Source organism: Prauserella alba, from assembly GCF_024171735.1.
Classification (GTDB): domain Bacteria; phylum Actinomycetota; class Actinomycetes; order Mycobacteriales; family Pseudonocardiaceae; genus Prauserella; species Prauserella alba.
Genome location: NZ_JAMTCH010000006.1, coordinates 57,672 through 285,271, shown reverse-complemented (window position 1 = coordinate 285,271; position 227,600 = coordinate 57,672). Strand labels below are relative to the sequence as shown.

General features: G+C 69.7%; 202 protein-coding genes, 1 tRNA gene, 2 pseudogenes and 2 riboswitches (1 of these 207 only partly in view). Of the genes and pseudogenes, 101 read left to right on the top strand and 104 right to left on the bottom strand.

Annotated features, from left to right (window positions below):
- Positions 1–1,231, top strand: the 3' portion of a protein-coding gene (locus LY12_RS21280; RefSeq protein WP_253859173.1) for a sodium:solute symporter family protein. Its footprint begins 269 nt before the window's first position; only the last 1,231 of its 1,500 coding nucleotides appear in the window; its start codon lies beyond the left edge, outside the window; its stop codon occupies positions 1,229–1,231.
- Between the two features lie 151 nt (positions 1,232–1,382).
- Positions 1,383–2,348: a DUF389 domain-containing protein gene (locus LY12_RS21275; protein ID WP_253859172.1), complete on the top strand. Its 966-nt coding sequence runs from the start codon at positions 1,383–1,385 to the stop codon at positions 2,346–2,348.
- 42 nt (positions 2,349–2,390) lie between these two features.
- Here LY12_RS21275 and LY12_RS21270 read toward each other — a convergent pair whose 3' ends face one another.
- On the bottom strand, positions 2,391–4,712 hold the full coding sequence (locus tag LY12_RS21270; RefSeq protein WP_301303047.1) for a heavy metal translocating P-type ATPase: 2,322 nt from the start codon (positions 4,710–4,712) through the stop codon (positions 2,391–2,393).
- A 180-nt stretch (positions 4,713–4,892) separates the two neighbouring features.
- Complete coding sequence (locus LY12_RS21265) at positions 4,893–5,465, bottom strand: sigma-70 family RNA polymerase sigma factor (RefSeq protein ID WP_253859171.1); 573 nt, start codon at positions 5,463–5,465, stop codon at positions 4,893–4,895.
- Positions 5,466–5,528: 63 nt separating this feature from the next.
- Between LY12_RS21265 and LY12_RS21260 the strand changes: the two genes are divergently transcribed.
- Positions 5,529–6,254, top strand: coding sequence for a zf-HC2 domain-containing protein (locus LY12_RS21260; RefSeq protein WP_253859170.1), 726 nt, complete (start codon positions 5,529–5,531; stop codon positions 6,252–6,254).
- A gap of 41 nt (positions 6,255–6,295) precedes the next feature.
- Here the strand turns inward: LY12_RS21260 and LY12_RS21255 are convergent, their stop codons facing one another.
- Positions 6,296–8,260 carry a bifunctional copper resistance protein CopD/cytochrome c oxidase assembly protein gene (locus LY12_RS21255; protein WP_253859169.1) on the bottom strand — a complete coding sequence of 655 codons (1,965 nt, stop codon included), beginning with the start codon at positions 8,258–8,260 and terminating at the stop codon, positions 6,296–6,298.
- A gap of 176 nt (positions 8,261–8,436) precedes the next feature.
- Between LY12_RS21255 and LY12_RS21250 the strand changes: the two genes are divergently transcribed.
- From LY12_RS21250 to LY12_RS21235, 4 genes are all read left to right on the top strand, one after another.
- Entirely contained in the window at positions 8,437–9,816 is a 1,380-nt protein-coding gene (locus tag LY12_RS21250) for a PepSY-associated TM helix domain-containing protein (RefSeq protein ID WP_253859168.1), read from the top strand.
- Positions 9,813–10,484: a DUF5134 domain-containing protein gene (locus tag LY12_RS21245; protein WP_253859167.1), complete on the top strand. Its 672-nt coding sequence runs from the start codon at positions 9,813–9,815 to the stop codon at positions 10,482–10,484. Before LY12_RS21250 ends, LY12_RS21245 begins: the two co-directional genes overlap by 4 nt.
- A 185-nt stretch (positions 10,485–10,669) precedes the next feature.
- Entirely contained in the window at positions 10,670–10,876 is a 207-nt protein-coding gene (locus LY12_RS21240; protein WP_253859166.1) for a heavy-metal-associated domain-containing protein, read from the top strand.
- A 44-nt stretch (positions 10,877–10,920) separates the two neighbouring features.
- Positions 10,921–11,157: a hypothetical protein gene (locus LY12_RS21235; RefSeq protein WP_253859165.1), complete on the top strand. Its 237-nt coding sequence runs from the start codon at positions 10,921–10,923 to the stop codon at positions 11,155–11,157.
- A gap of 139 nt (positions 11,158–11,296) precedes the next feature.
- On the opposite strand, the gene metE is transcribed toward LY12_RS21235, so the two are convergent.
- The 3 genes from metE to LY12_RS21220 form a co-directional block, all read right to left on the bottom strand.
- Positions 11,297–13,582: a 5-methyltetrahydropteroyltriglutamate--homocysteine S-methyltransferase gene (gene metE, locus LY12_RS21230; protein WP_253859164.1), complete on the bottom strand. Its 2,286-nt coding sequence runs from the start codon at positions 13,580–13,582 to the stop codon at positions 11,297–11,299.
- Positions 13,583–13,718: 136 nt separating this feature from the next.
- A riboswitch (cobalamin riboswitch) is annotated at positions 13,719–13,925 on the bottom strand.
- Between the two features lie 237 nt (positions 13,926–14,162).
- Complete coding sequence (locus LY12_RS21225; RefSeq protein ID WP_253859163.1) at positions 14,163–15,242, bottom strand: ribonucleotide-diphosphate reductase subunit beta; 1,080 nt, start codon at positions 15,240–15,242, stop codon at positions 14,163–14,165.
- A gap of 50 nt (positions 15,243–15,292) precedes the next feature.
- A complete protein-coding gene (locus LY12_RS21220; protein ID WP_253859162.1) occupies positions 15,293–17,893 on the bottom strand; it encodes a ribonucleoside-diphosphate reductase subunit alpha in 2,601 nt (866 codons plus the stop codon).
- Between the two features lie 130 nt (positions 17,894–18,023).
- Positions 18,024–18,241: riboswitch (cobalamin riboswitch) on the bottom strand.
- 339 nt (positions 18,242–18,580) lie between these two features.
- On the opposite strand from LY12_RS21220, the gene LY12_RS21215 reads away from it, so the two are divergent.
- Complete coding sequence (locus LY12_RS21215; protein ID WP_253859161.1) at positions 18,581–19,603, top strand: zinc-dependent alcohol dehydrogenase family protein; 1,023 nt, start codon at positions 18,581–18,583, stop codon at positions 19,601–19,603.
- Positions 19,604–19,649: 46 nt separating this feature from the next.
- Positions 19,650–20,213, top strand: coding sequence for a TrmH family RNA methyltransferase (locus LY12_RS21210; RefSeq protein ID WP_253859160.1), 564 nt, complete (start codon positions 19,650–19,652; stop codon positions 20,211–20,213).
- 70 nt (positions 20,214–20,283) lie between these two features.
- On the opposite strand, the gene LY12_RS21205 is transcribed toward LY12_RS21210, so the two are convergent.
- From LY12_RS21205 to LY12_RS21175, 7 genes are all read right to left on the bottom strand, one after another.
- Positions 20,284–20,889, bottom strand: coding sequence for a response regulator (locus LY12_RS21205; RefSeq protein ID WP_253859159.1), 606 nt, complete (start codon positions 20,887–20,889; stop codon positions 20,284–20,286).
- Positions 20,886–21,956: a sensor histidine kinase gene (locus LY12_RS21200; protein ID WP_253859158.1), complete on the bottom strand. Its 1,071-nt coding sequence runs from the start codon at positions 21,954–21,956 to the stop codon at positions 20,886–20,888. The genes LY12_RS21205 and LY12_RS21200 overlap by 4 nt, the downstream gene beginning before the upstream one ends.
- Before the next feature lie 120 nt (positions 21,957–22,076).
- A complete protein-coding gene (locus LY12_RS21195) occupies positions 22,077–22,880 on the bottom strand; it encodes an ABC transporter permease (protein ID WP_253859157.1) in 804 nt (267 codons plus the stop codon).
- Positions 22,877–23,833, bottom strand: coding sequence for an ABC transporter ATP-binding protein (locus tag LY12_RS21190; RefSeq protein WP_253859156.1), 957 nt, complete (start codon positions 23,831–23,833; stop codon positions 22,877–22,879). The genes LY12_RS21195 and LY12_RS21190 overlap by 4 nt, the downstream gene beginning before the upstream one ends.
- Before the next feature lie 77 nt (positions 23,834–23,910).
- Positions 23,911–24,789: a slipin family protein gene (locus tag LY12_RS21185; protein ID WP_253859155.1), complete on the bottom strand. Its 879-nt coding sequence runs from the start codon at positions 24,787–24,789 to the stop codon at positions 23,911–23,913.
- Between the two features lie 123 nt (positions 24,790–24,912).
- Entirely contained in the window at positions 24,913–25,686 is a 774-nt protein-coding gene (locus LY12_RS21180; protein ID WP_253859154.1) for a LamB/YcsF family protein, read from the bottom strand.
- Between the two features lie 119 nt (positions 25,687–25,805).
- Positions 25,806–27,248: a PucR family transcriptional regulator gene (locus LY12_RS21175; RefSeq protein WP_253859153.1), complete on the bottom strand. Its 1,443-nt coding sequence runs from the start codon at positions 27,246–27,248 to the stop codon at positions 25,806–25,808.
- Between the two features lie 121 nt (positions 27,249–27,369).
- Between LY12_RS21175 and LY12_RS21170 the strand changes: the two genes are divergently transcribed.
- From LY12_RS21170 to LY12_RS21150, 5 genes are all read left to right on the top strand, one after another.
- Positions 27,370–28,269, top strand: a complete 900-nt coding sequence (locus tag LY12_RS21170; RefSeq protein ID WP_253859152.1) for a 5-oxoprolinase subunit B family protein — start codon at positions 27,370–27,372, stop codon at positions 28,267–28,269.
- On the top strand, positions 28,266–29,243 hold the full coding sequence (locus LY12_RS21165; protein WP_253859151.1) for a 5-oxoprolinase subunit C family protein: 978 nt from the start codon (positions 28,266–28,268) through the stop codon (positions 29,241–29,243). The genes LY12_RS21170 and LY12_RS21165 overlap by 4 nt, the downstream gene beginning before the upstream one ends.
- A 14-nt stretch (positions 29,244–29,257) precedes the next feature.
- Positions 29,258–29,497, top strand: coding sequence for an acetyl-CoA carboxylase (locus LY12_RS21160; protein WP_253859150.1), 240 nt, complete (start codon positions 29,258–29,260; stop codon positions 29,495–29,497).
- Positions 29,494–30,837, top strand: a complete 1,344-nt coding sequence (locus LY12_RS21155; protein ID WP_253859149.1) for an acetyl-CoA carboxylase biotin carboxylase subunit — start codon at positions 29,494–29,496, stop codon at positions 30,835–30,837. The genes LY12_RS21160 and LY12_RS21155 overlap by 4 nt, the downstream gene beginning before the upstream one ends.
- A gap of 99 nt (positions 30,838–30,936) precedes the next feature.
- Positions 30,937–33,288, top strand: a complete 2,352-nt coding sequence (locus tag LY12_RS21150) for a xanthine dehydrogenase family protein molybdopterin-binding subunit (protein WP_253859148.1) — start codon at positions 30,937–30,939, stop codon at positions 33,286–33,288.
- Between the two features lie 122 nt (positions 33,289–33,410).
- Here the strand turns inward: LY12_RS21150 and LY12_RS21145 are convergent, their stop codons facing one another.
- Together LY12_RS21145 and LY12_RS21140 are read right to left on the bottom strand one after the other, a co-directional pair.
- A complete protein-coding gene (locus tag LY12_RS21145; protein ID WP_253859344.1) occupies positions 33,411–34,889 on the bottom strand; it encodes a 4-hydroxyphenylacetate 3-hydroxylase family protein in 1,479 nt (492 codons plus the stop codon).
- A gap of 139 nt (positions 34,890–35,028) precedes the next feature.
- Positions 35,029–35,622 carry a flavin reductase family protein gene (locus LY12_RS21140; protein WP_253859147.1) on the bottom strand — a complete coding sequence of 198 codons (594 nt, stop codon included), beginning with the start codon at positions 35,620–35,622 and terminating at the stop codon, positions 35,029–35,031.
- 164 nt (positions 35,623–35,786) lie between these two features.
- On the opposite strand from LY12_RS21140, the gene LY12_RS21135 reads away from it, so the two are divergent.
- The gene (locus LY12_RS21135) at positions 35,787–36,716 is read left to right on the top strand and encodes an AraC family transcriptional regulator (RefSeq protein ID WP_253859146.1); all 930 of its coding nucleotides are present in this window, start codon (positions 35,787–35,789) and stop codon (positions 36,714–36,716) included.
- Between the two features lie 126 nt (positions 36,717–36,842).
- Here the strand turns inward: LY12_RS21135 and LY12_RS21130 are convergent, their stop codons facing one another.
- A complete protein-coding gene (locus LY12_RS21130; protein WP_253859145.1) occupies positions 36,843–37,835 on the bottom strand; it encodes an asparaginase in 993 nt (330 codons plus the stop codon).
- Positions 37,835–38,614 (bottom strand): IclR family transcriptional regulator, encoded by a 780-nt coding sequence (locus tag LY12_RS21125; protein WP_253859144.1) that lies wholly within the window; start codon positions 38,612–38,614, stop codon positions 37,835–37,837. Before LY12_RS21125 ends, LY12_RS21130 begins: the two co-directional genes overlap by 1 nt.
- A 216-nt stretch (positions 38,615–38,830) precedes the next feature.
- On the opposite strand from LY12_RS21125, the gene LY12_RS21120 reads away from it, so the two are divergent.
- The 9 genes from LY12_RS21120 to LY12_RS21080 all read left to right on the top strand — a co-directional run bounded on the left by LY12_RS21120 (position 38,831) and on the right by LY12_RS21080 (position 48,339).
- Entirely contained in the window at positions 38,831–39,865 is a 1,035-nt protein-coding gene (locus LY12_RS21120) for an ornithine cyclodeaminase family protein (protein ID WP_253859143.1), read from the top strand.
- A complete protein-coding gene (locus LY12_RS21115; protein ID WP_253859142.1) occupies positions 39,862–41,280 on the top strand; it encodes a dihydroorotase in 1,419 nt (472 codons plus the stop codon). The genes LY12_RS21120 and LY12_RS21115 overlap by 4 nt, the downstream gene beginning before the upstream one ends.
- On the top strand, positions 41,277–42,614 hold the full coding sequence (locus LY12_RS21110) for an MmgE/PrpD family protein (protein ID WP_253859141.1): 1,338 nt from the start codon (positions 41,277–41,279) through the stop codon (positions 42,612–42,614). The genes LY12_RS21115 and LY12_RS21110 overlap by 4 nt, the downstream gene beginning before the upstream one ends.
- 98 nt (positions 42,615–42,712) lie before the next feature.
- Complete coding sequence (locus LY12_RS21105) at positions 42,713–43,699, top strand: dihydroorotate dehydrogenase (protein WP_253859140.1); 987 nt, start codon at positions 42,713–42,715, stop codon at positions 43,697–43,699.
- On the top strand, positions 43,686–44,981 hold the full coding sequence (locus LY12_RS21100) for an MFS transporter (protein WP_253859139.1): 1,296 nt from the start codon (positions 43,686–43,688) through the stop codon (positions 44,979–44,981). The genes LY12_RS21105 and LY12_RS21100 overlap by 14 nt, the downstream gene beginning before the upstream one ends.
- A gap of 49 nt (positions 44,982–45,030) precedes the next feature.
- Entirely contained in the window at positions 45,031–45,507 is a 477-nt protein-coding gene (locus tag LY12_RS21095) for a hypothetical protein (RefSeq protein ID WP_253859138.1), read from the top strand.
- Positions 45,504–46,760 (top strand): Zn-dependent hydrolase, encoded by a 1,257-nt coding sequence (locus LY12_RS21090; protein ID WP_253859137.1) that lies wholly within the window; start codon positions 45,504–45,506, stop codon positions 46,758–46,760. The genes LY12_RS21095 and LY12_RS21090 overlap by 4 nt, the downstream gene beginning before the upstream one ends.
- Before the next feature lie 68 nt (positions 46,761–46,828).
- Positions 46,829–47,575, top strand: coding sequence for an iron-sulfur cluster-binding protein (locus LY12_RS21085; RefSeq protein WP_253859136.1), 747 nt, complete (start codon positions 46,829–46,831; stop codon positions 47,573–47,575).
- Between the two features lie 125 nt (positions 47,576–47,700).
- Positions 47,701–48,339 carry a trimeric intracellular cation channel family protein gene (locus LY12_RS21080; protein WP_253859135.1) on the top strand — a complete coding sequence of 213 codons (639 nt, stop codon included), beginning with the start codon at positions 47,701–47,703 and terminating at the stop codon, positions 48,337–48,339.
- A gap of 232 nt (positions 48,340–48,571) precedes the next feature.
- Here LY12_RS21080 and LY12_RS21075 read toward each other — a convergent pair whose 3' ends face one another.
- Genes LY12_RS21075 through LY12_RS21045 form a run of 7 tightly spaced genes read right to left on the bottom strand, consistent with a single transcriptional unit; the run spans position 48,572 to position 55,489 of the window.
- On the bottom strand, positions 48,572–49,270 hold the full coding sequence (locus LY12_RS21075) for an HAD-IA family hydrolase (protein ID WP_253859134.1): 699 nt from the start codon (positions 49,268–49,270) through the stop codon (positions 48,572–48,574).
- 50 nt (positions 49,271–49,320) lie between these two features.
- Entirely contained in the window at positions 49,321–50,532 is a 1,212-nt protein-coding gene (locus tag LY12_RS21070) for an FAD-dependent oxidoreductase (RefSeq protein WP_253859133.1), read from the bottom strand.
- Positions 50,533–50,537: 5 nt separating this feature from the next.
- The gene (locus tag LY12_RS21065; RefSeq protein ID WP_253859132.1) at positions 50,538–52,577 is read right to left on the bottom strand and encodes an oxidoreductase; all 2,040 of its coding nucleotides are present in this window, start codon (positions 52,575–52,577) and stop codon (positions 50,538–50,540) included.
- Positions 52,578–52,626: 49 nt separating this feature from the next.
- Positions 52,627–53,274, bottom strand: a complete 648-nt coding sequence (locus LY12_RS21060) for an amino acid ABC transporter permease (protein WP_253859131.1) — start codon at positions 53,272–53,274, stop codon at positions 52,627–52,629.
- Positions 53,271–53,930 carry an amino acid ABC transporter permease gene (locus tag LY12_RS21055; protein WP_253859130.1) on the bottom strand — a complete coding sequence of 220 codons (660 nt, stop codon included), beginning with the start codon at positions 53,928–53,930 and terminating at the stop codon, positions 53,271–53,273. The genes LY12_RS21060 and LY12_RS21055 overlap by 4 nt, the downstream gene beginning before the upstream one ends.
- Positions 53,927–54,694: an amino acid ABC transporter ATP-binding protein gene (locus LY12_RS21050; RefSeq protein ID WP_301302995.1), complete on the bottom strand. Its 768-nt coding sequence runs from the start codon at positions 54,692–54,694 to the stop codon at positions 53,927–53,929. Before LY12_RS21050 ends, LY12_RS21055 begins: the two co-directional genes overlap by 4 nt.
- A 39-nt stretch (positions 54,695–54,733) precedes the next feature.
- Positions 54,734–55,489 (bottom strand): substrate-binding periplasmic protein, encoded by a 756-nt coding sequence (locus LY12_RS21045; protein ID WP_253859129.1) that lies wholly within the window; start codon positions 55,487–55,489, stop codon positions 54,734–54,736.
- Between the two features lie 263 nt (positions 55,490–55,752).
- Here LY12_RS21045 and LY12_RS21040 point away from each other — a divergent pair, with 263 nt between their 5' ends.
- Complete coding sequence (locus tag LY12_RS21040; RefSeq protein ID WP_253859128.1) at positions 55,753–56,757, top strand: Lrp/AsnC family transcriptional regulator; 1,005 nt, start codon at positions 55,753–55,755, stop codon at positions 56,755–56,757.
- A gap of 83 nt (positions 56,758–56,840) precedes the next feature.
- Here the strand turns inward: LY12_RS21040 and LY12_RS21035 are convergent, their stop codons facing one another.
- On the bottom strand, positions 56,841–57,857 hold the full coding sequence (locus tag LY12_RS21035; protein WP_253859127.1) for a LacI family DNA-binding transcriptional regulator: 1,017 nt from the start codon (positions 57,855–57,857) through the stop codon (positions 56,841–56,843).
- A gap of 213 nt (positions 57,858–58,070) precedes the next feature.
- Here LY12_RS21035 and LY12_RS21030 point away from each other — a divergent pair, with 213 nt between their 5' ends.
- The 4 genes from LY12_RS21030 (at position 58,071) to LY12_RS21015 (ending at position 63,878) form a co-directional block, all read left to right on the top strand.
- Entirely contained in the window at positions 58,071–59,429 is a 1,359-nt protein-coding gene (locus tag LY12_RS21030; protein WP_253859126.1) for an MFS transporter, read from the top strand.
- Positions 59,430–59,489: 60 nt separating this feature from the next.
- A complete protein-coding gene (locus tag LY12_RS21025) occupies positions 59,490–61,544 on the top strand; it encodes a hydantoinase/oxoprolinase family protein (RefSeq protein ID WP_253859125.1) in 2,055 nt (684 codons plus the stop codon).
- A gap of 11 nt (positions 61,545–61,555) precedes the next feature.
- The gene (locus LY12_RS21020; RefSeq protein ID WP_253859124.1) at positions 61,556–63,124 is read left to right on the top strand and encodes a hydantoinase B/oxoprolinase family protein; all 1,569 of its coding nucleotides are present in this window, start codon (positions 61,556–61,558) and stop codon (positions 63,122–63,124) included.
- Between the two features lie 133 nt (positions 63,125–63,257).
- A complete protein-coding gene (locus LY12_RS21015; protein ID WP_253859123.1) occupies positions 63,258–63,878 on the top strand; it encodes an IMPACT family protein in 621 nt (206 codons plus the stop codon).
- 76 nt (positions 63,879–63,954) lie between these two features.
- Here LY12_RS21015 and LY12_RS21010 read toward each other — a convergent pair whose 3' ends face one another.
- From LY12_RS21010 to LY12_RS20985, 6 genes are all read right to left on the bottom strand, one after another.
- The gene (locus LY12_RS21010; protein ID WP_253859122.1) at positions 63,955–64,662 is read right to left on the bottom strand and encodes an ABC transporter ATP-binding protein; all 708 of its coding nucleotides are present in this window, start codon (positions 64,660–64,662) and stop codon (positions 63,955–63,957) included.
- A complete protein-coding gene (locus LY12_RS21005) occupies positions 64,662–65,444 on the bottom strand; it encodes an ABC transporter ATP-binding protein (protein WP_253859121.1) in 783 nt (260 codons plus the stop codon). Before LY12_RS21005 ends, LY12_RS21010 begins: the two co-directional genes overlap by 1 nt.
- Positions 65,441–66,481, bottom strand: coding sequence for a branched-chain amino acid ABC transporter permease (locus LY12_RS21000; protein ID WP_253859120.1), 1,041 nt, complete (start codon positions 66,479–66,481; stop codon positions 65,441–65,443). The genes LY12_RS21005 and LY12_RS21000 overlap by 4 nt, the downstream gene beginning before the upstream one ends.
- Positions 66,478–67,344: a branched-chain amino acid ABC transporter permease gene (locus LY12_RS20995; protein ID WP_253859119.1), complete on the bottom strand. Its 867-nt coding sequence runs from the start codon at positions 67,342–67,344 to the stop codon at positions 66,478–66,480. The genes LY12_RS21000 and LY12_RS20995 overlap by 4 nt, the downstream gene beginning before the upstream one ends.
- A gap of 49 nt (positions 67,345–67,393) precedes the next feature.
- On the bottom strand, positions 67,394–68,596 hold the full coding sequence (locus LY12_RS20990) for an ABC transporter substrate-binding protein (protein ID WP_253859118.1): 1,203 nt from the start codon (positions 68,594–68,596) through the stop codon (positions 67,394–67,396).
- A 142-nt stretch (positions 68,597–68,738) separates the two neighbouring features.
- Positions 68,739–70,223 (bottom strand): long-chain-fatty-acid--CoA ligase, encoded by a 1,485-nt coding sequence (locus tag LY12_RS20985; RefSeq protein WP_253859117.1) that lies wholly within the window; start codon positions 70,221–70,223, stop codon positions 68,739–68,741.
- Positions 70,224–70,350: 127 nt separating this feature from the next.
- On the opposite strand from LY12_RS20985, the gene LY12_RS20980 reads away from it, so the two are divergent.
- Positions 70,351–71,553 (top strand): PucR family transcriptional regulator, encoded by a 1,203-nt coding sequence (locus tag LY12_RS20980; protein WP_253859116.1) that lies wholly within the window; start codon positions 70,351–70,353, stop codon positions 71,551–71,553.
- A gap of 25 nt (positions 71,554–71,578) precedes the next feature.
- On the opposite strand, the gene LY12_RS20975 is transcribed toward LY12_RS20980, so the two are convergent.
- The gene (locus tag LY12_RS20975) at positions 71,579–72,433 is read right to left on the bottom strand and encodes a tryptophan 2,3-dioxygenase (RefSeq protein WP_253859115.1); all 855 of its coding nucleotides are present in this window, start codon (positions 72,431–72,433) and stop codon (positions 71,579–71,581) included.
- 132 nt (positions 72,434–72,565) lie between these two features.
- Here LY12_RS20975 and LY12_RS20970 point away from each other — a divergent pair, with 132 nt between their 5' ends.
- Entirely contained in the window at positions 72,566–73,000 is a 435-nt protein-coding gene (locus LY12_RS20970; protein WP_253859114.1) for an Lrp/AsnC family transcriptional regulator, read from the top strand.
- 83 nt (positions 73,001–73,083) lie between these two features.
- Here LY12_RS20970 and kynU read toward each other — a convergent pair whose 3' ends face one another.
- Positions 73,084–74,343, bottom strand: a complete 1,260-nt coding sequence (gene kynU / locus LY12_RS20965) for a kynureninase (protein ID WP_253859113.1) — start codon at positions 74,341–74,343, stop codon at positions 73,084–73,086.
- A 155-nt stretch (positions 74,344–74,498) separates the two neighbouring features.
- Here kynU and LY12_RS20960 point away from each other — a divergent pair, with 155 nt between their 5' ends.
- Entirely contained in the window at positions 74,499–75,218 is a 720-nt protein-coding gene (locus tag LY12_RS20960) for an alpha/beta hydrolase (protein ID WP_253859112.1), read from the top strand.
- Positions 75,219–75,289: 71 nt separating this feature from the next.
- Here LY12_RS20960 and LY12_RS20955 read toward each other — a convergent pair whose 3' ends face one another.
- Positions 75,290–76,168, bottom strand: a complete 879-nt coding sequence (locus LY12_RS20955) for an alpha/beta fold hydrolase (RefSeq protein WP_253859111.1) — start codon at positions 76,166–76,168, stop codon at positions 75,290–75,292.
- A gap of 180 nt (positions 76,169–76,348) precedes the next feature.
- Here LY12_RS20955 and LY12_RS20950 point away from each other — a divergent pair, with 180 nt between their 5' ends.
- Positions 76,349–77,257 carry a crotonase/enoyl-CoA hydratase family protein gene (locus tag LY12_RS20950; protein ID WP_253859109.1) on the top strand — a complete coding sequence of 303 codons (909 nt, stop codon included), beginning with the start codon at positions 76,349–76,351 and terminating at the stop codon, positions 77,255–77,257.
- Positions 77,258–77,336: 79 nt separating this feature from the next.
- On the opposite strand, the gene LY12_RS20945 is transcribed toward LY12_RS20950, so the two are convergent.
- From LY12_RS20945 to pcaH, 6 genes are all read right to left on the bottom strand, one after another.
- Positions 77,337–78,215, bottom strand: coding sequence for an SCO6745 family protein (locus LY12_RS20945; RefSeq protein ID WP_253859108.1), 879 nt, complete (start codon positions 78,213–78,215; stop codon positions 77,337–77,339).
- Between the two features lie 113 nt (positions 78,216–78,328).
- On the bottom strand, positions 78,329–79,519 hold the full coding sequence (locus LY12_RS20940; RefSeq protein WP_253859107.1) for a 4-hydroxybenzoate 3-monooxygenase: 1,191 nt from the start codon (positions 79,517–79,519) through the stop codon (positions 78,329–78,331).
- The gene (gene pcaC / locus LY12_RS20935; protein ID WP_253859106.1) at positions 79,516–79,947 is read right to left on the bottom strand and encodes a 4-carboxymuconolactone decarboxylase; all 432 of its coding nucleotides are present in this window, start codon (positions 79,945–79,947) and stop codon (positions 79,516–79,518) included. The genes LY12_RS20940 and pcaC overlap by 4 nt, the downstream gene beginning before the upstream one ends.
- Positions 79,948–79,977: 30 nt before the next feature.
- The gene (locus LY12_RS20930; protein ID WP_253859105.1) at positions 79,978–81,153 is read right to left on the bottom strand and encodes a lyase family protein; all 1,176 of its coding nucleotides are present in this window, start codon (positions 81,151–81,153) and stop codon (positions 79,978–79,980) included.
- Between the two features lie 8 nt (positions 81,154–81,161).
- Entirely contained in the window at positions 81,162–81,725 is a 564-nt protein-coding gene (pcaG, locus tag LY12_RS20925) for a protocatechuate 3,4-dioxygenase subunit alpha (protein WP_253859104.1), read from the bottom strand.
- A complete protein-coding gene (gene pcaH, locus LY12_RS20920; RefSeq protein WP_253859103.1) occupies positions 81,718–82,467 on the bottom strand; it encodes a protocatechuate 3,4-dioxygenase subunit beta in 750 nt (249 codons plus the stop codon). The genes pcaG and pcaH overlap by 8 nt, the downstream gene beginning before the upstream one ends.
- A 68-nt stretch (positions 82,468–82,535) precedes the next feature.
- Here pcaH and LY12_RS20915 point away from each other — a divergent pair, with 68 nt between their 5' ends.
- From LY12_RS20915 to LY12_RS20895, 5 genes are all read left to right on the top strand, one after another.
- Positions 82,536–83,300: an IclR family transcriptional regulator gene (locus LY12_RS20915; RefSeq protein WP_253859102.1), complete on the top strand. Its 765-nt coding sequence runs from the start codon at positions 82,536–82,538 to the stop codon at positions 83,298–83,300.
- 338 nt (positions 83,301–83,638) lie between these two features.
- Positions 83,639–83,953 (top strand): DUF485 domain-containing protein, encoded by a 315-nt coding sequence (locus LY12_RS20910; RefSeq protein WP_301302991.1) that lies wholly within the window; start codon positions 83,639–83,641, stop codon positions 83,951–83,953.
- Positions 83,950–85,497: a solute symporter family protein gene (locus LY12_RS20905; protein WP_253859100.1), complete on the top strand. Its 1,548-nt coding sequence runs from the start codon at positions 83,950–83,952 to the stop codon at positions 85,495–85,497. Before LY12_RS20910 ends, LY12_RS20905 begins: the two co-directional genes overlap by 4 nt.
- 44 nt (positions 85,498–85,541) lie before the next feature.
- Complete coding sequence (locus tag LY12_RS20900) at positions 85,542–86,099, top strand: nuclear transport factor 2 family protein (protein ID WP_253859099.1); 558 nt, start codon at positions 85,542–85,544, stop codon at positions 86,097–86,099.
- Between the two features lie 45 nt (positions 86,100–86,144).
- Positions 86,145–86,774, top strand: a complete 630-nt coding sequence (locus tag LY12_RS20895; RefSeq protein ID WP_253859098.1) for a response regulator transcription factor — start codon at positions 86,145–86,147, stop codon at positions 86,772–86,774.
- A gap of 258 nt (positions 86,775–87,032) precedes the next feature.
- On the opposite strand, the gene LY12_RS20890 is transcribed toward LY12_RS20895, so the two are convergent.
- The 4 genes from LY12_RS20890 to LY12_RS20875 all read right to left on the bottom strand — a co-directional run bounded on the left by LY12_RS20890 (position 87,033) and on the right by LY12_RS20875 (position 90,754).
- On the bottom strand, positions 87,033–88,301 hold the full coding sequence (locus LY12_RS20890; protein WP_253859097.1) for an amidase: 1,269 nt from the start codon (positions 88,299–88,301) through the stop codon (positions 87,033–87,035).
- The gene (locus tag LY12_RS20885; RefSeq protein WP_253859096.1) at positions 88,298–88,576 is read right to left on the bottom strand and encodes a hypothetical protein; all 279 of its coding nucleotides are present in this window, start codon (positions 88,574–88,576) and stop codon (positions 88,298–88,300) included. Before LY12_RS20885 ends, LY12_RS20890 begins: the two co-directional genes overlap by 4 nt.
- Before the next feature lie 23 nt (positions 88,577–88,599).
- Complete coding sequence (locus LY12_RS20880) at positions 88,600–89,127, bottom strand: flavin reductase (protein ID WP_253859095.1); 528 nt, start codon at positions 89,125–89,127, stop codon at positions 88,600–88,602.
- A gap of 118 nt (positions 89,128–89,245) precedes the next feature.
- Positions 89,246–90,754: a PAS domain-containing sensor histidine kinase gene (locus tag LY12_RS20875; protein WP_253859094.1), complete on the bottom strand. Its 1,509-nt coding sequence runs from the start codon at positions 90,752–90,754 to the stop codon at positions 89,246–89,248.
- 128 nt (positions 90,755–90,882) lie between these two features.
- On the opposite strand from LY12_RS20875, the gene LY12_RS20870 reads away from it, so the two are divergent.
- From LY12_RS20870 to LY12_RS20845, 6 genes are all read left to right on the top strand, one after another.
- The gene (locus LY12_RS20870; protein ID WP_253859093.1) at positions 90,883–92,052 is read left to right on the top strand and encodes an acyl-CoA dehydrogenase family protein; all 1,170 of its coding nucleotides are present in this window, start codon (positions 90,883–90,885) and stop codon (positions 92,050–92,052) included.
- A gap of 109 nt (positions 92,053–92,161) precedes the next feature.
- Positions 92,162–92,542, top strand: a complete 381-nt coding sequence (locus LY12_RS20865; protein ID WP_253859092.1) for a hypothetical protein — start codon at positions 92,162–92,164, stop codon at positions 92,540–92,542.
- 18 nt (positions 92,543–92,560) lie between these two features.
- A complete protein-coding gene (locus LY12_RS20860) occupies positions 92,561–93,838 on the top strand; it encodes an aromatic ring-hydroxylating oxygenase subunit alpha (protein ID WP_253859091.1) in 1,278 nt (425 codons plus the stop codon).
- On the top strand, positions 93,831–94,361 hold the full coding sequence (locus LY12_RS20855; RefSeq protein WP_253859090.1) for an aromatic-ring-hydroxylating dioxygenase subunit beta: 531 nt from the start codon (positions 93,831–93,833) through the stop codon (positions 94,359–94,361). The genes LY12_RS20860 and LY12_RS20855 overlap by 8 nt, the downstream gene beginning before the upstream one ends.
- On the top strand, positions 94,358–95,104 hold the full coding sequence (locus LY12_RS20850; RefSeq protein ID WP_253859089.1) for an SDR family NAD(P)-dependent oxidoreductase: 747 nt from the start codon (positions 94,358–94,360) through the stop codon (positions 95,102–95,104). Before LY12_RS20855 ends, LY12_RS20850 begins: the two co-directional genes overlap by 4 nt.
- 28 nt (positions 95,105–95,132) lie before the next feature.
- Positions 95,133–96,095, top strand: a complete 963-nt coding sequence (locus tag LY12_RS20845) for a PDR/VanB family oxidoreductase (protein WP_308292154.1) — start codon at positions 95,133–95,135, stop codon at positions 96,093–96,095.
- Positions 96,096–96,137: 42 nt separating this feature from the next.
- Here the strand turns inward: LY12_RS20845 and LY12_RS20840 are convergent, their stop codons facing one another.
- Positions 96,138–97,103, bottom strand: a complete 966-nt coding sequence (locus LY12_RS20840; protein WP_253859088.1) for an Lrp/AsnC family transcriptional regulator — start codon at positions 97,101–97,103, stop codon at positions 96,138–96,140.
- A 125-nt stretch (positions 97,104–97,228) separates the two neighbouring features.
- Here LY12_RS20840 and LY12_RS20835 point away from each other — a divergent pair, with 125 nt between their 5' ends.
- Both LY12_RS20835 and LY12_RS20830 read left to right on the top strand, forming a co-directional pair.
- Positions 97,229–98,452: a metal-dependent hydrolase family protein gene (locus tag LY12_RS20835; protein ID WP_253859087.1), complete on the top strand. Its 1,224-nt coding sequence runs from the start codon at positions 97,229–97,231 to the stop codon at positions 98,450–98,452.
- Positions 98,449–99,855, top strand: a complete 1,407-nt coding sequence (locus tag LY12_RS20830) for a sodium:solute symporter family protein (protein ID WP_253859086.1) — start codon at positions 98,449–98,451, stop codon at positions 99,853–99,855. Before LY12_RS20835 ends, LY12_RS20830 begins: the two co-directional genes overlap by 4 nt.
- An 8-nt stretch (positions 99,856–99,863) precedes the next feature.
- Here LY12_RS20830 and LY12_RS20825 read toward each other — a convergent pair whose 3' ends face one another.
- From LY12_RS20825 to LY12_RS20770, 12 genes are all read right to left on the bottom strand, one after another.
- Positions 99,864–101,270 (bottom strand): rhamnulokinase, encoded by a 1,407-nt coding sequence (locus tag LY12_RS20825; RefSeq protein WP_253859085.1) that lies wholly within the window; start codon positions 101,268–101,270, stop codon positions 99,864–99,866.
- A 25-nt stretch (positions 101,271–101,295) separates the two neighbouring features.
- The gene (locus LY12_RS20820; protein WP_253859084.1) at positions 101,296–103,371 is read right to left on the bottom strand and encodes a bifunctional aldolase/short-chain dehydrogenase; all 2,076 of its coding nucleotides are present in this window, start codon (positions 103,369–103,371) and stop codon (positions 101,296–101,298) included.
- Positions 103,368–104,534 carry an L-rhamnose isomerase gene (gene rhaI / locus LY12_RS20815; protein ID WP_253859083.1) on the bottom strand — a complete coding sequence of 389 codons (1,167 nt, stop codon included), beginning with the start codon at positions 104,532–104,534 and terminating at the stop codon, positions 103,368–103,370. The genes LY12_RS20820 and rhaI overlap by 4 nt, the downstream gene beginning before the upstream one ends.
- Positions 104,534–104,893 carry an L-rhamnose mutarotase gene (locus LY12_RS20810; RefSeq protein WP_253859082.1) on the bottom strand — a complete coding sequence of 120 codons (360 nt, stop codon included), beginning with the start codon at positions 104,891–104,893 and terminating at the stop codon, positions 104,534–104,536. The genes rhaI and LY12_RS20810 overlap by 1 nt, the downstream gene beginning before the upstream one ends.
- Positions 104,890–106,194 carry an MFS transporter gene (locus LY12_RS20805; protein WP_253859081.1) on the bottom strand — a complete coding sequence of 435 codons (1,305 nt, stop codon included), beginning with the start codon at positions 106,192–106,194 and terminating at the stop codon, positions 104,890–104,892. Before LY12_RS20805 ends, LY12_RS20810 begins: the two co-directional genes overlap by 4 nt.
- A gap of 208 nt (positions 106,195–106,402) precedes the next feature.
- On the bottom strand, positions 106,403–107,440 hold the full coding sequence (locus tag LY12_RS20800; protein ID WP_253859080.1) for a LacI family DNA-binding transcriptional regulator: 1,038 nt from the start codon (positions 107,438–107,440) through the stop codon (positions 106,403–106,405).
- Between the two features lie 344 nt (positions 107,441–107,784).
- On the bottom strand, positions 107,785–108,879 hold the full coding sequence (locus tag LY12_RS20795) for an ABC transporter ATP-binding protein (RefSeq protein WP_253859079.1): 1,095 nt from the start codon (positions 108,877–108,879) through the stop codon (positions 107,785–107,787).
- Positions 108,880–108,985: 106 nt separating this feature from the next.
- Complete coding sequence (locus tag LY12_RS20790; RefSeq protein ID WP_253859078.1) at positions 108,986–109,732, bottom strand: HpcH/HpaI aldolase family protein; 747 nt, start codon at positions 109,730–109,732, stop codon at positions 108,986–108,988.
- A complete protein-coding gene (locus tag LY12_RS20785; protein WP_253859077.1) occupies positions 109,729–110,493 on the bottom strand; it encodes an SDR family NAD(P)-dependent oxidoreductase in 765 nt (254 codons plus the stop codon). Before LY12_RS20785 ends, LY12_RS20790 begins: the two co-directional genes overlap by 4 nt.
- On the bottom strand, positions 110,490–111,806 hold the full coding sequence (gene hisD, locus LY12_RS20780) for a histidinol dehydrogenase (RefSeq protein ID WP_253859076.1): 1,317 nt from the start codon (positions 111,804–111,806) through the stop codon (positions 110,490–110,492). Before hisD (LY12_RS20780) ends, LY12_RS20785 begins: the two co-directional genes overlap by 4 nt.
- Positions 111,791–112,519: an alpha/beta fold hydrolase gene (locus LY12_RS20775; RefSeq protein WP_486352048.1), complete on the bottom strand. Its 729-nt coding sequence runs from the start codon at positions 112,517–112,519 to the stop codon at positions 111,791–111,793. Before LY12_RS20775 ends, hisD (LY12_RS20780) begins: the two co-directional genes overlap by 16 nt.
- Positions 112,516–113,679, bottom strand: coding sequence for a cupin domain-containing protein (locus tag LY12_RS20770; protein WP_253859074.1), 1,164 nt, complete (start codon positions 113,677–113,679; stop codon positions 112,516–112,518). Before LY12_RS20770 ends, LY12_RS20775 begins: the two co-directional genes overlap by 4 nt.
- A 114-nt stretch (positions 113,680–113,793) precedes the next feature.
- Here LY12_RS20770 and LY12_RS20765 point away from each other — a divergent pair, with 114 nt between their 5' ends.
- The 5 genes from LY12_RS20765 to LY12_RS20745 all read left to right on the top strand — a co-directional run bounded on the left by LY12_RS20765 (position 113,794) and on the right by LY12_RS20745 (position 119,295).
- Positions 113,794–114,831, top strand: coding sequence for a LacI family DNA-binding transcriptional regulator (locus tag LY12_RS20765; RefSeq protein ID WP_253859073.1), 1,038 nt, complete (start codon positions 113,794–113,796; stop codon positions 114,829–114,831).
- Positions 114,832–115,086: 255 nt separating this feature from the next.
- Positions 115,087–116,004, top strand: coding sequence for a carbohydrate ABC transporter permease (locus LY12_RS20760; protein WP_253859072.1), 918 nt, complete (start codon positions 115,087–115,089; stop codon positions 116,002–116,004).
- A 119-nt stretch (positions 116,005–116,123) separates the two neighbouring features.
- Positions 116,124–116,897, top strand: a complete 774-nt coding sequence (locus LY12_RS20755) for a carbohydrate ABC transporter permease (RefSeq protein WP_253859071.1) — start codon at positions 116,124–116,126, stop codon at positions 116,895–116,897.
- Between the two features lie 5 nt (positions 116,898–116,902).
- A complete protein-coding gene (locus LY12_RS20750) occupies positions 116,903–118,288 on the top strand; it encodes an ABC transporter substrate-binding protein (protein WP_253859070.1) in 1,386 nt (461 codons plus the stop codon).
- On the top strand, positions 118,285–119,295 hold the full coding sequence (locus tag LY12_RS20745) for a nuclear transport factor 2 family protein (protein ID WP_253859069.1): 1,011 nt from the start codon (positions 118,285–118,287) through the stop codon (positions 119,293–119,295). Before LY12_RS20750 ends, LY12_RS20745 begins: the two co-directional genes overlap by 4 nt.
- Here the strand turns inward: LY12_RS20745 and LY12_RS20740 are convergent.
- Positions 119,290–120,186 (bottom strand): LysR family transcriptional regulator, encoded by an 897-nt coding sequence (locus tag LY12_RS20740; protein WP_253859068.1) that lies wholly within the window; start codon positions 120,184–120,186, stop codon positions 119,290–119,292. The two genes, LY12_RS20745 and LY12_RS20740, sit on opposite strands and share 6 nt — an antisense overlap.
- A gap of 72 nt (positions 120,187–120,258) precedes the next feature.
- On the opposite strand from LY12_RS20740, the gene hisD (LY12_RS20735) reads away from it, so the two are divergent.
- The 3 genes from hisD (LY12_RS20735) to LY12_RS20725 are packed head-to-tail and all read left to right on the top strand — an operon-like array spanning position 120,259 to position 123,688.
- Positions 120,259–121,590, top strand: coding sequence for a histidinol dehydrogenase (gene hisD / locus LY12_RS20735; RefSeq protein WP_253859067.1), 1,332 nt, complete (start codon positions 120,259–120,261; stop codon positions 121,588–121,590).
- The gene (locus tag LY12_RS20730) at positions 121,587–122,852 is read left to right on the top strand and encodes an ester cyclase (protein WP_253859066.1); all 1,266 of its coding nucleotides are present in this window, start codon (positions 121,587–121,589) and stop codon (positions 122,850–122,852) included. Before hisD (LY12_RS20735) ends, LY12_RS20730 begins: the two co-directional genes overlap by 4 nt.
- On the top strand, positions 122,849–123,688 hold the full coding sequence (locus tag LY12_RS20725; protein ID WP_253859065.1) for a nitrilase-related carbon-nitrogen hydrolase: 840 nt from the start codon (positions 122,849–122,851) through the stop codon (positions 123,686–123,688). The genes LY12_RS20730 and LY12_RS20725 overlap by 4 nt, the downstream gene beginning before the upstream one ends.
- A 114-nt stretch (positions 123,689–123,802) precedes the next feature.
- Here LY12_RS20725 and LY12_RS20720 read toward each other — a convergent pair whose 3' ends face one another.
- From LY12_RS20720 to LY12_RS20710, 3 genes are read right to left on the bottom strand one after another with little or no spacing between them, the layout of a single operon-like run.
- Entirely contained in the window at positions 123,803–125,482 is a 1,680-nt protein-coding gene (locus tag LY12_RS20720) for a WXG100 family type VII secretion target (RefSeq protein WP_253859064.1), read from the bottom strand.
- A complete protein-coding gene (locus tag LY12_RS20715) occupies positions 125,479–125,790 on the bottom strand; it encodes a hypothetical protein (protein ID WP_253859063.1) in 312 nt (103 codons plus the stop codon). The genes LY12_RS20720 and LY12_RS20715 overlap by 4 nt, the downstream gene beginning before the upstream one ends.
- Positions 125,787–126,314, bottom strand: a complete 528-nt coding sequence (locus tag LY12_RS20710) for a YbaB/EbfC family nucleoid-associated protein (RefSeq protein ID WP_308292153.1) — start codon at positions 126,312–126,314, stop codon at positions 125,787–125,789. Before LY12_RS20710 ends, LY12_RS20715 begins: the two co-directional genes overlap by 4 nt.
- Positions 126,315–126,748: 434 nt before the next feature.
- On the opposite strand from LY12_RS20710, the gene LY12_RS20705 reads away from it, so the two are divergent.
- From LY12_RS20705 to LY12_RS20695, 3 genes are read left to right on the top strand one after another with little or no spacing between them, the layout of a single operon-like run.
- Positions 126,749–127,582: an ESX secretion-associated protein EspG gene (locus LY12_RS20705; protein WP_253859062.1), complete on the top strand. Its 834-nt coding sequence runs from the start codon at positions 126,749–126,751 to the stop codon at positions 127,580–127,582.
- A gap of 13 nt (positions 127,583–127,595) precedes the next feature.
- The gene (locus tag LY12_RS20700; protein WP_253859061.1) at positions 127,596–128,036 is read left to right on the top strand and encodes a hypothetical protein; all 441 of its coding nucleotides are present in this window, start codon (positions 127,596–127,598) and stop codon (positions 128,034–128,036) included.
- A 35-nt stretch (positions 128,037–128,071) separates the two neighbouring features.
- Positions 128,072–129,979 carry a hypothetical protein gene (locus tag LY12_RS20695; protein WP_253859060.1) on the top strand — a complete coding sequence of 636 codons (1,908 nt, stop codon included), beginning with the start codon at positions 128,072–128,074 and terminating at the stop codon, positions 129,977–129,979.
- Between the two features lie 112 nt (positions 129,980–130,091).
- On the opposite strand, the gene LY12_RS20690 is transcribed toward LY12_RS20695, so the two are convergent.
- Positions 130,092–131,111, bottom strand: a complete 1,020-nt coding sequence (locus LY12_RS20690; RefSeq protein ID WP_253859059.1) for a LacI family DNA-binding transcriptional regulator — start codon at positions 131,109–131,111, stop codon at positions 130,092–130,094.
- A 238-nt stretch (positions 131,112–131,349) separates the two neighbouring features.
- On the opposite strand from LY12_RS20690, the gene LY12_RS20685 reads away from it, so the two are divergent.
- Positions 131,350–132,591 carry an MFS transporter gene (locus tag LY12_RS20685; RefSeq protein WP_253859058.1) on the top strand — a complete coding sequence of 414 codons (1,242 nt, stop codon included), beginning with the start codon at positions 131,350–131,352 and terminating at the stop codon, positions 132,589–132,591.
- A gap of 90 nt (positions 132,592–132,681) precedes the next feature.
- On the opposite strand, the gene LY12_RS20680 is transcribed toward LY12_RS20685, so the two are convergent.
- On the bottom strand, positions 132,682–133,737 hold the full coding sequence (locus tag LY12_RS20680) for a PQQ-dependent sugar dehydrogenase (protein ID WP_253859057.1): 1,056 nt from the start codon (positions 133,735–133,737) through the stop codon (positions 132,682–132,684).
- Positions 133,738–133,796: 59 nt separating this feature from the next.
- Here LY12_RS20680 and LY12_RS20675 point away from each other — a divergent pair, with 59 nt between their 5' ends.
- The 3 genes from LY12_RS20675 to LY12_RS20665 all read left to right on the top strand — a co-directional run bounded on the left by LY12_RS20675 (position 133,797) and on the right by LY12_RS20665 (position 136,159).
- Positions 133,797–134,432, top strand: coding sequence for a GyrI-like domain-containing protein (locus LY12_RS20675; RefSeq protein ID WP_253859056.1), 636 nt, complete (start codon positions 133,797–133,799; stop codon positions 134,430–134,432).
- 141 nt (positions 134,433–134,573) lie between these two features.
- A complete protein-coding gene (locus LY12_RS20670; protein ID WP_253859055.1) occupies positions 134,574–135,419 on the top strand; it encodes an SDR family oxidoreductase in 846 nt (281 codons plus the stop codon).
- Positions 135,420–135,610: 191 nt separating this feature from the next.
- A complete protein-coding gene (locus LY12_RS20665) occupies positions 135,611–136,159 on the top strand; it encodes a TetR/AcrR family transcriptional regulator (RefSeq protein ID WP_253859054.1) in 549 nt (182 codons plus the stop codon).
- A 57-nt stretch (positions 136,160–136,216) separates the two neighbouring features.
- Here LY12_RS20665 and LY12_RS20660 read toward each other — a convergent pair whose 3' ends face one another.
- Entirely contained in the window at positions 136,217–137,230 is a 1,014-nt protein-coding gene (locus tag LY12_RS20660) for an SDR family NAD(P)-dependent oxidoreductase (protein ID WP_253859053.1), read from the bottom strand.
- A gap of 140 nt (positions 137,231–137,370) precedes the next feature.
- Positions 137,371–138,654, bottom strand: a complete 1,284-nt coding sequence (locus LY12_RS20655) for an aspartate aminotransferase family protein (protein ID WP_253859052.1) — start codon at positions 138,652–138,654, stop codon at positions 137,371–137,373.
- Between the two features lie 95 nt (positions 138,655–138,749).
- On the opposite strand from LY12_RS20655, the gene LY12_RS20650 reads away from it, so the two are divergent.
- Positions 138,750–139,673 (top strand): LysR family transcriptional regulator, encoded by a 924-nt coding sequence (locus LY12_RS20650; RefSeq protein ID WP_253859051.1) that lies wholly within the window; start codon positions 138,750–138,752, stop codon positions 139,671–139,673.
- 174 nt (positions 139,674–139,847) lie between these two features.
- On the opposite strand, the gene LY12_RS20645 is transcribed toward LY12_RS20650, so the two are convergent.
- The 4 genes from LY12_RS20645 to LY12_RS20630 are packed head-to-tail and all read right to left on the bottom strand — an operon-like array spanning position 139,848 to position 144,089.
- A complete protein-coding gene (locus tag LY12_RS20645; RefSeq protein ID WP_253859050.1) occupies positions 139,848–141,251 on the bottom strand; it encodes an MmgE/PrpD family protein in 1,404 nt (467 codons plus the stop codon).
- On the bottom strand, positions 141,248–142,069 hold the full coding sequence (locus LY12_RS20640) for a cyclase family protein (protein ID WP_253859049.1): 822 nt from the start codon (positions 142,067–142,069) through the stop codon (positions 141,248–141,250). The genes LY12_RS20645 and LY12_RS20640 overlap by 4 nt, the downstream gene beginning before the upstream one ends.
- Positions 142,066–142,905, bottom strand: a complete 840-nt coding sequence (locus tag LY12_RS20635; protein WP_253859048.1) for an HpcH/HpaI aldolase/citrate lyase family protein — start codon at positions 142,903–142,905, stop codon at positions 142,066–142,068. The genes LY12_RS20640 and LY12_RS20635 overlap by 4 nt, the downstream gene beginning before the upstream one ends.
- A complete protein-coding gene (locus tag LY12_RS20630) occupies positions 142,902–144,089 on the bottom strand; it encodes a CaiB/BaiF CoA transferase family protein (protein WP_253859047.1) in 1,188 nt (395 codons plus the stop codon). Before LY12_RS20630 ends, LY12_RS20635 begins: the two co-directional genes overlap by 4 nt.
- Positions 144,090–144,328: 239 nt before the next feature.
- Here LY12_RS20630 and LY12_RS20625 point away from each other — a divergent pair, with 239 nt between their 5' ends.
- From LY12_RS20625 to LY12_RS20585, 9 genes are read left to right on the top strand one after another with little or no spacing between them, the layout of a single operon-like run.
- On the top strand, positions 144,329–145,570 hold the full coding sequence (locus tag LY12_RS20625) for an ABC transporter substrate-binding protein (RefSeq protein ID WP_253859046.1): 1,242 nt from the start codon (positions 144,329–144,331) through the stop codon (positions 145,568–145,570).
- A 2-nt stretch (positions 145,571–145,572) separates the two neighbouring features.
- Entirely contained in the window at positions 145,573–146,568 is a 996-nt protein-coding gene (locus LY12_RS20620; RefSeq protein ID WP_253859045.1) for a branched-chain amino acid ABC transporter permease, read from the top strand.
- Complete coding sequence (locus LY12_RS20615; RefSeq protein ID WP_253859044.1) at positions 146,565–147,629, top strand: branched-chain amino acid ABC transporter permease; 1,065 nt, start codon at positions 146,565–146,567, stop codon at positions 147,627–147,629. Before LY12_RS20620 ends, LY12_RS20615 begins: the two co-directional genes overlap by 4 nt.
- Positions 147,626–148,363, top strand: coding sequence for an ABC transporter ATP-binding protein (locus tag LY12_RS20610; RefSeq protein WP_253859043.1), 738 nt, complete (start codon positions 147,626–147,628; stop codon positions 148,361–148,363). Before LY12_RS20615 ends, LY12_RS20610 begins: the two co-directional genes overlap by 4 nt.
- The gene (locus LY12_RS20605; protein WP_253859042.1) at positions 148,350–149,051 is read left to right on the top strand and encodes an ABC transporter ATP-binding protein; all 702 of its coding nucleotides are present in this window, start codon (positions 148,350–148,352) and stop codon (positions 149,049–149,051) included. The genes LY12_RS20610 and LY12_RS20605 overlap by 14 nt, the downstream gene beginning before the upstream one ends.
- Positions 149,051–150,490, top strand: coding sequence for an MmgE/PrpD family protein (locus LY12_RS20600; RefSeq protein ID WP_253859041.1), 1,440 nt, complete (start codon positions 149,051–149,053; stop codon positions 150,488–150,490). The genes LY12_RS20605 and LY12_RS20600 overlap by 1 nt, the downstream gene beginning before the upstream one ends.
- On the top strand, positions 150,487–151,164 hold the full coding sequence (locus LY12_RS20595) for a hydantoin racemase (protein ID WP_253859040.1): 678 nt from the start codon (positions 150,487–150,489) through the stop codon (positions 151,162–151,164). The genes LY12_RS20600 and LY12_RS20595 overlap by 4 nt, the downstream gene beginning before the upstream one ends.
- The gene (locus LY12_RS20590) at positions 151,161–152,558 is read left to right on the top strand and encodes an FAD-dependent oxidoreductase (RefSeq protein WP_253859039.1); all 1,398 of its coding nucleotides are present in this window, start codon (positions 151,161–151,163) and stop codon (positions 152,556–152,558) included. The genes LY12_RS20595 and LY12_RS20590 overlap by 4 nt, the downstream gene beginning before the upstream one ends.
- Positions 152,559–152,570: 12 nt before the next feature.
- A complete protein-coding gene (locus LY12_RS20585) occupies positions 152,571–154,040 on the top strand; it encodes a dihydroorotase (RefSeq protein ID WP_253859038.1) in 1,470 nt (489 codons plus the stop codon).
- A 28-nt stretch (positions 154,041–154,068) separates the two neighbouring features.
- Here the strand turns inward: LY12_RS20585 and LY12_RS20580 are convergent, their stop codons facing one another.
- The 5 genes from LY12_RS20580 to LY12_RS20560 all read right to left on the bottom strand — a co-directional run bounded on the left by LY12_RS20580 (position 154,069) and on the right by LY12_RS20560 (position 159,404).
- Positions 154,069–154,860 (bottom strand): IclR family transcriptional regulator, encoded by a 792-nt coding sequence (locus LY12_RS20580; protein WP_253859037.1) that lies wholly within the window; start codon positions 154,858–154,860, stop codon positions 154,069–154,071.
- A gap of 252 nt (positions 154,861–155,112) precedes the next feature.
- Complete coding sequence (locus tag LY12_RS20575; protein WP_253859036.1) at positions 155,113–156,009, bottom strand: GntR family transcriptional regulator; 897 nt, start codon at positions 156,007–156,009, stop codon at positions 155,113–155,115.
- Positions 156,010–156,067: 58 nt separating this feature from the next.
- Positions 156,068–157,123 carry a 4-hydroxythreonine-4-phosphate dehydrogenase PdxA gene (pdxA, locus tag LY12_RS20570; RefSeq protein WP_253859035.1) on the bottom strand — a complete coding sequence of 352 codons (1,056 nt, stop codon included), beginning with the start codon at positions 157,121–157,123 and terminating at the stop codon, positions 156,068–156,070.
- The gene (locus tag LY12_RS20565) at positions 157,120–158,394 is read right to left on the bottom strand and encodes a four-carbon acid sugar kinase family protein (RefSeq protein ID WP_253859034.1); all 1,275 of its coding nucleotides are present in this window, start codon (positions 158,392–158,394) and stop codon (positions 157,120–157,122) included. Before LY12_RS20565 ends, pdxA begins: the two co-directional genes overlap by 4 nt.
- Positions 158,391–159,404, bottom strand: a complete 1,014-nt coding sequence (locus tag LY12_RS20560; protein ID WP_253859033.1) for a 2-keto-3-deoxygluconate permease — start codon at positions 159,402–159,404, stop codon at positions 158,391–158,393. Before LY12_RS20560 ends, LY12_RS20565 begins: the two co-directional genes overlap by 4 nt.
- Before the next feature lie 157 nt (positions 159,405–159,561).
- Here LY12_RS20560 and LY12_RS20555 point away from each other — a divergent pair, with 157 nt between their 5' ends.
- Entirely contained in the window at positions 159,562–159,816 is a 255-nt protein-coding gene (locus LY12_RS20555) for a hypothetical protein (RefSeq protein WP_253859032.1), read from the top strand.
- A 12-nt stretch (positions 159,817–159,828) separates the two neighbouring features.
- Here the strand turns inward: LY12_RS20555 and LY12_RS20550 are convergent, their stop codons facing one another.
- Entirely contained in the window at positions 159,829–161,016 is a 1,188-nt protein-coding gene (locus LY12_RS20550) for an AraC family transcriptional regulator (RefSeq protein WP_253859031.1), read from the bottom strand.
- A 221-nt stretch (positions 161,017–161,237) separates the two neighbouring features.
- Here LY12_RS20550 and LY12_RS20545 point away from each other — a divergent pair, with 221 nt between their 5' ends.
- The 3 genes from LY12_RS20545 to LY12_RS20535 all read left to right on the top strand — a co-directional run bounded on the left by LY12_RS20545 (position 161,238) and on the right by LY12_RS20535 (position 164,990).
- Positions 161,238–162,365 (top strand): NDMA-dependent alcohol dehydrogenase, encoded by a 1,128-nt coding sequence (locus LY12_RS20545; protein WP_253859030.1) that lies wholly within the window; start codon positions 161,238–161,240, stop codon positions 162,363–162,365.
- 61 nt (positions 162,366–162,426) lie between these two features.
- Positions 162,427–163,395 (top strand): alpha/beta hydrolase, encoded by a 969-nt coding sequence (locus LY12_RS20540; protein WP_253859029.1) that lies wholly within the window; start codon positions 162,427–162,429, stop codon positions 163,393–163,395.
- Positions 163,392–164,990: a flavin-containing monooxygenase gene (locus LY12_RS20535; protein WP_253859028.1), complete on the top strand. Its 1,599-nt coding sequence runs from the start codon at positions 163,392–163,394 to the stop codon at positions 164,988–164,990. Before LY12_RS20540 ends, LY12_RS20535 begins: the two co-directional genes overlap by 4 nt.
- 68 nt (positions 164,991–165,058) lie before the next feature.
- Here the strand turns inward: LY12_RS20535 and LY12_RS20530 are convergent, their stop codons facing one another.
- Positions 165,059–166,522: an MDR family MFS transporter gene (locus LY12_RS20530; protein ID WP_253859027.1), complete on the bottom strand. Its 1,464-nt coding sequence runs from the start codon at positions 166,520–166,522 to the stop codon at positions 165,059–165,061.
- Between the two features lie 452 nt (positions 166,523–166,974).
- Between LY12_RS20530 and LY12_RS20525 the strand changes: the two genes are divergently transcribed.
- Positions 166,975–167,826 carry a M15 family metallopeptidase gene (locus LY12_RS20525; protein WP_308292152.1) on the top strand — a complete coding sequence of 284 codons (852 nt, stop codon included), beginning with the start codon at positions 166,975–166,977 and terminating at the stop codon, positions 167,824–167,826.
- A gap of 159 nt (positions 167,827–167,985) precedes the next feature.
- Here LY12_RS20525 and LY12_RS20520 read toward each other — a convergent pair whose 3' ends face one another.
- Positions 167,986–168,960 (bottom strand): TetR family transcriptional regulator, encoded by a 975-nt coding sequence (locus tag LY12_RS20520; protein WP_301302989.1) that lies wholly within the window; start codon positions 168,958–168,960, stop codon positions 167,986–167,988.
- A 95-nt stretch (positions 168,961–169,055) separates the two neighbouring features.
- Between LY12_RS20520 and LY12_RS20515 the strand changes: the two genes are divergently transcribed.
- Complete coding sequence (locus LY12_RS20515; protein WP_253859026.1) at positions 169,056–169,538, top strand: hypothetical protein; 483 nt, start codon at positions 169,056–169,058, stop codon at positions 169,536–169,538.
- A gap of 141 nt (positions 169,539–169,679) precedes the next feature.
- Here LY12_RS20515 and LY12_RS20510 read toward each other — a convergent pair whose 3' ends face one another.
- On the bottom strand, positions 169,680–170,708 hold the full coding sequence (locus tag LY12_RS20510; protein ID WP_253859025.1) for a M23 family metallopeptidase: 1,029 nt from the start codon (positions 170,706–170,708) through the stop codon (positions 169,680–169,682).
- A gap of 212 nt (positions 170,709–170,920) precedes the next feature.
- On the bottom strand, positions 170,921–171,988 hold the full coding sequence (locus LY12_RS20505; protein ID WP_253859024.1) for a cation diffusion facilitator family transporter: 1,068 nt from the start codon (positions 171,986–171,988) through the stop codon (positions 170,921–170,923).
- Positions 171,989–172,058: 70 nt separating this feature from the next.
- Here LY12_RS20505 and LY12_RS20500 point away from each other — a divergent pair, with 70 nt between their 5' ends.
- Together LY12_RS20500 and LY12_RS20495 are read left to right on the top strand one after the other, a co-directional pair.
- Complete coding sequence (locus LY12_RS20500; RefSeq protein WP_253859023.1) at positions 172,059–172,433, top strand: ArsR/SmtB family transcription factor; 375 nt, start codon at positions 172,059–172,061, stop codon at positions 172,431–172,433.
- Between the two features lie 70 nt (positions 172,434–172,503).
- The gene (locus LY12_RS20495) at positions 172,504–173,007 is read left to right on the top strand and encodes a YceI family protein (RefSeq protein WP_253859022.1); all 504 of its coding nucleotides are present in this window, start codon (positions 172,504–172,506) and stop codon (positions 173,005–173,007) included.
- Between the two features lie 2 nt (positions 173,008–173,009).
- Here LY12_RS20495 and LY12_RS20490 read toward each other — a convergent pair whose 3' ends face one another.
- Genes LY12_RS20490 through LY12_RS20480 form a run of 3 tightly spaced genes read right to left on the bottom strand, consistent with a single transcriptional unit; the run spans position 173,010 to position 176,007 of the window.
- Positions 173,010–173,777, bottom strand: a complete 768-nt coding sequence (locus LY12_RS20490) for an SDR family NAD(P)-dependent oxidoreductase (protein ID WP_253859021.1) — start codon at positions 173,775–173,777, stop codon at positions 173,010–173,012.
- Complete coding sequence (locus LY12_RS20485; protein ID WP_253859020.1) at positions 173,774–174,817, bottom strand: phosphotransferase family protein; 1,044 nt, start codon at positions 174,815–174,817, stop codon at positions 173,774–173,776. The genes LY12_RS20490 and LY12_RS20485 overlap by 4 nt, the downstream gene beginning before the upstream one ends.
- The gene (locus tag LY12_RS20480; RefSeq protein WP_253859019.1) at positions 174,814–176,007 is read right to left on the bottom strand and encodes an acyl-CoA dehydrogenase family protein; all 1,194 of its coding nucleotides are present in this window, start codon (positions 176,005–176,007) and stop codon (positions 174,814–174,816) included. Before LY12_RS20480 ends, LY12_RS20485 begins: the two co-directional genes overlap by 4 nt.
- Before the next feature lie 149 nt (positions 176,008–176,156).
- On the opposite strand from LY12_RS20480, the gene LY12_RS20475 reads away from it, so the two are divergent.
- Positions 176,157–176,726: a TetR/AcrR family transcriptional regulator gene (locus tag LY12_RS20475; RefSeq protein ID WP_253859018.1), complete on the top strand. Its 570-nt coding sequence runs from the start codon at positions 176,157–176,159 to the stop codon at positions 176,724–176,726.
- 87 nt (positions 176,727–176,813) lie between these two features.
- Here LY12_RS20475 and LY12_RS20470 read toward each other — a convergent pair whose 3' ends face one another.
- Complete coding sequence (locus tag LY12_RS20470) at positions 176,814–177,137, bottom strand: ribonuclease domain-containing protein (RefSeq protein WP_425563770.1); 324 nt, start codon at positions 177,135–177,137, stop codon at positions 176,814–176,816.
- Positions 177,129–177,905: pseudogene (locus LY12_RS20465) on the bottom strand (endonuclease I family protein); the annotation flags it as partial. The gene LY12_RS20470 and the pseudogene LY12_RS20465, both read right to left, overlap by 9 nt.
- A 1,154-nt stretch (positions 177,906–179,059) precedes the next feature.
- Between LY12_RS20465 and LY12_RS20460 the strand changes: the two are divergent.
- From LY12_RS20460 to LY12_RS20450, 3 genes are read left to right on the top strand one after another with little or no spacing between them, the layout of a single operon-like run.
- Positions 179,060–180,268 carry a quaternary amine ABC transporter ATP-binding protein gene (locus tag LY12_RS20460; protein WP_253859017.1) on the top strand — a complete coding sequence of 403 codons (1,209 nt, stop codon included), beginning with the start codon at positions 179,060–179,062 and terminating at the stop codon, positions 180,266–180,268.
- Positions 180,268–181,158, top strand: a complete 891-nt coding sequence (locus tag LY12_RS20455; RefSeq protein ID WP_253859016.1) for an ABC transporter permease — start codon at positions 180,268–180,270, stop codon at positions 181,156–181,158. Before LY12_RS20460 ends, LY12_RS20455 begins: the two co-directional genes overlap by 1 nt.
- Positions 181,159–181,202: 44 nt before the next feature.
- On the top strand, positions 181,203–182,120 hold the full coding sequence (locus LY12_RS20450; protein WP_253859015.1) for a glycine betaine ABC transporter substrate-binding protein: 918 nt from the start codon (positions 181,203–181,205) through the stop codon (positions 182,118–182,120).
- Between the two features lie 151 nt (positions 182,121–182,271).
- Here LY12_RS20450 and LY12_RS20445 read toward each other — a convergent pair whose 3' ends face one another.
- Positions 182,272–182,703 carry a VOC family protein gene (locus tag LY12_RS20445; RefSeq protein WP_253859014.1) on the bottom strand — a complete coding sequence of 144 codons (432 nt, stop codon included), beginning with the start codon at positions 182,701–182,703 and terminating at the stop codon, positions 182,272–182,274.
- A 168-nt stretch (positions 182,704–182,871) separates the two neighbouring features.
- Between LY12_RS20445 and LY12_RS20440 the strand changes: the two genes are divergently transcribed.
- Entirely contained in the window at positions 182,872–183,561 is a 690-nt protein-coding gene (locus tag LY12_RS20440) for a GntR family transcriptional regulator (RefSeq protein WP_253859013.1), read from the top strand.
- A 30-nt stretch (positions 183,562–183,591) separates the two neighbouring features.
- Here the strand turns inward: LY12_RS20440 and LY12_RS20435 are convergent, their stop codons facing one another.
- Together LY12_RS20435 and LY12_RS20430 are read right to left on the bottom strand one after the other, a co-directional pair.
- The gene (locus LY12_RS20435; RefSeq protein WP_253859012.1) at positions 183,592–185,022 is read right to left on the bottom strand and encodes a glycoside hydrolase family 28 protein; all 1,431 of its coding nucleotides are present in this window, start codon (positions 185,020–185,022) and stop codon (positions 183,592–183,594) included.
- 36 nt (positions 185,023–185,058) lie between these two features.
- The gene (locus LY12_RS20430; protein ID WP_253859011.1) at positions 185,059–186,510 is read right to left on the bottom strand and encodes a glycoside hydrolase family 28 protein; all 1,452 of its coding nucleotides are present in this window, start codon (positions 186,508–186,510) and stop codon (positions 185,059–185,061) included.
- Between the two features lie 436 nt (positions 186,511–186,946).
- Between LY12_RS20430 and LY12_RS20425 the strand changes: the two genes are divergently transcribed.
- The 6 genes from LY12_RS20425 (at position 186,947) to LY12_RS20400 (ending at position 193,088) form a co-directional block, all read left to right on the top strand.
- Positions 186,947–187,951: a LacI family DNA-binding transcriptional regulator gene (locus LY12_RS20425; RefSeq protein WP_253859010.1), complete on the top strand. Its 1,005-nt coding sequence runs from the start codon at positions 186,947–186,949 to the stop codon at positions 187,949–187,951.
- 209 nt (positions 187,952–188,160) lie between these two features.
- Complete coding sequence (locus tag LY12_RS20420) at positions 188,161–188,706, top strand: TRAP transporter small permease (RefSeq protein WP_253859009.1); 546 nt, start codon at positions 188,161–188,163, stop codon at positions 188,704–188,706.
- Positions 188,703–189,998, top strand: a complete 1,296-nt coding sequence (locus LY12_RS20415) for a TRAP transporter large permease (protein WP_253859008.1) — start codon at positions 188,703–188,705, stop codon at positions 189,996–189,998. The genes LY12_RS20420 and LY12_RS20415 overlap by 4 nt, the downstream gene beginning before the upstream one ends.
- 57 nt (positions 189,999–190,055) lie before the next feature.
- Positions 190,056–191,042 (top strand): TRAP transporter substrate-binding protein, encoded by a 987-nt coding sequence (locus LY12_RS20410; protein WP_253859007.1) that lies wholly within the window; start codon positions 190,056–190,058, stop codon positions 191,040–191,042.
- Between the two features lie 94 nt (positions 191,043–191,136).
- Positions 191,137–192,015 carry an NAD-dependent epimerase/dehydratase family protein gene (locus tag LY12_RS20405; protein WP_253859006.1) on the top strand — a complete coding sequence of 293 codons (879 nt, stop codon included), beginning with the start codon at positions 191,137–191,139 and terminating at the stop codon, positions 192,013–192,015.
- Positions 192,012–193,088: a mandelate racemase/muconate lactonizing enzyme family protein gene (locus tag LY12_RS20400; RefSeq protein WP_253859005.1), complete on the top strand. Its 1,077-nt coding sequence runs from the start codon at positions 192,012–192,014 to the stop codon at positions 193,086–193,088. The genes LY12_RS20405 and LY12_RS20400 overlap by 4 nt, the downstream gene beginning before the upstream one ends.
- Before the next feature lie 76 nt (positions 193,089–193,164).
- Here LY12_RS20400 and LY12_RS20395 read toward each other — a convergent pair whose 3' ends face one another.
- The 6 genes from LY12_RS20395 to LY12_RS20370 all read right to left on the bottom strand — a co-directional run bounded on the left by LY12_RS20395 (position 193,165) and on the right by LY12_RS20370 (position 201,734).
- Positions 193,165–194,628: a GntP family permease gene (locus LY12_RS20395; protein WP_253859004.1), complete on the bottom strand. Its 1,464-nt coding sequence runs from the start codon at positions 194,626–194,628 to the stop codon at positions 193,165–193,167.
- 84 nt (positions 194,629–194,712) lie between these two features.
- Positions 194,713–196,059, bottom strand: coding sequence for an enolase C-terminal domain-like protein (locus LY12_RS20390; RefSeq protein WP_253859003.1), 1,347 nt, complete (start codon positions 196,057–196,059; stop codon positions 194,713–194,715).
- An 82-nt stretch (positions 196,060–196,141) separates the two neighbouring features.
- A complete protein-coding gene (locus LY12_RS20385) occupies positions 196,142–197,722 on the bottom strand; it encodes an aldehyde dehydrogenase (NADP(+)) (protein WP_253859002.1) in 1,581 nt (526 codons plus the stop codon).
- Positions 197,719–198,645, bottom strand: coding sequence for a 5-dehydro-4-deoxyglucarate dehydratase (gene kdgD, locus LY12_RS20380; RefSeq protein WP_253859001.1), 927 nt, complete (start codon positions 198,643–198,645; stop codon positions 197,719–197,721). Before kdgD ends, LY12_RS20385 begins: the two co-directional genes overlap by 4 nt.
- A gap of 384 nt (positions 198,646–199,029) precedes the next feature.
- The gene (locus tag LY12_RS20375; RefSeq protein WP_253859000.1) at positions 199,030–200,322 is read right to left on the bottom strand and encodes an MFS transporter; all 1,293 of its coding nucleotides are present in this window, start codon (positions 200,320–200,322) and stop codon (positions 199,030–199,032) included.
- Complete coding sequence (locus LY12_RS20370; RefSeq protein ID WP_253858999.1) at positions 200,319–201,734, bottom strand: M20 family metallopeptidase; 1,416 nt, start codon at positions 201,732–201,734, stop codon at positions 200,319–200,321. The genes LY12_RS20375 and LY12_RS20370 overlap by 4 nt, the downstream gene beginning before the upstream one ends.
- Before the next feature lie 125 nt (positions 201,735–201,859).
- Here LY12_RS20370 and LY12_RS20365 point away from each other — a divergent pair, with 125 nt between their 5' ends.
- The 6 genes from LY12_RS20365 to LY12_RS20340 all read left to right on the top strand — a co-directional run bounded on the left by LY12_RS20365 (position 201,860) and on the right by LY12_RS20340 (position 209,826).
- Entirely contained in the window at positions 201,860–202,792 is a 933-nt protein-coding gene (locus tag LY12_RS20365) for a LysR family transcriptional regulator (RefSeq protein ID WP_253858998.1), read from the top strand.
- Between the two features lie 314 nt (positions 202,793–203,106).
- Positions 203,107–204,234: a DUF1611 domain-containing protein gene (locus LY12_RS20360; RefSeq protein ID WP_253858997.1), complete on the top strand. Its 1,128-nt coding sequence runs from the start codon at positions 203,107–203,109 to the stop codon at positions 204,232–204,234.
- Complete coding sequence (locus tag LY12_RS20355) at positions 204,231–205,922, top strand: ABC transporter transmembrane domain-containing protein (protein ID WP_253858996.1); 1,692 nt, start codon at positions 204,231–204,233, stop codon at positions 205,920–205,922. The genes LY12_RS20360 and LY12_RS20355 overlap by 4 nt, the downstream gene beginning before the upstream one ends.
- A gap of 106 nt (positions 205,923–206,028) precedes the next feature.
- The gene (pip, locus tag LY12_RS20350; RefSeq protein ID WP_253858995.1) at positions 206,029–207,000 is read left to right on the top strand and encodes a prolyl aminopeptidase; all 972 of its coding nucleotides are present in this window, start codon (positions 206,029–206,031) and stop codon (positions 206,998–207,000) included.
- Positions 207,001–207,030: 30 nt separating this feature from the next.
- Positions 207,031–207,783 (top strand): IclR family transcriptional regulator, encoded by a 753-nt coding sequence (locus tag LY12_RS20345; RefSeq protein ID WP_253858994.1) that lies wholly within the window; start codon positions 207,031–207,033, stop codon positions 207,781–207,783.
- 135 nt (positions 207,784–207,918) lie between these two features.
- Complete coding sequence (locus LY12_RS20340; protein ID WP_253858993.1) at positions 207,919–209,826, top strand: FAD-dependent monooxygenase; 1,908 nt, start codon at positions 207,919–207,921, stop codon at positions 209,824–209,826.
- A gap of 46 nt (positions 209,827–209,872) precedes the next feature.
- Here the strand turns inward: LY12_RS20340 and LY12_RS20335 are convergent, their stop codons facing one another.
- Together LY12_RS20335 and LY12_RS20330 are read right to left on the bottom strand one after the other, a co-directional pair.
- The gene (locus LY12_RS20335) at positions 209,873–210,463 is read right to left on the bottom strand and encodes a DUF1349 domain-containing protein (protein WP_253858992.1); all 591 of its coding nucleotides are present in this window, start codon (positions 210,461–210,463) and stop codon (positions 209,873–209,875) included.
- 375 nt (positions 210,464–210,838) lie between these two features.
- Positions 210,839–210,915, bottom strand: a tRNA-Leu gene (locus LY12_RS20330).
- A 197-nt stretch (positions 210,916–211,112) separates the two neighbouring features.
- Between LY12_RS20330 and LY12_RS20325 the strand changes: the two genes are divergently transcribed.
- A complete protein-coding gene (locus tag LY12_RS20325; protein WP_253858991.1) occupies positions 211,113–211,724 on the top strand; it encodes an ANTAR domain-containing response regulator in 612 nt (203 codons plus the stop codon).
- Between the two features lie 153 nt (positions 211,725–211,877).
- On the opposite strand, the gene LY12_RS20320 is transcribed toward LY12_RS20325, so the two are convergent.
- Together LY12_RS20320 and LY12_RS20315 are read right to left on the bottom strand one after the other, a co-directional pair.
- Positions 211,878–213,572 (bottom strand): hypothetical protein, encoded by a 1,695-nt coding sequence (locus LY12_RS20320; RefSeq protein ID WP_253858990.1) that lies wholly within the window; start codon positions 213,570–213,572, stop codon positions 211,878–211,880.
- A 76-nt stretch (positions 213,573–213,648) separates the two neighbouring features.
- Complete coding sequence (locus tag LY12_RS20315) at positions 213,649–214,092, bottom strand: hotdog fold thioesterase (protein WP_253858989.1); 444 nt, start codon at positions 214,090–214,092, stop codon at positions 213,649–213,651.
- A 221-nt stretch (positions 214,093–214,313) separates the two neighbouring features.
- Here LY12_RS20315 and polA point away from each other — a divergent pair, with 221 nt between their 5' ends.
- Positions 214,314–216,995: a DNA polymerase I gene (gene polA / locus LY12_RS20310; protein ID WP_253859331.1), complete on the top strand. Its 2,682-nt coding sequence runs from the start codon at positions 214,314–214,316 to the stop codon at positions 216,993–216,995.
- Positions 216,996–217,104: 109 nt separating this feature from the next.
- A complete protein-coding gene (locus LY12_RS20305; RefSeq protein ID WP_253858988.1) occupies positions 217,105–217,695 on the top strand; it encodes a Rossmann-fold NAD(P)-binding domain-containing protein in 591 nt (196 codons plus the stop codon).
- Between the two features lie 57 nt (positions 217,696–217,752).
- Here LY12_RS20305 and LY12_RS20300 read toward each other — a convergent pair whose 3' ends face one another.
- The 4 genes and pseudogenes from LY12_RS20300 to LY12_RS20280 form a co-directional block, all read right to left on the bottom strand.
- Complete coding sequence (locus tag LY12_RS20300) at positions 217,753–218,343, bottom strand: TetR/AcrR family transcriptional regulator (protein ID WP_253858987.1); 591 nt, start codon at positions 218,341–218,343, stop codon at positions 217,753–217,755.
- Positions 218,340–220,232: a YhgE/Pip family protein gene (locus LY12_RS20295; protein ID WP_253858986.1), complete on the bottom strand. Its 1,893-nt coding sequence runs from the start codon at positions 220,230–220,232 to the stop codon at positions 218,340–218,342. The genes LY12_RS20300 and LY12_RS20295 overlap by 4 nt, the downstream gene beginning before the upstream one ends.
- A gap of 740 nt (positions 220,233–220,972) precedes the next feature.
- Positions 220,973–221,155: pseudogene (locus tag LY12_RS20285) on the bottom strand (ABC transporter ATP-binding protein); the annotation flags it as partial.
- A 104-nt stretch (positions 221,156–221,259) separates the two neighbouring features.
- Positions 221,260–222,138, bottom strand: a complete 879-nt coding sequence (locus LY12_RS20280) for a class I SAM-dependent methyltransferase (RefSeq protein ID WP_253858985.1) — start codon at positions 222,136–222,138, stop codon at positions 221,260–221,262.
- Positions 222,139–222,505: 367 nt separating this feature from the next.
- On the opposite strand from LY12_RS20280, the gene rpsA reads away from it, so the two are divergent.
- Positions 222,506–224,059 carry a 30S ribosomal protein S1 gene (gene rpsA, locus LY12_RS20275; RefSeq protein ID WP_253858984.1) on the top strand — a complete coding sequence of 518 codons (1,554 nt, stop codon included), beginning with the start codon at positions 222,506–222,508 and terminating at the stop codon, positions 224,057–224,059.
- A gap of 259 nt (positions 224,060–224,318) precedes the next feature.
- Here the strand turns inward: rpsA and LY12_RS20270 are convergent, their stop codons facing one another.
- Positions 224,319–224,543, bottom strand: coding sequence for a hypothetical protein (locus LY12_RS20270; protein ID WP_253858983.1), 225 nt, complete (start codon positions 224,541–224,543; stop codon positions 224,319–224,321).
- Positions 224,544–224,698: 155 nt separating this feature from the next.
- Here LY12_RS20270 and coaE point away from each other — a divergent pair, with 155 nt between their 5' ends.
- Positions 224,699–225,901, top strand: a complete 1,203-nt coding sequence (gene coaE, locus LY12_RS20265) for a dephospho-CoA kinase (RefSeq protein ID WP_253858982.1) — start codon at positions 224,699–224,701, stop codon at positions 225,899–225,901.
- On the opposite strand, the gene LY12_RS20260 is transcribed toward coaE, so the two are convergent.
- Together LY12_RS20260 and LY12_RS20255 are read right to left on the bottom strand one after the other, a co-directional pair.
- Entirely contained in the window at positions 225,898–226,962 is a 1,065-nt protein-coding gene (locus LY12_RS20260; protein WP_253858981.1) for a beta family protein, read from the bottom strand. The two genes, coaE and LY12_RS20260, sit on opposite strands and share 4 nt — an antisense overlap.
- A 103-nt stretch (positions 226,963–227,065) precedes the next feature.
- Positions 227,066–227,587 (bottom strand): ribonuclease FAU-1 family protein, encoded by a 522-nt coding sequence (locus LY12_RS20255; RefSeq protein WP_253858980.1) that lies wholly within the window; start codon positions 227,585–227,587, stop codon positions 227,066–227,068.
- Positions 227,588–227,600: the final 13 nt, after the last annotated feature.

Sequence of the window (227,600 nt, the reverse complement as noted above, 5' to 3'; positions counted from 1 at the left end):
CACCGTGGTGATGGCCGGCTACATGCTGTTCGCGCCGCGCCTGTACGCGGTGGCGAAAAAGCATTCCTTCATCACGCCGACCGACTGGGTGCGACATCGTTTCTCGTCCCCTGCGGTCGCGCTGCTCGCCACCGTCCTCATGCTGTGGGGGCTGGCCAGTTACCTGCTCGAACAGCTCATCGCGATGGGGCAGGCCATCGCGGGACTGACCGGCGACACCGTGCCCTATCAGATCGGCGTGCTGGTGTTCGTCTGTGTGATGCTGATCTACTCGTGGATGGGCGGAATGCGGGCGGTGGCGCTGACCGACGTGATGCAGGGAATCGCACTGCTCGTCGGTATCGTCGCGCTGCTGGTCGGCGGTTTCGTGCTCGCGGGCGGATCCTGGTCCGAGACCACGCAGTATCTGGTCGAGGAACGTCCGGACGCGGTGGCCGTTCCGCCGCTCGAGGACTCCGTGAACTGGTTCTCGATGATTCTGCTCGTGGCCATCGGTATCGCGATGTACCCGCACGCGATTCAGCGGATCTATTCGGCCCGCAGTGAACGGACTCTCAAACGCTCGTTGAAGCGGATGGTGTGGATGCCGCTGATCACCGCGGGTGCGGTGTTCTGCGTGGGAATGCTGTCCACGCAGATCTTTCCCGGGTTGTCGGACGGCGAGTCGGAACAGCTCGTCGGCAGGCTCACCAACGCGGTGGCCGGTATCAACCCCGTCTTCTACGTCGTGATGTTGCTGTTCGTCGGTGGCATCGTCGCCGCGATCGTGTCGACATCGGACTCGGCGCTGCTGAGCTTCTCGTCGCTCGTGTCCAAGGACCTCTACGCTCGCTACGCGCGGCGAGAGGTCGGTGAGCACCGGCAGGTGATCATCGGCAAGGGAGTGGGCGCCGCGGTGGTGTTCGCCCTCCTCCTGCTGGCGTGGAACCCGCCTGCCACTCTCGTCGAGATCTTCGTGCTCAAGATCGAGCTGCTCGTCCAGCTGGCCCCCGCGTTCATCCTCGGCCTGTACTGGCGGCGGCTCGCCTCCGGGCCGGTGTTCTGGGGAATGGCGGCCGGTGCCGCCCTCGCGAGCATGATGACGCTCACCGGCATGGAGACCGTTTACGGCGTGCACGGCGGGTTGATCGGACTGGCGCTCAACCTGGTGATCTGCGTGGTCGGCAGTCTGCTCGTCCGCCAGTCGCCCAGTGAGGCGAAAGCCGGCGAGTCCGTGGCCGAAGTGGTGTAGTCACCGGTCCCCGCCAGCGGCGGCCTGCCGTGGACCTGATCCCCGGGCAGGCCACGCGGCGGTCGGGACCGCTCGTCGACGCGGGCGACGGTCCGTACCGGTGCGCGGCCGGAGTGGCGCCGGGACCTCACGGTCGCCGACACTGGCCGGCATGATGCAGCTCCGGGTGCTGTGCCCGTCGGAGGACAGCGCAGCGGTGATCGACCTGCTGGGCGCCGAGCCGGGGGTCACCCACCTCGCGGTCGCCGTGGGCGCGGGCAGGCAGCCCGCCGGCGACGTGATGGAGGCGGTGATCGCGCGGGAGGTCGCGGAGGACGTCCTGCAGCGGCTGGTCGAACTCGGCGTCGACCGGCGCGGCGAGGTCAGCCTGCACTCGGTCGACACCATGTTGTCCGACACCGCGGATGCCGCGGAACGCTCGTTGCCGGGTCACGACGCGGACGCGGTCGTCTGGGACGAACTGGTCGCGACCACGGGTGAGGAGAGCCAGCTCAACCGCGTGTTCCTCGGCTTTCTGACCATCGCGTGTCTGCTGGCGGCAGTCGGGGTGCTGACCGATTCACCGATCACCATCGTGGGCGCGATGGTGGTGAGTCCCGATTTCGGGCCCGTCGCCGCGCTCGCGGTGGCCACGGTGGGACGGCGGCGGGATCTCGCGGCCCGCGCCGGTATCGCCCTCGGCGTCGGTTTCCCGGCCGTCATCCTCGCGACCATCGGATGTGCCCTGCTGGCGACGGCCGTCGGCCTCTACGACCCGAGCAGGCTCGACGACCTTCGGCAAGCGGCCTTCATCTATCAGATCGGTCCTTACTCGGTGATCGTCGCGTTGCTCGCGGGCGCCGCGGGCATGCTCGCGCTGACCTCCGAGAAATCCGGCGTCCTGATCGGGGTGTTCATCTCGGTGGTCACGGTGCCTGCCGCCGGGTACGCCGCGCTCGCCGCCGTCGCCGGTGACTGGATGCGCTGCGGCGAGGCGATCGGCCAGCTGGTGATCAACCTTGCCGGCCTCACCGTCGCCGGGGTCGTCGTGCTCGCGCTACGGCGACGGCACATCGTGCCGGGTTCCGGGGCGGTGACCCACCCGTTGCGGCGTGGCAGGCAACGGCGACCGCGGTGACAACCGGGCATTCGGTACCGGCGATCACCGCGGCACCCGCGTTCACGTGCTCGTGGCGTGATCCGTCCGGCCTGGGCCCTGTCCGTTGTCCAACGGGGTGTACGAGCGGAGGCGGAGACTGTTCGAGACCACCAGGACCGAGGACAGTGACATGGCGGCACCGGCGATGAGCGGGTTGAGCACGCCGAGGGCGGCGAGCGGCAGGGCGGCGATGTTGTAGCCGAACGCCCACGCGATGTTGCCCCGGATGGTGGTGAGGGTTCGGTTCGCGAGGCGGATGGCGTCGGGGATGACGCGGAGGTCGTCTCGAACGAGAACCATGTCGGCCGAGCGCAGCGCGATGTCGCTGCCTTTCGCCATGGCCATCCCGAGGTCCGCGCTCGCCAGCGCGGGGCCGTCGTTGATGCCGTCACCCGCCATGGCGACGCGTGCACCGCCGTCCCGGAGCCGTTCCACGGTGTGAGCCTTCTCGGCGGGCAGCACCCCGGCGCGTACCTCGTCGATGCCGATCTCGTCGGCGACCGTGCGCGCCGCGGCGTCGTTGTCGCCGGTGAGGAGGATGGTTCGCAGTCCCATCGTTCGCAGCGCCCGCACCGTGGCTGCGGCCGAGGGTTTGATCTCGTCCCGCAGCACGAGCGCTCCCGCGACCGCGTCGCCCGACGTCACCAGCACGGCTGTCGCCCCGCGGCTCCGCGCGTGCGCGAGGGTTTCGGCGATCTCGGGCGGGAGGTCGAAACCGCGTTCGGCGAGCAGCAGTTCGTTGCCGACCAGTACGCGGGATCCGGCGATCGTGGCTTCGGCCCCACGGCCCGGAAGGGCGGTGAAGTCGCGGGCCGCCGGAAGTTCGGACAGCGCGGACCGGGCGTGGTCGACGACGGCGGCGGCGATGGGGTGTTCCGAATGGGATTCGACGGCTCCGGCGAGTCCGAGCAGTTCGTCGGCCGAGAATCCCCCGGCAGGACACCGCTCCGCGAGCGTCATGGTCCCGGCGGTCAGCGTGCCCGTCTTGTCGAGTACGACCGTGTCCACGGCCCGGCTGGCCTCAAGCGTTTCCGGCCCCCTGATGAGGATGCCGAGCTGGGCGCTGCGGCCCACCCCGACCATCAGCGCGGTGGGCGTTGCGAGCCCGAGTGCGCAGGGGCAGGCGATGATCAGCACCGCGACCGCGGCTTGGAACGCCGTGCGGGTGTCCTGCCCTGCCAGCAGCCATCCGGCGAGGGTCGCGAGTGCCAGCGCGATGACGGCCGGTACGAACACCGCGCAGATGCGGTCGACGAGCCGTTGCACCGCGGCCTTGCGCAGCTGGGCGCGTTCGGCGAGCGCGGTCATCTGTGCGAGCTGGGTGTGCGGGCCGACGTGCGTGGCGCGTACGCGCAAGCTGCCTGCCTGGTTGACGCTGGCGCCGACGACCCGGTGGCCTGGCTCGACGTCGACGGGGATCGGTTCACCCGTCACGGCGCTGACGTCGACGCTGGACCTGCCGTCCTCGACGACGCCGTCGGCGGGGATCGCTTCCCCGGGCCTGACGACCAGGAGGTCGCCCGCCACGAGCGTGCCGACGGGAACCGGCCGCTCCTGCCCGTCGCGCAGCACGGTCGCGTGCTTGGCGGCCAGTTCGTCCAGCGCGGTCAACAGTGCACCCGCGCTGCGCCGCGACCGGGTCTCGAAGTAGCGCCCTGCGAGCAGGAACGTCGTCACCCCGGCGGCGACGTCCAGATAGATCGCGTCCGCCCCGGCAGGTGTCGCCCCGAAGCCGAGCCAGTAGCCGGGTTCCTGGTCCGCGACGAGCATCGCGACAACCGACCAGCAGAAGGATGCGAGCACGCCGAGTGAGACGAGTGTGTCCATGCTCGCCGAGCCGTGGCGCAGACCCCGCCACGCGGCGCGGTGGAACGGGAGCGCCGACCAGCACACCACCGGTACGGCGAGCAGCACGCACAGCGCCTGCCAGCCGGGGAATCGCAGCGAGGGGACCAGCGCCAGGCTGATCGACAGGTTCCCCAACGGGATCGCGAGCAGTGCTGCGACCATGAGGCGCCGCCGGAGATCCCGCACCCGATCCTCACCGGTGTCCGACGCCGTGCCGCCGGACACCGACGCGGAGTAGCCGAGCCGGGAGACCCGGTCGAGCAACTCGTCGACACCGGTGTCGGTGTCGTCGCCGAGCTCGACCACGGCGCGTTCGGTCGCGTAGTTGACCGAGGCCTGCACGCCGTCGAGTTTGTTGAGCCCGCGCTGCACTCGCGTGGAGCACGCGGCGCAGGTCATGCCCGTCACCGTCAGCTCGACCACGCGTGCGGTCGAGCCGGATCGATCTGCTGGCTGTTCGCTTCGACGTTCGGCCTGTGCCGCTGTTGCCGTCATCATCACGTCCTCGTCCACCGTTACCGACAGTGGTGGCCGTCCGGTACGCGGCGGAAGCGTGACTGCCAGGAAGCGTACTCGGGGCGTGGTGAAGGAACCGGAAGGGTTCGGGAACTCGGCCCCGGTCCCGTCCGACCACTTCACCGGTGGCGTCCGGTACGTGGCGGTCCACTGCGCCGGTCAGCTGGCGTGGTGCTGCTGACGGAGTGCGACGAGGAGGTCCTCGCGGGCACGGGCTATCCGGGAGCGAAGTGTCCCGACAGGACAGTCGCAGACCTCGGCCGCCTCGGCGTAGCTGTAGCCGAGTATCTGGGTCAGGACCAGTGCTTCCCTGCGTTCGGGCTCGAGCTGGTCGAGCAGGAGCTGCGTGTCGACGGCGGCCTCGAAGCCGGTGGAACCGTCGTCGCCGGTGGTCGGGAGCTGCTCGGCGACGTCCTCCCACTCCTGGTGGGACGAGCGGGGACGGACCGTCTCCCGGCGGACGCTGTCGACGTACACCCGCCGGGCGATGGACAGCAGCCACGTTCGTGACGAGGAGCGTCCCGCGAAGCGCGGCAGAGCGGTCACGGCGCGCAGATAGGTTTCCTGGGTGAGGTCGTCGGCCGTCTGCGATCCGTTCAAGTGGACGAGGAAGCGCCACACGTCGGCCTGGGTTCGTCTGACCCAGGCCTCGAAGGCGGCCCGGTCGCCCCGGGCCGCGGCGAGTGCCAGCTCGGTGGTTCGCTCGTCGTCGCGCTGTCCACTGGCGTTCACGCGCGGCGACTCTAGTCGAGGGGCGCCGGGAACTCCGCGGCCCGGTTGGCCGACCATTGAGTCGTGGACTGTACGAGCTATCGGGAAGCGTTGTCCGCGCGACTGGACGGCGAGGACGAGCAGCTGGATCCCGCGAGCGTCGATCGGCACGTCGCCTCCTGCGGATCCTGCGGTGTCTGGTGGGAGCACAGCAGCCGCTTGCGCCGGTCGATGCGACTGGCCGAGGCGCCGGATATGCCCGATCTGACCGAACGCATCGTCGCCGTCGCCGCGCCCCCACCGCGCGAACACTGGGGTCTGCGGGTGCCGCTGATCGTCGTGGCACTGCTCCAATGCGGACTGGGGATCGCGCAGTTGCTGGGCGTGCACGTCGGTCACGCCGTCACGGCCGGTGCGGGGGCGGGACATCTCGGCAACGAGAGCGCGGCCTGGAATCTCGCGGTGGGGGTCGGCCTGCTGTGGGCGGCGTTGCGTCCGCACGCGGCGGCAGGCCTGCTGCCCGCGTTGACCGCGTTCGCGGGCGTGCTGGCGGTCGTGTCGGTCGCCGACCTCGCGACCGGTGCCGTCACGGCGACACGGGTCCTGTCGCACGGCATCCTGGTGGCCGGGATCTGCCTGCTGCTTCTGGTGCGGCACCGGTATCGCACGACGGGACCGGCGTCGTCGGCGGCACCGGCGGCCGAGGACGAGCCCGTCGAAGGGCCGCCGCAACAGGGCACTCTCGCGTTGGCCGCGGGGGCGGAGTGGCGGAAGCGCCGCGGGCCGTCCGCCCGGCACGACGCGGCCTGAACGCCCGGCACGACGTGGCCTGAACGGCCGGCGCAGCCGGTTCACCGGCGCTGCTTCGCGAGCTCGTCGAGCATCGCGTTGTAGGCAGCCAGTTCGTCGTCGCCGTGGCGATCCCTGCGGCGAGCCTCCCGTTGGTCGGCGCGCCACCACTGCGTGAGCAGAGCCGTCACCACGATCAGCATGGGGATCTCGCCCGTCGCCCACGCGATCGCGCCGCCGAGGCGCTGGTCGGCGAGCAGATCCTCGACCCACGGCAGCGACAGGTAACGGTAGAACGTCTCGGCGATGACCGTCTGGTCGTTCATCACGATGACGGCGAAGAAGGCGTGGAACGGCATCACCGCGAACAACATGCCCAGTCGCACGAGCGGCGGCAACGGCCGGGGCGAGCGGTCCACTCCGATGGCCGCCCAGTAGAACAGGTAGCCGGAGATCAGGAAGTGGATGTTCATCAGCTGGTGTCCCCAGTGTTCGAGCATCGCCTGCCCGAACAGGTCGGAGAAGTACAGCACGTAGAACGATCCGACGAATCCGGCACCGGCGAGTACCGGGTGCGACAACAGCCGGGTGGCGCGGGAGTGGACGAGAGCCGCCAACCATTCGCGCGGTCCGGTCGCGCGAGTCCTGCCCGAGGTGGGCAGCGCCCGAAGTGCGAGCGTGATCGGTCCGCCGAGGACCAACAACACCGGCGCGAGCATGTTCAGGGTCATGTGCGTGACCATGTGCAGGCTGAAGCTGCCCGGTGAATAGCGTCCCAGCGCCGAGGACGTCGCCAGCAGCACCGCGAACCAGCCGAGGCACCACGCCACGGTCCGGCCCGCCGGCCAGTGGTCCCCGCGGCGGCGGAGCCGGACGGCACCGGCGAGGTAACCGGCGACCGCGAGCACGGAGAACGTGCCGAGGACGAGGTCGAATCGCCATTCGGTCAGCCACGTCACCAGGGTCGGGGCGAGGTTCAGGTCGTAACCGAGGATCGTTTCGTGCACCGAGGGGACGTCGCTCAGGAACGACGGCAGCACGAGATGCGTCAGGCCCACCGAGGCGCCCAGGGAGATCCCGAGCACGCAACCCTCGGCCGTGAGTATCCGGCGCCGGGAGATCCCGGTGCTCCCTCGTCGTCGCCGCACGACGACGAGCGCGCCCACCCACGCAGTGAGCACGACGGCCTGGCCGACGAGTAGCAGTCCGTAGGGACTGTTGGTCAGATTGTCCGGACGGGCACCGGTGAGACCGGCGATCACGCCGGACACGCCGACGACCGTGACGCAGATCGAGACGAGCCGGTCGTAGCGGGTGAGCACGACATCGGAGACGCCCCCGCGCCGGTGACCGTGGGCCAGCAGGGCCACGAACGCCCCGAGCCAGGCGCTCGCCGCGGGGACATGCCAGACGAGTGCGTTGGTCATGACGTCGTGCCAGGCGCCGACAGCGGCGTGACCGACCACCATCGGCGGCAGCAGGCCGACCATGGCGATCGCACAGGCAGCCACGACGGTCCGCCAGTGCAGCGCGAACCGGCACAGTGCCGTCACGATCGTCGCCGTGGTCGCCGTGACCAGCCACGCCGTGGGTTCGTCCGCCGCGCCGACGGTAGCGGCCAGCGCCGACGGCGACAGCATGTTCCGCACCGGCTGTCCGGACGAGTCGGCGGCCGACAGCGGCACCGCCAGCAACGCGCCGACGGTCCACACGAGACCGGCGACACCCGCCGTGCGGACGGCACCGTAGGCGTCGGCGACGATCCGCCCGGTGCCGCGCGCGGGGACGACGAAGGCGGCGAACGCCAGTGCGCCGCCGCACACCATGGCTGCTCCTTCCGCGAGGTAACGCACGATCACGAAGCCGTAGGAGGTCGGTGCGCCCGGGTCGTTGTCACCGACCGGGCCGTACACGTCTCCGCCGAACGCGGCCGCCGCGACGACGGCCGCAAGCCCACAAATACCGGCGAGCATCAGCCGGCCGCGCGGCACCGGACGGCGCCGCACGGCCGTATCCGAGAGATCCATGTCAACAGGTGTCGAACAGTGGTGGGGCGGAGTTCCCCGCGCCGCGCGACACATCCGGCCCCGCAGGTCAAGCGAGTTGTGATCTGCGTCAAAACACATCGGCGAGATGAACTCGGGGACCCGTCGCGGCGACAACTCCGACGGATCGCAGAGCCGGACGACGGAAGCGGGTGCCCATGACGGTCGACGAGGATGCCGGACCGGACCGAGCCGCGGCGCCGCCGCCGGTGTGGTCGGGAGTCCGGTCGCTGTTGCTGCGACTGCACTTCTACGCCGGGGTCCTCATTGCTCCGTTCCTCGTCGTCGCCGCACTCAGCGGTCTGCTGTACGTGTTCACACCACAGCTGGACGACCTGGTCTACGACGACATCGTCCATGTGGCGGACCGCGCCGAATCGGTGCCGCTGGCCCGGCAGGTGAGCGCAGGCCTGGCGGCCCGGCCGGACGACCCGCTCATGGCGGTCCGTCCCGCGACCACGGGAACGGACGCGACCCAGGTCATCTTCGAGGCGCCCGACCTGCCCGCCAGCTACCGCAGGACGGTGTTCGTCGATCCGCACTCGGCCGAGGTCACGGGCGTACTGGAGACCTACGGGAGCGGCCAGGCGCTGCCGATCCGGGCATGGGTGGACAACCTTCACCGCGGACTCCATCTCGGTGACGCCGGCCGGATCTACAGCGAACTCGCCGCGAGCTGGCTGTGGGTGGTCGCTGCGGGCGGGGTCGTGCTGTGGTTCAGCCGGCGTCGGGCACGAACGCTGCTGCGTCCGGAGCCGGGAGCGACGGGGCGGCGCAGAGTACTGTCCTGGCACGGCGCGACGGGAGTCTGGATCGCCGCAGGGTTGGTGTTCCTGTCCGCGACCGGTCTGACGTGGTCGCAGTACGCGGGCGGGAACATCGGTGACCTGCGCTCGGCCCTGTCCTGGGAGACCCCGGAGGTCTCCGCCACCGTTCCGCCCGGCACGGAGCCGGATGTGGAGTCCGGTGTGGACGTGGGCGTGGACCGGGTCGTCAGTACGGCACGCGAGCACGGTCTGTCCGGTGACATCGAACTGACGCCACCGGGCGGTTCCGGCGAGGCCTACGTGGTCCAACAGGTCGGCAGGCAATGGCCCAGCCAACAGGACTCCGTGGCGATCGATCCCGTCGACGGCAGGGTGATCGACACCCTCCGATTCGAGGACTATCCGTTGGTCGCCAAGCTCGCACGCTGGGGCATCGACGCGCACATGGGGCTGTTGTTCGGCTGGGTCAACCAGGTCGTGCTCGTGCTGCTCGGCGGCGGATTGCTCGGCGTCGTCGGCTGGGGTTACCGCATGTGGTGGCTGCGGCGGCCCACTCGTGGTGAGCGCCGCGGGTTCGGCCGCCCGCCGGTGCGCGGGACGTGGCGGCGGGTTCCCGGCGCGGTGCTGGCCCCGGCCGTGGTGCTGTCGGTGTTCGTCGCCTATGTCGTCCCGTTGCTCGGTATCTCCCTGGCGGCGTTCCTGCTGTGGGACTGCCTGCTCGGTTTCCGCGCCCGGCGTGCCGAGCGCGGCCGGAAGGAGGTCGCGTCGTGATCGACGCCCCGGTGCTGCGCTGGCTGTTGACTTCGGTGTTCGCCGCCACCGCGTTGTGGTACGGGACGGTCATGGTCCTGCCCCGTGTCCGGGCCGCCGTCCGTGTCGACTCGGCCTGGCACATGCTGATGGGCGCCGCCATGGTGGTGATGGCATGGCCGTGGGGGATGGGCGTGGCGACGACACCCCAGACCGTCCTTTTCGCAGTCGCCGGTGTCTGGTTCGTGGGCCGGATCGCCTTCGGTCCCGTTCATCACCACGGCGACACGCTCGTGGCATCCCGTGCCGCGGGCGTACACCACGCCGTGATGATGGGTGCCATGGCGTGGATGGTGGCCAGCATGCCCAGTCTGATGGGCGGGCACGGATCCCAGCAGGGCGGCGGTCATCACCATCACGCATTGGGCGGGGGCGGCGCAGCACCCATGGCGGCCGTCGACGGGGCGGATCTCGCGGCCGCGCCGACGGCGCTGGTCGTCACCAACATCGTCCTCGGCGTCGGCTTCGTCATCGCCTGCCTGCCGTGGCTCGCGCAAGCCTTCGACCTCGGCCGCCGGTGGCCCGATCCACGTTCGCCCCGGCTGGGCCGGGTGGTCGCCGACCGGAGCTGTCACGCGGCCATGACGTTCGGCATGGGTGTCATGTTCCTCGCCGGCGGTGCCGGCTGACCCGGAGCAGCCTCGCACTGGGTGGGCGTCACCCGTGTCGGCGCCGCCGGCGCACCGTTGACGGTGACGCGGCGACTCATCCGATCGTGGTCGATCCGGGACCGGGCGCCGGCATCCGGGAACTCGCGGTGTCACTGGCCCGACATGTCGCGTGTGGACCCACGACGACGAGGACGGAAGAACCGGTGAATCAGACGACATACACGGTGGCAGGAATGACGTGTAACCACTGCGCGGCATCGGTGACCGAGGAACTGATCGCGGTGAGCGGGATCGAGCAGGTCGATGTCGACCTGGCGACCGCGCAGGTTCGGGTGACGAGCGAGCGGCCGCTGCCGTTCGAGGCCATCGGCCGGGCGGTCACCGAGGCCGGCTACGAGCTGGTCGACTGACGGCGCTCGGCGGGCGAAGGAGTGAAGGAGTGAAGGAGCAAGCCATGGACAACGAAGCCCCGTCGCGACGAGGCCTCCGGCACATCGCGACGTTCTGCGGGAACTGCAGCTGCGGGTGCCCGGAGCTGTACGTGGATCCGGACGCCGACGAGGAACGGCGGATCGTGATCACCGACGACTTCGGGCAACGGATCGAGATGAGCCGGGAGCAGCTCGCCGTGCTCGTGTCCGACGTGAAGTCCGGCGCGGTCGACGCCGCGGTCGAACCGGCCGCGCCGTAGCCGTTTCCACACCGCCCGGCCCGGCCGGGCGGTGTGGGGCCGCCGATCGGCAGGGCGGCCCCACACCGGTGTTCCCGCGCACCGCGCCGGTCAGCACAGTGCCGATCAGCTCAGCACGCGCCGATCAGCACCGCGCCGATCAGCTCAGTGCCGCGCGTGCTCGGGTGGTCGCGCCGAGCATGTTCCGCAGCGCGTGTTCGACCTCGGTGTAACCGCGGGTCTTGAGTCCGCAGTCCGGATTGACCCACAGCCGCTCGGCGGGCACGGCCTGCAACGCGGCCCGCAGCAGGTCGGTGATCTCGGCCGATTCGGGCACGCGCGGGGAGTGGATGTCGTAGACGCCCGGTCCGACGCCCTTGGCGTAGCCGACGTCGCTCAGGTCACCGAGGACCTCCATGCGCGAGCGAGCGGCCTCGATGCTGGTCACGTCGGCGTCGAGTGCCACGATCGCGTCGATGACGTCGCCGAACTCCGAGTAGCACAGGTGAGTGTGGATCTGGGTGGCGTCGGCCACGCCCGCGGTCGCGAGCCGGAACGATTCGACGGCCCAGTCCAGGTACTGCTGCTGCTGTGCCGCCCGCAGCGGCAGCAGCTCCCGCAGCGCGGGTTCGTCGACCTGCACCACACCGATGCCGGTCGCTTCGAGGTCGCACACCTCGTCTCGGATCGCGAGCGCCACCTGTCTGGCCGTGTCCCCGAGCGGCTGGTCGTCGCGGACGAACGACCACGCCAGGATCGTGACCGGGCCGGTGAGCATGCCCTTGACGGGTTTCGACGTCAGTCCCTGGGCGTAGGTCGTCCAGTCGACGGTCATCGCCGCAGGCCGTGAGACGTCGCCGAACAGGATCGGCGGGCGCACGCACCGGGAGCCGTAGGACTGCACCCAGCCGTGACGGGTGGAGACGAAGCCCTCCAGATACTCGGAGAAGTACTGCACCATGTCGCCGCGCTCGGGTTCACCGTGGACGAGCACGTCCAGGCCGAGATCCTCCTGCAGCCGGATCACCCGCTCGATCTCCTCGCGCATCCGCAGGCGGTAGGCGGCCTCGTCGATGCTGCCGCGGCGCAGTTCCGCGCGAGCCCTGCGGACGTCGGTGGTCTGCGGGAACGAGCCGATCGTGGTGGTGGGCAGTGGTGGCAGCGCCAGCGCCGCGGCCTGTGCGTCGCGGCGCACCGGATAGTCGGCGCGCCGGGAGTCCTCGGGGCGCAGCGCCGCCACCCGTGATCGCACCTCGGAGTCCCGTACCCGGTCCGCGGTGGCTCGGTCGGCGATCGCGGCACGCGCGGCGCCGAGGTCGGTGGCCACCACGTCCCGGCCTTCGCGCAAGGCCCTGCCCAGGGTGACCACCTCGCGCACCTTCTGGATCGCGAACGCCAGCCAGGATTTGACCTGGGGATCGATGTCCTCGGGCTCGACGTCGTAGGGCACGTGCAGCAGCGAGCACGATGTGCCGACGGCCAGCTCTCCGGCACTGCCCAGCAGTTTCGCCGCCGTGGCGAGCGCCTTGTCGAGGTCGGTGCGCCAGATGTTGCGGCCGTCGACCAGTCCTGCGACCAGGGTCTTGTCCTGCAGGCCGGTCAGTGTCGGCAGCGCGCCGACGGTGGCGGGGCCGGTGACGAGGTCGACCGCGACGCCGTCGACAGGGGAGGAGGCCAGCACCTCCAGGCCGTCGCCGAGGTCGCCGAAGTAGCCCGCGACGAGGAGCTTCGGCCGTTCGGACAGGCCACCGAGCCGGCGGTAGGTTTCCCGCAGCGCGTCCAGTTCGGCCTGCGTGCGGTCGGCCGCGAATGCGGGTTCGTCGAGCTGGACCCACTCCGCCCCGGCACGCCGGAGCTCGGCGAGCAGTGCGGCGTAGACGTCGACGAGGTCGTCGAGCCGGTCCAGCGGTCGGAACCCGTTCGGTGCGTCGTCGTCCGGTTTGGACAGCAACAGAAACGTCAGCGGTCCCACGAGCACCGGGCGGGTCGTGATGCCGAGTTCCGCGGCCTCGCGGAACTGTTCGACCGGTGTCCGGTCCGCCAGCGAGAACGCAGTGTCCGGTCCGATCTCCGGAACGAGGTAGTGGTAGTTGGTGTCGAACCACTTCGTCATTTCCAACGGCGGCGTCGATTCCACGCCGCGTGCCATGGCGAAATACGTGTCCAGCGGGTTCAGGCCCAGCTTGCGGTAACGGTGCGGAACGGCGTCGACCGTGACGGCGGTGTCCAGGACCTGGTCGTAGTAGGAGAACGTGTTGCCGGGAACCGAGTCGAGCCCGGCGTCGTGCAGTGCGTGCCAGGAGTCGACTCGGAGCGTCCGCGCGACGTCACGCAGGTCGGCTTCGCCGGTCTCGGCCGACCAGTATTTCTCCAGGGCACGTTTGAGTTCCCGGTCGGGGCCGATACGGGGATATCCCAGGACGGTGGATCCGATGGTGCCGGTCAAGGCTCTCTCCTCGCGAGCTCGACGATACGGACGCCGAGGCCTTCGAGGAGGACACGCCGACCGGAGAGCGGCACACCTCGCCACCCGAGCCGGTCGTCCGTCAGGTCCTCCCGCGAGACCTCGGACCACGCGCGCCGTGGCGCACGTACCGGTGGCAGGTCTTCGGACTCACGGGCGTTTCCGGCGCTGTACGCCGGGATTCCTACCGGCCGTCGCTTCCCGGATCGAGGTCCAGTGCTTCTGACGGCTGTCGTTCCCGCTCACCGCTGCGGGGCAGTCCCGGATTCGCACCGGGTTCCCTCTTGCCTCGTCCGCACCCGACGCGACCGGGTCGTGATCGGGAACGGGCGAACCACCAGCACCGCCAGCCTAGTCGCGGTCGGCCCCATGACAAGCCCGCACGGGCCACCGCACGGAGCGCGCGGTGGCCACCGTCCGGTCCGGCACGGCCCGCGACGTCGGCATTCCCGATCATCGGGAGGTGGCGGAGATGTCGATCACAACGAACCGTGGATCCGATGTGCACCGAGGGACCCGGACCGGACGGCGGGGCGGGCCGGCCCGGGTCCCGACGCGGGTCTCAGTCCCAGTCGAGGCTCGAGCCCGATTGGTACTCGATCACCCTGGTCTCGAAGAAATTCTTCTCCTTCTGCAGATCCATCGCCTCCGACAGCCACGGGAACGGGTTGTCGACCTCGGCGAACACCGGTCGCAGTCCCAGTTGGTCACACCGGCGGTTGGTGATGAAGTGCATGTACTGCGCGCACAGCTCGGCGTTGAGCCCGAGGATGCCGCGGGGCATGGTGTCGCGGCCGTAGGCGATCTCCAGCTCGCACGCCTCGGTCAGCATCCGCCGCACTTCCTCCTGGAACTCCGGGCTCCACAGGTGCGGATTCTCGAGCTTGATCTGGTTGATGCAGTCGATGCCGAAGTTCAGGTGGATCGACTCGTCGCGCAGGATGTACTGGTACTGCTCGGCGATGCCGACCATCTTGTTGCGCCTGCCCAGCGACAGGATCTGCGCGAAACCGGTGTAGAACCACATGCCTTCGAAGATCACGTAGAAGGCGACGAGGTCACGCAGGAACGCCTGGTCGGCCTCGGGGGTGCCGGTCGTGAAGTCGGGATTCTCGAGGTTCTGGGTGTAGCGCAGTGCCCACGAGTCCTTGTCGGCAATCGACGGGATCTCGCGGTAGGCGTTGAACAGCTCGCCCTCGTCGAGCCCGAGGCTCTCGCAGATGTACTGGAACGTGTGCGTGTGCACGGCCTCCTCGAAGGCCTGCCGCAGCAGGTACTGCCGGCACTCGGGGTTGGTGATGTGGCGGTACACCGCGAGCACGATGTTGTTGGCCACGAGCGATTCCGCGGTGGCGAAGAATCCCAGGTTGCGCGTGAGCATCAGGCGTTCGTCGTCGGTCAGTCCGTCGCGGGACTTCCACAGTGCGATGTCGGCCTGCATCGACACCTCGGTCGGCATCCAGTGATTGGCACAGCCGGCGAGGTACTTCTGCCACGCCCAGCCGTACTTCATCGGCAACAGCTGGTTGACGTCGGCACGCGCGTTGATCATCGACTTCTCGCCGACGTCGACGCGACCCGCGCCCCGGTCGATCGCGCCGAGCCCGGTCGTCGCCGTGGCGGAGGTGGGTTGGACGGTCATGGCACTCGCTTCCGTGGTCACCTGCGGTGTCTTGTGGTCTCGCGTGCTCGTCACTGGCAGGCTTCGCATTCGGGGTCCTCGACCGAGCAGGCGCTGTCCGGAGTCGGAAACGCGCCGGGTGGGTCCACGGCCGACGGTGTCGGCTGCCCCGTCGGCGCCGCCGACGGCTCGGCCGGAACCGCGTTGAGCCTGCCGTCGGTGCCGCGCAGCGTGCTCTTCTCGACGTGGGTGGCCCCGGTGGATCGCAGGTAGTACGTGGTCTTGAGGCCGTGGCGCCACGCGAGGCGGTACAGCTCGTCGAGCTTGCGACCGCTGGCGCCCGCGACGTAGAGATTCAGCGACTGTGCCTGATCGATCCACTTCTGCCGGCGCGCGGCGGCGGCGACGAGCCACGACGAGTCGATCTCGAATGCGGTCGCGTAGAGCTCTTTGAGCTCGGCGGGGACACGGTCGATCTCACCGAGGCTGCCGTCGAAGTACTTCAGCTCGGCCACCATCGTCTCGTCCCACAGACCGCGTTGCCGAAGGTCGTCGACCAGCGACGGGTTGATCGAGGTGAAGTCGCCGGACATGTTCGCCTTCACGTAGAGGTTCCGGTAGAGCGGTTCGATCGACTGGGCGACGCCGCAGATGTTGGAGATCGTCGCCGTCGGCGCGACGGCCATGACGTTCGAGTTGCGCATTCCCCGTTCGCGCACCCGGGTCCGCAGCGCATCCCAGTCCAGAGTGGATGAGTGGTCGAGCTGGACGTCACCGCCGCGGGCGTCCTCCAGCAGCCGCAGTGAGTCGAGTGGCAGGATCCCGCGGCTCCACAACGATCCGTCGAAGGACTCGTAACGCCCACGCTCCACCGCCAGGTCGGCCGAGGCCGCGATCGCGTGATACGAGATCAGCTCCGTACTGCGGTCGGCGAAGGTCACCGCCTCCGGCGAGGACATCGGGATCCGCTGCCGGAACAGCGCATCGGCGTATCCCATGAGCCCGAGCCCGATCGGCCGGTGTGTCAGATTCGACCGACTGGCCTCGGGAATCGTGTAGAAGTTGATGTCGATGACGTTGTCGAGCATGCGCACCGCCGTGCGGGTCGTGCGCTCCAGCCGGGGTCGGTCGAGGCCGTCGGCCGTGACGTGCGCGGCGAGGTTGATCGAGCCGAGGTTGCAGACGGCGACCTCGTCGGCGGCCGTGTTGAGGGTGATCTCGGTGCACAGGTTCGACGAGTGCACGACGCCGGCGTGCTGCTGCGGGGAGCGCAGGTTGCACGGATCCTTGAACGTGATCCACGGATGCCCGGTCTCGAAGAGCATCGTCAGCATCCGCCGCCACAGTTCCACGGCACGCACGCGGCGGAACACCGCCACTTCGCCGCGGTCGGCCGCGGCCTCGTAGGCACGGTAGCGTTCGTCGAACTCGGTGCCGTAGACCTCGTGCAGGTCGGGCGTTTCGTCCGGGGAGAACAGCGTCCACTCGGCGTCGGCCTCGACACGGCGCAGGAACTCGTCCGGCACCCAGTTCGCGGTGTTCATGTCGTGCGTGCGCCGCCGGTCGTCGCCGGTGTTCTTGCGCAGCTCCAGGAACTCGTCGATGTCGATGTGCCAGGTCTCGAGGTACGCACACGCCGCACCCTTGCGTTTGCCGCCCTGGTTGACCGCAACCGCGGTGTCACCCGCGATCTTCAGGAACGGAATCAGGCCCTGCGAGGTCCCGTTGGTGCCGTTGATGTGGGCGCCCATGCCGCGCACCGGGGTCCAGTCGTTGCCGAGCCCGCCCGAGTACTTCGCGAGCAGTGCGTTGTTGCGGTACGCCTGGAAGATCGAGTCCAGATCGTCGCTGACGGTGGTCAGGAAGCACGACGAGAGCTGGGGACGGGTGGTTCCCGCGTTGAACAGCGTCGGTGTCGAGCACATGAAGTCGAACGACGACAGCAGCAGGTAGAACTCGACCGCCCGCTCCTCCCGGTCGTCCTCGCGCAGCGCGAGGCCCATGGCCACGCGCATGAAGAACGCCTGCGGCAGCTCGAATCGGGTGCCGTCGTGGTGCAGGAGGTAGCGGTCGTAGAGCGTCTGGAGCCCGAGGAAGTCGAAACGGAGATCCCGGTCCGCGTCGAGCGCGTCGCCGAGGCGCTCCAGGTCGAAGGTCGCCAGCTCGGGGTCGAGCGCCCCCAGTTCGACGCCGCGCCGCACGTAATCCGCGAAGTAGGTGGGGTAGCGGCCACGGATCTGTTCCTGGTCCGCCTCCTCCGGTGCGCCCGCGATGAACGACAGCGCTTCGCGCCGCAGCGTGTCCAGCAGCAGGCGCGCGCTGACCCGCGAGTACTCAGGGGCACGCTCGACGAATGTGCGTGCGGCCATGACGAGGGCTTGGTCGAGCTCGGCCGTGGTCATTCCGTCGTAGAGGCCGCGTCGTAGTTCCCGCAGTACGGCGGGAACATCCACATCGGACAGGTCGGAGCTCGCCTGTTCGACCAGCGCGCACACCCGCGTCCAGTCGAGGGAGCGGGTGTGTCCGGCCGCATCGGTGATCGTCAGGCGGGGAGTGTGCGCCGCGTCCGATCCGGTGGCGCCGTCGGACGGCGGGTCGTGGTGTTGCCGGCGTCGAACGGCGGGCGGTGATTCCGGTGCGGTGGGGGACACGGCGGTGGCACGTTGAGTCACGTCACTCTCTCCTCGCGAGGTCGTGGAGGGCGCTCGCGAGCAGCTGGACGTGCGACGAATCGGAGCACGGACCCTGCCGTCGTTCGTCGTCCGCGTCAGCCCTCCCGCGAGGCCCGGGACAGCGCGCACGGGTGTGCGCGCACCGATGGCAGGTCTTCGGACTCGCGGGCACCGGCACCGTGTGCCGACCTACCGGCCGTCGCTTCCCGGACCGTGTGGTGTCCAGTGCCTGTGACGGCTGTCGTTCCCGCTCACCGCTGCGGGGCAGTCCCGGATTTCCACCGGGTTCCCTCTTGCCCCACGAAGCCGTTGCAGACTCCGTGGACCACCAGCAGTGGCAATACTACATCTTGTGATCAACACTTCTGCATTGCCCAAGATGGGCGTGTCGTAGCGGTACTCACGGCCGGATCGGGCCGACAGCGCACAGCGGCGGCCACTGTTCGAGGTGCACGGCGGGGCCTGCATCACCGGCGCCGGGCCGTGTTCCGATGCGGGCACTCGGTTCCGGTGACGCTTCCACCGTGCCGCGGTAATGAGGGGGACCGGCGGTCCCCGGATCGGCGATACCTCGCACGACCCGTGCGGCGGTGGTCCACTGGGGAGGTCACCGCTTCCGGCGATCGCGGTGACGCCGCCGATAGTACGACCGCGGCGGCCCCTCACGGCAGAGCGAGGAGTTGCACCATGCGTGGCGCTGTCATGTACGCACCGGGTGACGTGCGGGTCGAGGAGCGGGAGGATGCCCGGCTGGTCGAGCCGACGGACGCCGTCCTCCGGTTGTCGGCGGCGTGTGTGTGCGGCTCGGACCTGTGGCCCTACCGCGGTATCGAGCCCGTGGGTGGCGCCACGCCGATGGGCCACGAGTACGTCGGTGTCGTCGAGCAGGTGGGCGGTGCGGTGAAGGGCATTTCCCCGGGTCAGTTCGTGGTCGGGTCGTTCTTCGCCTCCGACAACACGTGTGAGATCTGCCGGTCCGGTTATCAGCCGTCCTGTCCGTACAGCGTGATCATGGGTTCGATCGGCACGCAGGCCGAATTGGTCCGCGTTCCGCACGCCGACGGCACGCTCGTGCCGACGCCCGCCATGCCGCCCGCCGACATGATTCCCGGTCTGCTGGCAGCCTCGGACGTTCTCGGCACGGGCTGGTTCGGCGCCGTGGCCGCGGAGGTCGGGCCGGGCAAGGCCGTCGCGGTGGTCGGTGACGGCGCGGTCGGGCTGCTCGCGGTGCTGGCGGCCAAGCAGCTCGGTGCCGAGCGCATCATCGCGATGAGCCGCCACGAACCCCGGCAGCGACTGGCCAGGGAATTCGGGGCGAGCGACATCGTGACCGAACGCGGCAACGAGGGCGTGACGCGGGTGCACGAGCTGACCGGTGGGTTCGGTGCGCACAGCGTCGTCGAGGCCGTGGGTACGCAGGAGTCGATGATGCAGGCCATCCGCTCGGCCCGGCCGGGCGGGCACGTCGGCTACGTCGGTGTCGCGCACGACGTCTCACTGCCCGGGGTGGAGCTGTTCTTCTCCCACGTGCATCTGCACGGCGGTCCGGCACCGGTGCGCCGGTTCCTGCCCGAGCTGATCGACCGCATCTGGAAGCGGGAGATCGACCCGGGGAAGGTGTTCGACCTCGAACTGCCCCTGGACCAGGCAGCCGAAGCCTACCGTGCCATGGACGAACGGCGCGCCATCAAAGCACTGCTGACGCCGTGAGTGCCGCCCCGGCGGGTCTGCCGCGGCCTGCTAGTGTTCCTGCGCCGTGAGCACTTCCGGTCAGACCGACACCTCCGGACAGCAGGGCACGTTCGGGCAGCAGGGCACGTTCGAACAGCGCGGCATCGTGGTGGTCGCGCACAACTTGCGTTCGGCGCACAACGTCGGTTCGCTGCTGCGCACCGGTGAGGTCTTCGCCGTGGACACCGTTCATGTCACCGGGTTCACGCCGTACCCGCAGCACCCGGACGACGAGCGGGACCCCGTGCTGGCGGCCCGGCAGACCCGGCGGCTCGCCAAGGCCGCCGCGGGCGCCGAACGCACCATGCCGCTGCGGCGGCACGACGACGTCCACGCCCTGCTCGATTCGCTGCACGAGGACGGCTACACGGTCGCCGGCCTGGAGATCGACCCGGACGCGGTGACGCTGGGCGACTACTCGCCGGGGCCCAAGGTTGCACTGGTGCTGGGCGACGAGGTGCGCGGCATCGACCCGGACCTCCGCTCCCGGTGCGACCTGCTGCTGGAGATCCCCATGTTCGGCAGGAAGAGTTCGCTGAACGTGAGCGTCGCGGCCGGGATCGCGCTGTACGCGCTACGGGCGATGTGACGCCCCTCGTCGTCGGCCGCGTGTCGCAGGCACACGCGGCCCGCTCACGCCGGTCGACCGCGACGCACCGTCAGATCCACCCGCGATCGCGGGCCAGCCGCGCCGCGGCGTAACGGTTTTCCGCCTCGGTCTTCCCGATGGCCGACGAGAGGTGGTTGCGCACCGTGCCGGGGGAGAGGTGCAGCTGGGTGGCGACGGTGCGGACCGACGCGCCGTCGGCGGCGGCGCGCAGCACCTCCCGCTCCCGGTCGGTCAGCGGGTCGATACCGCCGGCCAGCGAATCCGCCGCCAGGGTCGGGTCGACGACGCGTTCCCCGCCTGCCACCCGGCGCACCACCTCGGCGAGCCGTTCGGCGGGCGTGTCCTTGACGACGAATCCGGCCGCGCCGGCCTCCATGGCCCGCCGCAGGTATCCGGGCCTGCCGAAGGTGGTCACGATCAGGCACCGGCAGCGTGCCCCGGACGCGGTCACCGCCGCCGTCGCCTCGATGCCGTCACCACCCGCCATCTCGATGTCGATCAGCGCGACGTCGGGCCGGTGCTCGGTGACCGCGGGCAGCACCTCGTCGCCGCGCCCGACCTCGGCGACGACGTCGAGGTCACGCTCCAGCGACAGCAGCGCGGCCAGTCCGCCGCGGACCAGATCCTGGTCGTCGGCAAGAAGCAATCGGATCACGCGCGCCCCACCTCCAGGACAGTTCCGGGATGCTCGTGGTCGTCACTGCGCGCCGACACGGTCAGTCGCGCACCGGCCGTGGCCGCCCGTTCGCGCAGTCCGCGCAGCCCCGACCCGGCGCCGAACGCGGTCCCGTCGCCCGTGCCCACGCCGTCGTCCTCGACCCGGAGCATGCCCGGCCGGACGCTGACCCGGCAGGTCGACGCGCCGGAATGACGCACCACATTGGTCACCGCCTCCCGCAGCGCCCAGGCGAACAGTTCCGCCTCGCCGTCCTCGACGGTATGCACCTCGACGTCGGCCGTGATGCCGGCGGCCGCCAGCGACTCCCGCGCCGTCTCCACCTCCGAGGCGAGTAGCGGCGTGCGCAACCGTGCCACCGTGGAGCGCACCTGGCCGAGCGATTCGCGTGCCAGCGTGTCGATGCGGTCGAGCTCCTCCCGTGCCCGCTCCGGGTCCAGGTCGATCATCCTCCGCGCCAGCTGCGCCCGGATGGACAGCACCGTCAACGAATGTCCCAGCACGTCGTGCACGTCGCGGGCGATGGTGTCGCGCTGGGAGGCATGGCGCAGTTCCTCCTGGGCGTCGAGCTGCCGGTGTTCGAGATGATCCGCCAGCCGGATCACGACGATGAACAGCACTCCGAGTCCCGTGCCGAACAGTGGCCACGGCGTCTCCGCGAACGGCAACGCGACCAGGCACGCGGCCACCCACGTCGTGACACCGGCGACCAGGCCCGTTCGCAGTGGCAGGGTGAACACCAACGCCGCGGTGAGGAAGCACGCGTAGGTGACGGCCGTGTAGCCGGCGGCGGGCACGGCGAGGCCGGCCAGCACCACCAGGAGGGCGATGCGGCCCGCGAACCGGCGCAGACGCTGCGCGGCCTCGTCGCCCTCGACGTCGTGCCAGAACAGCTCCAGGTAGACCACCGCGAAACACGCCGTGGCGGCGACGGCGAGCACCTGCAGGGCGGCTGACACCTCGGCGGTGACGGCGGCCGTCACGGGGATGGCGAGGAACACCAGCCACACCCCTGCGTACAGCAGCCGATAGATGCGTATCGCCATGACCTGATCCTGCCCGATGTCCGCCGTGCCGGATAACCACCGTCCCCGATGGCCGTACGTGCCCCGTCCGCCCGAGCGCGGCGAGTGCCGCGTGTCGCCGATGTTCGCGGATGTTCGCGGTCACCGCCGGGTCGTTCGACTGCGCTGCAGCAGCAGGCAGGCGACGGCGAACACGACCGTCCACGCGGCGACGTTCGCCAGAACCATCCACAGTGGATCGCTACCGGCGGCCCCTCCCATGGCGACGAGGTCGCCGCCGGTGAGCGGATACCGGGCCAGCGCCACGATGCCGTACATCGGGGTGAATCGGCCGATGTCGAGTAGCACGCCGTCCAGTGGCATGAACGCGTTGCCGAGGAAGCTGAGGATCACCAGCAATCCGGTCGCCGCACCCACCGCGGCGTCGGAGCGGAAGCTCAACCCGATCGCGAGCCCGTAGAAGGCGAACGGCAGCGATCCGCCGATCGTCAGCGCCACGGTCGCCAGCCAGACACCCGGCGGCATGTCGGCGACCGTGAACACGCCGGCGAGGTTGAGCACCAGCACCGGCAGCGCCGCCATCGCGACGGCGACCACGGCCTTGGCGACGATGAACGCCCCGTGTGGCATGGCCGTCAACGCCAGCTGCCTGCCCCAGCCCTGCTGGATCTCCAGCGCGGCCGAACCCGCCATCGACGTGGTGGCCATGGCCGCGCCGTACGAGGCGATCGCGATCATCGTCCAGGCGCTGACGTTGCCCACACCCACCGGTTCGCCCGACCAGTCCATCGAGGCGCCGAAGAACAGGAACAGCGCGGTGGGCAGCACGATCACGAAGAAGCTGTTGCCGACGTTGCGCAGGTTCCGCCGGAAGTCCATGGCGATGTACCGGCCGAGGCTGTAGCCGCCCCGGACGTGGCGGTGCGGAGTCGTCGCGGTCGTCATGCCGTGACCTCCTCGGAGTCGGCGGTCACCGGGTGTTCGGTGTCGCCCGGGGTGGGGGAGTCCTCGGTCAGCAGGCGGAACGCCTCCTCGAGGCTGGCGGGACGCACGGTGAGTCCCCGTGCGCCCGTGGCGGTGAGCAGATACCGCGCGAGCCCGTCGGAGTCCTCGGTACGGAACGTGGTCCGGGCGCCCTCCCGGTCCGCCCGGAGCACGTGCGGTACCTGCGCCAGCTCGGCGGCCGTCGGAGTCCAGCTGACCGTCACGTACGCGGCCCCGGCTCGGGCGCGCACCTCGTCGGTGGGGCCGTCGGCGAGCACACGGCCGCGGTCCATCAGCACGGTCCGGCGTGCGAACTGCTCGGCCTCCTCCAGGTAGTGAGTGGCGAACACGACGGTGACGCCTTCGTCCGCCTGGGCGCGCATGCGGCCCCAGAACTCGTGCCGGGCCGCGACGTCCATGCCGGCGGTGGGTTCGTCGAGGACGACGATCTCCGGACGCGGTAGCAGCGCCAGCGCGAAGCGCAGCCGTTGCTGCTGGCCACCCGAGCACTTGCCCACCGGACGCGACGCGAACGGCCGCACGCCCGCGGTGTCGATGACCTCGTCGACGCCGGCCGGGTCGGCGTGCAGCGTGGCGATCATCCGCACGGTCTCGGCGGCGGTCAGGTCGGGAAGCAACCCGCCCGTCTGGAGCAACGCCGAGAGCATGCCCGACTGCACCGCGGCCCGCGGACTCAGCCCGCCGACGCTCACGTCGCCCGAGCGCGGTGTGGTCAGCCCCAGCAGGATGTCCAGCAGGGTGGTCTTGCCCGCCCCGTTCGGGCCCAGCAGGGCGAGAACCTCGCCTCGGGCGACCTCGAGGTCGACCCCGGCGACGGCGTGGACGTGGCCGCCCGCGCCGTCGGGGAACGACATCCGCACGTCGCGGGCGGAGATGACGGATTCGGAAACCATGTTCTGCAGTCTTGCGGGTGCCGCGGCGCCGATCCCAGTGCAGGCGTCATCGATACCCCGTGACAGATGTCAGGGGATCACGTCGTGCGCTCGGGCGAACGGTTGCCCGTCCTGTCGAGCTCCCCGTCGGCGCCGCCGGTCCTGCCGCCGGCATCGTGTTCGGTGCGCGCCTGTTGCGGGACGTTCGCGTCGTTCGACCGGTCACCCGTGGTCTTACGGTCGAGGAACTGGAGGAGTTCGACCGGGAAGGGCAACACGAGGGTGGAGTTCTTCTCCGCGGCGACCTCCACCACGGTTTCCAGCAGGCGCAGTTGCAGGGCCGCGGGAGTGTCGGCCATGCGCTCGGCCGCTTCGGCCAGCTTCTCGGACGCCTGCAGCTCGCCCTCGGCCGCGATCACCCTGCCACGGCGTTCGCGTTCCGCCTCCGCCTGCCGTGACATCGCGCGTTTCATCGTCTCGGGCAGCGCGACGTCCTTGATCTCCACGCGATCGATGTGGATGCCCCAGCCCAGAGCCGGACTGTCGATCATCAGCTCGAGGCCCTCGTTGAGCCGTTGCCGGTTGGACAACAGGTCGTCGAGGCTGCTCTCGCCGATGATCCTGCGCAGGCTCGCCTGCGCGACCTGCAGCATCGCGAACCGGTAGTTCTCGACCCCGACGATCGCCTGCACCGGATCGATGACCTTGAAGTAGACGACGGCGTCGACGCGCACGGTCACGTTGTCGCGGGTGATGCCGTCCTGGCCGGGCACGGGCAGCGTCACGATCTGCATGTTGACCTTCACCATGCGATCGACGGCCGGTACGAGCAGCATGATCCCGGGCTCACTGGGCGCGCGGCGCACCCTGCCGAAGCGGAAGATGAGCCCACGCTCGTACTGCCGCACGATCCGGACGCTCGCCGCGAGTCCGACGGCGCCGACGACTCCTATCGCGCTCAGGATCTCGATCAACATGGCGGCTCCCCGGTCGGTGAACCCCTGTCGGTCGATGATACGCCCGCCGCGCAAGGTGACGCCGTCCTCGCCCGCGCGCCGGGGCCGCCCACCGCCGGGGTGCGACCGGCCGTGGACTCGGCGTCACCGGTTCCGGGAGGCGACGACGTCGTGCATCGTCGCCGTGCGCACCCCGTGCTGTTCGAACCTCGCGCGGATCGCCCTGGCGATGTCGGGGGAGTTGGGACGATCGCCGTGCAGGCAGATCGTGTCGGCGTCGACGTCGATCGCCTTGCCGTTGACGGACGTGACCCCGCCGTTCAGGACGTCGACGGCCTGCTGGGCGCAGACGTCGGGGTCCTTCGCCTCGGGAACCGGCTCGATGATGATGTGCCCGTTGTCGTCGTAGTCGAGGTCGGCGAACGCCTCGCGGGCGACGGGGTGGCCGTCGGCGAGTACCCGTTCCGCGGTGGGCCCGGCCAGCAGGACGAGCAGGACGTTCGGATCGGCCTTCGTGACCGACTCGGCGACCGCGGAGGCCACGTCCGGGTCGCGGAGCGTCAGCCCGTAGAGCGCACCGTGTGGTTTGACGTGGGCGATGCGGGCGCCTGCTTCCTCGGCGAACGCGCGCAGCGCGCCGTACTGGTACAGGCAGGCGTCGGCGGCTTCGGCGGGGCTCAGTGCCATGGCGCGGCGGCCGAACCCGGCGAGGTCGGGGAACCCGGGGTGCGCACCGAGCGCGACACCGTTGGACACGGCCAGCTGCACCGACCGGCGCATGGTCCCCGGATCGCCCGCGTGCCAGCCGCAGGCGACGTTGACCGAACTGACCTGGGGAAGCAGCGCGGCGTCGTCCCCGAGTTTCCATCGGCCGAAGCTCTCACCTGCGTCGGCGTTGAGGTCGATGACTGTCTTCATGGCCTGTCCTTTCACGTCGGGAACGGGGCAACGGTAGGCCGCCGGAGGCCGGTGTGGGAATGGACGTTCTGGCCAATTGTCGCTGTCCTGACGCGACAATGCGCGGCGTCGACGTGCCGCTAGGCCACGAGCCGGATGGCGAGCCAGAGTTGTGCGCGGACGTCGGGCGAGTCCACATTGCAGTCCAGCAGTGCGGCCACCTTGCTCATCCGATGCCGAAGCGTGTGGCGGTGCACGCCGAGTTCCGCCGCGGCGGGGTCCCAGTGCCCGTGGTGGGCGAGCCAACTGCGCAGCGACCGCACCAGCTCGCCCCGCTGCCCGGCGTCGTGTTCGTACAACGGCCGCAGCATCGCTTCGGCGCGCGTGACGACGCCGTGGTCCGCGACGTCGCGCAGCAGGCCGACGCCCAGGTCGTCGAACCGCACCACCGCCGTGCCGCGTCGCGTGGCCTCGGCCAGGGCCTGCCTGGCCTGCCGGTGGGCGGCAGGCAGGCCGTCCAGCCCGGTCGAAGGGGAGACGCCCAGGTGGCGGGCCGACGGCAACTGTTGCGACGCGGACGCCACCGCGATCAGCTCCCCGTCGAGGTCCCCGGCAAGCAGGTCCGATGAGGCGCCGCCGTCCACCAGGGTCGGGGAATGACCGGATCCGGCGAGGACCACGACGGGTTCGTCGGGCAGCCTCATGCCGAGCGGGTCGGCGAGTTCGTCGAAGGCCGTGCGGTGTCCCGTGAGCAGCAGTTTCAACGCCGTGGTGCGCAGGCGCGTATCCGCAGCGGACCGGGTCCGCGTCAAGGCGATGGACAGCAGTGACGCTGCCGCGTGCGTGATGTGGTGGTCGGTCGGGCAGAAGGCGTGCTCCCTGCCGACGACGAGGAACCCCGCCAGCTTGTGCCCACCGCCCAGGGAATGTGCGGCGACGAACCCGTCGTCGGCGGACACCCCGACGCTGGAGGGCAGGCGGGCGGCGCGGAGCCGGTCGAGGTCCGGGCCCAGCGCCGGCATGTGCTCGGCCGCGGCGACCGGTGCGGAGTGGGCCACGGTGCCGTCGGGCCCCAGGAGTATCGCCCAGCAGGCGAGTTCGGTCGCGAGTCTGGCGACCAGCCCGCCGAGGTCCTCGCCGTGCACGGCGGCGGTCGTGAGCGCGTTGCGGGCCGTCTCGAACCGCCGTGCCTCGGCGCTGCGGGTGTCAGCCAGCGCTTGGGAGACGGCTTTGCTGATCTCGATGAACGGCGTGCGGTGCGGAACCTCGAGAACCGGCAGATGGGCCGCTTCGGCCGCAGCCAACAGCGGTTCCGGGATCGTCTCGTGGCCGAGTTGGATCCCGAAACCGAGCCCGGACAGCCCGGCGGCGGCGAGGCTGCCGACGTAGGCGGCCTGTCCACCGGGCGTCTCCGGCAGCGCGATGCCGGTGGTCAGCAGCAGTTCACTGCCGGAAAGGAACTGCGTGGGATCGGTGAGCTCGCTGGCGTGCACCCACGAGATCGGGCGGTCCGCGCCGGCGCTGCCCGCGCGGAGCGTCAACCCGAGCTGGGGGAGTGCGGTCAGGTCATTCGCCGTCGGCATGACCAGCAGTTTTACACATTCTGTCCAGTGTCGCTCGGCCGTTTTGTACAGAGTTTCACTGGCGAAGGGTGGCCACACCGGGCACAGTGTTGTGATCGCCGACACATTGGGAGTCGTGGTGATGACCGAGAAGATCCAACTGCCACCCGCTCGTTACGAGTACGGCGGGGACGAGTTCGTGTTCGTCGAACTGGACCAGGCGATGAGCCTGGAGGCGAACTTCGCGGGAATGGCCGTGACCAACGCGCTCCGCGAGGAGGCCATCGACGGGGTCGTCGACATCTGCCCGTCCAACGCCTCCTACATGGTCCAGGTCGACCCCGACCGCCTCGACCCGCGGGAGCTGGTCGAGGAGCTGCGCCGGCTCGAATCCACGGTCGGCACGCTGCCCGACGACTACGTGCTCAAGACGAGGGTGGTGGACGTTCCCGTCCTGTTCAACGATCCGTGGACCCACGAGACGCTCATGCGGTTCCGCGACCGGCACCAGGACCCGGACGCCACCGATCTGGAGTACGCGGCGCGTATCAACGGGTTCGACAGCGTGCAGGGCGTGATCGACGCGATGACCAGCGCGCCGTGGATCGTCACGATGCTGGGCTTCGTGCCGGGACTGCCGTTCTGCTATCAACTGGTGCCCCGGGACCGGCAGATCCAGGTGCCCAAGTACGTGCGGCCGCGCACCGACACCCCGGAACGCACCTTCGGGTTCGGCGGCGCCTTCGCGGTGGTCTACCCGGTGCGCGGCGCGGGTGGGTACCAGATGTTCGGCATGGCGCCGGCCCCCGTGTTCGACCTCTCGCAGAGCCTTCCCGACTTCGCCGACGACATCAGCTTCCCCAACGCCAACGACGTGCTGCGTTACCGGGCGATCGACATGGCCGAGTTCGAGGCGACCCGCGCCGAGGTCGAGAACGGCACGTTCCGCTACCGCATCCGCGAGGTGGAGTTCGAGCCGGCGGGGCTGCTGGCCGACCCCGATGCGGTCAACCGCGAGCTGCTGGAGGTGCTGTACCGATGAGTGAACTGCTGGTGCGAGCCGGTGGTCTGTACACGACGGTGCAGGACACGGGCCGGTTCGGCTATTACCACATGGGCATGCCGCCCTCCGGTGCGATGGACGTCTACTCGGCGGTCGTGGCGAACATGCTGGTGGGCAACCCGGACGGCGCCGGCGTGCTGGAGGGCACCTACGTGGGCCCCACACTGGAATTCACCGACGACCGGGTGGTGGCCGTGACCGGTGCCGATGTGCCCGTGACGGTCAACGACGAGCCCGTTGAGCCGTGGACGGCGATCCGCGTCGGATCCGGTGACGTACTGAGCTTCGCCATGATCCGCGCGGGCTGCCGGGCTTACGTCGCCGTGAGTGGCGGCATCGATGTGCCGGTGTACCTGGGCTCGCGGTCGACGTACACGCTGACCGGGATCGGCGGACACCAGGGCCGCAAGCTCGTCGACGACGAGACGCTGCCGCTGGGATCCGGCGACGGTTCGGCCCGTCCCGGCGCCGTCGTTCCCGAGGAGCTCCGACCCGAGCTGGCCGGTCCGGCGGAACTGCGCACCGTCATCGGGCTGTGTTCCTACCGGCTGACCGAGGACGCGCTGGCCTCGTTCCTCGGCACCGACTGGAAGGTCACCAAGGACGCCGACCGGGTCGGCTACCGGTTGCGGGGCGGCAAGCTCGACTTCACCGACCGCGAGCAGCCGTTCGGAGCCGGCAGCGACCCGGCCAACGTCGTCGATCTGGGCTACCCGGTCGGTTCGATCCAGGTGCCGGGCGGGGACGAGCCGATCGTCCTGCTCAACGACGCGGTGACCGGCGGCGGCTACGCGACCATCGGCACCGTGATCTCGGTCGACCGCGACCGCATCGCGCAGACGAAGACCGGCGACGCGGTGCGGTTCACCTCGGTGGACCTGGACACGGCGCTGGCGGCGAGGCGGGACCGCCGCGAGCGCATCGAACGGGTACGCCGCGAGATCACACGGTAGGGAGGCAGTAAGCGATGACGACGATCAAAGCGCAGATGCCGGGCGTGTTCTACCGGCGGCCTGCGCCGGAGAAGCCGGCCTACGTCGACGACGGTGACAAGATCAGCGAGGGCCAGACCATCGCCCTGATCGAGGTGATGAAGACGTTCAACGAGGTCAAGGCCGGCGAATCGGGAACGGTGGCCGAGTTCCTCGTGGAGGACGGCGACGAGGTCGACGTCGGTCAGGACATCGTGCGGCTGGGTGAGGTATGAGACGCATCCTGGTGGCCAACCGGGGTGAGATCGCGGTGCGCATCATCCGGGCCGCGCACGCCGCGGGGCTGGAGACCGTCGCCGTCTACTCCGACGCGGACGCACAGGGACGATGGGTGCAGTTGGCCGACACCGCCGTGCACATCGGCAAATCGGCCGCGGCGAAGTCCTATCTGAACTCGGCGGCCCTCGTCGAGGCGGCCGTGTCGACCGGTGCGGACGCGGTGCACCCCGGGTACGGGTTCCTCTCCGAACGTCCCGGCGCAGCCAAGGAGTTCGCCGACGCGGGCCTGACGTTCATCGGTCCCGCGGTGTCGACGATCGAGATGATGGGCGACAAGGCGGCGGCGCGGGACGCGGCCAAACGGGCGGGCGTGCCGGTCGTGCCCGGCAGCGGCCCGGTCGGCGATGTCGACGAGGCTCTCGCGGCGGCCGAGGACGTCGGCTACCCGGTGCTCGTCAAGGCTGCGGCCGGAGGTGGGGGCCGGGGCATCCGGCCCGTGGCGTCGCGTGAAGAACTGACCGAGGTGCTGCCCGCGGCACAGGCCGAGGCCCGTTCGGCGTTCAGCGACGACACGGTCTACCTGGAACGGGCGATCGACGGAGCCCGCCACATCGAGGTCCAGGTTCTCGCCGACCATGCGGGCAACGTGGTGCACACGTTCGAACGCGACTGTTCGGTTCAACGGCGCCGGCAGAAGCTCATCGAGGAAGCCCCGGCTCCCGGCCTGGCGGCCGGAACACGCGCCAGCATCAACGAGGCGGCGGTCCGCCTGGCACGTCAGGTCGGCTATGTGGGTGCGGGGACGGTCGAGTTCCTGCTGACGCCGTCGGGTGAGTTCTTCTTCATCGAGATGAACACCCGAATCCAGGTGGAACATCCCATCAGCGAGGCCATCACCGGTGTGGACCTGGTGAGTGAGCAGCTGCGCATCGCGGCGGGCGAACCGGTGTCCTTCTCCCAGGACGAGGTGCAGATCCGCGGCGCGGCCGTGGAACTGCGTATCAACGCCGAGGACCCGGACAACCGGTTCCAGCCCAGTCCCGGCGATCTGTCCAGACTGGACCTGCCGGGAGGGCCGGGAGTGCGGGTCGACACCGGCTTCGTCGCAGGCGACCGGATCAGCCCGTTCTACGACTCGATGATCGCCAAGCTGATCTGTTCGGGACCCGACCGGGACACGGCCCTCGCGCGCGGTCGGCAGGCACTCAGCGAGCTGCGGGTGGACGGTGTCCCCACGACGGTGTCGATGCACCGGCGGCTCCTCGACGAGCCCGACTTCCGCGCGGGGGCCGTGCACACGAAGTGGCTGGAGGAACTGTTGCCGGACTCGACGTAGCACCACCGGCGCCTGCGTGTCCCCTGTGGACCGCCGCCGTGGTGTCGGATGCCCGGTCCCCGTCCGAACCGCCGATCGTTCGTAGCAGGAGGGTGAACCATGACCGAGACGCTCCGCCCCACCATGGGGACGGCTGTCCCCCGCAAGGAGGACCCGCAGCTGTTGGCGGGCAAGGGAAAATGGACCGGCAACATCGCTCCGCCCGGCACGGTGCACATCGCGGTGCTGCGCAGCCCGTTCGCCCGCGCCCGCATCGAGTCGATCGACGTCTCCGAGGCCACGGAGCTCCCCGGCGTCGTCGGCGTGTTCACCGGTGCCGACCTCGCGAATGAGTGGTCCGGCATCCCCTGCGCCTGGCCCGTGACCGAGGACATCCGGATTCCCGACCACCTGCCCGTCGCCGTGGACCAGGTGCGGTTCGCGGGGGAGGCGGTCGCGGTTGTGGCCGCGGCCGACGCCGCCTCGGCGCAGGACGCCCTGCAGTACATCGACGTCGACTACGAGCCGGCCGACCCTGCCCTCGACGTGGAGGAGAGCCTCGCGAGCGGGCCGCGGGTGCACGACCGGTTCGACAGCAACGAGAGCTACACTTGGTCGCTGGCGACCGGAGACGTGGACCAGGCGTTCGCCGCGGCCGACATCACCGTGTCGGAACGCTACGTGCAGCAACGGCTGCAGCCCACGCCGATGGAGGAGCGCGCCGTGGTGGTGACCCCGGAACCCACGGGGACGGGCTTCACCCTGTACTCCTCGACGCAGATCCCGCACATCCTGCGCAGCGTGCTGGCGGGCGTGTGTTCGGTGCCCGAGCAGAACCTGCGCGTGGTCGCGCCCGACGTCGGGGGAGGGTTCGGCGGCAAGCTGAACGTCTACCCCGAGGAGTGCATCGGCATCGTGCTGGCCCGGAGGCTGGCCGTCCCGGTGAAGTGGGTCGCGACACGCTCCGAGGACAGTCAGACCATGACCCACGGACGGGGACAGGTGCAGTACGTCGACCTCGCCGCGCGTGAGGACGGCACGCTGCTGGGCATGCGCGTGCGCATCCTCGCCGACATGGGCGCCTATCTGCAGCTCCTCACGCCGGGAATCCCGCTGTTGAGCGCGTTCATCTTCCCCGGTGTGTATTCGTTCGGTTCGTTCTCGATCGAGTGCAAAGGCGTGTTCACGAACAAGACCCCGACCGATTCCTACCGTGGTGCCGGCAGGACCGAAGGTATCTACGGCGTGGAGCGTGCGATGGACGCACTGGCACGCAGGATCGGCATGGATCCGGCCGAGGTGCGGAGGCGGAACTACCACCCGGCCTTCACCGACGGAGCCACCACGCCCGCCGGACTGGAGATGGACTCCGGAAACTACGAACTCGCGCTCGACAAGGCGCTCGAGCTGGCCGGATACGACCGGTTGCGCGCCGAACAGCGGCGTAGGCGGGAGGCCGGTGCGACGGTGCAGCTCGGGATCGGATTGTGCAGCTACACCGAGAACGGCGGCCTGTCCCCGTCGAAGATGACCGCTGCCCTGCGGCTCGGCGCTCCGGGATGGGAAATGGCCAGCGTGCGCATGCTCTCCAGCGGAGCGGTGCAGGTCGTGACGGGCACGTCGCCGCACGGCCAGGGGCACGAGACGACGTGGGCGCAGATCGTGGCCGACCGTCTCGGCGTGCCCATGGACAGTGTCGAGGTCGTGCACGGCGACACGCAGTCGGCGCCGTACGGTCTGGACACCTACGGTTCGCGCAGCGCCGCCGTCGGCGGCACCGCGGTGCACCTGGCCTGCGAGAAGGTGCTGGTCAAGGCACGCACACTCGCCGCACACATGCTCGAGGCCGCCGAACAGGATCTCGAGTTCTCCGACGGTGCGTTCTCGGTCGCGGGCGTCTCCGGGAGCAGTGTGACGATCCAGGAGGTGGCCGGCGCCGCCTACCTGGCGGCGGACCTGCCGGAGGGAATGGAGCCGGGCCTGTCGGAGGAGCAGTTCTTCGATCCGCCGAACTTCACCTACCCGTTCGGCACGCACGTGTGTGTGGTCGAGGTCGACACCGAGACCGGCAAGGTCACCATTCCCGAGTACTTCGGCGTCGACGACTGCGGCAACGTCATCAATCCGGCCATTGTGGACGGGCAGATGCACGGCGGTATCGCGCAGGGTATCGGCCAGGCCCTGTACGAGGACGCGGTCTACGACGACGACGGGAATCTCATGAGCGCCTCGCTCGCCGACTATCTCGTCGCAGGTGCCCCGGACCTGCCGGATCTCACGCTCGATCACACGGTGACGCCGTCGCCGACCAACGCGCTCGGTGCCAAGGGTGCGGGGGAGTCGGGCTCGATCGCCGCGACGCCCGCGGTCGTCAACGCCGTCATCGACGCGCTGCAACCGTTCGGTGTGGACCACATCGACATGCCCACGACGCCGCTGCGCGTGTGGGAGGCGATCAACCGGGCCGGGTGATCCGCGTCGTGTTCTCGGCGCAGGCTCCGGGTACGGGGTGGTGGCGCGGGGCGGTGCGGGCACCGGCTCGGTACCCGCACCACCCCGCGCCCACCGACCCCCGGGGGTGCGTGACCGGGCGGTCAGAACAGGTCCGGCACCGTCCAGCCGTCGAGGTCGTACTCGTCGAGGAACTCCTCGGCGAGCCCTCGCATCTGGGCGACGCCGCCGCGGTTCTGAGCGGCGAACAGCAGCTCGGCCTTCACGTTCTCGTGGTTACCGGAGTAGTTGCGCTCGTACAGTTCGTGCCTGCCGCCGAACTCGCTGCCGATGGAATCCCAGAGCGCCTTCATCACCTTGACCCGGTCGACGGCGGTGATGCCGTTGGAGCCGCGTACGTACTTGTCCAGGTAGGGCCGCACCGCGTCGCTCTTGAAGTCCGCCGCGCCCGAGGGCAGGTAGATCAGTCCGGAGGCGACGTCCTGTTCGATGATCTCCTTGACCCGCGGATAGCCCTGCATCATGAACATCCGGTAGGTGAGGCCGTATTCGAGTTTCGGGATCACCGCGTCCCCGATCCACGGCTCGGGGTCGCGGGCCATCGATTCGCTCAGTGACCAGAAGAGGTTGCGCCAGCCGATCACCTCACCGACCCGGGTCTGCACGCCGCGGAACCCGCCGGATCCGGTCGCGTCGAGGGCCTTGAGCAGGAGGCCGGCGATGAAGTCCAGCTTGACGGCCAGCCGTGTGGCGCCCTGGAAGGTGAAGCGTGGCAGGAAGCCGGACTGAGGGAAGAACGCGTTGATGCGGTCGACGTCGCCGTACATGAACACGTTCTCCCACGGCACGAGCACCCGGTCGAAGACGAAGATGGTGTCGTTCTCGTCCATCCGGCTCGACAGCGGGTAGTCGAACGGGGTGCCGTTCCTCGCGGCCTGTTCCGTGTACGACGGGCGGCAAATCAGCTTGATGCCGGGTGCATCCATCGGCACGGTGCAGATCAGGGCGAACTGTTTCTTCTTGATCGGCAGGCCGTAGTGGGCGATGAAGTTGTAGTTGGTGATGGCCGAGCCGGTGGCGACGACCTTGGCGCCGGAGACGACGAGGCCGGCGTCGGTCTCCTGCTCGACCTTCATGTACACGTCGCCGACCTCGTCGGGTGGCAGGTCGCGGTCGACCGGCGGATTGATGATCGCGTGGTTCCAGTACAGGACCTTCTCCTGTGACTCGCGGTACCACCGTTCGGCGTTGGCCTGGAAGGGTGCGTAGAGCTCCTGGTTGGCGTGCAGCGTGCCGAGGAAGCTGGCCTTGTAGTCGGGCGACCGGCCCATCCACCCGTAGCTCAGCCGGGCCCAGCGCGCGATCGCGTCACGCTCCTTGAGCAGGTCCGCCGAGGACGTCGGGGTTTTGAAGAACGGCATGGTCACGCCGCCGTTGCCGGTGTCGGTCGGTGCGGTCAGTTCGTCGACGTGCGGGCCGGTGTGGAGTGCGTCGTACAGGCGCGCCGTCATCCGTACGGGGTTGCGGAAGGCGGGGTGCGTGGTGACGTCGTCGACGCGTTCGCCGTGGAGGTAGATTTCCCGGCCGTCGCGGAGGCTGTCGATGTACTCGTCGCCGGTCATGGGCGCTGCGGCGAAGTTGGCGCGGTTGTTGGCCTCCGAATGCGCGGCCGGGTTGACCGTGGGCGGATCGGCGTCGAGGGATTGCTGCGGGATCGCGGTGTCGGTCATGGTTCTCTCCTTTGAGAAGGGACGGGGCCGACTACGGGCGCCCGTGCGGGACGGTTCCGGCGACGGTCGACGCCGGACGGGCGGAAATCGGGGTGAAGTCGCAGGCCGCGTCGAACCAGCCGGAGTGCGGGTCGTCGAACGAACCCGCCCAGACGGACTCGGATGCGGGAGCCCCCACCTCGGCGAACGTGCTGTCCGAGAACAGCAGGGGCGGACGTGCGGTGGTGTCCACGGCGGCGACCTCGCCCAGGAACAGGAGGTGGTCGCCGCCGTCGTCGGTGCGGTGTGGCCTGCAGGAGAGGGTCGCCGCGGTGCCGGCCAGCACCGGTGCCGTGGGGCCGGGCGCCCACCGGATCGGGTCCGCCGAGGGTCTGCCCGCGAAGTTCATCGCCACGTCGACCTGGTCGGCGGCGAGCACGTTGACGGCGAACGGGGCTCTGTCGAGGTAGGTGCAGGCACGGGAGGTGCGGGTCAGGGCGACGGTGATGAGCGGCGGGTCGAGCGAGACCGGCATGAACGCCGTCACCGTCGCCCCGTGTGGCTCGCCGTCGCTCGATCGGCAGGTGATCACGGTGACGCCGGTGGTGAACCGGCCGAACGCCGTGCGCAACGTCTTCGGGTCCATGGCGCCTCCAGCGGTGAGTGCGGACGTGTCGCGCCCGTGCGGAACGGATGCCGGTGACCGTAGGGCGGCCCCGTGCGCTGCGGCGATCCGCTCAGCGCAGCCGGTGTCCGCTTACCGAAGTGCGATGTATCGTGGCGTGGATCACGTGCATTTCGGAGGTGTCCATGCCCAACGGTCGCGTCGCGACGTCCGTGGAGGAGCTGCCGGACTTCTCCGCGGCCGTGGCCGATGCCTACTTCCCCCACGAACTCACCGTGCTCCGGGACGGCGTCGGCTCCGCGGAACTGCGCATGGTCGACCTGGGGCCGGTGCGGCTGACCCGCATCGGCTGGGGCGCCGAGGTGCGGGTGCGTTCGGAGCATCCCGGCGGCTGGGCCGTGAACGTGCCGCGCAGCGGGCTGCTCGACGCTCAGGTCCGCGGCCGTTCCGTGTTGTCGCTCGAGGGGCAGGCGACCGTGTGCCCGCCCGACACGCAGACCGTGATGAGCCGCTGGTCGGCCGACTGTTCCATCCTCGGCATGCGGATCGACGCCGACTACCTCGCCGACGAGGTCACCGCGCTCGTCGGGCTCACCGCCCAGGCGATGCCCGCCCAGCTGAACCTGCGCACCGAGGCCGCGCAGGCGTGGTTGGCGCTGCTCACCTCGATCGGAGCGCAGGGTCTGCGCTCGCCGGAGCTGCTGGCGCGTCGCGCGGTGCGGGAGCGGTTGGGTGCCACGCTCACGGCGGCGTTCGTCACCGCCTGCTTCCCGGACGAGCCGGAGACCGGTGACGTCTGCCCGCGGGTCGTCGCGCGGGTGGTCGAGGCGATGGAGGCGGATCCGGCGCGGGCCTGGGGGTCGGCCGACATCGCGCGTTGCGCCGGGGTCGGCATCCGGCGGGTACAGCAGAGCTTCCAGCGCTACCGGGGCGAGACTCCGACGGAAGCGCTCCGCCGGATCCGGCTTCGGCGGGTGCACGACGACCTGCTGCACAGCCGGGTCGACACCGTCGCGGACGGGGCCACCCGGTGGGGATTCATGCATCTGGGCCGGTTCGCGGCGGCCTATCGCCGGGAGTTCGGCGTCAGCCCGTCGGCGACATTGCGTCGCTGAGCGCCTGCTGCTGGGACGTACCGGGTGGCACACGCGGTGAAGAAGGAGTTGCCGCCCCGGCGGCGATGGCCTCGGTGCGGGCAGCGGACGTGGTGCTCTCCTTCGCTCGGGGACTCTCCCCGCGTGTCAGTGCGCCGGTGCCGGGCGCCGGGTGGGGAACAGTTCGCCGACGGGAACACCTGCCGACAATCCGAACAGCAGTCGTAGCCGTGCCTTAGGAGCCGAGAGCGTGCCGGCGAAGTGCAAGCCCGCCCGGCGCAGCTCCTGTTCGGAACCGGCGCCGCCGTAGGTGTTCGTGAGCAGTGCCCCGTCCGGGCATCGACTGGTGATCACGACGGGTTTGCCCGCCTCGGCACATTCGACGAGTGCCGCACCTAGCGACGGCGACACGTGACCCGCGCCGAGGGCCCCGACGACCACGGCGTCCGAATCGGAGGAGAGTGTTTCCACGGCCGAGCCGTCGATTCCCGTGGCGGCGTACACGAGGCCGACCTGCACCGACGGCGCAGCGCGGCGGGGAAGGAGAGCGGTCACGGGAGGCGGACCGAGAAGCAACTCGAGCCGGTCCTCGGCGACGAACCCGACAGGTCCCGCGGCGGGGGAGCCGAATGCCGCGACTCTTGCGCTGTGCGTCTTGGTCACGAGTCCGGCCACGTGGACCTCGTCCTGGAATACGACCACCGGGCCGTACGGCGCAAGTGCCGGGTCGGCCGCCGCGGCGAGGGCTGCCCGGATGTTCGCCGGCCCGTCGGGGCCGGAATGATGGGGAGACCGCATGGCTCCGGTGATCGCCACCGGAACCGTCGTGTCGACGAGCAGACTGAGCGTGTAGGCCGTTTCCTCGAGCGTGTCGGTGCCGTGGGTGACCACGACCCCGTCACGACCTGCGGCGATCTCGTCGTCGACTGCGCTCGCGAGGGTCCACAGGTCGTCTGCCGTCATACGCCGGGAGGACAGCCCCAGGGCGTCCCGCGGCACGACCTCCACACCGGCGGGTCGATCACCGGGCGGCGGTGTGAGGTCGGCGACGCCGCGATGCTCCTGGACATCGCCCGACGGCGGGGTGACAGCGATCGTGCCGCCCGCGGCGATCAGGGCGACGGAACGTCCTGCTGCCATCAGGCCTCCGGCCCCGGGTTTCCGAGTTCGGCAGACAGTCGCTCGGCCGCGCGTTGAGCGGCGCCGGTCAGTCGAGCACGCGTGGCGGTGTCGGCCACACGCGATCCCGGCGCGGTGATGGTGACGCTGGAGAGTACCCGGTCGTCACCGTCGCGGATCGGAACCGACACGGCCCAGGCGTCCGGGTCGAGTTCGTTGTGGCAGACGGCGTACCCGTTGTCGCGAACCTCTTTGAGAACGTGCATGACGTCGTCGACGCTGTGCGGCGTACCGGACGTGTACTCGGTCAGCGGTGTTCCTTCGAGCAGAGTCCGCACGACGTCCTCGTCCTGGTAGGCCAGGATGGCGCGGCTCGAAGCGGCCGCGTGCAGCGGCATCTGTTGTCCTATTCGGACGAAAAGGCGCAGTGCGTGGTCCGCCTCCACGATGGACACGCATACCGGAGCATCGCCGATGAACTCGGTCAGGAAGACCGTCTCGCCGGTTTCGCTCGCGGCGTCGAGGAGCGCTGCCGGCGGTTTCACGAGGCGAGCGCTGTGCGAACCGGAGTCGCCGGACAGTGCTCTGGCGGCCCGGCCGATGAAGTAGCGCTTGGTGACAGGGGAACGGCGCAGGTAGTCGGCCTGGCTGAGCGTGGTGAGGATGCGGTGCAGGCTTCCGAGTGGAATGTCGAGATCGTCGTGGAGTTCCTGCAGGGTCAGGCCGGATCGTGCGGCGCCGACCGCATTGAGCACTTCCACGCTGCGAACGATGACCTCGAGGGGTCGTGCGGCGCTCATTCGGCTGGCTCTCCTCCCGTGGTGATCGTTGTCGGTGCGCGGTCTTTCCGCTGTCGCCGCCGGTCGTCGGCGCCTGAGGTGATCCTAGGTGACCTTCCGGACAAGGGTTGACAACGCCGTGAACGATCGTCCAATCTCAGCCTACCCGAAGTGGAAATAGCTTTCCACTGTTGCGCTACTGCTGGTCGGCGACTCAACGCCGTCGGAAAGGGATCTATGCCGCGGATTCTGGACGATGGCGACGTCGACCGGTTGCTGCCGCCGTCCGCTGCGCTGGCGGGCGTGCGCACGGCCTTCACGTTGCTGGCTGCGGGACAGGTGCAGGACGAACCACGGCGGCGCACTCATGCGGGCACGGCGACTCTCAACGTGATGTCCGCGATCGCGCCGACGCTCGACGCGATCGCGGTGAAGTCCTATCCGGTGATCCGTTCGGAAACCAACCGGGGAAGTGTCATCACCCTGCTGCTCTACTCCGTGGAAACGGGCCTCCTGCGCGGGGTGCTCAAAGCCGATCTGCTCGGTCGCCGCCGGACGTCGGCGGCCTCGGCGCTCGCGACCGAGGTCATGGCCCGACCCGACAGTTCCACGGTGTGCCTGCTCGGTACGGGTTTCCAGGCGCCGGCGCAGATCGACGCGCTCGTGGAGGTCCTGCCGCGGTTGCACACGGTGCTCGTCGTCGGACGCAGCGCGGATCGAGCGGCGGCCACGGCCTCCGTGCTCCGCCAGGCGCACCCTCGGCTGCACGTCGAATCCGGCGAGAGCCCCACGGAGGCCGTGCCCCGCGCCGACGTCGTGGTCACCGCGACGGGTGCGGCCGAGCCCCTCTTCGACGGCGGGTTGTTGCGACCCGGAACGCATGTCAACGCCGTCGGCAGTAACCACGCCGAGCGCAGGGAGCTGGATCGTACGACGTTCCGGAGGACTGCGCAGGTGGCCGTGGACTCGGCCGCGGTCGCGCGACTGGAGTGCGGTGACCTGCTGGCGAACGGTCTGGATCCGGACATCGCCGTGGAGTTCGCCGACGTGATGGCCGGTGATGTGACGGGCCGGACCAGCGAGGACGACATCACCGTGTTCGAGTCGCACGGCCTGGCCCTCCAGGACTTGGTGTGCGCAGTGCGGGTGCTCGAAGCGGCAGACGAGGCGGGTCTCGGTTCGGTGGCCGATCTGGGAGCGGCAGCAGACGTGGGGGAGTGGACGACCGTGCCGCGGCACGATCCCGAACGAAGTCAGAGGAGAGACGCATGAGGTTGCACATCGCCAACGGCCGGTTGGTCACGCCGGCGGGCATTCTGGACAGTGATCTGCTGTGCACGGACGGGATCATCTCGGCGATCCTCGACCGCGGTGCGGAGGTCGAGGCCGACGAGCGGTACGACGCCGCGGGCAAGTTGGTGTTCCCCGGATTCATCGACCCGCACGTCCACTCGCGTGACCCCGGGATGAGCCACAAGGAGGACTTCGACCACTCCACACATGGCGCACTCGTCGGCGGTGTGACGACGGTCCTGGAAATGCCCAACGCAATTCCGCCGGTCGATTCGGTGGAGGTGTTCGAGGAGCGCCGTCGCCAACACGAACAGTCGGCCTGGACCGACTTCGGCCTGTGGGGCCTGGCCCTCGGCGACGCCAACATCGACCAGATCGGTCCCATGTTCGACGCGGGCGCCGTCGCCGTGAAGCTGTTCTGGGGCTACGCACTGCACCGTGAAACCCGTTCCCTGGTGTACAACATCGGCGACGAGAAGCCCGAGAACCTGTTGATGCCGCCGCCGAACGGCCAGGTGCTGCAGCTGTTCGCGGAGGTCGCCGCGCGTGGCGGAGTGCTCGCGGCACATTGTGAGGACAAGGATGTGCTGGCCTCGAGCCAGGAGGCGCTCGGCCATCCGATCGAGACCTACGCGGATTTGCTCGCGGCCCGTCCCGCGGTGGCCGAGGCGACGACGATCTCGATCGCCGCCCAGTTCGCGAAGGAGACCGGCTGCCGCTTCCACGTCGTGCACCTGGCGTCGGAGCAGGGCCTCGACGCCGTGCGTTCGGCCAAGCGCAACGGCATCTCCGTCAGTGCCGAAACCTGTCCGCAGTACCTCACCCTGACCGATGCCGAGTACCCACGCGTCGGTCCGGTGATGAAGGTGTATCCGCCGGTGCGTGAGCAGAAAGACCAGGACGCGTTGTGGGAGGGCGTGAACGAAGGCCTGATCTCGTCGCTCGGCTCCGACCACGCACCGCACACCGTGGAGGAGAAGGCACGCGGGTTCGAGACCCAGCCTGCGGGCGCCGTCGGCTGCGAGACGTTCGGTCCGGTCCTGCTGGATGCGATGTTCCGTGGCAGGACGACGCCGGAACGACTCGCCGAAGTGGTCGCGACGGACACCGCCAAATTCTACGGGCTGTACCCGCGGAAGGGTGTCATCCGGCCGGGCAGTGACGCCGATCTGGTCGTCGTAGATCCCGAGCTGCGCCGGACCGTCCGCAACGAGGAGTTGGTGGCCAAACAGCCGGTCAGCCCGTGGAACGGCTTCGCGCTCCACGGTGGTCCTGTCGCCACGGTACTGCGCGGGGAGATCGTCGTCCGCGACGGTGAGATCGTCGGCGAGCGCCGTGGACGGTTCGTGCGCGCCGACCATACCGCTGCCGCCGGCGACCGGGTGAGTGCGTGAGCTCCCCGCAGGAGCTGGCGTCGGGAGTGTGCGAGGCGGTCCGCCGGTCGTGCACCCTCGCGGCCGAACCGCTGACGGACGCGGTGCGGCGCCACGCCGCGCACGTCATTGCCGACACGATCGGTGTCGGTATCGCGGGTGGGCGTACCGCCGAGATGGTGCGGCTGCGCGACGTAGGGCGGGAGTTCGCGGCGCCGGCGCCCACGGGCGGGGCGACGGTCCTCGCCGCGGGGGCCGGATACGCGCCGGCCGAGCAGGCAGCTTTCCTGAACGCGACCGCGGGAAGCTTTCTCGAACTGGACGAGGGAACACGGCCGACCGGTCATCCCGGGATGCACATCGTGCCTGTGGCCCTCGCCGTGGCCGAGACCGCGCATCGCTCCGGTGCCGAGTTGGTGGCTGCGGTCGTCGCCGGGTACGAGGTCGGCGCACGCCTGCTCACCGCGTTCCGCCTACGGCCGCCGACACATCCGCACGGCCACCTCGCCGGTGTCGGCGCGGCGGTCAGCGCGGCACTGTTGCTCGACGAGGATCCGATGGGAGCCGCCGCGATCGCGGCGGCGACGCCGGTGGTTCCGGTGTGGAACGCCTGCTACGTCGGAGCGACGGCGCGCAACACGGCGATGGGGGCGGCCGCCCAGGCCGCGGTGCGGTCGGTCAGTCTCCTCCGGGCGGGATTCCGCGGAACCGCCGAATCGGTACCTGCACTCTTCGGTGAACTGACCGGTGAAGCGGTGGACGTCGATGCGCTGACGGCGCCGCCCGATCATGCGCGGCCGCGGATCATGCGCAATTACTTCAAGCGCCACAGCGCCTGCGCACTGACACACGGTGCGGTGGATGCGGTGCTGTCGTTGCCGTCGGTGCGGACCGACGACATTACGGCGATCGAGGTGCGCACCGTGGCGAACAACCTGAAGCTCGATCGCCTGCCCTTGGCGAACGACCTGTCGGCGCGGTTCTCCCTGCCGTACGCGGTGGCGGCTGCGTTGACGCATCGCGTCTCGACGGTCGAGACCTTCGACTACGACCCGGAGGTCGCGCGGCTCGCCGAGAAGGTCGACGTCGGTATCGGCCCGGAGTTCGAACGGAGCTGGCCCGATCACGCGCCGACCGAGGTCGTCGTGCGCACGCGAGACATGGCCTTGTCCGCCACGGTCGACGATCCGCGCGGCCACCACCACGACCCGTTGTCGGGCGACGAGCTGCGACAGAAGTTCGAGGGTCTCGTCGGGCCGAGCGGCGAGGTGCTGTGGCAGCGGCTGATGGCCGTTTCCGAGGTGACCGACTGCGCCGACGTTCTCGGTCCATTGCGGACGGAGTCGCCCGCGTAGCCGCCGTGTTACGGCCTTGTAGCGGGTATTGACACCGCCGACGACGCGGGAGAAGCTCTCCTTCTTCGGAGTGAAAAGAGGTTTCCACTTTGCTGTCGATGCAGATCACCGAGGCGGGAAGTGGCCGTGCGCCGACGAAGCCGGCTTCCCGCCGGGGCGTGCTCGCGGTGGAACTGGGCGACCTCGAACTGGCGAATCCGGTGATGCCAGCATCCGGATGTTTCGGTCCGGATCTCGCCGCACTGACACCGGTCGACACGCTGGGCGCCGTGGTCACCAAGACCGTGTTCGCCGAGACTCGACCCGGTAACCGGACCCACCGACTCACCGAGGTTCCCGGCGGCATGCTCAACAGTGTCGGCATTCCCAGCGGTGGAATCGCCGAGTTCCGACGTACCGGATTGGGCGGCTATGCCGGTCTCGGCACGCCCGTCGTGGTCAGCATCGGCGGTCTGTCCGCGCGGGAGTACTGGCGTGTCGCCGACGAACTCGGCGAGTGCGGGCATTCGGCCATCGAGGTGAACGTGTCCTGCCCGAATCTCGAACACGGTGGAGCCACGCTCGACACGGACCTGCGTGCGATGTGCGAGGTGGTTTCGGGTGTGGTGGTGCGCAGCGCGGCGCCGGTGCTGGTCAAACTGAGCCCGCAGCTCCACTCGATCGCCGCGGCGGCGCGTGCCGCGGAGGATGCCGGAGCCGCCGCCGTGACCGTCTGCAACAGCTTTCCCGGCATGGCTGTGAATGTGGAGCGGCGCGAGTCCGCGTTGGGCAACGATACCGGTGGGCTGTCGGGTCCTGCCGTCAAGCCACTGGCGTTGCGGCTCGTCCGGTCCGCCGCACAGGCTGTCGACATTCCCGTCGTCGGCTGCGGCGGTATCGGATCGGCCACCGACGTCGCGGAGTTTCTCGTCGCCGGTGCGTCGGCCGTACAGGTCGGAACCGCCACTTTCGCTCAGCCGGGGGTCATGGCCCGGATCGTCGAAGAACTGCCCGCGCTCACGGAACGGCTCGGTGTGGACCGGATCGCGGACCTAGTCGGCACACTCACACCATCCGATCGGAGGATTGGAAATGAGCAACGATGACTCCGGAACTCCAGGTGGTCCTGCAGTGGGGGAGACCCCAGCTGTGACCGCCGACGGTGAACCGACCGAGGTCACTCCCTACGGCCGAAAAGCGGTACTCGGGGCCACCATCGGGTATGCAATGGACGGCTACGACCTTCAGATTCTCGGGTTCGCGCTGCCTGCGATCACCATGAGTCTCGGCTTGTCCGACACCGAGGGCGGGCTCCTGGCGACCATCACCTTGATCGGCACGGTCACCGGTGCGATGTTCTTCGGCGCACTGGCCGACCGATTCGGGCGTGTCCGGATCCTGACCTACTCGATCCTCCTGTTCGCGATCTTCACCGGGCTGACTGCTCTTTCGCAGGGATTCACCGAGATGGCGATCTTCCGCTTCGTCGCCGGTATGGGCATCGGTGGTGAATTCGGCATCGGGATGGCGCTGGCCGCGGAGGCGTTCCCCGCGATCAAGCGGGCGCGTGCCACATCCTTGGTGGGCGTCGGATTCCAGCTCGGTGTGCTGTTGGCCGCGTTCCTCTCGGCCCCGGTGATCTCCTGGTGGGGCTGGCAAGGGTTGTTCGTCATCGGAATCCTCCCCGCGGTCATCGCCATCGTGCTGCGGATGCGGTTGGCCGAGCCGGACGCCTTCGTCAAACATCGAGCCAAGATTGCGGCCGGTGAGAAGCAGAAGAACCCGTATCATCTCCTGGTCGCGGACGCGAAAACTATTCGCACCAGTATCGGTATCGTGATCATCTGCTCGGTGCAGAACTTCGGTTACTACGGCATCCTGACGTGGCTACCGACGTACCTGTCGGGTCAATTGGGCCTGAGCATGACCAATTCCGGGATCTGGACCGCGGTGACGGTGATCGGCATGATCGCGGGCATCATGGTCTTCGGCCACTTGGCCGACCGTATCGGCAGGCGGTACGCGTTCTGGATCTTCCAGGCGGGCGCGTTCGTCTCGCTCTTCGTCTACAGCCAACTCACCTCGCCTGCGGCCGTTCTCATCGGCGGTGCCGTCATGGGGGTGTTCGCGAACGGCATGCTCGGCGGATACGGAGCGATCATCGCCGAGAACTACCCGACAGCGGCCCGTGCCACGGCGCAGAACGTGCTCTTCGGTATCGGACGCGGTGTCGGCGGGTTCGCGCCGCTCGTCGTCGCGCTCGTCGCGGGCTGGCAGGGGTTCGCGGCAGCACTGGGCTTCCTTGCGCTCATCTACATCGTCGACATGGTCGCCATGCTGCTCATTCCCGACCGGCGTGGTGAGAAGCTCGACGAAGCCGTGGCGTGAAGGCCGGCCAGGACAAGCCTGTCCAACTGGGAAAGCGAGAGCGAGGATCATGGCGAACACGATCAGCCCGGTGTCGGCACTGCGTGCGCTCGGAGTCGCACCGGACACCTACGGCCCGACGATCAACGCCGCTCGGTCGCCACGAGACGTGGAGGCGCTTGGCCGCGCGCTCGCGGAGTCGTTGCGTCCGTCGAGACCGCAGAATCTGGTGATGTGGAGTACGTGCGACGACGCCGTGCTCGCGCATGTCACGGCCCTAAACCTCGACATTCCCGTGACGCGGGCGTCCGAAGTGGAGGGCATCCTCAGTTTCGACGAACCGTTCGCACCGGGCACCCGGGTGGCGCTGGTGGCCACCCACTGGTCCGGCCGACGGCTGTCGACACTGCGCAGGTTCGTGCACGGCCGGGGCGGGGAAGTCGTCGCACTCGGTGCGGTGATGGCATCGGAAGCACTGCGGGATGCGGCAGACGTGCCGAGGACGGCGTTGGTCGCGGAGCAGACGGCCGGGGAGGTCGTGCAGTGACTTATCTGGCTGCGGACCGTGCCCGGCTGGTCGAGTCGATCGACACCTTCGGTGCCATGTCCGAACAGGACGCCGGTCCGGGTATCACACGGCTCGCGTACACGCCGCTGGAACGTGCGGCCCACGACGTTTTCGCCGAGTCGATGGCAGCTCTCGGGCTGGCGGTGTGGGTCGACGCTGCCGGAAACACGCTCGCCGAGCGGTTCGGCGCTGGTGGGGCGAAGCCGGCCATCGGCACTGGTTCGCATCTGGACAGCGTGCCGAACGGTGGCGCCTTCGACGGCATCGTCGGGGTGTGTGCCGCGATGGAGGTGGCGCGTCTGTTCGTGGAGCACGACGTGTCGCACCGACACCCGATGCGATTCGTGGTCTTCGCGGGGGAGGAGGGCGCGCGTTTCGGACAGGCGTGCACCGGTAGCCGGATCGCCGCAGGCCTGACCGGTCCCGCGGATCTTCCGGTCAAACAGGATGCCGACGGGGTGAGCCTCGCGGACGCCATGGCCGAGGTGGGAATCGACCCCACGGCCGTCGGCGATGCGCGGTGGGCCCCGGAGGAGTGGGCGGCGTTCGTCGAACTGCACATCGAGCAGGGGAGCGTGCTCGAGACCGAGGGGGTGAAGCTCGGTGTCGTGGATTCGATCTCTGGCAGCACGCGATTGCTGATCCGGATCACCGGCCGGGCCACGCACAGCGGTGGGACACCGATGCACCTCCGGGCGGACGCGATGGCCGCGGCGGCCGAAGTCGTCTCGCTCGTCGAATCGCTGGCGGGCGGGGACGACAACGAGGGCACACGCACCACGGTCGGCAAGATCGATGTCGGGCCGGGCTCCATCACGACGATCGCTGGTCGCGCTTCATTATGGGTTGACGTGCGCGGTACCGATGTCGACCGGCAGCGCAACACGGCGCGGGAGATCATCAGGCAGGGGGCGGCCACCTGCGCTCGTCGGGGAGTCGGGTTCGAGTACGAACAGCTCGCGGACACGCCTCCGGTGAGACTGCGGGACACCCTTCGCGAGCAGCTTGCGGCATCGTGCCGGGACATCGGGGTCGAGCCGCGGGTGTTGACCAGCGGCGCGAGCCACGACGCGCAACAGGTCAACACCGTCACTCCGAGCGGCATGATGTTCGTCCCGAGCAAGGCCGGGATCAGTCACGACGCGGCGGAGTGGACCGACATGGACGACATCACGCTCGGGACGACCGCGTTGGCGGGAGGCCTCCTCCGGCTGGATGCGAGCCTGCCATGAGCTCCGCGGCAGCGTTGCGGGTCCTTACCGGCGATCGGGGCCGGCCGATGTGTGAGCGCGCTCCGGTAGTGGTGAACGCCCCGCTGTCTGATCGCTACCGGTTGCTGCGCTTCCGCTCGGCGGCGATCGCCGTGCGAGCGAGGGCGGGCCAGTTCGTGATGGTCGCACCGGTCACGGCATCGGCGCCCGTGCTGCCGCGGCCGATGGCGATCTACACCAGGAATGCGGAGGCCGGGCTGGTCGACATCGTGTACGGCGTGGTCGGCGACGGGACGAAGGCGTTGGCGGAGGTCGCCGCCGGGGAGGAGCTGCAGGTCACCGGCCCGTTGGGCCGTGGGTTCGTGATCCGGGACAGGGTGGAGCGGATCCTGCTCGTCGGACGCGGGGTGGGCATCTGCGCGATGACGACGGTGGCGCAGGACCTGGCCGAGACTCCGGCGCAGGTCACCGCGGTGCTCAGTGGCCGGAACCGGGACGCGGTGCTCGGCGGGGAGGTGCTCGGCGCCTGTGGGGCCGATGTGCTCACGGTGACCGACGCGGACGGCAGCAGCGCCGTCGACGCGCTACGTGGGCGGCTGCTGCGGGCGTTCGACGAGGATCCCCCGCAGCAGATCCTGACGAGCGGGTCCGAACGGCTGACGCGGCTGGTGGCCGAACTCGGCGTGCGGTGGGCGGCTGACACGCAGGTCTCGGTCGAAGCGCACATGGCGTGCGGACTCGGGTACTGCCATGGGTGTGCCGTGGGAGACGGCGACGGGACGTCCGAATCACCGCTGGTATGCCGCGACGGGCCAGTGTTCGGGCTGCGAGGCTGACGCACTCGTCGAGTGACGGCAGGGACACGGGGCGGCGCGGCTGTCGGGCGCCGGCGCATGGCCTACGGTCGTCGGGAGCCGGCCGTCATCGCTGGTCGGTGATCGCTCGGACGAAGGACCCGCGCATGGCGACCGCACCACCGTTGTTGTTGGCACTGGACTACACGGGAACGTTCGCGTTCGCGCTGAACGGGGCGTTGACCGCGGTGCGTGCGGCGCGACTCGACATCGTCGGCGTGGTCACGCTGGGTATCATCACCGCACTGGGTGGCGGAATCGTACGGGACGTGCTCATCGGCTCGGTGCCGCCCACGGCGTTCCAGCAGTGGCCGTATCTCGCGCTGGCGGGTGGCGGCGGCCTGTTGGCGTTCGCGCTGAGCCAGTGGCTCGACCGGCTGGAAACCCCGATCAACGTGCTCGACGCCGTCGGGCTGAGCACGTTCGCGGTGATCGGTGCGAGCACGGCCCTCGAGGCCGGTCTCGACGTCGCGCCGGCGATCCTGCTGGGTGCAGTCACGGCGGTGGGTGGCGGAACCATCCGTGACACGCTGGTCAGGAGGGTGCCGTCGGTGCTGCAGAGTGATCTGTACGCCATCCCGGCGTTGGTCGGGGCCGCCGTCACGGTCGCGACGATCCGTGCGGACATCTACGGGGTGTGGGCGGCGGCTGCGGCGGTCGGTGTCTGCTTCGTCATCCGGATGCTGGGTGTCCACTTCGGACTACAAGCGCCGGTTCCGCCGGGCAGCAGGGACGGGAGCAACTGATGTCGGGTCGCCGCGGCCACGGCCACCGGTTCCGCCGCAGCACTCGAGCACGGCGCGCGTTCGCCGGTGTATCGGCGTCGCGTTCCAGCCTGTCGGGACGTGAAGTCCGGAACGGCAGCGGGACGTCGGCGACGCGTGGCCGGATCACGCCAACGGGTGGCAGGACGTGTCGTCTGCTGGCCACCCGCCGGCGTGGCACACGCACCGGCCGGTGGGTGTGCAGCATTGCGACCTAGGCTGCGCGGTCGAGGACGTGCCGATTGAACAGGTCAGGGAGGGTGAGCAGATCCGGGATCTCGAAGTACGGCTGATAGTAGGAACTTCCGGGAAAGCCGTAGCGGTTGACCCAGACTCTGCGGACGCCGTACTGCTTGGTCGGCATGATGTCGTAGTCCCATCCCTGCGCGACATGGGTGACGAGAGACGGGTCCCGGTCGATCACCGAGAACAGGTACTCGAAGGCCCCACGTCTGGGCTTGTACCAGCCGGCGTCCTCGGCGGTCACGACGTAGTCGAAGTCGACGCCGATGGTGCGGACATGGTGGCGGATGAAGTCGTTGTCGGAGTTGCTGATGATCGCCAACTGAACCCCGGACGCCTTCAGCGTCTCGAGCGCCTCCGGAACCTCGGGGAAAACCGGGAAGCGTCGAGCTTCGTCGAGTAGTTGCTCGGCGAACTCCGGCCGATACTCGGCTCCGTGCATCACCATGCAACATTCGAGTGTGTCGGCGACGAGATCCTGATACCGCGAGTAGGGTCCCTGTGCGACTGCGTGAAATCGCATGACACGAAGGTTGTCGAGGAAGATGGCGTGATCGATCCCGACGTCGTCCAATTGATCACGGACGATGGGCAGGGTCGCGCGATTGAGGTCGAAATCGATCAGCGTGCGATAGCAGTCGAATGTGGCGATGGGGCTGTTGTTCGACATCGGCGTGGCTCCTTACTGATGCCCAGGAAGGGCGAGGGACGTCGTCGGAGTTACGTTTCGGGTGGTCTGCTGGACACGATGTGGTTATGCGTCGTCCGCCCCGTCTCGGGGTCGACGATGTCGAACACCGGCGGCGCATCACGCAGAAAGCCGACGTCGATATCGCTCTCTCCCTGAGTGGCGAGCTGGGCGCCGATCTCACCGATTGCGGGACTCACTTTGAATCCGTGCCCGGAAAAACCGGTGAGCAGGACGACGCCGGGCAGCTGTCGGTCGAATCCGATGTAGTCGTGCATCGACGTGGTGTAGCTCTCGAGGTACGTGCTCATCCTGACCGGCCGCCGCTGAAGTCCCGGCAGTACGTCATCGACGATCCAGGAGAACCGTTCCGCTTCCTCCGGTGCAGGCGTGCGTGCGACCGCGTCCGGGTCGGGGACGGGGTGGTGGTCGTTGAATCCCAGACCCAGCTTGATGGTGCTACCGCCGCCGGCGGGAATCCCGTAGCAGTAGCTGGGAGCGGTCCGCATGAACGGCACCATTCCCCGCAGGTAGTCGTCGTCCTCGCCGTGGAACCACGCGGACGTCAGGCGGCGCACGACAACCGTGTCGCGCAGGTCCGGCCGCAGCGTCGTGGTCCACCCTCCACACGCGATGACGACGCGATCGAAGGTCCGGGCGCCGTCGGAGGTCCTGACCCGGACGCCGTCGCCGGCCCCGTCGACCGACGTGACCCTGGTGAAGTCATGCACTACCGCGCCGTTGCCGGTGGCGAGGCCGACCGTCGCCGACACGGTGAGTTCCGGGCGGATGACCCCGCCCTGGGGGTCCCATAGTCCGATGTCGGTGTCGGAGACCGCGAGCTGTGGATGGTTCACCCGCAGTTCATCGGGTGCCAAGGTGCGAGACGGCTTGCCCGAGCGGTCGGCGGACTCCAGCGCGCGCTGCAGCTGCGGACTCGCATGATCACCGGTGAGCAGGACCCCGGTGGGACATCGCAGTCGTCGCGCCGTGGCGACCTCGAGTTCGCGCCATAACGCGTCCGCGCGGTGGATAACCGGTTCGTAGGCGGGATCGTCGGTCTCGAAGTTGCGGTACAGCCGGGATTCGCCGCCCGCTCCGGCCTCGGGATGGCCCGGATACGAGGATTCGAAACCATGTACATCCACGTCCGGCCGGCGGCTGAGCTGCCACAGCACCTGCGAGCCGATCGCGCCGAGCCCGACGACGGCGATGCGAAGGAGACCGGTACCGAGGAGGTGCACGCGGTTCACACCCCCAGTGCCAGCCGGTGTGCGTCGAGGATCGCGGCGTGCATGTTGCGGCTCGTGACCGCGTCTCCGATCCGATAGAGCTCGAAGGTGCCCGGGTGTTCGCCCGCCGACGGCTGCGCCTCCGCACGGACGAACGCCTCGTAGTCGACGCGCCCCTGGTTCGTCGACCGCTCCCGCAACGCCAGGTACAGATCGTCGTTCGGGTTGGTGCCGCCTGCGTAGAACACTTTGTCGCACGTGACGCGGTCGGCCGCCGAGCCGGCCTCGGTCCCGAGGGTGACCGTGAGCCGGCCGCCGGGCCCGGGATCGACCGCGTGGACACCGCGCGTCGGGACGAAGGTGACGTCGTGCCGGTCGAAGGTGGCTTGATAGTCCGAGAAATTGAGTGCCCCGACCTCAACGGCCACGGAGCGTTCCGGCGTGACATAGGTGACGGTGTTGCCCGCCCTTGCCAACACTTCGACGGCGTCGAGCGAAGGATAGCGACCGTCGTCGTCGAAAACGAGGACCGCTCCGTAGTGCTTGCGAGGTTGCTCGAACACGGCCCAGATGTCGTCCATCCCGTCCGCGAAGGGGATGCCGGCGTCGGAGGCGCTTCTTGCGAGGCCGCCCGTGGCCACCACGACCACATCGGGCGCCAGATCCAGGACGGCTTCGGTTCCGGCGAACACGCCGAATCGGAAGTCGACTCCGTGGCTTCGGGCCTGCTCCATTCGCCAGTCGACGGCACCGACGAGGTCGCGCCGCCTGTCATTGGCTGTCAGGAGATTCACCTGGCCACCGGGATCCGCAGCAGCCTCCAGCACGACGACGTGATGGCCCCGCTTCGCGGCGACGTGCGCGGTTTCGAGTCCGGCAGGACCCGCGCCGACGACCACCACCTTCCGGGCCCGGTCGGCTGTGGCCTCGATCTCGTGCTCGAGATGGTTCTCCCTGCCCACTGCGGGGTTGTGCACGCACACGACACCGCCGGTCGCACCGCCCTCCAAGCAGTACCGGGCACCGATGCACGGCCGGATGTCCCGCTCTCTGCCTGTGGCGATCTTCCTGACCAAGTAGGGGTCGGCGATGTTCGCGCGGGTCATCCCGACCAGGTCGACGAGTCCGTTCTCGATCGCGTGACGTGCGGTGGCGACGTCGTCGATCTTGGCCGCGTGTAGCACTGTGACGTCCGGATGTGCGCGTTTGACCTCGGCCGCGGTGTCGAGGAAGGGGGCCGACTTGCGCCCGGCGCCCGGTATGACCTCGGACAGGCGCGTGGCCGATTCGATCGTGCCCACGATGACGTTGACGAACTGGACACCCAGCTGGACGTACCTGTGCAGCAACGAGTGAGCGGCATCGAGGTCCAGACCGTCGGGCCGGCGCTCGTCGACGGCCATCCGCACTCCCAACACCATGTCGTCGCCCACGACGTGCTTGACGGCGCGGATCACACGCTCGGGTAGCTGGGCTGCGAGAGCACGTTCCTCCGGCGGAAGTTTCGAGAGATGCCAAGGCGAGGCGAACGCGTCCAACAGGTGCCCGTAGTGTTCGAGTTCGATGCCGTCGACACCGGCGGCTTTGGCGCGTTCCGCGGCCGAGGCGAAATCCGCCACGATGCGGTCTTGGTCCCAGGGTTCTGCCGCTTTCGGGTACACGCGGTGTGCGGGTTCGCGCATCGGCGCCGATGACACCGTCGGCAGCCAGTCGGCGGTGTGGTCGTCTGTCCGTCTACCCATGTGCGTCAACTGGAGGAACACCCCGCTGCCGTGGGCGCGGCACGAATCGACGACCCGCGACAGTGGTGGGACGACGTCGTCCTTGTACATCGTGATGTTGCCGAAGGCCGGTGGGGAGTCCCGCGCGACGACGGCGGAGCCACCGAGTGTTACGAGTCCGACGCCGCCACGGGCCTTGTGCTCCTGGTAGAGCCGGTAGCGCTCGGTGGGTAGCCCTTCGGTGGTGTAACGGGAGGAATGGGCGGTGCTGACGATGCGATTCTTCAGGTTCAGGCGCGCGAGTCGGTAAGGCGTGAGTAACGGATCATTGTTCATGAATCTGCCTTCGTGCGAGTGGGCGGCGGATCGTATTCAGGGGAGCGGGTCAGGTCCGCATCTTCGCCTCGAACCGCGCGACGATGCGGGCGGAAACGACGCAGATGATGGCGTAGATGATTCCGGCCAGGACGAGTACCGACAGGTAGTCGAAGGTCATTGATCCGATGGAGAACGCTTGACTGGTCATTTCTCCGACCCCGATGGCGAACGCCAACGAGGTGGACTGGAATACCATGATAAGAAAGGACATCAGCGGTCCGGGTACCGCCCGCAATGCCTGCGGAAGGACCACTCGGGAGAACGCGTGCCACGGCGTCAGCCCGAGGCTTCTGGCGGCTTCGCGCTGCCCGGGGCCCACGTGCAGGATTCCGGCGCGGAAGACCTCGCTCGAGTATGCCCCGAGATTGAGCGAGTGCGCGACCACGATGGTCGCGAACGCACTGATGACTAGTTCGATGTCCGGAAAGCCGAAGTACGCGAAGAATATCACGACCAACAGTGGGATACCGCGGAATATTTCGATGAAGGCGATCGAGAGAATCCGAACGATTCGGGCGGGAGCGATGCTGAGCAGTGCGAGCCCGAGGCCGAGGGGGAACCCTATCCCGGCCACGCACAGCGTGAGCAGCAGCGACGTTCCGAGGCCCTGGAGCAGGCTCGGCAGCCATTCGGCCCAATCGGCGAGAAAGGTCATACTACCACCACCTTCTGCCGGATCTTGTGGTCGACGAACCGGGAGAAGTACGAGAGTGGAACGCTCACGATCAGGTAGAACGCGCCGGCGACGAGGAACGCGGTGACCGCCGGTGCACCGCGTGCGACCTCCTGCTGGGCGAAGAAGATGATGTCGGTGACGCCGATGATGGCGGCGATTGCGGTGTCCTTGAGCAGGGCGACGGCATACGATGCGGACGGCGGCATGGCGATGTTCACGGCCTGCGGCGCGACCACGCGCCAGAACTGGTGTGCGGTGCTCAGGCCGAGTGCGGCAGCGGCCTCTTTCTGGCCCACGTGGACGTTCTCGATGCCGGCGCGGAAGTTCTCGGCGAGATAGGCGCTCGAGATGAGCGTCAGGCCGATGAGTGCCGCCGGCAACGGATCCAGCGACACCACGCTGCCGAGTCCGTAGAAGATGATGAGCAGCCAGACCAGGGTGGGGATGCCGCGAACGATGTCGATGAACGCCGTCGCGGGTGCGCGCACCAGCCAGACCCGCGAGGTGCGCATGAGTGCGACCGGCACGGCGAGGACCGACCCGGCGCAGAACGACACGACGGTCATCAGGATGGTCACGACCAGGCCCGTTCCGATGACCTGGAACAGGGCGCCGGTGTCGGCTTCGACGTTCATCGGTCGAGCACCGCGTGGAGGAAGCGACTGGTCCGTGCGTGTTCGGGGTGTCGGAACACTCGTTCCGGCGGCCCCTCCTCGAGAATCCTTCCCTCGTCGAGCAGCAGTACGCGATCGGCGACCCGCTCGGCGAACCGCATCTCGTGGGTCACCACGATCATCGTCGTGCCGGCATCGGCGAGATCGCGCATGACCCGGAGGACGTCGTTGCCGACCTCGGGGTCCAGCGCCGACGTGGGTTCGTCGAAGAGCATGAGTTCGGGGTCCTGGGACAGTGCGCGTGCGATGGCGATGCGCTGCTGCTGGCCGCCCGAGCATTCGGAGGGCCGTGCTTCGGCTTTCTCCTCCACGCCGACCTGGGCCAGCAGCTTCAGTGCGTATTCCTCGGCTTCGCTCGTGGATCTGAGCCCGTTGAGTCGCTGCGCCATGGTGACGTTCTCGACGACCGACAGGTGCGGGAAGAGGTTGAACGTCTGGAACACCATGCCCACGCGCCTGCGCAGGCTCAGCAGTTCGGACTTCGCCGGCTTCAACGGGTCGGCGAACACCGGTTCGCCGTCTAGGTGAAGACTGCCGCCGGTCGGTTGTTCGAGGTAGTTGAGACAGCGGAGGAAGGTGCTCTTTCCCGCACCGCTCGGTCCGATCAGTGCGATGACCTCACCGGCGTGGACGTCCATGGAGATGCCGTCGAGGACCCGGTTTCCCCGGAACGTCTTCTCGATCGCGTCCGCTTTGAGCAGGATCCGTGCATTGTCGAAAGTCATGGCTGCCAATCGCGTGGGCGGAAGTACTGGCCGTCCGGATCAGTCCTCGTCGGGGTAGGCGGTGTCCGGGTCGAGGCCTGCCTTCTTGAGGGCCTTACCGAGTTCGCCGGACTCGTAGTAGTCCTTGATCGAGGCGTTGGTGGCCTTCTCGAGTGCGGTGTTGCCCTTGGCGATGAGCGCCACCGACGTCGGCGGCTCCTGTGTGTAGGGGATCTGCTCGGTGGGTTTCATTTCCGCCATCGTCAGTGCCGAGTACTGGTCCTGCTGCAGGCGCCAGGTGTTGGCCGCCAGGCTGACGATGCCCGCTTCGATCCGGCCCGCGTTGACGTCGTCCAGCACGGCGGTGTCCGTCTGATACTGGCGGACGTTGTCCGCTCCGTAGACGTCGTTGAGTTGTTCGACCCAGAGATATCCCTGGGGAGTGCCGAGGGGTTTTCCTTCGAGCTGTTCGACGCTGGACCAATTCTTGTCGCGGGTCACGATGCCCATGCCGCTGGTGTAGATACCGTGGCTGACCTCGAAGAGCTTGCGGCGTTCGTCGTTGACCGTCCAGTTGCCGGCCGACAGGTCGGCGCGTCCTGACTGGAGGCCTTCGATCACGGCGGAGAACGATGTCGAGGTCGCATTGAGCTCGAGGCACAGGTCGGCGGCGATGTCCTTGATCAGTTCGCCTTCGATGCCGGTCAACTCGTTGCCGCTCATGGAAACGAAGGGTGGATGCTCGGCCACGAGCACGGTGAGTTCACCGTCGGTGAGGGTCTGGACGTTCTCGGTCGGCCGGCAGTCCTCGGGCACCGTCGAACTCGAGCCCGGCAGTCCGCAGGCGCTCGATGCGAGGAGGGAACCTATGCCGACGAGGACGGCGGGCGCGGAACGGAGTGTGTTGGTGGTCTTCGTGCCGTGGAGACGACGGAACATCTCGACCTCGCTTGTGTCGATCGGTGCAACGGCGGGGGAGTGTGGCGTGGCTGACAGTTTGGAGGATCGGGGCACAGGAAGGCAATAGATCGGGTGATTCAATCGTGCAAGTTGATGTTAACGGAGGTTACGATCACGAAATGGGAAGTGCGGAACGGCAGTCGGGACCGCTGATCGATGAGACGGACGCGGCGCTGATCCGTGTCCTGCACTCCGACGGACGTGCTCCGTGGCCGAAGGTCGCCAGTGAGCTCGGCTGTTCGCCGAGTACCGCGCGCAGGCGATTCGAGGCCATGCACAGCGCGGGCATGCTGCGGCTGATCGGCCGTACCGACGTGGCTCGACTCGGGCTCGGGGTGCCGGCGATGGTGCAGTTCACCGGAGCGCGCGCCGGTGAACCGGAGTTCCTCGAGGCGATGCGCACCCGCGCCGACGTGCGCTTCCTGGCGGCGGTCGTCGGCTCCGTGGGCAGTGTCGCGGAGTTCGTCGTGCCGGATGCGGCCGCGCTGCAGGAGCGTATCGGGCGGCTGTCGGCCGAGTTCGACGTCGCAGCCGAGGTGTTCGTCGTCATGCACACTTACACGTCGGGTCAGGATTGGCTGCCCGAAGCGGTGGAGCGGAGGGTCGACGCACGGTCCCGTGAGTTGCCGCTCGCGCATCCGACACCGGCGGAACGGGTCGTTCTCGAAATGCTCATCCGCAACGGGCGGACGTCCCTGCCGGAGCTGGCCGCGGCGATCGGCAAGTCGGAGAACACGGCGCGGCGCACGATGGATTCCCTCCGCGAACGCGAGTTGCTTGACTTCCGGGTGCTCATCGAGCCCGCGGTGCTGGGATTCAACGCCGAGTTCTGGGTGTGGCTCGAGGTCGAGCCGTCTCAGCTTGCCGAGGTCGGCGAGGAACTCGCGCGGAACCGGGGAACGAAGTACCTAGCGGCGACGGCAGGAAGGAACAACCTCGTAGGGCAGATCGTCCTACCCGAACATCCGGATATGTACGGCTATGTGACCGGCGTTCTGGGGCAGATCGAGGGTGTTCGGCGAGTCGAGATCATGATCCAGACTCGGACCTACAAACGGGTGTGGAACATGGTCGTCGACGGCCGGTACTCGGCGCAGGCGAGCCGGATGGAATTCCTGGAGTGAGTCCGGCCGGTGCCGGGCGTCGGCCGTGGTGACCACCGTTCACGACGTCGACGGTGCAGGCGGTTCACCGCCCGCACCGTGCGTCAGTGTCGTGGGCGCTGTGTGGATGCACGGAGATGTAGTACCGGTGAGATCACCACCGGTTGCTCGGGCTCCGCCGCGTCGTCGATCCGGGCCAGCATCAATTCGACGGCCTCCTTGGCGAGGCTCTCATGGTTGAGGTCCATCGCCGTGATCGCGGGCTCGGCCGTGCGGGAGTGCTCGCTGTCGGTCAATGACGCAATCATCAGCTCCTCGGGAACCCGGACGCCTTGTGTCGCCGCGAGCTTTGCGATGAGCGCGGCGAAATCGCTCGTCGCCACGACGATCGCATCGGGGCGATCGGGCGCCGCGAGCAGTGGCCCGATCAGCTGCGCGGCTTCCCCGTGGGTCAGCCCTTCGCTGAGCTCGTCGATCCGAACCGGAACGCCGTTGTGCTCGCACCACGCCCGGTAGCTTTCCCTGGTACGGACATTCCACGCGTTGCTCTCCGTACCGGTGAGGAGCATGACGTCCGATGCGTGTTGCTCTCGCAGATGGTCGAGAAGTCGGGTCACGACGGGTGGGTAGTCGAGCCGTACGGCCCAGGGCAGTTCCGGTCGCTGCGGGTCCTCCTCCACGGTCACGACCGGGATGCGGCGGTGCAGCACCTCGGTGAGGACACGGTCGCCGGAGTAGGGGTGCGCCACGATGCAGCCGTCCATCGGCACCTTGGCGGCTCGCGGGTCGTCGATGTCGGGCACATGGATGAGACCCGTCTTGCGGCGCAGTGCCTCGGTGGCGACGGACCCGACCAGTCGGTTGAACGTCTCCGCCCGGTCGGACGTTCCGGCCAGTGCGAACCGTGGCCGCAGGATCAGCCCGACGATGCCGGAACGTCCGGTGCGCAGGGAACGGGCACTGGGGTTCGGCTCGTAGCCGAGCTCGGCGGCTGCGCGGGTGATGCGATCCTTGGTCGCCGAGGAGATCGGCCTACCCCCGGAGAATGCATGGGAGACGGTGCTGATCGACACGTCGGCGCGCTCGGCCACGTCGCGGATGGTGATCCGTCGCCTTGACATCCCGACCTCCTCGCCGCCGGCCTGCGATGTTCCGCCGGAAGTATCCCGCACCGGCCCGGCGGAGGCCGCGCAGGGAGGTCCATGGCGCGTTGCCGGATTTGGGAGTCGCGGCGGCCGCTCGACGATGAGTGTGGTCTTGACAACGACAGGACCAGGGGCGTTCGATACGGCAGTCAAAACGTTTTGACTCACTGTTGTGTCTGGAGCGTGACGATGAACCCTCAGGACAGCCCGGCCGCATCGGGGGACGGTTCCCGTACCGCGAGCAGCCCTCCTGGCGGCCAGTCCGTCGGTGAGTTCTGCGACACGATGACCGTGAGCCGCAGACACGTCGTCGCAGCAGCGGTCCTGTTCATCACGTTCGTCATCGAAGCGTGGGAACAGGTCGGACTGGTCTATGTCTCCGGCGGCATCGCCGCCGATTTCGGGATCAACAACACCGAGCTCGGATGGGCGTTGTCCGCGGTCGCCTTCGGCATGGTGCCGGGAGCGCTGCTGTGGGGCGTGTTCATCGACAAGCTCGGCAGACGTCGAGTCACCGTCTACAGCTTGCTGCTGTACGCGGCATTGGCTCTGTTGGCCGGTGTTTCCCCGGAGTTCTGGATGTTCCTGATCCTGCGGCTGCTCTCCGGCGTCGCCTTCGGTGGTGTGTACGCGACCACGTTCCCGTACTTCATGGAACTGCTGCCGACGGCTTGGCGTGGCCGCGGTGCGGTGGCGCTGTCCATCGGGTTCCCGGTCGGCACCCTGCTGTGCATCCTCGTCAGCCAGGCGCTCGGACCGATCAGCTGGCGTGTTGTCGCGATCGTGGCCGCGCTGGCCGGGCTGTGGGCCTTCGCGGTGATCCGCTGGGTACCGGAGTCGCCGTACTGGCTGGCCAAGCAGAACCGGCACGACGAGGCCGCTCGGGTGCTACGCCGGTTCGGCGCCACCGTTCCGGAGCGGACGGTCTTCCGCGTGGACGACCAGAGCGACCGCGGTGTGATCCGTGGGTTGTTCGCTCCGGCGATCCGCCGGCGATTCGCGCTGCTGGTGCTCGTGGCGTTCACGTTCAGCTGGGGCTACTGGGGACTGCAGACGTGGCTTCCGGTGTTGCTCGAAGAGCGTGGCATGAGCGTTTCGGGTGCGCTGTGGTTCGTGGCGGTGAGCCAGCTCGTCTCCGTTCCCGGGTACCTGCTCGCGGCGTGGCTGACCGGAAGGTACGGCCGGAAGAAGGTATTCGTCGGGTTCGTGTGCGGCGCCGTCCTAGGCGGCGTCCTGTTCGGCCTGGCGACCGACGCGGGGCAGATGTACACCGGAAACCTGATCCTGGCGTTCTTCTCGTTGGGTGCGTGGGGAATCTGGAACACCTGGTCCGGCGAGATCCTCCCGACAAGCCTGCGAGGTCGCGGTTACTCGTTCACCACCTCGGCCATCCTGCTCGCGCATTCCGTCTCGGTCCCGGTCATCGGCGCGATGATGGACAACGGTGTCACCGCCACGGTGACGATCGGCTCGATCATGGCTTTCCTGGTCGTCGCGCTGCTGGCCGTGTTCCCGCTCCCGGAAACCGAGGGACGAGCGCTCGACTAACGCATGGTGGCCACGCCCCACACCGAGCGAACGCTGCCGAGCCATTCCAAGGAGATAGCAATGACATACCGGGTAGCCATGGATATCGGTGGCACCTTCACCGACGTGGTCAGCTGCGACGAGACGTCCGGGCGGATGAGCGCGGGCAAAGTCCTGACCACACCGGACGATCTGGCACGAGGGGTGTTCGACGCGCTCGCAGGGGTCCGGCTGCCGCTCAGCGACGTCGGATTCTTCGTGCACGGTACGACCCAGGGGCTGAACGCTCTGCTGGAACGTCGTGGCGCCAACGTGCTGATCATGACCAGCGAAGGCATCGGCGACGTGTACCGGATTGCCCGCGGGAACCGCAGCCGACTGTTCGATCTGCATTATCGAAAGCAGGCTCCGCTGGTGCCGCGTGACGACATCGTCGAGGTCGGCGGTCGGTTCGACGCGAGCGGCGCCGAGCTGGAACCGCTGGACGAGGACGCTGTCCGGCTGGTCGCGAAACGAGTCAGGGAGGAGGGCTTCGACGCGGTCGCGGTGTGCTTGCTGTTCGCGTACCTGGACGGTTCCCACGAGCAGCGCGCAGGACGGATCCTCCGGGAGGAACTCGGTGACGAGGCCCTCGTGGTGCTCTCGCACGAGGTAGCCCCGGAATGGCGGGAGTACGAGCGCACATCGACCACCGTGCTGGAGGCGTACACGGGGCCGTCCGTGCATCGCTATCTTGACAAGATCGAGGACCGCTTCTCGGGCAAGGGCCTCGATGTGCCGGTGCACGTGATGCAGTCCTCCGGTGGTCTGGTGAACGCAGACTTCGCACGGCGGCATCCGCTGCAGACACTGTTGTCGGGACCGGTCGGCGGCACGATGGGCGGCGTCGCGGTGAGCAGGCTTCTTGACCGGCCCAACGTCATCTGCATCGACATGGGCGGAACGTCGTTCGACGTATCGCTGGTACTCGACCACCGCCCTGACGTATCCCCGGATGGCGAGGTGGAGGGCTTTCCGCTACTCATGCCGCTGGTCAACCTGCATACGGTCGGTGCGGGAGGAGGGTCGCTCGCCTATGCCGAAGGTGGCGCGCTGCGGGTCGGCCCGGAATCCGCCGGCGCGGCGCCTGGCCCTGCGTGTTACGGACGCGGTGGCACGCGGCCGACCGTGACGGATGCGAACTGCGTGCTCGGCAGGGTGGATCCGGAATCGTTCGCCGGTGGCATGAACCTGGATGTGACGGCAGCGCGAGCGGCCGTCGCGGGCCTCGCGGGAGACCTCGGCATGGACACCGTCGAACTGGCATCAGGGATTTGCGACGTGGGCAACGCGAAGATGGCCCAGGCGATCCGCACTCTGACCGTCGAACACGGCCGTGAGCCCGGGCAGTTCGCGCTCCTCGCCTTCGGCGGGGCCGGACCGATGCATGCCGCGTTCATCGCACAGGAGATCGGCGTGACCGAAGTGGTCGTGCCACGGTTTCCGGGAGCTTTCTCGGCATGGGGGATGCTCGAGGCCGACGTGCGGCGTGACTTTTCGATGCAGTTCTTCGCTACGAACGCCGATCTGGACACGACTGCGCTGGCCACGGCGTTTCGTACGCTGCATGGCCAGGCCACCGAAGCGCTCGCCGAGCAGGGCATCGCCGTGGACCGCCGACGCATCGGTCACGGCATCGACATGCGCTACGAGAGTCAGGACTACACCCTCACCGTGCCGCTCACCGACGCCGACGACGTGACCGCGCCTGGTTTTCTGGCCGACATCCAGCAGCGGTTCGCCGAGGAGCACGAGAAGCGCTACGGGCATGCCACGCCCGGTGCGCCCGTCCAGTTCGTCGCTCTGCGCACCACCGGCCACGGTCTCGTCGAACGGGTCGATGCGCAGTACGGCGCAGCGGCGGCCGAGGAATCCGAATCCGTCGTCCGCGACGTCGTCTTCGACGGAGCCCCGTGGCCGACGACGATCGTGCCCCGCACCGCACTTCCGGCCGGCAGCGAGCTGGCCGGTCCGGCGATCGTGCACGAGGAGACCTCGACGACGGTCGTGCCCCCGGGAGCACGGTTGCGGGTCGACGACAACGAGTTTCTGATCATGACGCTGGCCGCCCGGCCGGAACTGGAGGCGCACGCATGACGCTCAGCCCGGTGACTACCGAGATCATCCGTTCGGCCCTCATCCAGGCTGCCGAGGACATGAACATGACGCTGATCCGGTCGGCTTACACCCCGACGATCTACGAGGGCAAAGACTGCGCCGTCGCACTGCTCGACCGGCACCATCGCGTTCTCGGCCAGTCCTCGGGCCTGCCGATCTTTCTGGGCAACCTGGAGGAATGCACGCGCCACACCGAGGAGCGGTTCGGGTCGGACGTCTGGGAGCCGGGGGACGTGTGGGTCCTCAACGACTCGTACGTCGGCGGCACCCACCTCAACGACTGCACCGTGTACGCGCCGATCTTCGTGTCGGGCGAGCTCGTCGGATTCGCGGCATCCCGCGCGCACTGGATCGACATGGGATCGAAGGATCCCGGTGGATCGATGGATTCGACCACGATCTACCAGGAGGGCCTGCGCATGGGTCCCACGAGGATCGTCGTCGCGGGCGAGGAGAACTCGGACGTACTTCGGATGATCGAGACGAATGTGCGCTTCCCTTACGTGACCCTCGGTGACATGCGCGCGCAGGTCGCCTGTGCCCGCATGGGGGTTCGCCGGCTCGGGGAGCTGTTCGCCCGATACGGAGCGGTGATCGTTGACGCGGCACGCGCGAAGATCTTCGCCCAGACCGAGCGGCTCGAGCGGGAACGTATCGCCGCGATCCCGGACGGTGAGTACGAGGCCACGGGCTGGCTGGACAACGACGGCATCGATCTCGACACTCCGTTGCACGTCACGGTGCGGGTCACCGTCGCCGGCGAGCACATGACCGTCGACCTGACCGACTGTGCAGACCAGGCAACCGGGCCGGTGAACTGCGGCCGTTCGCAGGCGATCTCCGCGGCGCGTGTCGGCTACAAGCTGCTGATCTCGCCGGCCGTCAGCCTCAACGGCGGGTCATTCCTTCCGCTGGACGTGCAGGTGCGGGACGGCTCGATGCTCGGCGCCCGTGAGCCCGCATCCTGCCAGTACTACTATTCCAGTCTCGGCATGCTGATCGACCTCGTCATCAAGGCGCTCGCACCCGCAATGCCGGAACAGGTCGCCGCGGCCAGCTACGGGGACTCGATGATCGTACAGTTCGCCGGGGAGCTGAACCCGCGCACCGGCCAGCCGTTCGTGACGTTGGAGGCCACGGTCGGCGGCTGGGGTGCCTGGCACGGTAGCGACGGGGAGACCGCCTTGATCAACAACGTGAACGGCTCGCTGCGTGATTTGCCCATCGAGGTCGTCGAGACGCTGTACCCGGTGCGCGTGACGCACTACGGCATCCGGCATGGCTCCGGTGGCGCCGGCCGCTGGCGGGGTGGCGACGGGGTGGTGCGCGAGTACGTGATGGAGGCCGATCAGGACCTGTCACTGTGGTGGGAACGTTCCGTGACGCCGGCGTGGGGCGCGTTCGGTGGCGAAGCGGGAGCGCCGCCGCGGGTCGTGCTGAACCCCGGTGGTCCTGGTGAACGGCAGCTGCTCAAGGCGAACAGTCTGCGGGTGCGGCGGGGTGACACCCTGCGCTGCGAATCCGGTGGCGGCGGTGGATACGGAGTGTCGCCGAACTGATCAACGGCTGGCACTCCGCAGCCAGCCCGGCCACAGTGGACACACGAGCGACGGCCGCCGTGCGATCGGGGCTCCGGCGGCCGTCGCCCTCGTCGCCGGTCCGGCGCGCCGTGGGTCACCTAGACTCGCCGGGGTGGGTGTGATTGCGCGGGACGGTGAGCACGAGGTCGAGATCCAGCGGTCCCGGTTCCGGTGTGTCGTGGCGCGGATCGACGACGTCGACGCCGCGGCGGCACTGATCGGCCGCATCCGCAAGGAGGGGCCCGACGCGAACCACCACTGCACGGCGGTGCGGATCGGCGACCCGGAATCCGGCGCGCTGGTCGCACGCAGCAACGACGACGGTGAGCCCGGCGGCACGGCCGGTGCGCCCATGCTGGAGGTGCTGACGCGCCGCGAACTGACCGACGTCGTGGCCGTCGTGTCCCGTTGGTTCGGTGGCACGAAACTCGGTGCAGGCGGGTTGATCCGCGCGTACTCGGGCGTGCTCGCCGAAACGCTGGACCTGGTGGGCAGGCTGCGGCGGGTGCGGCATCGCGAGCTGCTGCTGTCGGTGCCCCACGACCGAGCCGGTCGTGTCGAGAACGACCTGCGCCACTCGCAGTACCTGTTGCGCGGCATCGACTACGGTGCCGACGTCACGTTCACGGTCGCCGTCACCGACGTGGCGACGTTCGAGGACTGGCTCGCACAGCACTCCGCCGGCGCCATCGAAGCCGTCGATGCGGGACCGTGCGACCTCTACCTTCCCTGAGCGGCTCCGGGACCGGGACCGAGGACGAGACCGGGGCCGACTCACCGACGCCCTCGGCCCCGGAGCTCACCGCTGCTCACACCCCGAGATACGCCTCGCGCACCTCGGGATCGTCGAGCAGGTCGGTGGCCGTGCCCGACAGCACCACGCGCCCCTCGGCCAGGACGTACCCGTGGTGAGCGATCCGCAGTGCGGCCTGGGCGTTCTGCTCGGCGAGCAGCACGCCGATGCCGTCACGGTTGATCTGCGCGACCGCGTCCAGCACCTGTGCAGTGACCAGGGGTGCCAGCCCCATCGACGGCTCGTCGAGGATCAACAGGCTCGGATCCGACATCAGTGCCCTGGCGATGGCGACCATCTGCTGCTGGCCGCCGGACAGCGTGCCCGCCGGGTGGTGGCGCTTGTCGTGCAGGACGGGGAACAGCTCGTAGACGTGCGCGAGCAGTTCGTGCACCCGACGGCGGTTACGCCTGCGGACGTAACCGCCGAGCAAGAGGTTCTTCTCCACCGGCATCTTGGCGAACAGGTGCCGCCCTTCGGGGCAGTGCGCCAGTCCCGCCTTCACGATGCCGTCGGCGGGCAGTCCGGAAAGCCGGGTGCCGTCGAACTCGACACTTCCGGCACTGGGCCGCAGGATCCCGCTGATGGTGCGGAACATCGTCGTCTTGCCCGACCCGTTGGCGCCGAGCACGACGGTGAGCTCGCCCGCCCGCGCCGTGACGTCGACCGCGTGCAGCACGTCTACGGCGTCGTACCCTGCGGACAATCCGCGCACGGTCAACATCAGCCAGCACCTTCCTGTTCCTGATGGTCGGCGCCCAGATAGGCCTCGATCACCTGCGGATCGGTCCGGACCGTCTCCGGCGTGCCGGCGGCGATCTCCTTGCCGTGGTCGAGCACCAGGATGTGGTCGGCCAGGCTCATCACCATCGACATCCGGTGCTCGACCAGGCCCACGGTGACCCCGTCGGCGACGATGTCGCGGATGAGCTGGGCGAACCCGCCGGTCTCCTCCTCGGTGAGGCCGGCCGCCGGTTCGTCCAGCAACAGCAGCTCCGGTTCCGTCGCCAACGCCAGCGCGATGGACACCCGTTTCTGTACCTCCTGAGGCACGCTCGAGGCGATCTCGCCGCGGTACTCGGAAATCCCGGTGAACTCGAGCGCCGCCATTGCCTTGTCGAGATTCAGCCGCTCTTCCCTCCGGTGCCGCGGAGTGCGCAGTACGGCGTCGAACACCGTGGAGTGCGACCGCACGACCCGGCCCGACAGCACGTTGTCCAGCACCGTCGCATCCTCGAAGAGGTTCGTGGTCTGGAAAGTGCGGGCGATGCCGTGTGCCACCGTGCGGTGAGGACTCATCCCGGTGATGTCGCGATCCTTGAAGCGCACCGTGCCCGACGTCGGCCGGTAGAACCCGGCGAGCAGGTTGAACAATGTGGACTTGCCGGCACCGTTCGGCCCGATGATGGCCGTGATCCGGCCGGCGGAGATGTCGAGATCGACGTCGTCGACCGCGTGCAGCCCGGAGAAATGCTTGCCGAGGCCACGCACTTCGAGCAGCGTCACAGCGTCTCCTTCACGTCGGTGGCGGTATCGGACGACCGGTGCTCCGGCGGGCCGCCGGAACCGGTTCCGGCGCCTGTGCCGCGGGATCGGAGCTTGCCGACGAACGCGTTCAGATAGCCCACGATGCCGCGTGGGGCGAAGATCACCAGCGCCACGATGATCGGTCCGAGCACCAGGAATCGGTAGGCCTCGAAATCCTGGAAGAACTCGAACAGGAACAGCACGATGAAGGTGCCGACCACCGGCCCCAGCACCGTGCCCAGCCCACCGACGAGGATGAACATGAGCATCTCGAAAGTGAGATCGATGCTGGCGGCGCTCGGCCCGACGAAACCCTGGACCGCGGCGAACAGGCCACCTGCCAGGCCGGCGAACGTCGTCGACGCCGCGAAGGCGAGCTGCTTGTTCAAACCGACGTTGATGCCGATCGAGCGCGCCAGATCCTCCGACGTGCGGATCGCCACGAGCGTGCGGCCGATGCCCGAACGGCGGACCGCATGGGTGACGTAAGCCGCGCCGAGGAGGAACAGCAGCACCAGGTAGTACATGACGATCGGTTCGGAGAAGTCGAGCAGTCCGAAACCCTCGGGGAACTTCACACCGCTGACACCGGAATGCGCGTGCGTGACCGACTCCCAGCGGCTGATCACGAGAAAGATGATGAAGCCCATCGCCATGGTGAAGATGGCGAAGTACTCCTCGCGGGTACGGAGCGCCACCACGCCCGACACGAAACCGCCGAGGGCGGTGACGACGACCGCCACCAGCAACGACGGCCAGAACGCCCAGTCGTAGTCGGTGGTCAGCAGGCCGACGATGTACACGCCGATGCCGAAGAAACCGCCGTGTGCCAGGGACAACTGCCCGGTCAGGCCGAGAATCAGATTCATGCCGTAGACGGCGATCGCGTAGGTCGCACCGACGGTCAGCACGCGCAGCACGTACTCCTGGCCGCCGAGGGTCAGCGGCGCCAGCAACAGCGCCAGCGCCACGAGCAGAGTGCCGAGTCGTTGGGGTGAGAATGTGGAGGTCGTCATCGCTGCACCGCCCTTGCGAACAGCCCGGTGGGCCGGATGGCCAGCACGAGCACGATGACCGCGAACGCGATGCCCTCACCGGCGGCGGCCGAGACGTAGGTCGAGGTCATCACCTCGGCGAGCGCCAGGGTGAAGCCGCCCACGATGGCCCCCGGCAGCGAACCGAGGCCACCGAGGATGATGATCGCGAACACCTTGAGGCTGAGCGCGTCGCCCATCGTGGGTGCCAGCAGATTGATCGGGGCCACGAGCCCGGCGGCGACGGTGGCGAGCGCCGCCGCGAGCCCGAACGTGAGCATCGAGACCCGGCTGGGGCTGATCCCGACGAGCGAGGAACCGGTGCGGTCCTGCTCGATGGCCTCGATGGTCTGGCCGTGGATCGACCGTTTGATGAACCAGGTCAACAGTCCCAGCACGATCACCGCCGTGACGACGATGACGATCCGCTGCCAGGAGATCTGGGCGCCCAGGATCGTCACACTCCCGCTGATGGGCGAGTCCATGCGCCGGAAGTCGGCGCCCCAGATGGCCTGCGCGACCGCCTGGAAGAAGAACATCGCGCCGACCGCAGCGATCATGTGGTGGGTGTGCGGGGCGTTACGGAGTGGATGGAACACGACGCGTTCCAGCAGGACTCCGATCACGGCCAGGACGACGGCGGCGAGGCCGATCGCGGCGACGTAGGGGACTCCGACCGTCACGAGGAAGAAGTACGTGACGTAGGCGCCCAGCATGTACAGGGTGCCATGGGCCAGGTTCGGAATCCGCAGCACACCGAAGATGAGGGTCAGCCCGATCGCGGCCAGACAGTACACGCCACCGAGCGCCAGACCGTCGAACAGCTGTTGGATGAACAGGGTCATGGGCCGTCCTTGGAGAGTCGTCGGCTATCCGTGGGCACGGTCGGGCCGATCACTCGTCGGGCTGTTCGATGGGCAGGTACTCGTACTCGCCGTCCGGCGTGCGGTATGCGGCTTCCAGGTCCTGGTTACGCAGGTGCCCGGCGTCGGTGATCTCGGTGGGGAAGCCCGAGACGTGGAACTGCTCGCCGACCTCGCCGATCGCGTCCGGGATGGCCTCGCGAATCGCCGTCGGGTCGTCGATGCTGCCCGCCTGCTCCATGGCGGCGACGACGATGGCGGCGCTCTGGTAGTTGAGCGCGACCTCGCTCGTCACCGGCCGCTTCTTGGTGACCTTCTCGGCATAGGCGTCGAGCAGGTCCTCGGTCCCCGGGTCGTCGTAGTTCCGCACGGGCTTGACGCCGATGGCGTCGTTGAGGTTCTTCGGATCGGTGAACTCCTCCATCTCCTCGAACTTCGCCTGGTCCATGAGGAGGAACGAACCTTCGTAACCCTGTCGGCGCGCCTCCTCGATGATCACCGCGGTCGGCTGGGACGGCCCGCCGAGGAAGATCACGTCGGGGTTCTCGGCAAGGGTTCGCGACACGGGGCCGGCGAAGTCGGACACAGTGCCGTAGTCGATGCTGTTGTCGCTGAGCACCTGCCCGCCGCGGCTCTTCCATTCCTGGGTCACGAGTTTGGTCCACTCCTGGCCGTACTCGCTGGCCGTGCCCAGCAGGCCGAGTCGGCTCTCGCCGTTGCGCGTGAGTTTGTCGACGAACGGTTCCGCGTAACTCTCGAAGCTCGGCGGGATCATCATCGTCAGTTCGTTGCCCTGCTCGACGATCTTCGGGTCGGAACTGTAGGCACCGAGCAGGAACTCGGTGCGGCTGGAGTTGAGCTCCTGTGCGGCCTGGATGCCACCGGCGTGCGGGATGAACACGACCGCGGCGTCGTCCTGCTCGGCGAGGCGCTGAGCGTTGGTCGCTGCCGCGTCGGGGGCGTACTGGTCGTCCAGCGATCGCAGCTCCACCCGGTACTGCTCGCCGTCGACGGTGACGCCCTGGTTGTTCAGCTCGTCGATCGCGAGCTGCAGGCCGTCCTGGATGTTCTTGCCGTAGGCGGCCGCCCCTCCGCTCAGCGGCCCCGAATAGCCGATGACGATCGTGTCGGAGCCGGATCCGCCGCCACCGCCGCAGGCGCTGGTGGCCAGCAGGACACCCGCACACACCGCTGCGGTGACGGTTGCGCCGGGTCGAATTCGCATCGGTGCCATGGCATTTCTCCTTTGAAATGAGGCGGGCTCGATCTTGTGGGGTTGTGGGGATCGGTGTGGCCGGCCGTCACGGTGCCGGGGGACCGGTCGCTGGCACGGGGGACGGACGCGCAGCCGGCGACAGCACCCGAGCGGAGCGGAGTCAGGTCGCGCGGGCGAACCTGATTTCGCGTTTGAGGATCTTTCCGGTCGACGTCTTGGGCAGTTCGGGCACGATCTCGACGTGCCGCGGGTGGTTGCCGGCCGTGAGCTTTCCCTTGACGTACGTGCGGAGCTCGTCACTGCCGACGGACTCGCCGGGACGCAGCGTCACGAGCGCGACGATTTCCTCTCCCATCTTCGTGTCCGGGGTACCGATGACGGCCGCCTCGAGAACGGCCGGGTGTTCGTACAGCGCTTCTTCGATGTCGCGCGGATACACGGTGCGGCCACCGCGCGTGATCAACTCGTTCTTGCGGTCGACGACGTAGAAGAACCCGTCCTCGTCCCGTCGTCCGAGGTCGCCGGTGCGCAGCCACCCGTCCGGCACGGCCGCCACCGTCGCCTCCGGTTGCCGCCAGTAGCCCTTCATGACGTTGTGACCGCGGACGGCGATCTCGCCGATCTCGCCGTCGACGACGGGGTTGCCGTCGTCGTCGACGATGCGCAGTTCGACGTCCCGCACCGGGAACCCGATGGAGCCGACGCGCCTGCGTTCGGGGCTGTTGCACGCGGCCACCGGCGACGTCTCTGACAGGCCGTATCCCTCGAGGACCACGCAGTCGAAAACCCGCTCGAACGCGAGCAGGACCTCGACCGGGAGGGCCGAACCGCCCGAGGTGCACAGCCGGAGCCTGCTCGGGTCGAAGTCGGCGCGTGCCGGATGGTTGAGCAGGCCCACATACATGGTCGGGAACGCGGGCATGACCGTGACTCCGCTCCGTTGCAGGGTCGCGAACGCGTCCGCGACGTCGAAGCGGGGCAACAGTGCCAGGCATGCGCCCGCGCGGACCGCCGCGTTCAGCACTGCGGTCTGGCCGAACGAATGGAACAGCGGCAGCGCACCGAAGACGACGTCGGTGGGAGCCAGCTCCGCCAGTTCCTGGGCGACGATCTCGACGTTCTGCACGAGATTGCCATGGGTGAGCTCGGCACCCTTGGGGCTGCCCGTCGTTCCGGCCGTGTAGAGAATCGCGGCCGTGTCGCCCGGATCGCGCGGTGCGACCCGGCCGACCGTGGACGGGTCGCCGGGCAGTGACGCGAGCCCACCCGGAGTCATGACGACGAGGTCGACGTCGCCGGCGATCGGCCGGCACACCGCGGCGACCGACTCCCAGGCGAAGAGCAACCGCGCACCGGAGTCACGGAGCCGCGAGGCCACCTCACGGTCGGTGAGGTGGATGCTCAGCGGCACCACGATCGCGCCGACCCGCAGGATCCCGTAGTACAGCGGCGCGAACTCCAGGACGTTGGGAAGCATGAGCGCCACGCGCTCCCCGGACCGCAGCCCCTTCGTCGCGAGGAAACCGGCCACCCGCCTGCTCTGGTGTTCGAGTTCCCGGTAGCTGACCACCTGGTCGCCGAGGGACAGGGCCGCGGCGCGCGCATGGAATCTGGAGGATCGCTCCAGGTTCTCGGCCAGGTTCATGCCAACTCCGGTCCTCGCCGTCGGGGATGTCGCGGGCACCAAGGTTTGTCCAGCTCGCCCGGTTCAGCCATAGTGACCGGACTCACGTACGGCCCCGATGTTTGTGTTCGGCGACAACGGAGGTTCCATGACCGGCACGGCCACCACGGCGGACGCGCGTGTCGTGACCGCCAGCGAACGGCTGCTCGACGACCTGGATGCGGTGACGCTGGAGATCGCGAGGCTGATCCGCGAGGACGAGCCCTACTACGTCGACTACATGAGCCAGCAGCAACTGGCCGACGCCGTCCGCCCCAACATCATCTCGGCGTTGGAGAACGTGATCCGCAACGAGGCCAACAGGCCGACCGTCGCGCGCCGTACCGGCAGGGAACGGGCCGAGGACGGGGTCCCGCTCGACACGGTTCTGCACGCCTACCGGATCGGTACCCGGCATCTGTGGCACGAGCTCGTCCGGCAGTGCCGGGCCGACCCCGAGGCGAGTCAGGCGCTGCTCGGGTCGGCCTCGATCCTCTGGAACTCGCTCGACCTGTCGTCCCAGGCGCTCACCACCGCATACCGCGACGTGGAGACCGAACAGCTGTTCCGCGACTCCCGGTTCCGCGAGGCGGCCCTCGCCGCGCTGTTCAGCGGCATCACGACCACGGGGCGGGGGCTCGCGGACGTCGCGGCCGCACTGCGGTTGCCCAAGGTCGGCCGGTTCGTCGTCGTGGCCTCCGATCCCCAGTCGATGGAGCGCAGCCGGCCACCGGTGTCGGCCGAACGGGCGCTGAGCTCACTCGGCGTCCGGTCCGTGTGGCGGTCCGAGGCCGACAGCGAACTCGGGCTGGTCGCCCTGACCAAGACCTACCGCACCGATCGTCTCAACAAGTACCTGGCCTCCATCACGACCGGACGAGTGGGCGTCAGCGACGTGTTCGAGTCGATCGTCGCGACGCCTCAGGCGGTGCCCCAGGCACTGATGGCCCGCGACGCCGCGACTCCCGGGAGTAACGTCGTGACCCGGTTCGACGAGGCCCGCGTGGCCGCGCTCGTCACGGCCGCACCCGAACTGAGCGTGGGTCTCGCCCGGCGCACGTTCGAGAAGGTGTTCGACCTGCCAGCCGAGGAGCGGGACGTCCTGTTCGACACCTTGGAGGCGTGGTTCGGAGCCCAGGGCTCGGCGGCCGACGCGGGCAACGTGATCCACTGCCACCAGAACACCGTCCGCTACCGGCTCAACAAGCTCGCCCAGCTCACCGGCCGCGATCCGCGCAGCCCGGTCGACGTGACACGGCTGTATCTCGCGTTGCAGGCGGTCAGGCTACTGCCCGAGCAGGTGAGCGGCTGACCCGCGTCGATCACGGCATCGCTGCTCACACGTGGGTGCGGGCGGACCAGAGCTCGGGGAACACCACCCGGTTCATGCTCCGCTCCAACCAGCCGACACCGTTGGTCCCACCGGTGCCGGATTTGGCGCCCATCGCGCGGCGGACAGCACTGAGATGGCGGTACCGCCACTCGGCGAACTGCTCGGCGACCTCCGTCAGAGCATCGGCGAGCAGCCGCAGGTGGTTGCCGGGACCGTCGTCGGCGAGCACGTCCGCCCAGGCCGTCTCCACGGCGGTGTCCGGTTCGTGCTCGACCGCATGGTCGCGTTCGAGTAGCGCGGCCGGGATGTCGTAGCCGCGGCGGGCGAGTACGGCGATCGCGTCGTCCCACACGCTCGGCTCGGCCAGGGTCCGCCGGAGTGCCTGGTGCTGTTCAGGGTCGACGCGGTGTGGACGGATCAACGAAGCCGTCTTGAGCCCCAGGCGGAACTCCAGCTGGCGGTACATCGCCGACTGCATGCCGGAGGCATCGCCGAGGTCGGCGCGGAAGCGGTTGAAATCCGCGGGTGACATCCAGCGCAGCCCCTGCCAGCTCGCGTTGAGCCCCTCCAGGTGGAGTGCCGCCCTGCGGAGTGGGGCCAACGAGGTCCAGACCTCGTCGTCCCGCAGCGCACGTTGTGCCGTACGGAGCTCGAAGTCGACGAGCTTGAAGTAGAGCTCCATGATCTGGGAGATCACCAGGAACGACATCTCGCCCGGATCGCCCGTGTTCGTCTGTTGTAGACGGTGCAGCGTTCCGGCGTGGACGTACCGGTCGTAGGGCACTCGGTCGTCGGGTGCCCTGTCGTCGGCTCCGTCATCGGGCGCCCTGTTGCCGGCCACTCGGGTCGTGGACTCCATGGGGACCGATCCTGGCTGGTGACCGGCGCCGGGTGGAATGCCGGCTCGACGGTCTTCCGGGCTTCCTGCCGAGGATCTCCCGGCATATCCTCGCCGGCACTTAACGAACGAAAGGGTTGCCAGGTGGACAGCATGGACTGGGAGATCCTGCGGGAGCTGCAGGACAATGCACGGCTGTCGTTCAGCGAGCTGTCGCGGCGAGTGCACCTGTCGCCGCCCGCCGTCACCGAACGCGTGCGCAGACTCGAGGAGGCCGGGGTCATCACCGGCTATCACGCCCATGTCGATCTCGGCAGCGTCGGCTGGACGGTGGCCGCCTTCATACACATGAGTTGTCACGGACCACGTTGTGTGCTCCGTGACCCGGAGGTCGCCGAGTGGCCGGAGATTCGGGAGATCCACCGTGTCACCGGCGACATGTGCAGCGTCCTGAAAGTGGCCGCCGAATCGATGGCCGCCTTCGAGGATCTGATCGACCGGCTGGCCCGCTACGGACGCCCTTCGAGCACGATGGTGCTCTCGACACCCGTCAACCACACCCGTGTCGTGGGCCCCGAGCCGGGATAGCCCCGTCCGAGGACGTCTCACCGCGGGTCGGACTCCCGCAACCGGAGCCGGGTGATCACGGCCCCGGCCTGCCGACCGTGTGGTCAGGTGACGGAGCCGCGCACCTGGTGACGGGGAAGGTCCCAGCGGCGGTTGTCGAGGATGTCGCGCAGGGCCTCGACCGTGTCCCAGACATCGGTGAAACCGACGTAGAGCGGCGTGAGGCCGAACCGCAGCACCGACGGTTCGCGGTAGTCGCCGATGATTCCGCGCTCGATCAGGGCGCTCATGACGGCGAAGCCCTCCGGGTGTGTGATCGAGACCTGGGAACCCCGGTGTTCGCGCTCGCGTGGGGTCACGATCTCGATCGGATGGTGCGGTAGTTGCTGCTCGACCAGCGTCATGAACAGGTCGGACAGCTCGAGCGATTTGGACCGCACCGCAGCCATGTCCGCCCTGGCGAAGATGTCGAGACCGACCTCGGCGACGGACATGGACAGGATGGCCTGCGTGCCGGTGAGGAAGCGGCGAATGCCGTCGGCGGGAGCGTAGTCGGCCACCATGTCGAACGGGTTCGCGTGGCCCCACCAGCCCGACAGGGGCTGGGCGAACCGGTTCTGCAGTGCCCCGGACACCCAGATGAAGGCCGGCGACCCGGGACCGCCGTTGAGGAACTTGTACGTGCACCCGATCGCCATGTCCGCACCGGATCCGGCGAGGTCGACCTCCAGTGCGCCTGCCGAATGGCACAGGTCCCAGATCACGGTGGCGCCGCGGGCGTGGATCGCCTCGGTCGTCGACGCCATGTCGAACAGCCGTCCGGTGCGGTAGTTCACGTGGCTCAGCACGACCAGTGCCACGTCGTCGGTCAGGGCCGTGGGCAAGCCTGCTGCCACCTCGGCGTCGTCGACGAGACGCACTTCGTAGTCGCCGCCGAGCTGCCGCGCCAACCCCTGGAGTATGTAGATGTCCGTGGGGAAGTTCTCGCGCTGGGTGAGGATGACCGTGCGGCCCGGGGCGTCCTCGGCCTGGATGTCCAGTGCCGCGGAGGCCGCCTTGAACAGATTGATCGACGTGGAGTCCGTCACGACCGTGGCTCCTGCACCACCGCCGACGAGGCCGGAGATCTTCTCGCCCAGCTCGACCGGAAGTTCGAACCATCCGGCCGTGTTCCAGGAGCGGATGAGCCCGGTTCCCCACTCGTTCGTGACAACCTCGTGTGCGCGAGCCGCGGCAGCGGCGGGTTGCGCGCCGAGTGAGTTGCCGTCCAGATAGATGGTGCCGGGAGGGAGGACGAAGTCCTCGCGGAAAGCGCGCAGCGGGTCGTTCTGGTCGCGGATCTCACAGGCGGCGCGGTCGATCATGGTGGGTCGGCTCCCTTGCTGTGTCCCCGGTTTCGTCACCTAGACGGTAATGTCTCACGCTGTGCGAACGCGGGGGCGTCGTGCGCTGCCGCTGTGCATCCGGACGAGCTCGCCGTCGATACCGTCGACGGGACCGTACTCAGGAGGAGGCCGTGATGGACCGTGCGGTGTTGACGCGGCCGGCGCCCGAGCCCGATCGGACGCTGCGCTACGGCGACGATCCCGACCACGTCGCAGACGCCTGGTTCTCCGCTACGGCGAGGTACCCGTTGCTGGTGTTCGTCCACGGTGGATACTGGAGGCCCGCCTACGACCGGATCCACACACGCCCGCTCGCGGTGGCACTGCGGGACGAGGGCTGGCCGGTGGTGTCCGTCGAGTACCGCAGGGTTCCGGGCGAGCCGGACGAGCCGGCCGGCGACGTCGGCGCCGCGCTGGCCGAGTTGCCGGCGCAGGTCGGTGCCCGCGAGGTGGTACTGGCAGGCCATTCGGCGGGCGGGCATCTCGCGTTGTGGGCGGCGTCTTCGTGTCCGCCCGCGGGCCTGCTCGGCACCGTGCCGCTCGCGCCGGTGGCGGACCTGCGGCTCGCCCACCGGCTCGACCTCGGTGACGGTGCGGTCGAGGCATTCCTCGGCGGCCCTCCGGACGAACGTCCCGACCTCGACCCGGTGTGGATGCCGGCGCCGGAGGGCCCGGTCACGATCGTGCACGGGGCCGAGGACCGGCTCCCCGTCTCGGTCAGCGAGTCGTATGTGGACAGTCATCCGGCGGCGAAACTGGTCGTGGTTCCCGGTGCCGCGCATTTCGAGGTGATCGACCCGCTGAGCGCTGCCTGGCCGGCAGTGACGACGGCGCTCACCGACGTGGCCGGGTAGGGACGTCGCCGGTTCGGCGCGAGCAGTCGGTGTTCCGCGGGTCGCCGTGCCGGTGAACGCGGCCGAAGCCGTCAGGGCCGCCCGGTCGTCGCGAGGATCGTGCGCAGCGCGGTGACGAGGGTCAGCGGCCGGTCCAGCATCGGGTGATGCCCGGCGTCGGGCAGGTCGACCAGCATGCTGTGCGGCCGCAGGAGGGAGCGGATCTCGTCAGCCATGGTCGGCGGGACGAGGCCGTGCTCGGCGCGCAGGAACGATGTCGGCCGGTCGATCCGGGGGAGGATGCCGCGCAGCGGCGTGTGCGGCACCGTGATCGTCGGGTCGAACTTCCAGGTCCAGCCACCGTCGACCGCCCGTACCGATTCCTCGGCGACGTGCCTGCGCACGTAGGGCAGCAGGACGTCCTGCGGCGGCAGCGTGCGGAACCTGCCGAGAATCGTCTCCCGGTCCGGGTGCACGCGGACGGGCCGTGCCTTGCGCTCCTCGGGCGGATGGTCGTTCAACGGTGAATCGATGATGGTGAGGCCGGTGAGCCGGTCTCCGAACTCGGCCCCGGTCTGCGCGGTGACCCAGCCGCCCATGCTGTGCCCGGCGACGTGGAACGGACGGCCGATTCCACCCGCTTCCGCAGCGGCGACGACCTCGCGCGCCCAGAGCGTGATGTCATAGGCATCCCTGGCGGCGCTGTCACCGTGACCGGACAGATCGACGGCCACGACCCGGCGATGCTGAGCGAGCAGCGGCGCGATGTGATCCCACCATCCGGAATGGGCCGACCCGCCGTGCACGAGCACCAGCCCCGGCTGGTGCGTCTCACCCCAGCAGCGCAGGTGGACGTTGGCGCCGTTGACCATCGTGTCCCGGTGCTCGGGCCGGTCGGCCAGCGCGGCGTGGAACCAGGGCGGCGCGGCGTGAAACGAGGGCGGCGCGTCGGGAGTGCGGTCGACATCCATCGCATCGAATCTACCCGGCGGCGGCCGCAACCGGGTTCGTCGGGCGGTGCAGACCGGTGACGTGACCCGCGGTCCGGACCCGGCGGTGGCCGCGCGAGGGTTGGGCCTGCCGCGCCGCGCTGCTAGCTTGGCGGACGATCAACGATCGCTGCGGCCTGTCGAAGGGGACGGTGGCACGGAATGGGCGAGTACGCCGAGATCCGCTACGAGGTGTCCGGACCGATCGCCACGGTGACCCTGCACCGTCCGGAGCGGTTGAACGCCTTCACCACCACGATGGCCCGCGAGCTCGTCGACGTGTTCGACAGGGTCGACGCCGACGACGACGTGCGCGTGGTGATCGTGACCGGCGAGGGACGCGGCTTCTGCGCCGGCGCCGATCTCGGCGGCGGCGCCGACACCTTCGACGCCGGCGACGGCGGGGAGCGGCGCTCCGCCCACGGCGAGATCGACGGGGTACCGCGCGACGGCGGCGGCACGGTCTCGTTGCGCATCGCCGCCTGCCGCAAACCCGTGATCGGCGCCGTCAACGGGCCCGCGGTCGGCGTCGGCGTGACGATGACGCTGCCGATGGACGTCCGCATCGCCTCGGAGGATGCGCGGTTCGGGTTCGTGTTCGCGCGCCGCGGCATCGTCCCGGAGGCGGCCTCCACCTGGTTCCTGCCCCGCATCGTCGGCATCTCGCAGGCCATGGAGTGGGTCGCCACCGGGCGCGTGTTCGACGCGGAAGAAGCCCGTGACGGCGGACTCGTGTCCCGAGTCGTTCCCGGCGAGCGGCTGCTCGACACCGCGACCGAACTCGCGTCGGAGATCGCCGACAACACGTCGGCCGTCTCCGTGGCGGTCGCCCGTCAGCTGCTGTGGGGCATGCTCGGTTCGGCCACGCCGTGGGACGCGCACCGGGCCGACTCCCGTGCGATGTACGCCCTCGGCGCCGGTGCGGACGCTGCCGAGGGCGTCGCGGCGTTCCTCGAGAAGCGGCCCGCGCAGTTCCCGGGGCGGCCCAGCACGGACGTTCCCGACGGCCTGCCCCGGTGGCCGCTCCCGCCCGACGACGCGACGGGATCCGGTACCCGATCCCCGGAGTAGTCGGACTAGCCGGAGTGGCCGCCCTGGCGCCTCGACGTGACGGCACCGTGCGGGCACGCCGGCGCCGTCACGACCTGTACTAGCGACCGTCGGTGCGTGCCATGGGGCCGGAGGACGGGTAACCGCCCGCTTCGCACACCTGTCGGCTCCAGGGGCGCAGAATCTCGACGAGCGTCTCGAGGGCGTCGCCGAGGGCGTCGACGATCGGCCTGCACTGGCGGTCGGTGGCGGTCTCCACGGCCTCTCGTTCGGCCCTGCCCTGTTCGGTGAGCGCACCGTCGGTGACGAGGCCGCGGCTGACGAGCCGCTGCTCGGCGGCGTCGAGCTGTTCGGGCGACCATGCGCGCGAGCGGATGTAGGTGCGCATGGGCAGACCCCAGTACAGCTCGGTGAGCAGGCCGATCTCGACGGCGTCGAACCCGGCACCGGTCCAGGCGGCGATGTGCACGTCGCCGCGGTACTCGCGGAGCATGTCGGCGAGCCGCCACACGTCGCCGACGGGATCGCCGGGCAGGCCGAGTGAACGAAGCCCGGCGAACAACGGCTTGCCTTCCGGGCGGAGCGGCTCGACGGCCCGCTGCAGCAGTGGCCGTGCCTCGTCGATCCGATCGGGGTGCTCGCCGAGGACGCGCACGAGTTGCCGGGTCGCACCTTCGGTCCGGGCCCGGCAGATCGTCCCTGCGTCGGTGAGCGACCAGCCGTAGGCCACGGCCGGGACGACGACCTCGGGGTTGAACACGGCGAACGTCGCCGCGATGACGTCACCGGAGACCTGGCCCAGCACGGAACCGCGGCTCGTGAAGTACGCCGGGCCGTCCGGATTGGGCACGCCGTCCCTGGAGCCGGGACTGCCGTTGAAACCGAGCTTCTCGTAGGCGTCGTGGCACTCCTGAGCGAAGTAGGTCTGGCCGACGAGGGGTTCGAGTGCTCCGGCGAGCACACGAGCCGGGTTCGCCACGGGTACCTCCTGCATCGACGAGAACACCCGCCGCGGGCGGGTGCCATGATGACGGAAGCCTGTCAGCACGGGGCGCCGAGCTCAAGTCCGAATGCGCGAACCGGGCGGCGGGGTCATCCGGAGGGCCAGCCCGTGTAGGCCTCCGCGAGGTAGGTCTTCCCTGCCGTGGACCGCACCACGGAGTGCAGCTCCGCGACCTGGCGGCGGAGATCGAACTCGTCGGCCGCGAGTGGCCGGTGCAGCATCGAGGTCATCCAGTACGAGAAGTGCTGCGAGCGCCAGACCCTGTCCAGTGCGCGCCGAGAATACTCGTCCAGCGCGTCGTCGTCGCGGTCGGTCAGTGCCCGTTCGAGGGTCTCGGCGAGGACTCGGACATCGGCGAGTGCCAGGTTGAGACCCTTCGCACCCGTCGGCGGAACGGTGTGCGCGGCATCGCCCGCCAGTACCATGTTCCCGTAGCGCATGGGCTCCACGACGTTGCTCCGGAACCGCAGCACCGATTTTCCGGTGATCGGGCCCTCCGTGAGTTCGTGCCCGTTGGCTCCCACGCGGGCCTGCAGCTCGGACCAGATCCGATCGTCCGACCAGGCGTCGACGTCCTCGTCGGGATCGCACTGGAAGTACATCCGCTGCGTGGTCTCGGTCCGTTGGCTGATCAGCGCGAACCCGCGGTCGGAGTGGTTGTAGATCAGTTCCGGCGCGCTCTTCGGCGCCTCGCACAGGATGCCGAACCACGCGAAGGGGTACTCCTTGCGGTACTGCCGGATCTCGGAGGGCGGAATCGCGTGGCGGCACAGGCTGTGTGAGCCGTCCGCGCCGACCAGGTACCGGCACCGGATCTCGTGAGCGCTGCCGTCGGCGTCGGTGAATCGGATCGACGGCCGTTCGCCGGTGACGTCGTGCACCGACGTGTCGCCGACGCCGAATCGCACGTCCGCACCGGCGGCCGCGCGGGCATCGGCGAGGTCGACGAACACCTCGGTCTGCGGATACAGCCACACCGACGCGCCGGCTAGTTCCTGGAAGTCGATGTGGTGCAATTCCCCGCCGAAGGCGAGATACGTGCCCCCGTGCCGATCGCCCTCCGACAGGACCCGTTCGGACACCCCGGTCTCGCTGAGCAGCCGTACACTGTCGGCCTCCAGAATCCCCGCGCGCACGGTCTGTTCGATCTCGTCGCGGCTGCGGTGGTCCACGACGACCGAGTCGATCCCGCGTCGTGCGAGGAGGTGGGAGAGCATCAGCCCCGCCGGACCGCCGCCGACGATCCCCACGCTCGTCGTGGTGACCTCGCGCGCGCTCATGCGCCGCCGGTCCGTTCGTCGTCGCCGTCCTCGCCGGGAACCGGTCCTTCCTCGGGAACGTGCTGGTCCTCCAGAACCCGCTGTGCCACGGCGAATCCGTGGTTGGCGACCGGAACTCCACAGTAGACGGCGCTCTGCAGGATCACCTCGCGGATCTCGTCGACGGTCAGGCCGTTCGTGAGGGCAGCGCGCACGTGCATGGCGAACTCGTCCCAGTGGCCGTGGGCCAGCGTCGCGGTGAGCACCGCGACGCTGCGCATGCGCCGGTCGAGGCCGGGCCGGGTCCACACGCTGCCCCACGCGTAGCGGGTGATGAACTCCTGGAAGTCCTCGGTGAAGGTGGTCTTGCGTGCCTCGGCACGGTCGACGTGCGCCTCGCCGAGCACTTCGCGGCGCACGCGCATGCCGTCGTCGTACGGGTCGGGCATCGATCTCTCCCGTCGTGGGTCGGTGGGGCGTCAGCTGTGATGGCGGTCGAGGACGGTGTCGACGAACCGTCCCGCCGCGCCGAGATAATCGGCCGGGTCACCGGTGGTGCCCCGCTCGGCGAGCAGCCCGTCGGCGGCGTGGTCGGCGCGGGCGCGCATCGCGGTGGTGTCGACCTCGAGTCCCGCGGTCAGCTCGGCCGCCTGCGACGCGGCGGTGATCGTGAGTTCGAGGAGGCGGCGGAGCGCGGGCCACTCGGCGTGCCAGGCCCCGTCGGGACGTTGGTCGACGGCCTGGGCGGCGGCGAGGTGCAGCTGCGCGCCGAGCTGCGGCGCCTGCAGTGCCGCACCGCGGACCAGGACCGACAGCACCGGATTCCGCTTGTGCGGCATTGTCGACGAGCCGCCTCGTCCGCCGGCAGGGCCTTCGCGGACCTCGGCGATCTCGGGCCTGCCGAGCACGGTGACGTCGGTGGCGAGAACGCCGAGCGCGTCGCACACGCCGACGAGCGCGTCGCCGGCATCGGTCACCGGGCGGCGGCGGGTGTGCCACGGCAGTCCCGGCCAGCGGAGCGTGAGTTCGGCAGCGAAGGCACGTGCCGTCGCCACGGGGTCGGGTGCGAGATCGGCCACGAGGGAGAGCGTGCCCGCGGCGCCGCCGCACTGCACCGGGAGGCGGTCTCTGCGGTCGAGGACGGCATCCCTGGCGTCGAGGACGCCGGCGAGCCACTGGGCCGCCGTCAGCCCGAAGGTCACCGGGACGGCGTGCTGCGTGAGCGTGCGGCCCGCCATGACGGCGTCCCGGTGCCGTTCGGCGAGCGCCGCGAGGTGGTCCGCGGTGGTGCCGAGATCCGCACCGACCCGGTCGAAGACGTCCCTGGTCAGCAGCACGAGCGCGGTGTCCAGCGTGTCCTGGCTGGTCAGCCCGCGGTGCACGCGTACCGCGAGGCGCTCGTCGGCAACGGCTTCCCGCAACGCGGCGACGAGCGGGACCACCGGATTGCCCGCGTCCTCGGCCTGCCGCCCGAGATCGCCGACGTCGAGGCGTGCCCGTGAGAGTGCCTCGGCCGCGCGGCCGGCATCGGCGGCCGGCATCGCGCCCGTCGCGGCGAGCGCGCGCAGCCAGGCGATCTCGACCGTGCGCAGGGCTTCGGCCACCGCGGTGTCGTCGATCAGGTCGACGGCCCGGTGCGCGCCGGGTTCGAGCATGCCACTCATCATTCGTGGCCGGGGAACGCCAGGAACACCGTCTCGCCCTCGCCCTGGAGACGGATGTCATGGTGCAGAGCGCCGTCGGAATCACGCATGGCGATCAGTGTGCCGCGCCGATCGGCGGGCAGCGCGCCGAGCAGCGGATCGTCCTCGAGACCCCGGCCGGGCACGTAGATGCGGGTGAACACTCGATCCAGCAGGCCGCGTGCGAACACGGTCACCGCGAAGTACGCGGCCGCGCCGTCACGGACCGGTGCCGGTTCCACGGTGGTGAAGGCGTACCGGCCCGCCCGGTCGGTGGCGGCCCGGCCCCACCCGGTGAACCGGCCGTCGCGGCGCAGCGACCCCTCGGTGGCGGGCACCCGGCCGGACGTGTCGGCCTGCCGGACCTCCAGGAGGGCGTCGGGCACCGGGGCGCCCGCGCCGTCGTAGACGGTGCCGTGCAGCCGGATCGTGTCCGGCGCACCCGCGGGTGCGAGCCGAGGGCCGTCGTCGTAGGGCAGGGCGTAGTGGAAGAACGGGCCGACGGTCTGGCCGGGGGTCGGAGCGCTCCGTCCGTGCTCACGCATCGGTGTCCTCCTCCATCGGGGTGGCGTGCGAGCCGGTCAGCACGATGTCCCAGCTGTACCCGGTGGCCCACTCGTGGGTGGTGACGTCGTGGTCGTAGGTCGCGATCAGGCGTTGCCGTGCCTGTTCGTCGGTGATCGACTGGAAGATCGGGTCGAGCGGGAACAACGGGTCGCCGGGGAAGTACATCTGCGTGACGAGGCGTTGCGTGAACTCGTGGCCGAACAGCGAGAAATGGATGTGGGCGGGGCGCCAGGCGTTGTCGTGGTTGCGCCACGGGTAGGGGCCCGGCTTGATCGTCGTGAACCGGTAGCGGCCCTCGCCGTCGGTCAGGCACCGGCCCGCGCCGTGGAAGTGCGGGTCGAGGGGAGCGGGGTGCTGGTCGCCCTTGTGCACGTAGCGGCCGGCGGCGTTGGCCTGCCAGATCTCGACCAGCTGGCCCCGCACGGGGCGGCCGTCGGCGTCGAGTACTCGCCCGGTCACGACCATCCGTTCCCCGATCGGTTCGCCCTGCGGGTGCAGGGTCAGATCCGCCTCGGTCGGGTCCACATCGGACTGCCCGAAGACGGGTGCCGCCAGTTCGACCTCTTCGGGGTCGACGGTCAGGGGCGCTTTCGTGGGGTGGCGCAGCACGGAGCTGCGGTACGGGGCGAAGTCGAGGCGGGTGCGGGTCTCACCGGGCTGTGCCGCGGCGTGGAGCTGTGCGATCTCGTCGGAGATGGACCGCTGCGTTGCGGGCGTCATGGGCCACATCGTGCGCCGTGAGGACGACCGGGGCTAGAGTGGGCTTTCACTCAGTGAAAGGCGGCGACATGTCCGGCAATGTCTCGTCCCCGGGGGCGACCGTCGTGTCCCGGGTGCTGGCCGTGCTGTACGCGTTCGACAACGGGCATCGCCGACTCGGCGTCACCGACCTGGCGCGGCGCGCGGACCTGCCCGTGCCGACCGTGCACCGGCTGCTGCGCGAACTCGTCGCCGGGGAGGCCCTCACGAGGGACGCGGAGGGCCGCTACGCGATCGGGCGGCGACTGTGGGACGTGGGGATGCTCGCCCCCGAGCAGACCGAACTCCAACAGGTCGCCTCGCCGTTCCTCAGTGACATTCACGCGGCGACCCGCGCGACCGTCCACCTCGCCGTCCGCGACGGGACCGAGGTGCTCTACCTCGACCGGCTGTCGGGACGGGCCTCGGTCCCGGTCGTCAGCCGTGCGGGCTCCCGGCTTCCGCTGCACGCCACCGGAGTCGGGAAGGTGCTGCTCGCGCACGCACCCGCGCAGCTGCGCGAGGACTACCTGGCCGCGGTGCTGCGCCGCCCGACCGTGCACACGATCACGCATCCGGAACGGCTGGGCAGGCAGCTGGCCGCGGTCCGGCGCGAGGGCTACGCGACGACCGAGGACGAGATGACCCTCGGTGCCTGCTCCATCGCCGTGCCGATCACGCGGGCCACGTCGGGAGGCGAGCAGGAGGTCGTCGCCGCGCTGGGCATCGTCGTGCCCACCCTCAAACGAGAACGCACCCGGCTGCTGGCCGCGCTGCAGGTCGCGGCCCGCGGCATCGGCCGTAGCCTGCCGTGAGCGGTTCGGCAGCGCTCCGGAGCCGCACGGCCCTCACCGAACCACGCAGCCTCACGGAATCGCGAACGGCCGCTTGAGCCTGACGGCATAGGACCCCGGCCAGCACACGATTCCGTGCGGCGGTATCGGGGATTTCTTTAGCGGTGGGCGGGATTTCTCCGATCCCGAAGGGGAGAAACGCTCATTGTCGAGGTGGAAAGCGGGTTCGTAGCCTCTGCGAGTACCCGAACCGGCTGCGTCCGTGAGGGCTCAATGACGAGCTGGTGGTTCATGTTGCCAGGCTTCGCAGTACCGGTCGACGGCGGTGGCCCTCGACCGCTTACAGAAGGGGCGCGGATATGCCGCACGACGATCCCGGCGTGCCAGGAGCCGAGCCGGCCGAAACGGAACGAAACGTTTTCGACGACCTGGTTCGGAAACGGACCCGGCTCGTGGGAAAGCTTTCCGCACTGACGTGTTTGTTCTTCTTCCCGCTGCCCATTCTCGGGCAGTTCACGGATGTGCTGGACGGCGTGGTCGGTAGTGGCCTCACGTGGGCGTGGATCTACGCGTTCGTCCAGTTCCCCGTCGCACTCTTCGCCGCGGCCCGGTACTCCGTGCGTGCCCGTGAGCTCGACCGGGCGTCGGAGCAGGCCTGGAAGGAGCGGTCATGAACATCTACTCCGCGATCATCTTCAGCGTCCTGGTGGGGCTCACGCTGGTCATCACCTACGTCGCGGCGCGGCGGGGCACGTCGGCCGCGGACCACTTCGTCGCCGACGGTCAGCTCACCGGCAAACAGAACGGCCTGGCCATCGCCGGTGACTACGTGTCCGCTGCGTCGTTCCTCGGCGTGACCGGTGCGATCGCCCTGTCCGGCTTCAGCGGCTTCTATCTCGCGGTGTTCGTGCCCGTCGCGTACGTGCTCGCGCTGCTGCTGGTGGCCGAACCACTGCGCAACCTCGGCCGGTTCACCCTCGCGGACGTGCTGGCCACCCGGTTCGACGGGCGCAGCGTGCGGGCCGTCATGGCGGGCAGCACGCTGATCATCAGCACTCTCTACCTCGTGGCGCAGTTCGTCGGCGCGGCGCTGCTCGTACGGCTCCTGTTCGGGATCGACTACACCGTGGCCGTACTGGTGATCGGCGGCCTGACGACCGTTTACACCATGCTCGGCGGCATGCTGGCCACGAGCTGGATCCAGATCGTGAAGACCACGCTGATGCTGGCCTGCGCGGTCACCCTGTTCGTGCTGGTGCTCGTCCGCTACGGCGGCAACCCGTTGGGCGTTTTCCAGGCCGCGTTCGAGACGTTCGGCGAGGAGGCCGTCGCACCCGGCAGGGAGTCGGGGCTGGCCGGATTCGACCAGCTGTCCCAGGTGTTCGGTCTGGTGCTCGGCGTGCTGGGCCTGCCGCACGTCATGATCCGCTTCTTCACCGTCCCCGACGCTCGTGCAGCACGCTCGTCGGCCATCACCGCGATCTGGGTGTTCACCGCGTTCTATCTGATGATCCCGGTGATCGGCTACGGCGCGTCGCTGATCGTGGGGCGGGACGCGATCACGGCCCAGAACCCCGCGGGCAACCTCGCGGTCGCGCAGCTGGCCGAGACCGTCGGGGGAGGGGCGCTGCTCGCGCTCGTGTCCGCGGTCGCGTTCGTGACGATCCTCGCGGTGCTGTCCGGACTCGTCATCGCCGCATCCGGTGCCATCGCCCACGACCTGTACGCCCAGGTCATCAAACGCGGCTCGGTCGGGCCGCGGGCGCAACTGGTGTCCGCACGGATCGCCACACTGGCGACCTGCACGGTCGGTGTGCTGCTGGCACTGGCCGCCGTGGACCAGAACGTCGCCTTCCTCGCCTCGCTCGCGTTCGCCGTCGCCGCCAGCGCCAACCTGCCCGCCCTGCTGCTGACGATCTACTGGCGGCGGATGACCGCGCGGGCCGTGCTGTGGGGCATGGCAGTGGGACTCGTGAGCTCGATGGGAATCATCCTGCTGAGCCCTGCCGTACTCGGCTCGTCCGCGGTCGTGGGCTTCAGCAACCCCGCACTCGTGACGGTGCCGCTGAGCCTGCTCGTGTCGATCGCCGTGGCGTTGGCGGCCCCGGCCCGCGGCGCTGCCGCGGAACGTGACCGGGCCGTGTTCCGCATGCTCCGGACGAAAGCGGTCACCGGGCGCGGCGTCGAGGACGAGGGACAGGCCGTGGGCACGCGATGACCGGACCGACCGTACCGCCCAGCGATGAAGGAGAGACACGACCGATGAGCGATGACACGACGATCGACGCGCTCGTCTCACGGATCGAGGCGCTGGAGGCGGAAGGCGAGATCCGCCGACTGCAGGCGCGCTACATGTTCCTCTGCGACACCCCCAATCCCGAGTTCGGGGTCCGCGGCGATCAGCACCGCATCGACCTCGTCATGGAGCTCTACACGGACGACGCGGTGTGGGAAGGTGTGGGCGAGTACTACGACAACCAGTTCGGCAGGGCCGAAGGCGCCGCCGCGATCCGCGCACACTTCGAACGGTTCTGGGCCGCCGACCGCACTCCGGCGCTCGTGCTGAACGCCCACTACCTGACGTCCGAACAGATCCGGGTCGACGGTGACACCGCGACCGGCCAGTGGATCCACATGCAGCCGTGGCTCTTCTCCGACGGAACGGGCTTGCTGCGCTCGAGCCGCCTGAACAACTCCTTCCGGAAAGAAGGTGGATCGTGGAGGATCAGCAGGACCCGCACCGAGAACGTGTTCGTCGCTCCACTGGGCGAGAACTGGGCGAGTGACTACCCTGCGGCCTCGGTGCTCATGAAACCGTAGGAGACTCCGGAGCCGGCCCGCCACGACCCCTGGAAGGACAACCCGATGACGTCGACCGAACCGTCCCCGGATCCGGTCGTGCACATCGTGGACGACGACGAGGACCTGCGCCAGTCGCTGGTCTTCCTGTTCGAGAGCGTGGGGATCCAGGCGCTGAGCTACCCGGACGCGACCTCGTTCCTCGACGAGTTCGACGCCGACGAGCCCGCGGTCGTCATCGTCGACATCCGCATGCCGGAGATCAGCGGGTTCCAACTGCAGGAGCGGCTGCTCGACGCCGACTACCCGGCACCGGTGATCTTCTGTTCGGCGCACGGCGACATCCCCATGTCGGTGCGGGCGCTGAAACAGGGAGCGGTCGACTTCCTCGAGAAGCCCTACCAGACGCAGCGGATGCTCGAGGTCGTCCAGAAACATCTGATCGAGGCCAGGGAACGGTTCGCCGAGCAGGTGGGCCGCCGGGACATCACCCGGCGGATCGACACGCTCACCCACCGCGAACGCGAGGTGCTCCGGCTGGTCATCGAGGGCCTGTCCAGTCAGCTCATCGCCAAGCAGCTGGGCATGAGCGTGAAGACGGTCGACGTCCACCGGGCCCGCATCAAGTCCAAGACCGAGTGCGAGACGCTCGGCACGCTGGTGCGGGACATCCTGCTGCACCGCGTCTCGGTCTGAACCTCGTCCGGTCCGGCAGCGACGGTCCCAAAGCGGCACTCCAGCGATCCGACGCAGGCGGCGGTCTTCGGGCTGTGTCTCCCCGGCGGAGCTGTGTTTCCTGCGGGGAGCTGTGTTTCCTGCGGGGGAGCGGTGTTTCCCAGCGGCGGAGCGGCCGTGACCGAGGTGACCACGGCGATGCGGCGGTGACGTCACCGCCGCATCGCCGTGTCTCCCTCATACGCGCGGGCGGCTCCTGCGGAACCGCCGCAACCGTTGTCACACGCCGTTGCGGAGGGCGCGTTCGACCCAGCAGCCCGCGGCGAGCAGCGCGTGCTCGTCCCGTTCCCGTCCGACGAGCTGAACGCCGAGCGGCAGGCCGGCGGCGTCGGCGACCCCCGGCACGGTGACCACGGGCAAGCCGAGCGCCTGCCACGGCCTGCTGAGGACGGGATCGCCCGTGGCGGACAGGCCCATCGGCGCCGGGCCGGGCGCGGCGGGACCCACGACGGCGTCGTAGGACGCCGACAGGCGGGCCAGCGCGGCGCCGATCTCTGCGAGTCGTTCGCGTGCGGCGTCGTACTCGGTGCGTGAGGTCGCCTCCCCGGACCGCAGCAGCGTTGCGAGCTGCTCGCTGATGCGGGAAACCACCGCCAGTTCCGCGGCGCGTTCACGGGCGGCCTCGTACGCCATCACGACCTTGTGGGCCGCGACCGCATCGGCGACGAGCTCCTCCTCCGGGAACTCGTCGACCACGGCACCCTCGTCCGCGAGCCGCCGCGCCGCATCGTCGATCGCCTCGCGCATCCCGTCCTCGACGACGCCGAGGGGCTTCGCCGTCCACAACAGCAGCCGTGGCGGACGCGGCGCCGTCTCGCAGGGGTCGGCGTCGCCGGTGAACGCGGACCAGGCCAGCGCGAGATCGGTGACACCCGCGGCGTACACACCGTGGCTGTCGAGGCTCGGGCTCAACCCGGCGGTGCCGTCCATGGGAACGCGGCCGTGCGTCATGACCAGCGAAGCCACGCCGCAGAACGACGCGGGCCGGGTCACCGACCCCGCGGTCTGGGTGCCCAGCGCCAGGGGGACGTGACCCGAGGCGACGGCTGCGGCGGATCCGCTCGACGAGCCGCCCGGGGTGCGGCCAGGCGCCCGCGGGTTGCGGGTGGGACCGGGCGAGAAGTAGGCGAACTCCGTCGTGACGGTCTTGCCGGCCGGAATCGCACCCGCTCGTCGCCATGCCGTGACGACCGCGGCGTCGGTGTCGGCGGGTGCGGCGTCCTGACGGAGCGACGTGCCGCATTTCGTCGGGAAGCCCGCCACGTCGATGATGTCCTTCACCCCGAGCGGAACACCGCCCAACGGGCCGGTGGTGTGCGGCTCGGGTTCCGGTTCGCGCGTCACCCAGGCCTGCACCTCGGACTCGGTGCCGGAGACGGCCGCGCGCGAGCGGGCGAGTGCGTCGGCAGGGCTCGTCCGCCCGTCGCGGAGCTCGCGGTGCAGCTCGCGCAGCGACCACGGACCGCGGGGTGCCGCCGGGCCGGTCACTGCCGGTCCCATGCCGCGTCGGCGACCCAGAAGTCCATGCCGCTGGCGCTCACCCCGTGCCGCCAATCAGAGGTCCGCCGCAGCAGCGGCTCGACCGCGGCCGTCACGGCGTCGGCCGCCTCGGGCCCGTCCTCGGGAACCTGCCAGTGAACCCAGCTCCGTTCCCGGCCGGCACGGTCGTGCTCGAAAAGATCGACATGCCGCCAGCCGTATCCGTGCGTGTCGTTGTAACAGGTCAACGTCATCCGGATGTCCTCGTCGTCCCGCTCGGTCACGAGACCCTCCTTCGCATGAGTGCTCACACGCCAGTGCCTACGCGCTCGGGCGACGGTGTGGCAAGACTGTGGAACCGGCGTTGGAAGTAGACCAGTGCTCCGGTGTCTTCCTTCGTGTGGACGGCGTCGATCTCGACGAACAGCACCGAATGGGACCCGAGCGTGCGGTCGGCCACGATCCGGCCGACGACCGCGACCAGTGCGTCCTGCAGCACGGGGACGCCGTGCGTGCCGAAGTCCCAGGCCCCTTCGGCGAACCGTTCGGCGGTCGGAACCTTCGTCGCGCCGGCGAAGTGGAGCGCGAGTTCGTCCTGATCCGCGCCGAGCACGTTCACGGCGACCCGGCCGTTGGCCGTGAAGATGTCGTGCGAGCGGCTCGACCGGTTCACGCACACCAGCATCGTGGGAGGCGCATCGGTCACCGAGCAGGTCGCGCTGACCGTCATCCCGGCGGGGCCGAGCGCGCCGTCCGTGGTGATCACGTTGACGGCCGCGGGCAGCTTGGCCATCGCGGAGCGGAACTCACGCTGGGCATTGGACAGCTCTGACACGATTCCTCCTGCGACGAGCGCGTGGTCCGGGCGTCGTTGTCTGGTTCCTGCTGCGACGTTACGACGACGGCCGGGGCGCCGATATCGAGACTTCCACCGGCCCCGTTGAGGGTTTCCCCTACGCCGCGTCGTCGGTCGCGAGCGGCAGCGCGAAACCGAACCGCGACCCACCCTCGTCCCGCGGCTCGGCCCAGATCCGGCCGTGCTGCCGGGTGATGACGCGGTAGCTGAGCGCCAGGCCGATGCCGCTGCCGTGTGCCTTCGACGTGAAGGACTCCTCGAACGGATCGTGTGCCAGCCCGCGGCCCCTGTCGTCCACCGTGAGAACACCGAACCCGTCGTCGAGGCGGGTGGTGATCGTGAGCTGTCGCCGCTGCTGCTCGCACGAGGCCATCTCGTCGATCGCGTTGACACAGAAGTTGAGCAGCACCTGCCCCGTCAGGACCCGTTCGCAGCGCACCATCACCGGTTCGGGATGGCGGTGCACCGTGACTGTCACCCCGGCGGGCACCGCGCGGAGCCGAACGAAGTGGAGGCACTGGTCGAGCACATCGCCCAGGTCCACGACCTGGTCCACCTGTTCCAGGTGGCCGACGAACTCGCGCACGGCGTCGACGATCGTGCTGGCACGTTCGATCTGCCCTGCCGCACGCTCGACACCGAACGATAGCTGCGAGGCGGCCGCGGCCGGGATCTCGCCCTTCTCGGCCAGCGACTGGCCACGGGCACGGACACCCGCGAGAAAGTTCCCTGCGGCCGCCAGCGGCTGCCCCAGTTCGTGCGCGATCGCCATCGCCATGTCGCCCATCGCGTTGTACCGCGCCAGATAGTTCTCCCTGTGGAGCTCGCGTTCGCGGCGCACCTCGCCCTGGATCCGGTCGGAGACGTCGTGCAGGATCATCAACAGCGCGTGGTCCCCGGCGTCCTGTACGGATTCGAGGCTGCCCTCCAGCCATACCGATGTCCCGTCGTCCTGTGGGATCTCCAGCTGGATCGCGGTGGAGGGGTTCGCCCGCGCGAGGGCACCGTCCCACGTGACCGGGCTGCCCTCCAGCCACAGCCTGCCGTACTCCGCCAGCGGGCCCAACGGCTCGTTCGGTGCCGCCCCGATGCGCGCCACCGCGGTGTCCGTCGCGAATCGCAGCGTGCCGGCCGAGTCGAGCATCAGCGCGATCGTCGACGTGTGCCGGGCCAGCGCATCGATGTAGGACGTCGTCAGCCGCAGTTCCCGCTCGATCTGCTGTTCCCGCTCGATGTCGCGGAACTGCACCATGACGGCGGTGCCCCGTTCCAGTTCCACCCGGACCGCGACCGCGTCCGTCGGGATCACACGGCCGTTCCTGGAGCGGTAGTGCCATTCGATCCTGCTGGCGCCCTTGTCGACCGCCTCCTGCAGCCACGCCCTGCCGATCACCCGGTCGTACTGCTGGGCCGAGCTGCTCATGTGGTTGGCCTTGAGCGGGCGCAACTCGGTGACGCTCCAGCCGAGCATCTCGCACGCGGCCGGATTCGCCCACAGGATGTTCTTGGTGTCCGCATCGTGGATCAGGACGCACAACTTCGTGGCTCGCATCATCGCGACGAAGTCGCCGGCGGCGATCTCGGGTGCCTGGGGATCGACGTGCATTCCGTCAGGGTAGAACGCCGGCCGCCGGGGGCGGGCTGAAGAAATCCCCTAGTCCGGCATCGGCAATACCCAATACCGCGTCCTGTCGCCGCTTCGTAGCGTCGAAGTCGGTCGAACGAGGAGGAGCAATGGTGCAGACGCGGGTACGCGAATCCGTGGAAACGCGGAAGCGCGGCGACGACGCCGTCACCTTCGACGACGTGCTGGCGGAGCTCGAGGACCGGAGAACCGAGTTCGACGAGCAACGATACGTGCCGAAGGATTTCGTCGAGCGCCTGAAACGGATCGGAATCTATCGCGCGTCCACACCCGCGAAGTTCGGCGGAGAGCCGTTGCCGCCCGCCGAGTTTCTTGACCGGATCGAGCGGATCTCCGTCGTGGACGGATCCACCGGATGGGTCGCCAGCTTCGGTTCCGCCCTGATCTATCTCGCCGCACTGCCGCTCGAAACGCAGGCCGAGCTCTACCGCGGCGGCCCCGACGTCACGTTCGCCGGCGGTCTGTTCCCGGTGCAGCCCGCCGAGGTCACCGACCGCGGATTCCGCGTCGACGGCCGGTGGAAGTTCGCCAGCGGCTGCATGGGCGCCGACATCCTCGGGGTGGGTATCCCCGGCGACGCCTCGACCGGGGGCAAGCCGCGCACGGCACTGCTCAGCCCCGATCAGGTCGAGATCGTGCAGGAATGGGACGTCGTCGGGATGCGGGGCACCGGCTCGTTCGATCTGGTCGTCCGCGACACCGAGGTCCCGCGCGAGTGGACCTTCATCCGCGGCGGCGAGGCCACTGTGGACGAACCGTTGTACCGTTATCCGGTCATCGCGTACGCGGCGCAGGTGCTCGCGGTCGTGGGCTCCGGGGTCGCACGTGCCGCGCTCGATCACGCCGAACAGGTCGGCGGCGGCTACGCCGGCGTGACCGGCGCCCCGAAACTCGCCGACCGGCCACACTACCGGACCCGGGTCGCCTCGGCCGAGGCGGCGCTGCGCTCGGCCAGGGCGTGGTTCTACGACCTCAGTCACGAGGTGTGGGAAACGGTCGTGGCGGGCGATCCCGCCACCGACGAGCAGAACGCGCACCTGCGGCTGGCCTCGGCGCACCTGGCGAAGACCGCCTCCGACGTCGTCGGCGATCTCGTGGAGATCTCCGGAACGGCACCGATCAACCGGGGCCACCCGTTGCAGCGACTGCTCGGGGACGCGCTCGTCCCCAAGCAGCACGCCTTCCTCGGGCCCGCCATGTACGACTCCGCCGGGGCGGTCCTGATGGGGCTGGACCCCACGACACCCGGATTTCAGTGACGGGTGCCGCCGATACCCGTCGGTGACACCGAGAACCCCGCGACACCGAGAACCCTGCGACACCGAGAACCCCGCGACACCGTGACCCGCGACCACAAGGAGGCCCGGCGTGACCGCGCAACCACTTCGCGTGCTCTTCTGCATCGGAATCAACCAGAACTTCTTCGACCTTCCCGCAGACGGGCTCACGCCCGGCGACGTCTGGAAGGCCTTCGTGTCCATGATGGACGGCATCAAGGAGCTGCCGGGCGTCGACTTCATCGGCGACATGGACGACGACTCGCACCTCGTCGGTCCGTCGGACGGCTGGCCGTGGACCTGTTACATCCTGGCCGACGTCGACTCCCAGGACACCGTCAAGGCCGCCTGCAACCTGTTCCGCACGACTCCCGTCGGCGACGGCGACGCGAAACTATGGCGGTTCGCCAAGGTCGAGGCGCGGATGGGCCGCGGGCTCACGGTCCGTGACGACGTCACGCTCCCCGAATGACACCCACGGAGAAGCCGGATGAACCAGTACAGCGATGACACCGCACCCGCGGACCTGGTCGCGGGGGACCACGTGGCCGGTCGGCTCTACACCGATCCCGACATCTTCGAACGCGAGATGACGGCCATCTTCGAAAGCACGTGGGTCTGGGTCGCCCACGAGAGCGAGCTGGCGACGCCGGGGAGCTTCAAGTCGACGCATGTCGGCAGGCAGCCGGTGATCGTGACCCGAGATCGCAAGAACAATCTGCACACGATGCTCAACCGGTGCCGCCACCGCGGGGCGAGCGTCTGCGAGAAACCACAGGGCCGCGCGAACGGGTTCACCTGCCCGTACCACGCGTGGTCGTACGGCCTCGACGGCACGCTGCGCGGGATTCCGTACCCCGACGGTTACGAAGGCGTCGTCGAGAAACGTGAGCTGTCCCTGCGGAAGCTGCGCACCGAGAGCTACGGCGGCATGGTCTTCGCGACCCTCGACGAGGACGTCGAGCCCCTCGCCGACTTCCTCGGTGACGCGAAGCTCTGGATCGACCGGTTCATGAAGCAGGGCGGCGGATATCCGATCAAGGTGCTCGGCAAGCACCAGTTCCGGTTCAAGGGGAACTGGAAGATCCAGCTCGAGAACACGACCGACGGTTACCACTTTCCGATCGTGCACCGGTCGTGGATGGCGTCGGTGGACGCCGAGACCGCGGACATGATGTCGTTCATGACCGACCCCGAGGCGATCACGCACGATCTGGGACACGGCCACAGCGTCATGCAGATGGTGCCCGGACACGCCGATCTCGACGTCGACGACGGCAGTGAGCCGTTGCAGGGCAGGTTCGACGAGCTGGCCGCGGAGCTGGCGAAGTCCTTCTCCGATGCGGAAGTGCGCCGGTTGCTGCGGGCGATGCACGGCACCGGTTTCAACCTCAACCTGTTCCCGAACGTGGCGATGTCGTCGGCGTTCTTCCGGGTGCTGCGGCCGGTCGCGGTCGACGAGACGGTGATCGAGCACATCGCCATCGGGCCCGACGGTCCGTCCGAACTGGACCCGTTGAACCGGGAGCGGCTGCGGATCCACGAGCACTTCCAGGGGCCGTTCGGGTTCGGCACGCCGGACGACGCCGAGGGCTGGGACCGCGTGCAGCGTGGTGCGCGGGCCGAGCCCGCGATGCCGATCCTGGTCAACCGCGGCAGTGCGCGGGAGAAGACGAGTGCAGAGGGATGGCCGACGTCGCACGTGACCGATGAGACCGGCATGCGCGCGGCGTACAACCAGTGGAAGCGGATGATGCGCGATGACTGAAGCCACCGCGGCGGCGGCCGTGGCCGAACCCGTGAGCACGACCGACCCGATGGTCGCCAGGGCGATCGACCTCGTGTGGCGGGAGGCGGAGCTGCTCGACCGTGCCGACTACGTCCGGTGGAACGAGCTGTTCACCGGTGACGGGCTCTACGTGGTGCCGATCGATCCGGACACCGACGATTTCGAGAACACGCTCAACATGGTCTACGACGACGCCCGCATGCGGGAGTTGCGCGTGGGAAGGATGACCGAGGGATACGCCATCGCCGCCGTCGATGCGGCCCGCACGGTGCGTACGGTGTCGCGATTCGTGCCGGATTCGGTCTCCGGCACCGAGGTGGTGCTGCGCTCGGCGCAGGTGCTGATCGCCTACAAGCGCAGGCGGCACGACATCTGGGCCGCGGACCTGACGCACCGGGTTCGGCTGTCCGCCGACGGGCCCGCAGGTGACCGGATCGCACGGAAGGTCGTCCGGTTGGTCGACAGCGAGGACGCCGTGCCGGCGGCGGGATTCCTGCTGTGAGCGCGGCACGGACCGCGGTGGTGACCGGCGGAGGGAGCGGACTCGGCGAGGCGATCGCGCGCCGGCTGCACGAGCACGGCTACGGCGTGGCGATCGCCGACCTCGACGGCTACGCAGCCGACGCCGTGGCGGGACAGCTCGACGGTGCGGGGAACACGGCGAGGGGCTACGGCGTGGACGTCCGGGACCGGGCAGCGCTGGAAGACCTGCTGTCGCGGGTGCTCGCGGACTTCGGCGGCGCGCACGTGCTCGTCAACAACGCGGCGCGCACGCGGGCGACACCGCTGCTGGAGATCACCACGGAGGAACTCGACGACGTCCTGGCGGTCAACCTCTCGGGAACGTTCCAGGCGTGCCAGATCTTCGGGGCGCACTTCGCCGAACAGGGATACGGCCGCATCGTCAACATGGCGTCGCTGGCCGGGCAGAACGGCGGAACGGCCACCGGCGGCCACTACGCGTCCTCCAAGGGCGCCGTCCTGTCGGCGACGAAGGTCTTCGCCCGCGAGCTCGCCCCTCGCGGCGTGACCGTCAACGCGGTGTCACCCGGCCCGCAGGACAGCCCGATGGTGCGGCAGATCGTCGGTGAGGAGAACCTCGAATCGTTCGCATCGACGATCCCGGTGGGTCGGCTCGGGGATCCGGCGTTCGTCGGCGACACGGTGGCTCTGCTCGCGTCGCCGGGTGCGGCCTCGGTCACCGGGGCGTGCTGGGACGTCAACGGTGGCCTGTACCTGCGCTGATGCCCGGCGGGTGGGAACGGAAGTGAGGATGGCGATGCACAGGATCCCCGTACGTGTGGCCGAGGTGGTCGACGAAACGGCCGACATCCGCAGCCTGCGGTTGACCAGGACCGACGGTGCGCAGTTCCCGCCGTACGAGGCGGGTGCGCACGTCGACGTCGTCGGCCCGACGGGACTGACCCGGCAGTACTCGCTGTGTGGCAGCCCGAGCGACCGGTCGTCGCTGCACATCGCCGTCAAACGGGAGCCGGACTCGCGCGGTGGCTCGCAGGCGCTGCACACCGTGTCGGCAGGCGATGCGCTGGAGGTCGGGCAGCCGCGGAACCTGTTGACGCTCGCCCCTGACGCCGACCGGCACCTGCTCGTCGCGGGCGGCATCGGCGTGACGCCGCTGCTCGGCATGGCGCACGAACTCGCCGAGCGGGAGGCGGAGTTCGAACTCCACTACTTCGCCCGGTCCCGCGAGGAGGCCGCGTTCGCCGGCCAGCTGGAGAGCCGCGCCGAGTTCCGGGACAGGGTCCACCTGCGATTCGGCACGCCCCGCGACAAGTTTCCCGCGGTGCTGGCGGACCTGGCGCCGGAACTGACCCCGGACAGTCACGTCTACACCTGCGGGCCGGAGGGATTCATGGCCGAGGTGGTCACGGCCTTCGCTCCGGTCGTGGGCGACCAGCGGGTCCACATCGAACACTTCGTCGCCGCGGAGGCCGGATCCGGCGAGGGGAACGCCTTCACGGTGGAACTGGACACGGGGGAGACGTTCGAGATCCCGGAGGGACGATCGATCCTCGGCGTGCTCGGCGAGAACGGCATCGAGGTGTTCAAGTCCTGCGAGGAAGGGATCTGCGGGTCGTGCGTGTCCGGCGTGCTCGAGGGCACACCGGATCACCGGGACCGGTGCCTGTCGGCGGCCGACAGATCGGCGGGCGACCAGATGGCGCTGTGTGTCTCCCGCGCGCTCACCGACAAGCTCGTCATCGAGCTCTACTGACCGGCGCCGCGCTCACGGTCGAGGGGAGCCTCGTGCCCTGCGTTACTGCCGCGGGGACCAGTAGCGGGTCAGCACCGACAGGACGGTCGACACCTCGAACGCGGTGATGCCGGGGTGCCTGCCGAGGTCGTCGGACAGGAACGTCGCGAGATCGTCCTCGTGGTGGAACAACCCGTGGTGGATGACCGACGAGGTGCCCGCCACGGTGGTCACGTAGCGCGCCGACTCGTGGTCGGCCAGGGCCGTGGCGATGCCGCGCATCGACGCCGGTGACGTGGCCAGGGAGACGACGGCTTCGAGCGGATAGCCCAGGAGTGCCGGTTCGATCTCGACGCGTGGTTGCACGAGGCCGCGGTCGAGCACCGATTGGGTCGTGCGGTACGCGGTGGAGGCGCTCTTGCCTGCCTCGCGGGCGATCTCGGCGGCGCTGGCTCTGCCGTTGCGGTGCAGTACCGCGGCGACGGCGCGTTCGTCGTCGTCCATCGGCACGGGACTCTCCGGCGGTGCGCCGTGGCGGTGCGCGGTGAGGGTCCGTTCCTGTTCCGGCGTCAGCCGGTGCAGGCGCCAGGTCGATCCCGAGACGTATCGGTGCAGGCCGAGTTCCGAGTGCGTCGTGACGATCCCGGCTATCGACGGCAGCGTCGTGGCCAGCAGTTCCGCCGCGTCCTCACGCCGGCGCGGGTGCAGGATGCAGTAGACGTCGGCGCGGCCGGTGGTCGATGCGACGAACTGCGCCTCGGGCAGGTCCGCGACCGCCGTGGCGACGTCGCGTGCGCGGCCGGGTGCCGTGGAGATCCACACGTGATGCGGGGTGGCTCCGTCGACCCACCAGGGGATCTGGCCGACGACGCGGAGTGCGTGCCGCTCCCGGAGTCTCGTCAACCGCCTGCTGACGGTGCCCGTCGAGATCCCGAGCGTCGTCGCGAGCACCTGCAGGCTCACCCGCGGCGCCAGCTGCAGCGCCGCGACGAGGTCGAGATCGTCGGGCTCGAGCGTCTCCGTCAACATGCCCTGTTTCTAGCACGAGTGCCTGATGTGAACGATCAGAGTCATGCAAATGTTCGTATTGACAGATTCACTCCACCGGTTGAAGGTATGCGGTCATATTGTTCTGTTGATCGGAGGTTCGTCCGATGACCGCAACACTCCTCGTCCGCGATGCCCAGGTCCTCGACCCCGAGCAGGGCGAGTACCGGCGAGCCGACCTACGGTGCGAGAACGGCCGGGTGGTCGAGGTCGACGACCGCATTCGGCCCGCGTCCGACATCCCGGTGCTCGACGTCCACGGCCGGTACGTGCTGCCGGGGCTGATCGACTGTCACGTGCACGTCCTCGCGTTCAGCGCCGATCTCACCGTGGTCGCCGACGCGCCGCCGACCTACGTCGCGGCCGGGGCCGTGCGCAACATGGGTGCGATGCTCGACCGCGGCTTCACGAGCGTCCGCGACACCGGCGGCGCGGACTTCGGCCTGGCACGGGCGCGGGAACAGGGACTCGTGCGCGGGCCACGGCTGTTCTACGGTGGCAAGGCCCTGAGCCAGACGGGCGGGCACGGTGACAAGCGGACCATCGAACAGAACCATGTCGACGGGCACCCGTGCTGTTCGGGAACCGGCCGGGTCGTCGACGGTGCGGACGAGGTGCGCAAGGCCGTCCGGGAGGAGCTGCGGCGTGGTGCGCACCATCTGAAGCTGCACGCCTCGGGTGGGGTGTCGTCGCTGGGCGACCGGATCGGTTCGACGCAGTACTCGATGGACGAACTGCGCGCCGCCGTCGAGGAGACCGAGGCCGCCGGTCGCTACGTCACGGTGCACGCCTACCCGCCGCAGGCGATCAACCGCGCGCTCGAAGCCGGTGTCCACTGCGTCGAACACGGCAACCTCCTCGACGACCGCACGGTGGAACTGTTGCTCGAACGCGACGCGTTCCTCGTTCCCACGCTCGTCACCTACTTCGCGCTGCGCGAGGAGGGCCGGGACCACGGGCTGCCGCAGGCGAGTTGGGAGAAGGTCGGCGAGGTGCTCGACAACGGCGTCGGCGCACTGGAGACGGCCTCGCGCGCGGGTGTGCGACTGGCCTACGGCTCGGACCTGCTCGGCGGGATGCAGCGGAGGCAGAACGAGGAGTTCCGCATCAGGTCGCAGGTGCAGCGCCCGATCGACGTCGTCCGGGCGGCGACGACGAACGCGGCGGCACTCGTCGGCATGCGTGGTGAGCTGGGAACACTCGCACCGGGTGCGTACGCCGACCTGATCGTGCTCGACGACGACCCGCTCGCCGACGTGACGGTGCTCGCCGAGCCCGCGAACATCCGCACCGTCGTGCAGGGTGCACACCTGGTCAGGAGCGAATCATGAGGGACGCGGTGATCCTCGGTTCGATCTGCGCCTACGTCGCCGCGATGGTGGGCATCGGCGTCTGGGCGGCGAGGAAGGTCAGGAACAACCACGACTTCATGCTGGCCGGACAGCGGCTCGGCAGGCTCGTGCTGATGGGCACGCTGCTGGCCACGTGGACCGGCGCGGGCACGATCATGGGCCGGGCGTCGTTCTCCTACACCTACGGGCCGCTCGCGAGCATCTTCTACAGCATCGGTGCGCCGCTCGGCATTCTGATCATGTACCTGTTCCTCGCCAAGCGCGTCCGCGAGCACGGCAAGTACACGGTCCCCGAGTTGATGCAGCAACGCTACGGACCGTCCGTCCGCATCGTGACCGCCGTGGCGATCGTGATCGCCTACAGCGCGATCGTGTCCGAACAGGTGCGCGGCCTCGGCTACATCCTGCACCTCACGACGGGCTTTCCCGAGGGCGTCGCGAAGATCGTGGGACTCGCCGTGGTCGTGTTCCTCGCGTTCAGCGGTGGCTTGATATCCGTGGCCTACACCGACGCGCTGAGCGCGCTGCTCATCACCATCGGGCTGATCGGTGCGTTCGTCTTCGTGCTCGTGACGCTCGGCGGCTTCGGCGGACTGGCCGAGCGGCTCCCCGAGGACCACATGACCTGGAGCGGCGGACTGACCCCCATCCAGATGCTGGGGTACGTACTGCCGACGTTGTTGCTGATCCTGGGCGACCAGAACATGTACCAGCGGTTCAGTGCCGCGCAGAGCCCGGAGGTGGCGAAACGCTCGACCGTCGGGTTCCTGGCGGGGGACCTGCTGTTCTACGGAGCGGTCATCATCATCTCCTCGGGTGCCGCGGTGCTGCTTCCCGCGATCCAGCCGGACACGGCGGTGCTGCGGCTGTCGACCGATTCGTTGCCGGTGGCGCTCGGGGCGATCATGCTCATGGCCGCGACGGCGTTCATCATCACGACCGCCAACTCGTACCTGCTCTCGTCCGCGGGCAATCTGGTGCGGGACATCTACGGATCGTTGTCGCGGAAGGAACGGGGTTCCCGCAGGGAGCTGCTGCTGACCAGGATGACGATCGTCGCGCTCGGCGTGGCCGCGTTCGTGATCGGTGAGTTCTTCCCCGGCGTGCTGGAGATCCAGGTGTTCGCGTACACGATGTACGGCGCCGTGGTGACGCCGTCCCTGCTCGCGACGTTCCTGTGGCGGCGGGCGACTGCGGCCGGCTGCATCGCGTCGATGGTCACGGGAATCGTGGCGACCGTCGGGTGGGAGTTCGGCCTGGACAAGCCGTTCGACTGGAACAGCGTGCTCGTCGCGCTGCCACTGGCCGTGCTGGCCCTCGTCGCAGGAAGCCTGCTGACCACACCCCGCACGCCGGCCCCGCAGCAGTCGGTCCCCACGTGACCGGCCGCTCACGACGGCAGGTGGGTCTTTAGGTTCTGGGTGCGGCGGACGAGTGAGCGGAGTTCGTCGAGGCCTCCGTGGATCAGGCCCGCGGCGCGCGCCTGCACGAGGACGTTGCCCGTCGCCGTCGCCTCGACCGGGCCCGCGATGACGGGCCGTCCCGTGCGCTCGGCGGTGAGCCGGCACAGCAGGGTGTTGCGGCTCCCTCCGCCGACCACGTGCACGACCGGTACGGAACGGCCCGTCAGCTTCTCCGCCGTGGTGATCGTCCGGGCGTAGGCATCGGCAAGGCTTTCCAGGATGCACCGCACGAACTCGGCTCGGGTTCCGGGGACGGGCAGGTCGCGTTCGGACAGCCACGCCGCGATCCTCGTGGGCATGTCCCCGGGCGGCAGGAAGCGCTCGTCGTCGGTGTCGAACACCGGAACGCGCCCCGGCGGCACGTCGGCCGCTTGTGCGAGCAGCGTGGACAGTTCGACGGTCGGGTCGCTGCGGCGCCAGTGCGCCACGGACTCGCTCAGCAACCACAGGCCCGTGACGTTGTGCAGGTACCGGATCCGGCCGTCGACACCGAGCTCGTTGGTGAACCCTGCCGCGCGCGACTCCTCCGAGAGCACCGGTTCGTCCAGCTCGACACCCACCAGCGACCACGTGCCGCACGAGATGTAGGCGAACGACTCCTCGGCTGCGGGCACGGCCGCGACCGCCGACGCCGTGTCGTGCGAACCCGCCGCCGTGACGCGGATCCGGTGCTCGTCGTGTGCGTCGGTCTCGCCGATCGTGTCGCCTGGCGAGACCAGGGTCGGAAACAGTGAACGGTCGAGGTCGAGCTGCTCCATCAGGGCCTGGTTCCACGCCCCGCCGGGGTCGAGCAGCCCGGTCGTCGACGCGTTCGTCCGTTCGGCGACCTGCACACCCGTCAGCCAGTACGCCAGCAGATCCGGGAGCAGCAGCACCCGGTCCGCGACGTCGAGCAGCCCCGTACGCCGGTCCGCGGCCAGCTGGAACAGCGTGTTGAACGGCAGGTGCTGCAGCCCGTTGTGCCGGTACAGCTCCTCGGGCCCGGCGACCGCGTGGACGTCCCGGACCCCGTCGGCGGTCCGGGAATCGCGGTAGTGGTACGGAACGCCGAGCAGCGTGCCCGCGCGCAGGAGTCCGTAGTCGACGGCCCACGAGTCGATGCCGACGCTCAGTAGACCGGGCGCGCGGATCGCGGCCTCGGCCACGCCCTCCCGTAACCGCCGGTACAGCTCGAGGATGTTCCAGTGCAGGCCGTCGGGCGTGCGCACCGGCTCGTTCTCGAACCGGGCGACGGTCTCCAGCCGGAGCTCGTGTTCGCCGACGTGGCCGAGCATGACGCGGCCGCCCGACGCGCCCAGGTCGACCGCGGCGACGCTCCCGTGGGCAGTGCTCACCGGTCCCTCGTTCACCGGCCCCTCCTCACCGCAGGAACGCCGCGGCGACGCCGGCGTCCACCGGCACGTGCAACCCCGTCGTGTGGCTGAGGTCCCCGCCGGTCAGCGCGAACACGGCGCCTGCGACGTGTTCGGGCAGCACCTCGCGGTTGAGCAGCGTGCGCTGGGCGTAGAACGCGCCGAGCTCGGACTCCGGCACGCCGTAGACCTTCGCGCGCTCGGCACCCCACCCGCCCGCGAAGATGCCGGAGCCGCGCACCACCCCGTCGGGGTTGACGCCGTTGACCCGGATGCCGTGCTGGCCCAGTTCGGCGGCGAGGAGCCGGACCTGATGGGCCTGGTCGGCCTTCGTCGCCGAGTAGGCGATGTTGTTCGGCCCCGCGAACACGCTGTTCTTCGACACGACGTAGACGAGGTCGCCGCCCAGATCCTGTGCGACGAACACCTCCGCGGCCGCGCGGCTGACCAGGAACGAGCCCTTCGCCATCACGTCGTGCTGCCGGTCCCAGTCCTCCGCCGTGGTCTCCAGCAGCGGTTTCGACAGCGACATACCGGCGTTGTTGACCACCAGGTCCAGCCCGCCGAAGGCCAGCACGGCCTCCCGCACGGCCCCGGCGACACCGGCCTCGTCGCTGACGTCGGCCCGCACGCCGATCGCGACGTCGGACGACCCGAGTTCGGCGGCGGCCGCAGCGGCCTTGTCGGCGTCGACGTCGGCGATCACCACCGCGGCGCCCTCCGCGGCGAGCCGCTGGGCCGTGGCCTTGCCGATGCCCGACGCCGCGCCGGTGACGAGCGCGATGCGGGTGGCCAGCGGTTTCGGCGCGGGACGCCTGCGCAGCTTGGCCTCTTCGAGTTCCCAGTACTCGATGCGGAACTTCTCGGACTCGTCGATGGGCCGATAGCTCGAGATCGCCTCGGCACCGCGCATCACGTTGATCGCGTTGACGTAGAACTCGCCCGCCACCCGCGCGGTCTGCTTGTCGCCGCCGTAGCTGAACATGCCGACGCCGGGCACGAGCACGATCGCAGGGTCGGCCCCGCGCATCGACGGTGAGTCCGCGGTGGCGTGGCGGTGGTAGTAGCCGGCGTAGTCCTCGCGGTAGTGGGCGTGCAGTTCGCGCAGTCGGCGCGCCGAATCCTCGACCGTCGCGGTCGCCGGCAGGTCGAGCACGAGCGGCTTGACCTTGGTGCGCAGGAAGTGGTCCGGACAGCTGGTGCCGAGTTCGGCGAGGCGCGGGTGCTCGGCACGTGACAGGAACTCCAGCACCTCGGGGCTGTCGGTGAAATGGCCGACCTGCCGCCGGTCCGTGCTCGCCAGGCCACGAATGATCGGTGCGAGCGCGGCGGCCTTCGCGCGGCGCTGCTCCTCCGGGAGCGGCTCACATCCGTCGAGCACGGCCCCGAACGGCTCCGGCCTGCCGTGCTCGGCGATGTAGGCCGCGGCCCTGTCGATCATCCACAGCGAGTTCCGCTCGCACTCGTCGCTCGTGTCGCCCCACGCCGTGATGCCGTGACCGCCGAGAACCACCCCGACCGCGTCCGGATGGTCCCGCTTGATGTCGGCGATGTCCTGACCGAGCTGCCAACCGGGACGGCGCCACGGCACCCACACCACCGCGCCGCCGAAGATCTTCTCCGTCAGCGCGGGCCCGTCGACGGCGGTGGCGATCGCGATGCCGCTGTCGGGGTGGAGGTGGTCGACGTGACAGGCATCGACGAGACCGTGCATCGCCGTGTCGATCGACGGGGCCGCGCCGCCCTTGCCGTGCAGCGTGTAGTCGAACGCCGTGACCATCTCGTCCTCGCGGTCGAGTCCGGGGTAGACGGCGCGCAGTGCCTGCAGCCGGTCCAGCCGCAGCACCGCGAGACCCCGTTCGGTGAGCGTGCCGAGGTCCCCGCCGGATCCCTTGACCCACAACAGGTCCACGGGCTCGCCGGTGACCGGGTCGACGTCGGTGCCTTTCGCGGAGGCGTTACCGCCCGCGAAGTTGGTGTTCTTCGGATCGGACCCGAGGCGGTTGCTGCGCGCCAGCAGGTCGGCGACGACGGAATCGGCTGTGGTCACGGTGTTCTCCTTCGCTGTGCGACCGTCGCTCATGCGCCCCAGCCCGCCTGCGTGCCACCGATCCGCTCCTCGGCGATCCTGCGCTGGTGTCCCGATTCGGCGTACGCGCGCATCGGGTCGGCTGGCAGCCCCCGGGAGTCACGCCATGCGGCCAGGTCCCCGCGCACGTCGGTCTGGAACGCGTCCATCAGCACCTCGTTGGCGGCCAGCACGTCGTGGGAGGCCTGCGCCTTCGCCAGCGCGGCGTGGTCGACGAGCAGCGCCCGCGCGGTCATCTCCTGCACGTTGAGGACCGAACGGATCTGGCCGGGAATCTTGTCCTCGACGTTGTGGCACTGGTCGAGCATGAACCGCACCGGCGAGGCCTCGGCCAACCCGCCGCCCGCGACGACCTCGTGCAGGATGCGGAACAACTGGAACGGGTCGGCCGCACCGACGATGAGGTCGTCGTCGGCGTAGAACCGGGAGTTGAAGTCGAACGAACCCAGCCTGCCGAGACGGAGCAGCTGCATGACGATGAACTCGACGTTCGTCCCGGGTGCGTGATGACCGGTGTCCAAACACACCAGTGCGCGGTCGCCGAGTGCGCTGACCTGGGCGAGCGAGGTGCCCCAGTCCGGGACGTCGGTGTGGTAGAAGGCCGGCTCGAAGAACTTGTACTCGAGTACGAGCCGTTGGTGGTCGGCAAGCCGTTCGTAGATGGTCGCCAGCGATTCGGCGAGGCGGTCCTGCCTGGCACGCAACGAATCCTGGCCCGGATAGTTGGTGCCGTCGGCCAGCCAGATCTTCAGGTCCGTCGACCCGGTTGCGTGCATGATGTCGAGACACCGGAAGTGCGCGTCGATCGCCTTCCGCCGGATCCTCGCGTCGGAGTGGGTCAGGCTGCCGAACTTGTAGTCCTCGTCCTGGAACGTGTTCGAGTTGACGGTGCCGAGCTCGACCCCGAGTTCCCGGGCGCGGCGGCCCAATGCGGCGTAGTCGTCGACGGTGTCCCACGGGATGTGCAGCGCGACGGTCGGCGCGAGGCCGGTCAGCTCGTGCACCTTGGCGGCGTCGGCGATCTTCTCCTCGGGGGTGCGAGGGGTTCCCGGAGTGGAGAAGACCTTGAACCGGGTACCGGAGTTGCCGAACGCCCAGCTGGGCAGTTCGATGGCCTGCCGGGCGAGCGTGTCGGTGATGTCGGCGAAGCGGGGCATTACGCGCCATTCCCTTCGTGCGGGGGAGCGGTCTCGGACAGCTGGTCCTCGAGGTGGAAGACCTCGTCGAGCGGCACCGCCGTCCGGTCGGGGCGGCCGTCGCCGACGAAGAACTCGCTCATCTCCGCCTCCCACCGGGCGGCGATCTCCGAGCGCGCGAGGTAGGCGTCCGAGCGTTCCACCGATGCGGTCTCGTAGTAGCCGATGAGCAGGCCGTCGTCACGGAGGAAGAGCGAGTAGTTGCGCCTTCCGGACGCCTCGATCTCCCTGAGCATCTCGGGCCACACGGCGGCGTGCCTGCGGCGGTACTCGTCGATCCGGTCCGGTGCGACCCGCAGCTGGAAACAAACCCTGATCACGAGCGCACCGCCAGGTCGTCCTCGTCATCGGAGGACGGGCCGTACCGTTCCCGCTCGATGTCCTGCAGGCTCCTGCCCTGCGTGTTCGGTGCGCCGACCGTGCCCACGACCAGTGCGACGGCCAGCAGTCCGAGGATGATCACGCCGACGCCCTCGAGGCCGATCCCGGTGAGCATCATCGGGAACCACATGCTCAGCAGGCCGACCACGATCCGCGCGGACAGGAACAGCACTCCCTGGGCGCTCGCGCGGTACTGCGTGGCGAACAGTTCGCTGGTCCACAGTCCGTAGAACGCCTGCGCACCGATACCGGACGAGACGCCCCAGCCGATCGCGAAGAACAGCAGCGTGGCCGTGCCCGGAGGGGCGTAGATGAGCGCGGCCCACGCGACGATGCCGAGCGCTGCGCCGGAGAAGTACAGCCACCGCCTGCTCACGCGGTCGGCGAGGAGCATGAACCCGAGGTAGGTCGTCAGGCTCGTACAGCCCCAGACCACCACCTGCAGCAGGTACTGCTGGGTGACCTCGGTGAAGCCCGCGGCGTCGTACACCCGGGGCTGGAAGATGCCCGCCTGGCCCGCGACCGCGTTCCACAGCGCGTAGACACCGAACAGGAACAGCAGCGCGGTGAGGTTGACGCGTCTGGTCAGCAGTCCGCGCAGGCTGGACAGGAACGTGACCTGGCTGCCGGAGGTGGTGCGGTTCGTCCAGATCGTGGATTCGGCAAGGCCCCGGCGCACCCACCAGGTGATCGCGGCGACCACGAACAGGTGCGCGAAGATCAGCCTGCTGCCGAGCAGTCCGAGCGGAACGAGTGCCGCTGCCAGCAGGTAGCCGACCATGGGGCCGAGCGACCACGCCAGCTGCGCGGTGCCGACGTGCGCGGCTCTGCGATCGGCGGGTGCCTCCTCGGCGATGTAGGTCCACGAGGCCGTGACACCCGCGCCGACCGCGATGCCGGTCAGGACGAACGCGGTGAGCAGCATCGCGAACGATACGGCGAAGACGGCCAGCAGCGAGCCGAGCATGAACAGCAGCAGGTCGTAGGTGTAGATGAACTTCCTGCCGTAGCGGTCGCACAGCGGCCCGCCGATGGCGGCGCCCGCCGCTGCGCCGAAGGCGTTGGCGCTGAGCGAGGCGAGCAGGCCGACGGCGAGGTCGTCGAGTCCGAACTGCTCCTGCCACAGGCTCAGGCTCGTCGCGATCGCGATGATCGAGCCGGCCTCGATGTAGTTGGACATGGCCACGGCGATCGTGGCCCGCCAGCCTGTCGTGCGTCGTGCTCCCACGCGGACCGTCATTGGTCCTCCCGTTTCAGCCGCCGTTGGTTGAATCGTTTCAAGGCACTGTAGGGGACCACGACCGTGTGAACAAGGGATCCGAAGGAGGGGCGTGGCCGGCGGTGGCGGGTGAGGCTGTGGCCGGTGGTGGGTGAGCTGTGGCCGGTGGGGGTGAGCCGTGGCGTCGGCGGGTGCGGGTGCGGGTCAGGCTCCGCCGGTGGGAGCTCCGTCAGTGGCGGGTGATGCTGGAGCGCCGCACGACCAGTTCGGGCGCGAACTCCACGTTCTCGTGGACGTGCCGTTCGGCGCCCGCGATCTCACGGACCAGCAGTTCTGTCGCGGTGGCGCCCATCTGGGCGGCGGGCTGGCGGACGGATGTGAGCGGCACGGCGGCGGCCGCGGCGAAGTCGATGTCGTCGTAGCCGACGAGCGCGATGTCGTCGGGTACGGCGACGCCCGCCGCGACGAGGGTCTGGAGCACGCCGAGGGCGATGAGGTCGTTGGCGCAGAACACGCCCGTGGGGCGGGGGCTCAGTCCGAGCAGGCGGGAACCGGCGTCCCGGCCCGCATCGACGTCGAGGCGTTCGGTCTCGACGACCGTGACGGCGTCGTGGTCGACGCCCGCCTCGTCACAGGCCTGGAGGGCGCCGGTGCGCCGGTCGCGGCACTGGGGAAGGGACATCGGCCCGCTCAGGTAGGCGATGTCCCGATGGCCCTGTTCGAGCAGGTGGCCGACCGCGAGCCTGCCGCCGGTGACGTCGTCGACCGACACCGAGCACGCTTCGTCGCCGGAGGCGACGCGGTCGAGGAAGACGTACGGGATCCCGTGCCTGCGCAGCACGGAGAGCGACGTCGTGGAGCTGTCGGTGGGTGTCACGAGTGCGCCGCGGACCCGTTGTTCGGCGAACAGGCCCAGGTAGAACTCCTCCGCGGCGAGCTCCTGGGAGCTGTCGCACAGCATGACGCCGAGTCCGTCGGCACGGGCGGCCTGCTCGGCGCCGTGTGCCATGCCGACGAAGAACGGGTTGCGCATGTCCAGCACGAGCAGGCCGAGCATGCGACTCTGGCCCGCGCGCAGCTGACGGGCCGATTCGCTGCGTACGTAGCCGAGCTTCTCGACGGCCCGCATCACCCGCGTGTGCGTGTCGGCGGAGAGCAGTTCCGGATGGTTCAGGGCGTTGGACACCGTCGCGACCGACACGTCGGCGGCCCGGGCGACGTCCTTGATACTGACGCCACGGGAGCGGCTATCGGGTCGGTCCGCCACCCCGACTCCCGCCTGCAGTGCCGCGTTCGCGGCGGTGCGTGCCGGTGGATCCGTTCATGATCGGACGATAACTCATTTGAATCGTTTTCATCGCGATGCCGCGCCGGGCACATTCCGTGAGGCGGGCAACGTGCACACGACGAGGGTGACGCGGGCGCCCGTCGCCGCTCATCCCGTACCTCGATGAGCGGCCACGGGCGCCGCCCGCGCCATCCGCTGCCGTGCGGCCGACGCGCCCGGCGGTCGCGGGCTCGACGCGGCCGGCGAATGCCGCGCCGACGCGCCCGGCGGATGCCGCCGACCGGTGCTGCGGCGCTCGGGCCAGGGTGGTCGTGGGCGCCGCGTCACCCGCCGGCGGGTAGCCGCAGGCCCGTCTCCGCGTGGAAGGCGTGCACCTCGTCGGGGCTGGTGATGGCGACCGTGACGGTCTCGCCGAGCTTCGGTGGTGTGCGCCCGTCGGTACGGACGACGAACCGTTCCGGGTGCTCGCCGACCCGGACGGTGCCGTGGACGTAGGCGTCCGCGCCGAGCTCCTCGACGAGCTCCACCGTCATGGCCGCGCCGACCTCACCGGAACCGGCCAGCCGCAACGACTCCGGTCGTACACCCAGCGTCAGCGTGTCACCGGCCGCGGCGAGGGTGTCCCGGGGCAGCGGAACGCTGAGGCCGTCGAAGCGGGCGCCGTCGTCGACCACGGTCACGGTCTTGAGGTTCATCGCGGGCGATCCGATGAACCCGGCGACGAACGCGTTGGTCGGGCGTTCGTACAGGTTGCGCGGGGTGTCGCACTGCTGGAGGGTGCCGTCCTTGAGTACCGCCACGCGGTGTCCCATCGTCATCGCCTCGATCTGATCGTGGGTGACGTAGATCGTGGTGGTGCTGAGCCGGTCCTGGAGGGAGGCGATGTTGGCGCGGGTCTCGACCCGCAGTTTCGCGTCCAGATTGGACAGCGGTTCGTCCATGAGGAACACCGACGGCTCGCGGACGATCGCCCTGCCCATCGCGACCCGCTGGCGTTGCCCGCCCGAGAGGGCCTTCGGCTTGCGGTCCAGGTACGCGGTGAGGTCGAGCAGCTCGGCCGCCTGCCGCACCCGCTCTGCGATGGTCGCCTTCGATTCGCCTGCGAGTTTCAGCGCGAAGCTCATGTTCTCCGCGACCGTCATGTGCGGGTAGAGCGCATAGGACTGGAACACCATGGCGATGTCGCGGTCCTTCGCGGGAGTGTCGGTGACGTCCCTGTCGTCGATGTGGATGGCACCCTCGTCGATGTCCTCGAGACCGGCCAGCATGCGTAACGCCGTGGACTTTCCGGAACCCGACGGGCCGACCAGGACCAGGAACTCGCCGTCGGCGACGGTCAGGTCGAGCCGGTCGACCGCGCGCACCGGGGGCGAACCGGGGTACAGCCGGGATGCGTTCCGGTAGCTGACCTCTGCCATGGAAACCACCTTTCACCGTGGGCGCCGGGCACCTTCGGCCGGTCGCCGCGGAGATTGCCGTCCGGCCGCCGGTCGGCCGGACGTCGAAGGGCACCGCGCGGGCGGGTCATGCCGAGGCCAGACCCCGGACGGTGCCGAGCAGGATATGCGCGAGGTTGAACACGACCGCCCCCGCAGGCGCCGCGGTTGCCGCGTCCGTGGTCGACACGATCGTGACCAATGGTGTTCCGGCGTCGGTGGCCGCGGCGACGGCACCGTCCGCGACGGCCCGCACCGCGGGGTCGGCGGTGCCGCCGGGCCTGCCCATCGACACCGCGAGATCCGCGGGGCCGATCATCAGCGCGTCGACACCGTCGACGGCCGCGATGTCACCGGCCGCGGCGCACGCTGCCTCCGTTTCGAGCATCGGTACGACGAGCGTGGTCTCCGCCGCGTTCGCCAGATGCTCCTCGGCGCCCGCGGCGCCGAACGAACCGGCTCGCGAGTACGTCGCGAACCCCCGATCGCCGAGCGGGGGATACCGGGCCGCGGACACCGCACGCCGGGCCTGCTCCGGTGTGTCGACGTGCGGCACGACCACGCCGTCCGCGCCGAGATCGAGTACGCGCAACGTGAACGCGGGCTCGTCGTGGCCGACCCGGACGAGCACGCCGATGCCCCGTGCCTGGGCCGCTTGGATGTGCTGCTGCAGCGGAACCAGGTCGGCGGGGCCGTGCTCGCAGTCGACGAGCACGAAGTCGAGGCCGCCGATGCCACACAGCTCGACGAGATAGTCCGAGGGCATGCGCACCAGGCCGCCGCGCAGCCGGTCACCGGCCGACAGCCGCCGCTTGAGCTCCGATGTCGCGGTCATCGCGCCACCATCCCCGCCGACAGGTCGATGTCGGCGGCGCACAGCCCGGGCATCGCGAGCATCGACACGAGCGCCGTGGCGACCTCCTGCTCGGTCACCATGCGGCCGAGCGCTGCCCGTGAGACGAACGCGGCCTCCGCCTCCTCGTAGCTCGTGCCGGTCCGGTCGGCCTCCAGGCGGAAGTTGCGTTCCATCCGTGGCCCGGCGACGGGACCGGGGGAGAGCGAGTTGACGTTCACCCCCAGCGGGCCGACCTCCGCGGCGAGCGTGGTCGTGAGTCCCAGCACGGCCATTTTCGACGCACAGTACGGAGTCCGCCGGGCGAGGGGGCGTTTCCCGCTGACCGAGGCGATGTTCACGATGTCGCCGGATCGCCTCGCGAGCATGCCCGGCAGCATCGCCCGGCACATCAGGTACGTGCCGTGCACGTTGCCGGCGAACACCTCCGACCACTCGGCCGGTTCGATGTCGGTCAGCGGCTTCACGGGACCGGGTGTGCCCGCGTTGTTGACCAGGATCGACACGTCCTCGTCGGCGAGCTCGGCGGCCAACGCGGTCACCGATTCCGGGTCGGCGACGTCGACCGTGGCGGCGCGTCCCGGCGCCGCCAGTCCGGCAACGGTCTCCTCGACCTTCGCACGCGTCCGGCCCGCGGCGATCACTCGGCAGCCGTTGTCGGCCAGCGCGGTGCACATCGCCCGGCCCAGGCCGGACCCGCCGCCGGTGACCAACGCCGTCCTGCCCGACAGCACGTCCGTCATGTCCGCACCTCCGCCTGCGGGGCCCACGGCAGCGGCGCGTCGCCGTACTTGGCCGCACGCACGTCACCCGAGCGGGCGTGCCCTTCGAACAGTTCCACGCGGGCGGCCCTGCCGCAGACCTCGCCGAGCCGCGCGCTGGCGGACGGGTCGGTGACCTCCTGATACGTCACCGTCTTGAGGTACTTGCCGACCCAGAGACCGCCCGTGTAGCGGGCGGCACCCTTGGTGGGCAGCACGTGATTCGTCCCGCTGACCTTGTCGCCGTAGGACACGCACGTGCCCTCTCCCAGGAACAGTGCACCGTACTGGCTCATCCGGTCCAGTGCCTGCCGCGGATTCACGGTGAGGATCTGAACGTGCTCGCTGGCGTAGCCGTCGGCGACCTCGAACGCCTCGTCGAGCGAGTCCACGACGACGATCTCGCCGTGGTCACGCCACGCGGGCTCGGCGAAGTCCCGCGTGGGCATACCGGGCAGGAGCCGTTCCACGTGGTCGAGGACCGCGCGGCCGACCTCGGCCGAGGTGGTGACGAGTACGGCGGGAGAATCCGGCCCGTGCTCGGCCTGCGACAACAGGTCCACGGCGACGACGAACGGATCGGCGGTGCCGTCCGCGACGATGAGGATCTCGGTGGGGCCGGCGAACAGATCGATACCGACCTGACCGAACAGCTGCCGTTTGGCCTCGGCCACGTAGGCGTTGCCCGGCCCTGCGATCAGGTCGACTCGCGGCAGCGTCTCGGTGCCGACGGCCATGGCCGCCATCGCCTGCACTCCGCCCAGCAGATAGATCTCGTCGGCGCCCGCCATGTGCATCGCCGCGACCGTCGCCGCCGGGACCTCGCCGCGGATGGGCGGAGTGCAGGCCGCGACCCTGGGCACGCCCGCGACCTTCGCGGTCACGATCGTCATGTGGGCCGAGGCGGTCAGCGGATACCGGCCGCCCGGCACGTACGACCCGGCGGCCGCCACGGGGACGTGCCGGTGTCCGAGATGGACTCCGGGCAGCGTCTCGACCTCGACGTCGCGCATGGACTCGCGCTGGTGTCGGGCGAATCCGCGAACCTGGTCCTGCACGAACCGGATGTCTTCGATCACCTGGGCGGGGACACCGGCGACGATCCGTTCGACCTCGTCGGCGGTCAGCCGGAAGGACTCCGGCGACCATCCGTCGAACCGCTCGGAGTACTCGCGGACGGCGGCGTCGCCGCGGTCGCGGATGTCGGCGATGATCGTCGACACGCGTTCGGCGACGTCGGCGTCCTGCTCGGCGCCGGGCCGCCGGCTTGTCGGCGCTTTCACGAGCTCGGGCATGCGTTTCCTTCCACGGTGTTGCAACGGGTGAGCCAGTCGGTCAGGTGGTCGGCGACCTCGGCCGGTCGCTCGATGGGGAGCAGATGTCCGGCTCCCGGAAGGGCGTGCAGTTCGGCGCCCGGCACGGCGCCGGCGATCCGGCGGTGGAACTCGGGCGGGCACAACGCGTCGGCCGTGCCGCACAGCACCAGGGTCGGAACGGCGACCTCGGGCAATGACGCGGTGGCGTCGGTGCGGGTCGCTTGGGCGGCGAGCTGCCTGCGGAACGCCTCAGGTCCCACCTGTTCGGCCATCGCTGTGAACCGGCCGGCATGGTGCGCGGGCGGTTCGGGCGCCGCGAACATCGTCGGCAGGATCGAATCGCGGACGACCTCGGAGAAGCCGCCGCGGCGGGTCTGCGCGTCGAACGTCGCCCATCCGGTCCGTTGGGCCTTCGTCGGCGCACCCGCGTTCGTGGACATCGCAGCGAACGCCGTGACCCGCTCTGGTGCCTGTCGGAGCACTTCGAAGCCGACGATCGCACCGAGGCTCAGTCCGATGAGGACGAACGGCCCGTCCGAGGCGACGAGAACCTCCTCGGCCATCTCGGCGATGCTCGGTGCTGTCGGGACGACGTCCACCACCCGGGGTCCGAAGGAGTGCCGGACGTCGTCCCACAACGTGGCGTCGCAGAGCATCCCGGACACCGTGACAACGGGCGCGGAGTCCGTCATTCGCCGATCTTCCTCGGCACCAGCGCGTAGGGTGCGACGTAGCCGTTGTGGTCGATCGCGGTGCCGGCGTCGGCGGCGGCCTTGGTGACCTCGTCGTCCCACTGCAGCCGGACCCGGCCGTCGCCGCCGTTGATGACGAGCAGCGACGCGGTGTCGTCGCCGACGTTGCGGATGGAGCGCCAGGCGCCCCGCGGTACGGAGAGCATGTCCCACGGGCCGAGTCGTACCGTGACCTGGTCCTCGGAGTTGAGCGTGACCTCCCACTCGCCGTCCTTGGCGAGCAGGACCTGGGTCTCGTGGTGCCGGTGGCCGCGCATGCCGTTGCCCGGTTCGGCCCGCAGCCAGGCGACGTTGTGCCCGTGCGGGTTGTGAATGGGCGGCTCCTGGTCCCGGTCCTCGGTCATGCCGTACCCGATGACCAGGGCCAGCTCCGCGCCGCCTCCGGGCAGCAGGCTGTCGAGGAACGGTGCGGTGGAGTATTCGAGGTCACTGGGGGAGGCGATGCGCTTGCGCATCTTGTCCACCGAGTAGCTGCGCAGCTGTGCGATCTGCTCGGGCGCCATGGGCCGGACGAGTTCGTCGTCCTCCGGCGGTTCGTCACCGGCTTCGGTGTCGATGAGCTTGCTCTCGGTCGTGAGATGGAGCCCGTGGTCGGCCGCCTGTTGCAGCACCGACGGCCCCCAGATGATGCCGCCGGTGTCGTCGTGGCCGAGCGTGGTGAACAGCCAGCCGTCGTCCGGTCCGATGTTGGTGAATCCCCGGAAGATCCACGTCGGCATCGAGGCGATGTCGCCCTCGCGCAGCACGAGCTCGCCGTCCTTGCCGTCGGCGCCCCACCGCAGGAGGAACTCCCCGCGGAAGCAGTAGAAGACCTCGGCCGTGAAGTGCAGGTGCAGATTGTTGGTGATGCCGTTGGGCATCGCCGCCGCGCCGATGTTGTAGCCGTGCGGTTCGCGCAGGTTGACCACCTGGTCGGAATTCTGCGACACGCCCGGCCCGATCATCGCGTAGTTCTCCTTGCGATCCGATCCGGGCGTGCGGCAGTCGATGAAGGCCTGGTTGCAGGAGACGAAGTCACTGCGACGGATGGTGCGCCGGGCCGCCTCGTCCTCGGTCACCATCACGGGGTCACTGTGCACGGTCACATCCGATTGCTTCATACGTATGCACACTAGATGGACGGTGGTAGTGGTTGTCAACCGTCACCAGGGTCGGTTCTGCCGTGACCAGTGCGAGGACGTATGCTCGACCGCGACCGGAACGGGGAGGAAGACGTGGGGATCACCAGTCGCGATGTGGCACGGCTGGCGGGCGTGTCGCAGCCGACGGTGTCGAGGGCGCTGCGTGGGGATCCGCGGGTGTCCGAGGACACCGTGCGCCGGGTGCGGATGGCGGCCGAGGCCCTCAACTACGTTCCCAGTGAGGCGGGGCGGTCGCTGTCGACGCAGATCAGTCATCGCATCGGGGTCCTGGTCACCGACTTGACGAACCCGTTCTATCCGCATCTGGTCGGGCCGTTGCACGATGAACTCGAGCAGCTCGGCTACCGGATGATGCTCTTCACGGAACGCTCCGAAGCGACCGCGGCTGCGGAGCGGCTCGTGGATCGGTCCATCGACGGCCTCGTCCTGGCGACGTCCACGCTGGACTCCGGACTGCCGGCCGAGCTGGACCGGCGGCGGCTGCCGTTCGTGTATCTCAACCGGGAGGGGACGGTTCCGGCCGACGCGGTCGTCGTCGACAACCGGCGCGGCGGTGAGCTGGTCGCCGAGGAACTGGTCAAGGCCGGTCACACTCGCATCGGTGCGATCTTCGGGCCCGACAACACCAGCACCGGACGTGATCGGGAGATCGGGTTCCGGCAGGGACTGGCCGACGCCGGCATCGCGCTGCGTCCCGCGCATGTCCGGCACGGCCCGTTCGAGTTCGACACCGGAGCGCAAGCGCTGGCCGAGTTCCTGGGCGCCGACCCGGCGCCGACGGCGGTGTTCTGCGGGAACGACGTCGTGGCCATCGGCGTGATCGATGCGGCCCGCCGGCTCGGAGTCGGTATTCCGGAGCAGTTGTCGGTCGTGGGTTTCGACGACATTCCCATGGCGTCGTGGGCGAGTTTCGAGCTGAGCACGGTGCGGCACGACCTCGACGAGATGGCCCGTACCGCAGCCAGGCTCCTCGTCGCACGGGTCTCGGGCGACGACGCCGACCTCCACCCGAGCGGAGTGGACGGCAACGGTTCGGCGGGTCAGCGGCGGGTCACGCTCGAGCCGCACTTCGTGGCGCGCCGCACCCACGCCGAGCCGCCGCAGGTCTGATCGACCCGCCCGGCGTCGCGCTTACCTCAGGGTGCCGCCCGGCACGTACATACGAAGAATCACCTGTTCCTTGGTGATATCCCGTCGTGTTCAGCTCGATACGAGACGGTTCTTCGCTGGTCATCTCTTCTGATCCGATGCAGTCGGGATTCTGCAACAAGGTTTCGGCTGGGCATTGTCTCGCAGCTGTGAATACGCATACACTGCGCGGCACCCCGATCGCGCCGTTCTTCCGGCAGAGGAGGTCGACCTTCGATGGTGGCATCCACCGTCCCCCCACCGCGCAGGCGTTCCGGTTGGCGCAGACGTGCCGCACCGTACGCACATCTGGCGCCTGCGTTGCTGGCCATCGGACTGACGACGGTGTATCCGCTCGTCTCCGCGCTCATCACGAGTTTCCGGCACTGGCGGCTCAACGAGACGCGGGAGCCGGGTGAGTTCGTCGGGCTGGAGCAATACGAGCGAGCTTTCACCGACGGAACGTTCTACAACAGTGCCTGGGTCACGCTCGAGTTCACCGTGATCTCGGTCGTGCTGTCGGTCGGGCTCGGCCTCGGCATCGCGCTGATCCTCAACAATCGCACGAGGTTGAGCGCGTTCACCAAAGCGCTGCTGATCCTGCCGTTCGCGGTGGCACCCGCGTTGAAGGGCTTCTCGTGGCGCTTCATGCTCAACCCGGACACCGGTGTCTACGACAAGATGGTCGACACGGTGCTGCCGTTCTTCGACGACATCAACTGGCTCGGTGATCCGTTCTGGGCCTTGATGGTGCTGGCGCTGACGGAAGTCTGGGGCTGGGCGCCGCTGATCGCCTTGATGCTGCTCGGTGGACTCGGCTCGATCTCACCGGAGGTGCGAGAAGCGGCCAAACTCGACGGCGCGTCGCCGTGGCAGGAGTTCTGGCGCGTCACGTTCCCGCTGCTGCGGCCGCTACTGCTCGTCGTCGTCTTCCTCAAGGCTGTGTTCTCGGTGAAGATCTTCGACCAGGTCGTCACGACCACCGGCGGCGGCCCCGGCCGCGCGACGGAGAGCATGAACTTCTTCGCCTACTCGCAGGGCTTCACCTTCCTCGACATCGGATACGCCTCGGCCGTGTCCTGGGTGATCGTCCTCGTGCTCGGGGTGCTGGCTGCCCTCTATCTGATCGCGATGGCCAGGCAGGAGGCGAAATGACCGACATGGCAGTGAAACGTGAGCCGGCGGCCGCCCCGGTGGAGCCGCCTCCGCCGCGGCGGAGGCGAAAGCGGAGTGCCTGGTCGGCCGCCGGGTCCGCGGCGAGGGTGACGGCCACCATGGCGATCCTCTTCTTCGTGCTGTTCCCGATCGTGTGGATGGCGCTGACGGCGTTCAAACCCGCACGCGACGCCTTCTCGACGGCGCTCGTGTTCACCCCGAGTCTCGAGAACTTTTCCGCCGTCCTCGGTGGACAGAGTGACCTGACGGGAGCGCTGCTCAACAGCGTCCTGATCGGTGCGGCTACGACCGTGATCGCCGTACCGTTGGCGCTGCTCGCGGCCTATGCGTTCTCCCGCTATCGGTTCCCGGGGCACCGTTCCATGTTGCTGGCGATCGTGGCGACGCAGTTCATCCCCGGCGTGGCGATCGCGCTGCCGTTCCTCACGCTGTTTCGCAGCCTGGGCCTCATCGACACCCACCTTGCACTGGTGATCGTGAACCTCTCGATCGTGGTCCCCTACATCACGTGGCTGTTGAAGGGCTTCGTCGACAGTCTGCCGGTCGAGATCGAGGAGGCGGCCCGCATCGACGGCTGTGGTCAGGTCTCACTGCTCTGGCGGGTGATCACTCCGTTGGCGGCACCTGGCATCTTCGTATCAGCGGTCTTCTCGTTCCTGCTCGCATGGAACGAGTTCCTGTTTCCGACGTTCCTGTCGCGTTCGGACGCCACGACGTTGCCGGTGGCGTTGATGACGCTCGTACTTCCCGAAGGCGTCGCATGGGGACAGATGGCGGCCGCGGGCCTGCTGGTGATGGCACCGATGTTGGTGATGGCATTCCTCGTCCGGAAGCACTTCACCGAGGGCATGACGATGGGAGCCGTGAAATGAGGCGTATGCGATGGACCGCGAGGGCGGTGCTGGCGCTCGGCGTCACGGCAGTGTTGCTGGCGACGGGCTGCACGGCAGGACCTGGTGAGCAGAAGCTGTCCGAACTGGTCGCCGACGCACCGGTGGGGCAGAAGGGGCTGCTCGAGGGCAAGCCCTACGACGGGACACACATCCGGTTGCTCAGCTGTTGCAAGACCACGGCACAGTTCGCGGCGCTGCAGCAGCGGACCGGCGAGGAGTTCACGAAGAAGACCGGAATCACGGTGGAGTGGGCCAACATTCCGTACGAGTCGTACCTCCAGCAGATCGTGGCTGAGACTGCCGTCGGCGGTGGAACCTACGATCTGGTGGTGTGGCCGGATGCCTACGGCGCCTCGGCGAAGATCGGCCTGCAGCCGCTGCACACGATGCTGAAACGTTCGGGACGTTCCATCGAGGAATTCCCGGCGCCCTTCCAGGACGCGGCCCGTGCCGGTGACGAGCACACCGTGTACGGCCTGCCGTTCCGCGGATTCTCGTACAACTACTTCTACCGCGAGAGCGAGTTCGAGCGGCGCGGGATGGAACCCGCGGAGACGTGGTCGGAGTTCGGTGCGCAGCTGGACGAGCTCGACGGAGCGAGCGGCCGGTCGGCGCTGGCGGGGCAGTACGGCCGCAGTGGTGGCCAGAACCTCTACACGTGGCTGGCGATGCTCTGGAGCAACGGCGGTGAAGTGCTGGACGACGCCGGCGATCCCGCGTTCACGAGTCCGGAGGCGGTCGAAGCGACCCAGCGGTACATCGACCTGCTTCGCAACGGTCACAGCCCGCCGGCGTCGGTCAACTGGACGGAGACCGACGCGACCCAGGCCTTCGAACAGAATCGCAGCAACTCGGTGTTCACCTGGGGCTGGCAGATGGACGACTTCACCGATCCGGACAAGGTGCAGCCGGAGGTAGCCGAGGACATCGGGGTTGCGCCGCTGCCGGGTTGGGACGGGGAACCGGCCGTCACGTACGGCTACACGTGGCTGATGGGTGTGCTCAACACGTCTGACAATCAGGGCGCCGCATGGGAGTACCTGAAATGGCTCACTCATCCCGACACCGAGCGGGACGTCGCGTTGGACAAGTCCGACCCGGCCACGGCGACCAGCGTGGTGGTGCACACCGAGAACATGCGAGACGACGCGGTGAACAAGGCCAATCACGGACTTCCCCGCCTGCAGGAACGCGCCTTGCGCAGGGCCAGGACGGTCCCGATGACCATCGACTGGCCCCAGATTCAGGACGTGCTCGAGGTGGCGATCAACGAGATGGCGCACGGCGCCGATGTGCCCAGACGGCTCGAGCGCGCGGCCGACGAGGTGCAGACGTTGCTGGACCGTGGCCGGGCGGGAGGAGAGTCATGACGGAACGCACGACGACGGAGCGTTGGCCGGACTCGGTCGCCTACGCACCGTACCGGGATCCCGAGGAGTTCATCGTCGAGTGGACCGACCGCATCTGGGTACGCCGCGCGGTCGGTTCGATCCGGGACAACTACGCGTCCGACGCGGTGGTCCACGGGGCCTACGGCACGGTCCGCGGTGTCGAACCGGTCGTGCGTTCGACGCTGACGAAGATCGCGGCCTACCCGGACCGGGTGGGGCAGGCGGAGGACGTGGTGTGGGAGCGGCGCGGCGAGGACGCGTTCCTGAGCTCGCACCGGGTGTACAGCTCGGGTACCCACACCGGCGTCTCGGCCTACGGTCCCCCGACGCACCGCCCGTTCTCGTCGCGCACCATCGCGACGTGCCTCTATCGCCGCGGCGTCATGGAGTACGAATGGGTCGTGCGGGACGAATACGCCGTCGTGGAACAGCTCGGTCTCGACCCGGACGCGGTGGCGCGGGAACTGGCGTTTCCCGGTTGGCCGGACCGCGCGCCGCTGCCGGACGTGCTGGCGGCGGGTGAGACGGGGCCGCGGCCGGACCTGCACCGGGCCGAGTGCGAGCACGCTCTCGGGCTGATCGAGCGGGTGTGGAACCAGCGCATGCTCGACGAGGTGACCCACTTCGTCGCGCGGGACGTCACGTGTGACATCTCGCGTGGCCGCACGCTGACCCGGCCGGACGGATACCAGCGCGGGCTGCTCGCACTCCTCGCGCCCGTGCCGGACGGGCAGTTCGAGGTCAGGGACGTGGTCGCGCACGCGTCGGCGCCGCACGGTGGTGTCCGGGTGGGGGTCGTCTGGTGGTTCGAAGGAACGTACTACGGCGCGCCCGCCTACGGTCCGACGACGGGGACGCCGGTGCGCCTGCTCGGGTCGTCGCAATTCCTGTTCCGGGAGGGCAGGATCGTGCGGGAATGGCGGGTCTACGACGAACTCTCGGTCATGGCTCAGATCGCACGGTCGCGCGGCGACGAGCCGTCATGACCGGCTGAGCAGCATGCGCTGGGCGAGCCGGGCGAGCTCGCGGCTCGCGGGCGAGAGCACCTCGCCTTCCCTGCTGACCAGTGCGATCGTCTCGTGGAGCGGTTCGGCGAACTCGACCGTGTGCACCGACGGCGGGCACACCGAACTCTCCGCGACCGCTCTCGACACGATCGTGTCACCGATGCCGCGTGCGACGAGCGCGAGAGCGGATTCGACATGCTCGACCTCGATCCACGGCTCGAGTTTGACACCGGCCACCTGGGCGCGTTCCGCGAGCTGCCTGCGCGTCGGATCGGCCCAGCCGTAGTGCGCGTCGTAGAGGATCAGCCGCGACCTGCCGAGCCCGGCGGTCGTCACCGGCTCGGCCACGCGTGCCGGATCGGCGCTGGCGTACCGGACCTCGTCGCGCAGCAGAGGCGTGACGTCGAGGCCCTCGTCGTCGATGGGGAGCACGACCAGGCCCGCCTCCACGGTGCCTGCGGCGACGGCCGAAGCCACTTCGACCGAGTTTAGGCCGATCAGCCGGATCCGAACCTCGGGATAGTTGTCGTGGAACTGCTCGGCCAGGTCGGACAGGAGGTAGTAGGCGGCGTTGCGCAGCAGGCCGAACGTCGCGACGCCACCGCGGAGGGAGCGGACGGACCGCAGCGCCTGTTCGGCCCCGTCGGCCGCGGCGACGGCGCGTTCGGCGAAAGGGAGCAGTGCCGAACCCGCGGCCGTGAGGACGAGCCGCCTCCCGCCGCGCGAGAACACGGGCGTGCCGTGCTCGTCCTCGAGTTTCCGGATCAGTTCCGACACGGAGGCCTGCGTGATGTCCATCCGTGCGGCCGCGGCCGTGAACGAGCCGGTCCGCACTGCCTCCAGGAACGCGCGAAGCTGTTTCAATGTCACAGGGAAACCCTATCGGAAGGTCAAGATTGCATGGGGTTGTCCTTTGGTTACGCCGTATCTAGCGTCGACCGCATGAGATTCAGTTCTTCACGACTGGCCGAACTGGACGGTGCCTACCGCCTGCTGAAGGAACCCGTCGACCGGCCACCCGCCCAACGGGATCCGGCCGTCGCCGATCGCGTGTCGGAGATGTTGTCCGAGATCGAGCGCGGCGGGATGGACGCGGTGCTGCGGTACGCCAGTGAACTCGACGGCTCGGAAGGCGGTGACGTCGAACTGGGTGCGGGCGAGCTGGCCCGCTCGGGTGACGAGCTGCCGAAGGAGGTGCGGGCCGGCCTCGAACTCGGCGCCGAGCGCACCCGCGCGTTCGCGCTCGCCCAGCGCGCCCACCTCGTCGACTTCGAGACCGAGCTCGCGCCCGGGCTGGTCACGGGCCACCGCTACGTGCCCGTCGAACGCGTCGGCGCCTACCTTCCCGCGGGCCGGTTTCCGTTGCTCGCCAGCGCATTCATGACCGCGGGTGTCGCCAAGGCCGCGGGGGTTCCCACGGTGCTGGCGTGCAGCCCGCCGGGACCGGACGGCCGGGCGCACCCCGCCGTGCTGTACTCGGCATATCTGTCCGGTGTGGACCGTGCGTACGCGCTCGGTGGCGTTCAGGCGCTGGCCGCGATGGCGTTCGGGCTGCTCGGTGAGCCCGAGGTGGACATGATCGTAGGGGCGGGGAACGCCTATGTCGCCGAGGCGAAACGCCAGCTGTTCGGCACGGTCGCGATCGACCTGCTCGCCGGCCCTTCCGAGGTGGCGGTGATCGCCGACGAGACCGCCGATCCGGAGTTGGTCGCCGCCGACCTGCTGGGACAGGCCGAGCACGGGGTCAACTCGCCGGCCGCGCTCGTCACGACGTCGCAGCGGCTCGGCGAGCAGGTGATCGCCGAGGCCGACCGCCAGCTCGCGACATTGGCGACCAGCGAGGTCGCGGGACCTGCCTGGCGCGATCACGGCTCGGTCACCTGGGCCAAGGACGAGGCCACGGCGGTCGCGCTGATGGACGATCTGGCTCCCGAACATCTGGAGGTCCACACCGCCGACGACGCGTACTACCACGGCGCGCTCCGCAACTACGGATCACTGTTCCTCGGACCGTGGAGCACCGTGGCCTATTCGGACAAGGGCATGGCCGGCACGAACCACGTGCTGCCGACCGCGGGCGGGGCCAAGCACAGCGCCGGCCTGTCGGTCTCGCGGTTCCTGAAGCTGCTCACGTACCAGCGGGTGAGCCGTGAGGCGACGCCGCTGCTGGCCGAGGCAGTGGACGCGATCTCCGACTACGAAGGCATGGCGGCCCACCGGAAGACAGCGACCGTGCGACTGGAGCGTTACCGTTCCGGGCAGGAGGAGTCATGAGCAAGGAAGCCGAGAATCACGACAGCACCGCGGAGTCGACCGGCGGTCGGTCCACATCGGATGCGAAGACGGCGACGGGGACGACGTCGCCGGGCGCCGGTGCGTTCTCCGGTGGCGACGGCCGGGGGAGGACCGGCGTGCCGTCGAGCCCGCCGGGGACCATGGCTCCGAGGCGCCGGACGATGCCCGTCGATCACGCCATCGCGGTGAATCCGGGGTACGGCGTCGACGCGCCGAACGTGGTGCACGGTGAACGCCGGCAGTCGCTGCAGGGCTTCGAGGACACCTACACCGACATCGTCGACTACATCGTCCGCATCACTCACCGCATCTGGGAAGACCAGGACGTGGGTTACATCTACGACACCTACGCGCCAGGCTGCCGCCTCTACGACGACAGCGGTGTCCACTTCGGCGTCGAACAGCTCGTCGCCGGCACGATGCAGAGCATCAACGCGTTCCCGGACTGCCGGCACTACGCCGACGACGTGATCTGGGCTGGTACCGACACGGAAGGTTTCGTCACGTCGCATCGGGCGATCAACATCGGCCACCACACCGGTCCGTGGCGTTGGGGCGAGCCGACCGGCCGCAAGCTCGAGACCTGGGTCATGGCCAACTGCGTGGTGCGTGACAACGAGATCTACGAGGAGTGGGTCCTCTACAACACCGCGGCGAAGTTGCAGCAGCTCGGCATCGACGTGCTCGCTGCGGCGCGGGAGTACGGCAACTCCAAGGACTTCCCCGGCCTGGCTGAGCGTGGGTTCGCCGAGACCGACCGGATCGAGGGCGGGCGCAAGCCGATGCCGTACCCCGACCCTTCGACGCCCGGCTTCGACGTCGAGCACGAGGTGCGCAGGCTCTTCCACGACGTGTACAACCGGCGCGACCTCAGCGCCGTCGACCGCATCTATGCGCGGACCGTGCGCTGGCACGGGACGACCAACCGCACCGGTTACGGGCGTTCGGACGTACGCGGCATGGCGCGCAACCTCCTGGCGACGTTCCCGGACATGGGTGTTCGGGTCGACGAGGTGTACTGGATGGGCAACGACGTCGACGGTTACAGCGTGTCGGTGCGCTGGAGTGGTTCCGGTACCCACCGCGGTTACGGTCTGTACGGGACCCCGACCGGCAGGCGGGTGCACCTCTGGGGCATGTCGCAGCTCTACTTCTCCCAGGGGGAGATCGTCGAGGAGTGGTCGTTGTTCAACGAGTTCGACGTCCTCGCCCAGCTGCTGCGGGACGGCCCGGGCGAGTGACCAGGGTCGCGTGCGCCGAGTTCGCGCCGGTCGTCGGCGATCCAGTCGGCAACCGCAGGCGGGTCGCCGACTGGATCACCAGGGCCCGCGAGCAGGGTGCGGACCTCGCCGTGCTTCCGGAGCTGGCGACGTCGGGCTATGTGTTCGCCGACACGGCGGAGGCACGAGCAGCGGCGATGGCCGCGGACGACGTGACGCTGGCCGAATGGGCGCGTGTCGCGGGTGAGATGAGCGTCGTCGCCGGGTTCTGCGAGCTCGGCGACGACGGTGCCCTCTACAACAGCGCCGTGGTGCTCCACGGTGGACGGGTGCAGGCCGTGTATCGCAAGACGCACCTGTGGGATCGTGAACGGCTCGTCTTCCGGCCGGGTGCGGAGCCGGCGCCGGTCGTCGAGGTAGCCGGCCGCCGGGTGGGGGTGCTGATCTGCTACGACCTGGAATTCCCCGAGATGCCGCGGTCGCTCGCCTTGCGCGGCGCGGAGCTGCTCGTCGCCCCGGTGAACTGGCCGGTGGTGCCGCGGCCCGAGGGGGAGCGGCCGCCGGAGGTCGTCCAGGCGATGGCCGCGGCCCGGACGAACCGGGTGTTCATGGCCGTGTGCGACCGAGGAGGAACCGAACGCGGACAGGAATGGACCCGCGGCACGGTCGTCATCGACGAAGCGGGGTGGATCGTGGCGGGCGGGGACGCCGCCACCGGCGAGGAGCGCCTGGTCGTCGCCGACCTGACCTTGTCCCGGGCACGGAACAAGGCGATCTCGGCGCACAACGATGTGTTGTCGGACCGCAGGCCGGAGCTGTACGGGTACCCGGATGCGCGGGGCATGTCCGCAGGATGAGGTCCACGGCGGCTCGTGACCTCTCGGACGTACGGGACCGCGGCGCTCCGAACACGGTCGGTGCGCCGCGGTCCCGCGAACCGGGCGACCCGGTTCCCCGATGCTCCGTGACGGTCACTGCTCGTCGTTCATGTTCACTTCCTTGTTGACGTCGCCCAGCGACTTGATGAACTCGATCGAGCTCTTGGACAGGAATCCGCGAGCGCCGTAGCCCGGGTCCGTCAGGGTCTTGACGATGGACTCGAATCGCGCCGCGCCTTGGTCACCGAGCACCCTCGTCAGGTCGGGCTTGCCCATGCCCGCGTACTGATCGAACCTGTCGAGGATGATCCGGTGCTCGGCAGGCCGCGCGTGGGGCAGCTTGTCGGCGATCGTTTGCTCGAGGTTCTCCTTGGCATAGCGCACCATCTTGTCGGCGGGCGGTTCGTGCCCGGGCTTGAGGGAGGTATCGCCATCGGGTTTGCCGCCACCGTCCGGCGTCCCCGAACCGTTGCCGCCGCCGTTGCCGGCATTTCCTGTGCCGTTGCCGTTGTTTCCTGTGCCGGAGCCAGCGTTGGAGTTGCCGGCACCGCCTCCGGGTGGGCCACCGCCGTCCAGTGTGGACGATATGGATCCGTTGCCGCCGGGGCTGCTTCCGTTCGAACCCGGCGCGTTCGAACCGGCCGGTGAACCGGAGCCGGGCCGGGGAGACGTGTCCGGCGTGAAGTACTCGGTGCCTCCGCTGGAAGGGCTGCTGCCCGCGTCCGGTTTGGGCACGTTGGTGTCGACGGTGAGGTCCGGCTTCGGGGGTTTCGTACCGCCGCCGGGATTGCCTGCAGGACCGCCGCCGGGATTCGGGGTGCTGCCGCCGTTCGTACCGGCATTGTCGCCGGGGTTGTTGCCCCCCGGCGTGCTCGTGTCACCGTTCGCCCTGCCGCTGCCGCTGCCGCTGCCGCTGCCGCTGCCGCTGCCGCTGCCGCTGCCGCTGCCGCTGCCGCTGCCGCCCGGTGTGGGGTTCGATCCGCCGGTGGCCGCATCGTCGAAGGCCTTGGCGGCGTCGTCGCCGATCTTGCCCGTCTCGTCGACATTGGCGCGGCTCTTGGTGAGCTTCTGGGTGAGCTTGGCGATCTGCACCCCGATCTTCGCCATCGTGATGCCGACGGTCGCGGCTACCGTACCGAGGAAGATCGGAATCGACGCGCCGAAGGTGAAGGGCATGGCCGCGGCGGCCGCGAATGCGCCCGCGATGATACCGCCGAGGACGCCGGCGATGATGTCGCGGATGACGCCGCGGAACGCGCCCACCAGACCGCCGGCGATGCCCATCTGCTGCGACGCCGAATCGACGTACTTTCCGAGCGAGTCCAGGTGGGCCTTCAGGCCCTCCATGTCCTTGGTGAAGGCGTCGGCCGCCGCGCCCCGCCACGATTTTCTCAGCTCCTCCAGAGCTTTCCGGTGATCCTCCGCCCACTCGGAGAGCTTCTTGCGCTCGGCGTCGATGGCTTCCTGCGCGGCTCCGATGCCGACGGGATCGCCCATCAACATGTCGAGCGGAACCCGGAACGGCGTCACGTGGTCGATGAGCCAGCCGATGGCGGCCGAGACGAGGCTGCCGACCGGGTCTATCGCCAGTCCCAGGGTGTCGAGTGCCAGCCCGGTGGCGCCCAGGCCGATCGCCACGTCGTTGCGCTCGTCGACGCCGACGCTCAGCGTGTTGGCCGAGTCCATGATGCCGGCGCCGCTGAGCATGTCCTTCTTGCCCAGCGTTTCCTGCGGGTCGTGCCAGAAGTCGCCCGGCTGGTAATCCCCGCTCATACCTTGTGCTCCGAGATCGAACCGGCCACGTCCTCGTCCTGCTGCAGGTAGGTCTGCTTGGCCTTGTCGAGCTTCTCGCGGAGCGCTCCGACCGAGGCGGCGTAGCTGGTGAACTGATCCCGCGCCTTGCCACAGTGGATGGTGGCACCGAGACCGAAGATCTGGCCGACGGCGCCGAACAGGCCGGGATCGGCGACACAGCCGCCGATCATCTCGGCGGTCCCGCGGAGATCGTCGGCGAGTTGGTCCAGATGCCTGCCGAAGACGTCGAACGCCTCCGGATCGTCCACTTCGTACCCACTGCTCACCAGGGATTCACCTCATCGTCATCTGCGTCGTCCCGTGCGGGCCTGCGGCGGGGTGCGGGCCCGGGCGGCGGGGGCGGTGGTGCCGCGGACCCCGGTGTCTGCGGTTGCGTGTCCGGTTCGGGAGGTTCGGCGAACGCGGCGCGGTCCGTCCCGGACGCGGCCGCGGGGTCGGTGGGCAGGAATCCCTGCATCATCTCGAGCACCTCGCCGCCGCCCATGATCGACTCCACCGAGCCCGCGACCGCCTGCGCGGTCTGCCGCTGCGCCTCCCGGACGGTGTCCATGATGGTCGTCGTGAGCCGTGCCTCGCCGAGCTCGCAGGCCCGTTTGCCGAGCTGGATGTTGCGCAGGGCGCCGTTCGGGGCCAGTGAGACGGTGACCGCACCGTCGCGCGAACTCACCGTCGCGGCCGCGGCCGAGAACGCGTCCTGCAGCTCGGCCGCCCGTTGCTGCATCTCGACGGCCTGCCGTTCGACGTAGTGCTGGAGGTCCTCGCCGGGCCTCAGATTCGGATTCGGCTCCACACCCTGCTCCTTCGAATACGTTGGGCCGTTTGAACCGGTTACCGGAACGCTTCCTCCGTGCTGGCGATGAACGCGACCCGTCTCGACGCCGCAACGACTTCCCGGACCGCTCCGACTCCCGGTGCTGCTCTGCTTCCGGTGCTGCTCTGCTTCCGGTGCTGCTCTGACAAGGGCAGCCCGGCTCGCGACGAGCGAGCATCCGACACCCGCGAGATGTCGGATGCAGTCCAATGAGGAGGCGACGATGCCACCGGCAACCTATCGGCAGCACCTCGCGCCGGTCCAGAACCCCCGCACAGTCCGATCGATGTGCGCTCATATGAGCGCTGGCGAAGCGAATCCGAGTGGTCTCATAGCTGCCCCTCCGGACTGCTGCTAGCCTTCGGCCCGAAGCGATCACCCGGCGCTCTTCCGGAAAGGTGGCCTCCAGCAAGGTGTTCGGTAGTTTCGAGTTCGTGCTGGGCAGCGTCGAGGCGAGTGTCGTGGCTCAGGCGTTCGGTGTCGATGTCCGGCGGTTTCCCTTGCGGGTCCGCAACACCACCACCGATCCCGACCGGCTGCGCAAACTCGCCGGGATCGTCAGCGGTACGCTCGCCGAACGCGGGTTGCTGGTGGGCAAGGACCCACACCCGAACCTGCAGCGGGCATTCGAGCTGTTCGGTCGCTACCGCGTATCGGCGGCGGTGAGCGGAATCGACGATCGGGACAACGAGATCGCGATGCTCGTCGTCACCGACGGTGCGGACGCGGTCGGGGTCACGCAGCACCACGGTGAGGACGAACTGGTTTTCCGGTCCTTCTCCGACGACGATCTCGTCGACGTCCTCACCGGCGCGCTCCCCGCGGTGTCGGCGGCCAGCGGCCCCGAAGCCACCGTTCGGCAGAGTCTGCCCGAGTACCGTTCCGCGTTCGATGCGCAGAAAGCGGCAGAGCGTGCCCACGACGAGGAAGAGACGAACGCGTTCGGCAACATCCGCGTCGTCGGCCGGACCTCCGCGCCGAGAAGGTCGCGAGGTGACGGGGAATCCGGGGAGCAGCGACTGCGCCGCGCGTTCGCGGCGCAGCGACGGGGCGGTGGGCAGGTGGTCGTGTCGGCGTTCGCCGGTGAGCGATCCGCGCCGCGCTCGGTCGGCTGGGTGGACACCGCCGAGGGCCGCTACCTGGTTCATGCCGGTGAGGTGGGCAACGAGTTCGTCGCCCGCTACGAGCCTGCCGGTCGTGCCGAGGTGTCACGCGCCATTCACGGTCTGGTCGCCGCAACCTACTGAGTCGGAGTGTGTGATGAGTGACGATGCCCCCGAGGTTCCGCAGACGGCCGCGCCGACGGGTCCGGTGCTGCGGGCGGCCGAGCGCGGTACGCCGATGCTGAGCGGGCGTGAACTGAAGCGCATGGCCACCGACGGCGGCTTCGCCGTGGACGAGACCACGGGCAACCGGATGATCAGTGCACTTCAGGACATTCTGGAAGCTCTCAACAACCGGTGGGCGACACTGTCGAAGCTGGAGACCTCGCCGCAGCTGAGCGCGACGTCCACCGCGCAATGGGTCGCACAGCACACGGTCAACACTGCCTCCGACGAGCGCGGGTTGCTCACGCAGCTGCGCCGGGCACGCGAAGAACTTCCGCAGTACATCGAGGCGATCCGCGAGGCCAAGCGCCGGTATTCCGACACGGAATCGGGGACCCGCGGTCAGCTCGAGGGTTTCCACGATCGCTTCTGATTTTTCCCAGGCCGGCCGAAAGAGGTGCCACGACCGTGTCCACGTCCACCCCGGAAGAGAAGACACAGGATGTCTCGGACCCGCGGAGTGAGAACTACGATCCCGGCAGTCCGCACTACGACGTGACCGTCGATCCGTCGTCGCCGTTCTACGTGGGCGAGATCACCGAGGAGGCGGAATCCGGTCACGAGTTCCGCGACGCCGCGGAGGCCATTTCGGACGTGTTCCCGTTCAGCGTGTTCGGTGACGCCTTCACACAGGCGCTCTATCAGGGCTTTCTCACGAGCGACCGGGCCGGAATGGACGAAGACCTGGAAATCCGGCAGGTGGGCGAGATTCCGAGGACCGTGTGGGACAACGCCTCGCACGAGCAGATGGTCGAGGCGCTCGGCAGTCACGCCGATTCCGCGGCGGTTGCCGAGACCTCCGAGGAATGGGTGCGGACCGGCAACGATCTGACCCTGCACCAGAAGGCCGTCGCCGATGCGATCAGCGACAGCATGGGCGATTGGCAGGGCGAGGGCGGTGATGCCGCCAGGGAGCACCTCGCCGGTGTGGCCAAGTGGCTCGGAGCCACCGCGCAGGGTGCGGTCCTCACGGGACGGCAGCAACAGATCCACTCGCAGACGCTCAACGAGACGCAGAAGCAGATGGATGCGAACCCGCCACTGGCGTTCTCCGCTGCGGCTGCCAACCGGCGGCTGGCCGGCATCGACGACCCCACGGCCTACGCCGCGGCTGCGCAGCAGGAGATGCAGTCGATGCAGGAGAGCGAGGTCAGACGGGGCCAGGCCGCTCGGATCATGTCGCAGTTCGACGAGACCGTCGGCGGCGCTGTCGACATGCCGCTGTTCTCCCCGCCACCGGAACTCGCCGGACCGCGGGCCGCGGCGGCTCCGGGAGTGGCTTCTTCCGGGGCGGCTCCAGGCACGTCGGCCGCGGGAGGGGAAGCGGCGGCCGGTGCGGGACAGGCGCCGCTCCACAACGCGCGTGCGCCCCACATGGACGGGCAGGAGGCCGAACCAGCGAACGGGACGGCGTGGACGGCCGACCGGCCGTTCGCAGCCGACGGTCAGCCGCCGGCCGGGGGCCGCGACGGTGTGCCCACCCCGGCGGGGCCAGGGGGCGAGGGACCGTCCTTCCCGGCAGGCGTGCCGGAGGTGCCCGGCGGCGACGCGCAGTCGTTCTCGCCGGACGTTCCGCCTGGCGGGGCGTGCTCGCCGGACGTTCCGGACATGCCGGACCCGCCACAGGGTGGCGGGCCGTATTCGCCGCAGGTCCCGGCACCGCAAGCACCCGGCGCCCCGCCGGGCGGGCAGTCGTTCCCGGCGAGCGTGCCGCACGTGCCGAACGGTGGCCCCCAGCCGTTGCCACCCGAGGCCCCACATGGCGGTCCGTTCTCACCGGCTCCGCTGGACGTGCCGGATGTCGACGGCGGTGACGACGGCACGGGGACGTCGTCGTACGCACCGCCGAGGTTCACCACCCCTGATCTCCCTCCCGGCGGCGGTGGCACCCCCGGCTGGCCGGGCGCGTCGAACGGCGACATCAGCAGCAGGCTGGGCGGCGCGACCGGCGCCGGCTCGGGCGCGGGCATCGGCGGAGTGCTCGCCGGCGGCTCCGGCTCCGCAGGCGCGGGAGGACGCGGACCGGCAGGCGGGAGCGGATCCTGGGGTTCCGGCGGCTCCGGCGGGGTTTCCGGAGTGTCGGGAACGCCGCATGCGGCGGGCGGCGTACCCGGCGGCGGTGCCGCGGGTGGTGCGGCCGGCGGGATGGCGCCCGGGATGGGTGCCGGGGGCGCGGGCCGGAAAGGCGAGGAGGACAAGGAGCACCGCGTGGCGGGCTACCTCGAGGACGAGGAGAACGTCTTCGCCCCCGAACAGGCCATCGCGCCACCGGTCATCGGCGACTGGGAGAACAACAAGAACGAGGACTGGCGGTAGCGCGGTCGGCGGGCGTCCGACACCGACACGCGCGTCGCACCGGAACTCGCGCCACCCGAACTCGCGCCACCGGAACCCGACGGCACCGGCGACCGCTCCCGGTGCCGTCCGGTCACGGTGCCGCGGTACTGCCGCGGACGGTGAGCGTCGGGGTGAGGACCACGTCCTTCTCGGCGGTGCGCTGTTCGTCGAGGCGTTCGGCGCAGGCCTGCACGGCGAACCTCGCCATCGCGGTGGCGTCCTGCTTGACAGTGGTCAGGTCGACGTAGGACATGCCGGCAGCGCGGGTGTCGTCGTAGCCCACGATCGACAGGTCACGTGGCACGCGTACGCCCGCGCGGCCGAGCGTGTGCAGCAGCCCTTCGGCACAGCTGTCGTTGGCCGCGAACACCGCGGTCGGGCGGTCCGAACGCGACAGCAGCTCCACGGCGGCACGGACTCCGGACTCCTCGGTGTAGTCGCCAGGCAGGATCTCGACGTGCCCGGCGAGGCCGTGGTCGTTCATCCGCGCGCGGTAGCCGTTCCGGCGGTCGGCCGAGCCCGGCAGGGAGCCGCCGTCGACGTGGACGATGTCGCGGTGTCCGAGGTCGACGAGGTGGTCGACGGCGAGGCGGGCGCCCTCCTCATCGGCGGTACGCACACTGCCGATGCCGGTTCCGCCGGTGTGCTGGCCGATCTCGACGACCGGAACCTGCCGCGCGATCTTGGTCAGGTGCGAGGGCGACTCGATGGACAGTCCGATGAGGATGATCGCCTCGCAGCGCAGGCCGAGCAGCTCGTCCACGGCCTGCCGTACGCCGCGCGTCGGCAGGATCGCGCTGAGCACGATGCTGTAGTCGAGTCCGGCCGCCGCCGCGTACAGCCCCTCGATCACCAGCGGGTCGAGGGAGTGTTCCATGGTGAACAGCACGCCGAGTTGGCGGCTGCGCGCACGCCGCAGCAGTTGCGCCGCCGTGTCGGCGTGGAACCCCAGGTCCTCTGCGGCCCGCAGGACGTGCTCGCGGGTGTGCGGATTCGGGCCCGGCTTGTCGCCGAGCACGAGCGACACCGTCTGGCGCGACACCCCCGCGCGAGCCGCGACGTCGGCCATCGTGGGACGTCGCGTGGGTTCGCAGTCCTCCGACCGCGGCATCACTGCCTCCTGATCGCTGCCTTCCGACCGGCGCGAAGTGTGCCCGGGATCGTACCGGGCGCCCGGACTGCGCCGCGGCGGACGTGGGTCGGCGAGGCAGATCACAGCCGTGCGACTTGAACGATCCCGAACGGTCCTGAGACCGTGGATTTGGCACGTGCCAAACCGCCTTCATCGCCGCGGGCCCGGCCGGCCCGTCGCCAGTCCCTCGTCCGATGCGCAGGAAAGGTGTGCCCTCATGGCTGTGGCGTTGTGCGCTCTCGCGCTGGGAGCGTTCGCCATCGGTACCACCGAGTTCGTCATCATGGGTCTGCTGCCGGAGGTGGCGGGCGGTCTCGACGTGTCCGTGGCCACCGCGGGCAATCTCATCTCCGCCTACGCGCTCGGCGTCGTGGTCGGTGCGCCACTGCTGACGGCGGTCGCCACCCGGCTGGGCCGCAAGCAGGCGCTGCTGGCGTTCCTGGCACTGTTCGTCCTGGGCAACGTCGCGACCGTGCTCGTGCCGGGCTACGGCGGCGTGTTCGCGTCGCGGGTGATCGCGGGACTGCCGCACGGCGCCTACCTCGGAGCGGCGAGCCTCGTCGCTGCCCAGCTCGTCGGGCCCGCACGGCAGGCGACCGCGGTGGCGCGCGTGCTGATGGGGCTGACGATCGCCAACATCGTCGGTGTCCCGGCGGGCACCTTCCTCGGCCAGGTCTTCGGCTGGCGTGCCGCGTTCCTGGTGGTCGGCGTGCTCGGACTGCTCGCCGCTGCCGGCGTGGCCGCGTTCGTGCCGTCGCTGCCGAAACCGGAAGGCGTCGGCCTGCGAACGGAGGTGGTGGCCCTCGGCAGGAAGCAGGTCGTACTCGGATTGACCACCGCCGTGTTCGGGTTCGCCGGGGTCTTCGCCGTCTACAGCTACATCTCGCCGATGCTGACCGAGCTGGCCGGACTGTCGGACGCCGCGGTGCCGGTGGTGCTCGCCCTGTTCGGCGCCGGCATGACCGCAGGGTCGCTGATCGTGGGGCCGCTCGCGGACCGTGCACTGCGGCCGACGATCTACGGCTCGTTGGTGGCGCTCGCCGTCGCGCTGCTGGTGTTCTGGTTCGCGATCGACTCCCCGTGGTCGGCGATCGTCATGACCGTCGTGCTCGGCGCCGTCGGATTCGGTGTCACCGCACCGCTGCAGGTGCTGATCATGCAGAAGGCGGGACGGGCCCCGACGCTGGCCGCGGCCTCGAACCACTCGGCGTTCAACCTGGCCAACGCCGGGGGAGCGTGGCTGGGCGGGCTGGGCATCAGCGCCGGTCTGGGGTACGCCTCGCCCGCGATCATCGGTGCGGTGCTGGCCGTCGTCGGCCTCGGAATCGCCGTCGCGGCGGGGCTGTCGGACCGGGACCGGTCCGGTTCCGGGCAGGTGGCCGAATCGGCCGGCGCGGTCACCGGAGATACGGAACCCGCCGGTGCCGGACGCATCGGAACCGCCGAACGGGTCGGTTGACCCGCAGCGACCGGGTCCAGCGGGTGCGGGACCGTCCCGCGCGCTTCGCCGAGGTGACACGGGCGGCCACCGCGGCTCGGCCACCGCAGGTCACCGGCCGGTCAGCCGGAGAATCCGATCGTCGCCGTCGGCCGGTGACCCCCGGCCGTCGGTGTTGTTGGTCAGGACCCACAGCTCGCCGTCGGGCGTCGTGGTGACGTCGCGCAGCCGGCCGAACTCGCCTGCCAGCAACTCCGCCGACGACGACGGGTCGGCGACCGGCACCGTGCGCAGCACCTCGCCGCGCAGGTTGGCGATGTGGATCGTGCCGTCGTGGATCTCGATGCCGCTCGGGCTGGCCTCGTCCGGCCGCCACTGCTGAACCGGGTCGACGAACCGTTCGTCGCCGCCGATCCCTTCGACGATCGGCCAGCCGTAGTTGCCGCCCGGCTCGATGATGTTGAGCTCGTCCCACGTGTCCTCGCCGAACTCGGACGCGAACATGGTGCCGTCGGCGGCCCAGGCGAGCCCCTGCGGATTGCGGTGCCCGTAGCTATACACGGGTGAACCGTCGAACGGATTGTCGGCGGGCACCTCCCCGTCCGGGGTCAGCCGGAGAATCGACCCGGCGAGGTTGCCGCGGTCCTGGGCGTCGTCCGAGACGCCCGCGTCGCCCACGGTGACGTAGAGCATCCCGTCGGGCCCGAACGCGATCCGGCCGCCGGAGTGAATCGTCGCGGACGGCAGACCGTCGATGATCGTCTCCGCGTCACCGAGGGACAGCGCGCCGGGCTCGCCCTCGACGGCGTAGCGCTGGATGCGGTTGCCGTCCGGCCCCGTCGAACAGACGTACAGGCGCTGCCGGTCGTCGGTCGCCAGCCCCATCAGTCCGGTTTCGCCGCTCGGCGCCACGTCGTCGATCGTGCCGACCACCCGGGTGCCGTCGCCGGTGACCTCGAGGATGTCGCCGTCGTCGCGCGTGCTGACGACGGGAGCGTCGCCGACGAACGTGATCGACCACGGCGCGTTCAGGCCGCCGACCACGGTGTCGGCGCTGCCGCGGGCATCGGTGCGTTCCGACGGGTTCTCCGGCGCGACGGCCGAACAGCCGGTGAGCAGCGCGAGCGCGGCGGCTCCGAGGACGGTCAGACTGCGCATCGAGGCCATATCGCCCACGGTACGGACGTCGCCGGGACGTCGGCGGCCGAGTGCGGGACGATCGGCCCATGGCTGCGACGAACGGCAAGGTCGACGTCACGAAGGCGATCGACTGCTACCGCGCCCGGAAAGGCCGGTTCGACGTCGTCGACGTGCCGGACCTGCGGTTCCTGATGGTCGACGGGCACGGTGACCCGAACACGTCGGCCGCGTTCGCCGATGCCCTCGGCGCGCTGTATCCGGTGGCGTACACGGTGAAGTTCGCCAGCAAGCGCGACCTCGGCAGGGACTACGTCGTGCCGCCGTTGGAAGGGCTGTGGTGGGCCGAGGACATGGCCGCGTTCACCACGGGGCGCGACAAGACGCTGTGGTCGTGGACGATGCTGATCATGGTGCCGGAGTGGGTCGACGACGTCATGGTCGAGGCCGCCATCGCCGCCGTGGCGGCGAAGAAGCGCCCCGCGCGTATCGACGACGTTCGCTGCGAGGTGTTGTCGGAAGGGACCTGTGTCCAGACGCTGCACGTCGGCTCGTTCGACGACGAAGCGCCGGTGCTGGCGACGATGCACCACGACGTCATCCCCTCGCGCGGCCTCCGGATGGCCGGGACGCACCACGAGATCTACTTCAGCGATCCGCGCAGGACGCCTGCAGGGAAGCGGCGCACGATCCTCCGGCAGCCGGTGGCGCCCGTCGCCGAGTGACCCGGCGACAAGGGACGCGCCGTGGCATGGCGCAGAGCCGGCAGTGGAGCCCGCAGCAGGGCCACCACTGATTGAAACAGCACTGGGGCGGGGTGGTGGGCCGCTGCTAGTTTCCGCCGTGGGCGGCGAAAGGTGTACGACATGGGGGTGTACGCGGTCACCGGGGCGGCTTCCGGCATGGGGCGCGCGGCCGCCGACAAGCTCAGGGCCACGGGGCACACCGTGGTCGGCGTGGACGTCCGGGCCGCCGACGTCGTGGCCGATCTGGCCACGGCGGCCGGTCGGCGGTACGCCGCGGACGCGGTGCTCGAAACCTGTGGCGGACGGCTCGACGGCGCCGTGCTGGCTGCCGGACTCGGCCCGGTGCCAGGCAGCGAACGCGAGATTCTCGAGGTCAACTACTTCGGCGTGACCGAGCTGCTGGGGCGGTGGCGGCCCGCGCTGGCTGCCGGGGGAGGTGGCAGGGCAGTGGTCCTGTCCAGCAACTCGACCACCACCACCCCGCTGGTGCCGCGGCGTGTGGTGCGGGCTCTGCTCGCGGGGGAGTCCGGTAAGGCCGTGCAAGCCCTGCGGTTCCACGGCCCGGCGCGTGCCGTGATGAGCTACGGCGGCTCGAAGCTCGCCGTGAGTCACTGGGTCCGACGCGAGGCGGTGACGCCGGAGTGGGCGGGCTCCGGTATCCGCCTCAACGCCCTCGCGCCGGGAGCGGTCCGCACGCCGCTGCTGGACCAACAGCTCGCCGACCCGGCGTCGGCCAAGGCGGTGACCTCGTTTCCGGTTCCGGTGGGCGGTTTCGGTGATCCGGCGCAACTCGCCGACTGGGTGGTGTTCCTGCTGTCCGACGCCGCCGACTTCATGGCGGGAAGTGTCGTGTTCGTGGACGGCGGAACCGACGCCTACCTCCGTCCCGATGCCTGGCCACGGCCGGTTTCGCTGCGTGGTCTGGTCCGGTACCTACGGCGGATGAGGGCGTTCCGGCGGGAGTGACCGCGTGTCCGTCCGTACAGTGGGGCGACGTCGTCGTGCCGTCCGACGGCTCGACGCCGGGCCCGACGGAGCGCTGCATGTCGCGGCCGGGACCGAGCGAACGGTGCTGTTGCTCACCCGTGGTGGGGGCTCATACGTGGTGGGACCGGGTACCGAGCCGCACCGGGTGCCCGACGCCTAGGCTGGCTCTCATGTCGGAGCGGGGATCGGGAGCGGCCACCAGAGAGGCGATCCGGGCGGCTGCCACGCGGCTGTTTCTCGAACGCGGATACGCGCGGACACCGGTGCGGGACATCGCGAGCGCCGCGGGCGTGAACGCGGCGCTCGTCATCCGCTACTTCGGCAGCAAAGAGGAACTGTTCCTCGAGACCATGCGGCTGAACATCGACGACGAACCGTTGCTGGACGTGCCGATCGAATCCTTCGGCGCCCGCTTCGTCGAGGTCGTGCTGTCCACAGGCGACATTCGCGGCGTGTACCTGGCACTCGTGCGCGGCAGTGGTGAGCGGCGGATCGCGGAACGACTCCGTGAGGTGCACGAGAACGCGCTCGTCGCGCCGCTGCGCGCCCGCCTGTCCGGTCCGGACGCGGACCTGCGCGCCCGCATGGCGGCCGCCGCGGTGGGTGGGCTGCTGTACTCGCTGTGGGTCGTGGGGGACGAGGCGCTCGCCCACGACCGGCCGGAACTCGTGGCACGCTACGGCACGATCGTCCAGCAGATCATCACCCCGGAGGCCTGAACTTCCGGGATGCTTCGGCAGTCCTTGAGACGTCGAGACGTCAGTGCCCTCGCGACGTCACTGGACCGACCAGCCGCCGTCCGAGGGCAGGATCGCCCCGGAGACGTTCACCCCGTCGTCGCTGAGCAGGAAGCTGATCGATGCCGCGAGCTGCTGTGCCGTCGCGATCGGCGGGATCATGCGGACGAAGTCGCGGGTGCGCTCGTTGCCCCAGTCGGAATCCGGTGCGCCGCCGCGGGCGATGCCGGTCGCGACTCCGCCAGGGGCCACGGCGTTGACCCGGATGCCGTGCGGGCCGTACATGAACGCCGTGTTCTTGGTGATGCCGACGACCGCGTGCTTGGCCGCGGTGTAGGCCACGCCCGCGGCGTTGCCGCGCAGCGCGGCCTCCGACGCGACGTTGACGATGGATCCCGAGCGGCGGTCGATCATGGCAGGCAGCACGGCGCGGGTGAGGCGGAACACGCCGTCGACGTTGACCGCGAACACGCGGCGCCACAGCTCGTCGGACGTCTCATGGGCGGGGGAGAAGTCGTCGACGATCCCCGCCACGTTGGCGAGCCCGTCGATCCGCCCGCCGGCCGCGGCGACGATGCGGTCGATGTCGTCGTCGCGGGTGATGTCGCCCGCAACGGGCGTGATGCGCTCGGTGTCCGATTCGGACGTCAGCGTGTCGAGTCCCTGCTCGGTGATGTCGGCGGCCACGACACTGCCACCTTCGGCGGCGATGCGGTTCGCCGTGGCACGGCCGATGCCGGACGCCGCGCCGGTGACGACGACGGTGCGCCCTTCGAAGCGGCCGGGGGTGATGCGTTCCCGCCACACCGACTCGTCGGCGTCGGCAGATCCGCCGCCGACGCGCTGTACCAGTGCGTCGACGACGTCCTGCGACAGCCTGCCCTGGCTGAGGGTGACGAGTTCCTGCAGCGGCAGGTTCGCCACGGGTGCGAGTGCGTCGGCGCCCACGCCCGCCTCCTCCAGCAGCTCCCGGATGGCGACGCCCCCTTCGGGATGTCCGAGCCAGGTTCCGACCGTGCTGGCGGCGGTCAGGACGCGGGGTGTCGTGCTCATGGGCTGCCTCCGGCGGATGCGCGGGCCGTCGCTCAACTAAGGTAAACAAAGTTTACACTCTCGGTCCACGTCAGGGACGAGCACGGCGACCGGCGCACCGGAGAGGCGGCAGCACACCGAACCCGGCCGCCGGGTTCGGGTCAGGCGGCCACGTCGCCGAGCGCCTTGTCGAGGATCTCCACGCCGCGGTCGATCTCGGCCTCGGTGGCCGTCAGCGCCGGGGCGATGCGGAAGGTGCCGCCCATGCCGGGCAGTTGCACGATGTTCATGTGCAGGCCGAGTTCGCCCGCCCGCTGCGTGACCGCGGCGCCGAGCCGGTCGCTGTCGGCCGTGTCACCGCCGGAGGCGACCAGTTCGAGCCCGACGAGCAGTCCCTGCCCGCGGACGTCCCCGATGACCGGATGCCGTGTGGCGAGCTCGCCGAGGCCGTCACGCAACCGCACGCCGAGCTCCGCGGCACGCACGTCCAGCCGGTCGCGGGTCAGCACGTCGAGCACGGTGTTGCCGACGGCCGCGGGCAGCGGATCGTTGACGTGCGTGGTCAGGAACAGGAAACCGAGGTCGTGGGCGCGTTCCTCGATCTCGGCGCTCGTCACGATCGCCGACAGCGGCAGCCCGGCGCCGAGCGTCTTGGAGAGCGTGATGATGTCCGGCACGACGCCGTCCCGTTCGAAGGCGTACCAGTCGCCCGTGCGGCACAGGCCGGTCTGGGCCTCGTCGAGGATCAGCAGCATGCCCCGCTCGTGGCACTTGTCGCGCAGTGCGCCGAGGTAGCCGGGTGGCAGGTCGATGATGCCGCCGGAACTGAGAATCGGTTCGACGAGGCAGGCGGCGAGACTGCCGGTGGACTGCGCGTCGATGAGGTCGAACGCCAGGTCGAGCTGACGGCGCCAGTCCAGGTCGCCGTCGGCGTCGACGATGTCGGGCCGGAACCGGTCCGGCACCGGAAGGGCGAAGTTGCCCGGCGCGGCGGGACCGTAGCCGCCGCGGCCCGCGCTGTAGGTGGCACCCGCGGCCGCCTGCGTCATGCCGTGCCAGGAACGGGCGAACGAGACGACCTCGTGCCCGCCGGTGACGAGCTTGGCCATGCGCAGGGCCGCCTCGTTCGCCTCGCCGCCCGTACTGAGCAGCATGGTCTTCTCGAGTGGAGCGGGCAGGGATTCGGCGAGCCTGCGGCACAGTTCGAGAACGGGGCGGCTCAGCATGCCGCTGTAGAGGTGGTCGAGCCGGCTCGCCTGCTCGCCGATCGTCGCGACGATCTCGGGATGGGAGTGGCCGAGAATGGCGCTCATCTGCCCGGACGTGAAGTCCAGCAGCTCCCGCCCGTCCTCGGTGAACACCGAGGTGCCCGCGGCGCGGTCGACGACGGCGGGGCTGAACCCGCCGCGGCCCAGGTAGCGGATGAGGTGCGCGGTGTCGGTCATGCTCCGACGCTACGAAGCTGCGTTGCATCGTGTCCATCACACGATGTCGACGCCGCTGTTCGGTTTTCCCGAACTATTCGGCGCAGACTGGGGGCATGCTCAATCCGTGGCGACTGCGGCTGCTGTCCCTGCTGGAAAGCCTCGGCACCGTGCGTGCCGTGGCCGAGACGCTGCATCTGAGTGCCTCGACGGTGTCGCAGCAGCTGACGGTGCTCGAATCGGAGACCAGGGCGACGCTGCTGGAGCGGACCGGCAGACGGGTGCGGCTCACCCGGCAGGGCAGCCTGCTGGCGCGGCGGGGCAGGGAGATCCTCGACCGCATGGCCGAAGCCGAGGCCGAGCTGCGCATGCTCGGGGACGAGCCGATCGGCACGGTGCGGGTCGGTGCGTTCCAGAGCGCGATCCAGCCGCTCGCCGTGCCAGCCGTGACCCGGTTGGCCGACTCGCACCCGCAGCTGCAGGTCGAACTCGTGGAGTCCGAACCGCACGAGAGCGGTCCCGCACTGCGGACCGGCGAGCTCGACGTGATCATCACGACCACCGATTACGTCGAGTTCCCCTGGGGCCGGGACCTGGAGATCGTGCCGTTGGGCACCGACCCGGTCGTGCTCGTGCTGCCGCAGGCGCATCCGCTGGCACGCAGGCGTGCCGTCGACCTCGCGGCGTGCGCGGACGAAACGTGGACCGGGGACCGCACGGGCTCGTACATGGCCGAGCTGACCCGCAGGCTGTGCCGCCAGTCCGGTTTCGAACCGCGGACCGCGAGCCGCTTCAGCAACTACCTGCTGCAGTTGGGCGAGGTGGAGTCGGGCCGCGCCGTGACGCTGCTGCCGGCGCTGGCCGTGCCCGCGGGCCTCGCCGTGGCGACGTGCGAACTGACGACCCCGGTGCACCGCAACGTCACGATCGTGGTGCGCAGCGGCAGCGCCCCGCGGGCGGCCGTCGACGCCGTCGTCGACGCCCTGCTCGACCACCCGGAGGTCCCGGCGCTGACCGCTCCCGGCGAGGACCAGGGCTGATCGGCCGGTCGGCTGCTGCGGCCGTCGTGAGTGTCCGAACTGCTGCGCACGCCGATCCGGCGCCGGCGCACGTGACTCCCGGGATTCGGCTCGGACAGCTCGCCCCGCCACGGCCCCCGGAATCCGGGCTCGCCCGCTCCCGGACCACGCGGGGAGCGGGCGAGCCCGGCCGGCTCAGGCGTCGGTGACGAGTTCCCCGGTCAGCGCCGTGACGTCGGGTAGCCCGGCCAGTCCGTAGGTGAGCTCGGTGATCCGCTCGGCGCGCGCGTCGGTGACGGCACGCGTGGCGTTCAGCCGGAACTTCGTCGCGAGCTCGTCGGCCGACAGCGGATTGCCGTGGCCACCCCGGTTGACGTCGACGCGCTCGCTGAGTTCGATGCCGTCGGACAGCCGAACCCGCAGCACCGCGGGGAACTGGTGCGGGAAGATCCGGTCGCATTCCGCGTCGGGAACGCACGTCACCCTGGCTGCGAGCGCCAGCCGGTCCGGATCGGCGGCCGCGGCGTCGGTGAAGTCCTCGTGGAACACGCCGAGCCCGCCGCCCCCGAGTAGCGCCGCGGCCACGGTGTACGGGCCGGAGAACGCCGCGTGGTACCCCGACTTGGGGACCGCCTTCTCCGCGGGTGGCTGGCCGATGGTCCGCAACACCGCCGTGGGTGCTCCGAGCTCGATGCTCTCGATCGCCGAGGGATCGATCCCGCGGGCCCGCAGCCGCAGCGCCGCGTCGATGCCGGCGTGGGTGAAGTGGTTGCACGGGTAGGGCTTGAAGAAGATCCCCGGCAGCTCCCACCGCTCGCCGAGCCCGGTCGTGACGGCGTCGAGGTCGACCCGGTCGCCGCAGAACGCCTGCAGCATGCCGAACCGGCCTTCGAGTACGGTCGGCGGACCGGTGATGCCGGCGCGCGCGAGCCCGGCGGCCGTCACGGCGGCGTGTGCGGCCCATCCGCAGTGGATCCGTTTGACCGTGCCGCCCGTGCGGTTCGCCTCGAGCAGACCGGAGCCCATGCTCGCCGCGATCCCCACCGTGTCGGCGATGCCGTCGGTGTCCACACCGGACAGCATCGCCGCCGACACGGCGCCGCCGACCGCGCCGCAGATCGCCGTGGCGTGCAGGCCGTGCTCGAAGAACACCGAGTTGCCGAGGTCCGAGTCGTAGCCGGCCATTCCGAGCCGCACCGCCACCTCGATGCCCACACCGATCGCATCGAGCAGCTGCGCGCCGCTCGCGCCCCGTGACTCGGCGACGGCCAACGCAGCGGGTACCACGGACGCCGACGGGTGGAGCACCGACGGCAGGTGCGTGTCGTCGAAGTCGAGCGAGTGGGCGAGCGTGCCGTTCAGCAGGGCGGCGCTCGGCTCCGGCACGGGTTGTGCGCCGATGGCCGTCGACCGGCCCGCGCCGCCCCATTCCCGGACGAGCCTGCCGACCGCCTCGGCGGGTGGTTCCGCCGTCGCGGCGAGACTGTTGCCGAGTACGTCGAGAACCCGGCGTGCGACGTCGTCCCGTAGTTCCGGGGCGAGGCCGTCGTCGCGAGTCGCCGACGCCAGCCGGGCGAGGCGTTGCACCAGCGTGCTCATGCGCTCACCGCCGCGAGCGGGCGGATCGGCGAACCGGTGCCGCCGGTGATGCGCAGCGGAGCGAGCAGGAAGCTGAACTCGCGGACGCCCACGTCGGCGATCTCCTCGAGGTTGAGGTGTTCCATGATGAAGATGCCCGACTCGACCAGCAGCACTCGGTGCACCGGCAGGACGGCGTGTCCCGCTCCCGCGGGGATCTGTTCGTAGGCCGTGGTGTCGGCGCCGGTCGCGACGACGCCCCGATCGGCCAGCCACCGTCCCGCCTCGACGGTCGGACCCGGCACACCTGTCTCCTTGCCCATGTAGGTCGCCGAGTCCGCGAAGTGGCGTGCCCAGCCGGTGCGCACCAGTGCGACGTCGCCCCGCCCCGGTTCGGCACCCGCAAGCTCGGCGGCCGCGGCGAGGTCGTCGGCGGTGACGCCGTACCCTGCGGGCAGCGTCGGCACACCGTGGACGGCCGCCACGTCGAGCAGCACCGCGCGCCGCAGCAGGCCCGGCAGGTTCTCCGCCCCGTGCGTGCTGAACGTGCCGCCCTGCTGTGCCTCGGCCGCGTCGACCCCGCCGTGGAGCTCGCCGCAGTGGCTCACGTGCGAGAGCGCGTCGATGTGGGTGCCGACGTGGCCGCCGGTGACGATGATCTCGTTGGCGGCCGAACCGCCGTCGGGGCGTTCCATGTCGCCGTGTCTGCGGATGAGCGTCATCCGGAAACCCGGATGGTTCGGCGAACACGGCATGCCCGTGAAGAAGGGCTGCCCGAGCTCGTAGAGCCGGACCCCGCCGGAAACGGCGGCGAGCAGCGGGTCCTGGGAACGTGTCATGACGTCTGGCCTTCCTTGCCGTTCTGGTCCTCGTCGGCGATCGCGAGCAGCCACAGCGCTCGCTCGACGACCGCTTTGTCGACGAAGCGGCCCGTGGAGTCGATCCACGCCGCCTCGCCGGAATCACGCACCGTGTCCACAAGCGACCGCGCCCACGCCACGTCGTCGGGGTCGGGGCGGCAGGCCGCGTGCACCACGGGAATCTGCTCCGGGTGGATGACCGACCGGCCGAAGAAACCCGCCCGCCGCCCCTCATCGGTGTCGGCGCGCAGGCCGTCGAGGTCGCGGACCGCGGTCCACACACTCTGCGCGGGGCTGGGCAGGCCCGCCGCGCGAGCGGCCACGACCACCCGGGACCTCGCCCAGGTGAGCGCGTTCCGATCGGTGACGCGCAGGTCCGCGGCGAGGTCGGCCTCACCGAGGGAGATGCCCGACACGAGAGGGTGCGCGGTGGCGAGGGCGTAGGCGCATTCCACGCCCCGTGCCGACTCGACGATCGGGTACACGGGCACGCCGAGTCGCTCGGCGACCCCGCTCAGCTGCGCCGGGTCCTCGCACTTGGGAATCCGGACCCCTGCCGGCGGGACGGAAGCGGCGACGAGTGCGTCCACATCGGCCGTCCCGTGTGGAGTGCCGGACTCGTTGACGCGCACGTAGGCGCGGTGGCCGTCGGCGAGCGCCGCGACGACGTTGCGCCGCGCCCGCTCCTTGGCGTCCGGGGCCACGGCGTCCTCGAGGTCGAGGATCACGGCGTCGGCGTCCGATGCCAGGGCCTTGGCGATCCGCTCCGGGCGGTCGGCGGGAACGTAGAGCCACGTCCGCACCGGTGCCGTCACCGTACGACCCCCTGTTCGCGGAGCCGGGCCAGCCGCTGCGGCGTCACGCCGTACCCGCCGAGGACCTCCTCGGTGTGCGCCCCCACCGGCGCGCCCGTCCAGTTGATCGCACCCGGCGTCTCGGACATGCGGAACAGCACGTTCTGCATCCGCACGGGCCCGAGTTCGTCGTCGGGCAGGGTGGCGATCGTGCCGAGTGCCTGGAACTGCGGGTCCTCGACGATGTCGGCCGCCGTGTAGATCGGCGCGATCGCGGCCTGGGCCTCCTCGAAGGCCGTGATGACCTCGTCGCGGTCGCGCGCGGCGATCCACGAGCCGACCGCCTCGTCGAGTTCGTCGGCGTGCTTCGCCCGTTCGGCCCCGCTGGCGAACCAGGGCTCGTCGATGAACTCGGGCCTGCCCACGAGCCGCATGACGCGCTCGGCGATCGACTGGGCGCTGGTGGAGATCGCGACCCAGCTGCCGTCCCTGGTGCGGTAGGTGTTGCGCGGCGCGTTGTTGCTCGAACGGTTACCGGTGCGCTCCTGCAGCACGCCGAGCTGGTCGTAGGCGATGATCTGCGGTCCGAGCAGGGTCAGGATCGGCTCGATGATGGCCATGTCGACGACCTGGCCCTGGCCGGTCTGTTCCCTCGCGCGCAGGGCCGTCGTCACGGCGAAGGCCGTCGCCAGCGCCGCGATGCCGTCGGCGAGCCCGAACGGCGGCAGCATCGGCGGGCCGTCCGGTTCGCCGGTGATGGCGGCGAAGCCGCTCATGGCCTCGGCGAGGGTGCCGAACCCGGGGCGCTTGGCGTAGGGCCCGACCTGGCCGAACCCGGTGACGCGGGTGAGGACGATCCCGGGGTTGATCTTGCGGAGCTCGTCGTAGCCGAGACCCCAGCGTTCGAGCGTGCCGGGACGGAAGTTCTCGATCACCACGTCCGCGTCGGCGACCATCTCGCGGAAGATCTCCTGACCTTCGGGAGAGCCGAGGTAGAGCGTGACGGCTTTCTTGTTGCGTCCCAGCAGCTTCCACCACAGGCCGACACCGTCGCGCTGCGCGCCGTGGTTGCGGACCGGATCGCCGTTGGGGTGCTCGATCTTGATGACCTCGGCCCCGTAATCGGCGAGCGTGGTCGCGGCCAATGGGCCGGCGAACAGCGTGGCCACGTCCAGGACGCGGATTCCCGACAATGCGCCCGTCATGGGGCGGTACCTGCCTTTCGTCATGCGTTTCGTTTAGGGGAACAACGATAACCGCCATGTTTCGCGACTCCGGCGTCCCCGGTGGTTCAAGTTGGCACCGCTGACCGCGTGTAGTCAAGCTGTGCAGGGTTGTTGACCTATCGCTGCGGTCGGTGTCACGATAGCTCAACTTCAGAATGATGTTTCTCTAAGCGGAACAACTTCTTTCGGCGGAACACTTCAGGGAACAGGGATCAGAGATGATCGTTCGCAGGCTGATCGCCGTCCTCGGTGCGGGTTCACTGCTCGCGACCGCGGGCTGCGGTGGTTCCGCGCCGTCCGGCGCCGCGGGGGACGCTGCCGGTAGCGGTGACGGTCCGGTCAGGATCGGGGCACTGCACCCGGTCAGTGGGTCGATGGCGGTCGACGGACTGCAGATGCGTCGCGGCGCGCAGCTCGCGGTGGAACAGATCAACGACTCCGGCGGCATCGCCTCGCTCGGCGGCCGAGAGGTTCGGCTGGCGACCGCGGATACACAGGGCAAGCCCGAGATCGGCCAGAGCGAGGCCCAGCGCCTGATCTCGGACGGCGCGGTCGGCCTGATCGGCACCTACCAGAGTTCGGTCAGCAGCAACGTGGCCGTCGTGGCAGAGCGCAACGAGGTGCCGTTCGTCATGGACGTGACCGCATCGGACGAGATCTTCCAGCACGGCTACCGCTACTCGTTCCGGGTGCAGCCGGGCAGCGCCAAGATCTCCGAGTCGGCGGCCGAGTACCTCGAACAGGTCTCCGAACAGGCGGGCAAACCCGCCGAGCGGGTCGCCGTGCTCCACGAGCACACGGATTTCGGCACCGGTGCGGCCGACGCCTTCGAGACGGCGGCGGAGAAGCTGGGCATGGAGGTCGGCCCGCGGATCAGCTACGACGCGACCACGGCCTCGGACTTCACCTCGCAGATCACACAGGTCAAGGCCTCCGGCGCCGATGTGCTCGTCGTCGCCGGTTACTACGGCGACAGCCTGCTCATCGCGCAGGCCGTCGATGCCGTGAAACCTGATCTCGACGCGGTGTGGGGCGTCTCGAACGGCGCCTACGACCAGCCGAAATTCGTGTCCGACGCCGGCGAACTCGGCGACCGGTACTTCAGCACCAATTATCACTTCGACGCGCAGAACCCCGAGACCCGGAGGTTGCGCGAGGAGTACCGACAGCGGTTCGGAGCACCGATGCGCACCGGTGCGGTCCTGTCCTACGACGCGGTCCAGGCCATCGCCGCCGGTGTCGAGGAGGCGGGCAGCACCGACCCGGCGGCCGTGCGCAACGGGATCGCCCGCGCGGAGATCGACCCCCTCACCGTCGGCGACGGCCCGGTCCGGTTCGGTCCGGACGGGGAGAACGTGAACTCGGCCGCGGTGCTCATGCAGATTCAGAACGGACGGGTGAAACAGGTGTATCCCCCGGAGAAGGCCGAATCCGACCCAGACTACTCGGTGGCGTGGTGACGATGACGGCGACGATCGACAGTGACGCTCCGGAAACGCGGGCGCCGTCGGCCACGGTCGCGGTCCTGAAGCGCGCCGGGGTCGTGGGCGCTCTGGTGGCGGTGGCCATCGCCGTCGCGCTGATTCAGTCCGGCAGCGGCATCGTGGTCTGGCAGTCGGTGGTGACCGGCCTGCTGACCGGCGGGCTGTACGGATTGATCGCGATGGGCCTCACGCTGATCTTCGGCGTGCTCGACATCGTGAACTTCGCCCACGGCGCGATGCTGGCCGTGGCCATGTTCCTCTCGTTCGGCGTGGTGGCGGTGACCGGACTGCACCCGTACCTGACGATGCTGGTGACCGTGCCCGCCCTGTTCCTCGTCGGTGCGCTCGTGCACCGCGGACTGCTGTCCGGTGCAGGCGGAGCAACGCTGGAGAACCAGTTGCTCATCACGCTCGGACTGTCGCTGCTGCTGGAGAACGGACTGCTGCTGTTCCTCGGGGCGGAGCCGAAGAACGTGACGTTGCCGGGCGAGACGCACCTCGACGTGTTCGGCGCCGTGGTATCCGGGTCGCGGCTGTACGCGTTCCTGGGCGCCGTGGCACTCGGCCTGGTGCTGTACTGGATGTTGCAGCACACCCGGCTCGGCACGGCGATCCGCGCGGTCGCGTCCAACAGTCCCGGGGCCGAACTGGTCGGTATCAATGTGCGCCGGATCCACACGTTGACCTTCGCCATCGGCGCAGCCTGTGCCGGTGCGGCGGCGGCGCTGGCCGTGCCGCTGCTCTCGGTCACGCCGACGCTGGGCGAGCAGTTCAACATCACCGCGTTCGTCGTGGTGGTCCTCGGTGGCATGGGCAACGTCGTCGGCGCGCTCGTCGGCGGGCTGCTGATCGGCCTGGTCGAACAGCTCACCACGATCTATCTCGACGGCCAGAGCTCCCTGCTCGGCGTGTTCGTGGTGTTCGTGCTGGTGCTGTTCCTGCGTCCGCAAGGATTGTTCGGGAGGCGAACATGACCGACACCGCAGTCGAGTCGCGGCCGCCGACACGGCCCGCCGGGCCCGCGGCGCCACCGCTGCGGCCGCAGAATCGGCAGTTCGCCGTGCTGGCCGTGCTGGTTCTGCTGGCTGTCCCGTTGCCGTTGATCCTGCCGCCCGCGCAGGGCGCGGTGGCCGTGCGCATCCTGATCTTCCTGATCATGGCCGTCGGCTGGAACATCATGAGCGGCTTCGGCGGGATGTTCAGCTTCGGGCACGCCGCGTACTTCGGCCTCGGCGCTTACACGAGTGCGTACCTGCTGGTCGAGCACGGTGTGTCGCCGTGGGTCGGCATGGCTGCCGGCATGGTCGTCGCGGCCGCCGTGGCGATGGTGATCGGCTACTTCTCGTTCCGGTACGACCTCAAAGGTGCGTACTTCGCGCTGGCGACCTTCGCGTTCGCGGAGATGCTGCGATTGATCACCACCAGCAGCGACGCCGTGAACGGTGCCGTCGGATATCAGGTGCCGCTGATCCAGGGATCGTCGGTGGGTCAGCTGCAGTTCCCGGCCGGGTCGCCCGCCTACTTCTGGATCGCGCTCGTGCTGGCGGGCGGGGCCGTGGCCCTGAGCATCCTGTTCCGGCACTCGGCGGCCGGTCGCTACGTCGTGGCGATCCGGGACGACGAGTTGGCGGCCGCCTCCGTCGGGGCACCTGTGATGCGGCACAAGCTGCTGACCGTGGCGCTCTCGGGTGCGATCACCGCGGTCGCGGGAGCCTTCTACACGCAGTACTACCTGTTCATCGATCCGCAGCTGGCGTTCGGTTCCTCGGTGTCCATCGAGGCGATCGTCACCGCCGTGATCGGCGGGATCGGCACGATCTGGGGGCCGGTCGTGGGAGCGGTGATCGTGGGCTCGCTCTCGGACGTGACGGCGACGCTGCTGGCGACCCCGCCAGAGTTCCTGAGCTTCCTGCAGGGACGCAGCGGACTCGACGTCATCCTGTACGCCGTGATGCTGATTCTCATCGTGCGGCTCATGCCGAAGGGCATCTTCGGAACTCTGGCCGAGAAGGTTGCGGAAAGGCGGCGCCGATGAGTGTGCTCGAACTGTCCGGCGTGGACAAGAAGTTCCGTGGCCTGCACGCCCTGTCCGATGTGGAGATGTCCGTGTCGGAGGGCGAGATCGTCGGGGTGATCGGCCCGAACGGCGCCGGCAAGACGACGCTGTTCAACGTGATCTGCGGTGCGCTGAAGCCCGATGCGGGTTCGGTGCACTTCGACGGCAGTGACGTGACCGGCCGCAAGCCGGAGAAGATCGCACGTCGTGGCATGGTGCGGACCTTCCAGCTGATGCGGCCGTTCGCGAGCATGACGGTGGCGGAGAACGTGAGCCTGGCCGCGCAGCACCACACGCGTGGGCCGGAGCGGCTGCGCGAGCGTGCCATGGAGGTCGTCGAGCGGGTCGGACTGACGGAGTGGGCGCACCGGCGTGCCACCGAACTGCCGACGGCCGGCCTGAAACGGCTCGAACTGGCCAGGGCGCTCGCCGCGCGGCCGCGGGTGCTGCTGCTCGACGAGGTGCTCGCCGGCCTGCTGCCCGCCGAGCGTGAGCCCGTCCTCGACCTGCTGGCCGAGCTCCGGCAGCAGGACGGCACGACGCTGGTGTTCATCGAGCACATCATGGCCGCGGTGATGCGGTTGTCCGACCGCGTGCTGGTCATGGACCAGGGCGCCGTGCTGGCCACCGGCACGCCCGACGAGGTCACGGCCGACCCGCGCGTGATCGACGCCTACCTCGGGGAGGAGCCGACGCCCCATGCTGACGCTTGAGAAACTGAGCGCCGGATACGGGCGCATGCGCATCCTGCACGAAGTGGACTTGCACGTCGGCGCGGGGGAACTGGTCGCATTGGTCGGCGCGAACGGCGCGGGCAAGACCACGGCGCTGCGCAGCATCTGCGGGCAGCTCGCACCGCATTCGGGGCGAATCGTGTTCGACGGCGCCGACACGGCGGGGCGCAGGCCCGACATGCTCGTGCGGGACGGGCTGGTGCACGTGCCCGAGGACCGCGCTCTGTTCGGCACGTTGACCGTCGAGGAGAACCTCCGGATGGGAGCGTGGACCGCGTCGGCCGGGGATACGACGACGCGGCTGGACCAGGTGTACGAACTGTTCCCGATCCTCGCCGAGCGCCGCGGCCAGGTGGCGCAGACCTTCAGCGGCGGCCAGCAGCAGATGCTCGCGATCGGGCGCGCGTTGATGGCGGGACCGCGGCTGTTGCTGCTCGACGAACCGTCGACCGGCCTGTCGCCGAAGTTGACCTGGACGATGCTGGACGCGGTGCGCGAGGTTCGTGACACCGGAGTGTCGGTGTTGCTCGTGGAGCAGAACGCGAAGCAGGCACTGGCCATCGCCGACCGGGCCTACGTCATGGAGAGCGGATCGGTCGTGCTGTCCGGCGGTGGCGGCGAACTCGCCGACGACGAACGTGTGCGGAAGGCGTACCTGGGACTGTGATGGACAGGCACACGACGATGTCGGGGACTCCCGCGGTGGCCGCCACGGCAGGACTCGGTGAGTGGGTGTCGCGGTTGGACCTCGCCGCGGTGCCGGCCGCCGTCGTCGACCGGCTCGGTCTCGTGGTGCTCGACGTCGTGGGCGTCGCCGCGGTGGGCGCCAGGACAGCCGACCAGACCGCGTTGCGGCGGGCGTGGACCGCACCGACCGGGCCGGCCCCGCTGTTCGGTACGGGAGAGAGGGCGCCGATCGACACCGCGGCGTGGCTGAACGCCGTGGCGATGGCGTGTCTCGAGCTCGACGAGGGCAACAAATACGCCAAGGGGCATCCCGCGGTACACGGGTTTCCCGCGGTGCTGGCACTCGCGGCGGAGCGCGACTCCTCCGGCGATGACACCGCCGCGGCGCTGCTGGCCGCGTACGAGGTGGCGGCCCGGTTCGGCCGCGCCACCGGTCTGCGTGCGGGAGCGCACCCGCACGGCAACTGGGGCGTCGCGGGCGCGGCGGCCGGATGTGCCCGGCTCCTCGGCCTCGGTCCCGAGGCGTGCGCAGCCGCCGTCGACACCGGAGCCGGCATGCCGATCGCCGGTCACTTCGACTCCGCGACGACCGGCAATCCGGTCCGGGACGCCTGGCTCGGGGCCGCCAACACCTCCGGTCTCGCCGCCGCGCGCATGGCGAGCGCCGGCGTCGCCAGGAACACCGGCACCGCGGGCCTGTCGCTCGGGGCGCTCCTGGGCGAGTTCGATCCCCACGAGCTCACGGCAGGGCTGGGCACGCGGTGGGACATCACGGCCGGCTACTTCAAGCGGCATGCGTCGTGCTCGTTCACGCACCCGGCAGCGGACGCGATGTTCGAACTCGCCGACGGCAGGCCCATCGCCGAGGTGCAGGTGGAGACGCACCGGCTGGGCGCCGGATTGTCCGGAGTGGACTGGGACAACCGGTTGTCGGCGATGTTCTCGACGCCGTTCGTCGTCGCGGCCGCTGCCCTCGACGGCGCCGTCGGGCCGCAGACCTACGCCGCCGGCCGGCTGAACGATCCGGGGCTGCGGGAGCTGGCCCGCAGGGTGACCGTCGTCGCCGCCGACGACCTGACGGCCCGCCTGCCTGCGGAACGCGCCACCCGAGTGACCGTGCGCTACGCCGACGGCGACACCCGCATCGCCGAGGTGCCCAATCCGGTCGGCGACGCCGATCACCGGCCGTTCGGCCGTGCCGCCGTCACCGACCTGCTCCGCCGCTGGCTCGGCGACGACGACCTGCTCGACCGGCTGGCGCTGTTCAGCCGTGAGTTCGCGTCCTTGCCGCGGGTCGGGGACGCCCTGCGTGGACTCGCCGGTGTGCCCGCGGGACCCGCTCCGGGTGGCGGCTGCCCGACCGGATCCGCCGTGGACGGCGCTGCCCCGGACGGCGCTGCCCCGGAGAAGGAGGAATGAGCGTGGTACGTGCACTGGCCGTGACCCCGATCCAGCTGCCGGACGAGGAGATCCGCAGGCGGCAGAGCCGGTACGACCGGCTGGCACCGCCGGGACTCGAGATCGTGCTGCGCGATGTCGGCCCGGCGGCGCCGGGGGCGCTGGACACCGATACCGCTGTGCGCGTCTCGGAGCGGGCCGTCGCATCGGCGCTCGACGCCGCACTGGCCGACCGGACGGCGGGCTGGGACCTGGCGTTTCCCGATTGCGTGCTGGACCCGGCCGTGCCCGCCGGGGTCGGCACCGGCGGCGCGGCGCCATCGGGCACGACGATCCACGGGCTGTTGAAGCTCTCGGCGGGGGTGCTGGCGGCCCGTGGCGAGCGGTTCGGCGCTGTCGTCCGCAACGAGGCGATCGCCGCGGAGCTGACCCGGCGGCTCGCGGCGTACGGTCTGGTGGCGTACTCGGCGGGGGTCGAGGTGCTGGACCTGCCGTTCGACGCCATCGCCGACACCGCCACCTGGAACGCCGCGCTCGGCGGGGCGGTCACCCGGCTCGCCGAGCGCGGAGCCACCGCGGTGCTCAACGGCTGCTCCGCGGTGGACGTCGAACCCGCCGACCTGGCCGCGCGCATCGTCGACCCGACCGCGCTCGCGCTGCGGCTGCTGACCGTGGAAGGAGCGCCGACCGCATGACCGGTCCCGACCCGACCGAGACCGAGGGGCCCGACCTCGTCGTCGCCGGGGCCGGCGGCGGTCTCGCCGGCGCCCTGCGCGCTGCCGAACACGGGCTCAGCGTGCTCGTGGTCGAGGCCAGCGAACACTTCCGCAGGGGCAACAACACGTCCATGTCCACGGCGATGTTCCCCGGAGCCGGATCGCGCTGGCAGGCCGACGCGGGGATCGACGACGGGCCGGAACGGTTCGTCGGTGACATCATGGCCAAGACCCACGGCACCGCGGACCCGCGGCTGGCCGGGACACTGGCCGAGATCAGTGCCCCGCTGGTGGAGTGGCTCGCCGACTCGGCGGGGTTGCCGTTGTCGCTCGTGACCGACTTCAACTATCCCGGTCACACGGTCCCGCGCTGCCACACCATCCCGGGCAGGCACGGCTCCGGAGTGATCGATCACCTCGCGCGCCGCGCCGGTGAGCATCCCGGCATCGAGCTGCTGGCACCTGCGCGGCTGACCGACGTCCGGCTCGACGACGACGGAGCCGTGCGTGCCGTGGTGGTGCGGTACCCGGACGGTGCGGAGGAGGAGATCCCGACCCGGGCGGTGTTGCTCGCCACGAACGGCTTCGGCGCCGACCGCGGTCTCGTGGCCGAACATCTGCCCGAGATCGCCGGGGCGCTGTACCAGGGCGGCGAGCACTCGCTCGGTGACGCGCTGCGGATCGGGCGGAAGCTCGGTGCCGCATCCGGTTTCCTCGACGCCTACCAGGGACACGGCGCGGTCGGCGCGAAGTCCGGCACGCTCGTCGGGTGGGCGACGATCATCCACGGCGGCATCCTCGTCGACCTCGACGGCAGGCGCTTCGGTGACGAGACCCGCGGCTACTCGGAGTACGCGGCGGAACTGGCCGCGCGGCGCGGGGCCACCGGGTGGATCGTCATCGACGAGACGATCCACCGGCAGTGCCTGCCGTTCCGCGACTTCCAGGACAACGTCGACGCGGGCGCCGTCGTGTGGGGTGCCGACGCCACCGAGCTCGCCGAGGTGACCGGCCTGCCGGCGGCGGCGCTGGCCGCCGAGGTCGCCGACAGCACCGCGGCCGCGCGCGGCGAGCGCCCCGACCGGTTCGGCAGGACCAACTGGGAGCGCCCGCTGACGGGCAGGCTCGCCGCCGTCCGGGTCGTGCCGGCCCTGTTCCACACGCAAGGAGGCCTGCTGGTCGACCAGCGCGCGGCCGTCGTCGACGCCGACGACCGGCCGATCCCCGGTCTGTACGCCGCAGGTGGCGCGGCGGCCGGCATCTCCGGCCGCGGCGCCGCCGGTTATCTGCCGGGCAACGGGCTGCTGCCGGCGTTCGGCCTGGCCTGGCTGGCCGCCGACGACGTGGCCCGGCGGTATTCGCACACGCAGTAAGGAGAACGACAGATGGCGACGACGGAACTGCTCATCACCGATGTCCGGGTGGTGCGCCCCGACGATCCGGACAACGCGGCGCCGGAGACGACCGACATCGCGGTCAACGACGGTACGATCGCGCGCGTCGCGAGTGGACAGTCGCGCGAGGACGCCGCGAACGTCGTCGACGGCCGCGGCCTGTTGGCGTTCCCCGGCGTGGTGGACGCGCACCAGCACTGGGGCATCTACAACGAGCTGCCCGCCGACACGCGCACCGAGAGCAGGGCGAGCGCGCAGGGCGGGGTGACCACGGCGCTGACCTACATGCGCACCGGGCAGTACTACCTCAACAAGGGCGGCCCGTACCGCGAGTTCTTCCCCGAGGTGCTCTCGGCCGCGTCCGGCAACGCCTATGTGGACTACGCCTTCCACCTCGCGCCGATGATGTCGCAGCACATCGACGAGATCCCGTACCTGGTCGAACAGCACGGCGTCACGTCGTTCAAGATCTTCATGTTCTACGGCAGCCACGGCCTCCACGGGCGGTCGGCGAGTCAGAGCGACTTCCTCATGATCCCGCCCGAGGAGCGCTACGACCTGGCGCACTTCGAGTTCGTCATGCGCGGCATCCAGGCGGCACGGGAGGCACTGCCGGACTACGCCGATCACCTCTCGCTGTCACTGCACTGCGAGACGGCGGAGATCATGACCGCGTACACGAAGCTCGTCGAGCAGGACCCGTCGCTGTCCGGGCTGCGTGCCTACAGCCGGTCGCGCCCGCCCCACTCGGAGGGCCTGGCCGTGACGATCGCGTCGTACCTGGCTCACGAGACCGGCCTGCCGAACATCAACCTGCTGCACCTGTCGTCGGAGAAGGCGCTGGACGCGGCGCTGCGAATGGCGGGGACGTTCCCGCACGTGGACTTCCGGAGGGAGATCACGGTCGGCCATCTGCTGGCCGACGTGGACACCGCCAGCGGCGTCGGCGGCAAGGTCAACCCGCCGCTGCGTGAACGGGAGGACGTCGAGGCGCTGTGGCGGCACGTGCTGGCCGGTGAGGTCGACTGGGTCGTCAGCGATCACGCCTGCTGCAAGGACGAACTGAAGTTCGGCGACGACCGTGACGACGTGTTCGTCGCGAAATCGGGGTTCGGCGGCGCCGAGTACCTGCTGCCGGGGCTGGTCGGCGAGGGCGCCAAGCGCGGCCTGTCGCCGCAACGGGTCGCGAAGCTGACGTCGTGGAATCCGGCCCGGCGCTACGGCCTGCTCAACAAGGGCACGATCGCCGAGGGCTACGACGCCGACATCGCGCTCGTCGACCCGACCGCGACGTGGACGGTGCGCGCGGCCGACTCGGAATCCACGCAGGAGTACACGCCGTTCGAGGGCTTCGACATGACGGCCAGAGTCACCGACACCTTCGTGCGCGGCAACCACGTGTTCGCCGACGGCACGGTGCAGGGTGACCCGGTCGGCCGCTACCTGGCCCGCGGCCGCTGAACCCGCATGCCGCGGGGCGGGGCCGGGGTCAGCCCCGGTGCCCGCCCGCGGCGGGCCCGTTGGTCCAGTTCCGGATGATCTCGGTGGTGGCCTCGCGCACGAGTTCGCGGTAGCGCTCGATCTTCTCCGGCGTGAAGCGGTACTCGGGACCGCAGACACTGATCGCGCCGTGCACCTCGCCGTCCGGTGTCACGAGCGCGGCGGCGACGGAGCCGGCGCCGCTCTGCCGTTCGCCGAGGGACACCGCGACCCCGTCGGCGCCGATGGCGTCGAGCTGCTCGCGCAGCGTGGCCGGATCGGTGACGGTGCGGTCGGTCAGCGCGCCGAGGCCGCCTTCGAGGATCTCCTCGCGCCGCCACTGCGGCAGCTGCGCGAGAATCGCCTTGCCCGACGATCCGGCGTGCAGCGGGAAACGGGTGCCGATGTCGACGGTCATCTTGATCTCGGCGCGGCTGTCGAACTGCTCGAGGTACACCCGTTCGTCGCCGACCAGGCCGGAGAGCGTGGTGGTCTCGCCGGTCTCGTCGCGGAGGCGCCGGAGTACCGGGGCGGCCGCGGTCTTGGCGTCGAACCGGCGGAGCGCGCTGGCGCCGAGTGCGACCGCCGCGGGGCCGAGTCGGTAGCCGGTGACCCCGGGCGTGGTGGCCAGCACGTCCCGCGACACCAGCGACTGGAGGATGCGGTACACGACGGCCTTGGAGATGCCGAGTTGGCGGCTGATCGTGCTGACACCCAGATACTCGGGGCCGCCGGTGAACAGCAACAGCACGTCGGCGACGCGCGCTGCGGCCTCGGTGCCCGTACCGCCCTGCGACGGCACGGCGCTATGGGGAGGCGGCTGCTGGGGTGACGAGTGCTGGGGTGACGCGCCCTGCGAAAACGGAGCCTGCGAGGACGGAACCATGCGTTCGGCCACGACATCGTTTCTGTTGAAGGAATGGTCGCGTCAAGTGTCCCACCAGCCGAAATCGGGGGTCAAGCGGGATCACTACCGGGTGACGACGAACGATTGTTCCGGCAGGCGGAATGAATTGCGCAGGTTCTGCGCCCACGACGCCATCCCTGTAGAGCGTCAACCGAGGATACGGGTCAGCTCGGCGAGGAGCCTGCGCGCGCGTTCGAGGTCGACGGTGTCGCCGCCGGGCTCACCGCCGTGGTCACCGGCGACGTCATCGCCATGGTCGGCACGGGCACCCTCGTCCGCGGGGTGCCCGGCCTCGGCCGAGTCGAGGCGGAGCGTCTCCATGGACTCGGAGACGTCGATGTCGAACACCACGCGGTCGGCGCGGTGCCAGGCACTGAACCATTCGAGGGGCCGGTCGTGCTGATCGGTCGTGCCGCCTTCGAGTAGCAGCAGCGGTCCGCCGGTGGCGACGTCGAGCGCGTCGGCGAGGAGCTCGTCGGCCGCCACGGCGTGGACCTGCCGCCTGCCTCGCATCGGGCGCAGGTCGTAGTTCCGGGTCAACAGCCGGTGCAACGACGCGTCGGTGAGATGCTCGGCGCGCAGGTCCGGTACGCGCTCGGCGGGCAGCCAGGTGCGCACATAGGACAGTGGGTCGCCGTCGACGAGGCGGACCCGTTCGATCCGGATCGTGTCGTCGGTGCCGAGGAAGTCGCGTCCGCCGGGTGGGGGCGGTGCGGGGGAGAGGTCGCGGATCGTCGTGCGCAACTGGTGCCCGCGCCGCGCGAACTGGTCGAACATGCCGGTGGCGCGCTGCACCAGGCGGCGGTACTCGGCGGGAGGTGCGACGATCGTCGGCCTGCCCTGCCTGCGGATCACGAGGCCGTCGCCGGCGAGACCGGCGACGGCCTGGCGCACGACACTGCGTGCGACGCCGAACCGGTCGCACAGCGTCGCTTCGCTCGGCAGGGCCTCCCCGGGCGGGAGGTCGTGGCCGAGGATCTCCTGGCGCAACGCGTCCGCGACCTGCTGGTGCAGCGGTGCGCGTGTGCTGCGGTCGACGCCCATGGCGCAGCAGTCTACGAAGCCGGCCGAGTCCGGCACCGGCAGGCCGGTGGGGTGGCGGTCACGACGTCGCCCCCGTCCGCGCCGTCTCCCACACCTGATGCCAGCCGGGTGCGAGCTCGGCGGCGCGGCGCGCGGCGAGTACCAGACTGGCCTCGCGCGCGATGCCCTTGCCCGCGATGTCGAAGGCGGTGCCGTGATCGACCGAGACGCGCACCACGGGCAGTCCGACCGTGATGTTCACGCCGTCGTCGCCGTAGACCGCCTTGAACGGCGCGTGCCCCTGGTCGTGGTAACAGACGACGACGAAGCGCCACTTCCCGCCGACGGCCTGGGGGATGAGCGCGTCGGCGGGAAGCGGTCCCACGGCGTTGATGCCGGCGGCCCTGGCGCGCTGCACGGCCGGTTCCAGCACGTCGGCGTCCTCGTCGCCGAAGAGCCGGTTCTCGCCGGCGTGCGGGTTGAGACCGGCGACGCCGATGGGCTCGTCCGGGCTGCCGAGCGCACCGGCGAACGAGCCCACGAGCCGCAGCACGTTGTCCGTGCGCTCGGCGTCGACGCCGGTGATCGCGTCGCGCAGCGACACGTGTGTCGTGAGGTGGAAGAAGTACAGTTCACCGGCCGACAGGACGAGGCTGAAGTTGTCGACGCCGAACTCGTGCGCGAGCAGTTCGGTGTGGCCGGGCCACGGGTGCCCTCCGGCGTGCATCGCGGCCTTGTTCAGCGGTGCCGTCACGATGCCGTCGACCTCGCCGGTGCGTGCGAGCGCGCACGCCCGCGTCACGAACCGCGCCGCGGCGTCACCGGCGTCGCGGCTGAGTTCGCCGTAGGGCACGTGAGCCAGCGACGGTCCTTCTTGGACGACCTCGATGACGCCGGGCTCGTTCGTCGCATCGGCGGGGCGGTCGACGACGCGGACGACGGCGGGGTCGAGACCGAGGACGCCGGTGACCGCGCGGCGCAACGCGTCGGCGTCGCCGACGACGACGGGGCGGCAGCTGCCGCGGAGCTCGTCGTGGGTCAGCAGGGTCCGTGCCGTGATCTCGGGGCCGATGCCTGCGACGTCGCCGAGCGTGAGGGCGAGGGTCGGCACCTGTGGCTGTGTCGCTGCCGTCAACGGTCACTCCTTCTTCTGCGGACCGCGTGTGCGGCCGTGATCAACACGTCGGATTCGCCGAAACCACCGGCCTTGGTCGCGATCGGCAGTCCTTCGGCGGGGCCTGCCACGACCGTGCCCGTCGCGACGCCTGCTCCGGCCCCGGTGCCGGTCGTGTCGAGCCGGATGCCGCTGCTGCCGAGGCCGGCCAGCAGGGCGCGGGCACCGTCGCCGCCGGTGACGACGAGGCCCGCGGGTGTGATGGTCCGGACGAGCCGGGCCGCGGCCTCGGCGAGGCGGCGCGCGACGAGGTCGGGCGGCACCCGGGTCTCACCCCGTTCCGGGGCGCTGAGCACGATCGTGCGTGGCCGTGCGGTGTCCGCGCCGGTCGCGGCTGCGGCGGGGAGGCTGTCCAGCAGGGCTTGCCACGCGTCGTCGTCGAGCAGCTGGTGCGGGGTCGGCTCGTGGTGTGTGGCGCCGCCGTCGAGCAGCGCCTGCACCTGTGTGCGAGCCGCGGCGTGCAGGCTCGTCACGACGACCAGCACCGTGCCGCCGGGGTCGGCCGGTGCGGGTGCCGACACGGGTGCGGCGGGAGTGGACGGGCGCCACCGGCGGGCGAGCGCGCCTGCCAGGCCTGCGGCCCCGACCGGCAGTCCGTCGTCGCCGAGGGCGCCGATGGCGTGTGCGATGCGGTCGAGGTCGGCATCGGTCGCGGCGTCGACGACCACCACCGGCCCGGACTCGCGGACCCGGGTCGCCCATTCCGCCGGATCGCCGGCGGGGTCGAGCCGCACCCGCGGTGCGCCGAGCAGCGTCGGCAGGTGGCTCTCGGTCACCGGGGTGACCGGGTCGCGGCCCACCGGGGTGTCGCCGACGGGCACGCCGTCGACCAGCACCGTGCCGTCGACGACGGTGCGGCCCACTCCGGGGAACGCCGGGCACACGACCGCGACCGCCTCCGGGCCGAGCTCCTCCAGCAACGCGTCGACCTCGGCACGGATCGGGCCCCGCACCGTGGAGTCGATCTTCTTGAACATCCGCACACCCGGTGTCTCGGCCGTCGTCCGCCGGACCCGGGCTGCGGCGTCGGAAGCCGGGCACGCACGCGAGTCGCTGCTCACGGCGACGACCTGGGCCTCGCTCGTGCCCGGTTGCAGCCGCAACTCGGCCGTCCAGCCCGCCTCCGCGAACTGCACGGCGGTGTCGCCGGCGCCGGTGACGTCGTCGGCGACGATCACGACGTCGTGCGGGCGGTGGCGTCGCGGGGCAACGGGTTCCGCGCTGCCGGTCATGCGGGTTCGGCCGATCCGGCGGCTTCCGTGGCCGGGGCCGGTTTCACGAGCGCCCCGGAGCGTTTGAGCATGAACGCTGCGATCGAGGGTGCCAGGATCGCCGTGACGAGCGCCGACGCGGCGATCTGCGCGGTGGCCGTGCCGACGTACTGCTGGAACGTCGGGTCGGCGGCGGCCACGACCGCGGGGGTGGCGATCGCATTGCCCGCCGTCGTGCCCGCGGCGAAGCCGATGCCGGACGCCTTTCCGCGGCGCAGCAGGAAGCGGTAGCCGAGGTAGACGAGAAAGCCCGTGACCGGTGCGACGATCACGCCGAGCACCAGGCCGCTGACGCCGCCGGTGACGATGTCGCCGAGGTCGATACCGGTGCCGAGCGCGAAGGCGAAGAACGGGATGACGACGTTCGGCACTCCGGCGACGACCTTGCGCCACTGGGCGTCGAGGTTGCCGACGAGCACACCGAGCAGGAACGGCACGATCGCACCGACCAGGGCCAGCACCGGGATGTCGCCGAGCCCGGACGCGCCGAGGAACAGCAGCGTCAGGAACGGGCCGTCGTTGATCGCGCTGGCGAGGTAGGCGCCGCGGTCGCGCTCGTCGCCGTACTGGCCGGTGAACGCGAGCCACAGGCCGCCGTTGCTGTTGTCGACCGCGGCGAGCAGCGCCAGCAGTGAGATGCCGAAGATGCCGTCGAGGCCCACGAACAGGCCGAGCAGCACGGCCAGTCCTGCCGGGATGAGGCTCTTGGTGAGCAGCAGGGTGCCCGCGGTCGCCAGGATCGGCCCGCCGGTGCGCGCGCTCACCTGAGTTCCGGTGGCGAAGATGAGCAGCGCGATCAGCGGTAGCGCGCTGTCGGCGAACAGGGCCGTGGTGAAGCTGCCGATCTCGAGGGCACCGGATGCGAACGTGCCGATGATCGCCCCGAGGATCAGCGGGATCAGCATCAGCCCGCCGGGGATCCGCTGCATCGTCGCGAAAATCGGGACGCGCGAAGTTTCCTGGTCGCTCACGCCGGCCTCCTTGTCGGCATCCGGCGCGAGCATCCCGCGCCGAGAACTTGTACGCATAAGTTGTACGGACAAGATGGCACACTACGCCGTGCGAGGGAACCCCCGGCCCCGGGGTCGCGTGTTGCGCATCCCGGGGCCCGTGTTGCGCATTCCAGGGATGGTGTTGGGGATTCCGGGGCCGCTGTTCGGTATGGAGGACACGGGTCTGCTCATGGCCGCGTCCGCGGTCGCCGAAGGAGTCGTGCTCGACGCGCCGACGCTGTGGTACCGCAAGCATCCCCGCCAGCTGTCCACCTCGGCGCGCAGGACGGATCTCGACGGGGGGGGGGATCACATTTCGCTGGTGCGCCAACGGGTCGAACAGCTCGCGCTCGCTCCGGCGTGGGTTCCGCCCGCTCGCCGGGAGCGGTGACCGGACGGCTCGTCAGGTCACCGCGGTGCGGCCGGACCACCGGCGGCGTGCGCGGGCCACGCTGGACCAGTCCTGGTAACCGAGGCGCCGGGCGATCTCGTAGCGGGGCACCGACGGGTCGTGCAGCAGCTGCTCGGCGACGACCCGCCGTACCTCGTCGAGAATCATCCGGAACGTCGTGCCCTCACCTTCGAGGTGCCTGCGGAGTGTGCGCGGTGCGTAGTGCAGCCGTTCGGCGACCGTCTCCAGGGTCAGGTCGAGCGACGTCTGGTCGAGCAGGAACGCCCGCACCCGCGCGGCCACCCCGGTGCGGTGGAGGCGTTCGGTGCGGATGCGTTCGCATTCGGCCGTCATCAGCTTGGCCGTGTGCCGGTTGGCCATCGGCGGGACGTGGTCGAGGTACGCGGCGTCGAAGACGAGCTCCGTACGTGGTGCGTCGAACGACACCGGGACACGGAAATGCCTGCGGTAGGCCGCGGCGTCGCCGGGCCGGTCGAGCGGGAACGCGAACCGCGCCGCCCGCAGCGGGACACGGCCGGCACCCGGGAACACCTCGCGCTGGACCTGCATCGTCGCCGCGGCGTCGCGTTCGACGGTGAACCGGCGGACGTCGGCGGGCACGTCGTCGGCGTCGAAAGCCAGCACGTAGCCGTCCCCGTCGCGGATGTGGGCCGTCATCGTGGAGAAGGCGAAGGTCAGCAGGATGTAGCGCAGGCCGAGCTCGGCGATCTCGCGCGCCGAACCGCACGTCGCGAGGAGATAGCCGAAATGCCCGTACGCCGTCAGGTGGTAGCGGGCACCGACGTCGACACCCAGTCCCGGCCGGTCGCCGCATGCGAGGACGAGGTTGCGGATCACGGCGAGTTCCTGGCGGGCTTCGATCAACGCGACCGGATCGGGCAGGAGCGCGGGTTCGACGTGCGAGCCGTCGAGCAGGGCCTGCCGGTCGAGCCCGTGCTCGGCGGCCCAGTCGAGCAGGGTAGAGACGCCCACCATCGTCCGCGGGTGATCCCACGAGTCGGCGATGGCGGCGATCACCCGGTTGGAGTCGGCAACGGCGGCGTCGCGATGCTCTGCGGCACGGCCCTCCCGGTCACGTCCATTCGCGGCGCGGCTATCCGGGTCGGGGCTCGCGGTGTGCTGCTGGCCGGAGTGATCGGCGGTCGGTGGAACAACGTCGGCAGCGCTGCCGGGATCCATCCGGCCAGTTTCGCCGAGCCCGAATCACGCGTCAACGGCCACGCCGGTGCGGCCGCGAGAGTGCGGCATGGCCGGAACGGCGCGGTTGTGGCCGCGATCGCGCTATGGCTGCCGCGCCGGAAGATCGTACGTTGACCTGGGGATCGTGACTCGGATCACAGGCCGTGGGGGCGGGGTGCCCGCACGACCTCACGCCTGTCCATCGACGTACGGGAGATCGCATGAAGGTGAAGGCGGCAGTCCTCGAAGAAATCGGCGCTCCGTGGCAGATCTCGGACGTGGAACTCGGTGACCCGGTGGCCGGGGAGGTGCAGGTGCGCCTGGCCGCGTCGGGACTGTGCCATTCGGACGCCCACCTGGTGTCGGGTGCGAGCCCGGTGGCGTTCCTGCCGGTGGTCGGCGGACACGAGGGCGCGGGCGTGGTCACCAAGGTGGGCCCCGGGGTGCGCGGGGTCGAGGAGGGCGACCACGTCGTGCTGGCGTTCGTCCCGGCGTGCGGGACGTGCCCGGCATGTGCGTCCGGGATGCAGAACCTGTGCGACGAGGGTGCCGGCCTGTTGACGGGCAGGGCGATCGCGGACGGAACGTTCCGCGCGCACGTCGGCGGCAGGCCTGCGGTGCAGATGTGCCTGCTGGGCACGTTCTCCCCGTACGTGACGGTCAGCGAATCGTCGGTGGTGCGGATCGAGAAGGACATCCCCCTGGACAAGGCGGCGCTGCTCGGCTGCGGCGTGTCGACCGGGTGGGGCTCGGCCACGGAGATCGGTGACGTCCGGCCCGGCGACACCGTCGTCGTGATGGGTGTGGGCGGTGTCGGGATCAACTCGGTGCAGGGCGCGGTGTTCGCCGGAGCGCGACAGGTGCTGGCGATCGATCCCGTGGAGTACAAGCGCAAGTCGGCGCTCGACTTCGGCGCCACCCACGTGTACGCCTCCGCGGCGGAGGCCGCCGCGGAGGTGCCGGACCTGACCTGGGGCCGCGGCGCCGAGGTCGTGATCGTCACCGTGGGCGAGATCCGCGGTGAGCACATCCAGCAGGCGCTCGACATGACGGGCAAGGGCGGCCAGGTCGTGGTGACCGGTATGGGCGACTTCCGTGACACCGACGTCTCCCTCAACCTCTTCGAGTTGACGCTGCTGCAGAAGCGGGTGCAGGGCGCGATCTTCGGCGGCGCCGGCCCGCGGACGACGATTCCGCGGCTGCTGCACCTGTACCGGTCGGGGCATCTCAAGCTCGACGAGCTCGTCACGTCGACGTACCGCCTCGAGGACATCAACCAGGGCTATCAGGACCTGGCCGACGGTAAGAACCTCCGCGGTCTCGTCCTGTTCCCCGAGGACGAGACCTGACGCCGTCCTCGCCCCATTACCGCGGACATCCCGTACGGCCCGATTCGCAGGAGGTTCCGACATGCCGCTGGACGGTCCGTCCCAGGCGTTCCTGGCTCAGCTCGCCGAGTCCGGAACGCCACCGATCCACGAGTCCACGCCCGCGATCGCGCGGATGAGCGGGCCGATCTTCGCCGGCATGAGCGGTCCCGGACCCGAGGTGACGGAGGTGACCGACCTCAAGCTCTCCGACGGTGACGGCGGCCGGTTCCGGATGCGGGTGTTGCGGCCCGCCGAACCGCAGGCGGTCATCGTGTACTTCCACGGTGGCGGCTGGGTGATCGGCGACATCGATCTGCAGTACGACCATCTCGGGCGGCGGCTGGCGAACCTGACGTCCTCGACCGTGGTGCTCGTCAACTATCGCAAGGCGCCGGAACACCGTTTCCCCGCGGCGATCGACGACAGCTATGCCGGTCTGCGGTGGGCGGCAGGCCACGCGGGGGAGCTGGCGCCCGACGGTGCACCGTTGATCGTCGCGGGGGACAGTGCGGGCGGGAACATCGCCGCGGTCATGACGCTGTGGGCCCGTGACCGATCCGGTCCGACGGTCGACTACCAGGCTCTCGTCTACCCGGTGACCGACTGCGACCTCGACACACCATCCTCTGTGGCCCCGGAGAACCAGCTGCTGCTGAATCGCGAGACCATGCGGTGGTTCTGGGACCACTACCTGCCGGACGAGGCCGCCCGGACCAACCCCGACGCGTCGCCGCTGCGGGCGGCCGACCACACCGGACTGCCGCCGGCGCTCGTGTACGTCGCGCGGTACGACCCGTTGCACGACGAGGGAGTGGCGTACGCGCGTGCACTGGAAGCCGCGGGCGTACCCGTGGCACTGGAGGAAGCCACCGACCAGATGCACGCGTTCTTCCAGATGGCCGGCATCCTCCCCGGATACGAGGAGGGGATTCGGCTCGTGTCGCGTCACATCAACGAGTTCGTCGCCCAGCGCCGGACCGAGCGGGAGCAGGCGGGAGTCGCACGATGACCGAGGAACGCAACGACCACGACGTGATCGTCGTCGGAGCGGGGTTCGCCGGTCTGTACCAGCTGATCCGGCTGCGGCAGGCCGGCTACGAGGTGCGGGTGCTCGAAGCGGGCGGCGACGTCGGCGGAACATGGTACTGGAACCGGTACCCGGGGGCGCGGTGCGACGTCGAGTCGATCGAGTACTCCTACTCGTTCGACCGCACCCTCGAACAGGAATGGAACTGGACCGAACGGTACGCGTCGCAGCCGGAGATCCTCGACTACATCCGCCACGTCGCCGACCGGTACGACCTGCGGCGCGACATCACGTTCGGCACCCGGGTCGAGGCAATGCGGTGGGACGACGCCGCCGAGCGGTGGACGGTGAGAACCGACGACGGGCGCAGCCGGACCGCCCGGTTCGTGATCGCCGCGACGGGCTGTCTGTCCGTGCCGTCGCGGCCTGCTTTCGCGGGCATGGCGGATTTCGCCGGCGAGCTGTACTGGACGTCCAACTGGCCGCACGACGGCGTCGACCTGACGGGCAAGCGGGTGGCGGTCGTCGGCACCGGCTCGTCGGGGCTGCAGACGATCACGGCGATCGCCCCGGACGTCGGGTCGCTCACGGTGTTCCAGCGCACCCCGTCGTATGCCGTACCCGCGCACAACGGCCCGATCGCCGCACGCCTCGACGAGGTCAAACCCGGTTATCCGGAGTTCCGCGAGGAGAGCAGGCTGTCCCGACTGGGGTTCCACTGCGGTGAGGACGAGACGGGCTACTACGCGGAAACACCCGCAGCCGGCGTGCGCCGTGAGCTCGACCGCAGGTGGTCCGACGGCGGTCTGTGCTTCACGCTGTCGTTCCGGGACGTGCTGTTCGACGCCGACGCGAACGAGGCCCTCGCCGAGTACGTGCGGGAGCGCATCCGGGCGAAGGTCAACGACCCGGGGACGGCCGAGAAGCTCACTCCGCGCACGTATCCGATCGCGGCGAAGCGGATGTGCGTCGACACCGGTTACTTCGAGGTGTTCAACCGGGACAACGTGTCCCTGGTGGACCTCGGCGAGGAGCCGATCGAGCGGTTCACCGAACGGGGCATCGTCGCCGGCGACGCGGAGCGGGCCTTCGACGTGATCATCCTGGCGACCGGGTTCGACGCCATGACGGGCGCGCTCACGGCCATGGACATCCGCGGCACGGGCGGCGCGCTCACCGAGAAGTGGGCGGCCGGTCCGCGTACGTACCTGGGGCTCATGACGGCGGGGTTCCCGAACCTGTTCATGATCACCGGGCCGCAGAGCCCCTCTGTGCTGTCGAACATGATGACCTCCATCGAGTACCACGTCGACTGGGTCACCACGGCGCTCGAACACCTGCGCGCGAGCGGCCGGCACCGCATGGAGCCGGACATCGAGGCCGAGGACAACTGGGTGAACACGACCAACGACGTCGGTGAGCTGACCCTGATGCCGCGCGCCGCGTCGTGGTACACGGGCGCGAACATTCCCGGCAAGCAGCGGGTCTTCATGCCGTTCGTCGGTGGGGTCGGCACGTACAAGCAGATCGGCGACGGCGTGGCCGTCGCCGGGTATCACGGGTTCGAACTCACCTGACGGTGAGCAGGTGAGGGGTGCCCACCGCCGCAGTACACGCGGCAGTGGGCACCGGCCGGTTCGAACCGTCAGTGACCGTGGCCGCCCGCCGCCGAACTCGACTTGTGCTTGCTCAGCAGCAGCGACGTCGCCACCGCGATCAGCCCGATCGCGCCTGCGACCATGAACGCCACGCGCAGCCCGTCCGCGTCGGGGCCTGCGCCGCCGCCGCTGGCGATCGCGGCGACGGTCACGAACACCGCCGTACCGAGGGCGCCCGCCACCTGCTGCAACGTGGCCAGGATGGCGCTGCCGTGCGAGCTCAGCTGTTCGCTGAGGGAACCGAGCGCCTGCGTCATCAACGGCGTCATCATCAGCGCGAGCCCGATCATCATGATCACGTGGTAGATCACGACCGTCGCGATGGCCGAGCCCGGGCCGAGTGTGGTGAACAGCCAGAGTCCGCTCGCCATGGCGACCGTGCCCGGAATGACCAGCGGCCGCGGGCCGATGCGGTCGTACAGCGATCCGACCGGCCTGCCCAGCAGCCCGAGCGCGAGACCGCCGGGAAGTACGGCCAGCCCGCTTTCGAACGCCGACGCGTCGAGCACCGTCTGCAGGTACAGCGGCAGGAGGATGGAGGCGACCCCGAGCAGGCACATGAACAGCAGGCCGGTCAGCGTGAGCGAGACGACGAAGTCCCTCGACTCGAACGGGCGCAGGTCCAGCAGGGCGCGCTCGCGGCGCTGCAGCGTCAGCTGCCGCCACACGAACACCGACAGCACCACCAGGCCGGCGACGATGGGCAGCACCGGCGGCACGGCGTGCCCGCCGCCGCCTTCACCGATCGACGACAGGCCGTACAGCAGGCCGCCGAAGCCGAGCGCCGACAGGATCACCGACAGCACGTCGAGCGGCACCTTCCGCGTCTCCGTGTCCAGCCGCAGCCAGCGCGCGCCGATCAGCAACGCCGCGATCGCCAGCGGCAGTACCAGCCAGAACATCCAGCGCCACCCGAGGCCGGACAGGATCGCACCGCCGATGCTGGGGCCGAGCGCGGGTGCGACCGCGATCACGATGCCGATCGTGCCCATCATCGAACCGCGGCGGCTCTCCGGGATGAGCCGCATGACCGAGGTCATCAGCAGCGGGATCATCACGGCCGTGCCGCACGCCTGCACGACCCGTCCCGCGAGCAGGACCGGGAAGCCCGGCGCGAGCGCCGACAGCAGGGTGCCCGCGCTGAACGAGGCGAGCGAGGCGAGGAACACCTGTCTCGGGGTGAAGCGTTCGAGCAGAAACCCGGTGGTCGGGATGATCACGGCCATGGTCAGCAGGAACCCGCTGGTCACCCACTGCGCCGTGGTCGTCGCGACGCCGAGTTCCTGACTCAGCTGCCGCAGCGCGACGCTCAGGATCGTCTCGTTCAGGATCATCACGAACGCGGAAGCGACGAGCACGCCGATGAGCAGCAGCGCCTTCGGGTCCACCGCCTGCCGATCCTGCTGCCCGGGCTCCGCGGTGTCGGTGCCGGTGTGGGCAGTGTCGGTCATACATCCCCCTGGTGAACTGGCGTGCGTGCTCGGTGGTGCGACGTGCTGGTGGTTCGACGTTGCTGGTGGTGCGAGGTTGCTGGTGGTGCGAGGTGCTGGTGGGCCGCAGCGCTGGGCGGATGCGCCCAGCGCGAGCGGTGTCGTCGTTCCAGAGCCTTGTCGTTTCCGGAGCGGCGTCGTTTCGGAGCGGCGTCGTTCCGGTGCGTCGGGCGAACGGCTCGACTCGGTGGAGCGACGCCATCGGTCGGAGGCGGCTCACCCAGCGCAGGTCCCGAGTCTAGATTGGCACACCGACAGAACCCCTCGCGAACCCGTTTCGCCCACGGCGGACGGCCGGTGACGTGTGTCTCATCCGTGATCGCGGGCCGGCCCGTCCGTGCTGGTCCACAATGGACCGCAATGTCGCTCGGACGGACCTTGTCCGGCACGTCGGGCGGTGCTACCAAACGCGGATGATGCTGAACACGCGGCGAAAAGGGTCCTGGCGAGAACGTCGATGGCGGCGGCGCGGTGTCGCCGGTGCGATGGTCGGTGCACTGCTGGCCGGCATGATGTTGAGTGGGGTGACCGCAGGTGCCGCCGAAACCCGGGACGGCGATCGCGCACCGGAGTCGTTCGTTGCGCTGAGTGACGTCGATCCGACCATCCGGCACGACATCCGGTACACGACGGCGCACAACTTCGTCGGCCGCCGCGTGCGCGGGTACCACGAGCCGCTGTGCCTGCTGACCCGCGAGACGGCGGACGCGCTGCGCGAGGTCCAGCGCGCGGCGCTCGCGCGGGGGTACACGCTCAAGGTCTACGACTGCTTCCGGCCGCAGCGCTCGGTCGACGACTTCGTCCGCTGGGCGCAGCAGGACGGCAACGACCGCATGCGCGACGAGTTCTACCCGCGGATCGAGAAGTCACGCCTGTTCCCCGAGGGGTACATCGCCGAACGGTCCGGGCACAGCAGGGGAAGCACCGTCGATCTGACGCTCGTGGAACTGCCGGCCGAGCCGCAGCGCCCCTATCGGCCGGGCGAACCGCTCACCGCGTGCTTCGCGCCGGAAGGGGAGCGGTTCCCCGACAATTCGATCGACATGGGCACGGGCTACGACTGTTTCGACGAACTGGCGGCCACCGAGGCGCCCGGCGTCGGTGACCGCGTCCGGGCGAACCGGTTCCTGCTGCGCGAGCTGATGGCCGACGGCGGGTTCTCGAACTATCCGCTCGAGTGGTGGCACTTCACGCTCGACGGCGAGCCGTACCCGGACACCTACTTCGACTTCCCCGTGGCGCGGAGGTCACTGACCGCGAACTGACCGCCCGTGTCGGCGGGACGGCTCAGTCCCGTCGCACGGACATCCGCGATGTGAGGCCTAACGGCACGCAGTGCCGTTAGGCCTCACCTGCCTTGTGACCCTCCCGTCGTGGACCGCGAACGCGGGTGCGGGCTGCGCGGCGACTGCGCCTGCGCGATCTCAGTCCGTGCCGGACGGCGTGCCGGACGCAGGGTCGGCGGTGCCCGCCGCGGCTGCCACGTCGTCGGTGAGGGCGGCGTTGATCCGACGGACGAGTTCGTCGGCCGGGACCGAGCTGCGCAGCACGGCCACCACGGGCTCGGCCGCATCCGCGCGATCATCGCCGGCCGCCGGCGCCGGGGGCCGTCCCGTCCCCACGTCTTCCGGCGTCCCGGTGTCGGCGGCACCGGTCGTGTAGGGCGGGTTCGCCTGGCGGACCATGGCGAACGCCCGGTCGGCGAGCCGGTGTGCATCCACCTCCCCGTCGCTGTGCAGCCACTGCCGCAGCACGTGGTTGTGCGCTGCGGCCACGGCCGCACCGATGATGGGCGCCCGCATGTCGGCGGCCGGGTCGCCCGCCGAGTGCAGCCGCCCGCGCAGAAAGCGGGTGAACACCCGCTGGTACCGATCGACGCTCGCGACCTCTCTGTCCCGCAGCGAGGTCACGGTGCGGGTGAGCCGGTAGCGCTTCAGGGACACGTCCGGGTCGACGAGGTACGAGTCGAGGACGAGTCGTACGGCCCGGCACACCGCGTCCACCGGCGCCTCCGCGGCAGGATCGGATTCGGCGAGGGTGCGTTCGATGTCGGCGAGCAACTCGTCGTGGTTGGGGAAGATCGAGTCTTCCTTGGATCGGAAGTAGCGGAAGAACGTGCGCCTGCCGACCCCGGCGGCCGCCGCGATGTCGTCCACCGTCGTCGTGTCGTAGCCGCGGGCGAGGAACAGATCGATCGCGGCGCGGGTGATGCTCCGGCGGACCTTGCGCCTGCCCGCGGCGGTACGCCCCGCGCGCGGGCGCGGTGACTCCGGCTCCGGCCGCCCGGCCGGTGACGCGGCGGGGTGTGACACCGGCGCCGACGATGACGACTGCGCGGACGGTGACGACTGGGAGGACGGCGGCGATTGGGAGGACGGTGACGACGCGGTGTCGGCCATGACCGGAAAGATAGCAGGATTCACTTGCTAACGGCACTCAGTGCCACTAGCGTGGAACGGCACGTGGAGCGACGATGCACCGCAGGAGGACCGCGATGACTCTCGAACTGGACGAGTCCCAGGGCACCCGTCCCGACTACCGCGGCACATACGGCTGGCCCGTCGAACAGCACGCGAAAGGGCAGCGGCTGATCACCGGCTCCGGGGTCGCGGCCGTCGTCGTGCCGCGTGCCCTGTCCGACACGGTCCTCGCGGACCTGCGGAAACTCGACTGCGCCGGCCCCGCCCTCGGATTGCCGACCAGGCGGGAGCGCGTCACCGTCCTGCTGGCCGAGGCCGACGACTTCGGCACGATGCAGCAGCCACTGCCCGGCGGAATCCGCGTCCTTCCGGCCGGATCGGTCGTCCCGCTGCCGGACGGCAGGCAGGAATGCGCGGCCCGCTGGCTCGTCGCTCCCGACGCGGCCCGCCGCTGGCTGCCGAGCCTCGGCGCGGTGCTGGCGGCCGTCTCGGCGGTACCGGTCGGCGGCCGCGGTTCGGCCGAGCACGGCATCCCCCGCGAACTGCTCAGCTGGTGAGGCGGGCCTCCGGCTGCTCAGCCGGACGTCGGACCGCGCCGCCGTTGTCCGTCGAGGGTGCCTCACGATCGACGAGGCGGTCGACCGGGTGACTCCGGCCTGCCGCCTCGTCGTCGGCGCGCCCGCACCGCGGGGCGGGTGTCAGATGTCCACGCCCCGGCTGCGCAGCCACGGCAACGGATCGATCTTGTTGCCGTTCTCGTGGATCTCGAAGTGCAGGTGCGGACCGGTCGACTGACCGCGGTTGCCCATCGTGGCGATCTGCTCGCCCGCGGCGACCTGCTGGCCCACCGACACGGTCGCCTCGTCGATGTGGCCGTACACCGAGATGAGGCCGTCGGAGTGCTGCACGCGCACCCACATGCCGAAGCCGCTCGCGGGGCCAGCGTCGATCACCTCACCCGGCAGTGTCGAGTGGATCGGTGTGCCGATGCTGTTGGCGATGTCGATCCCGTAGTGGACCGTGCCCCACCGAGCGCCGTACCCGGAGGTCAGTTCGCCCTCGGCGGGCTTGGCGGCACCGCCGGTGCTCACCTCTGCGGTGGCCGCCGAGAGCCGGTCGATCTCGGACTGTGCCTCCTGCTTCTTGGCCTTCGCGGCGCGGAACGCGCGCTGCGCCTCGGTCTTGGCCGACTCCGCCGCCTGTTCGTTGCTGGACGCCTCGCGCAGGGCGGCGGTGGCGTCGTGCTGGGACGCGCGTCGCTTGTCGAGCGCCGCACGCATCCGGTCCAGGATGCTGAGCTGGTCGTCGCTGATCGCGTTGAGCAGGGACGAGCGTTCCAACATCTCGGTCGTGCTCTCCGCGCCGAGGTAGGCCGAGATCGAGCCGACCGTGCTGCCCTGCCGGAAGCTCGCGGAGGCGAACCGGTCGACGTCGCCGCGCATGCCGCGCACCCGCGCGGCGGCCTTCTCGGCCGCGCCGCGGGCCTGCTCGGCACGCTCGCGAGCCTGCGTGGCGGCCTGCTGCGTGCGCTCGTGTTTGCGCTGAGCGTCGCCGTAACGCTGGTAGGTCTGGGCCAGTGCTGCCTGGGCCTGGCTCAGTTCGGTGCGCGCGGCCTCCAGGTCGTCGGGGGATTCCTGGCCGTGGGCCGGGGTGGTCGGGGCGGCGACCAGCGCCAGTGTTGCCAGTGTCACGGCCGCCGCCCGGCTGAGCGCGTGGGGCGCACTCATGCGGGGTCTCCAATTGTGTTGTCGGACGCGTCGGGGGAAACGCGTCACTCGGGTCGGGGAGAGGACCGAGAATGCGCACTCGCCGGGACGGGGTCCAGTGCCTTTGAGAAACGCCACAACGGTTCGATCACGGGCAGGCGTCGATCTGACACCGAGTGATCCCAGGTGTGCGTATCGTGTACAGCTCCGTCGCCGGACGGCCCGTTCCTGGCTCAGCCGCCGGAGTGCCCGTGCGCATCCGCCGCGCCGGCGAGGGGTTCGGTGTGCACGGTCGCCGCGGTCAGCCGCGGTACGGCACCGGTGAGTGCGCGCTCGACCTCGTGGGAGATCGCGTGCGCGGACGTGACGTCGAGCGTGCCCTCCACGGCGACGTCCAGTTCGGCCCGGAGACTGTGGCCCAGCCACCGCACCCGGACCTGCCGGACGGCGCCGACCCCGGGCACGGCCGCCGCGGTCCGTTCCACTCGCTCGGTGAGGTCGGGTTCGACGGCGTCCATGAGCCTGCCCAGGACCTCCCGTGCGGCGCCGCGGAGGACGGCGAGGATCGCGACCGTGATGAGCAGACCGATGATCGGGTCGGCCAGCGGGAACCCTGCCATGCTGCCGAGAGCGCCGACCACGACGGCCAGGGAGGTGAAACCGTCCGTCCTGGCGTGCAGCCCGTCGGCGACCAGCGCGGCGGAACCGATCTCCCGCCCGATGCGGATCCGGTAGCGGGCGACGAGCTCGTTGCCCGCGAAGCCCGCGACCCCGGCGAGCATCGCCACCCACGCATGGGTCATGGGCTGGGGGTCGAACAGCCGGCTCACGGATTCGTATCCGGCGAGTGCGGCGGAGGCCGCGATGAGCACGACCACGACGATGCCGGCGAGGTCCTCGGCGCGGCCGAAGCCGTAGGTGTACCGGCGTGAGGCCGCGCGCCTGCCCAGTACGAACGCGATGGCCAGCGGGATCGAGGTCAACGCGTCGGCGAAGTTGTGGATCGTGTCGCTCAGCAGTGCCACCGACCCGGTGATCAGCACGATGCCGAGCTGGATCACGGCGGTGAGCATGAGACCCGCGAACGACCAGGCGAGCGCGCGCAGGCCCTTGCTGCTCGTTTCGAGTGCGGTGTCGACGCGGTTGGCGGAATCGTGGCTGTGCGGAGTCACCAGGTGCCGGAGGCGGGAGGCGAAACTTCCGCCGTGCCCGTGCCCGTGCCCGTGCCCGTGCCCGTGCCCGTGCCCGTGCCCGGTGGTGTGGTGGTGGTCGTGGTCGTCGGGTGTGTGCTGACGTGTCACAGGATCACTATCTGCGCACTCACGCAGATAAGCAAGTGCGTAACCAATCGAGGTGCCGTACCGTGTCGGCATGCACAGTTCGGTGCCCGATTTCGACATGCCGAACGACGAACAGGTCGACCTGGCCGCGGAGTCGTTCCGGCTGCTCGCCGATCCGACGCGGATCAAGGTGCTGTGGGCGTTGCTCCAGGGCGAGTCGTCGGTCGCGTGTCTGGCCGAGCTGGCCGGTGCCGCCCCGACGGCGGTCAGCCAGCATCTGGCGAAACTGCGGCTCGCAGGCCTGGTCACGGGCCGGCGCGAAGGGACGTTCGTCTACTACTCGGCCGCCAACAACCACGTGCGCGGCTTGCTGGCGCAGGCGCTGTTCCACGCCGACCACATCGACCGCGACCTGCCGCCCGCCGCTGACCCGGCCGCGGACAACGCGCACCACGGCGTGGCATAACGCTGCTAGGGTTCGACGCCTCGGCCACGTCGGTTCCGAGGCCTTTGTGGCGAATTCTGGGGAGAGTGTGATGACCACGAGTGACGCGGGTGTATACGTCATCGACCCGGTGGATTCGACGGTCGCGTTCCGCACCCGTGCGATGTTCGGCCTGCTGGGGGTGAAAGGCACTTTTCCGGTCGAGGGCGGCACTGTCACTGTGGCCGAACCGCCAGAGGACTCGACCGTTGAGGTTCGGATATCTGCGGCCGGCTTCTCGACCGGCAACGGTCCGCGTGACGAGCACGTCCGTTCGGCCGATTACCTCGACGCGGAGCGCTGTCCACACCTGTTGTTCCACGCCGAGCGCTTCGAACCACGCGATCCGGAGGGCCTCCTGCACGGAACGCTGACGGTCCGGGGGACGACGCGACCGCTGGTCCTCGACGTGTCGCGGATCGACCTGGTCGGCGGTGAGCTCACCGCTCGCGCCACCGCCACCGTCGACCGTTTCGAGTTCGGCATTCGCACCGCGCGCGGAATGACCGGACGCAACCAGCACCTGACGGTGGATGTGGTCGCGCGCAGAGCGTGACGTCAGTGCCCCGACATGCCGCCGTCGACGGCCAGCGTGGAGCCCGTGACGTACGACGAGGCCGGGCTGGCGAGGAAGACGACCGCGGTGTCGAGTTCCCGCTGCTCCCCGAGCCTGCCGAGCGTGGAGGTCTGCCGCACGAACGGCAGGAGCTTGTCCTCCGGGATCTCGGCGGTCATCTCGCTGGCGAAGTAGCCCGGCGCGATCGCGTTGACGCGGATGCCCTTGCGGCCGGACCACTGCTGGGACAGGTCGCGCGTCAGTCCGATGACACCCGCCTTGCTGGCGGCGTAGGAGGCCTGCGGGGCGAACGACTTGATCAGGCCGAGCACGCTCGCGATGTTGACGATGCTCGAACCGGACTCCATCCGGGTGGCACACGCCCGCGCGGCCAGGTACGCGCCGTTCAGATTGATGTCGACGACCTTTCGGAACTCGTCGGGGTCCTCTTTCAGCGCAGGAACGGCGGTGCCGACACCCGCGTTGTTGACCAATACGTCGATGTGGCCGAACTCGTCGACGGCCGCGGCGGCCATCGCGTCGACACCGGCTGCGTCGGCGACATCGGTGGCGACGGTGAGCGCGCGCCTGCCGGTCTCGCGTACCCGCTCGGCCGTCTCCGCGAGGCGGTCGGTACGCCGGGCGGCGAGGACCACGTCGGCTCCGGCTTCCGCGAGCGCGACGGCGAAGCCGGCCCCCAGGCCGGAGCTCGCGCCCGTCACGACGGCGACCTTGTCGTCCAGTCGGAACAGATCCAGTACGCCGCTCATGCGAGGTCTCCCTTCAACGCGCGCAGCCCGCCCGCGGCGAGCGGCGCGACGGCCTCTCCGACGTGGTCGAAACCGTCACCACGTGTCATACCCTGCCGATACCGCGCGTGGATGCCCTCCGCCACCACGGCGATCTTGAAGTAGCCGAGTCCGAGATAGAACGCGAACCGGCTCAGGTCGCGTCCGCTCACGTCCGCGTAGTGTTGCGCCACGGCGGCGGCCGACGGCAGTTTCGCGCTGGTCGAGGCGGCGGACCCGGACAGCACCGGGGCGAACGACGGATCGGCGTAGACCAGGTGCAACCCCAGGTCGGCGAGCGGATCGCCGAGGGTCGCCATCTCCCAGTCCACGACCGCGCGCACGTGCGCCGGGTCGTCGGGGTCGAGGATCGTGTTGTCGATGCGATAGTCGCCGTGCACGATCGACGCCCCGCTCTCGGGCGGGCACGACTCCGCCAGCCGGGTGTGCAGCGCGTCGATGTCCGGCAGTTCGCGGGTCCGCACCCGCTGCCACTGGTCGTACCACCGGCGCACCTGCCGCTCCAGGTAGCCCGCGGGCTTGCCGAAGTCGCCGAGTCCCACCGGCTCCGGGTCGACGGCGTGCAGTGAGGCCAGCACGTCGACGAGCGCGTACCCACAACGTTCGATGTCGGCGTCCGGCAGCTCGTGCAACTGCCGCTCGGTGCGCAGCACCGGCCCGTCGACGTACTCGACCAGCGCGAACGGCACGTCCAGCACCGTGTCGTCGTAGGCCACCGCGGGCGCCACGGGCACGTCGGTCCCGGAGAGGGCGGCGACGACGCGGTACTCGCGCAGCATGTCGTGTGCCGACGGTGTGAGGTTGCCGAGCGGCGGTCTGCGCAGCACCCAGCGGCGCGTGCCGTCGGTCAGCAGGAACGTGAGATTCGACTTGCCGCCCGCGATCAGCTCGGCCTCCAGCGTGCCGCCGAAGCCCGGGACGCGTGCGGCGAAGAACTCGGTGAGCGCGGGCATGTCGAGGCCGTCGGGCGCGGATCCCGGGCCGGTGGCGGTCGGGGTCATCGGCGCGCCTCCTCGTCGCGGCGGCGCAGCACGCGCCGTGCGATGGACCACCGGTGCGTCTCCGAGGGCCCGTCGTAGATGCGGAACGGCCGGACCTCGCGCAGGAACCGGCTCAACAGGACGTCGCCGGACACGCCGAGCGATCCGCAGATCTGCAGCGACCGATCGACCACTCGCCAGATCGCCTCGGCGCAGAACGTCTTCGCCATCGCGGTCGACTGAGCCGCCGACCGGCCCAGATCGAGCTCCCAGCACGCCTGCGTGATGAGCCCGCGCGAGGCGGCGATGTCGATCTCGTTGTCGGCGATCATCTGCTGCACCATGCCGAGTTCACCGAGCCGGGAGCCGAACGCCTCGCGGTCGGCCGCGCGGGCGACCGCGATGTCCTGTGACCGCCGGGCGATGCCGAGCCAGCGCATGCAGTGCGTCATGCGGGCCGGGCCGAGCCGCACCTGGGCGTACCGGAACCCTTCGTCCACCTCGCCGAGCACGGCGTCGTCGGGCACTCGGCAGTTCTCGAACAGCACTTCCAGGTGCCCGCCGTAGAGGCTCTCGTCGAGCGTGTCGATGTGGCGCACGAGCGTCATGCCGGGATTGTCGGCGTCGACGAGGAACATCGTGGCGCCCGCGGTCCCGCCGTCGGTGCCGGACGTGCGCGCCATGCAGATCGCGTAGGCCGCGCCGTCGGCACCGGTGATGAACCATTTGCGCCCGTTGATGCGCCAGCCGCCCTCCTCGCGTTCGGCGACCGTGGTGAGCGCGTTGGGATCGGAACCGGCGCCCGGGGCGGGTTCGGTCATCGCGAAGCACGACCGCACCGCCCCGGTCGCGAGTGGACGGAGGTAGTTCTCCTTCTGGTGCGCCGTCGCGATCGCCTCGAGCAGGTGCATGTTGCCCTCGTCCGGTGCCGCGATGTTGAGCGCGAGCGGGCCGAACAGCGAGTAACCGGCCGCCTCGAACACGGCGGCGCGGCCGCGCATATCCAGGCCGTGCCCGCCGTACTCGTGGGACACGTGCGGGGCGAAGACCCCGGCCTCCTTGGCGGCACGTTGCAGCTCGGTGCGGACGTCCTCGGTGCGGGCGACCCCGCCGTGCCGCTCCTCCAGGGGCACGGCGACGTCGCGCACGAACCTCGTCGTGCGCTCGACGAGCTCGGCGACGTCGGGAGTGGGGCTGAGGTCCACGGCCATTGGCGACTCCCGTGTGGCTAATGAATGTTAGCCGAAACTGTAGACGGGTCACCCGAGGTCGGGCAAGCGCCTGGTGGACGGCGACACATCCGTGCAGATGCGGCTATGATGAATTAGCCGGACTGGCCGGATTGAATCGAGGAGGGGCTGTGGACCGGTTCGACGACATCCGCGCGGCCGCGCTCGAACTGTTCACCGGCCGGGGCTACCGGGCGACCACGATGGCGGACATCGGTGCCGCCGTCGGTATGCGCGGGCCGAGTCTGTACAAGCACGTCGAGTCCAAACAGGACCTGCTCGCCCGCATCATGACCACGACGATGGAGGCGCTGTTGGCGGGCTACCGCACCGCCGTGGCGAGTTCCGAGGATCCGGCCGAACGGCTGCGGCGGGCGACCGAGGCACACGTGCGGTATCACGCCCGGCACCGGCTGGAGGCGTTCGTCGGAAACCGCGAGATCCGCAGCCTCGTCGAACCTCATCGCGCCCGGGTGCTCGCGTTGCGTGCCGAGTACGAACACGGTTTCCGCGACCTCGTGGCCGCGGGCGTGGCCGACGGCGTGTTCCGGGTCGACTCGGCACGGCTCGCCTCGTACGCGGTGCTCGACCTCGGCATGGGCGTCTCGGCCTGGTACCGCGAGGACGGGGAGCTCACCGAGGATGCGGTGGTCTGGCAGTACAGCACGTTCGCGCTGCGCCTGGTCGGCCACCAGGGCTAGCAGCGATACCGGCGGTGGTGCTTCACCACGACGACGGGGTCGGTGCCGCACGGAGGCAGGCACCGACCCCAGGGTCGTCTGCGGTGGTCAGGAGTCGAGATTCACCGACTGGAACGTCTCGTAGTAGTCCGGCGTGTAGTAGAACTCGCCGCCGTCACCGGCGATCACGCGGTCCTCGTAGCCGACGTGGAACAGCTGGTAATAGCCGTCCTCGCAGTCCGGCAGAACGCCTTCGCGGTTCTCGTAGGTCTCACCGGTCCGGCCGTTGCGGACGTCCTCGATGATCCCCTGTGCGTCCGAGGGAAGCGACGACAGTCCCACGGTCTCCAGGCCCGTCGCCTCGCCGCAGCCCGGGTCGGGCTCCGGCTCCGGCTCCGGTTCGGGGGTGGGAGTGGAACCGTCACCGAAGATCTCGCCCGCCCACTCGGGGTGGTCGATGAACGGGTTCCGGTTGTTCTGGAACTGTTCGTAGATGACGTCGTTGCGTCGGCGTTCCATGTCGCTCACCGGGTCGGCGGCGTGCCAGTCGAGTAGCACGGAACTGCGTCCCATCAGGGGCTGCGACCCGTTGTCGACCTCGTCGTTGAGCTCGAGATCCGGAGCGCCGTCCTCGCCCTCGTAGCGCACCGCCATGTAGAAGATCATGCGGGCGACGTCGCCCTTGACCTCGTCGCGCGGTTCGTACGAGTCGTCGTCGGTGAAGTTGCCGGGTGCACCGTCGACCTCGCTGCCGCCGTTGTCGAAGTCCTTGTTGCCGCGGGCGCTGTTGACCTGCACGTCCGTCGGACGGAGGTGGTGCGCGTCGGCGCCGGGGCCGGATGTGCCGAAGTCGCCGTGCGACTTGGCCCAGACGTGCTCGCGGTTCCAGTCGCCGCTGCCGCCTCCGTTGGCGTCCTTGCTCCGGGACTCGCCGCTGTAGAGCAGGACGACGTTGTTCCCGTTGTTCGGGTCCTCGTCGCTCGCCTTGAGCGCGTCCCACACCTCGTCGTACGACAGCTGAGTGCTGTCGCTGATGATGTCGTTGAGTGCGCTCTTCAGTTCGCCGCCGGACAGGCCTTCGGCGGCGTCGTAGTAACCGGCAGGCACGTCCGCCGTCGCCTGCACCGGTGCGAGCATCCCCGCGGTGACGGCGAAAGCCGACAGGGCTCCCACCGCCCACCGGGTGGTACGTGTCCTCATCCCAGGGCCTCGTTTCTACAGTCGTCACACAGGGCGGACATCACTTTCACACGAAAGAGCAAAATGAAATAACCGACGAACGTCTGCTGGTCGATGAACAGGCAGTTACGGCGATGCGATCGGTGGGCAGCGTCGGGATTACTGCACTGTTCGGACCATCGTCGTTGCGCTGACCGGCGGCATCCCCCCAGGTAGGGGGAGTGTGGGCGCACAAGGAGAATTGTCCGCCATGTCCCGTATTCAACCGGTTCGAACCTGTGAAAGGATTCTTTTCCGGGTTGGTTCTCGAGCTCTTCCGTTGCTGGCGCCGTGTGGTCGGTGTCCCCATTCCGGCGCGGCCGAAACGGGTGAAAAAGGTGTCTCGGCGAATACTCGGACGAGCCGATCCGGGAGCCGTCGGATGACGATCCGAAACGTGCCTGTCGCACGCCGGTGGTGCGGACCACGCCGGACAGGTCGCTCTGCCACCACGTCATCGTGGCCGGCCATGACGACCGGCACGGCACCGTGCTGATCGAGGAGTCCGCGGCGTTCGACGGGTGCCGGATGTACTGGCTGACTCTCGGCCAGCTCGCTTCGCGGTGCCCGCCGAAGGGGTACCGCCGCTCCTGGAACCGCGTGGCCGGTGCGCGTGTTCCCTCGTGTCCGTGCCCCGGCCGGTGGGCCGGGAACGGTGGCCGAGCTGTGCCGGAGGCTGCCGTGCCGCGCCGGAGACGCCGTGCCGGGCCATCGGCGCGGCCTCGGCGGCCTGTCTCGTGGCGATCGCATGCCGCTGTGGCGACCGCACGCCGGTGTGGCGGTGCGGGCGGGAGGTCGCCTGCGGGGCCGCGAGTCCACCTGTGGGCCCAGAGCCCCTCCTGCGGGGCCGGAAACCGGCCTGCGGGCCGCGAACCCGCCTGTGCGGTCGGTGGCTGTCGCCCCGCGTCGAGGGGTGCTGTCGCCGGGCCACCGCGGCCCGCCCCGTCGTGTTACTTATTCTCGAACCGAGGGTCGAATGGCCGTGGTTCCTTCATGTCTGTATCCGGTCGACTTTTCCGAAGTGGTGACGGATAGCTTCCGGTGGGTACCCCTCGGTAGTTCACCCGATGAATTTCCGGAACGCCTACTAAACTGGGGATCGGTTTTCCTTGCTGCCGCCAGAAAGGTGGACCGAGGTGCCTTCTATCCAGGTGGAAAACCTCTACAAGGTGTTCGGCCGCCGTGCGGACGAGGCCGTTCGTGTCCTGTTGAGCGAGAACGGATCCGCCCAGGCGGCGGTACCGGGAACGACCGCGGCCGTGGTCGACGCGTCGTTCGACGTGCGCTCCGGTGAGATTTTCGTGGTGATGGGCCTTTCCGGATCGGGTAAATCGACACTGCTCCGGATGCTGAATGGAATCCTACCCGTTACCCATGGTCGGGTTTATCTGGACGAAGTCGAGATAACCGGGATGTCGGCGCGGCAGATCCGTGACATGCGCAAGCGGCGTATGAGCATGGTGTTTCAGCATTTCGCGCTGTTTCCGCACCGGACCGTGCTGCAGAATGCGGCGTACGGGCTGCAGGTTCAGGGGCAGGGTAAACAGGAACGGCTCGATCGGGCGCAGCAGGCGCTGTCGCTCGTCGGGCTCGAAGGTTGGGAGAACCGCCTTCCCGAACAGCTCTCCGGCGGCATGCAGCAGCGTGTCGGGCTGGCGCGCGCACTCGCCGCGGACACGGACGTCCTGCTCATGGACGAGGCGTTCAGCGCGCTCGATCCGCTGATCCGCAGGGAAATGCAGGACCAGTTGCTCACGCTGCAGCAGCAACTGGGGAAGACGATCGTGTTCATCACGCACGACCTGAACGAGGCGATGCGACTCGGTGACCGGATCGCCGTCATGCGGCAGGGCCGGATCGTGCAGATCGGAACCGCCGAAGCCATTCTCACCGCACCGGCCGACGACTACGTCTCGGAGTTCGTCAGGGACGTCGACCGGGCGCGGGTACTGACGGCGCGGTCGGTGATGGCCAAGCCGCTCCACGCGGTCCCGTCGTCGGCGTCCCCGAACGAGGCGCTGCGGGTGATGCGGGAGCAGCACGTGGGCGCCGTACTGGTCGTCGACGCCGCGGGCGCGCCCGCGGGTGCGGTGCTGGAACGCGACGCGACCGAGGCCGCCGGGGGCGGACATACCAGCGTCGGGGACGCGCAACGGCCCGTGACGAGTGTTCCCGCGGACACGGCCGTCAGTGAGTTGTTCACCGCCGCCTCCGGGCCGATGCCGCTGGCGGTCGTGGACGAGCGCGGCACGTTGATCGGAGTCGTGCACCAGTCGGCGTTGCTCGCGGCGCTGGGCGAGGTCGAGCACGCCCCCGACCGCACCGGATCCGAGGAGGTTCGCTGATGCGCGTCGTACCCGCCGTCACGGATTGGGAGGTGCCGAGGATTCCCCTCGGCGAATGGTTCTCCGAACTGGTCGGGTGGCTGCAGGACAACCTGGGGGACTTCTTCACCGCGGTGTCCGACGGCCTCGAATCAGCGGTCATGTCGTTGGCCGACCTGCTGACCTGGGCGCCGACCTGGGTCATGATCCTGCTGTTCGCCCTGTTGGCGTTGTGGTTGCGCGGCTGGAAGTTCGGACTGGCCGCGCTGATCGGTTTCGCGCTGCTCGACGGGCTGAACTCGTACGACAGCGCGATGCAGACCCTGTCGCTCGTACTGCTGGCCGGGATCGTGGCGGTGATCATCGCGGTTCCGCTGGGCATACTCGGCGCCCGCAGTGACACGGCGAGCAGGATGATCAAGCCGGTCATGGACTTCCTGCAGACCGTGCCGCAGTTCATCTATCTGATCCCCGCCGTGATCTTCTTCGGGATCGGCGTCGGCCCGGGGGTCGTCGCGACCGTGATGTTCGCGCTCGCGCCCGGAGTGCGGCTCACCGAACTCGGTATCCGGCAGGTCGACAGGGAGATGGTCGAAGCGGGGGAGGCGTTCGGTTCGTCGCCCGCCCGCATCCTCACGGGAATCCAGATTCCCCTGGCCATGCCGTCGATCATGGCGGGCGTCAACCAGATCATCATGCTGTCGCTGTCGATGGTCGTCATCGCCGGCATGGTCGGCACGCCGGGGCTCGGGGCCGACGTCTTCGAGGCCACGACCCGGCTCCAACTCGGCGCGGGCTTCGAGTACGGCGTGAGTGTCGTGATCCTCGCCATTTATCTCGACCGCATCACCGCGTCGTTGTCCGCGAAATCCGCGGTCAGTCGCGCACGCAGGCTGGCGGGCGCGGCGTGAGCACCGGGCGGTCAGGACCACCCGGTGGAAGGAGGACGGAACGGATGAGAAGGCGAACATCACGGACGCTTCCCGCGGTGCTGGCAGCGCTGCTGGTCATGGTCGTCGGTGCCTGTGGAGGCGGTGACGACGAGAGCGGCGGCGGTGGCGGTGAGGGTGGTGGCAACGATCTCACCATCGGTTACATCGCATGGGACGAGAACATCGCACTGGCCAACCTGTTCAAGGCCGAACTGGACGAGCGCGGTTACAACGTCAGCCTCCGGCAGCTCGACGTCGCACCGACCTGGCAGGCCGTCGCGCAGGGAGAGGTCGATCTGTTCCAGGATGCGTGGCTGCCCGTCACGCACTCGGACTACTGGGAGCAGTACAAGGACCAGGTCGAGGATCTCGGCGTCTGGTACGACCAGGCCACGTTGGACATCGCCGTACCCTCGTACGTGAAGAACGTCAATTCGATCGCCGATCTCAAACAGCACGCGGGCCAGTTCGACGGCAAGATCACGGGTATCGAACCGGGCGCGGGCGAGACCCGGCTGGTGGAGACCAAGATGATCCCGGACTACGGGCTCGGTTCGGCGATGACCCTGCAGAAGTCGTCGACCACCGCGATGCTGTCCGCGTTGGACAGGGCGATCCAGAACAAGGAGCCGATCGTCGTGACGTTGTGGCACCCGCACTGGGCGTACTCCCGTTACGACCTGAAGGATCTGAAGGACCCCAAGGGGTCGATGGGTGAAGCGGAGAAGCTGCACATGATCGGCCGTGAGGGATTCGGCGAGGACTTCCCGGAGTTGACCCGCGTCATCAAGAACTTCTCGCTGACGGACAAGCAGCTGGAAGAGCTGGAGAACACGATCCAGGAGGCAGGCCAGGGTCAGGAACTGCAGGCCGCCGGGCAGTGGGCGCAGCAGAACAAACAGCTCATGGACGAGGCGTTCGGCCAGCTCCAGGGGCAGTGACGTCGATCGGTGACGAACCGATGACGGTGGGGCGTGGTGCCGGCGGGCGGTCGCCTGCCGGCACGCGTCGCTGCGCCGGGTGGGGCGGCGCACACCCCGACGGCAGCCGCACCCTCGGGTGCGGGTGACGAGCGGCCTGGAGGGTTCGCGGTCAGGCCGCGAAGACCTGGTCGTCGTCGGCGAACGCCTTGAACTCGAGGGCGTTGCCGGCCGGATCCCGCAGGAACATCGTCCACTGCTCACCGGGCAGGCCCTCGAACCGCAGATACGGCTCGATGACGAACGTCGTGTCGGCCGCGCGCAGCCGGTCGGCGAGTTCGTGGAACTCGGGAATCGTCAGCAGCAGGCCGAAATGCGGCACGGGCACGTCGTGACCGTCGACGGGATTGTGGACGCCCTCCGAGCGGCCGGGCGCGAGGTGGGTGACGAACTGGTGACCGTGGAGGTTCCAGTCGATCCAGGTGTCGGAGCTGCGTCCCTGGTCGAGTCCGAGGACGTCGCCGTAGAAGTGCCGGGCGCGGTCGAGGTCGTCGACCGGCACGGCGAGGTGGAAGCGCGGAATGGGGGAGTCGAGGACGCTCACGGGTACCTCCTGGGTCGCGGTCCGGGGCCGGTGACGCTCTGACGTCGCCGGTGTGCCGGTCGTGGATCCGCCTGCCACGTCGAGACGTTCGAGTGGGCTCAGCGGAGTGGTGTGTGTCCGACACGCATGCTTGTCTTAATGTTAACATTGAGACAAGAGGTGGTGCGGATGTCCGAGCGGAGCGTCACACCGGCGCGGCGCCGGGGGCTCGCCGACGAGGTCGCCGACACGGTGCGTGAGGCGATCTTCGACGGCACCTACGCACCGGGCGCGCAGCTGCGGGAGGTCGAGCTGTCCCGCGCACTGGAAGTCAGCCGCGGGCCCGTGCGCGAAGCGTTGCTGCGGTTGGAACGGGAAGGGCTGGTGCACACGGCCTGGCATCGTGGCGCGTTCGTCGTCGAGCTGTCGGCCGCCGACATCGCGGAACTCGACAGCCTGCGTGGTGCGCTGGAAGGACTGGCCGTATCCCTCGTCGCCGAGACGGCCGACGAGCGGGGCCTCACCGCGATCGAGGCCGCGGCGGACACCATGGGCCGGGCGGGCGACGCCTACGCGATGGTGCGCGCCGACATCGCGTTCCACGACGCCGTGTATGCGGCGGCCGGCCACCGGCGGCTGCGGGAGGCGTGGCAGGCGATCCGGTCACAGGTCCACCTCTTCCTGCTGACCCGCGTCGGCGTCAGTGACGACCTAGCACATCTGCCCGGCGAACACCGCGAGCTGGCGGCCGCGTTGCGTGCCGGTGACACCGACCGGGCGGCGCGGCTGTTCGCCGACCACCGGAAGCACGCGTTCCACCTGCTCACCGGCGGGCGCACCGCCGCGCCGTACCCGGGTTCCGAACGGGAGTCCGGGTAGGACGACGGCGGTGTGCCCTCGGCCGGGATGTCAGCGCCAGTCGAGCTCGCCGTCGATGCGCTCGCCCGCGATCACCAGGTCGTCGAACGTCAGATCCTCGACGTTCTCGAGCACCATCGGTGTCTCGGACTCGGCTACCTCGATGTCGCGCAGGGTGACGTTCCGCAACGGCACGTCCTCCGGCCCGTGGATCTCCAGCGTGGTCGTCGCGCTGTCGACCGTGAAGTCCTCGAACACGAGGTCGCGGTACACCGGTGGAAAGTCGCCGCCGAGCTCGCCGGGATAGTTCAGCTGGAACCAGATCAGGTTCTCGAACGAGTCGACCTCGAAATCGCGCACGCGGATGTGCTCCACCGTGCCGCCGCGGTCGAGGTTGCCCTTGAACCGGATCGCCGACGCGCCGGAGCGCAACGTGTTGTCCTCGAAGAAGACGTACCGGATGTCGCCGGACATCTCACTGCCCAGCGCGATCCCGTCCTCGCCGCCCATGTCGTTGTCCCGGACGACGACGCGTTCACTGGGCCTGCCGATGTCCCTGCCGTCCTTGTCCCGCCCCGACTTCACGGCAACCGCGTCGTCGCCGGTGCGGAACGTGTTCTTCTCGACGAGCACGTTCGTGCTGGAATCCACGTCGACGCCGTCGTTGTTGGCGTTGTGGCTCTCGACCGTCAGATTTCGCACCGTCGCGTGGTCGGTGTAGACGAGGTGGTTGATCCAGAACGGCGAGTTGGTGACCGTGTAGTCGTTCAGCAACACCCGTTCGGCGCCGAAGAACTGGATCATGCTCGGCCGGAGGAAGTGCCCCTCCCCGAAGCGGCGCTTGTCGAGCGGCTGCCCGTCGAAGCCCATGCGCCGCAGCTGCTGCACGTCCGCGTCCTGCTTGTCGTACCAGGACAGGAACTCGCTCGCCTCGTTGCCGTCGATGACGCCCGAGCCGGTGATCGCCACGTCGTGCACGTTCTTCGCGTAGATGAGCGGCGAGTAGCCGTACATCTCGGTGCCTTCCCAACGAGTGTGCACCACGGGAAGGTAGTCGGCCGGGTCGGCGCCGAACAGCAGCCGTGCACCGTCGGCGATGTGCAGTTCGATCTTGCTTTCGAGGTGGATCGGGCCCTCGCTGAGCCAGGTCCCCTCGGGTAGTACGACACGACCTCCGCCGCTCTCGTGCGCGGCACGCACCGTCGCCATGATCGCGTCGTGGTCGTCCGTGGTCCCGTCGCCGGTCGCGCCGTGGTCCGTCACCCGGAACTCCCGGTCGGGAATCGACGGCTCCTCGACCGCGTCCACGACGCGGTCGGCCATCCGCCACAGGGGATCCGTGCCCACCGAACCCTTGCCCGCCGAACCCTGACCGCCCGGATCCGGCGCCGCGGTGGCCCCGGAACCGGCGGCCAGCCCGGTGCACAGCAGGCCGACCAGTGCCGCGACGAGTGTCCTCCTGCCTCGTGACCGCTGTTTCATGCGTTCTCCTTCGCAGCGAGTGGAAGCAGCGCGGCGTCAGTCCGCGGCGCCGGCGTCGATGACCTCGTCGTAGTGCTCGTCGTTGATGTCGACGTTCTCGAGCCGGAGATTGTCGACATGTTCCAGTTCCATCGGGCTGTCGACGTCGGCGAACGTCGAGTCGCGGATGGTCACGTCACTGATGGGGGACTGTTCGTAACCCAACAGGTAGAGGCCGAACTCGCCGCCGGTGCTGTGGACGTTCTCGATGCGGATGTCCCGCACCGTCGGCGTGTGCTCACCCGCGTCGCCCTCCTCGTACTGGAAGTTGATCCGGATGACCTCGCCGCCGATCTGCGGAATGTCGTTGTCACGGAAGTAGACCTGTTCCACGGTGCCTCCGCGTACGGAGTTGGTCTTGATGCGCAGCGCGCGGTCCAGGTTTTCGCTGTCCATGACGTTGTCCTCGGCGAAGACGTTGTAGACGTCGCCGGACATCTCGCTGCCGATCGTCACGCCACCGTGGCCGTCGGCCATCGTGTTGTCGTGGATGACGATGTTCTCGCTGGGAACGCCGATCCTGCGGCCGTCCTCGTTGCGTCCCGACTTGATGGCGATGCAGTCGTCGCCGTTGTCGAAGCTCGAATTCTTGATGACGACGTTCCTGCTGGACTCCGGGTTGACGCCGTCGCTGTTGGGTCCGACCGGACTGTCGAGCGTGACATTGTCGACGGTGACGTTCTCCGACAACACGGGGTGGATCATCCACATCGGAGAGTTCGTCAGCGTGACGTCCTCGAGGAGGATGTTCTCGCTCTCGTAGAACTGCACGAAGTTCGGCCGGAGCTTGCTGTCGTCGAACCGGCGCTGCTCGACGGGTGTGCCCTCGGCCGCCCACCGGAACAGCTGGTCACGGTGCTCGGTCTCGATGACCCCACCGTCGCCGTTCGGCTCCTCCTTCCACGGCCACCAGTGCTCGTCGTCGGCCTGGCCGTCGAGCGTGCCGCCACCGGTGATGGCGACGTCCTCGACGTCATGGGCGTAGATGAAGGACGAGTAGTTGTACAGTTCGACCCCTTCCCAGCGGGTCTTCACCGCGGGCAGGTAGTCGGCGGGGTCCTGGCTGAACCGCACGGTCGCGCCGTCGCTGACGTGCAGTTCGATGTTGCTGCGCAGCCGGATCGCACCGGTGTGGAACTCACCCTCCGGAACGACGACCTTGCCGCCGCCCTTCTCGGCCGCGGCGTCGATGGCGTCGGCGATCGCATCCGTGCTGTCGCGGTCGCCGTTCGGGTCGGCGCCGTAGTCGGTGATGTCGAACGGGCGCTGCGGGATGCGGGGTGGTTGGACCTCCTTGCGGATCCGGTCGGCCAGTTCCCAGCCCTGGGGTTCGGACTGGCCCGGGGCGTGCCCGGGTGGGTCGCCCGCGGCGGGGGGCGTGAAGACGGACATCGCGAGCGCCGCGCCGAGCGCGGCGGTCAGGGTTCGGGTGAGGACTGTTGACGACATGCGTTCTCCTCGCTGGTACTCGACGGTGAGCACGCTCGCTCCCGGGCCGCCTTCGGCGCGGGAGTGGTTTCGTACGACTCCGGTCCGCTGCCGTTGCTGCGAGAAACCGGTTTCTGATGGAACAGCAGCCTCGTTCGAGTGTCAATGGGAGAATTCGGACGAAGGTTACGAGGGTCGGCGGCGTGTCAGGCCCTCGGCTTCGGGGTATCGCGGAAGGCGGGGCACCCCGAAGCCGGGCTGGCACGGGGCCGATGTCGCTGGTGCGCCCCGGTCGACGCCGGCCCGGTTTCGCCCATCGGAAACACGGGTCGCGCCGACGTCGACCCTCTGACGTGCGATAAGATCGATCGTGTCGACCGATGTCGGCGAAACCGCTTTCTTCGGTGTGGCCGAGTGGCGGCAGGGATGTGAACCCCGAGGAGGAAAGGGCGGCCCCATGGAACCGGGCGAGCGCGCGCCGTCGGTCACCATCAGAGACGTCGCGCGGGCTGCGCAGGTGTCTCCCGCGACCGTGTCGCGGGTGATGAACCGCCGGAGCACGGTCGACGTGGAACTCGCCCGCCGGGTGCAGCAGGCGGCGGCCTCTCTCGGCTACCACCCGAGCGTCGTCGCTCAAGGGCTGGCGAGGGGCAGGACCGAGCTGGTTTCCATCCTGGTGCCGGATCTCGGCAACCCGATGTTCCAGTCGGTGTTGCGGGGGATCAGCAGGGCGGCCGGGGTCGAGGGCTACCGCGTGCTCGTCACCGACAGCCACGAGATGCCGCTCGAGGAGCCGTTCCTGGCGCAGGAGACGCGGTTGCGCACCGACGGGCTCGTGCTCTGCTCACCGCGTTCCCACGATCAGGAGCTGCTGGAGCTGGCGGGGAAACTCGAACCGTTCGTGCTGGTCAACCGTCATGTCGAGGGGCTGCTCGCGCCCATGGTCGCGGTGGACTACGCGGCGGGTATCCGTGCCCTCGTGGCTCACCTCGCCGGCCTCGGGCACCGGCACGTCGCGTACCTGTCCGGTCCGATGGCCAGTGTGTCGAACCAGGAGCGGCTCGACACGCTGCACGCGTCGGCCGAGGGCCGTTTCGAGCTGACGGTCCTCGAGTGCGGCTCGATGCACGAGGACGGTTACGAGGCGGCCGACCGCGCGCTCGGCACCGGAGCGACCGCGATCATCGGCTACAACGACCTCGTGGCGCTCGGTGCGCTCGGAAAGTTCCACGCCATCGGGGTGTCGGTGCCGGACGAGGTCAGCGTGGTGGGATTCGACGACATCGCGTTCGCTCGCTACGCATCGCCCATGCTGACCACCGTCGCCGTGCCGCAGGAAGCGCTCGGCGAGGAGGCCTGGCAGCGCCTTTCGGCCGTGTTGCGCGGCGAGGAACCGCCCGCCGACGTGTGTTTCACCCCGCGGCTGGAAGTCCGGCAGAGCACGGCCAGAGTTCCGCGCTGACCGTCCGCTGACCGTCCGCTGACCGTCCGCTGACCGTCCGCGGGCGGCGCGGGGTCGGCCCGGCGACGGCGATTCCGACATTCGGTCTTGACAGCATCGCGTCCGCGGCTAGGGTGAGAAACCGGTTTCTCGCACGGTGTTTCGTGTGTGCTCGATCAAAGCCGATCGGAGTTTCTCGTCCCATGTCACAGTCCCCATCGAGGCCGCCGATGCCGGCCAGGGCGCTACGCCTGGGGCTCGCCGTCGTCGACCGGACGACCGATGCGCTGACCCTCCTCGGCCTGGTGGCCATGGTGCTGGTGGTCAGCTGGCAGGTATTCGCGCGGTTCCTCCTCGGATTCACCCCGGGGTGGGCCTCCGAGGTCGCGCTGCTGTTGCTGTGCTGGCTGGCCTTCCTCGGTATCGCCAAGGGCATCCGGGAGCACAGCCACATCGCGGTCGGGTTCGTCGTCGATCGCCTGCCCGGGATGTTGCGGGCCGTCGCGATCCGGGTCGCACCTGCCCTGATGGCAGCGTTCGGCGGTTACCTCGTCGTCCAGGGCGGCGAGTTCACGCAGTTGATGATGCATTCGACGTTGCCGGCCACCGGTCTTCCCACCTCGGTGCAGTACGCGGCGATGCCGGTGGCCGGTGTGCTGATCGCCGTCTACAGCCTGCTGCAACTGTTCGGGCTGATCCCGCTCGATCCGCCGGATCCGGTGTCCGATGCGGACACGGCCGGTACCGCCAAGTCCGGGGAAGGGGATGACCGATGATCGACCCCGTCGCCGTTCTGTTGCTGTTCGGCGGGTTCGCCGTGCTGATGCTGCTGCGCGTGCCGGTCGCGCTGTCCCTCGCGGTCGCGTCGATCGCGGCCGCTCTGTGGATCGCGGTGCCACTGCCGCTCGTCGGGCAGAAGATGGTCCAGGCACTGAATTCGTTCCCGTTGCTGGCCATTCCGTTCTTCATCCTCGCGGGCGAGGTGATGGCCGGTGGTGGCGTCGCGCGCAGGCTGATCGACCTGGCCAACGTCGTCGTCGGCTGGCTGCGCGGCGGCCTGGCGATGCTCAACGTGGTGGCCAGCACCTTCTTCGGCGGGATCTCCGGCTCCGCCGTGGCCGACACCTCCTCGGTGGGCTCGGTGATGCTGCCGATGATGCGCGAGCAGGGCTATCCCGCCACCTACTCGGTCGGCGTCACCGTCTCGAGCGCAACTCAGGGTGTGCTGATCCCGCCGAGCCACAACATGATCATCTTCGCGCTCGCTGCGGGAGGAAGCGTCTCGATCGGCGGCGTGTTCATGGCCGGTGTGGTGCCCGGCCTGCTGATCGCGGCGCTGCTGCTCGTGGCCTGCTACGTGATGGCCAGGAAACAGGGGCACCCCAAGGGCGAGCCGATTCCGGCCCGGGACGTACCGCGGATCGTCTGGCAGGGGCTGTTGGGTCTGCTGACCCCCGTGATCGTGATCGGCGGCATCCTCACCGGCGTGTTCACCGCGACGGAGTCGGCAGCGATCGCCTGCGTGTGGGCCGTGCTCATCACGTTCGGCGTGTACCGGGAGGTGCCGCTGCGGGCCTTCACCGGCATGCTGCGCCGTTCGGTCAAGACTCTCGGCACGGTGCTGTTCCTGATCGCGGCGGCAGGCGCATACGGGCATCTGCTCACCGTGCTGCAACTGCCGGAGGCGCTCACCCAGGGACTGCTCGGGTTGTCCGACAACCCGGTCGTGATCCTGTTGCTGTGCAACGTCCTGTTGCTGGCATTGGGCTCGATCATGGACATGGCACCGCTGATCCTGATCACGACGCCGATCCTGCTCCCGGTCGTCACGTCGCTGGGCATGGATCCGATGCAGTTCGGCGTGATGCTGTTGCTGAACCTCGGCATCGGCCTGATCACCCCGCCCGTGGGCAGTGTGCTGTTCGTCGGATCCGCGATCGGCGGCATCCGCATCGAGCAGGCCGCGCGCGGAGTGCTCCCGTTCTACCTGCCGATGGTCGCCTGCCTGTTGTTGGTGACCTTCGTTCCGTCGCTGTCGTTGACCCTGCCACGTGTGCTCGGTTTCTGACGGCGACTCCCCGTTCCCCGTGAAAGGAGACATATGCGCAGCGCAGCGCTTCGTCGAATGACCACGGTCGCTCTCGCGGCCACGCTCGGACTCGGTCTCGCCGCATGCGGTGGCGGAGGCGGTGCCCAGGAATCGGTGTCGTGGCGACTCGCGGAGACACACCCGGGCGACTATCCGACCACGCAGGCGGACAAGTGGTTCGCCGAGGAACTGAGCAAGCGTTCCGACGGCCGGATCACCGTCGAGGTGTACCCGGACGCCCAGCTCGGCGAGGAGCGGGACGTTCTGGAGCAGATGCAGCTGGGCTCGGTCGAGCTCAACCGCACCAACGCCAACCTGGTGGGCGAGTTCGTGCCGTCGTGGAAGGCCTACGGCATCCCGTACGCCTTCGAGGGCGAGGAACACTTCTGGAACTTCCTTCAGGGCGAGGGTGGCCAGGCCAAGCTCGACGAGCTGTCGGAGATGGGTGCGGTGGGCCTCGCCTACTACGACTCGGGCGCCCGGTCGCTCTACACCAACGGCAAGCCCATCGAGAAGCCGGATGACCTGGCGGGCCGCAACATCCGGGTACAGCCGGGTTCGATCACGGCCGAGGTGGTCGAAGAGTTCGGCGGATCGGCGACGACGATGGACTTCGGGGAGGTCTACAGCGGTATCGAGACCGGTGTCATCGACGGCGCGGAGAACAACCTGCCCAGCTACGTCTCCACCCGGCACTACGAGGTCGCTGACAATCTGACGCTGAACGAGCACCAGCGGGTGCCCGAGGTGCTGATGATCTCGCAGTCCGCAATGGACCAGTTGTCCGAACAGGACCAGCAGCTCGTCCGCGAGGTGGCGAAGGAATCCACCGAGGTGCAGCGTGAGCTCTGGCAGGAAGAGGTCGCCGAGAGCCGCAAGACCCTCGAGGACGCCGGCGTGACGATCACCGAGCTCGACGACAAGAAGCCGTTCGAGGACGCGGTGGCCGGGCTGAAGGAGCGCTACGCCGGTCAGTACGGCGAGTTCATGGACGCCGTCGAGGCGGCGAAGAAGCAGCAGTAGCCGGGCCTGCCGTTCCGCTACGGAGAATCGATGTTCCCCGCCGTGCGGGCACATGCTGCCCGCACGGCGAGGCAGCCACGTGTGAGGAGAAGGAATGCGGGTCCTCGTGACCGGAGGGTCGGGACGACTGGGTCGCAATGTGGTCGACGCGCTCGCCGCGGCGGGCGACGAGGTCGTCTCGGTGGATACGGTGCCGGAGCGGCGCGACGACGACGTCGTGACCTTCCCGGCCGATCTCACCGACGCCGGTGAGTGTTACTCCACGCTGGCGCGCTTCCGCCCGGACGCGATCGTGCATCTGGCTGCGATCCCGGCACCCGGGATGCGCAGCGAGGTCCGTACGTTCACCACGAACACGGCGTTGGCCTACAACGTCTGCCAGTCGGCGGCCGACCTCGGTGTCGGTCACGTGCTGGTGGCGAGCAGCCCGACGGTGATGGGCTACGGCAACCCGGCCGGGTGGCAGCCCTCCTATCTGCCGTTGGACGAGAACCACCCCGTGGCGCCCTGGAACGCCTACACGATGTCGAAGGTGGCCACCGAGGACGTCGTGCGGGCGTTCGCACGCCGCGGTGAGGGCCGGTTCCACATCTTCCGTCCCTGCTTCGTGGTGTCCCCCGAGGAATGGCGCGGCGCACCGACACAGGGTGGCGGCACGGTACGCGGGCGGCTCGAGAACCGGAGCGAGGCGGCCGTGTCGCTGTTCAACTACGTCGACGCCCGCGACGCCGCGGAGTTCGTCCGGTTGCTGCTGGCGAAGGCGGAGCACGTGCCGAACGGTGAGACGTTCTTCGTGGCGGCGGCCGATGCGCTCGCCGAGAAGCCGCTGAGTGAGCTCCTTCCGGAACACATGTCGGTGCCGGAGGAGGTTGCCGGGCAGCTGGCCGGCACCGCATCGGCGTTCGACACGAGTAGGGCGCGCAGGCTTCTCGGCTGGGAGCCGGCGTACGACTGGCGTACGGAGCTGGTGTGAGCGGCGCCGTGGGGATCGCCGAGCTGAGGTGCGCGAGCACCCGGTTGCCGTTGCCGGGGACGTGGGACGGCGGGGTGAGTTTCCACGACGTCGTCGTGGCCCGGCTCCGCGACGACACCGGCGCCGAGGGCACAGGTTTCAGCTGGACCCCGAGGGTCGGTGCCGGCGCGGTGCGCGCGCTGCTCGAGGACGAGTGCGCGGACTTCCTGCACGGCGCCGGGACGCATCCGGCGGTCGTCTGGGAGGCGTTGTACGCGCACCTGCACGAGGCCGGCCCGGGCGGTGTCGCGGCGATGGCGCAGGCGGCCGTCGACATCGGACTGTGGGATCTGCGTGCCCGCGCGACGGGGACGAGCCTGGTGGACCTGCTCGGCAGGCGCCGCGACAGGGTGCCCGCCTACGCCAGTGGCGTGAACCTCGACTACGACCTCGACGAGTTGCGGGTGCAGGTGAGCAGGTGGGTCGAGGCGGGTCACACCGCGGTGAAGATCAAGGTCGGTTCCGCCGAGCTGGACCGTGACCTGGAGCGCGTAGCGGCGGTGCGCGAGCTGATCGGCCCGCACGCCGCGCTCATGGTCGACGCCAATCAGCGATGGGACGTGCCCACGGCGTCGCGGGCCATCAATGCGCTGGAACGGTTCGATCCGTACTGGATCGAGGAGCCGCTTCCCGCCGACGACCTCGCGGGACACGTGCGATTGCGTGCGACGACGCGGGTGCCGTTCGCCGTCGGGGAGAACCTGCGAACCGTGCGGCAGTTCCGCGACATGCTCGCGGCGGGCGTATGCGACATCGCTCAGCCGAACGTGGTCCGCGTCGGCGGCATCACGCCGTTCCTGCGGATCGCCGACCTGGCGGCCGCCTACGACGTGCCGGTGGCACCGCACCTGCTGCCCGAGATGTCGGCTCAGCTGGCGCTGTGCGTACCGGCGGTGTCCATGGTGGAAGCGATCGACCGGGCGTCGCTGCAGGAACTGGGCGGGCTGGCCGAGCCGTCGGGCGTGACCGTCGACGCGGTGGGCGCCCGTGCCGACACCGGCCCCGGTCACGGACTGGTGTTCGATGTGGACTGACGTGCCGATGCGGGCGCGGCCGGTCTCCGGGAAGGGAGACCGGCCGCGTGATCCGGTGTGGCGGGGTGAGCGCCGCTCAGGTGAGCGACAGCACGCCGCTGAGCACGGCTGCGATGGCGAACGCGATGCCGCCCATGAACGTCTCCATCAGGGTCCAGCTCTTCAGCGTGGTCCGGATGTCGATGTCCATGTAGCGGTTGAACAGCCAGAACCCGGAGTCGTTGACGTGCGAGAGCACGGTGCCGCCCGCCGCGATCGCGATCACGACGAGCGCGATCTCCGGTTGCGACATGCCGGACTCCTGGATGAGCGGTGCGACGATCGGCGCGGTCGTGACGATCGCGACGGTCTTCGAGCCGAGCGCGACGCGCAGCGCCGTGGCGATGAGGAACGCGAGCACGACGGCGGGCAGCGCGGTGCCCGACAAGGCGCCGGCGAGAGCCTGCCCCGCGCCCGTGGCCTCCAGTACGGCGCCGAAGATGCCGCCCGCGCCGGTGACCAACAGGACGAGAGCCACCGGGCCGAGCGAGGCCGATGCGGCCTTCTCGATGCGTTCCATGCTGAAACCGCCGCGCAGGCCGAGCACCCAGAACGACAGGAGTGCGGCCACGGTCAGTGCGACGACCGGGGCGCCGATGAACTCCAGGGTGCTGCGGACCGCGCCCTCCGGGAACACGACTCCGGCGAAGGTGTTGAGCATGATGAGCAGCACCGGCAGCAGGATCACCGTGACCGTCACCTTCAACGACGGCGGAGCCTGCACGGCCGTGCCGACACCGGCTCCGCCGGTCTTGCCGGAGCCGTGGGTGTCGTCCTGCGTGGCCTGGCCGGACTTCTCCTGCGCCTCGCCGATCAGCTGCGACGGAACGGGCACGTTCAGCCGGTCGCCGATCCGGGTGCCGAACAGGTAGGCGCCGAAGAACCATGCGGGCAGACCGCAGATCAGGCCCATGATCGCGATCCAGCCGAGGTTGCCGCCGAGCAGCCCCGCGGCCGCCACCGGGCCGGGGTGCGGTGGGAGGACCGCGTGCATGATGGCGAGTCCGCCGACCGCGGGCAGCGCGATACTGATGACCGATCGGCCGGAGCGCTGCGCCACCGCGTAGATCAGCGGCAACATGATGATGAATCCGACGTCGAAGAACACCGGAATTCCGAAGATCAGGGCGGTCAGCCCGACAGCGAGGGGTGCCTTGCGTTCGCCGAACGCGTCGAGCAGCCGGTTCGACAGCACTCCGGCGGCGCCGGACTCCTGCATCACCCGGCCGAGCATGGCACCGAGTGCGACGATGGTCGCGATCTCACCGAGGGTGTCGCCCATGCCGGACTGCAGCACCTCGGGGATCGCGGCCGGTTCGAGACCTGCGGCGATACCGACGACGATGCTCACCACGAGCAACGCGACGAACGCGTGCAGCTTGACCTTGATGACGAGCAACAGCAACAGCGCGATGCCGCCGACGACGAGCAGCAGCAGGGCCCACGAGGGCAGAGCCCACGCCGTGTCCGGCTGTTCGGCGGCCAGAATAGCGGTGTTCACAGGCTTCGTTGCCTCCTGAGGAGGGCACGCGGTGCGCGTGCCGGGATACGGGGACGAACCGGGGGAGTGGGTGGCGGCGCCGGGTCAGCCGCGGTCGAGGGCGGGACGTTTCGGGTCGAACGTCCAGTCGGGGACGAGGTAGCGCATCGCGGTGGCGTCGTCGCGTGCGCCGAGTCCTTCGCGCAGATACAGCTCGTGCGCCGCCTCGACCTGTTCGAGGTCGAGCTCGACGCCGAGTCCGGGGCCGTCGGGCACGGGAAGCAGTCCGTCGGTGATGGGCAGCGGGTCGTGGGTGAGCCGCTGGCCGTCCTGCCAGATCCAGTGCGTGTCGATCGCGGTGATCTCGCCGGGCGCCGCAGCGGCCACATGGGTGAACATGGCCAGCGAGACGTCGAAGTGGTTGTTGGAGTGCGAGCCCCACGTCAGACCCCAGTCGTGGCAGAACTGGGCCACGCGCACCGAACCGCTCATCGTCCAGAAGTGCGGATCGGCCAGCGGGATGTCGACGGCACCGGAGCGCACGGCGTGGCCGAGTTCGCGCCAGTCGGTGGCGATCATGTTCGTCGCGGTCGGCAGCCCGGTCGCGCGGCGGAACTCGGCCATGGTCTCGCGGCCGGAGTAGCCCGCTTCCCCGCCGCACGGGTCCTCGGCGTAGGCGAGGACGTCGCGCAGCTCGCGGCCGAGGCCGATCGCCTCGGCCAACGGCCAGGCACCGTTGGGGTCGAGCGTGACGCGGGCCTCGGGGAACCGTTCGGCGAGTGCCTGCACCGCCTCGGCCTCTTCGTGGCCGGGCAGGACGCCGCCCTTGAGCTTGAAGTCGCGGAATCCGTAGCGCTCGCGTGCAGCCTCTGCCAGGCGCACGACGGCATCCGGGGTCAGCGCCTCCTCGTGCCGTAGCCGGGTCCAGTCGTCGGTACCCGCCGGGTCGTCGGACGGCGCGCGGTAGGCGAGATCGGTCCTCCCGCGGTCGCCGACGAAGAACAGGTAGCCGAGCACGGGCACCTGGGCGCGCTGCTGCCCGTCCCCGAGCAGTTCGGCCACGGGCACGTCGAGCTGCCGGCCGAGCAGGTCCAGCATGGCCGATTCGATCGCGGTCACGGCGTGCACCGTGACACGCAGGTCGAACGTCTGGTTGCCGCGTCCCGCCGCGTCCCGGCCGCCGAAGCGCCCGTGCATGTCACGCAGCACCGAGCGGAACCGGGCGACGGAGGCTCCGACGACCAGGTCCGCGGATTCCTCCAGCGTGGTCCGGATCGGTTCCCCACCGGGGACCTCACCGACGCCGGTGCGGCCGTCCGAATCGGTGAGGATCACCAGGTTGCGGGTGAAGAACGGGGCGTGCGCTCCGCTCAGGTTGAGCAACATGGAGTCGTGTCCGGCGACGGGGACCACGCGCATCCCGGTCACCACCGTGTGTTGCACCGATGTCATCACTGTCCTCTTCGACTGTTTCCGTGGTGGCGGGTCCGGGTGCCGGTTCCGGACTCTCGGAACCGGCACCCGGACGGGGTGGCTAGTGCCGGTCGACGGCGCCGTCGATACGGCGCAGCAGGCCGTCGGGGTTGCCGTCGGCGATCGGGCCGGGCAGGAGGTCCGCCGGAACGTCCTGGTAGGACACCGGGCGCAGGAACCGCTCGACGGCCCTGGTTCCGACCGATGTCGTCCGCGAATCCGATGTGGACGGATAAGGTCCGCCGTGCACCATCGCGTGTCCTACCTCGACTCCCGTCGGCCAGCCGTTGAACAGCACCCTGCCCGCGACGAGTTCGAGCGCAGGCAGGAGGGCGGCGGCCTCGTCCTCGTCACCGGTTCCGGTGTGCACGGTCGCGGTCAGCTGCCCTTCGAGAGCCTCCGCGACCGTGCGGACCTGCGCCGTGTCGCGGCAGCGCACGACGATGCCGAAGGAACCAAACACCTCCTGCTGCAGGGCCTCGTCGGCGACGAATCGTTCGGCGTCGGTGGCCAGCAGCGCGGGCCGGCAGGTGACCGGCCGGTCGGATTCGGAACCCTGGGCGAGCACCTCGACGCCGTCGTGGCCGGACATCGTGGTCACGCCTTCGGCGTAGGCGTCGGCGATCCCGGGGGTGAGCATCGTGGCGGGTTCCGACGCGGAGATCGCCGCCGTTGCCGCGTCCACGAAGCGCTGCAGCTCCGGACCGTCCACCCCGATGACGATACCGGGATTGGTGCAGAACTGGCCCGCGCCGAGCGTGAGTGAACCGACGAACGCGGTGCCGATCTCCTCGGCCCGGTCGGCGAGTGCGCCGGGCAGCAGGAACACCGGGTTCGTACTGCTCATCTCGGCGTACACCGGGATCGGCCGCGGACGTGCCTGTGCGGCGGCCACCAGCGCGAGACCGCCGCGCCGCGACCCGGTGAATCCCACGGCACGGATGCGCGGATCGGTGACCAGCGCCGTGCCGAGGTCGGGGCCGTGGCCGAAGAGTAACGAGAACGTGCCCGCGGGCATGCCCGTCTCGGTGACCGCCGCGGCGATCGCGCGCCCGACGAGTTCCGAGGTGCCGGGGTGGGCGTCGTGCCCCTTCACGACGACGGGACAGCCCGCCGCGAGCGCCGACGCGGTGTCTCCGCCCGCCACCGAGAACGCGAGGGGGAAGTTGCTGGCGCCGAACACGGCGACGGGGCCGAGCGGAACGTCGCGTTGGCGGATGTCGGCGCGGGGCGGGGTGCGGTCCGGCTGCGCGGGGTCGATACGCGGGATCTCGTGGTTCCCGTCGCGCAGCAGCGTCGCGAACATGCGCAGCTGCCCGGTCGTCCGACCGCGCTCGCCGGTCAACCGGGCCACGGCCAGGCCCGACTCGGCGTGTGCCCGTTCGATCAGGGCCTCACCGATCGCCTCGATGTTGTCGGCGATCCGTTCCAGCAGCTCCGCACGTCTGCCTGCCGGCAGCGCGCGGTACTCGCCGAACGCCTCCCGCGCGGCGGTGCACGCGCGGTCGACGTCGTCGTGGGTGCCGTGGGCGAAGGCAGGCTCCAGCTCCGTGGCGCCGGCCGGGTCGACGGCGCGGACCGTGGTGCCGCCACCGGTGACCGGTTCGCCCGCGATGATCATCTGGCCGGTCGGCGTGCTCATGTGTGCTCCTTGGGAATACGGGAGATCAGCTCGTCGAGCTGCTTCAGCTCGTCGTCGTCAAGGTCGGTCAGCGGGGCACGAACCGGTCCCGCAGGGCGGCCGATGGCCTTCATGCCCGCCTTCACGATGCTCACCGCGTAACCCGCCTTGTGATTACGGATGTCGCAGTAGGGCAGGACGAACTCGGCGAGATAGTGATCGACCGTGGCGCGGTCGTGAGCGCGCACGGCGTCGAAGAACCGCTGCGCGAACTCGGGGACGAAGTTGTACATGGCCGACGAATAGGTCGTCACGCCCATCTCCAGGTACGGCAGGGCGAACGTCTCGGCCGTGGGGAGGCCGCCGATGTAGGTCAGCCGGTCGCCGAGTCGCGTGTGGATGCGGGTCATGCGCTCGATGTCGCCGACGCCGTCCTTGAAGCCGACGAGGTTGGGGCACGCGTCGGCGAGCCGGGCGACGGTCTCGTCGGTGTAGATCGCGTTGGCCCTGCTGTAGATGATCACGCCGAGCGACGTGGCCGCACAGACGGCCTTGACATGCTCGACGAGCCCGTCCTGCGAGGCCTCCGTGAGGTACGGCGGCAGCAGGAGCAGTCCGTCGGCACCGGCGCGCTCGGCGGAGCGTGCCAGCTCGACGGCCGTGGCGGTGCCGTATCCGGCCGGTGCGATCACCGGTACGCTGTCGGGCGCCTCGGCCGCGGCCGCGGTCACGACCGCCGACACCTCGTCCGGGGTCAGCGAGAAGAACTCGCCGGTGCCGCCCGCGGCGAAGAGTCCGGTCGCGCCGAACCCGCTCAGCCAGGCGATGTTCTCGCGGTAGGCGGGCTCGTCGAAGCTCAAGTCGTCCCGGAAGTGTGTCACCGGGAAGGACAGGAGCCCGTTCGACAGCTGCCGGGCTGTTTCGTGGGGCGTGAACTGGGACATCGCGTGCTTCCTCCAGGGTGGTCTGGCCCGTGACGGCGACGTTAGAGTCGAGGAGCAATGCACGTCCAACTCCGTTTTCGCATCCTCTGATTCAGGAAATGCATCGATGTGCGCGGCCCGGCAGCCGGCGCGCTTCGTCGCCGTGGACGGCAGCTTCGGCCGCGGCGCCGCTCGTCGAGGCGTGACTCGGATTTCGCTCCGGTGCCGCCGGTCTTCCCGGAACCCTTCTCCGCTGCGGGCGAGCGTGGTGCACCGGCCGTCGACCCGAGTGACCGCGTTACGGCCGAAACGTCCGAACAGGACCACCGCGCCCGGGTGGCGGTGTACCGGGGCCCTGCCGGAACCGTGTGGCTCGCGGGCCGGGAACCGTGGGAGCGGCTGGCGTCAGTGGACCCCGCGGGTGCGGAACGCTGCCGCCAGTGCGGCCAGACTGAGGAAGGACACCGCCAGCAGGTAGTAGCCGGGCGAGATCTGTGAGCCGGTGCCCGCCACCAGTGCCGCTGCGATCGTCGGCGTGAACCCGCCGAACACGCCCACAGCCGTGTTGTAGCTGAACGACAGTCCCGTGGCGCGGGCGCGAGCGGGGAACACATCGGACATGACCGACGGCAGCGCTCCGAAATAGCAGGCCTTGAGCACGCCGAGGATGGTCATCGCCGCGGCCAGCGTGAGGAAGGACGGCACGTGGGTGACCCAGACGAACAGCGGCACCACGCCGCCGCCGATGAGTAACGCCGCGGGCACCATGATCGGCAGGCGGCCGAACCGGTCGGCCAGCAGTCCGACGAACGGCGTGAGGAACGTCAGGATCACGCCCGTGATGAGCAGCGCGGTGAACGACAGGGAGTCGTCGAGTCCCAGTTGCTCGATGCCGAACGTCGGCAGGTATTGCAGGATGAAGTTCAGCGCCGTGGACACCACCAGCGCGCCGCCCGCCATGAGCAGGCCGCCCCAGTGGTCGCGGAACACCGTCAGCATGGGGGAGCGTCCGTCGTCGCTCGCGTCGTCGTTCGAGGTGTCCCGCACGGCAGGGGACTCGTCGACGTGGCGGCGGATGTAGTAGCCGATCGGGCCGATCAGCAGGCCGAACACGAACGGCACCCGCCAGCCCCAGCTCGTCATGGCCTCGTCCGACAGCACCGCGGTGAGGCCGGTGGCGAAACCGGCGGCCATCAGCGTCGCCAGTCCCTGACTGGCGAACTGGAAACTGCCGAGGAAGCCCTTGCGCCGTTCGTTGTGCTCGACCAGGAAAGAGGTCGCGGCGCCGAACTCGCCGCCCGCGGCGAACCCCTGGATCAACCGGGCCACGACCACGGCCAGCGGCGCGGCCATCCCGAGCGTGTCGTAGCCGGGCATGATCGCCATCAGGAAGGTGCCGGCGACCATCAGCCAGATCGTCAGCACGAGGGCCTTCTTCCTGCCGTGCCGGTCCGCGTAGGCGCCGAGCACGAGCCCGCCCAGCGGCCGGATCAGGTAGGTCACGCCGAACACGGCGTAGGCCTGCACCAGCTGGGCCCCGGGCGCCCCCTCCGGGAAGAACGTGCTGCCGATGTAGGTCGCCATGAGGGCGTAGACGGCGAGGTCGAACCATTCGAGGGCGTTGCCGATGGTGGCCGCGGCGATCGCGCGCCGCGCCGACACCGGGGTGCGCGCCGTCGCCGTGGCCTGCGCAGTCATCGGACGACCTCCTGTCCGCGGACCGGTAGTGGGTGCTCGGCCGGGGGATGGCCGATCGCGTCGAACAGGGCGGCCGCGAGGACGATCCCCTCCCTGGCGATCGGTACGAGCAGGTGCTCGTCGGGTGCGTGCTGCAGGCACCCGGGATACGAGTGCGGCAGCCACAGCGCAGGCATGCCGAGCACGTCGGTGAACACCGCGTTGGGCAGCGAGCCGCCGATGTTGGGCAGCACGGCGAGGTTCCCGCCGGTGGTCTCCCGCAGCAGCGCCGTGGCCCAGCGTGGCCACGGACCGCCGACATCGGTCCGGCTGGCGGCGAACCGGCCGGTGATGCGTACGTCCACCATCGAGTAGCCGTGTTCGGCGAGGTGGCCGGTGATGAGCTCGGCCGCCCTGTCGACGTCGGTGCCCGCGACGTAGCGCAGCTGCAGCACCGCTTTGGCCCGCGCGGGAATCGCGTTGACGGGGTGGTCGACGTCCGCGGCGCCGAGGGACAGCACTTCGAGGGTGTTCCAGCCGTACAGCCGCTCGGCGGGAGTCAGCCCGGGTTCACCCCAGCCGTCGTCGGGCACCGGGTCACCGGGGCTCGCGGCCACCTGCACGCCGGCCAGCGCCGCGCGGATCTCCTCCGGAAGCTCGGGAGGGCGCAGCCCGGGGACACGGATGCGGCCGTGCCCCTCGACGAGGCTCGACACCGCGCCTGCCAACGTCGTGGCCGGGTTGCGGAGGAGTCCTCCCCAGTTGCCGGAATGGTACGAGTCGCTGCGCAGGTCGACGTCGAGTTCGATACCGAGGCCGCCGCGGGAGCCGAGGAACAGCGTCGGTGTGTCGGCGTCGAGGCGTGGCCCGTCCGAGGCGAGGAGGACGTCGGCGGCGAGCAGTTCACGGTGGGTGGCCGCGAACTCGGCGAGCCCGGGTGAGCCGATCTCCTCGCCCGTTTCGAACAGCATCGTCAGGTTGAATCCGAGCTCACCGCGCTCGGCGAGCAACAACCGGAGGGCGGTGAGGTTGACCAGGTGCTGGCCCTTGTTGTCGGCGGTGCCCCGGCCGTACCAGCGGTCGCCCTCGACGGTGAGGCGCCACGGGGCGCGCCCGTTGCTCCACTGCGATCCGAGTCCTTCGACGACGTCCGCGTGCCCGTAGCACAGCACCGTGGGCAGGTCCGGTGATTCGGCGCGGGTGCCGACCAGGAACGGCCCGCCGGCCGGGTCCGGGTTGGCGTGTTCGGTGACGGTGCACCCGAGGTCCGTGAGTGCCGGGGTCAGGACCTCGTCGAGGTATGCCTTGATCGCAACGCGACCCTCGGTGGTCGTGCTTTCGGTCGGGTAGCCGACGAGCCGGGCGAGTTCCGCGCCGAAACCGCCGGCGTCGACGTAGTGTTCGGCGTTTCGGCGAATGTTCTCGGAAAGCACGACATCACCCCGGGCTGCTCGACGATGCTCGGTCGAGCAGATTAGGGGATCGCCGCGCCGGTCACCATTGCCGTTTTCGCCATCGATCGTTCTAATAGCGGCAATACTCACGGAAGGCGGTCGTGATGCAGCTGCTGCCCACGGGACTGGCCTACTTCGCGGAGGTGGCACGGACGGGCTCGGTCACCAGGGCGGCGGAGTCGTTGCAGGTCGCACCCTCCGCGATCAGCAGGCAGGTCGCCAAGCTGGAGGCCGAGCTGCGCCTCCCGCTGTTCGACCGCAAACCACGCGGAATGGTGCTGACCGACGCCGGGGCACGGCTACTGGCGCACACACGGCGCAACGAGGCCGAATCCGCGGCTCTCGTCGACGAACTCCGTGCCGGGTCGGGACCCGACGTGCGACCGGTGAGCGTGGCGTGCTCGGAGGGCTTCGGCAGGCGGCTCGTGCCGCGCGCGATGGCGCGGTTCCGCCGCGACCACCCTGACGTGACGTTCGAGCTGGACATCGTCGGCCGGCAGGAGGCGACACGGCGCGTCGTCGAGGGAATCGCCGACATCGCCGTCACCTACGCGATGGGGCCGCAGCACGACGTGCGGGTGGAGTGCGCCAAGGTCACCGACGTCGCCGCGATCGTGCCCGCCGGGCACCGGCTGGCCGGTCGGGAGCACATCGGGCTCGCCGAGCTGTGCGAGTACCCACTGGCGCTGGCCTCGCCCAGCACCAGCCAACGCGAACTGTTCGACCTCGGGACCGGAATGGAAGGGCTGACCGTCACCCCGGTCCTCGTCTGCGACGAACTGGCGCCGCTGCACGAGTTCGTGCGCGACGGTGGCGGCGTCGCACTGATCGGTGATCTCGGTGACCTGGACCGAGAGGGGGCCTCCGGCGGCGTGTCCTACGTCCGGCTCGACCATCCCGTGTTCGGCCAACGGGAAGCACAGGTCCAGACGATGCCGGGAAGGCGTTTGCCCGCCCCGGCCATGCAGTTCACCGGTCTGCTGGTATCGCTGCTGCGGGGCCGCGCCGGCGACGACGAGGTGGCCGCGGCGGTGTGATCCACGCCGGCCCGTGCGGTGATGCCGGGCACCCGGCGGCAAGGGCGGGGTGCGGATCCCGGTGACGGTGCGCCGAAGGTCCGATGAGGACGCCGCATCGGACACGGCTGAGCCGTCACCCCGGAGACGCGTTCGCGGATAAGAATTCGTTCATCTCGTTCCCATGAGGCCCTCATCCGCCGCCCGTAGCGTCCCGTTCCGGTGGAAGCGCAGGACCGTGCCCTTGCCGGACCGGCGCCGCCACCGGACCGGTGCCGCCACCGATCGAGTGCCGCCCGGACACGTGCTGCCGGAACAGTGAGGAGAACCGCACCATGACCGTTTCCACGGAGCAGGACGCGACGCTGACACCACCGGCGTGGCCCGCGGCCGCGCCGGCGCCCACGCGCCTGAGTCCCGACCGCCTACGGCAGGCGAAAAAGGCCTACACCACCAGATCCGTGGCCGCGCTCATCGACACCTCACCGGAGGGGTACCGCCTGCTCGACGGCCCGGACGTGGCCCCGCAGCCGGGTGACGTCGTCCTGGCGCGCGTGGAGGCGATCGGCATGCACAAGCGGCTGGAGAGCCCCGCAGGCCGCAGACAGACCCTGTTCCCTGGCGACGAGATCCTCGTCGCGTACGGCCATCGGTATGCGCCCGACCAGTTCGAGGCCGTCGTTCCCGGCGATCTCGGCCCGGCGCATCTCGTCGCGGCGGGCGGCATCGCCGCACTGGCGACCGACAAGCACCGGGACATCGAGGACGCGACGGCGATCCGCCCTCTCGGGCTCCTCGCCGACGCCGACGGCACCGTCACCCTGCGCCGCCACGCGTCGCGGGCGCTGCTGCCGGACGCGACGGCGATCCGGCCTGCCCCCGCCGTGGACCCGACGGTCATCGGCGTGGTCGGCACGTCGATGAACTCCGGAAAATCCACCACCGCAGGCTCACTCATCCGCGGGCTGGCCCGTTCGGGACTGCGGGTCAACGCGGGCAAGGTGACCGGCACCGGTGCGGGCGGCGATCCCCACGGATTCGCCGACGCGGGTGCGGCCGAGGTCCTCGACTTCACCGATTTCGGGTTTCCCACCACGTTCCGGCTGAGTCGCGACGAGGTCCGTGCCGTCCTGCAGTCGCTGGTGACGCACCTGTCGGCCCCGGGAGCGGACGTGGTGGTGCTCGAACTCGCGGATGGTCTGTACCAACAGGAGACGGCCCGGCTGCTCGGTGACCCGCTCTTCACCCGCGTCGTCGACCGGGTCGTCTTCGCGGCGGAGGGCGCTGCCGGGGCCGCGGGCGGTGTGGCCCTGCTCGGGGAGCGCGGGGTGCCGGTCGGCGCGGTCAGCGGCCTCCTCACCTCCGCGCCCCTCGCGATGCGGGAGGCGCGGTCCGCCCTGGACGTGCCGGTACTCGACACGTACTCGCTCGCCGAACCCGACGTGGCCACGGCCCTGCTGTGACGGCTCCCGGCACCACAACGGCGGCCAACCGCGCGGCACGGACGGCGGAGTCGTTGCCGCCGCTGCTCACCGGTCGCAGGCGTGTCACGGTCGGCCTGCTCGTGTGCGCCGGTCTCGGCCAGGCCGCGCTGGCCGGTGCCACCGCCGTGAGCATGCCGAGGCTGCTGCAGGCGGAGCCGGGGGACCGGTGGTTCTGGGTGGGAATCCTGCTCCTGGCCGCACTGTGCATGAGCGGCATACGCATCGCCGAGTGGGTCCTGGCGGAGAGACTCGGCCAGGACTACGTGCACGAGGTGCGCGGTGGCCTGCTCGCCGCCGCGCTCGCGGAGGGACGCGGCCCGTCGCTCGGAACCACGATCGCCAGGGCGACCAACGACCTGGCCGCGGTGCGCAACTGGGTCGCGTGGGGTATCGCCCCGCTGACCGGTGCGGTGCCGCTGGTCGCGGGGGTGCTCGTCGTACTGGCGCTGGTGCATCCGGTGCTGGCGGCCGCCGTCGCCGTGCCGGTCGGGCTGCTCGCGGTCGTGTTCGCACTGCTGGCGCGGACGGCGTACGTGCGCGCCCGCAGCGTCCGCACCGCCCGCGGCAGGTTGGCCGCGCAGGTCGGTGACGCGGTGGCGGCGGGCACCGGGATCCGTGCCGCCGGCGGTGTCCGCCGCGAGCTCGGCCGGATCGCCCAGCGCAGCGCCGACGTGCGGGAGCGTGCCGTCCGCCGCGCCCGGGTCGCCGGATACCTGCGCGGCGCCGCCGTCGGCGCGGCTGCGGTCGCCACGGTCGGCGTGGTCGTCGCGGGCTCGTGGGCGGGACTGGAGCACGCGGTCGTCGCCACGACGATCACGGTCGTCGGGGTGCTGGCGACGCCGATTCACGACCTCGGGCGCGTCGTCGAATACCGGCAGTCGTTCCTGGCCGCCCGCCGGATCCTCGCGCCGGCGCTCGGCACGTCATCGCCCGCCGAGCGGCAGACCCGGACTCCTGCGCCTCGTCAGGACGGTCCGGGACGGCCCGGGGTCCACGTACACGACCTGTGGCACGACGGCACCCGGCTGCCCGGCCTGGTGGCCGCTCCGGGCGCGCGCGTGGTGCTGCGCAGCGAACGCCGCGAACAGGTCGATGCCGTCGTGGGATTGCTCGCGGGCAGCAGCGCCGCGGCGGATGGCGGGGCGCGGGGCTGGGTCCGCGTGTCCGGACAGGACCTCGGGAGGCTGGCACCGGAGCAGCGCCGCCGGTACGTCGGGTTCGCCGCCCGCGGCGTCGCTCTCGAGCGCGGCACGATCGCCCGCGCGGTCCGCTACCGCCATCCCGCCTCGACGGAGCCGGTGGCTGCCGAACTCGCCGCCGTCGGGCTCGCCGAGCGGGTCAGGAACCTGCCGAAGGGGGAGCGGACGACACTGCGCCGCGGGGGAGAACCGCTGTTGCTGCCCGAACGCGCGCGGCTGCAGCTGGCCCGCGCCCGCTACCGGCGGCCACCGCTGCTGGTGCTCGACCACATCGAGGAACAGCTGGGCGCGGGTGGTGCGGACCTGCTGCGGGCACTGCTGGCCGACTATCCGGGCGTGGTCGTCCTCGCCACCGAGGTGCCCGAGCAGGTCGTCGGTGAGTACGAGGTGTGGGACCTGACCGCGGCGGCCGGCGAGCGGGTCCGGGTGACGGCGGCCGGCTTCGGGCCGGGTTCGGTGCCGCGCTGACAGCGAACGGGGCCGCCGGAGCGGGGCGGGCACCGCTTCTGGTCGGCACGGCTTCTGGTCGGCGCTTGTTCTGGCCGGCGGGCCACCGGCGCGCGATCATGCGTCGATGGGCAGTAGATCCGACGACGGGCGTTATCCACCGATCGAACCGCACGAATCCGGAATGTTGGACGTCGGCGACGGCCACTCGCTGTACTGGGAGGTGTCGGGAAACCCCGGCGGTAAGCCCGCGGTCGCCCTGCACGGCGGTCCCGGTACCGGGAGCTCGCCGCGGATGCGGAGCCTGTTCGACCCGGACCGCTACCGCGTGGTCCTGGTCGACCAGCGGAGCTCGGGGCGCAGCACGCCGTCGGCGGCCGATCCGGTCGTCGACCTGTCCGCCAACACCACGCAACACCTCGTCGCGGACCTGGAGACGCTGCGGGTGCACCTGGGAATCGAGCGCTGGTTGGTGTGGGGAGCCTCGTGGGGCGTCACGCTCGCGCTCGCCTACGCGCAGGCGTATCCGGAGCGGGTCACCGAACTGGTGCTCGCGGCCGTGACCGACGGCGACCGACGTCGCACCGACTGGATCACGCGCGACATGGGCCGCGTGTTCCCGCGTGAGTGGGAACGGTTCCGTGACGGTGTGCCCGCCGACGAGCGCGACGGCGACCTGGCGGCCGCCTACAGCCGATTGCTTCACGACCCCGACCCCGAGGTCCGTGCCGGGGCCGCGCGGCGGTGGTGCGAGTGGGAGGACACCCACATGTCGCTGGCCCCCGATGCGGAGCCGTACCTGTCGGTCGCCGATCCGGCGTTCCGGCTCGCCTTCGCCCGCATCGTGACCCACTACTGGTCGCACGGCAGTTTTCTGGACGACGGGCAGCTGCTGCGGGACATCGAGCGACTCCACGGGATTCCCGCCGTGCTGATCCACGGGCGCTACGACGTCAGCGGGCCGCTCGACACGGCGTGGGCGCTGCATCGCGCCTGGCCGGGCAGCGAGCTGGTCGTCCTCGACGACACCGGGCACCGCGGCGGCAGCATGACCGCGGCGATCACCGCCGCCACCGACCGCTTCGCCGGTGGGGTGTGAACGGGGACGGGCATGACATAGCGTTCTGCTATGAAGAACAAACCGGCCTACAGTGTCGAGTCGGTCGACCACGCCCTGCGGCTGGCCGTCTGCCTGCAGCAGGAGGGGGCGATGGGCGTCACCGAGGCCGCTGCCCGGCTCGGTGTCGCCAGGTCGACGGCCCATCGGCTACTGGCGATGCTCGTGTACCGCGATTTCGCCGAACAGGGCGTCGACCGGCGGTACGTGGCCGGGCCGATTCTCCGGGTGCCGAACAGGCCGGAGCGGGTCGTCGGTCTCCGTGACCTTGCGGTACCGCAGCTGCGCACCCTGATGCGCCGAACCGGGGAGAGCTCGAACGCCATGGTCCTGCACGGCAGGCAGGTGCAGATGGTCGCCACCGTGGAGTGCGAGCACGTACTGCGGGTCGGAGATCGCGAGGGCCGGCTACTTCCCGCCGACCGTGCTTCGGGAGGGCGTGCCCTGCTGGCCCGGCTCGGCCGCGCCGACCTCGCCGCGCGCTACGACGGCGAGACCGGCGACGCGTTCGAGGAGGTCGAGCGTGTCGTGCGGCAGGCGCGGCGCCGCGGGTTCGCGATCAACGATCAGAGCACCGAGGCCGGCTTGACCGCGATCGGCTGCGCGTTGGAGGAGAGTCCGGGTTTCCCTCCGATCGCGCTGTCGGTGGCGATGCCGACCGCGCGGTACCACCGCCGACTGTTGCCGGACATCGTCGGTGCCCTGCGGGAGACGTCCGCCGCGCTGGAGGCGGACCTTCGGGAACGGGCGAACGCCCCCGACTGATGTTCTGTCCTGCAGAACTTCCTGTCGCTTTCCGTGCTGCCGCTCGACGATGATTCGGACCCGAGTCGCCGCGAGCCGCGGAGCCTTTCCCTCGCGGGCGGGTCGGCAAGCCGATGTGCGACAGGAGCGTGAAGAGTGCAGTTCTATCTCGACGGCTACCGCCCCGGTGACCCGTTCGTGCAGGAAGCGCACGCCGACGTGGAAAGCCGAACCGGCGCGCTGCCGGAGACCGCCGACGTCGTGATCGTCGGCTGCGGCCCTGCCGGCCTGGTGCTGGCAGCGCAGCTCGCGCAGTTCCCCGACATCCGCACCGTGATCGTCGACCGGCGGGACGGTCCTCTCGAGGTGGGGCAAGCCGACGGCGTCGCATGCCGGACCGTCGAGATGTTCGAGGCGTTCGGCCTCGCGGACCAGCTGATCCACGAGGGCTACCAGGTCAACGAGGTCTCATTCTGGAGGCCGGACGAGCGGGACGGCTCGACCATCGTGCGCACCGGCCGCATCGACGACGTCGAAGAGGGCCTGTCCGAGATGCCGCACATGATCGTCAACCAGGCCCGGATGCTCGCCTATCTGCGTGACCACATGTCCCGCTCCGCGACCCGCGCCGAGCCCTGCTACGGATTGCACGTCACCGGCGTCGAGGTCGACCCCGACTCGGACGCGTATCCGGTCACCGTGACCGCGCAGCGCATGCGGGGCGGCGAACCCACCGGCGAGAGCGCCGCGATCCGGGCGAAGTACGTCGTCGGTTGCGACGGAGCGCGCAGCGGTGTCCGGCAGGCCATCGGCCGCAGGCTGGAAGGCGATGCGGCGAACTCCTCGTGGGGCGTGCTGGACGTGTTGGCCGTGACCGATTTCCCCGACATCAGGGTGAAGTCGGTCGTCCACTCCGAACAGGGCAGCATCCTGATCATCCCGCGCGAGGGCGGCTACCTGGTGCGGCTCTACATCGAGTTGGACAACGAGCGCGACGCCGAAATGCTGCGTGAGCGCAGCGTCACGCCGGAGAAGCTCGCCGCGGTCGCCAACCGGATCCTGCACCCCTACACACTGGAGGTGAAGCAGGTCGGGTGGTGGGCCGTCTACGAGATCGGCCAGCGACTGTGCCGGCGGTTCGACGACGCTCCCGACGACGTCCCCGAGGACGAGGTCGACAGCCGCCCGCCCCGGGTGTTCATCGCGGGCGACGCCTGCCACACCCACAGCGCGAAGGCGGGCCAAGGCATGAACGTGTCGATGGCCGATGCGTGGAACCTGGGTTGGAAGCTCGGCACGGTGCTGCGCGGCACAGCGCCTCCCGAGGTCCTCCCCACGTACTCCGCCGAACGCCAACGCGTTGCGCAGGAGCTGATCGATTTCGACCGTGAGTTCGCGGCTGCCGTCAGCAACCGGCCCGACACCGAGTCGGACCGGAACGAGTTCCAGGAATACTTCCGCCGGCAGGGCCGGTTCACGGCCGGTGTCGCGGTCCGCTACGAGCCGTCGATCCTCACGTCCGCGGCCGCGCACCAGCAGCTGGCCGAGGGATTCCCGGTGGGGATGCGGTTCCACTCGGCGCCGGTCGTCAGGCTGGCCGACGCCAAGCCGGTGCACCTCGGCCATGCGGCCCGCGCGGACGGGGCGTGGCGGCTGTACGCCTTCGCCGACCGGGCGCACCCGGCGGCACCCGATTCCGCACTGCGGGAGCTCGCCGACTTCCTCGGCTCCACGAGGTCGCCACTGACCCGGTTCACACCGGCCGGCTACGACCCGGATGCGGTGATCGACGTGCGTGCGGTGCTCCAGCAGTGGCACCGTGACGTTTCGGTGTCCGACCTGCACCCGGTGCTGCTTCCCCGCAAGGGCAGGTTCGGTCTCGTCGACTACGAGAAGACCTTCTGCCCCGACCCGAGCGCTGACATCTTCGACCACCGTGGTGTCGATCGCGACACGGGCTGCCTCGTACTGGTGCGCCCCGATCACTACGTCGCCCACGTCCTGCCGCTCGATGCCCACGAGGAGCTGGTCGCTTTCCTCGCCGACGTGCTGGTGGACGTCTGACGGACGCTCGGTGCCGGCCCGTCCGGCCGGGGTGCCGGCCGACGCCTCACACGATGTGCTCCTCGTACGTCACGTCGGCGAAGCGCACGGCGAAGCCCGTGCCGTCGGGCGAGGCGCACATCGGACCGGCCTCGGCCTTCGCATCCGGCGGGAAGTAGGCCATGCGCAACAGCGTGTCGGGACGGTGATCATCCCAGCCGTAGCGGACGGTCACGGTGTCGTTCACGCGCCGCACGTCGATCGTGACGCTGGTGGGGCGGCCGGCGATGCGGGTGAGAGGCACGACGTTCCAGTCGGACACCTCGCGCGTGACGACAGCGCTGAGCAGCGGCTCGCCGTCGACGAACTCGATTCCGGTCTTGATCCAGTTGTGCGCGTCGCCGCGCAGCAGAAGACCCGCCTGGTCGTACTGCTCGTGGTACTCGCCCTGGAACGTCGCGGTCAGCCGGAACTGCGCGCCAACGGGACGTAGCAGGGCGTGGCCGGTGTCGCGGACGAAGCCGTAGTGGGTGGTGACCCAGAAGTCGGTGTCCTCGTCGGTGGTGACGCGCAGTCCGGTGCCGTCGAACTCGTAGTTGGTGGGTGGGTTGAACCACCGCCATCCGGTGAGGCCGAACACGCTGGTGGAGTCGTTCATCCCAGGGTCCCTTCCCGCGACTGCGCATCCGGTCCGCCCTGCAGGTGGCGGCTTCGGCAAGCCGGTACTTGATCGATTCGCGAAGATCGTGAAAGGGGCGGTGCTCGTTGTCAAGGCCGCTGCGGAGAGTCGTCGACGGCACGCCGAGCCCATCGAGGCCGACCCGGCGAACGTCCCCGCGCCCATCCGAGACCTCGTGGCGCGAGTACGGCATCAGCGTCACCGCACGTCGCGCTGCACAGGCGGCCGAACTCGCGTCAGGCGGGCGTTGGGCCGAGAGTCGAGAACGGCAGGGTGCCGGACTGCAGGCTGCCGGACAGTGCGGGCTGACGGGCACTGCAGGCTGGCAAACTTGGGAAGAGGTGGTATGGCTGCTGGTGCCCCCGGTGAGACTCGAACTCACACTTGCACGATTTTGAGTCGTGTGCCTCTGCCAATTGGGCTACGGGGGCGTGCGGGTTGCTGACTGTACTCGATACGGCATCACGGGCGGCATTCGGGCTACCACGTCCGGCGGCTGTTGTGGTTTCCGGCATGTGATCACCTTGCGTGGTGAAGGCCATCGTCACGACCGGCCCGACAACCGGTAGCCTGCAGCTAGCGGAAACCGCTATGTCTTTGCCTGATTGATCGTCCCAGGAGGAGCCCTGTGACCGAAGCGGCTACCGAGTCCAGCGAAGGCGCCGCACCCCAGCGCCGTGTGCTGGTCGCGGAGGACGAGGCACTCATTCGCCTCGACCTCGTCGAGATGCTGCGCGAGGAAGGCTACGAGGTCGTCGGCGAGGCCGGCGACGGTGAGGAAGCCATCAAGCTGGCGACCGAGCTGAAGCCCGACCTCGTGATCCTCGACGTGAAGATGCCGAAACTCGACGGCATCGAGGCCGCTTCGAAGATCACGGGTGACCGGATCGCCCCGGTGGTGATCCTGACCGCGTTCTCGCAGCGTGACCTCGTCGAACGTGCGCGCGAGGCCGGGACGATGGCGTACCTGGTCAAGCCGTTCGCGAAGCGCGACCTGGTGCCGGCCATCGAGCTGGCCGTGAGCCGGTTCGCCGAGCTGCAGGCTCTCGAATCCGAGGTCGCGGGCCTGACGGACCGGCTCGAGACCCGGAAGGTCATCGACCGCGCCAAGGGGCTGCTCATGAGCCAACAGGGACTGAGCGAACCGGACGCGTTCCGGTGGATCCAGCGCACGGCGATGGACCGGCGCTCGACGATGAAGGCCGTCGCCGAGGCCGTGATCGAGAGCATCGCCGACTGATCCGGCCGAACCGGGCGCAGCCCGGTTCCCCGAACCGCAGCGGGCCCCGTCACCACCCGTGGTGACGGGGCCCGTGTCGTCGGAGGTCGGAATCGTCGACGCGGAGCCGGCTGCACGTGGTGCGGAGCCACGGAGCCGGCAGCCGGGACCGCGCTACGTGGCGGCGCGGTCGGCCACCTTGTGGATCGCCTTGCGTGCCGCCTTCGCGACGGCCTTGTCCGGATGGTGCTCGCCGACCGCGGTGAGGACCGTGACCGTGTCCGGGTGGTCGACCCGCCACATCGTGTCGACCGGTCCCGTCGCGCCCGCCGGGATGATGTGCTCGATGACCGCGGTGATCACGTCCGGCTCGTGCCTGCCGAGCCTGCCCGCGATCGCGTCGACCGCGAGCCAGGCCAGCTCGGCATCGCCCAGGTCGGCGTCCGCACCGCGTAGCGCGGCCGTTTCGAGCCGGGCATGCAACCGAAGCGCGGGTACGTCCTCGACCTCCCGCCACGCCGTTTCGGCCTCGGCGCCGGCGTGCTCGCGGACCAGCGTGATCGCGTCCGCGCGGCGCGGCGCGTCGCTCTCGGCGGCCACGGCGAGGAGCGCGCGAGCCCCGCCGAGCGGCGTGTGGACGGTGAACCAGGCCGGTGCCTCCACCTGGATCTCACCGTCGAGGCCGTGGGCGAGCACGTCGACGAGATCGGTGGCGGCCATGTCCTCCGGCGCGGGCAGCAGTGGAATGTCCACACCGGACTCGACGAGCTCGCCGCGCAACGAGGCGGCGGCCAGCGGCGTGAGCCGTGCGACCGTGCCTTCGCTCGCGGCGGCCTCGTGGGAGTCGTCGAGCTCCACGGCGCCGAGGTCGGCGAGCCTGCCCAGCAGCACCTCGGCCGGGTCGCCGTGCTGTGCCGACCATGCGCGCCACGCCGCGTCCGCTTCGTCGGCGGGCAGGTCGTCGGTCGCGATGTCGGCCATCATGTCGCTGATCGCGTGCACCGGAAGGCCGACGCGCCAGGTGAGCAGGAGCGGCACGAACCAGGCGGACGTGCCGGTGAAGTCGAGGGTCTCGTCACCCGTGCGGTCCGCGTCGGCGGGCAGGCTCCACGCGAGCAGCGTGTTGAGCGCGTGCCCCCACACCGTGAGCACCTCGTCGTCGTCACCACCGGGCCATTCGTCGAAGGCAGGCCCGGCCGACGGAATCACCTCGCCGCCGTCCTCGTCATCGGCGCCGTCCTCGTCGTCCTCGAACTCGACGAAGCCGACGTTCGAGGCGAGCTCCGCCACGGAGGGCAGGTCCGTTTCGGACACTCCAGCCGTGTCCGCGGCCGCGCCGAGATCCTGGCCGTCGACGACGGCCGCCGCCAGCGCACGGGCCCGCGCGAGCAACGGCGAGCGGCGTGCCACCTCGGCGAGCTCGTCCTCGGCGGGCAGCCGGATCGGGCCCAGCCGGTCCGGAAGGTTGTACAGCATCTTCAGGTCCGGCTCGTTCTCGGCCAGCCGCGGCCGGTCGAGCGTGCCGAACAGGGCGGTCTCGGCATCGTCGAGTTCACCGAGCAGCTCGGCGTGCCGGCTCTCGTCGATCCGCTCGGTGTCGAACGCGAAGTCGAGCATCAGGTCAACGGCGTTGACCACGTCGTTCGGGTCGTCGTCCGGGCGGGCCGCCGGATACACCTGGAGCAGCAGCCGGGTCGTGTCGCCGTCGCGGAGCTCGCCGAGGTCGCTCACTCCGCACTCGTCGGCGAGCAGCTGCAGGGCGGTCGTCGCGACGCCGGGATCGACCTCGAATTCCGGTTCGTCGGCGAGGTAGTCCTCGATGTAGGAGGTCAGTTCGACCGCGGAGAGCCGCACGTCGTCGGAGTTCATTCGGTCAGGCTATCGGCAGGCCGCCCGGTGCCCGCCGCCCCGGGGGAGCCGGGTACCGGGCACCGGCGGCCGGTGGTCAACCCGCGGGTGGGGCGTCCCGGACCATGCAGGTCAGCCTGGCGGTGCAGCTGCGGCGGCCCGCCTCGTCGGTGATGACGATCTCGGCGGTCACCGCCGACCGGCCCACGTGCACCGGCGTCGCCACCGCGGTGACGATGCCGGACGTGACCGCACGGTGGTGGGTGCAGTTCAGGTCGACGCCGACGGCGATACGCCCGTCACCGGCGTTGAGCGCGGCGACGGTCGAGCCGAGCGCTTCGGCAAGGACGGCGTTGGCGCCGCCGTGCAGCAGCCCGTACGGCTGGAGGTTGCCTTCCACGGGCATGGTGGCCGTCACGCGTTCGGGCGAGAGTTGGCCGAATTCCATGCCGACCTTGTCGTTGAGCTGCTGGGCCGCGATCTCGGGCGTGAGGCCCGCCAGCGACTCCCGAAACGCCTGCTCAGAACCGTTCTTGGTCACTCGATCTCTCCTCGGTCTAGGGACAGGCAGCGCTGTCGGACCCTCACCCTAGACTCGCGGATGTGAGTCCAGACGCGAAGACCGACGAACCGTTCGCAGACACCGCACCGTCGGCGGGCGCAGCGGAACCGCCGGCAGGCACAGCACAGTCCGCCGCCGCACCGCAGCCCGCGGCGCCGGCCGGCTCGTCGCCCGCCGACGCCGCGGCGGCCACCCGGCGGTTGCTGCTGATCGACGGCCATTCGATGGCCTACCGCGCCTTCTACGCGGTGCCCGCGGATCGCTTCCGGACGTCGACGGGGCAGGTGACGAACGCGGTCTTCGGGTTCACGTCGATGTTGATCAACCTGCTGCGGGACGAGGAACCGACGCATCTGGCCGTCGCGTTCGACGTCTCCCGGCAGACGTTCCGGACGGAGACTTTCGCCGAGTACAAGGCCAACCGGTCGGCCACGCCGGACGATTTCAAGGGCCAGGTCGAGCTGATCAAGCAGGTGCTCGGCGCGCTGGCGATCCCGGTGCTGGAGCAGCCCGGCTACGAGGCCGACGACCTGATCGCCACGTTGTCGACGCAGGCGACCGGCTCCGGCTACGACGTCCTCATCTGTACGGGCGACCGGGACGCGCTGCAGCTCGTCACCGACACGATCACGGTGCTGTACCCGAAGAAGGGCGTCTCGGATCTCGTACGGTTCGACCCGGACGGTGTGCAGGAGAAGTACGGCCTGTCCCCGGTGCAGTATCCGGACTTCGCGGCGCTGCGCGGCGATCCGTCGGACAACCTGCCCGGCATCCCGGGCGTGGGGGAGAAGACGGCGACGAAGTGGATCCGGCAGTTCGGGTCCCTCGGCGACCTGGTCGACCGGGTCGACGAGGTCAAGGGCAAGGCGGGCGACGCGCTGCGCTCTCACCTCGACGGCGTGCTGCTCAACCGGCAGTTGACGGAGCTGGTGCGGGACGTGCCGCTGGAAGAGGCTCCCGCGGACCTCGAGGTCAAGGCGTGGGACCGCGACGCCGTGCACCGGCTGTTCGACGAGCTCGAGTTCCGCGTGCTGCGTGACCGGTTGTTCGCGACCCTGTCCAGCGCCGAACCCGAGGCCGACGAGGGTTTCAGCGTCAGCGGTGGCGCGCTGGCCCGCGGCACGGTCGCGACGTGGCTGGCCGAGCACGCTCCGGCCGGCTCCACCACCGGGCTCGCCGTGCGTGTCACCGGCACCTCGATCGCCGCCGACGCCGCGTCGCTCGCGCTGGCGGCCTCCGACGGCGAGGGCGCCTACCTGGACCTGACGACGCTCGACGCGGACGACGAGGCGGCGCTGGGCGCCTGGCTCGCCGACCCCGAGGCGCACAAGACCGGGCATGCGCTGAAGGCGCCGCTGCACGGCCTGCTGGCGCGAGGCCGGCGCGTGCGCGGGCTGACCATGGACACCGAACTGGCCGCGTACCTGGTCCGCCCCGGCCAGCGTACGTTCGAACTCGCCGACCTCGTGCTGCGTTACCTGCAGCGGGAACTGCGGTCCGACTCGTCCGGTGGTGAGGGCCAGCTGTCGCTGCTCGACACCTCCGGCGGAGCAGACTCCGACGACGACGCCGAACTCGTCCACGATGAGCTGGTGCGCGCCCGTGCGACCGCCGACCTCGCCGAGGCACTGGCCACCGAGCTGGCAGAGATCGGCGGGGAGCAACTGCTGGCGGAGGTCGAGCTACCGCTGCTGTCGGTGATCACCGAACTCGAAGCCGCGGGCGTGGCGGTCGACCTGGAGCAGCTGACGACGCTCGAAGCGCACTACGCGAGCAGGGTGAAGGAGGCGACCGAGAGCGCCTACGGCGTCATCGGCAAGCAGATCAACCTCGGCTCGCCGAAGCAGTTGCAGGTCGTGCTGTTCGACGAGCTCGGCATGCCCAAGACCAAACGCACCAAGACCGGGTACACGACCGACGCCGATGCGCTCCAGACACTGTACGAGAAGACCGAGCACCCCTTCCTGCAGCACCTGCTGGAGCACCGCGACGCCGCCCGGCTGCGCAGCACGGTCGAAGGCCTGATCAAGGCGGTCGCACCCGACGGGCGGATCCACACCACCCTGCACCAGACGATCGCGGCGACCGGCAGGTTGTCCTCGGTGGACCCGAACCTGCAGAACATCCCGATCCGCACCGACGAGGGCAGGCGGATCCGGGAGGCGTTCGTCGTCGGTACGGGCTACGACCAGCTGATGACCGCCGACTACAGCCAGATCGAAATGCGGATCATGGCGCACCTGTCCGGCGACGCCGACCTGATCGAGGCGTTCCAGTCGGGAGCCGACTTCCACGCCGCGACGGCCGCCGCCGTGTTCGACGTCGATCCGGCCGAGGTGACGGGGCCGCAGCGCGCCAAGATCAAGGCGATGAACTACGGCCTGGCCTACGGGCTGTCGGCGTACGGGCTGTCGCAGCAGTTGCGGATCTCCACCGAGGAGGCCCGTGGGCTGATGGACGACTACTTCGCGCGGTTCGGCGGGGTCCGCGACTACCTGCACGCCGTCGTCGACGAGGCCGCGAAGTCCGGCTACACCCAGACGATCTTCGGCAGGCGGCGATACCTGCCCGATCTGACGAGCGAGAACCGGCAGCGGCGGGAGATGGCCGAGCGGATGGCGCTCAACGCGCCGATCCAGGGCAGTGCCGCCGACATCATCAAGGTCGCCATGCTCGGCGTGTACCACGCGCTCGCGTCGTCGGACCTGGGCAGCCGCATGCTGCTGCAGGTGCACGACGAGCTGATCCTCGAGATCGCCGAGGGCGAGCACGACGAGGTCGAACAGCTGGTGCGTCGCGAGATGGGCGCCGCCTGCGAACTCGCCGTGCCCCTCGAGGTGTCGGTCGGGTTCGGCCGGTCGTGGAACGACGCCGCGCACTGAACGACCCACCACGGGGCGGGCGGCGGTGGCCGGGCCGCGCCGCCGCCCCGCACGGTGCCGCCCTTCCGGAGCGCTGCGGGGGCGGTGCGGCGCCGATATCGTGCTCGTCATGACGCGACGTGCGCTGCTGCTCGCCGGGACCGGGATGCTCCGCAGGGTCACGAGGGAGCTCGCCGTCGACGGGTGGCAGGTCGTCCTGCCGAGCAGGCGCTACGCGCCCATCCCGACCGGCGATCCGGATGTGCATTCGGTGCGCTGGACCGCGGGCCACCGGCACACGACGGTCGGCGCGGGCCGCGCGACCTGGGTACAGGCGCAGTGGGACGCTCCCGCCGACCTCGCGAGAAAGGCGAGTGACGTGCTGACGGGGCCTGCCGATCTGCTCGTCGCCTGGGTGCACGAGTCCTACCGGGAGGCGGTGCTGTCCGCCGTGGAACCGTTGCTGTCGGCCGCGGCGCCCGTGGTCGAGGTGACAGCCCTGCCGACGCACGGCGACGTCGTCGCACCGCCGGAACCCCACTACCCGCACCGGCCGACCCAGCAGGTGCTGCTCGGGTCCACCTCGGACGTGGCCGTGGGCAGGCCACTGGGACACGAGGAGATCGAACGGGGAGTGCTGGAGGCCGTCCGCCGAGCGGTCGCAGGCAGGCCGTCCTCGGCGCATCAGCTGGGCGAGCGCAGAACGGTCCGCAGGTCCTGAAACCGCCGCCGCAGACTCCGGCGAGGCCTCACCCGGCAGCGGCTCACCCCGGCTTGTTCACCCCGGCTCGGCCCGTGCGGCGAGCAGGGTGAGTACCGAGTCCCGCACCTCCGACCGGTCGCGCTGCGGTTCGAAGACCAGCCAGTCGAGTGCCGTCACGAGCAGCGTCCCGAACAGGGCCGTCGCCGCCCTGCGTACCGGTACGCCCTCGGGGAAGCGCCGCGTGGCCGCGACCAGCGCCAGCTGCCGTTCGAGGATGGTGAGGATCTCCTCCCGCAACGGCGCGAGCGTCTCGGCCCAGCTGCCCGGGGTTCGCCAGAGCTCGCTCACGAGGATCTGGGAGAACCCCGGGTACTGCTCGATGAACGCCAGCGCGGCGTCGATCAGCGCGGCGAGTCCGGCCGACGGGTCGTCGCCCGCGTCGTCGACGGCGGTGGTCAGCCGCTCGGCCAGCTCACCGATGCCGTAGCGCAGCAGCGCCTCGATGAGCCCGTCCTTGCTGCCGAAGTTGTAGTACACGGTGCCCTTGGCGACGCGGGCCTCGGCGGCGATGTGGTCGACGGTGACACCCGCGATCCCCGTGCCGCGTGCCAGGCGCATCGTCGCCTCGAACAGCCGTCGTTGGGTCGCCTCCGCCCGCGGGGTCACAACGCCAACTCCGGCTTGAGGTGACCCACTGTCCACACGCGACGTCTCCGTGCCGCCAGTGTCGACGCCGTGAGTGCGGCCGCGAGGTACGCGACGAGGACACCGACGTCGAGCAGCACCTCGGCCGACGCCCCGCTGTAGAGCAGGTGCCGCAGTCCGTCGATCACGTACCCCATCGGCAGCACCGCGTGCAGCGGCTGGAGTGCGTCGGGCAGGGTCTGCCACGGGAACGTTCCGCCTGCGCTGACCAGCTGCAGTACGAGCAGCACGAGCCCGAGGAACTTGCCGACCGCGCCGAAGAGCGCGTTGAGCGCGTGCACGATCGCCGTGAACGTCAGCGAGGTCAGGACGGCGAAGCCCAGCGCCGCGACAGGATTCGCGACGTGGATCCCGACGAGCCAGGTGACGGCGGCGAACAGGACGACCACCTGTGCCGTCCCCAGTAGCGCCGCCGACAGCCAGCCGCCGAGGGCGACCCGCACCGGCGAGGCACCCGCCGTGAGCGCACGCGTCGACAACGGCCGCAACAGCAGGAACAGCACGAAGGCACCGATCCACGTCGCCAGTCCGATGAAGAACGGTGCGAGTCCGGCCCCGTACGTGCCCGCGCTGGCCATACTCGCGTTGTCGACCGACACCGGATCGGCGATCGTCCTGGCCGTCTCCTCTCGCGTGTCCTCGTCGGTGTTCGGGATCTGGTGGAGTCCCTCGTTGAGGCCGTCGCGGAGTTCGTTCGCGCCGCCCAGGAGCTGTTTCGTGCCGTTGAGGGCGTCCTGCTGCCCGCTGTCGAGGCTCGCCGCGCCCTTCGACAGCTCCTGCGCGCCGCCGGCCGCCTGGGCGATCCCGCCCGCCAGCTGTGGGGCACTGCCCGCGAGGCGCTGTGCCCCGTTGGCGACCTGCCGTGAGCCGGTGGCGAGTGTGTTGAGCTGGGTGGACGTCTGCTGGATCCGGTTGTCCGCCTGGTCCACCGGTGCGCGCACGTTCCCCAGCACGCCCAGCACGTGCTGCACTTCCTCCTCGTCGAGGCCGCCGTCGCGGAGTCGCTGTCCGAGCTGGTCGTTCACGTTGTTCAGGTTGTTCTGCAGATCCGTCGAGCCCTGGGCGAGCGCCGACGCCGTCGCGGCGATCTGCTCGTTGCCCGCCGCGACCTTGTTGGCGCCGGTCGCGAGCTGCTGCGTCTGCCGGGGCAGGTTCTCCGTGTTGGACTTCAGGGTCGTCAGCCCGGACGAGAGCTGGTTGCTGCCCGTGGCCAGCTTCGAGGCGCCGGTTGCGAGCTTCTGCTGCCCGTCGCGGAGTTCGCGTGCCCCGGCGGCGAGTTCCCGCGCGCCGCCTGCGGCCTTCTCCGTTCGTTCGTGGATGGTCGAGAACCCGACGAGGAACCGGTCGGCCGCCTGCGTGCCCACCTTCTCCGCGATCGTGTCCCGGACCTCCTCGGCCACCTGGTCCGCGATGGTGTGCGAGAGGTAGTTGTTCGCGTCGTTGGTGGTCAGCGTGATCCCCGCCTGCCGGGGCTCGAAGTCCTCGCTCGAGGTCAGCGCTTTGCTGAAGTCGCGGGGGATCGTGATCGCGAAGGCGTAGTCGCCGTTGCCGACCCCGGTGTGCGCCCGCTCGCGCGAGACCTCGTGCCAGTCGAAGTCGCCGGAGCGTTGCAGCTCGTCGGTGACCTCGCGGCCGACCTCGCGGTGGTTCTCGCCGGTACCGCTGCCCGTGTCGTTGTTGACGATCGCGGCGGGCAGGTTGTCGAGCCTGCCGTACGGGTCGTAGTTGGAGTACAGATACAGCGAGGCGTACAGCAGGGGCACGAGTACGAGCGCGGCGACGGCGAGCTTCGGCAGTGTTCCCGTGGTGAGCCTGCGCAGCTCGTTGCGGGCGAGGTGGACGGCGTTCACGAGTGGTCCTCCGGCAGCGGGCGTGCGGGGTCGGGGCGGCCGACACGGCCGATGCGAACGGTGTCCGCGGGTAGCACCGAGTCGGCGGCGGTCGCGGTCAGCACGACGACGGCCAGTCCTCGTTCGGCCTGTTCGCGGGCGAGCCGCAGCCAGTGGCCTGTCTCGCTGGTGTGCCGGTCGGGGCGGTCGAGCACGAGCATGCGCACGCCGTGGCGGGACGCGGCGAGCGTGGTCAGCAGCCGTGTGCGAAGGCCGGCGTCGAGGTGTTCGAACCGGGAGTCCGCGTAGGGCGCCGCGTCGTGGTCGGTGAGCCAGCGGCCGACCGCCGCCTTGCTCGCTGGCTTGCCCGCGAGCGCCAGTTCCTCGCCGACGACGACGCGGAGCGGCAGCGCATCGTCGGGCTCGCTCACGCCGGGGGCGTCGACGACGGCGACCCGCGCCGCCACCGCTCCGGGCGTCGTGATCGGGGTGTCCTCGGATGGCCCTGCCGGCCGGTCGGCGTCCCCGTCCGCATCGGCCCGGCCCTCCGATGTCCCGTCGGCCGGGCCGCCGGGCGTCGCGTCCGTGTCGGAAACGCCGTCGCCACCGGTTTCGTCCGCGGCGTCGTCCCGGGCGAGGTCACCGGCGGTCTGCTCACCACCGAGGTCCTCGTCGCCGGCATCGCTGTTGTCGTCGTTGTTGCTGTTGTCGCCGTCGGCGGGGGTCTCGCGCTCGGAGGCCGGTTCGCCGGCGTCGTCGTGGACGGTGACGGTGCCGGTCGAGGGCCGCAGCCGTCCCGCGAGCGCGAGGCCGAACGCCGAGATGCCGGTTCCGGGTTCGCCCTTCACAATGACGAGCTCGCCGGTGGACACCGTGAGCGAGGTCTGTGGCACAAGGGGGCCATGGGGTCCGTCGATTCCGACCCGATCGGCGATCAGCTGCATACGTCATCCTTTTGAACTGACTGGTCAGTTCAAATAGTAGAACGTGTCGTGCCGGGGCGCAGTGCGGGGGAGCGCGGGGTGCCCGGGCGGGTGCCGCCCGAGGGTCAGTGAGTGCGTTCCGTACGGAAAATCGCGGTGCCGGGGAACAGCTTGCCGCGCAGTGGGCTCCACTGGCCCCAGACCCGGGTGTGCCCCTCCGGCCATTCGGGCTCGACGACGTCGAGCAGGCGGAATCCGGTGGCCGTCAGTGCGCGGACGTAGTCGCCGAACGTGCGGTGGTACTCGACGTAGGTGGCACGGCCACGCTCGTCCTGTTCGACGTACGGGGTGCGATCGAAGTACGGCTCGACGGCGGTCAGTCCGGTCGGTCCCGGGTCGTCGGGGAAGATCCACCGCATCGGATGAGTCACCGAGAACACCCAGGTGCCGCCGGGGCGCAGGACTCGCGCGACCTCAGCGAACACGGTCTCCAGCGATGGGACGAACATCAGTGCCCCGAACGAGGAGCAGGCGATGTCGAACCCGTCCGCCTGCAGTGGCAGGGCTTCGGCGTTGGCCTGCAGCAGCGTGGGTGTCAGGCCGGTGCGCCGTTCTGCGGCACGGGCGTGCCGCAGCATCTCCGGCGACAGGTCCAGCGCGATCACCCCGGCCCCCTGCGCGGTGAGCCACCGGGCACAGGGCGCGGACCCGCAGCCGAGTTCGAGCACGTCGGCTTCGGCGAGTGCGTCGGACGGGCCCAGCAGCCGGGCCTGTTCCTCCCGGACGCCTTCAGGGCACCACACGAAGTCCGCCTCGCCGAGGAACTCGCCGTGCTCGTCGAGGTAGGTGTCGGCGTCGGCGTCCCACCAGGCCAGACTGGCGCGTTCCGCCTCGGCCGAGCCGACGGTGCGGTAGGCGACCCCCGCCGTGCCGAGTGCGCGCTCGGTGCCGGAGTAGCGTGGGTCGCGCGCGGCGGAACCGGCCGCGGAAGGTGTCTCGGCCACGTGGGCATTCTCCTCCGCGAAGCGGCGTGATCACGCGCGCACCCCTGATTGTGCGGGTCACAATCGGCCGCGTACGATGACTGTCAGCGCAGTGGGTTCCGCGCTTCCTCTCGCCTCCCGGGTTTCGTGCGAGGTGTGTGGTCGCGCACCTCGAGATGATCCTCGGCGGCCGTTGCGGCGCACGTGACGCGATCAGCGTCGGAGACGCCTGGACGAATGCACGGTCATCACACGGTGGCCCGTCCTGCGCTGCCCGACGTCGACGGATCGGCCGTCCCGGCATCGCCGAGGCCGGTCACGCCAGACGCCGGGCTTCGGCAAACTGCAAACCCCACGACATCTATCCGCTACCGGAGCAACCCACCTAATGACCATCGACACCACCACCGCCCCGAGCGCCGAGCAGGCCCAGGTCGCCGTCAACGACATCGGGACGGAGGAAGACTTCCTCGCCGCGATCGACAAGACCATCAAGTACTTCAACGATGGTGACATCGTCGAAGGCACGATCGTCAAGGTCGACCGCGACGAAGTGCTGCTCGACATCGGTTACAAGACCGAGGGCGTCATCCCCTCTCGTGAGCTGTCCATCAAGCACGATGTCGACCCGGCCGAGGTTGTCGCCGTCGGTGACGAGGTGGAGGCCCTTGTCCTGCAGAAGGAGGACAAGGAAGGCCGGCTGATCCTGTCCAAGAAGCGCGCCCAGTACGAGCGCGCCTGGGGCACGATCGAAGAGCTCAAGGAGAAGGACGAGCCCGTCAAGGGCACCGTCATCGAGGTCGTCAAGGGCGGCCTCATCCTCGACATCGGCCTCCGCGGCTTCCTGCCCGCCTCGCTCGTCGAGATGCGCCGGGTGCGCGACCTGCAGCCGTACGTCGGCCGCGAGCTCGAAGCCAAGATCATCGAGCTGGACAAGAACCGCAACAACGTGGTGCTGTCCCGCCGCGCCTACCTGGAGCAGACCCAGTCCGAGGTCCGCAGCGAGTTCCTCAACGCGCTCGCCAAGGGCCAGGTCCGCAAGGGCGTCGTCTCCTCGATCGTCAACTTCGGTGCGTTCGTGGACCTCGGCGGCGTCGACGGCCTGGTGCACGTCTCGGAGCTGTCCTGGAAGCACATCGACCACCCGTCCGAGGTCGTCGAGGTCGGCCAGGAGGTCACGGTCGAGGTGCTCGAGGTCGACATGGACCGCGAGCGCGTGTCCCTGTCGCTGAAGGCCACGCAGGAAGACCCGTGGCGTCAGTTCGCCCGTACCCACGCGATCGGCCAGATCGTGCCGGGCAAGGTCACCAAGCTCGTCCCGTTCGGCGCGTTCGTCCGCGTCGAGGAGGGCATCGAGGGCCTGGTGCACATCTCCGAGCTGGCCGAGCGCCACGTGGAGATCCCGGAGCAGGTCGTCCAGGTCGGCACCGAGGTCATGGTCAAGGTCATCGACATCGACCTCGAGCGTCGCCGCATCTCGCTCTCGCTGAAGCAGGCGAACGAGGGCTTCACGCCGGACGCCGACTTCGACCCGACGCAGTACGGCATGGCCGCCGAGTACGACGACCAGGGCAACTACATCTACCCCGAGGGCTTCGACCCCGACACGCAGGAGTGGCAGGAGGGCTACGACACCCAGCGTGAGGAGTGGGAGAAGCAGTACGCCGAGGCCCACGCCCGCTACGAGCAGCACATGAAGCAGGTCGCCGAGGCGGCCGCCGCCAACGCCGCAGCCGCGGCCGACGCCGCGACCGGCGTCGAGGGCGGCGACCAGAGCTACACCTCCGGCGGCGGAGCGTCGACCTCGTCGTCGTCCTCGTCCTCGTCCTCGTCGGCGGGGTCGTCCTCGGCCTCGTCCGAGCAGCCCGCCCAGAGCGGCGGCACGCTGGCCAGCGACGAGCAGCTCGCGGCGCTGCGGGAGAAGCTCTCCGGCGGTGCGTGAGTAGCGTGAACGCCTCGACGAGGCGTCCGCTCACGCGATGAGCACAGGTGGTGGCCCCGGTCCGATCTCGGACCGGGGCCACCGTTCTGTGTGGCGGTCGTGGGACGGGCGTCGAGGGCGGGAGTCACCGCCGGTCGGCTGGTCCGCCGGGACCACGGGAACGACCCGTCGCTGCGGCCGAGCAGCAACGGGCCGGGGTGTTCGGTACGGAGGGGGTCTGCGCGCCGGGACGTGGGCGCGCCGGGACGTCAGCTGGTGGTCAGGCGGCGGCGCGGGCGGGCGCGGGCGCCCAGGCGCGTTCGTGCGCCGCGGCACGGGCCCTGCGGCGCAGGCCGGCCAGACTGTGCTTGGCCGGCACCAGCAGCGCGGTCAGCCAGTTGCGCCGGTGTTCGTCGAGCGCCTTCGCGACAGCCTGATGCATGACGCAGTGCACCAGGCCCGGGGTGCCCAGGCGATGTTTCCCGGCGTATGTGTTGGCAGGCATCGTTCCTCCGTATGGGCGATGGCCGTTGCGCGGAAGAGTAGGTAATCAACGCCGGACTGTGGTGGAACACGTCGGCGTGTCACCCGAATTTGCTGGATAACGGTTTGATCGACGCCGGAGAGTGCGTCACTGATGGCAACTGGTTGAATGCGCGCATGCTGCGTGTAGGGCTGACCGGTGGAATCGGTGCGGGTAAGTCGACGGTGGCGGCCAGGCTGGCCGAGCTCGGGGCCACGGTGATCGATGCGGATCGCATCGCCAGGGAGGTCGTCGAACCCGGGACGGACGGACTGGCCGAGGTGGTCGAGGCGTTCGGTGAGGACGTGCTGACCACCGGCGGTGAACTGGACCGCGCGGCCCTCGCCGCGAAGGCGTTCGCCGACGACACGTCGCGGGCCAGGCTGAACGCGATCACACACCCGCGAATCGGCACGCGGACCGTCGAGCTGATGGGGCAGACATCGGCCGATGCCGTCGTGGTGCATGACGTCCCACTGCTGGTCGAAGGCGGCATGGGGGCCAACTATCATCTCGTGCTGGTCGTGGACGCCGAGGAGGACCTGCGCGTCCGGCGGCTCGGCGAGAGCCGGGGGATGGCCGCGGAGGACGCGCGGGCACGGATCGCCGCGCAGGCCACCCGTGAGCAGCGCGCCGCGGCGGCCGACGTGTGGCTCGACAACAGCGGAGCCGCCGACGTGGTGCGGGCGCAGGTCGACGCTCTCTGGCACGAGCGGCTCGTGCCGTTCGAAGCCAACGTGCGCCTGCGGCGGCCGCGATCCCCGAAGCCGCCTGCGCTCGTCGAGCCCGATCCGACGTGGTCCGCGCAGGCCGAACGGCTGCTGGCGAGGGTACGTGCGGCGGCGGGGGACAAGGCCGTGCGCGCCGACCACATCGGATCGACAGCCGTGCCCGGCCTGGTCGCCAAGGACACCCTCGACCTGCAACTCACCGTGCGGTCGCTCGGCGAGGCCGACCTGATCTCGGAGGCACTGTCCGACGCCGGATTCGTGCGCGCCGAGGGGCACTGGTTCGACCAGCCGCAGGACGAGGAGACCGCGCCCGCCCGATGGGACAAGCGGTTCCACTACGGGGCCGATCCGCAGCGGCCGGTGAACCTGCACGTCCGGTCTGCCGAGGGTCCGGCATGGCGGCTCGCGCTCCTGTTCCGGGACTGGCTCAGGGCCAATCCGGCCGAGGCGGGGGTGTACGCCGACATCAAACAGCGGCTCGCCCGCGCCCACGCGGGTGATGCGAGCTCGCTGAACTACTCCGAGGAGAAGCAGTCCTGGGTGGATGCCGCGTTCGTCCGCGCCGAACGCTGGGCCGCCGAGACCGGCTGGGAGGCCGGAACGGGCTAGGCGGCAAGGTCCAGGGCGGCCAGGTATGCCAGGTGGTGGGATGTCGCGAAGGCGATCGGGCTGCTTGGCCGCCCCAGCGTCTTCTCGGCGCCGTGCGCCGCGTTGGACAGCTTGTGATCGCCCCACGAGAAGTCAGGGCCGGCGAAGATGTCGGCGTCGATCAGCTCGCGGCACAGGTGTCGGAACGCGCGTGCACGTGGCGGCTCCTCGATGGATCCGTCGTCCGCATCAGCCGGGTCCGACTCCTCGATGGGCCGACGCCAGTATGCCCATCCTGCCGGACACGTGTATCGCACGGCGATGTTCCTGGGCCGCCATCCCTTCGTTGGTTTCGGGTGGACCACGCCGTAATCACCGAACAGCACGTCATCGTGTTGTGCCGAGACCTCCCGCCACAGCTGCTCCTCGTGCCGGTCTTGGTGCCAACGGCCGAGTCGCGACAACTGCGAGGGGACGGAGCCGCTCAGGAGCACAATGCTGCGCAGAGGGCCGGTCGCTCGAACGACCTCCACGGCGGCGTGGATGACGTCGACGTGCTCGGCGGGCGCCGCTTCGACGAATCCCAGGTCGAGCACCATGTCGATGGTGCGTGGGTCGACCTTCAGTGCGTCGATGACGCTTGCGACCTCGACGGTGCGTCCCGCGGTCAGCCGGATGCGCAGGGCGACTCCGGCGCCTGTCTCCTCACCCAAGCGACCGATACCCGCGGCTTCTCGCAGCGAGGTGCTGTCCCGAAGTGCAGGGAGGATCGGAATCGGTGGGCCCACGTCGAACAGGTCCGTGCCGTAGCTCAGCCGGTCAACCAGCTCACCGAGAGCCCCGGTCGGAGCGAAAGCCGAAGGATCGACGTCGGAGGCGTCGACGGCGAGGACACGGTCGTGGTTGCGAAGATGCCGAGCAACCCGTTCTGCGCGGGCGAGCTGTTTTCCGGCCGAAGTTCCCTGGTCGAGGATCATGAGGGGCTGTACCCGGCCGAGGTGGGACTCGTCGGCATGGGCGAGCGCCTCGGCCTCGCCCTCCTTCGCCCGCAGAGCGACCCATGTGACTCGATCGTGCGGCAACGGCGCCTCCCCGGAACACGCGTGACGTGTGCGCAGTGTGACGATAAGATCACTCGAGGTTCGGGAGAAGCCGCCGAACAGGGGGCGGGCTGGCGTTTCCGCCTTACGGGTGGCGTTTCCAGGTGAGCGTGATGCCGTGGGTCGCGAGCCAGGCGCCGAGGTCGTGGTCGTGGCGGGCGAGTGCGCCGACCGTGCTGTACGCGGTCTCCAGTGCGCCGGTCGCCTCGCCGCAGCTCACCAGGCCGTCCTGCACGGCCTCCAGCAACTCACCGGTGTCGATCACGTCGACACCGCGGTGTTGCCGGAGCACGAGGTCCAGATACATGTCGGTGGTGTGCCAGACCCGGTCGGCGCCGATCGTGACCCCGACGACGTCGAGGTAGAAGTCCTGGTCCCGTTCGTGGCCGGGGTTGAACCAGAAATCGGTGATCCGCAGGCCGAGCGAGGGCAGCAGCCACGATTCGAGGTACCGGAACTGCCGCCGCCCCGGCGTCGGCCGCGCCATGTACAGGCCGAAGTCCTCGACGCGGTACTCCTCGACGTCGCGCACGACGCCCTTGGGGTCGGTGTTGGTGCCGGCTGCGACGTCGAACGTTTCCCGCTTCGGCGCATGCATGCCGGTCATCTTGCTGTGCCCG

Excerpts from the sequence above, each read along its gene's own strand:
- LY12_RS21030 (WP_253859126.1), top strand. The coding sequence starts at position 58,071 with ATGAACCCTCAGGACAGCCCGGCCGCATCGGGGGACGGTTCCCGTACC.
- LY12_RS20640 (WP_253859049.1), bottom strand. The coding sequence starts at position 142,069 with ATGACACGTTCCCAGGACCCGCTGCTCGCCGCCGTTTCCGGCGGGGTC.
- LY12_RS21135 (WP_253859146.1), top strand. The coding sequence starts at position 35,787 with ATGCCCAACGGTCGCGTCGCGACGTCCGTGGAGGAGCTGCCGGACTTC.
- LY12_RS20845 (WP_308292154.1), top strand. The coding sequence starts at position 95,133 with ATGGCGATGCACAGGATCCCCGTACGTGTGGCCGAGGTGGTCGACGAA.
- LY12_RS21170 (WP_253859152.1), top strand. The coding sequence starts at position 27,370 with ATGACCGAGAAGATCCAACTGCCACCCGCTCGTTACGAGTACGGCGGG.
- LY12_RS20660 (WP_253859053.1), bottom strand. The coding sequence starts at position 137,230 with ATGAGCACGACACCCCGCGTCCTGACCGCCGCCAGCACGGTCGGAACC.
- LY12_RS20910 (WP_301302991.1), top strand. The coding sequence starts at position 83,639 with ATGCCGCACGACGATCCCGGCGTGCCAGGAGCCGAGCCGGCCGAAACG.
- LY12_RS20720 (WP_253859064.1), bottom strand. The coding sequence starts at position 125,482 with ATGAGCGGGGATTACCAGCCGGGCGACTTCTGGCACGACCCGCAGGAA.
- LY12_RS21105 (WP_253859140.1), top strand. The coding sequence starts at position 42,713 with ATGCAGATCACCGAGGCGGGAAGTGGCCGTGCGCCGACGAAGCCGGCT.
- LY12_RS20515 (WP_253859026.1), top strand. The coding sequence starts at position 169,056 with ATGACTCTCGAACTGGACGAGTCCCAGGGCACCCGTCCCGACTACCGC.
- LY12_RS20670 (WP_253859055.1), top strand. The coding sequence starts at position 134,574 with ATGGGGGTGTACGCGGTCACCGGGGCGGCTTCCGGCATGGGGCGCGCG.
- LY12_RS20500 (WP_253859023.1), top strand. The coding sequence starts at position 172,059 with ATGCACAGTTCGGTGCCCGATTTCGACATGCCGAACGACGAACAGGTC.
- LY12_RS21190 (WP_253859156.1), bottom strand. The coding sequence starts at position 23,833 with ATGGTTTCCGAATCCGTCATCTCCGCCCGCGACGTGCGGATGTCGTTC.
- LY12_RS21115 (WP_253859142.1), top strand. The coding sequence starts at position 39,862 with ATGAGGTTGCACATCGCCAACGGCCGGTTGGTCACGCCGGCGGGCATT.
- LY12_RS20985 (WP_253859117.1), bottom strand. The coding sequence starts at position 70,223 with ATGAACCTGGCCGAGAACCTGGAGCGATCCTCCAGATTCCATGCGCGC.
- LY12_RS20565 (WP_253859034.1), bottom strand. The coding sequence starts at position 158,394 with ATGACCGGCAGCGCGGAACCCGTTGCCCCGCGACGCCACCGCCCGCAC.
- LY12_RS20895 (WP_253859098.1), top strand. The coding sequence starts at position 86,145 with ATGACGTCGACCGAACCGTCCCCGGATCCGGTCGTGCACATCGTGGAC.
- LY12_RS20905 (WP_253859100.1), top strand. The coding sequence starts at position 83,950 with ATGAACATCTACTCCGCGATCATCTTCAGCGTCCTGGTGGGGCTCACG.
- LY12_RS20530 (WP_253859027.1), bottom strand. The coding sequence starts at position 166,522 with ATGACCGACACTGCCCACACCGGCACCGACACCGCGGAGCCCGGGCAG.
- LY12_RS20960 (WP_253859112.1), top strand. The coding sequence starts at position 74,499 with ATGGACCGTGCGGTGTTGACGCGGCCGGCGCCCGAGCCCGATCGGACG.
- LY12_RS20430 (WP_253859011.1), bottom strand. The coding sequence starts at position 186,510 with ATGTCGTCAACAGTCCTCACCCGAACCCTGACCGCCGCGCTCGGCGCG.
- LY12_RS20760 (WP_253859072.1), top strand. The coding sequence starts at position 115,087 with ATGGTGGCATCCACCGTCCCCCCACCGCGCAGGCGTTCCGGTTGGCGC.
- LY12_RS21275 (WP_253859172.1), top strand. The coding sequence starts at position 1,383 with ATGATGCAGCTCCGGGTGCTGTGCCCGTCGGAGGACAGCGCAGCGGTG.
- LY12_RS21195 (WP_253859157.1), bottom strand. The coding sequence starts at position 22,880 with ATGACGACCGCGACGACTCCGCACCGCCACGTCCGGGGCGGCTACAGC.
- LY12_RS21215 (WP_253859161.1), top strand. The coding sequence starts at position 18,581 with ATGCGTGGCGCTGTCATGTACGCACCGGGTGACGTGCGGGTCGAGGAG.
- LY12_RS21165 (WP_253859151.1), top strand. The coding sequence starts at position 28,266 with ATGAGTGAACTGCTGGTGCGAGCCGGTGGTCTGTACACGACGGTGCAG.
- LY12_RS20755 (WP_253859071.1), top strand. The coding sequence starts at position 116,124 with ATGGCGATCCTCTTCTTCGTGCTGTTCCCGATCGTGTGGATGGCGCTG.
- LY12_RS20680 (WP_253859057.1), bottom strand. The coding sequence starts at position 133,737 with ATGGCCTCGATGCGCAGTCTGACCGTCCTCGGAGCCGCCGCGCTCGCG.
- LY12_RS20385 (WP_253859002.1), bottom strand. The coding sequence starts at position 197,722 with ATGAGCACGCCGACCGGCCAGATGATCATCGCGGGCGAACCGGTCACC.
- LY12_RS20675 (WP_253859056.1), top strand. The coding sequence starts at position 133,797 with ATGGCTGCGACGAACGGCAAGGTCGACGTCACGAAGGCGATCGACTGC.
- LY12_RS20630 (WP_253859047.1), bottom strand. The coding sequence starts at position 144,089 with ATGACGGGCGCATTGTCGGGAATCCGCGTCCTGGACGTGGCCACGCTG.
- LY12_RS21095 (WP_253859138.1), top strand. The coding sequence starts at position 45,031 with ATGGCGAACACGATCAGCCCGGTGTCGGCACTGCGTGCGCTCGGAGTC.
- LY12_RS21160 (WP_253859150.1), top strand. The coding sequence starts at position 29,258 with ATGACGACGATCAAAGCGCAGATGCCGGGCGTGTTCTACCGGCGGCCT.
- LY12_RS21025 (WP_253859125.1), top strand. The coding sequence starts at position 59,490 with ATGACATACCGGGTAGCCATGGATATCGGTGGCACCTTCACCGACGTG.
- LY12_RS21000 (WP_253859120.1), bottom strand. The coding sequence starts at position 66,481 with ATGACGACCTCCACATTCTCACCCCAACGACTCGGCACTCTGCTCGTG.
- LY12_RS20700 (WP_253859061.1), top strand. The coding sequence starts at position 127,596 with ATGAGTGACGATGCCCCCGAGGTTCCGCAGACGGCCGCGCCGACGGGT.
- LY12_RS20980 (WP_253859116.1), top strand. The coding sequence starts at position 70,351 with ATGACCGGCACGGCCACCACGGCGGACGCGCGTGTCGTGACCGCCAGC.
- LY12_RS21225 (WP_253859163.1), bottom strand. The coding sequence starts at position 15,242 with ATGACCGTCCAACCCACCTCCGCCACGGCGACGACCGGGCTCGGCGCG.
- LY12_RS20575 (WP_253859036.1), bottom strand. The coding sequence starts at position 156,009 with ATGGGCGTCGACCGCAGCACACGCGCACCGCTGCACCAGCAGGTCGCG.
- LY12_RS21010 (WP_253859122.1), bottom strand. The coding sequence starts at position 64,662 with ATGTTGACCGTGCGCGGATTGTCCGCAGGGTACGACGCCGTAGACGTG.
- LY12_RS20550 (WP_253859031.1), bottom strand. The coding sequence starts at position 161,016 with ATGGATCCCGGCAGCGCTGCCGACGTTGTTCCACCGACCGCCGATCAC.
- LY12_RS20665 (WP_253859054.1), top strand. The coding sequence starts at position 135,611 with ATGTCGGAGCGGGGATCGGGAGCGGCCACCAGAGAGGCGATCCGGGCG.
- LY12_RS20255 (WP_253858980.1), bottom strand. The coding sequence starts at position 227,587 with ATGACCGGCATGCATGCGCCGAAGCGGGAAACGTTCGACGTCGCAGCC.
- LY12_RS21050 (WP_301302995.1), bottom strand. The coding sequence starts at position 54,694 with ATGACTTTCGACAATGCACGGATCCTGCTCAAAGCGGACGCGATCGAG.
- LY12_RS20410 (WP_253859007.1), top strand. The coding sequence starts at position 190,056 with ATGACCACGGTCGCTCTCGCGGCCACGCTCGGACTCGGTCTCGCCGCA.
- LY12_RS20685 (WP_253859058.1), top strand. The coding sequence starts at position 131,350 with ATGGCTGTGGCGTTGTGCGCTCTCGCGCTGGGAGCGTTCGCCATCGGT.
- LY12_RS21080 (WP_253859135.1), top strand. The coding sequence starts at position 47,701 with ATGGCGACCGCACCACCGTTGTTGTTGGCACTGGACTACACGGGAACG.
- kdgD (WP_253859001.1), bottom strand. The coding sequence starts at position 198,645 with ATGTCCCAGTTCACGCCCCACGAAACAGCCCGGCAGCTGTCGAACGGG.
- LY12_RS20595 (WP_253859040.1), top strand. The coding sequence starts at position 150,487 with ATGAGCGTGGTACGTGCACTGGCCGTGACCCCGATCCAGCTGCCGGAC.
- LY12_RS20855 (WP_253859090.1), top strand. The coding sequence starts at position 93,831 with ATGACTGAAGCCACCGCGGCGGCGGCCGTGGCCGAACCCGTGAGCACG.
- LY12_RS20545 (WP_253859030.1), top strand. The coding sequence starts at position 161,238 with ATGAAGGTGAAGGCGGCAGTCCTCGAAGAAATCGGCGCTCCGTGGCAG.
- LY12_RS21150 (WP_253859148.1), top strand. The coding sequence starts at position 30,937 with ATGACCGAGACGCTCCGCCCCACCATGGGGACGGCTGTCCCCCGCAAG.
- LY12_RS20690 (WP_253859059.1), bottom strand. The coding sequence starts at position 131,111 with ATGCCGCGGTCGGAGGACTGCGAACCCACGCGACGTCCCACGATGGCC.
- LY12_RS20305 (WP_253858988.1), top strand. The coding sequence starts at position 217,105 with ATGACGCGACGTGCGCTGCTGCTCGCCGGGACCGGGATGCTCCGCAGG.
- LY12_RS21180 (WP_253859154.1), bottom strand. The coding sequence starts at position 25,686 with ATGAAGACAGTCATCGACCTCAACGCCGACGCAGGTGAGAGCTTCGGC.
- pcaG (WP_253859104.1), bottom strand. The coding sequence starts at position 81,725 with ATGCGTGAGCACGGACGGAGCGCTCCGACCCCCGGCCAGACCGTCGGC.
- pip (WP_253858995.1), top strand. The coding sequence starts at position 206,029 with ATGGGCAGTAGATCCGACGACGGGCGTTATCCACCGATCGAACCGCAC.
- LY12_RS21130 (WP_253859145.1), bottom strand. The coding sequence starts at position 37,835 with ATGGCAGCAGGACGTTCCGTCGCCCTGATCGCCGCGGGCGGCACGATC.
- LY12_RS20650 (WP_253859051.1), top strand. The coding sequence starts at position 138,750 with ATGCTCAATCCGTGGCGACTGCGGCTGCTGTCCCTGCTGGAAAGCCTC.
- pcaH (WP_253859103.1), bottom strand. The coding sequence starts at position 82,467 with ATGACGCCCGCAACGCAGCGGTCCATCTCCGACGAGATCGCACAGCTC.
- LY12_RS20915 (WP_253859102.1), top strand. The coding sequence starts at position 82,536 with ATGTCCGGCAATGTCTCGTCCCCGGGGGCGACCGTCGTGTCCCGGGTG.
- pcaC (WP_253859106.1), bottom strand. The coding sequence starts at position 79,947 with ATGCCCGACCCGTACGACGACGGCATGCGCGTGCGCCGCGAAGTGCTC.
- LY12_RS20375 (WP_253859000.1), bottom strand. The coding sequence starts at position 200,322 with ATGACTGCGCAGGCCACGGCGACGGCGCGCACCCCGGTGTCGGCGCGG.
- rhaI (WP_253859083.1), bottom strand. The coding sequence starts at position 104,534 with ATGCCCCGCTTCGCCGACATCACCGACACGCTCGCCCGGCAGGCCATC.
- LY12_RS20790 (WP_253859078.1), bottom strand. The coding sequence starts at position 109,732 with ATGACCGCGACATCGGAGCTCAAGCGGCGGCTGTCGGCCGGTGACCGG.
- LY12_RS20585 (WP_253859038.1), top strand. The coding sequence starts at position 152,571 with ATGGCGACGACGGAACTGCTCATCACCGATGTCCGGGTGGTGCGCCCC.
- LY12_RS20795 (WP_253859079.1), bottom strand. The coding sequence starts at position 108,879 with ATGGCAGAGGTCAGCTACCGGAACGCATCCCGGCTGTACCCCGGTTCG.
- LY12_RS21175 (WP_253859153.1), bottom strand. The coding sequence starts at position 27,248 with ATGCCGACGGCGAATGACCTGACCGCACTCCCCCAGCTCGGGTTGACG.
- LY12_RS20745 (WP_253859069.1), top strand. The coding sequence starts at position 118,285 with ATGACGGAACGCACGACGACGGAGCGTTGGCCGGACTCGGTCGCCTAC.
- LY12_RS20490 (WP_253859021.1), bottom strand. The coding sequence starts at position 173,777 with ATGAGCGGCGTACTGGATCTGTTCCGACTGGACGACAAGGTCGCCGTC.
- LY12_RS21075 (WP_253859134.1), bottom strand. The coding sequence starts at position 49,270 with ATGTCGAACAACAGCCCCATCGCCACATTCGACTGCTATCGCACGCTG.
- LY12_RS20360 (WP_253858997.1), top strand. The coding sequence starts at position 203,107 with ATGACCGTTTCCACGGAGCAGGACGCGACGCTGACACCACCGGCGTGG.
- coaE (WP_253858982.1), top strand. The coding sequence starts at position 224,699 with ATGCTGCGTGTAGGGCTGACCGGTGGAATCGGTGCGGGTAAGTCGACG.
- rpsA (WP_253858984.1), top strand. The coding sequence starts at position 222,506 with ATGACCATCGACACCACCACCGCCCCGAGCGCCGAGCAGGCCCAGGTC.
- LY12_RS21155 (WP_253859149.1), top strand. The coding sequence starts at position 29,494 with ATGAGACGCATCCTGGTGGCCAACCGGGGTGAGATCGCGGTGCGCATC.
- LY12_RS20770 (WP_253859074.1), bottom strand. The coding sequence starts at position 113,679 with ATGAAGCAATCGGATGTGACCGTGCACAGTGACCCCGTGATGGTGACC.
- LY12_RS21255 (WP_253859169.1), bottom strand. The coding sequence starts at position 8,260 with ATGGATCTCTCGGATACGGCCGTGCGGCGCCGTCCGGTGCCGCGCGGC.
- LY12_RS20615 (WP_253859044.1), top strand. The coding sequence starts at position 146,565 with ATGACCGACACCGCAGTCGAGTCGCGGCCGCCGACACGGCCCGCCGGG.
- LY12_RS20485 (WP_253859020.1), bottom strand. The coding sequence starts at position 174,817 with ATGACCCCGACCGCCACCGGCCCGGGATCCGCGCCCGACGGCCTCGAC.
- hisD (WP_253859067.1), top strand. The coding sequence starts at position 120,259 with ATGAGATTCAGTTCTTCACGACTGGCCGAACTGGACGGTGCCTACCGC.
- LY12_RS20625 (WP_253859046.1), top strand. The coding sequence starts at position 144,329 with ATGATCGTTCGCAGGCTGATCGCCGTCCTCGGTGCGGGTTCACTGCTC.
- LY12_RS21060 (WP_253859131.1), bottom strand. The coding sequence starts at position 53,274 with ATGACCTTTCTCGCCGATTGGGCCGAATGGCTGCCGAGCCTGCTCCAG.
- LY12_RS20645 (WP_253859050.1), bottom strand. The coding sequence starts at position 141,251 with ATGAGCACGCTGGTGCAACGCCTCGCCCGGCTGGCGTCGGCGACTCGC.
- LY12_RS20590 (WP_253859039.1), top strand. The coding sequence starts at position 151,161 with ATGACCGGTCCCGACCCGACCGAGACCGAGGGGCCCGACCTCGTCGTC.
- LY12_RS20480 (WP_253859019.1), bottom strand. The coding sequence starts at position 176,007 with ATGGCCGTGGACCTCAGCCCCACTCCCGACGTCGCCGAGCTCGTCGAG.
- LY12_RS20320 (WP_253858990.1), bottom strand. The coding sequence starts at position 213,572 with ATGAACTCCGACGACGTGCGGCTCTCCGCGGTCGAACTGACCTCCTAC.
- LY12_RS20520 (WP_301302989.1), bottom strand. The coding sequence starts at position 168,960 with ATGGCCGACACCGCGTCGTCACCGTCCTCCCAATCGCCGCCGTCCTCC.
- LY12_RS21145 (WP_253859344.1), bottom strand. The coding sequence starts at position 34,889 with ATGACCGGCGACGAGTACATCGACAGCCTCCGCGACGGCCGGGAAATC.
- LY12_RS20540 (WP_253859029.1), top strand. The coding sequence starts at position 162,427 with ATGCCGCTGGACGGTCCGTCCCAGGCGTTCCTGGCTCAGCTCGCCGAG.
- LY12_RS20335 (WP_253858992.1), bottom strand. The coding sequence starts at position 210,463 with ATGAACGACTCCACCAGCGTGTTCGGCCTCACCGGATGGCGGTGGTTC.
- LY12_RS20805 (WP_253859081.1), bottom strand. The coding sequence starts at position 106,194 with ATGACGGTCCGCGTGGGAGCACGACGCACGACAGGCTGGCGGGCCACG.
- LY12_RS20930 (WP_253859105.1), bottom strand. The coding sequence starts at position 81,153 with ATGCTCGAACCCGGCGCGCACCGGGCCGTCGACCTGATCGACGACACC.
- LY12_RS20435 (WP_253859012.1), bottom strand. The coding sequence starts at position 185,022 with ATGAAACAGCGGTCACGAGGCAGGAGGACACTCGTCGCGGCACTGGTC.
- LY12_RS20425 (WP_253859010.1), top strand. The coding sequence starts at position 186,947 with ATGGAACCGGGCGAGCGCGCGCCGTCGGTCACCATCAGAGACGTCGCG.
- LY12_RS20785 (WP_253859077.1), bottom strand. The coding sequence starts at position 110,493 with ATGACGGACGTGCTGTCGGGCAGGACGGCGTTGGTCACCGGCGGCGGG.
- hisD (WP_253859076.1), bottom strand. The coding sequence starts at position 111,806 with ATGCCCGAGCTCGTGAAAGCGCCGACAAGCCGGCGGCCCGGCGCCGAG.
- LY12_RS20995 (WP_253859119.1), bottom strand. The coding sequence starts at position 67,344 with ATGACCCTGTTCATCCAACAGCTGTTCGACGGTCTGGCGCTCGGTGGC.
- LY12_RS20605 (WP_253859042.1), top strand. The coding sequence starts at position 148,350 with ATGCTGACGCTTGAGAAACTGAGCGCCGGATACGGGCGCATGCGCATC.
- LY12_RS20975 (WP_253859115.1), bottom strand. The coding sequence starts at position 72,433 with ATGGAGTCCACGACCCGAGTGGCCGGCAACAGGGCGCCCGATGACGGA.
- LY12_RS20955 (WP_253859111.1), bottom strand. The coding sequence starts at position 76,168 with ATGGATGTCGACCGCACTCCCGACGCGCCGCCCTCGTTTCACGCCGCG.
- LY12_RS20455 (WP_253859016.1), top strand. The coding sequence starts at position 180,268 with ATGCGCGTCGTACCCGCCGTCACGGATTGGGAGGTGCCGAGGATTCCC.
- LY12_RS20940 (WP_253859107.1), bottom strand. The coding sequence starts at position 79,519 with ATGAGCGCGCGCGAGGTCACCACGACGAGCGTGGGGATCGTCGGCGGC.
- LY12_RS21185 (WP_253859155.1), bottom strand. The coding sequence starts at position 24,789 with ATGTTGATCGAGATCCTGAGCGCGATAGGAGTCGTCGGCGCCGTCGGA.
- LY12_RS20870 (WP_253859093.1), top strand. The coding sequence starts at position 90,883 with ATGGTGCAGACGCGGGTACGCGAATCCGTGGAAACGCGGAAGCGCGGC.
- LY12_RS21100 (WP_253859139.1), top strand. The coding sequence starts at position 43,686 with ATGAGCAACGATGACTCCGGAACTCCAGGTGGTCCTGCAGTGGGGGAG.
- LY12_RS20555 (WP_253859032.1), top strand. The coding sequence starts at position 159,562 with ATGGTGTTGGGGATTCCGGGGCCGCTGTTCGGTATGGAGGACACGGGT.
- LY12_RS20620 (WP_253859045.1), top strand. The coding sequence starts at position 145,573 with ATGACGGCGACGATCGACAGTGACGCTCCGGAAACGCGGGCGCCGTCG.
- LY12_RS20820 (WP_253859084.1), bottom strand. The coding sequence starts at position 103,371 with ATGAGCGACGGTCGCACAGCGAAGGAGAACACCGTGACCACAGCCGAT.
- LY12_RS20440 (WP_253859013.1), top strand. The coding sequence starts at position 182,872 with ATGTCCGAGCGGAGCGTCACACCGGCGCGGCGCCGGGGGCTCGCCGAC.
- LY12_RS20450 (WP_253859015.1), top strand. The coding sequence starts at position 181,203 with ATGAGAAGGCGAACATCACGGACGCTTCCCGCGGTGCTGGCAGCGCTG.
- LY12_RS20950 (WP_253859109.1), top strand. The coding sequence starts at position 76,349 with ATGGGCGAGTACGCCGAGATCCGCTACGAGGTGTCCGGACCGATCGCC.
- LY12_RS20420 (WP_253859009.1), top strand. The coding sequence starts at position 188,161 with ATGCCGGCCAGGGCGCTACGCCTGGGGCTCGCCGTCGTCGACCGGACG.
- LY12_RS21140 (WP_253859147.1), bottom strand. The coding sequence starts at position 35,622 with ATGGACCCGAAGACGTTGCGCACGGCGTTCGGCCGGTTCACCACCGGC.
- LY12_RS20990 (WP_253859118.1), bottom strand. The coding sequence starts at position 68,596 with ATGGCACCGATGCGAATTCGACCCGGCGCAACCGTCACCGCAGCGGTG.
- LY12_RS20655 (WP_253859052.1), bottom strand. The coding sequence starts at position 138,654 with ATGACCGACACCGCGCACCTCATCCGCTACCTGGGCCGCGGCGGGTTC.
- LY12_RS20405 (WP_253859006.1), top strand. The coding sequence starts at position 191,137 with ATGCGGGTCCTCGTGACCGGAGGGTCGGGACGACTGGGTCGCAATGTG.
- LY12_RS20600 (WP_253859041.1), top strand. The coding sequence starts at position 149,051 with ATGGACAGGCACACGACGATGTCGGGGACTCCCGCGGTGGCCGCCACG.
- LY12_RS20535 (WP_253859028.1), top strand. The coding sequence starts at position 163,392 with ATGACCGAGGAACGCAACGACCACGACGTGATCGTCGTCGGAGCGGGG.
- LY12_RS20830 (WP_253859086.1), top strand. The coding sequence starts at position 98,449 with ATGAGGGACGCGGTGATCCTCGGTTCGATCTGCGCCTACGTCGCCGCG.
- LY12_RS20345 (WP_253858994.1), top strand. The coding sequence starts at position 207,031 with ATGAAGAACAAACCGGCCTACAGTGTCGAGTCGGTCGACCACGCCCTG.
- LY12_RS20365 (WP_253858998.1), top strand. The coding sequence starts at position 201,860 with ATGCAGCTGCTGCCCACGGGACTGGCCTACTTCGCGGAGGTGGCACGG.
- LY12_RS20525 (WP_308292152.1), top strand. The coding sequence starts at position 166,975 with ATGATGCTGAACACGCGGCGAAAAGGGTCCTGGCGAGAACGTCGATGG.
- LY12_RS21270 (WP_301303047.1), bottom strand. The coding sequence starts at position 4,712 with ATGACGGCAACAGCGGCACAGGCCGAACGTCGAAGCGAACAGCCAGCA.
- LY12_RS20860 (WP_253859091.1), top strand. The coding sequence starts at position 92,561 with ATGAACCAGTACAGCGATGACACCGCACCCGCGGACCTGGTCGCGGGG.
- LY12_RS21120 (WP_253859143.1), top strand. The coding sequence starts at position 38,831 with ATGCCGCGGATTCTGGACGATGGCGACGTCGACCGGTTGCTGCCGCCG.
- LY12_RS21035 (WP_253859127.1), bottom strand. The coding sequence starts at position 57,857 with ATGTCAAGGCGACGGATCACCATCCGCGACGTGGCCGAGCGCGCCGAC.
- LY12_RS20495 (WP_253859022.1), top strand. The coding sequence starts at position 172,504 with ATGACCACGAGTGACGCGGGTGTATACGTCATCGACCCGGTGGATTCG.
- LY12_RS21040 (WP_253859128.1), top strand. The coding sequence starts at position 55,753 with ATGGGAAGTGCGGAACGGCAGTCGGGACCGCTGATCGATGAGACGGAC.
- LY12_RS20875 (WP_253859094.1), bottom strand. The coding sequence starts at position 90,754 with ATGCACGTCGATCCCCAGGCACCCGAGATCGCCGCCGGCGACTTCGTC.
- LY12_RS20730 (WP_253859066.1), top strand. The coding sequence starts at position 121,587 with ATGAGCAAGGAAGCCGAGAATCACGACAGCACCGCGGAGTCGACCGGC.
- LY12_RS20775 (WP_486352048.1), bottom strand. The coding sequence starts at position 112,519 with ATGACGGACTCCGCGCCCGTTGTCACGGTGTCCGGGATGCTCTGCGAC.
- LY12_RS21065 (WP_253859132.1), bottom strand. The coding sequence starts at position 52,577 with ATGAACAATGATCCGTTACTCACGCCTTACCGACTCGCGCGCCTGAAC.
- LY12_RS21125 (WP_253859144.1), bottom strand. The coding sequence starts at position 38,614 with ATGAGCGCCGCACGACCCCTCGAGGTCATCGTTCGCAGCGTGGAAGTG.
- LY12_RS21235 (WP_253859165.1), top strand. The coding sequence starts at position 10,921 with ATGGACAACGAAGCCCCGTCGCGACGAGGCCTCCGGCACATCGCGACG.
- LY12_RS20840 (WP_253859088.1), bottom strand. The coding sequence starts at position 97,103 with ATGTTGACGGAGACGCTCGAGCCCGACGATCTCGACCTCGTCGCGGCG.
- LY12_RS20610 (WP_253859043.1), top strand. The coding sequence starts at position 147,626 with ATGAGTGTGCTCGAACTGTCCGGCGTGGACAAGAAGTTCCGTGGCCTG.
- LY12_RS20750 (WP_253859070.1), top strand. The coding sequence starts at position 116,903 with ATGCGATGGACCGCGAGGGCGGTGCTGGCGCTCGGCGTCACGGCAGTG.
- LY12_RS20970 (WP_253859114.1), top strand. The coding sequence starts at position 72,566 with ATGGACTGGGAGATCCTGCGGGAGCTGCAGGACAATGCACGGCTGTCG.
- LY12_RS20390 (WP_253859003.1), bottom strand. The coding sequence starts at position 196,059 with ATGACATCGGTGCAACACACGGTGGTGACCGGGATGCGCGTGGTCCCC.
- LY12_RS20415 (WP_253859008.1), top strand. The coding sequence starts at position 188,703 with ATGATCGACCCCGTCGCCGTTCTGTTGCTGTTCGGCGGGTTCGCCGTG.
- LY12_RS21055 (WP_253859130.1), bottom strand. The coding sequence starts at position 53,930 with ATGAACGTCGAAGCCGACACCGGCGCCCTGTTCCAGGTCATCGGAACG.
- LY12_RS21200 (WP_253859158.1), bottom strand. The coding sequence starts at position 21,956 with ATGGCGATACGCATCTATCGGCTGCTGTACGCAGGGGTGTGGCTGGTG.
- LY12_RS20900 (WP_253859099.1), top strand. The coding sequence starts at position 85,542 with ATGAGCGATGACACGACGATCGACGCGCTCGTCTCACGGATCGAGGCG.
- LY12_RS21250 (WP_253859168.1), top strand. The coding sequence starts at position 8,437 with ATGACGGTCGACGAGGATGCCGGACCGGACCGAGCCGCGGCGCCGCCG.
- kynU (WP_253859113.1), bottom strand. The coding sequence starts at position 74,343 with ATGATCGACCGCGCCGCCTGTGAGATCCGCGACCAGAACGACCCGCTG.
- LY12_RS20270 (WP_253858983.1), bottom strand. The coding sequence starts at position 224,543 with ATGCCTGCCAACACATACGCCGGGAAACATCGCCTGGGCACCCCGGGC.
- LY12_RS20835 (WP_253859087.1), top strand. The coding sequence starts at position 97,229 with ATGACCGCAACACTCCTCGTCCGCGATGCCCAGGTCCTCGACCCCGAG.
- LY12_RS20510 (WP_253859025.1), bottom strand. The coding sequence starts at position 170,708 with ATGAGTGCGCCCCACGCGCTCAGCCGGGCGGCGGCCGTGACACTGGCA.